Annotated in this window: 216 protein-coding genes and 3 tRNA genes (1 of these 219 only partly in view); 93 read left to right on the top strand and 126 right to left on the bottom strand. The window is 31.7% G+C overall.

Going from position 1 to position 228,137, the window contains the following annotated elements; translation table 11 throughout:
- Nucleotides 1-250: 250 nt before the first annotated feature.
- The 10 genes from HM981_RS05910 to HM981_RS05865 all read left to right on the top strand — a co-directional run bounded on the left by HM981_RS05910 (nucleotide 251) and on the right by HM981_RS05865 (nucleotide 7,012).
- On the top strand, nucleotides 251-865 hold the full coding sequence (locus tag HM981_RS05910) for a hypothetical protein (RefSeq protein WP_179337642.1): 615 nt from the start codon (nucleotides 251-253) through the stop codon (nucleotides 863-865).
- Nucleotides 866-921: 56 nt separating this feature from the next.
- Nucleotides 922-1,491 carry an STM3941 family protein gene (locus HM981_RS05905; protein WP_179337641.1) on the top strand — a complete coding sequence of 190 codons (570 nt, stop codon included), beginning with the start codon at nucleotides 922-924 and terminating at the stop codon, nucleotides 1,489-1,491.
- A 123-nt stretch (nucleotides 1,492-1,614) separates the two neighbouring features.
- A complete protein-coding gene (locus tag HM981_RS05900; RefSeq protein ID WP_179337640.1) occupies nucleotides 1,615-2,184 on the top strand; it encodes a hypothetical protein in 570 nt (189 codons plus the stop codon).
- Nucleotides 2,185-2,247: 63 nt separating this feature from the next.
- Nucleotides 2,248-2,937 (top strand): M949_RS01915 family surface polysaccharide biosynthesis protein, encoded by a 690-nt coding sequence (locus HM981_RS05895; RefSeq protein ID WP_179337639.1) that lies wholly within the window; start codon nucleotides 2,248-2,250, stop codon nucleotides 2,935-2,937.
- A 151-nt stretch (nucleotides 2,938-3,088) separates the two neighbouring features.
- On the top strand, nucleotides 3,089-3,874 hold the full coding sequence (locus HM981_RS05890; protein WP_179337638.1) for a hypothetical protein: 786 nt from the start codon (nucleotides 3,089-3,091) through the stop codon (nucleotides 3,872-3,874).
- Between the two features lie 63 nt (nucleotides 3,875-3,937).
- Nucleotides 3,938-4,342 (top strand): hypothetical protein, encoded by a 405-nt coding sequence (locus tag HM981_RS05885; protein ID WP_179337637.1) that lies wholly within the window; start codon nucleotides 3,938-3,940, stop codon nucleotides 4,340-4,342.
- Between the two features lie 140 nt (nucleotides 4,343-4,482).
- Nucleotides 4,483-4,944 (top strand): hypothetical protein, encoded by a 462-nt coding sequence (locus HM981_RS05880; protein WP_179337636.1) that lies wholly within the window; start codon nucleotides 4,483-4,485, stop codon nucleotides 4,942-4,944.
- A gap of 13 nt (nucleotides 4,945-4,957) precedes the next feature.
- Nucleotides 4,958-5,146 (top strand): hypothetical protein, encoded by a 189-nt coding sequence (locus tag HM981_RS05875; RefSeq protein ID WP_179337635.1) that lies wholly within the window; start codon nucleotides 4,958-4,960, stop codon nucleotides 5,144-5,146.
- A 257-nt stretch (nucleotides 5,147-5,403) separates the two neighbouring features.
- On the top strand, nucleotides 5,404-5,682 hold the full coding sequence (locus HM981_RS05870; protein ID WP_179337634.1) for a hypothetical protein: 279 nt from the start codon (nucleotides 5,404-5,406) through the stop codon (nucleotides 5,680-5,682).
- A 211-nt stretch (nucleotides 5,683-5,893) separates the two neighbouring features.
- Complete coding sequence (locus HM981_RS05865) at nucleotides 5,894-7,012, top strand: polysaccharide lyase family 7 protein (protein WP_179337633.1); 1,119 nt, start codon at nucleotides 5,894-5,896, stop codon at nucleotides 7,010-7,012.
- Nucleotides 7,013-7,122: 110 nt separating this feature from the next.
- Here HM981_RS05865 and HM981_RS05860 read toward each other — a convergent pair whose 3' ends face one another.
- Nucleotides 7,123-8,076, bottom strand: coding sequence for an NAD-dependent epimerase/dehydratase family protein (locus HM981_RS05860; protein WP_179337632.1), 954 nt, complete (start codon nucleotides 8,074-8,076; stop codon nucleotides 7,123-7,125).
- 174 nt (nucleotides 8,077-8,250) lie between these two features.
- Between HM981_RS05860 and HM981_RS05855 the strand changes: the two genes are divergently transcribed.
- A complete protein-coding gene (locus tag HM981_RS05855; RefSeq protein WP_179337631.1) occupies nucleotides 8,251-8,778 on the top strand; it encodes a hypothetical protein in 528 nt (175 codons plus the stop codon).
- A 116-nt stretch (nucleotides 8,779-8,894) separates the two neighbouring features.
- Here HM981_RS05855 and HM981_RS05850 read toward each other — a convergent pair whose 3' ends face one another.
- Entirely contained in the window at nucleotides 8,895-9,611 is a 717-nt protein-coding gene (locus HM981_RS05850; RefSeq protein WP_179337630.1) for a hypothetical protein, read from the bottom strand.
- A 109-nt stretch (nucleotides 9,612-9,720) separates the two neighbouring features.
- A complete protein-coding gene (locus tag HM981_RS05845; protein ID WP_179337629.1) occupies nucleotides 9,721-10,530 on the bottom strand; it encodes an NAD(P)H-binding protein in 810 nt (269 codons plus the stop codon).
- Nucleotides 10,531-10,651: 121 nt separating this feature from the next.
- On the opposite strand from HM981_RS05845, the gene HM981_RS05840 reads away from it, so the two are divergent.
- The gene (locus tag HM981_RS05840) at nucleotides 10,652-11,137 is read left to right on the top strand and encodes a CBS domain-containing protein (protein WP_179337628.1); all 486 of its coding nucleotides are present in this window, start codon (nucleotides 10,652-10,654) and stop codon (nucleotides 11,135-11,137) included.
- Here HM981_RS05840 and HM981_RS05835 read toward each other — a convergent pair.
- The 7 genes from HM981_RS05835 to HM981_RS05805 form a co-directional block, all read right to left on the bottom strand.
- Nucleotides 11,134-11,484: a hypothetical protein gene (locus HM981_RS05835; RefSeq protein ID WP_179337627.1), complete on the bottom strand. Its 351-nt coding sequence runs from the start codon at nucleotides 11,482-11,484 to the stop codon at nucleotides 11,134-11,136. The two genes, HM981_RS05840 and HM981_RS05835, sit on opposite strands and share 4 nt — an antisense overlap.
- A 39-nt stretch (nucleotides 11,485-11,523) precedes the next feature.
- A complete protein-coding gene (locus HM981_RS05830) occupies nucleotides 11,524-12,168 on the bottom strand; it encodes a spermidine synthase (protein ID WP_179337626.1) in 645 nt (214 codons plus the stop codon).
- Nucleotides 12,169-12,210: 42 nt separating this feature from the next.
- Nucleotides 12,211-12,639 (bottom strand): PH domain-containing protein, encoded by a 429-nt coding sequence (locus HM981_RS05825; RefSeq protein WP_179337625.1) that lies wholly within the window; start codon nucleotides 12,637-12,639, stop codon nucleotides 12,211-12,213.
- Between the two features lie 42 nt (nucleotides 12,640-12,681).
- Nucleotides 12,682-13,101, bottom strand: a complete 420-nt coding sequence (locus tag HM981_RS05820; RefSeq protein WP_179337624.1) for a DUF3995 domain-containing protein — start codon at nucleotides 13,099-13,101, stop codon at nucleotides 12,682-12,684.
- A 70-nt stretch (nucleotides 13,102-13,171) separates the two neighbouring features.
- Nucleotides 13,172-13,245: transfer RNA gene (locus HM981_RS05815), tRNA-Asn, on the bottom strand.
- 92 nt (nucleotides 13,246-13,337) lie between these two features.
- Nucleotides 13,338-14,681, bottom strand: coding sequence for an RIP metalloprotease RseP (gene rseP / locus HM981_RS05810; protein WP_179337623.1), 1,344 nt, complete (start codon nucleotides 14,679-14,681; stop codon nucleotides 13,338-13,340).
- A gap of 81 nt (nucleotides 14,682-14,762) precedes the next feature.
- Nucleotides 14,763-16,697, bottom strand: coding sequence for a M1 family aminopeptidase (locus tag HM981_RS05805; protein WP_179337622.1), 1,935 nt, complete (start codon nucleotides 16,695-16,697; stop codon nucleotides 14,763-14,765).
- A gap of 85 nt (nucleotides 16,698-16,782) precedes the next feature.
- Between HM981_RS05805 and HM981_RS05800 the strand changes: the two genes are divergently transcribed.
- From HM981_RS05800 to feoB, 3 genes are all read left to right on the top strand, one after another.
- Entirely contained in the window at nucleotides 16,783-17,463 is a 681-nt protein-coding gene (locus HM981_RS05800) for an SCO family protein (protein ID WP_179337621.1), read from the top strand.
- A gap of 99 nt (nucleotides 17,464-17,562) precedes the next feature.
- Complete coding sequence (locus HM981_RS05795; RefSeq protein WP_179337620.1) at nucleotides 17,563-17,790, top strand: FeoA family protein; 228 nt, start codon at nucleotides 17,563-17,565, stop codon at nucleotides 17,788-17,790.
- Nucleotides 17,783-19,882 carry a ferrous iron transport protein B gene (gene feoB / locus HM981_RS05790; RefSeq protein ID WP_179337619.1) on the top strand — a complete coding sequence of 700 codons (2,100 nt, stop codon included), beginning with the start codon at nucleotides 17,783-17,785 and terminating at the stop codon, nucleotides 19,880-19,882. The genes HM981_RS05795 and feoB overlap by 8 nt, the downstream gene beginning before the upstream one ends.
- Before the next feature lie 454 nt (nucleotides 19,883-20,336).
- Here feoB and HM981_RS05785 read toward each other — a convergent pair whose 3' ends face one another.
- Complete coding sequence (locus HM981_RS05785; RefSeq protein ID WP_179337618.1) at nucleotides 20,337-21,146, bottom strand: DUF6503 family protein; 810 nt, start codon at nucleotides 21,144-21,146, stop codon at nucleotides 20,337-20,339.
- A gap of 121 nt (nucleotides 21,147-21,267) precedes the next feature.
- Nucleotides 21,268-21,924, bottom strand: coding sequence for a metal-dependent transcriptional regulator (locus HM981_RS05780; RefSeq protein WP_179337617.1), 657 nt, complete (start codon nucleotides 21,922-21,924; stop codon nucleotides 21,268-21,270).
- A 99-nt stretch (nucleotides 21,925-22,023) separates the two neighbouring features.
- On the opposite strand from HM981_RS05780, the gene HM981_RS05775 reads away from it, so the two are divergent.
- The 5 genes from HM981_RS05775 to HM981_RS05755 all read left to right on the top strand — a co-directional run bounded on the left by HM981_RS05775 (nucleotide 22,024) and on the right by HM981_RS05755 (nucleotide 28,457).
- Nucleotides 22,024-24,276: a TonB-dependent receptor gene (locus tag HM981_RS05775; RefSeq protein WP_179337616.1), complete on the top strand. Its 2,253-nt coding sequence runs from the start codon at nucleotides 22,024-22,026 to the stop codon at nucleotides 24,274-24,276.
- A 41-nt stretch (nucleotides 24,277-24,317) separates the two neighbouring features.
- On the top strand, nucleotides 24,318-25,229 hold the full coding sequence (locus tag HM981_RS05770; protein ID WP_179337615.1) for a metal ABC transporter solute-binding protein, Zn/Mn family: 912 nt from the start codon (nucleotides 24,318-24,320) through the stop codon (nucleotides 25,227-25,229).
- A gap of 44 nt (nucleotides 25,230-25,273) precedes the next feature.
- Nucleotides 25,274-26,047: a metal ABC transporter ATP-binding protein gene (locus tag HM981_RS05765; protein ID WP_317167165.1), complete on the top strand. Its 774-nt coding sequence runs from the start codon at nucleotides 25,274-25,276 to the stop codon at nucleotides 26,045-26,047.
- A 129-nt stretch (nucleotides 26,048-26,176) separates the two neighbouring features.
- Nucleotides 26,177-27,304 (top strand): metal ABC transporter permease, encoded by a 1,128-nt coding sequence (locus HM981_RS05760; protein ID WP_179337614.1) that lies wholly within the window; start codon nucleotides 26,177-26,179, stop codon nucleotides 27,302-27,304.
- Nucleotides 27,297-28,457: a metal ABC transporter permease gene (locus tag HM981_RS05755; protein ID WP_179337613.1), complete on the top strand. Its 1,161-nt coding sequence runs from the start codon at nucleotides 27,297-27,299 to the stop codon at nucleotides 28,455-28,457. The genes HM981_RS05760 and HM981_RS05755 overlap by 8 nt, the downstream gene beginning before the upstream one ends.
- A gap of 294 nt (nucleotides 28,458-28,751) precedes the next feature.
- Here the strand turns inward: HM981_RS05755 and HM981_RS05750 are convergent, their stop codons facing one another.
- Nucleotides 28,752-29,540: a TerB family tellurite resistance protein gene (locus HM981_RS05750; RefSeq protein ID WP_179337612.1), complete on the bottom strand. Its 789-nt coding sequence runs from the start codon at nucleotides 29,538-29,540 to the stop codon at nucleotides 28,752-28,754.
- Between the two features lie 115 nt (nucleotides 29,541-29,655).
- Between HM981_RS05750 and HM981_RS05745 the strand changes: the two genes are divergently transcribed.
- The 5 genes from HM981_RS05745 to HM981_RS05725 all read left to right on the top strand — a co-directional run bounded on the left by HM981_RS05745 (nucleotide 29,656) and on the right by HM981_RS05725 (nucleotide 33,115).
- A complete protein-coding gene (locus HM981_RS05745) occupies nucleotides 29,656-30,069 on the top strand; it encodes a hypothetical protein (protein WP_179337611.1) in 414 nt (137 codons plus the stop codon).
- Between the two features lie 121 nt (nucleotides 30,070-30,190).
- Complete coding sequence (locus tag HM981_RS05740) at nucleotides 30,191-30,601, top strand: BrxA/BrxB family bacilliredoxin (RefSeq protein WP_179337610.1); 411 nt, start codon at nucleotides 30,191-30,193, stop codon at nucleotides 30,599-30,601.
- A gap of 100 nt (nucleotides 30,602-30,701) precedes the next feature.
- The gene (locus HM981_RS05735; RefSeq protein WP_179337609.1) at nucleotides 30,702-31,439 is read left to right on the top strand and encodes a lysophospholipid acyltransferase family protein; all 738 of its coding nucleotides are present in this window, start codon (nucleotides 30,702-30,704) and stop codon (nucleotides 31,437-31,439) included.
- Between the two features lie 23 nt (nucleotides 31,440-31,462).
- Nucleotides 31,463-32,443: an acyl-ACP desaturase gene (locus tag HM981_RS05730; RefSeq protein ID WP_179337608.1), complete on the top strand. Its 981-nt coding sequence runs from the start codon at nucleotides 31,463-31,465 to the stop codon at nucleotides 32,441-32,443.
- A gap of 9 nt (nucleotides 32,444-32,452) precedes the next feature.
- Nucleotides 32,453-33,115: an HD domain-containing protein gene (locus HM981_RS05725; RefSeq protein ID WP_218846282.1), complete on the top strand. Its 663-nt coding sequence runs from the start codon at nucleotides 32,453-32,455 to the stop codon at nucleotides 33,113-33,115.
- Nucleotides 33,116-33,171: 56 nt separating this feature from the next.
- Here the strand turns inward: HM981_RS05725 and HM981_RS05720 are convergent, their stop codons facing one another.
- From HM981_RS05720 to HM981_RS05710, 3 genes are all read right to left on the bottom strand, one after another.
- On the bottom strand, nucleotides 33,172-33,951 hold the full coding sequence (locus tag HM981_RS05720; protein WP_179337607.1) for a hypothetical protein: 780 nt from the start codon (nucleotides 33,949-33,951) through the stop codon (nucleotides 33,172-33,174).
- 115 nt (nucleotides 33,952-34,066) lie between these two features.
- Nucleotides 34,067-34,240, bottom strand: a complete 174-nt coding sequence (locus tag HM981_RS05715; protein WP_179337606.1) for a hypothetical protein — start codon at nucleotides 34,238-34,240, stop codon at nucleotides 34,067-34,069.
- Nucleotides 34,241-34,269: 29 nt separating this feature from the next.
- On the bottom strand, nucleotides 34,270-35,148 hold the full coding sequence (locus HM981_RS05710; RefSeq protein WP_179337605.1) for an AraC family transcriptional regulator: 879 nt from the start codon (nucleotides 35,146-35,148) through the stop codon (nucleotides 34,270-34,272).
- Nucleotides 35,149-35,428: 280 nt separating this feature from the next.
- Here HM981_RS05710 and HM981_RS05705 point away from each other — a divergent pair, with 280 nt between their 5' ends.
- On the top strand, nucleotides 35,429-35,986 hold the full coding sequence (locus tag HM981_RS05705) for a hypothetical protein (protein ID WP_179337604.1): 558 nt from the start codon (nucleotides 35,429-35,431) through the stop codon (nucleotides 35,984-35,986).
- Between the two features lie 421 nt (nucleotides 35,987-36,407).
- A complete protein-coding gene (locus tag HM981_RS05700; protein ID WP_179337603.1) occupies nucleotides 36,408-36,944 on the top strand; it encodes a hypothetical protein in 537 nt (178 codons plus the stop codon).
- 142 nt (nucleotides 36,945-37,086) lie between these two features.
- On the opposite strand, the gene HM981_RS05695 is transcribed toward HM981_RS05700, so the two are convergent.
- From HM981_RS05695 to hemH, 5 genes are all read right to left on the bottom strand, one after another.
- Complete coding sequence (locus tag HM981_RS05695) at nucleotides 37,087-37,869, bottom strand: enoyl-CoA hydratase/isomerase family protein (RefSeq protein WP_179337602.1); 783 nt, start codon at nucleotides 37,867-37,869, stop codon at nucleotides 37,087-37,089.
- Between the two features lie 101 nt (nucleotides 37,870-37,970).
- The gene (locus HM981_RS05690) at nucleotides 37,971-39,455 is read right to left on the bottom strand and encodes a sensor histidine kinase (RefSeq protein WP_246286117.1); all 1,485 of its coding nucleotides are present in this window, start codon (nucleotides 39,453-39,455) and stop codon (nucleotides 37,971-37,973) included.
- A 150-nt stretch (nucleotides 39,456-39,605) separates the two neighbouring features.
- Complete coding sequence (locus tag HM981_RS05685) at nucleotides 39,606-40,154, bottom strand: CopD family protein (RefSeq protein WP_179337601.1); 549 nt, start codon at nucleotides 40,152-40,154, stop codon at nucleotides 39,606-39,608.
- 62 nt (nucleotides 40,155-40,216) lie between these two features.
- A complete protein-coding gene (locus HM981_RS05680) occupies nucleotides 40,217-41,572 on the bottom strand; it encodes an MATE family efflux transporter (protein ID WP_179337600.1) in 1,356 nt (451 codons plus the stop codon).
- Nucleotides 41,572-42,609 carry a ferrochelatase gene (gene hemH / locus HM981_RS05675; protein ID WP_179337599.1) on the bottom strand — a complete coding sequence of 346 codons (1,038 nt, stop codon included), beginning with the start codon at nucleotides 42,607-42,609 and terminating at the stop codon, nucleotides 41,572-41,574. Before hemH ends, HM981_RS05680 begins: the two co-directional genes overlap by 1 nt.
- A 313-nt stretch (nucleotides 42,610-42,922) precedes the next feature.
- On the opposite strand from hemH, the gene HM981_RS05670 reads away from it, so the two are divergent.
- A complete protein-coding gene (locus tag HM981_RS05670; RefSeq protein ID WP_179337598.1) occupies nucleotides 42,923-46,429 on the top strand; it encodes a TraB/GumN family protein in 3,507 nt (1,168 codons plus the stop codon).
- Between the two features lie 116 nt (nucleotides 46,430-46,545).
- Nucleotides 46,546-46,770: a PLDc N-terminal domain-containing protein gene (locus HM981_RS17570; RefSeq protein WP_179337597.1), complete on the top strand. Its 225-nt coding sequence runs from the start codon at nucleotides 46,546-46,548 to the stop codon at nucleotides 46,768-46,770.
- Here the strand turns inward: HM981_RS17570 and HM981_RS05660 are convergent.
- Entirely contained in the window at nucleotides 46,763-47,662 is a 900-nt protein-coding gene (locus HM981_RS05660) for an AraC family transcriptional regulator (protein WP_179337596.1), read from the bottom strand. The genes HM981_RS17570 and HM981_RS05660 overlap by 8 nt on opposite strands.
- Before the next feature lie 209 nt (nucleotides 47,663-47,871).
- Between HM981_RS05660 and hemA the strand changes: the two genes are divergently transcribed.
- The 7 genes from hemA (at nucleotide 47,872) to HM981_RS05625 (ending at nucleotide 54,544) form a co-directional block, all read left to right on the top strand.
- Nucleotides 47,872-49,119, top strand: a complete 1,248-nt coding sequence (gene hemA, locus HM981_RS05655) for a glutamyl-tRNA reductase (RefSeq protein ID WP_179337595.1) — start codon at nucleotides 47,872-47,874, stop codon at nucleotides 49,117-49,119.
- Entirely contained in the window at nucleotides 49,112-50,692 is a 1,581-nt protein-coding gene (gene hemC, locus HM981_RS05650; RefSeq protein WP_179337594.1) for a hydroxymethylbilane synthase, read from the top strand. Before hemA ends, hemC begins: the two co-directional genes overlap by 8 nt.
- An 86-nt stretch (nucleotides 50,693-50,778) precedes the next feature.
- Nucleotides 50,779-51,807 carry a uroporphyrinogen decarboxylase gene (gene hemE, locus HM981_RS05645; RefSeq protein WP_179337593.1) on the top strand — a complete coding sequence of 343 codons (1,029 nt, stop codon included), beginning with the start codon at nucleotides 50,779-50,781 and terminating at the stop codon, nucleotides 51,805-51,807.
- Between the two features lie 73 nt (nucleotides 51,808-51,880).
- Nucleotides 51,881-52,648, top strand: a complete 768-nt coding sequence (locus HM981_RS05640) for an EI24 domain-containing protein (RefSeq protein WP_179337592.1) — start codon at nucleotides 51,881-51,883, stop codon at nucleotides 52,646-52,648.
- Entirely contained in the window at nucleotides 52,648-53,181 is a 534-nt protein-coding gene (locus HM981_RS05635; RefSeq protein ID WP_179337591.1) for a GNAT family N-acetyltransferase, read from the top strand. The genes HM981_RS05640 and HM981_RS05635 overlap by 1 nt, the downstream gene beginning before the upstream one ends.
- Nucleotides 53,182-53,187: 6 nt before the next feature.
- Nucleotides 53,188-54,090 (top strand): oxygen-dependent coproporphyrinogen oxidase, encoded by a 903-nt coding sequence (gene hemF / locus HM981_RS05630; protein ID WP_179337590.1) that lies wholly within the window; start codon nucleotides 53,188-53,190, stop codon nucleotides 54,088-54,090.
- Between the two features lie 67 nt (nucleotides 54,091-54,157).
- A complete protein-coding gene (locus tag HM981_RS05625; RefSeq protein ID WP_179337589.1) occupies nucleotides 54,158-54,544 on the top strand; it encodes a YchJ family protein in 387 nt (128 codons plus the stop codon).
- Between the two features lie 67 nt (nucleotides 54,545-54,611).
- Here HM981_RS05625 and HM981_RS05620 read toward each other — a convergent pair whose 3' ends face one another.
- Nucleotides 54,612-57,248, bottom strand: coding sequence for a DEAD/DEAH box helicase family protein (locus tag HM981_RS05620; RefSeq protein ID WP_179337588.1), 2,637 nt, complete (start codon nucleotides 57,246-57,248; stop codon nucleotides 54,612-54,614).
- A gap of 132 nt (nucleotides 57,249-57,380) precedes the next feature.
- On the opposite strand from HM981_RS05620, the gene hemB reads away from it, so the two are divergent.
- From hemB to HM981_RS05560, 12 genes are all read left to right on the top strand, one after another.
- A complete protein-coding gene (gene hemB / locus HM981_RS05615; protein WP_179318778.1) occupies nucleotides 57,381-58,373 on the top strand; it encodes a porphobilinogen synthase in 993 nt (330 codons plus the stop codon).
- Nucleotides 58,374-58,459: 86 nt separating this feature from the next.
- On the top strand, nucleotides 58,460-58,867 hold the full coding sequence (locus HM981_RS05610; protein ID WP_179337587.1) for an Lrp/AsnC family transcriptional regulator: 408 nt from the start codon (nucleotides 58,460-58,462) through the stop codon (nucleotides 58,865-58,867).
- A complete protein-coding gene (locus tag HM981_RS05605; RefSeq protein WP_179337586.1) occupies nucleotides 58,867-59,760 on the top strand; it encodes a hypothetical protein in 894 nt (297 codons plus the stop codon). The genes HM981_RS05610 and HM981_RS05605 overlap by 1 nt, the downstream gene beginning before the upstream one ends.
- Nucleotides 59,761-59,935: 175 nt before the next feature.
- Nucleotides 59,936-60,631, top strand: coding sequence for an Ig-like domain-containing protein (locus tag HM981_RS05600; protein WP_179337585.1), 696 nt, complete (start codon nucleotides 59,936-59,938; stop codon nucleotides 60,629-60,631).
- Between the two features lie 20 nt (nucleotides 60,632-60,651).
- A complete protein-coding gene (locus HM981_RS05595) occupies nucleotides 60,652-61,518 on the top strand; it encodes a hypothetical protein (protein ID WP_179337584.1) in 867 nt (288 codons plus the stop codon).
- 122 nt (nucleotides 61,519-61,640) lie between these two features.
- On the top strand, nucleotides 61,641-62,753 hold the full coding sequence (locus tag HM981_RS05590) for a CNNM domain-containing protein (RefSeq protein WP_179337583.1): 1,113 nt from the start codon (nucleotides 61,641-61,643) through the stop codon (nucleotides 62,751-62,753).
- Nucleotides 62,753-63,226, top strand: coding sequence for a methylated-DNA--[protein]-cysteine S-methyltransferase (locus HM981_RS05585; RefSeq protein ID WP_179337582.1), 474 nt, complete (start codon nucleotides 62,753-62,755; stop codon nucleotides 63,224-63,226). Before HM981_RS05590 ends, HM981_RS05585 begins: the two co-directional genes overlap by 1 nt.
- Nucleotides 63,226-63,747 (top strand): PaaI family thioesterase, encoded by a 522-nt coding sequence (locus HM981_RS05580; RefSeq protein ID WP_179337581.1) that lies wholly within the window; start codon nucleotides 63,226-63,228, stop codon nucleotides 63,745-63,747. Before HM981_RS05585 ends, HM981_RS05580 begins: the two co-directional genes overlap by 1 nt.
- A gap of 11 nt (nucleotides 63,748-63,758) precedes the next feature.
- Entirely contained in the window at nucleotides 63,759-64,904 is a 1,146-nt protein-coding gene (locus tag HM981_RS05575) for a serine hydrolase domain-containing protein (protein WP_179337580.1), read from the top strand.
- 74 nt (nucleotides 64,905-64,978) lie between these two features.
- Entirely contained in the window at nucleotides 64,979-66,748 is a 1,770-nt protein-coding gene (locus HM981_RS05570; RefSeq protein ID WP_179337579.1) for a S41 family peptidase, read from the top strand.
- A gap of 33 nt (nucleotides 66,749-66,781) precedes the next feature.
- Nucleotides 66,782-67,495 (top strand): 3'-5' exonuclease, encoded by a 714-nt coding sequence (locus HM981_RS05565; RefSeq protein ID WP_179337578.1) that lies wholly within the window; start codon nucleotides 66,782-66,784, stop codon nucleotides 67,493-67,495.
- Nucleotides 67,496-67,524: 29 nt separating this feature from the next.
- Nucleotides 67,525-69,210, top strand: coding sequence for an ABC transporter ATP-binding protein (locus tag HM981_RS05560; RefSeq protein WP_179337577.1), 1,686 nt, complete (start codon nucleotides 67,525-67,527; stop codon nucleotides 69,208-69,210).
- Between the two features lie 359 nt (nucleotides 69,211-69,569).
- Here HM981_RS05560 and HM981_RS05555 read toward each other — a convergent pair whose 3' ends face one another.
- The 6 genes from HM981_RS05555 to trhO form a co-directional block, all read right to left on the bottom strand.
- On the bottom strand, nucleotides 69,570-70,223 hold the full coding sequence (locus HM981_RS05555; RefSeq protein WP_179337576.1) for a 3-oxoacid CoA-transferase subunit B: 654 nt from the start codon (nucleotides 70,221-70,223) through the stop codon (nucleotides 69,570-69,572).
- Nucleotides 70,224-70,225: 2 nt separating this feature from the next.
- The gene (locus tag HM981_RS05550) at nucleotides 70,226-70,927 is read right to left on the bottom strand and encodes a CoA transferase subunit A (RefSeq protein ID WP_179337575.1); all 702 of its coding nucleotides are present in this window, start codon (nucleotides 70,925-70,927) and stop codon (nucleotides 70,226-70,228) included.
- A gap of 92 nt (nucleotides 70,928-71,019) precedes the next feature.
- Complete coding sequence (locus tag HM981_RS05545; RefSeq protein ID WP_179337574.1) at nucleotides 71,020-73,374, bottom strand: penicillin-binding protein 1A; 2,355 nt, start codon at nucleotides 73,372-73,374, stop codon at nucleotides 71,020-71,022.
- A 5-nt stretch (nucleotides 73,375-73,379) separates the two neighbouring features.
- Nucleotides 73,380-73,883 carry a gliding motility lipoprotein GldH gene (locus tag HM981_RS05540; protein WP_179337573.1) on the bottom strand — a complete coding sequence of 168 codons (504 nt, stop codon included), beginning with the start codon at nucleotides 73,881-73,883 and terminating at the stop codon, nucleotides 73,380-73,382.
- On the bottom strand, nucleotides 73,867-75,129 hold the full coding sequence (locus HM981_RS05535; RefSeq protein WP_179337572.1) for a PSP1 domain-containing protein: 1,263 nt from the start codon (nucleotides 75,127-75,129) through the stop codon (nucleotides 73,867-73,869). Before HM981_RS05535 ends, HM981_RS05540 begins: the two co-directional genes overlap by 17 nt.
- A gap of 138 nt (nucleotides 75,130-75,267) precedes the next feature.
- A complete protein-coding gene (gene trhO / locus HM981_RS05530) occupies nucleotides 75,268-76,338 on the bottom strand; it encodes an oxygen-dependent tRNA uridine(34) hydroxylase TrhO (protein ID WP_179337571.1) in 1,071 nt (356 codons plus the stop codon).
- 534 nt (nucleotides 76,339-76,872) lie between these two features.
- On the opposite strand from trhO, the gene recA reads away from it, so the two are divergent.
- The 4 genes from recA to HM981_RS05510 all read left to right on the top strand — a co-directional run bounded on the left by recA (nucleotide 76,873) and on the right by HM981_RS05510 (nucleotide 80,595).
- The gene (gene recA, locus HM981_RS05525; RefSeq protein ID WP_179337691.1) at nucleotides 76,873-77,877 is read left to right on the top strand and encodes a recombinase RecA; all 1,005 of its coding nucleotides are present in this window, start codon (nucleotides 76,873-76,875) and stop codon (nucleotides 77,875-77,877) included.
- Between the two features lie 101 nt (nucleotides 77,878-77,978).
- Nucleotides 77,979-78,407, top strand: coding sequence for a hypothetical protein (locus HM981_RS05520; RefSeq protein WP_179337570.1), 429 nt, complete (start codon nucleotides 77,979-77,981; stop codon nucleotides 78,405-78,407).
- 55 nt (nucleotides 78,408-78,462) lie between these two features.
- Nucleotides 78,463-79,008, top strand: coding sequence for an RNA polymerase sigma factor (locus HM981_RS05515; protein WP_179337569.1), 546 nt, complete (start codon nucleotides 78,463-78,465; stop codon nucleotides 79,006-79,008).
- Between the two features lie 3 nt (nucleotides 79,009-79,011).
- Nucleotides 79,012-80,595 (top strand): hypothetical protein, encoded by a 1,584-nt coding sequence (locus tag HM981_RS05510; RefSeq protein ID WP_179337568.1) that lies wholly within the window; start codon nucleotides 79,012-79,014, stop codon nucleotides 80,593-80,595.
- Between the two features lie 64 nt (nucleotides 80,596-80,659).
- Here the strand turns inward: HM981_RS05510 and HM981_RS05505 are convergent, their stop codons facing one another.
- Nucleotides 80,660-81,424, bottom strand: a complete 765-nt coding sequence (locus HM981_RS05505) for a lysophospholipid acyltransferase family protein (protein WP_179337567.1) — start codon at nucleotides 81,422-81,424, stop codon at nucleotides 80,660-80,662.
- Nucleotides 81,425-81,537: 113 nt separating this feature from the next.
- On the opposite strand from HM981_RS05505, the gene trpS reads away from it, so the two are divergent.
- Entirely contained in the window at nucleotides 81,538-82,506 is a 969-nt protein-coding gene (gene trpS / locus HM981_RS05500; protein ID WP_179337566.1) for a tryptophan--tRNA ligase, read from the top strand.
- 87 nt (nucleotides 82,507-82,593) lie between these two features.
- Here trpS and HM981_RS05495 read toward each other — a convergent pair whose 3' ends face one another.
- From HM981_RS05495 to dprA, 3 genes are all read right to left on the bottom strand, one after another.
- Nucleotides 82,594-85,899 (bottom strand): T9SS type A sorting domain-containing protein, encoded by a 3,306-nt coding sequence (locus HM981_RS05495; protein ID WP_179337565.1) that lies wholly within the window; start codon nucleotides 85,897-85,899, stop codon nucleotides 82,594-82,596.
- Between the two features lie 469 nt (nucleotides 85,900-86,368).
- Nucleotides 86,369-89,719 carry a T9SS type A sorting domain-containing protein gene (locus tag HM981_RS05490; protein WP_179337564.1) on the bottom strand — a complete coding sequence of 1,117 codons (3,351 nt, stop codon included), beginning with the start codon at nucleotides 89,717-89,719 and terminating at the stop codon, nucleotides 86,369-86,371.
- Nucleotides 89,720-90,004: 285 nt separating this feature from the next.
- Nucleotides 90,005-91,117: a DNA-processing protein DprA gene (gene dprA, locus HM981_RS05485; protein ID WP_179337563.1), complete on the bottom strand. Its 1,113-nt coding sequence runs from the start codon at nucleotides 91,115-91,117 to the stop codon at nucleotides 90,005-90,007.
- 325 nt (nucleotides 91,118-91,442) lie between these two features.
- On the opposite strand from dprA, the gene HM981_RS05480 reads away from it, so the two are divergent.
- Both HM981_RS05480 and HM981_RS05475 read left to right on the top strand, forming a co-directional pair.
- On the top strand, nucleotides 91,443-92,381 hold the full coding sequence (locus HM981_RS05480; protein WP_179337562.1) for an HU domain-containing protein: 939 nt from the start codon (nucleotides 91,443-91,445) through the stop codon (nucleotides 92,379-92,381).
- A gap of 174 nt (nucleotides 92,382-92,555) precedes the next feature.
- Nucleotides 92,556-93,065, top strand: a complete 510-nt coding sequence (locus tag HM981_RS05475; RefSeq protein ID WP_179337561.1) for an acyl-CoA thioesterase — start codon at nucleotides 92,556-92,558, stop codon at nucleotides 93,063-93,065.
- 15 nt (nucleotides 93,066-93,080) lie between these two features.
- Here the strand turns inward: HM981_RS05475 and HM981_RS05470 are convergent, their stop codons facing one another.
- From HM981_RS05470 to HM981_RS05345, 27 genes are all read right to left on the bottom strand, one after another.
- The gene (locus tag HM981_RS05470) at nucleotides 93,081-94,319 is read right to left on the bottom strand and encodes a murein hydrolase activator EnvC family protein (RefSeq protein ID WP_179337560.1); all 1,239 of its coding nucleotides are present in this window, start codon (nucleotides 94,317-94,319) and stop codon (nucleotides 93,081-93,083) included.
- Nucleotides 94,319-95,110: a DUF4292 domain-containing protein gene (locus tag HM981_RS05465; RefSeq protein ID WP_179337559.1), complete on the bottom strand. Its 792-nt coding sequence runs from the start codon at nucleotides 95,108-95,110 to the stop codon at nucleotides 94,319-94,321. The genes HM981_RS05470 and HM981_RS05465 overlap by 1 nt, the downstream gene beginning before the upstream one ends.
- Complete coding sequence (locus HM981_RS05460) at nucleotides 95,111-96,475, bottom strand: tetratricopeptide repeat protein (RefSeq protein ID WP_317167164.1); 1,365 nt, start codon at nucleotides 96,473-96,475, stop codon at nucleotides 95,111-95,113.
- Complete coding sequence (locus tag HM981_RS05455) at nucleotides 96,468-96,782, bottom strand: antibiotic biosynthesis monooxygenase family protein (protein WP_179337558.1); 315 nt, start codon at nucleotides 96,780-96,782, stop codon at nucleotides 96,468-96,470. Before HM981_RS05455 ends, HM981_RS05460 begins: the two co-directional genes overlap by 8 nt.
- A gap of 42 nt (nucleotides 96,783-96,824) precedes the next feature.
- Nucleotides 96,825-97,844, bottom strand: coding sequence for a sugar phosphate nucleotidyltransferase (locus HM981_RS05450; protein WP_179337557.1), 1,020 nt, complete (start codon nucleotides 97,842-97,844; stop codon nucleotides 96,825-96,827).
- Between the two features lie 145 nt (nucleotides 97,845-97,989).
- On the bottom strand, nucleotides 97,990-98,172 hold the full coding sequence (locus HM981_RS05445) for a GIY-YIG nuclease family protein (protein WP_317167163.1): 183 nt from the start codon (nucleotides 98,170-98,172) through the stop codon (nucleotides 97,990-97,992).
- 39 nt (nucleotides 98,173-98,211) lie between these two features.
- Nucleotides 98,212-98,646: a dUTP diphosphatase gene (gene dut, locus HM981_RS05440; RefSeq protein WP_179337556.1), complete on the bottom strand. Its 435-nt coding sequence runs from the start codon at nucleotides 98,644-98,646 to the stop codon at nucleotides 98,212-98,214.
- A gap of 53 nt (nucleotides 98,647-98,699) precedes the next feature.
- Nucleotides 98,700-100,157: an oligosaccharide flippase family protein gene (locus tag HM981_RS05435; RefSeq protein WP_179337555.1), complete on the bottom strand. Its 1,458-nt coding sequence runs from the start codon at nucleotides 100,155-100,157 to the stop codon at nucleotides 98,700-98,702.
- A 114-nt stretch (nucleotides 100,158-100,271) separates the two neighbouring features.
- Nucleotides 100,272-100,811, bottom strand: a complete 540-nt coding sequence (locus tag HM981_RS05430) for a hypothetical protein (protein ID WP_179337554.1) — start codon at nucleotides 100,809-100,811, stop codon at nucleotides 100,272-100,274.
- Between the two features lie 182 nt (nucleotides 100,812-100,993).
- Nucleotides 100,994-101,548, bottom strand: coding sequence for a hypothetical protein (locus HM981_RS05425; RefSeq protein ID WP_179337553.1), 555 nt, complete (start codon nucleotides 101,546-101,548; stop codon nucleotides 100,994-100,996).
- Nucleotides 101,545-102,021: an RNA polymerase sigma factor gene (locus tag HM981_RS05420; protein ID WP_179337552.1), complete on the bottom strand. Its 477-nt coding sequence runs from the start codon at nucleotides 102,019-102,021 to the stop codon at nucleotides 101,545-101,547. The genes HM981_RS05425 and HM981_RS05420 overlap by 4 nt, the downstream gene beginning before the upstream one ends.
- Before the next feature lie 11 nt (nucleotides 102,022-102,032).
- Nucleotides 102,033-102,875, bottom strand: a complete 843-nt coding sequence (locus HM981_RS05415; protein WP_179337551.1) for an alpha/beta fold hydrolase — start codon at nucleotides 102,873-102,875, stop codon at nucleotides 102,033-102,035.
- A gap of 138 nt (nucleotides 102,876-103,013) precedes the next feature.
- Nucleotides 103,014-103,874 (bottom strand): ATP synthase F1 subunit gamma, encoded by an 861-nt coding sequence (gene atpG, locus HM981_RS05410; RefSeq protein WP_179337550.1) that lies wholly within the window; start codon nucleotides 103,872-103,874, stop codon nucleotides 103,014-103,016.
- Nucleotides 103,875-103,979: 105 nt separating this feature from the next.
- Nucleotides 103,980-105,560: a F0F1 ATP synthase subunit alpha gene (gene atpA / locus HM981_RS05405; protein ID WP_179337549.1), complete on the bottom strand. Its 1,581-nt coding sequence runs from the start codon at nucleotides 105,558-105,560 to the stop codon at nucleotides 103,980-103,982.
- 56 nt (nucleotides 105,561-105,616) lie between these two features.
- Entirely contained in the window at nucleotides 105,617-106,153 is a 537-nt protein-coding gene (gene atpH, locus HM981_RS05400) for an ATP synthase F1 subunit delta (RefSeq protein ID WP_179337548.1), read from the bottom strand.
- A 6-nt stretch (nucleotides 106,154-106,159) separates the two neighbouring features.
- Complete coding sequence (locus tag HM981_RS05395; RefSeq protein ID WP_179337547.1) at nucleotides 106,160-106,660, bottom strand: F0F1 ATP synthase subunit B; 501 nt, start codon at nucleotides 106,658-106,660, stop codon at nucleotides 106,160-106,162.
- Nucleotides 106,661-106,756: 96 nt separating this feature from the next.
- Nucleotides 106,757-106,957 (bottom strand): ATP synthase F0 subunit C, encoded by a 201-nt coding sequence (atpE, locus tag HM981_RS05390; RefSeq protein WP_020896353.1) that lies wholly within the window; start codon nucleotides 106,955-106,957, stop codon nucleotides 106,757-106,759.
- 38 nt (nucleotides 106,958-106,995) lie between these two features.
- A complete protein-coding gene (atpB, locus tag HM981_RS05385; RefSeq protein WP_179337546.1) occupies nucleotides 106,996-108,162 on the bottom strand; it encodes a F0F1 ATP synthase subunit A in 1,167 nt (388 codons plus the stop codon).
- Between the two features lie 80 nt (nucleotides 108,163-108,242).
- A complete protein-coding gene (locus HM981_RS17565) occupies nucleotides 108,243-108,641 on the bottom strand; it encodes a DUF6168 family protein (protein ID WP_394351695.1) in 399 nt (132 codons plus the stop codon).
- A complete protein-coding gene (locus HM981_RS05380) occupies nucleotides 108,634-108,885 on the bottom strand; it encodes an AtpZ/AtpI family protein (RefSeq protein WP_179337545.1) in 252 nt (83 codons plus the stop codon). Before HM981_RS05380 ends, HM981_RS17565 begins: the two co-directional genes overlap by 8 nt.
- A complete protein-coding gene (locus HM981_RS05375) occupies nucleotides 108,839-109,270 on the bottom strand; it encodes a bactofilin family protein (protein ID WP_179337544.1) in 432 nt (143 codons plus the stop codon). Before HM981_RS05375 ends, HM981_RS05380 begins: the two co-directional genes overlap by 47 nt.
- Nucleotides 109,271-109,340: 70 nt before the next feature.
- The gene (porW, locus tag HM981_RS05370) at nucleotides 109,341-111,965 is read right to left on the bottom strand and encodes a type IX secretion system periplasmic lipoprotein PorW/SprE (protein ID WP_246286113.1); all 2,625 of its coding nucleotides are present in this window, start codon (nucleotides 111,963-111,965) and stop codon (nucleotides 109,341-109,343) included.
- Nucleotides 111,966-112,196: 231 nt separating this feature from the next.
- Nucleotides 112,197-112,919 carry an ABC transporter ATP-binding protein gene (locus HM981_RS05365; protein ID WP_179337543.1) on the bottom strand — a complete coding sequence of 241 codons (723 nt, stop codon included), beginning with the start codon at nucleotides 112,917-112,919 and terminating at the stop codon, nucleotides 112,197-112,199.
- 23 nt (nucleotides 112,920-112,942) lie between these two features.
- Nucleotides 112,943-114,421 (bottom strand): DUF5687 family protein, encoded by a 1,479-nt coding sequence (locus HM981_RS05360; RefSeq protein ID WP_179337542.1) that lies wholly within the window; start codon nucleotides 114,419-114,421, stop codon nucleotides 112,943-112,945.
- A gap of 51 nt (nucleotides 114,422-114,472) precedes the next feature.
- A complete protein-coding gene (locus tag HM981_RS05355; protein ID WP_179337541.1) occupies nucleotides 114,473-115,162 on the bottom strand; it encodes a hypothetical protein in 690 nt (229 codons plus the stop codon).
- A complete protein-coding gene (locus HM981_RS05350) occupies nucleotides 115,159-115,881 on the bottom strand; it encodes a hypothetical protein (RefSeq protein WP_179337540.1) in 723 nt (240 codons plus the stop codon). The genes HM981_RS05355 and HM981_RS05350 overlap by 4 nt, the downstream gene beginning before the upstream one ends.
- 39 nt (nucleotides 115,882-115,920) lie before the next feature.
- On the bottom strand, nucleotides 115,921-116,253 hold the full coding sequence (locus HM981_RS05345; RefSeq protein WP_179337539.1) for a PadR family transcriptional regulator: 333 nt from the start codon (nucleotides 116,251-116,253) through the stop codon (nucleotides 115,921-115,923).
- Between the two features lie 159 nt (nucleotides 116,254-116,412).
- Between HM981_RS05345 and HM981_RS05340 the strand changes: the two genes are divergently transcribed.
- Nucleotides 116,413-117,471 (top strand): 2Fe-2S iron-sulfur cluster-binding protein, encoded by a 1,059-nt coding sequence (locus tag HM981_RS05340; RefSeq protein ID WP_179337538.1) that lies wholly within the window; start codon nucleotides 116,413-116,415, stop codon nucleotides 117,469-117,471.
- Between the two features lie 130 nt (nucleotides 117,472-117,601).
- Here the strand turns inward: HM981_RS05340 and HM981_RS05335 are convergent, their stop codons facing one another.
- On the bottom strand, nucleotides 117,602-118,618 hold the full coding sequence (locus HM981_RS05335) for a glycosyltransferase family 9 protein (protein ID WP_246286111.1): 1,017 nt from the start codon (nucleotides 118,616-118,618) through the stop codon (nucleotides 117,602-117,604).
- A 55-nt stretch (nucleotides 118,619-118,673) separates the two neighbouring features.
- On the bottom strand, nucleotides 118,674-119,282 hold the full coding sequence (locus HM981_RS05330) for a DUF4254 domain-containing protein (protein WP_179337537.1): 609 nt from the start codon (nucleotides 119,280-119,282) through the stop codon (nucleotides 118,674-118,676).
- Nucleotides 119,283-119,354: 72 nt separating this feature from the next.
- On the opposite strand from HM981_RS05330, the gene upp reads away from it, so the two are divergent.
- On the top strand, nucleotides 119,355-120,014 hold the full coding sequence (gene upp, locus HM981_RS05325; protein ID WP_179337536.1) for a uracil phosphoribosyltransferase: 660 nt from the start codon (nucleotides 119,355-119,357) through the stop codon (nucleotides 120,012-120,014).
- Here upp and HM981_RS05320 read toward each other — a convergent pair.
- Nucleotides 120,003-120,920 carry a DUF6427 family protein gene (locus HM981_RS05320; protein ID WP_179337535.1) on the bottom strand — a complete coding sequence of 306 codons (918 nt, stop codon included), beginning with the start codon at nucleotides 120,918-120,920 and terminating at the stop codon, nucleotides 120,003-120,005. The two genes, upp and HM981_RS05320, sit on opposite strands and share 12 nt — an antisense overlap.
- Nucleotides 120,921-121,099: 179 nt before the next feature.
- Here HM981_RS05320 and HM981_RS05315 point away from each other — a divergent pair, with 179 nt between their 5' ends.
- Nucleotides 121,100-121,327 (top strand): DUF6341 family protein, encoded by a 228-nt coding sequence (locus HM981_RS05315; protein ID WP_179337534.1) that lies wholly within the window; start codon nucleotides 121,100-121,102, stop codon nucleotides 121,325-121,327.
- Nucleotides 121,328-121,338: 11 nt separating this feature from the next.
- On the opposite strand, the gene purD is transcribed toward HM981_RS05315, so the two are convergent.
- The gene (gene purD, locus HM981_RS05310; RefSeq protein WP_179337533.1) at nucleotides 121,339-122,610 is read right to left on the bottom strand and encodes a phosphoribosylamine--glycine ligase; all 1,272 of its coding nucleotides are present in this window, start codon (nucleotides 122,608-122,610) and stop codon (nucleotides 121,339-121,341) included.
- 84 nt (nucleotides 122,611-122,694) lie between these two features.
- On the opposite strand from purD, the gene HM981_RS05305 reads away from it, so the two are divergent.
- Together HM981_RS05305 and HM981_RS05300 are read left to right on the top strand one after the other, a co-directional pair.
- On the top strand, nucleotides 122,695-124,005 hold the full coding sequence (locus tag HM981_RS05305; protein ID WP_179337532.1) for a phenylacetate--CoA ligase family protein: 1,311 nt from the start codon (nucleotides 122,695-122,697) through the stop codon (nucleotides 124,003-124,005).
- Between the two features lie 7 nt (nucleotides 124,006-124,012).
- Nucleotides 124,013-125,173 (top strand): glycosyltransferase family 4 protein, encoded by a 1,161-nt coding sequence (locus HM981_RS05300; RefSeq protein ID WP_179337531.1) that lies wholly within the window; start codon nucleotides 124,013-124,015, stop codon nucleotides 125,171-125,173.
- On the opposite strand, the gene HM981_RS05295 is transcribed toward HM981_RS05300, so the two are convergent.
- The 25 genes from HM981_RS05295 to HM981_RS05175 form a co-directional block, all read right to left on the bottom strand.
- The gene (locus HM981_RS05295) at nucleotides 125,170-126,525 is read right to left on the bottom strand and encodes an exopolysaccharide biosynthesis polyprenyl glycosylphosphotransferase (protein ID WP_179337530.1); all 1,356 of its coding nucleotides are present in this window, start codon (nucleotides 126,523-126,525) and stop codon (nucleotides 125,170-125,172) included. The genes HM981_RS05300 and HM981_RS05295 overlap by 4 nt on opposite strands.
- 215 nt (nucleotides 126,526-126,740) lie before the next feature.
- The gene (locus HM981_RS05290) at nucleotides 126,741-127,586 is read right to left on the bottom strand and encodes a hypothetical protein (protein WP_179337529.1); all 846 of its coding nucleotides are present in this window, start codon (nucleotides 127,584-127,586) and stop codon (nucleotides 126,741-126,743) included.
- A 298-nt stretch (nucleotides 127,587-127,884) separates the two neighbouring features.
- Nucleotides 127,885-128,979, bottom strand: coding sequence for a DUF1972 domain-containing protein (locus HM981_RS05285; protein ID WP_179337528.1), 1,095 nt, complete (start codon nucleotides 128,977-128,979; stop codon nucleotides 127,885-127,887).
- Entirely contained in the window at nucleotides 128,939-130,696 is a 1,758-nt protein-coding gene (locus tag HM981_RS05280; RefSeq protein ID WP_179337527.1) for an O-antigen ligase family protein, read from the bottom strand. Before HM981_RS05280 ends, HM981_RS05285 begins: the two co-directional genes overlap by 41 nt.
- A 7-nt stretch (nucleotides 130,697-130,703) precedes the next feature.
- On the bottom strand, nucleotides 130,704-131,798 hold the full coding sequence (locus HM981_RS05275) for a glycosyltransferase family 4 protein (protein ID WP_179337526.1): 1,095 nt from the start codon (nucleotides 131,796-131,798) through the stop codon (nucleotides 130,704-130,706).
- A 19-nt stretch (nucleotides 131,799-131,817) separates the two neighbouring features.
- Entirely contained in the window at nucleotides 131,818-132,594 is a 777-nt protein-coding gene (locus HM981_RS05270; RefSeq protein WP_179337525.1) for a 2OG-Fe(II) oxygenase, read from the bottom strand.
- Between the two features lie 50 nt (nucleotides 132,595-132,644).
- Nucleotides 132,645-134,042, bottom strand: a complete 1,398-nt coding sequence (locus tag HM981_RS05265; RefSeq protein ID WP_179337524.1) for an O-antigen ligase family protein — start codon at nucleotides 134,040-134,042, stop codon at nucleotides 132,645-132,647.
- The gene (locus HM981_RS05260; protein WP_179337523.1) at nucleotides 134,042-135,397 is read right to left on the bottom strand and encodes a hypothetical protein; all 1,356 of its coding nucleotides are present in this window, start codon (nucleotides 135,395-135,397) and stop codon (nucleotides 134,042-134,044) included. The genes HM981_RS05265 and HM981_RS05260 overlap by 1 nt, the downstream gene beginning before the upstream one ends.
- A 25-nt stretch (nucleotides 135,398-135,422) precedes the next feature.
- Nucleotides 135,423-135,971, bottom strand: a complete 549-nt coding sequence (locus HM981_RS05255) for a hypothetical protein (RefSeq protein ID WP_179337522.1) — start codon at nucleotides 135,969-135,971, stop codon at nucleotides 135,423-135,425.
- A gap of 820 nt (nucleotides 135,972-136,791) precedes the next feature.
- Nucleotides 136,792-137,328: a GNAT family N-acetyltransferase gene (locus HM981_RS05250; protein ID WP_179337521.1), complete on the bottom strand. Its 537-nt coding sequence runs from the start codon at nucleotides 137,326-137,328 to the stop codon at nucleotides 136,792-136,794.
- The gene (locus HM981_RS05245) at nucleotides 137,325-138,389 is read right to left on the bottom strand and encodes an N-acetylneuraminate synthase family protein (protein WP_179337520.1); all 1,065 of its coding nucleotides are present in this window, start codon (nucleotides 138,387-138,389) and stop codon (nucleotides 137,325-137,327) included. Before HM981_RS05245 ends, HM981_RS05250 begins: the two co-directional genes overlap by 4 nt.
- Nucleotides 138,364-139,260, bottom strand: a complete 897-nt coding sequence (locus tag HM981_RS05240; RefSeq protein ID WP_179337519.1) for an SDR family oxidoreductase — start codon at nucleotides 139,258-139,260, stop codon at nucleotides 138,364-138,366. The genes HM981_RS05245 and HM981_RS05240 overlap by 26 nt, the downstream gene beginning before the upstream one ends.
- On the bottom strand, nucleotides 139,260-139,952 hold the full coding sequence (pseF, locus tag HM981_RS05235) for a pseudaminic acid cytidylyltransferase (RefSeq protein ID WP_179337518.1): 693 nt from the start codon (nucleotides 139,950-139,952) through the stop codon (nucleotides 139,260-139,262). Before pseF ends, HM981_RS05240 begins: the two co-directional genes overlap by 1 nt.
- 7 nt (nucleotides 139,953-139,959) lie before the next feature.
- Nucleotides 139,960-140,979, bottom strand: coding sequence for a UDP-N-acetylglucosamine 4,6-dehydratase (inverting) (gene pseB, locus HM981_RS05230; protein WP_179337517.1), 1,020 nt, complete (start codon nucleotides 140,977-140,979; stop codon nucleotides 139,960-139,962).
- A 9-nt stretch (nucleotides 140,980-140,988) separates the two neighbouring features.
- Complete coding sequence (locus HM981_RS05225; RefSeq protein WP_179337516.1) at nucleotides 140,989-141,525, bottom strand: hypothetical protein; 537 nt, start codon at nucleotides 141,523-141,525, stop codon at nucleotides 140,989-140,991.
- Between the two features lie 97 nt (nucleotides 141,526-141,622).
- On the bottom strand, nucleotides 141,623-142,492 hold the full coding sequence (rfbD, locus tag HM981_RS05220; protein WP_179337515.1) for a dTDP-4-dehydrorhamnose reductase: 870 nt from the start codon (nucleotides 142,490-142,492) through the stop codon (nucleotides 141,623-141,625).
- Nucleotides 142,489-143,034 (bottom strand): dTDP-4-dehydrorhamnose 3,5-epimerase, encoded by a 546-nt coding sequence (gene rfbC, locus HM981_RS05215; protein WP_179337514.1) that lies wholly within the window; start codon nucleotides 143,032-143,034, stop codon nucleotides 142,489-142,491. The genes rfbD and rfbC overlap by 4 nt, the downstream gene beginning before the upstream one ends.
- Nucleotides 143,035-143,039: 5 nt before the next feature.
- On the bottom strand, nucleotides 143,040-143,903 hold the full coding sequence (gene rfbA, locus HM981_RS05210; protein ID WP_179337513.1) for a glucose-1-phosphate thymidylyltransferase RfbA: 864 nt from the start codon (nucleotides 143,901-143,903) through the stop codon (nucleotides 143,040-143,042).
- A gap of 322 nt (nucleotides 143,904-144,225) precedes the next feature.
- Nucleotides 144,226-145,443 (bottom strand): UDP-N-acetyl-D-mannosamine dehydrogenase, encoded by a 1,218-nt coding sequence (gene wecC / locus HM981_RS05205; RefSeq protein ID WP_179337512.1) that lies wholly within the window; start codon nucleotides 145,441-145,443, stop codon nucleotides 144,226-144,228.
- A gap of 1 nt (nucleotide 145,444) precedes the next feature.
- Nucleotides 145,445-146,572, bottom strand: a complete 1,128-nt coding sequence (gene wecB / locus HM981_RS05200) for a non-hydrolyzing UDP-N-acetylglucosamine 2-epimerase (RefSeq protein ID WP_179337511.1) — start codon at nucleotides 146,570-146,572, stop codon at nucleotides 145,445-145,447.
- A gap of 487 nt (nucleotides 146,573-147,059) precedes the next feature.
- Entirely contained in the window at nucleotides 147,060-148,070 is a 1,011-nt protein-coding gene (gene rfbB / locus HM981_RS05195) for a dTDP-glucose 4,6-dehydratase (protein WP_179337510.1), read from the bottom strand.
- A 1-nt stretch (nucleotide 148,071) separates the two neighbouring features.
- Nucleotides 148,072-149,121 (bottom strand): hypothetical protein, encoded by a 1,050-nt coding sequence (locus HM981_RS05190; RefSeq protein ID WP_179337509.1) that lies wholly within the window; start codon nucleotides 149,119-149,121, stop codon nucleotides 148,072-148,074.
- Nucleotides 149,122-149,124: 3 nt separating this feature from the next.
- A complete protein-coding gene (locus HM981_RS05185; RefSeq protein ID WP_179337508.1) occupies nucleotides 149,125-150,816 on the bottom strand; it encodes a DUF6909 family protein in 1,692 nt (563 codons plus the stop codon).
- Between the two features lie 27 nt (nucleotides 150,817-150,843).
- Entirely contained in the window at nucleotides 150,844-152,346 is a 1,503-nt protein-coding gene (locus HM981_RS05180; protein ID WP_179337507.1) for a GH3 family domain-containing protein, read from the bottom strand.
- A complete protein-coding gene (locus HM981_RS05175) occupies nucleotides 152,346-153,215 on the bottom strand; it encodes a M23 family metallopeptidase (protein WP_179337506.1) in 870 nt (289 codons plus the stop codon). Before HM981_RS05175 ends, HM981_RS05180 begins: the two co-directional genes overlap by 1 nt.
- A 114-nt stretch (nucleotides 153,216-153,329) precedes the next feature.
- On the opposite strand from HM981_RS05175, the gene HM981_RS05170 reads away from it, so the two are divergent.
- The gene (locus HM981_RS05170) at nucleotides 153,330-153,512 is read left to right on the top strand and encodes a twin-arginine translocase TatA/TatE family subunit (RefSeq protein ID WP_179337505.1); all 183 of its coding nucleotides are present in this window, start codon (nucleotides 153,330-153,332) and stop codon (nucleotides 153,510-153,512) included.
- 60 nt (nucleotides 153,513-153,572) lie between these two features.
- Here HM981_RS05170 and HM981_RS05165 read toward each other — a convergent pair whose 3' ends face one another.
- The 3 genes from HM981_RS05165 to HM981_RS05155 all read right to left on the bottom strand — a co-directional run bounded on the left by HM981_RS05165 (nucleotide 153,573) and on the right by HM981_RS05155 (nucleotide 157,423).
- Nucleotides 153,573-154,553 carry a DUF4837 family protein gene (locus tag HM981_RS05165; protein ID WP_179337504.1) on the bottom strand — a complete coding sequence of 327 codons (981 nt, stop codon included), beginning with the start codon at nucleotides 154,551-154,553 and terminating at the stop codon, nucleotides 153,573-153,575.
- Between the two features lie 22 nt (nucleotides 154,554-154,575).
- The gene (locus tag HM981_RS05160) at nucleotides 154,576-156,135 is read right to left on the bottom strand and encodes a LysM peptidoglycan-binding domain-containing protein (protein ID WP_179337503.1); all 1,560 of its coding nucleotides are present in this window, start codon (nucleotides 156,133-156,135) and stop codon (nucleotides 154,576-154,578) included.
- A 100-nt stretch (nucleotides 156,136-156,235) separates the two neighbouring features.
- A complete protein-coding gene (locus tag HM981_RS05155; RefSeq protein WP_179337502.1) occupies nucleotides 156,236-157,423 on the bottom strand; it encodes a phosphoglycerate kinase in 1,188 nt (395 codons plus the stop codon).
- 220 nt (nucleotides 157,424-157,643) lie between these two features.
- Between HM981_RS05155 and HM981_RS05150 the strand changes: the two genes are divergently transcribed.
- Nucleotides 157,644-158,804 carry a DNA polymerase III subunit gene (locus HM981_RS05150; RefSeq protein ID WP_179337501.1) on the top strand — a complete coding sequence of 387 codons (1,161 nt, stop codon included), beginning with the start codon at nucleotides 157,644-157,646 and terminating at the stop codon, nucleotides 158,802-158,804.
- A gap of 41 nt (nucleotides 158,805-158,845) precedes the next feature.
- Here HM981_RS05150 and HM981_RS05145 read toward each other — a convergent pair whose 3' ends face one another.
- The 5 genes from HM981_RS05145 to HM981_RS05125 all read right to left on the bottom strand — a co-directional run bounded on the left by HM981_RS05145 (nucleotide 158,846) and on the right by HM981_RS05125 (nucleotide 166,679).
- Complete coding sequence (locus HM981_RS05145; RefSeq protein ID WP_179337500.1) at nucleotides 158,846-159,367, bottom strand: OmpH family outer membrane protein; 522 nt, start codon at nucleotides 159,365-159,367, stop codon at nucleotides 158,846-158,848.
- A 212-nt stretch (nucleotides 159,368-159,579) separates the two neighbouring features.
- Nucleotides 159,580-160,350, bottom strand: coding sequence for a class I SAM-dependent methyltransferase (locus HM981_RS05140; protein ID WP_246286108.1), 771 nt, complete (start codon nucleotides 160,348-160,350; stop codon nucleotides 159,580-159,582).
- A 345-nt stretch (nucleotides 160,351-160,695) separates the two neighbouring features.
- Nucleotides 160,696-162,567 carry a tRNA uridine-5-carboxymethylaminomethyl(34) synthesis enzyme MnmG gene (mnmG, locus tag HM981_RS05135; protein ID WP_179337498.1) on the bottom strand — a complete coding sequence of 624 codons (1,872 nt, stop codon included), beginning with the start codon at nucleotides 162,565-162,567 and terminating at the stop codon, nucleotides 160,696-160,698.
- 82 nt (nucleotides 162,568-162,649) lie between these two features.
- Nucleotides 162,650-163,060, bottom strand: a complete 411-nt coding sequence (ybeY, locus tag HM981_RS05130; protein WP_179337497.1) for an rRNA maturation RNase YbeY — start codon at nucleotides 163,058-163,060, stop codon at nucleotides 162,650-162,652.
- Nucleotides 163,053-166,679 (bottom strand): DUF4175 family protein, encoded by a 3,627-nt coding sequence (locus tag HM981_RS05125; RefSeq protein WP_179337496.1) that lies wholly within the window; start codon nucleotides 166,677-166,679, stop codon nucleotides 163,053-163,055. The genes ybeY and HM981_RS05125 overlap by 8 nt, the downstream gene beginning before the upstream one ends.
- 172 nt (nucleotides 166,680-166,851) lie before the next feature.
- On the opposite strand from HM981_RS05125, the gene gltX reads away from it, so the two are divergent.
- From gltX to HM981_RS05110, 3 genes are all read left to right on the top strand, one after another.
- A complete protein-coding gene (gltX, locus tag HM981_RS05120) occupies nucleotides 166,852-168,366 on the top strand; it encodes a glutamate--tRNA ligase (RefSeq protein WP_179337495.1) in 1,515 nt (504 codons plus the stop codon).
- A 197-nt stretch (nucleotides 168,367-168,563) separates the two neighbouring features.
- Nucleotides 168,564-169,490, top strand: a complete 927-nt coding sequence (locus HM981_RS05115; protein WP_179337494.1) for an SPFH domain-containing protein — start codon at nucleotides 168,564-168,566, stop codon at nucleotides 169,488-169,490.
- The gene (locus tag HM981_RS05110) at nucleotides 169,483-169,998 is read left to right on the top strand and encodes a hypothetical protein (RefSeq protein WP_179337493.1); all 516 of its coding nucleotides are present in this window, start codon (nucleotides 169,483-169,485) and stop codon (nucleotides 169,996-169,998) included. Before HM981_RS05115 ends, HM981_RS05110 begins: the two co-directional genes overlap by 8 nt.
- Nucleotides 169,999-170,072: 74 nt before the next feature.
- Here HM981_RS05110 and HM981_RS05105 read toward each other — a convergent pair whose 3' ends face one another.
- The 3 genes from HM981_RS05105 to HM981_RS05095 form a co-directional block, all read right to left on the bottom strand.
- Nucleotides 170,073-170,285 carry a hypothetical protein gene (locus HM981_RS05105; RefSeq protein ID WP_179337492.1) on the bottom strand — a complete coding sequence of 71 codons (213 nt, stop codon included), beginning with the start codon at nucleotides 170,283-170,285 and terminating at the stop codon, nucleotides 170,073-170,075.
- Nucleotides 170,286-170,351: 66 nt separating this feature from the next.
- Nucleotides 170,352-171,818 carry a carboxypeptidase-like regulatory domain-containing protein gene (locus HM981_RS05100; protein ID WP_179337491.1) on the bottom strand — a complete coding sequence of 489 codons (1,467 nt, stop codon included), beginning with the start codon at nucleotides 171,816-171,818 and terminating at the stop codon, nucleotides 170,352-170,354.
- A 144-nt stretch (nucleotides 171,819-171,962) separates the two neighbouring features.
- Nucleotides 171,963-173,972, bottom strand: coding sequence for a glutamine--tRNA ligase/YqeY domain fusion protein (locus HM981_RS05095; RefSeq protein WP_179337490.1), 2,010 nt, complete (start codon nucleotides 173,970-173,972; stop codon nucleotides 171,963-171,965).
- A gap of 155 nt (nucleotides 173,973-174,127) precedes the next feature.
- Between HM981_RS05095 and HM981_RS05090 the strand changes: the two genes are divergently transcribed.
- From HM981_RS05090 to HM981_RS05080, 3 genes are all read left to right on the top strand, one after another.
- Nucleotides 174,128-174,328: a zinc ribbon domain-containing protein gene (locus HM981_RS05090; protein ID WP_179337489.1), complete on the top strand. Its 201-nt coding sequence runs from the start codon at nucleotides 174,128-174,130 to the stop codon at nucleotides 174,326-174,328.
- 106 nt (nucleotides 174,329-174,434) lie between these two features.
- Nucleotides 174,435-174,797 carry a dihydroneopterin aldolase gene (gene folB, locus HM981_RS05085; RefSeq protein ID WP_179337488.1) on the top strand — a complete coding sequence of 121 codons (363 nt, stop codon included), beginning with the start codon at nucleotides 174,435-174,437 and terminating at the stop codon, nucleotides 174,795-174,797.
- 83 nt (nucleotides 174,798-174,880) lie between these two features.
- Nucleotides 174,881-174,951, top strand: a tRNA-Cys gene (locus HM981_RS05080).
- 354 nt (nucleotides 174,952-175,305) lie between these two features.
- On the opposite strand, the gene HM981_RS05075 is transcribed toward HM981_RS05080, so the two are convergent.
- The 7 genes from HM981_RS05075 to HM981_RS05045 form a co-directional block, all read right to left on the bottom strand.
- Nucleotides 175,306-175,848, bottom strand: coding sequence for a GldL-related protein (locus HM981_RS05075; RefSeq protein ID WP_179337487.1), 543 nt, complete (start codon nucleotides 175,846-175,848; stop codon nucleotides 175,306-175,308).
- Between the two features lie 18 nt (nucleotides 175,849-175,866).
- Nucleotides 175,867-176,259, bottom strand: a complete 393-nt coding sequence (locus tag HM981_RS05070; RefSeq protein ID WP_179337486.1) for an RDD family protein — start codon at nucleotides 176,257-176,259, stop codon at nucleotides 175,867-175,869.
- Nucleotides 176,260-176,264: 5 nt separating this feature from the next.
- Nucleotides 176,265-176,948: a LysE family translocator gene (locus HM981_RS05065; RefSeq protein WP_179337485.1), complete on the bottom strand. Its 684-nt coding sequence runs from the start codon at nucleotides 176,946-176,948 to the stop codon at nucleotides 176,265-176,267.
- Between the two features lie 43 nt (nucleotides 176,949-176,991).
- Complete coding sequence (locus HM981_RS05060; RefSeq protein WP_179337484.1) at nucleotides 176,992-177,663, bottom strand: head GIN domain-containing protein; 672 nt, start codon at nucleotides 177,661-177,663, stop codon at nucleotides 176,992-176,994.
- Between the two features lie 13 nt (nucleotides 177,664-177,676).
- Nucleotides 177,677-177,913, bottom strand: a complete 237-nt coding sequence (locus HM981_RS05055; RefSeq protein ID WP_179337483.1) for a hypothetical protein — start codon at nucleotides 177,911-177,913, stop codon at nucleotides 177,677-177,679.
- A gap of 87 nt (nucleotides 177,914-178,000) precedes the next feature.
- Complete coding sequence (locus HM981_RS05050) at nucleotides 178,001-178,300, bottom strand: heavy metal-binding domain-containing protein (protein ID WP_179337482.1); 300 nt, start codon at nucleotides 178,298-178,300, stop codon at nucleotides 178,001-178,003.
- A gap of 108 nt (nucleotides 178,301-178,408) precedes the next feature.
- Entirely contained in the window at nucleotides 178,409-180,655 is a 2,247-nt protein-coding gene (locus HM981_RS05045) for a ribonuclease R family protein (protein ID WP_179337481.1), read from the bottom strand.
- 979 nt (nucleotides 180,656-181,634) lie between these two features.
- Here HM981_RS05045 and rpiB point away from each other — a divergent pair.
- From rpiB to HM981_RS05025, 4 genes are read left to right on the top strand one after another with little or no spacing between them, the layout of a single operon-like run.
- Nucleotides 181,635-182,069 (top strand): ribose 5-phosphate isomerase B, encoded by a 435-nt coding sequence (rpiB, locus tag HM981_RS05040; RefSeq protein ID WP_179337480.1) that lies wholly within the window; start codon nucleotides 181,635-181,637, stop codon nucleotides 182,067-182,069.
- Nucleotides 182,070-182,092: 23 nt separating this feature from the next.
- Complete coding sequence (locus HM981_RS05035; protein WP_179337479.1) at nucleotides 182,093-183,004, top strand: cation diffusion facilitator family transporter; 912 nt, start codon at nucleotides 182,093-182,095, stop codon at nucleotides 183,002-183,004.
- Nucleotides 183,004-183,450 (top strand): GNAT family N-acetyltransferase, encoded by a 447-nt coding sequence (locus tag HM981_RS05030; RefSeq protein WP_179337478.1) that lies wholly within the window; start codon nucleotides 183,004-183,006, stop codon nucleotides 183,448-183,450. Before HM981_RS05035 ends, HM981_RS05030 begins: the two co-directional genes overlap by 1 nt.
- A 3-nt stretch (nucleotides 183,451-183,453) precedes the next feature.
- Nucleotides 183,454-184,374, top strand: a complete 921-nt coding sequence (locus HM981_RS05025) for a hypothetical protein (protein ID WP_179337477.1) — start codon at nucleotides 183,454-183,456, stop codon at nucleotides 184,372-184,374.
- An 18-nt stretch (nucleotides 184,375-184,392) separates the two neighbouring features.
- On the opposite strand, the gene HM981_RS05020 is transcribed toward HM981_RS05025, so the two are convergent.
- From HM981_RS05020 to rnpA, 3 genes are all read right to left on the bottom strand, one after another.
- A complete protein-coding gene (locus tag HM981_RS05020; protein WP_179337476.1) occupies nucleotides 184,393-185,232 on the bottom strand; it encodes an OmpA family protein in 840 nt (279 codons plus the stop codon).
- A 65-nt stretch (nucleotides 185,233-185,297) separates the two neighbouring features.
- Nucleotides 185,298-186,932, bottom strand: a complete 1,635-nt coding sequence (locus HM981_RS05015; RefSeq protein WP_179337475.1) for a S41 family peptidase — start codon at nucleotides 186,930-186,932, stop codon at nucleotides 185,298-185,300.
- 34 nt (nucleotides 186,933-186,966) lie between these two features.
- Nucleotides 186,967-187,377 (bottom strand): ribonuclease P protein component, encoded by a 411-nt coding sequence (gene rnpA, locus HM981_RS05010; protein ID WP_179337474.1) that lies wholly within the window; start codon nucleotides 187,375-187,377, stop codon nucleotides 186,967-186,969.
- Nucleotides 187,378-187,618: 241 nt separating this feature from the next.
- Here rnpA and HM981_RS05005 point away from each other — a divergent pair, with 241 nt between their 5' ends.
- Nucleotides 187,619-188,386 carry a threonine/serine exporter family protein gene (locus HM981_RS05005; RefSeq protein WP_179337473.1) on the top strand — a complete coding sequence of 256 codons (768 nt, stop codon included), beginning with the start codon at nucleotides 187,619-187,621 and terminating at the stop codon, nucleotides 188,384-188,386.
- Nucleotides 188,383-188,874 (top strand): threonine/serine exporter family protein, encoded by a 492-nt coding sequence (locus HM981_RS05000; RefSeq protein ID WP_179337472.1) that lies wholly within the window; start codon nucleotides 188,383-188,385, stop codon nucleotides 188,872-188,874. Before HM981_RS05005 ends, HM981_RS05000 begins: the two co-directional genes overlap by 4 nt.
- A 111-nt stretch (nucleotides 188,875-188,985) precedes the next feature.
- Here the strand turns inward: HM981_RS05000 and HM981_RS04995 are convergent, their stop codons facing one another.
- Genes HM981_RS04995 through HM981_RS04985 form a run of 3 tightly spaced genes read right to left on the bottom strand, consistent with a single transcriptional unit; the run spans nucleotide 188,986 to nucleotide 193,284 of the window.
- Nucleotides 188,986-190,788: a M1 family metallopeptidase gene (locus HM981_RS04995; protein WP_179337471.1), complete on the bottom strand. Its 1,803-nt coding sequence runs from the start codon at nucleotides 190,786-190,788 to the stop codon at nucleotides 188,986-188,988.
- A 13-nt stretch (nucleotides 190,789-190,801) separates the two neighbouring features.
- The gene (locus tag HM981_RS04990; protein ID WP_179337470.1) at nucleotides 190,802-192,403 is read right to left on the bottom strand and encodes a S8 family peptidase; all 1,602 of its coding nucleotides are present in this window, start codon (nucleotides 192,401-192,403) and stop codon (nucleotides 190,802-190,804) included.
- A gap of 23 nt (nucleotides 192,404-192,426) precedes the next feature.
- Nucleotides 192,427-193,284, bottom strand: a complete 858-nt coding sequence (locus HM981_RS04985) for an MBL fold metallo-hydrolase (RefSeq protein ID WP_179337469.1) — start codon at nucleotides 193,282-193,284, stop codon at nucleotides 192,427-192,429.
- 170 nt (nucleotides 193,285-193,454) lie between these two features.
- Here HM981_RS04985 and HM981_RS04980 point away from each other — a divergent pair, with 170 nt between their 5' ends.
- Nucleotides 193,455-193,784 carry a DUF202 domain-containing protein gene (locus HM981_RS04980; protein ID WP_179337468.1) on the top strand — a complete coding sequence of 110 codons (330 nt, stop codon included), beginning with the start codon at nucleotides 193,455-193,457 and terminating at the stop codon, nucleotides 193,782-193,784.
- Nucleotides 193,785-193,794: 10 nt separating this feature from the next.
- On the opposite strand, the gene HM981_RS04975 is transcribed toward HM981_RS04980, so the two are convergent.
- Nucleotides 193,795-195,990 carry a SulP family inorganic anion transporter gene (locus HM981_RS04975; RefSeq protein WP_179337467.1) on the bottom strand — a complete coding sequence of 732 codons (2,196 nt, stop codon included), beginning with the start codon at nucleotides 195,988-195,990 and terminating at the stop codon, nucleotides 193,795-193,797.
- Nucleotides 195,987-196,835, bottom strand: coding sequence for a universal stress protein (locus HM981_RS04970; protein WP_179337466.1), 849 nt, complete (start codon nucleotides 196,833-196,835; stop codon nucleotides 195,987-195,989). The genes HM981_RS04975 and HM981_RS04970 overlap by 4 nt, the downstream gene beginning before the upstream one ends.
- A gap of 128 nt (nucleotides 196,836-196,963) precedes the next feature.
- Here HM981_RS04970 and HM981_RS04965 point away from each other — a divergent pair, with 128 nt between their 5' ends.
- The 4 genes from HM981_RS04965 (at nucleotide 196,964) to HM981_RS04950 (ending at nucleotide 203,112) form a co-directional block, all read left to right on the top strand.
- Nucleotides 196,964-198,811, top strand: coding sequence for a cation:proton antiporter (locus HM981_RS04965; RefSeq protein ID WP_179337465.1), 1,848 nt, complete (start codon nucleotides 196,964-196,966; stop codon nucleotides 198,809-198,811).
- Nucleotides 198,812-198,956: 145 nt separating this feature from the next.
- The gene (locus HM981_RS04960; RefSeq protein WP_179337464.1) at nucleotides 198,957-201,323 is read left to right on the top strand and encodes an outer membrane beta-barrel protein; all 2,367 of its coding nucleotides are present in this window, start codon (nucleotides 198,957-198,959) and stop codon (nucleotides 201,321-201,323) included.
- 9 nt (nucleotides 201,324-201,332) lie between these two features.
- Nucleotides 201,333-202,343, top strand: coding sequence for a sensor histidine kinase (locus tag HM981_RS04955; RefSeq protein ID WP_179337463.1), 1,011 nt, complete (start codon nucleotides 201,333-201,335; stop codon nucleotides 202,341-202,343).
- A complete protein-coding gene (locus tag HM981_RS04950) occupies nucleotides 202,333-203,112 on the top strand; it encodes a LytR/AlgR family response regulator transcription factor (RefSeq protein WP_179337462.1) in 780 nt (259 codons plus the stop codon). The genes HM981_RS04955 and HM981_RS04950 overlap by 11 nt, the downstream gene beginning before the upstream one ends.
- A gap of 65 nt (nucleotides 203,113-203,177) precedes the next feature.
- On the opposite strand, the gene lepA is transcribed toward HM981_RS04950, so the two are convergent.
- Entirely contained in the window at nucleotides 203,178-204,974 is a 1,797-nt protein-coding gene (lepA, locus tag HM981_RS04945) for a translation elongation factor 4 (protein ID WP_179337461.1), read from the bottom strand.
- Between the two features lie 177 nt (nucleotides 204,975-205,151).
- Between lepA and HM981_RS04940 the strand changes: the two genes are divergently transcribed.
- Nucleotides 205,152-207,590, top strand: a complete 2,439-nt coding sequence (locus HM981_RS04940; RefSeq protein WP_179337460.1) for a TonB-dependent receptor domain-containing protein — start codon at nucleotides 205,152-205,154, stop codon at nucleotides 207,588-207,590.
- Nucleotides 207,591-207,598: 8 nt separating this feature from the next.
- On the opposite strand, the gene HM981_RS04935 is transcribed toward HM981_RS04940, so the two are convergent.
- Nucleotides 207,599-208,714, bottom strand: a complete 1,116-nt coding sequence (locus HM981_RS04935; RefSeq protein ID WP_179337459.1) for a TolB family protein — start codon at nucleotides 208,712-208,714, stop codon at nucleotides 207,599-207,601.
- A 150-nt stretch (nucleotides 208,715-208,864) separates the two neighbouring features.
- Here HM981_RS04935 and HM981_RS04930 point away from each other — a divergent pair, with 150 nt between their 5' ends.
- Genes HM981_RS04930 through dusB form a run of 3 tightly spaced genes read left to right on the top strand, consistent with a single transcriptional unit; the run spans nucleotide 208,865 to nucleotide 211,544 of the window.
- Nucleotides 208,865-210,109 (top strand): M28 family peptidase, encoded by a 1,245-nt coding sequence (locus HM981_RS04930; RefSeq protein ID WP_179337458.1) that lies wholly within the window; start codon nucleotides 208,865-208,867, stop codon nucleotides 210,107-210,109.
- 6 nt (nucleotides 210,110-210,115) lie between these two features.
- Nucleotides 210,116-210,502 (top strand): DUF4345 domain-containing protein, encoded by a 387-nt coding sequence (locus HM981_RS04925; RefSeq protein ID WP_179337457.1) that lies wholly within the window; start codon nucleotides 210,116-210,118, stop codon nucleotides 210,500-210,502.
- A 46-nt stretch (nucleotides 210,503-210,548) separates the two neighbouring features.
- Complete coding sequence (gene dusB, locus HM981_RS04920) at nucleotides 210,549-211,544, top strand: tRNA dihydrouridine synthase DusB (RefSeq protein WP_179337456.1); 996 nt, start codon at nucleotides 210,549-210,551, stop codon at nucleotides 211,542-211,544.
- Between the two features lie 25 nt (nucleotides 211,545-211,569).
- Here the strand turns inward: dusB and HM981_RS04915 are convergent, their stop codons facing one another.
- Both HM981_RS04915 and rbfA read right to left on the bottom strand, forming a co-directional pair.
- Nucleotides 211,570-212,772: an ABC transporter permease gene (locus HM981_RS04915; RefSeq protein WP_317167162.1), complete on the bottom strand. Its 1,203-nt coding sequence runs from the start codon at nucleotides 212,770-212,772 to the stop codon at nucleotides 211,570-211,572.
- Nucleotides 212,773-213,171 (bottom strand): 30S ribosome-binding factor RbfA, encoded by a 399-nt coding sequence (gene rbfA, locus HM981_RS04910; RefSeq protein WP_179337455.1) that lies wholly within the window; start codon nucleotides 213,169-213,171, stop codon nucleotides 212,773-212,775.
- 137 nt (nucleotides 213,172-213,308) lie between these two features.
- On the opposite strand from rbfA, the gene mce reads away from it, so the two are divergent.
- The 6 genes from mce (at nucleotide 213,309) to HM981_RS04880 (ending at nucleotide 217,206) form a co-directional block, all read left to right on the top strand.
- Nucleotides 213,309-213,713, top strand: coding sequence for a methylmalonyl-CoA epimerase (gene mce / locus HM981_RS04905; protein ID WP_179337454.1), 405 nt, complete (start codon nucleotides 213,309-213,311; stop codon nucleotides 213,711-213,713).
- Between the two features lie 84 nt (nucleotides 213,714-213,797).
- Nucleotides 213,798-213,871: transfer RNA gene (locus HM981_RS04900), tRNA-Ile, on the top strand.
- A gap of 186 nt (nucleotides 213,872-214,057) precedes the next feature.
- A complete protein-coding gene (locus tag HM981_RS04895; RefSeq protein WP_179337453.1) occupies nucleotides 214,058-215,731 on the top strand; it encodes an AAA family ATPase in 1,674 nt (557 codons plus the stop codon).
- A gap of 2 nt (nucleotides 215,732-215,733) precedes the next feature.
- Nucleotides 215,734-216,183: a hypothetical protein gene (locus tag HM981_RS04890; protein WP_179337452.1), complete on the top strand. Its 450-nt coding sequence runs from the start codon at nucleotides 215,734-215,736 to the stop codon at nucleotides 216,181-216,183.
- A 3-nt stretch (nucleotides 216,184-216,186) separates the two neighbouring features.
- Complete coding sequence (locus HM981_RS04885) at nucleotides 216,187-216,459, top strand: hypothetical protein (protein WP_179337451.1); 273 nt, start codon at nucleotides 216,187-216,189, stop codon at nucleotides 216,457-216,459.
- Nucleotides 216,460-216,924: 465 nt separating this feature from the next.
- Entirely contained in the window at nucleotides 216,925-217,206 is a 282-nt protein-coding gene (locus tag HM981_RS04880; protein WP_179337450.1) for a hypothetical protein, read from the top strand.
- Here HM981_RS04880 and HM981_RS04875 read toward each other — a convergent pair.
- From HM981_RS04875 to HM981_RS04855, 5 genes are all read right to left on the bottom strand, one after another.
- A complete protein-coding gene (locus HM981_RS04875) occupies nucleotides 217,193-218,047 on the bottom strand; it encodes a rolling circle replication-associated protein (protein WP_179337449.1) in 855 nt (284 codons plus the stop codon). The two genes, HM981_RS04880 and HM981_RS04875, sit on opposite strands and share 14 nt — an antisense overlap.
- Before the next feature lie 302 nt (nucleotides 218,048-218,349).
- Nucleotides 218,350-218,664 (bottom strand): helix-turn-helix domain-containing protein, encoded by a 315-nt coding sequence (locus HM981_RS04870; RefSeq protein WP_179337448.1) that lies wholly within the window; start codon nucleotides 218,662-218,664, stop codon nucleotides 218,350-218,352.
- Between the two features lie 96 nt (nucleotides 218,665-218,760).
- A complete protein-coding gene (locus tag HM981_RS04865) occupies nucleotides 218,761-219,417 on the bottom strand; it encodes a hypothetical protein (RefSeq protein WP_179337447.1) in 657 nt (218 codons plus the stop codon).
- A gap of 2 nt (nucleotides 219,418-219,419) precedes the next feature.
- On the bottom strand, nucleotides 219,420-220,649 hold the full coding sequence (locus HM981_RS04860) for a site-specific integrase (RefSeq protein ID WP_179337446.1): 1,230 nt from the start codon (nucleotides 220,647-220,649) through the stop codon (nucleotides 219,420-219,422).
- 282 nt (nucleotides 220,650-220,931) lie between these two features.
- Nucleotides 220,932-221,978 (bottom strand): mechanosensitive ion channel family protein, encoded by a 1,047-nt coding sequence (locus tag HM981_RS04855; protein WP_179337445.1) that lies wholly within the window; start codon nucleotides 221,976-221,978, stop codon nucleotides 220,932-220,934.
- A gap of 190 nt (nucleotides 221,979-222,168) precedes the next feature.
- On the opposite strand from HM981_RS04855, the gene HM981_RS04850 reads away from it, so the two are divergent.
- Nucleotides 222,169-223,014, top strand: coding sequence for an EcsC family protein (locus tag HM981_RS04850; protein WP_179337444.1), 846 nt, complete (start codon nucleotides 222,169-222,171; stop codon nucleotides 223,012-223,014).
- 118 nt (nucleotides 223,015-223,132) lie between these two features.
- Here HM981_RS04850 and HM981_RS04845 read toward each other — a convergent pair whose 3' ends face one another.
- Nucleotides 223,133-223,597, bottom strand: coding sequence for a hypothetical protein (locus HM981_RS04845; protein WP_179337443.1), 465 nt, complete (start codon nucleotides 223,595-223,597; stop codon nucleotides 223,133-223,135).
- A 40-nt stretch (nucleotides 223,598-223,637) separates the two neighbouring features.
- The gene (locus HM981_RS04840; protein ID WP_179337442.1) at nucleotides 223,638-224,720 is read right to left on the bottom strand and encodes a hypothetical protein; all 1,083 of its coding nucleotides are present in this window, start codon (nucleotides 224,718-224,720) and stop codon (nucleotides 223,638-223,640) included.
- 412 nt (nucleotides 224,721-225,132) lie between these two features.
- Between HM981_RS04840 and HM981_RS04835 the strand changes: the two genes are divergently transcribed.
- The 3 genes in view from HM981_RS04835 to HM981_RS04825 are tightly spaced (at most 55 nt apart) and all read left to right on the top strand, a layout consistent with a single transcriptional unit that may run on beyond the window.
- Entirely contained in the window at nucleotides 225,133-225,651 is a 519-nt protein-coding gene (locus tag HM981_RS04835) for an RNA polymerase sigma factor (protein ID WP_179337441.1), read from the top strand.
- Between the two features lie 55 nt (nucleotides 225,652-225,706).
- Nucleotides 225,707-226,612 (top strand): FecR family protein, encoded by a 906-nt coding sequence (locus HM981_RS04830; protein WP_179337440.1) that lies wholly within the window; start codon nucleotides 225,707-225,709, stop codon nucleotides 226,610-226,612.
- Nucleotides 226,599-228,137, top strand: the 5' portion of a protein-coding gene (locus HM981_RS04825) for a TonB-dependent receptor (protein ID WP_179337439.1). The gene runs 960 nt beyond the window's last position; the window shows 1,539 of its 2,499 coding nt (coding positions 1-1,539); the start codon lies at nucleotides 226,599-226,601; the stop codon falls past the right edge of the window. The genes HM981_RS04830 and HM981_RS04825 overlap by 14 nt, the downstream gene beginning before the upstream one ends.

Here is a 228,137-nt window from a genome sequence, read left to right as displayed (position 1 = left end):
CTTTTTTTTCGCCAGTGTTCATTTTGTGTTTTCATAAGTGACTATAATTAATGGTTTAATTTTTAGTCAACCTATTTCAGGAAAGTTCAGAACAAAAAAAACGGCCTACAATACCATGTATAATTAATTACTTTATAGAGCTTACTTACCAATATCATAGCAGATTTTATATTCGGGTTTATATTTCCTAAATTAGATACTTAAAACAAGAGGTTTTTCCATATATAAACACGTTTTAAACCAAACCATAGTGCTAAAAAACATCATCATACTATTTACAATAATTTGCTTTTCTTCAGTCCATGCTCAATATGAATGGACACCTGCAAAAGTGATCTTAAAGAATGGCACGTCATTTAGAGGTTTAGTTAAATTCCCAAAGCACTTTGGTGGTCTAATATCAATAGGAAGTACAGAGTTTAAATACAAAAAAAAGAGAAAATCAGGAACTGTAGCCTATGGACATGATACTGTAGAGGAAGTAATTTTCGGTGATGAAGATTTTACAACAGTTCATTACAAATATGTGCCCATTAAGAAAAAGAAATTTGTTTTAATGGAGCTTATCACTAGTGGCAAGGTTAGTTTATATTCAAGAACAGTTCTTAGGTCTCAAACGAGCTTTCTAGGTGACCCAGATTTTGAATCCACAACTTTTTATGATGACACAGATTATTATCTCATAAGAAATACTGAAGAAAAAGCTAAATATATTTCTGGTGTTCCAAACAATAAAATGTTTATTTACGTAGCAAAAAGATATTTTTCAGATTGCAGTAAAATAGTTAATTATTTAGAAAATGAATTATACAGGTTAAATGATATCATTGAATTAGTAGACCATTATAATCTTTTGTGTGAATAAAAACTATTAACAACAAGTAACAAACCATTGTAGAGCATTAGACCAAAATAACCCAAATGGAAGACATAATCATACGTTTTAGCAAAACAAAATTAGTGTTAATGCTAATTGGATGTTTAGCATTTATCGTTGGTGGAATTTATATGATTATAGATCCTAATAAATCCACTAATAGTCGATACTCAGAGGAATTTCTTTTTTTTATTGGATTGTTAAGTATTTTATTCTTTGGGTTGTGTCTAATTTTTATTGCTAAAAAAGTTTTTACCAGAAAAGCAGGTTTAATTATAAATGATAAGGGAATTATTGATAATTCAAACGGAACAAGTATTGGATTAATAGAATGGAATGATATAACAGGAGTTGAAACTATTAAGGTCAGCGCTCCTGTTTATGACTATTTTTTCTCTGTTTCTTCACCTAAAATGTTACTTATAAAAACAAGCAAACCTGAAAAATATATTGAGCATTCAAAAAATATGATTTCAAAAGAAGCCATGAAAGCAAATAACAGAATGTATGGAACACCTTTAACAATAATAGCGCATACTCTTAAAATAAATTCATCAAAACTCGAAAAAATTATTTCCGAACAACTAAAGCAACGAAAAAACAAAAACGTTTAAGACACCATATATAATTAATTGATTAGTTCTCACCTACTAACGAACATTCCTGCTGAATACTCTATCTAGGTTTTATTTACTAAATTAGTTACTTAACCATACACAAGCGCATAGTAAAACATTATGAAAAAAACCTTAATATTATTAATAATAGTGCTCACTTCAAATTTATCTGAAGCTCAATTTATAAAAGAAAAATCAATAAATGCTCAAATTGGTTATGGCATTAGCGTGCCATATAATAGCGATGATGACGTTGCTGACCGTGGATTTTTTGCACAAGGAGAATTAGTTCTAAAAGTTGCTTCTTGGTTTGAATTAAGACCTTATGCAGGATTTATTTTAACCCATTCTAATGGTAAAGATCTAAATGACGATCCTACATACGAAAAAGCAGAATCAAAAGCTTTTTTACTTGGAGCAAAAGCAAGAGTTCGTGCACCAATTCCTTGGGTTGCACCTTACCTAGAATTTGGAATAGGAACTTCAATTGGAAAATTTGAAACCGTAACCGCTTATGAAAATATTGATAAGGGAGGCGTTATTTATCATATCCCTTTTTCAATTGGACTAGAATTAGGTAAAAACAACAATGTAGACCTGGCATTTACTTATTATTTTCAGCCTACGGTAAAACAATATGTTGGAGCATTTGCAGTCGGACTTACATTTCCACTTGATAATAAGAACTAACGTTTTAAACACCATATATAATTTATTGCTAGTTCTAGCCTATTTACAAAACCATTAAAAAAAATGAAAAGAATTACAATAGTATTACTTCTCTTAATTTACAATTTCTCATTTGCACAAAATTCTAACGTAACAAGCAGGCAGTTATCCGACCAAGAAATTGATTCGGTTTTTACAGACACTATTAAAATTAAATTACAACTAGATGATTCTATTCACAGGGTTTATAAATATACAGACAAGGCAGGAATCCATTTTATTGTAATGACCAAAAAAACCACAGAATGTGTAGAACAAGAGGTATGTTCAGATTCTATTAAAGCCTATTGTTATAGCTATAAAATTGAAAATTTTAAACTCAGCTGGACGTTTAATGATTTTATACTACCTAATAACCATGAATATTCCATCTCTTATTGGACAAAATACTTTAAAATAGATGATTATGATAACGATGGTTTTGCAGACCCAATAATTGTTTATGGCACATTTGGAATGAATGATTTCTATGATGGAAGAATAAAAATATTGATTTATTACAAAAATAAAAAGAGTGTAATAAGACATCAAAACGGTGTACTAGATAACGAAAGACATACACAGATTGATAAAGAATTTTACGAATTACCTATTAGTATTAAGAGTCGAGTAAAAACCATAATAGAAAACATTAACGAAAATGATCACGGACTTTTTCCTTCTGGCTGGCAAAAAGCAATGAAAAACAAAGAATTAAAATTTGACGAAAAATAAAAACGGTTATCATCATCTTGTCTAATTAATTTCTATTTATAGCCTACAGCAAAACACAGGCTCAGATTTTCTATTCAGACACCATTTATTAACTTAGTTACTTAACCACGCCACAAATCATCTAAAAACACCTTACCTACAATCACCAAAAATGACAGAACAAGAAAACAACACAAAAGATTTTAAATTTTATTCTCAAAAAGCCATCGGAATCGCAACCTTTATTGGAGGACCTTTAGCAGCAGGATATTTAATAAGAGAAAACTATCTAAGTCTAGGTAAACCAGATGAAGGAAATAAATCTTTAATCATTGGAATTATAGCAACCGTCCTTTTATTCACAGGTATATTTATGATTCCTGAGTCAATTATGGAGAAAGTTCCTAGTCAAATAATCCCTATAATATATACTGGTATCATTTATCTAATAGTTAATAAAATTCACGGAACAATATTAGATGAGCACAAAGAAAATGGAAACGAGTTTTATTCTGGATGGAAAGCAGCCGGAGTTGGAGTAGTATCATTAATTATATTATTAATAGGAATTTTCGCATACGTATTTCTTTCGCCTGAAGGGGAAGAATTTGAAAAATACAATACTGAAATAGCCAAATTCACTAAAAATGAAACTGAATCTTTAGTTTTTTACGACCACATAAATACAGAAACAAATGATTTACTTATTCAAGAATTAGACAATGAAATAATTCCTAAATGGAATGAGAATATTAAAATTATTAACGAGTTAAATAGCATTGAAAATTTACCTTCAGAATTATTGGAACAAAATGTAGTATTGCTAAAGTATTCTGAGTTAAGATTGAAAGCGTTTAAGTTATTCAAAAAAGCTATTAATGATGATACAGAAAACTACGCACAAGAATTAGAGCAAGTACATAATGAAATTGACGAACAACTTAATAAACTGAATTAAAAGCCAACAAATAAGATTGCATATAATTTATTGCTAAATTATAATATCCCTAAAAATAAAAAAATGCTTGAGAAAGATTATTTAATGCGCCTTATTCAAACCCTGTTTGATGCGATCAATAAAATTGCAAACAGCATAGACAGAGACGATATAGAAGGCGCAAAAACACAGTTAAATGAGTCCTATAAATTATTAGGCCATGAAGAAGATTACTTCCATAACACAGATTATAAAGACCTAATTGAATTCTTTAAATTAAAAGAGGGTAACTATCTAAAAAGAGTAGAATTATTAGCTGAATTAATTTATTTAGATGCTACAATTGAAACTAACAAAACTCATAAAATTGAAAAATTTAAAAAGTCAAATAAGCTATTTCAGCATTATATTGATCATTCAGAGGAATACTCTTTTGAAATAAATAGTAAATTAATTTCAATTAAAAATGAACTTGAAAAGATTGAATAATTAAACGATTGAATTCGATTAAAAAAAAACTTACACCTTTTTAATTCCTGATTATAAATCACTTAAAAAAACTTATTGGATTCTAAATTAAGTTTTTTTTTATTAACTTTAATCTTCAATCACGCAGCAAACCTAATAACATGAAAAATTTAATTTGGATTATATTTATTTCTTTAAGCTTTTCAGCCTGTAAAACAACAAAAACGGACTACACCAAATTAGAACTCAACTCAATTGAATTGTATAATATTAATAATCTAAATATTTCAACGGAGTATGTTACCAAACACTGGAATAAAAGACTACAAGAAGACGGAGACATTAATGCTAAAATAGAACGTCTTGAAATTATAAATCTTGTTGATATTAAAACAAATAAAAAGACCCTCGTTTTGTTAGGTACAACGAATCAGAAATCTGTTAAAACAGCTACAAAATTAACAGCGTACAAAAACGGATTGAAATTAAGTAATATAACAGTAACCTGTACAAACTGTAATAGCGATTTAAATATACAATTAAACAACAAAAACTGGAGTTGTATTAGCGATGATACTAAAAATGACACCTGTACAAAAACAGTAACATTAGTAACAGAATAAAAACAACAATAAAATGAAAAAGACAACTAAAAGAAAAACATTGGTATTATTATCAATTGGTTTATTTGTAATCGCAGCTTCCCAAATATTTTCGCATTACATAGAATTAAATGACTTAATTAAAGGTTCATCCATCGGAGTTGGAATTGGATTATTACTTACAGCCATAGTTTTCGGGAAATTTAAAACTGTGCATCATTAGAATCAACCCAAATAAAAGAAGTAAGTTTTTATAACGCGTAGAATTAATAAATTCCACAAATTAATAGCGTAGTATTTTTCCCAAAAAGCACCATTATAAATACCTCATTTAAAGCATAGCAAGCGTCTCACCCACTCGCAAAATTCCTTTCGGATTTTCTATTCGCCTTTTTATTTACTAACTTTAATGCTTCATACAGGCATCCCTATACACAACGTCTGCTATTTTATTTAAACAATCCCATAAAAATTAATCTTATGAAAGGCAATTTATCTCAATTAAAAACGGAACTAGAACTTTACGCTAGTGCATCTAATATGACCGAATTACAGGTTGTTCAAAAACTGAACGACTATTATTTCAACAAAAAAGTAAACGAAAACTTAAAACTTTACAAAAAAGGAAAGAAAAAGGTTAGCGAAATCACTAAAGACTTAAAAATTTCACCGCGTCGTTTTTATGCTATTTTAGAGAAGAAGAAAGTACAACATACCAAATACAATAAGACAACTCCTGAGTTAGAAGAAAATGTCTAATTCTAAATCTTTCAGTTAGTCAACACTTATCTAGATTATTGAATCGTATTCAAATTTACCATTTCTGTAATAACAACTTATCTAATTGTTAGGAAGAAACAACCCAAACACGCCATAATTATAGAGCTTTACAAGTATTCTATTTGTAATTCACTAACTTTAGTGCATATACTAAACTCTAAAAAACTAAACAGAAAACTAGAAACACATTATGAAAATAAACAACAACAGAAAGATTGCTTCAGTGTCTACATCGTTACTACTCGGTGTTTGTTTAACACTAAGTAGTTGTAACAATAAGACCAAAGAAGCAGATACAACAACAGACAACACCATTACAGAAGAGGTTGAAAAAATAACTTATGCTAGTGATGTAATTCCATTTTTTGACGATTGGAAATTAATCTTAGGAGATGGTTCTAATGTTGGTATTGCAAATAACTTTGAGAACAAAGATTACTTTTATACTACAAACGATGCTAATGGTGATTGGGTTGTTTTTAAAGCACCTAATGGAGGAAACACACATGGAACATCCAATAACACAAGAACCGAATTAGCACAAATAAAAAAGTGGTATCCAAAAACTGCCGATGATAAATTAACGGCAACATTAAAAGTTATGAATGTCTCTGCAACCGGAGACGCAAGAGTTGCAGCATCTCACGCTGTAGTTGTTGGGCAAATTCATAGTGCAGATGCATTTGAAAACGAACCCCTTAAAATATTTTACAAGAAATATCCTGGACATACCAAAGGCTCTGTTTTTTGGCATTATGAAATAAACACAGAAGGTGATGATAATTCTAAACGATGGGATTATTCTTCTGCAGTTTGGGGAAATGACTTTTCTGTAGTTGGTACAGACGAAAGCACATATCCTGAAGAACCTAAAGATGGTATCGCTCTTGGCGAAGAATTTAGCTATACAGTAGAAGTTAAAGATGGTATTATGAACTTAACATTTACAAGTAAAGATCATGAGACCAAAACGTTTACTAAAAACTTACTTGAATCAGAATTCTCAACCAAGGCAGATACACCAGAACAGACACAAAAATTATTTTTTCCAATTGGTCAAGATGGCGTAGAACGTAAAACTGCTTACGCAGGAGAAGGGTGTTTCTTTAAGCTTGGTGCTTACAACCAAACCAATGGAAAATCTCCAGAAATAAATAAAAATTGGTGTTCTGGTGCAGAAACACATGGTGGAGATGTTCAAAAACAATACGCAGATGGTAATTATGCAGAAGTATGGTTTAAAACCGGAAGTATAGAGGTTAGTGACGCTGCTGTATCTAACGAAGGCTATTTCACTAAAAACGATTAAAGTTATCGTTTAGCTATTTCTAATAGTATTAAATATTAATATTCCTGAACCATTGCTCTGTGAGAATTTAAGCAATGGTTTAGGAATATTTATGTATATACAATTCTATCTTAAGACTTGTACTTCTTCTTTAACTGAATTAACATTTCTGAAGTCATTTTTTTAAGATCAAAATCATGAGACCAATTCCAATCTTTACGAGCCACACTATCATCAATAGATGATGGCCAACTATCTGCAATAGCTTGTCTAAAATCTGGATTATAGCTAATTGAAAATTCTGGAATTTCAGCTTTAATACTTTCAGCAATTTCTTTTGGAGTAAAACTTATGGCCGATAAATTGTAAGACGATCTTATACTTAAATTCTCTGAAGGTGCAGCCATAATTTCCGTCGTGGCTTTTATAGCATCGTCCATAAACATCATTGGTAAGTTGGTGTTTTCAGATAAAAAACTCTCGTACTTTCCTTCTTTTATAGCTTCGTGATAAATTTCTACAGCATAATCTGTTGTACCACCTCCTGGCATTGCTTTATGACTGATAATACCTGGATAACGAATACTCCTTACATCTACTCCATATTTTTCATGATAATATTGGCACCAACGCTCTCCTACTTGTTTGGTAATACCGTAAACAGTAGTAGGCTCGCAAATGGTATGTTGTGGTGTGTTCTCACGAGGAGTTGTAGGTCCAAAAACAGCAATACTACTTGGCCAAAATACTTTTTTTATTTGTCCTGCTTTAGCGAGGTTAAGCACATGAAAAAGTGAATTCATATTTAAGTCCCAAGCTTCCATTGGATACTTTTCTCCTGTAGCACTTAATAACGCAGCCATAAGGTAAACCGTATCAATTTTACGACTAATGCAACAATCTTTAATCGCATTAAAGTTTTTGGCATCTAAAATCACAAAAGGACCAGAATTTACTAAGTCTAAATTTCTAGTATTAATATCACTTGCAATGACATTATCTACACCATGAATTTCTCGTAATTTAGTGGTAAGTTCTGTTCCTATTTGGCCACAGGCACCAATGATTAATATTCTTGAAGACATATCCGTTTATTAAATTTTTGACAAAAATAACAAGAATAAGCACTCCTAAATATTAAATTTTTCAAAAATTAGACGTTTTAATTATGAATTTTTCAACTTAGTTTTAAAACTCGTATACTAAATATAGCAAAAGGATAGTTTAAGTATCTTTACAATTCAAACTAAGAGATACCTATGAAAATTACATCTGTCATTTTAGGCTTGTGCTGCGTTACTGTAATGAGCTGTGGTGATGACAAAAGCACTACTATAGAAACTGAAACTGTAGCAACCACAGATCAAAATGCACGCATTACAGCCAAAACTATTGAAAGCCTAAATTATAACGATTATGTGCTTAGTAGTGAAGCTGAGAAAGCTATTATAAGCTGGGATAAATATAGAGAGCTAGAAAGTCAGATTCGGTTTTTAAAAAAAGCAGATTTTTCGTTTTTTAATGGAGACAAAGAACTTTTAACCACGTTTATTCGTGAGTTTAAAACGCAGATACCTGAGGAGTTTAAAACAAATCCTATTATATCTCGAAATGCAATTATTGAAACCGCACTTCTAAAACTTAATGAGAATTTAACCATAGATAATATTGAGAGGAAAGATAAGCTCTTAGGAATTAAAGCGCTTTTTGTGGCTTTTTCAAATCTAAATTATCAGATTAATAAAAAGTTAGAAAAAGATACTTACAATAAAATTCAACCTGAATAAATACTATTAAATTAAAAATGCCAGTTTAATCACATCCGAAACACATTAGAATTTAATCTATTGCTAATTTCGACTGTACTCAAACTGGCATTGTTTTAGAGCAACTTAAAAAAGGATTAACCTTTTTTCTCTGCTGCTGCTTGTTGTGCACGTTGTGCTTTTTGTGCTTCTAAAGCTTCTCTACTAATCTTAGCTAAATTAAAATTAGGATCTATAGCCAAAGCATCGTTCAATAATTTTAATGCTAAATCCATATTTGCCGCATTATCCTCTGTAAACGATAACAATCCGTTTAAGTAAAGTAAAGCTGCTTTCATAGACGTTTCGTAAGGTTGTTGCTTTTCGTAAAACGCACGCTTCATATCATCTTTTACATTAGCCAATGCGTAATCTATATTTACTCTTGCACCTGCTAAGTCGTTAGTCTGAATTTTCATATCAGCCATTTCGTAAGCTAAGAAAACATTAGGATCACGTTTGTAAAGTACTTCAAAATGCTCTAAAGCCATTTTTGGCTGATTAAGATTCTTTAATGCTAAAGCTTTTACTTCTACATTCATATTAGAATCCGTAGCATTTTTTTCTACACCTATAGTATTTAATGCTTGCATATGTTTCCCTTCAGAAAGGTAGATGTAAGCCAACGTATCTCTACGCGCTACAGAAGGCTCTAAAACTTCGAGATGCGTCATAGCATTAATAATACCTTGTACGTCACCTTGCTTTTTCATTTGCTTGTAAAACGCTTCGTAATGGGTCTTTAAATCTGTATTTGTTTGTGCAAACGTACTTACTGAAAATAGCATGACAATTGCAATGGTAATAGTTTTCATTTTCTAATGAGTTTAGTGATTGTTGTTTAAACTTTAATCCGCTAAAACTATAAAAATTATTAAGAAAAAATCCTAAAAATGTGATAATTTATAAGATGATTTTAAAGTTTTACGGTTCTATTTGAAAGGAGTAATTCAAAAGTTGTACCAATATTTTACTTTCTATTAATTTCCCTTTGCTTTCTTCTGAAGTTTTATACATTGGAAGTGCTAAACCTGCAGCTTTACAATACTCAGAATAATATGTTTTTTTATTTGGATGCTTTGGGTATGCAGCATTAAGCGTTACAGACCACAACTGTTTTTTCAGAATGCTTAAAATAATAGAAACACAATCTGTTTTATGAATTAAATTTAATGGAGCTTCAGGATTTGATAGGTTGTTTCTTCCTGCTAACATTCTTGCAGGATGACGTTCTTTATTAAACAAACCTCCAAAACGTAAAATAGTAGTTTCAAAATTTGGGTTTTCTTGAAGCATTACTTCTATTTCTATAAGTTGTTTTGCCACTTTAGATGTGGCATTTGGAGCAGTTTCTGCTGTAATTATCGGGAAATTCTCTTCGTTTTCAAAAACCGAAGTAGAACTTATATAAAGAACATTTTTTATAGACTCAGCTTCTATAGCATGCATTAGATGTCTTATTTCTGAAACGTGGTTTTTATCTGGATTTTTTCTTAATCCTGGTGGAATATTAATAATAACAGTTTCACTTCCGCTTAAAAAGCGTGAATAATCTCCTGAAATACCAAGAGGATCTAAACGTACTAAAAAGGGTTCTATAGACTGTTTTTTTAATGCTTGTAACTTATCGCTAGACGTTGTAGATCCTTTAACAACAAACCCTTCTTCAATGAGTTGTTTTGCTAAACCTAATCCCAACCAACCACAACCAATAACGCTAATTTGTGTTTTCAAAACTTACAGGTTTATATTTAGGTTAAAAATACGAAATAACTACCCTTCTGTTCCCTTATTTTTTTAACTCACTAATTTTCAGTAACTTTAAGATTAACACTAATATAAAAAACACAACAACATGGGAATTAAAAGTTTTCAAGGAGCTCGTAAGCAACAAAATGCTACAGAATCAACTCAGCTTAAAGTTAGAGATTATATGAGTACTAACCTCATAACGTTTAAACCTCATCAATCCGTTCAAGAGGTTGTGGAGGCTTTAATAAAAAATAAGATTTCTGGAGGACCAGTTGTTAATGACAACCAAGAATTAGTTGGTATTATCTCTGAAGGAGATTGCCTTAAACAATTAAGCGAAAGCAGATATTACAACATGCCTTTAGAACACGATAATGTTGAAAAACGAATGGCCACAAATGTAGAAACCATTGATGGTAATATGGATGTATTTGATGCTGCAAATAAGTTTTTACAATCTAAAAGACGTCGTTTCCCTATTGTTGAAAACGGAAAACTTATTGGACAAATTAGCCAGAAAGATATCTTAATTGCAGCCCTTTCCCTTAAAGGTGAAAACTGGAATAGCACAACAAAAGGTGGTTCTTAATCGTCACGTTTTACCAACGCATAATATTCACCTTCTAACGGCAAATAGCCTTGATTATATACAAAGTAGTAAATGGTGCCTGCTTTTGTAGTATAGATACTTGTAAAGTAATTAAAATCGAAGCCCTTTTCTATGAGTTTTGCTCTAGAGCATTTCATCTTTTTATTAGGATTAAGCGCTTCTAATATTCTGTAGTTTTTCCGTAAACGATTATTGGTGTTTCTTATAAAGTTTCTAGAATCTTTATTAAGTCTGTTATTTTGCGCGTTTCTACAGCCATCGCTACAGTATTTTTTATCAATTCTACCAACGATAACATCACCACATTCTGGACATTTTTTGCGCATAGTCTAGTTTTTACATTTACAAGATACTAATTAAAAATCTTATAAACCACTAGCAATGATCACAGTATTGGTATTATTCACTTTATCGTAAACATCTACTTTAAATACTTTTGTTTTTAAATACTGAACTAAGGTTTCTATTTTAGTTGCATTAGACGATTTTACAGAAGCATTAAACAGAATAGATCCTTTGGAAGATTTTGAACTTAATACATGATCCCAAAATGTTGTGCTTAAAAATTTATCTGGCACATCGAGATCAATGTAAAGATCTATAATTATTAAATCGAATGGCTTGGTGTTTGTTTTTACAAAATTGAATGCATCAGTACAATGAATTTTTTGGTGTTTGTTTTCTGTGATTCCAAATTCTGTTTTAGCGATCTCTACAATAACAGGATCTAGCTCTACAGCTTCAATGTCTTTGGTATATTTAAAATCGGTTCTGAGCGTTTCTATAACGCTTCCTCCTCCCATACCTAATACTAAAATTGAATTAACCTTTTTAAATTGAATCTTCTCTAGTCCAAATTTTAAAATCCGTTGTAACGATCCATAACTGTAATTTGCATTTTCTGAATTGAGATGTTTTTTACCGTTGTACCAAGTGATTTCTAATTCGCCACTAAATTTAGAAGTAATCGTTTTGGTAACAGGATAGATGTAACTGAGTAGTCGTTTCATAGTAAATTTAAAGGTAGTTTAAATGCGTTTGCGCACTACCTTTTAGTCATTTATTTTAATATCTGACTTCAATTTTAAGAGTTCTGCTATAAAAGATTCATTTGTAATTGGACTGATATAAATTTCGTTGTACTTATCGTATTTAATAATTAATCCTTTTCTAGAAGTTGCAGGTTTTAAGCCCACCCAAAGTGTTTTTCCTTTAATGATTTCTGTTATTCTATTGATCTTAATTTTCCCTTTAATTGGTCCACATCTATAAATTAACTCGTTTTTAGAGAGTTGATAATTGGTGCCAAAAAACATCCAAAATAAAAGTACCACAACCCCTAAAATTGGTATTAGTGTCCAATATTCATCCTTTTCTAATTCCCCTGTTATAAATCCATAAATAGTGATTCCTATTAAGAATGCATTTAGCCCAAGAATGGTTATTGTAAATAAGTTATCTTTTTTGCTTCTAAATATCATTATAAAACTAAAGATTAGTTGGTATTTATTTTGATGGTTGTTTTAATAATAAAGCTGAATCACAATTCCAACGACTGAAATAATTAAACATAAAGGCGAAAAAAATTTGGCATCCAATTTACTAAACTTAGTGGCATGTATCCGTTTAAAAAAACCAATATATTTAAAGTCACCTATAGCTCGTAATAAAAAAATGGCTGGAATTATCCAACTTCCAAAAATGGATATCCAATTTGGTAGCTGGTACTTAATAAATCCTGACTTATAAATATAAAAACATGCAAACACAGTTAAGCCTATACCAACAATTGCAGAATCTATTTTACTAGGATTTAAAACGCGTTTACCATTTGCGTTAGTTGGCAACGAAGCATCAAAGCCAAACGTGCCACCCAAAACCCAATTAAAATGAATGATTGCAAGCACTATAAAGATTAAGCTTAATAAAATGGATAAAATCATGATTGTTTCTGAAGCTCTAATTTAATCATAAAACACAAAAAAGCCACTACTTTCGTAATGGCTTTGTATGCTCCTCTTCTAAGACTCGAACTTAGGACCCTCTGATTAACAGTCAGATGCTCTAACCAACTGAGCTAAAGAGGAAGGTTATTTTTCGCGTTAGCGAGCGCAAATATATACACTATTTTCATTTCTACAAAAAGAAATATGATTTTTTTTGAAAAAAATTTAAATTATCAATTTGTGATGGCCTTGAATATGTCATTACCATTAGCAAATAAGACTAATGCAATTAAAATAAAGAACCCTATAACTTGGGCACGCTCTAAAAACTTTTCGCTTGGCTTACGTCCAGAAATCATTTCATATAGTAAAAACACAACGTGTCCACCATCTAAAGCAGGTATTGGCAGTAAATTAAGGATAGCTAACATTATAGAAAGAAATGCTGTTAAACCCCAAAAATAAGACCAACTCCATGCACTAGGAAACTGATCGAAAATAGCTTTAAAACCACCTAAACCTTTATAAGCACCTGTACTTGGATTAAATATTGCTTTTAACTGATCGAAATAATTATAAATTGTTTTTGTAAATTTTTGTCCACCTGCAGCAAAGCTTTCACCAAAAGTGTATTCTTTTCTAAAGATATCGTAGTATCCTAATTCTTCAAACCTTGGTGGATTGTTATAAGGTCGTATTCCAAATTTACCTTCGTTATCGATCTCTAATTCTTTCTTAACAATAGAATTATCTTCTTTTAGAATCTCAACAGCGACTGTACTTCCTTTTAAACCTTCAGTAACCTCATCTAACTGATCAAAATATTTAAGCTCTCTACCATTAATGCTTTTAATAACATCTCCAACTTTTAAATCTTTTTTTGCATTTAAAGATGAATCTGCAACTTCTCCAACCATAAAAGGAATACGGTATTCAAAATTAAGTTTGCTTTTACTCGACGAAAATTGTCCTAAGAAATCTTCAGGTAAATCGATAATTTTTTCTTCTCCTCCTCTATTAATTGTAATTGTTTTTGCACTTATAAGATTAAAACCAATATCAGAATCATTAATAATAGGTGTATCATTTATAGCTAATACTTTATCACCTGTTTTAAAACCAAAATCTAACAATGCAGGATTATCAATCCAATATCCATCTTTTAAACTGGCAACTTTAACATCTGAATCTCCGTAAGTAAAAGAAACAGCGACATAGATAACATATGCCAAAATAAAGTTAACCGTTACACCACCTAGCATAATAATTAAACGTTGCCAAGTTGGTTTAGAACGGAATTCCCACGGTTGTGGTGGCAAAGCCATTTGTTCTTTATCCATACTCTCATCAATCATGCCGGCAATTTTTACATAACCTCCAAGTGGCAACCAACCGATTCCGTATTCTGTGTCTCCAATTTTCTTTTTAAAGAGTGAAAACTTTACATCAAAAAAGAGGTAAAATTTTTCAACTTTAGTTTTAAAAAGTTTTGCTGGTATAAAGTGTCCAAGCTCGTGTAATACAATAAGCAAGGATAAACTGAGTAAAAATTGAGATATTTTTATAACAAATTCCATGTAATCATTTTCAAATTTCGATTTGCAAAAGTAATGTTTTTATATCAAAGCTATTAGCAATGCTTTTCACTATTACTTTCCCTAATTTTTAATTATTCGTTTATTAATTACGGCATCTTCTGTTTGAAATTGCACAAAAAGTAAACCCGAAGCCAAGCGGCTTAAATTAAGTTTTGATGTCCAACTATTTTGCAACAATAATTGTCCTAAACTATTATAGACCTTAATGCTTTTTACATCTAAACCTTCTGGTTTTGTAATATTAATTATTGAAGTTGTTGGATTAGGATACAACACAATAGTTGTCTCTAGAGTAAAATCATCTATACCTAAAGTTGCTGTATTATTTTTTGAAATCAAATGATAATCGGGATCAACTAATACACTCTGAACTGTAAAATTCACCGTTTCTAAAAATTGTTCATTATTTATTGTATGATCTAGAACAACATCTAAACTTTCACCTAATGTACCAATTACACGAATAGGAACACCTGCTTCAAAAAAGTCTACGGAAGTATCACTTTGTGTTTGAGATACCATTAATTGTAATTGGTTTCCGTTTTGATTCCAATCGATGTTATAACTAGGATAGCCTTCATTATAAATCCAATCGTTAAAAAACTCATCTAAATCTTCACCTGTAGTTAATTCCATCGTATCTATAAAATCTTGCGTTTTTGCAAAATCGAAAGCTAAACTTGGTGTGGCTAAGTAGTCTTGTAAGCCTTGAAAAAAATCAGTGTCTCCTACCTTTTTTCTAAGCATATGTAAAACCATACTTCCTTTATTATAAGATAAACGACTGCTAAAAATTCTATTAACACTTGTGGTGTCTTGGTCTGTAAGATAGACTGCACCATTGGGTTGAGATACAACATTGGTAACTGTTTGTTGCCTCCAAGTTTTAAACTCTGTTTCAGTATCTAGGTTTTCTATAACTAACGCTGCTAAATAGGTTGCAAAACTCTCGTTTAACCAAATATCTTTCCAGCTACCACAGGTAATTTTATTACCAAACCACTGATGAGCAAGCTCATGAGCAATAAGGCTTCTACTAAAAGAGCCCATAAAAGATACTGTTGTATGCTCCATACCTCCTCCCCATCCAAACTGTGCATGGCCATATTTTTCGTCTGCAAAAGGATATTCTTCAAAAAGATCCGTAAAAATATTCATGATATCTACAGTAACACCTGTGCTTGCTTGCGCACTTATTAAACTTTCGGGATAAACATAGTTTACAATATCAAAAGGATTTCCATTATTTGGAACTTCGTGAGAATACACTTCATAATTGGTTACCGCAAACGCAATTAAATAAGCAGGAATAGGATGTGTGTGCTTAAAATGCGTCACCTTATCTGTACCAATAATAGTCTGACTTTGCTCTAAACCGTTAGAAACCGCAACATAATTTTCGTTTGAAGGGTTTAATATTGGAGTTGTAAGATAGACATCTATAGCATCTATCTTATCTATTAAATCTTGTTTACAAGGCCACCAACCTTTGGCTCCGTAAGGCTCAGAAAGTGTCCAGATTACAGGATCTCCATTGTGAGTGGTTTGCTCAAAAGAATCAAACCCTGAACTTATAGGATTCCCAGAATAACTAATTGTTAATGAGTCTAAAACACCTTGATTTTGTGTTACTGGTAACGTAATTACTAATTCGTCATCTGAGTTTTGACTATAACTTAACGTATTTCCGCGTTGCAAAACTTGAGAAACCGTCATATTATCAGCCAAATCAAAAGTAATCTCTGTCATGGCTTCTTTAGCTTCAAAATACGTTGTAACATCTCCAGAGATTGCAGAAACAGATGGATCTACATTAAGCTCTAATCGATGATATTTTACATCGTAATTCCCTGTATTATCATTTTGAGGACTCATCATTTGGCGCATTGCCGATTTGGCTTCTGCCTCACGAATTCCATTCAATGTTTCATAAAAATCTTGCGCACCTATTTGTAGTGTGAATGCTACTAATAAGCATCCCAAAATTTGTTTCATAGCGGTTCTTTTAATTGTTAAAAATAAAGCTTTTATTGAGATTCAGTCGTATTTTTGTATTTCAACTTTCTTTTACACAGTTATAATGTCGTTTCTTTCTTTTTTTAAAGGCTATAAAAATTTCGGAATATTCTTTTCTGTACTTTCTATTATAATCATTGCTATTATATACAATGTACTAAACGTTAAGCAGCCCCTTCCTATATATCAACCAGGTATGGTAAGTGAAGAATTGGTCGATAGTACTATTCAACATCAACTAAAATATCATAAAATTGCCAATTTTAGTTTAACCAATCAGAATGGCGAAACCATAACTCAAGACAACTATAAAGACAAAATTTATGTTGCAGATTTTTTCTTTACCACTTGCCAAACCATTTGTCCAATAATGACAGGTCACATGGTATTAATACAAGAGCAAATTATTAACGACGATGATGTTATGTTGCTTTCGCATTCAGTCACTCCAAAAATTGATAGCGTAGCTCAACTTAAAAAATATGCTATTGAAAAAGGGGTTATTGATAAAAAATGGAACTTAGTTACAGGCGATAAAAAACAAATCTATGAACTCGCTAGAAAAAGCTATCTCGCTGTAAAAACAGATGGTAATGGTGATGAGTATGATATGATCCATACCGAAAACTTTATGCTCGTTGACAAAAAACGCCAAATTAGAGGCTTTTACGATGGTACAAAACCAGAGGATATTGAACGCCTTATGGATGATATTGCAACTTTAAAATCTTTTGAAGGATCATAAATAATTCATAAAGCTCTTAAATATTCTTAGTCTAGTTTTTTACACTAACAAAATTCTCTTACTTTTGCTTCTTTAAAACAATTCTAAATAAGCAAAAATTTGACTTTAGCAGATTTAAAACGTGGACAACAAGGCATTATCATAGATGTGTCTTCAATTCATATTCCATTAAAATTGCTCGAAATGGGTTGTTTACCTGGTAATTCCGTAGAACTAGTACAAGTCGCTCCTTTTGCAGACCCAATGTATCTTAATATTAATGGTTCTCATTTAGCCATTAGAAAAGAAACTGCTATTCACATTTTAATTGAAACTTCAAATGAGTAAGCAGATCAATGTTGCTTTAATAGGAAATCCAAACACCGGAAAAACCTCTGTTTTTAACGCCCTTACTGGTTTAAATCAGAAAGTTGGTAATTATCCTGGGATTACTGTCGAAAAAAAAGAAGGTATTTGTAAACTTCCACGCGGTGTTAAAGCCCATATTATAGATTTACCTGGAACGTACAGTTTAAATGCATCGTCTTTAGATGAAAATGTTGTTATTGAATTACTCCTTAATAAAAACGATAAAGATTATCCAGATGTTGCTGTAGTTGTTAGTGATGTCGAAAACCTAAAACGAAACCTCTTACTATTCACACAAATTAAAGATCTACAGATCCCAACAATTTTAGTGATTAATATGTCTGATAGAATGGCATATAAAGGTATTTCGCTTGATATTGATTACCTAGAGGAACAATTAGAAACTAAAATAGCCTTAATAAGCACGCGGAAAAACATAGGAATAGATGAACTCAGAGAATTAATAACACACTTTAAAGAGCTCTCAACAAAACCATGTCTGCATGCATCTTCAATAGACGAAGCTTATTTTGATAATTTAAGAAAAGCATTCCCAAATCAGTTATTATATAAACTTTGGTTGGTAATTACGCAAGATGTAAATTTCGGAAAAACTGACAGAGCAACCTTTGATAAAGTTGAAGATTTTAAAACAAAAACTAAAGCAGATTTAAAACGGCTTCAGCAAAAAGAAACCATTAAGCGTTATCAATTTATAAACGCAACGCTTAAAAAAGGGCAAACTATTGACCTTAATTCCGCAAAAGATTTACGCATAAGATTAGATAGAGTTTTAACCCATAAAGTTTGGGGCTATTTAATTTTTGCTGCTATTTTATTAACCATTTTTCAAGCCATTTACGATTGGTCTAGTATTCCAATGGATTTTATAGATAGCTCTTTTGCATCCTTAAGTGAGTGGACAAAAAACACGTTGCCAGAAGGTGCATTCACGAACCTTTTAGCCGAAGGTATTATTTCAGGACTTGGTGGTATTATTATTTTTATTCCGCAAATTGCCTTCTTATTTCTGTTTATTTCTATTCTAGAAGAAAGCGGTTATATGAGTCGTGTGGTATTTTTAATGGATCGGATTATGCGACGTTTTGGTTTGAGCGGAAAAAGTGTTGTTCCATTAATTTCGGGTACAGCTTGCGCCATTCCAGCAATTATGGCAACACGTAATATTGAAAGTTGGAAAGAGCGACTAATTACCATTTTAGTAACACCTTTTACAACTTGTTCTGCAAGATTACCTGTATACCTTATTATTATCTCATTAGTAATTCCTGAAGGTCGAATTTTAGGATTAAGCTATCAAGCCTTAACCTTAATGCTATTATATCTTATTGGTTTTGGAGCTGCAGTTGGTTCTGCCTGGATTCTAAATAAAATATTAAAGATTAAAAGCAAGAGTTTCTTTGTCGTAGAAATGCCGAATTATAAATTACCAATGTTTAAAAATGTTGCTTTAACTGTTTTAGAAAAAACAAAAGCCTTTGTGTTTGGTGCTGGTAAAATTATTTTAGCAATTTCAATTGTTCTTTGGTTTTTAGCCTCTTATGGACCTGGTGAGAATTTTAACAATGCTGAAAACATTGTAACCGAACAATATGCTTCTGAAAACTTAACAAAAGACGAATTACATAAAAAAATAGAGTCTCATAAATTAGAACATTCCTTTATTGGTATCGCTGGTCATGCTATTGAACCAGCCATTAGACCATTAGGTTACGATTGGAAAATTGGTATTGCTATTGTAAGTTCTTTCGCTGCTCGTGAAGTTTTTGTTGGAACACTAGCTACAATTTATAGTGTTGGTAGTGACGAAGAAGAAACCATTAAAAACAGAATGGCAGGTGAAGTAAACCCAATACTTGGTGGACCTTTATTTAACTTTGCTTCTGGTATTTCATTACTGTTGTTTTATGCTTTTGCTATGCAATGTATGAGTACTCTAGCTATTGTTAAACGTGAAACAAACTCTTGGAAATGGCCCATGTACCAACTCGTTATTATGAGTGCTTTTGCGTATATTGTAGCATTAATCGCTTTTCAAGTCCTAAAATAAAATGAATACATTAATACAAAACATATTAGTTTTTTCTGCTCTAGGCCTAGCTTTATTATTTTTAATAAGGAAATATATTTGGTCACCAAAGAAAAAGCCTGCTAAAAACTGTGGAGGTGATGACGGTTGTGGATGCCACTAAAAACCCTTTTCTTAAGTTAAGCAGAAACGTAAAAGGAAGCTAATTAATTATAATCACGGATTTGTCTCTACTATTAATTTTAGTCGCCTATTTTTTCGATTATAAATCAAACCAAACAACTTTTGCAAAAGATCTTATCAATGGCATTCTTATATGCGTTGGTCTTTGCATTTCTGCAGTAATATTTGTAGCCTTATTTAACCTAAACCTTATTCATGGTGTGTTCTATATAGGCATAGAACTGATGCTCTTATTTATCGTAAAAGCATTTATTCAAAATAAATAAGTCCCAATTATATAAGTGCGCTCTTCTTATTTTTCAATAAAACCTTCAGGAATTGCAAATGTGTTGGATTCTGGAGTTACAAACTTCACATTACTTATTGCAGTATTTCCAATAACCTTACCTAAACCACCATCTTTAGACCATTCATAAAACTCCCAATTATGTGCTATTGGCACACCATCTATCATTTTATAGTCTGAATATCCAATAGCATGAGGATCTGATTCTGCTGCTTCTGTAGATTTATTAACCGTAACAATATAAGCTACATAATCAATGATATTTGTTTTTGGCTCACTGTAAACAATGTACCAATCGTCTGGAGCGTCTCCAGTATTAGCCTCAAACGTTAAACGTTGTGAGTCGTATGTTTTATTATTAAGTTGTTGTGCTTCAACATCTGCCCAAATAGTACCAGGATCATTTAATTTAGTTGGAAACAATAGGAAATACATCCAAGTATAAGCATCAAAACGTGCGGCTTTATCGTTTTTTAAATCTGGAGAATGAAATACTTTATCTCCATCAAAATAAAGGAAAGTACCATCGTTAATTTCAATTTTTCCTTTTGTTGAATTTGTGAGGTACGTCATTTTACCATTAAGGCGTTCATTACCTCCAAAATTAATAACCATATCTAACTCAATAGCCTTATGAGATAAAAACAAATCTTTACTATGCGCCTTTTCTAAAGCTTCTGTTGGTGCTAAAACTTTAGCCTCCATTGTAGGTTCTGAAGTTTCTACTTCTACATTTTCTTTCTTTTCACTTTTACAACTTGTAGTTAATACTAAAAGTAATAAACAAACAACACTAGACTTAAACATATGAGACATAGAATAAAAATTTAAAAATAATAATTTCACCAAACTTAAAGAGTAAGACGAACACTAACTATTAGAGCTAGCTATTTTAAGATAATTTTAGCGTTTAATAGACAATAAAACTAAAATAAGGCTATACCTTCTTAAGATAAATATTTTTTGCGACATTCTGAGAAACTACAATTTCAGTGTTTTCGAAAGCAATCTTTACAGAATTATCATATGGCTCTTTGTGTTTTATGGTAATTATAGTTCCTAGAGCAATACTATTACTGTCTAAATATTTTAAAAACTTAGACGAGGTATCATCTACTCCAACACATTTATAAGTAGATCCTGCTTCAGCTTTTGCTAGCATAATTTTTTCGATATGCTTAAAATTACCTTCCTTATCAGGAATTGGATCTCCATGAGGATCGTGAGACGGAAATTCTAATAACGCATCTAATTCGTCAATAAGCTTATCCGATTTAATATGTTCTAAATGCTCTGCAACTTCATGAACCTCATCCCAAGAAAAATTCAACTTTTCAACTAAAAACACTTCCCAAAGCCTATGTTTCCTAATAATATTTACAGCAACTCGCTTGCCATCATCCGTTAGTGTTGCACCTTGATACTTTTTATAATCAACATAACTCTTTTCAGATAATTTTTTAATCATGTCTGTAACAGAAGATGCTTTTGTTTGCATCACTGCAGCAATAGCATTTGTATTCACTGTTTTTTCGCCGTTGCTTGCTAAGTGATAAATAGCTTTAATATAATTTTCTTCTGTTAGTGTGATCATACTTATATCGTGTTCTGCAAATATAGAAAAGATATATTTCTTAAAATATTTTTAGACTAATCTAAAATTATTTTTATATTTGATTAAAAATTAATAAAGATGAGACTAACAATACTATTTACGCTTACCTTTTTCACGGCTTTAAATGCACAAAACACACATGAAATTAAGGGTAAAGTAATGGCTGAAGGTGAAGCGTTGCCTTATACAAATATTTATGTCGAGACCACAACCAAAGGGTCTACAACAGATGAGTATGGTTTTTATAGCATTAAAAGTTTAAAACCAGGTACCTATTCTATCGCAGCATCTTTTGCTGGTTATACTACACAAAAAAAGAAAGTTGAAATTACAAATGCTGATGTTACCTTAAATTTTAATTTAACCTATAATGAAAGCCTAGACGAAGTAATAATTACTGGAACGCTAAAACCCGTCTCTCGACTAGAAAGTCCTGTACCTGTTGAAGTATACACACCCACATTTCTAAAGAAAAACCCAACTCCAAATATTTTTGAAGCACTTCAGAATGTCAATGGAGTAAGACCACAACTAAATTGTAGTGTTTGTAATACAGGAGATATACATATTAACGGACTCGAAGGACCTTATACTTTGGTTTTAATCGATGGTATGCCAATTGTTAGTGGCCTATCTACTGTTTATGGACTTTCTGGCATTCCTAATTCGCTTATTGAACAAATTGAAGTTGTAAAAGGACCTGCATCATCATTATACGGAAGTGAAGCTGTTGGTGGACTTATAAATGTTATTACAAAATTACCAGAAAATTCACCTCGTTTTTTTGCTGATGCCTTTGTAACAGGTTGGGGCGAAATGAATTTAGATTTAGGTTTTAAGGCAAAAGTTGGAGATAAAGCCAATGTACTCTTCGGTACTAATTATTTTAAATATGATAATCCAATAGATAACAATAATGATAATTTTACAGATGTAACGCTTCAAGACCGGATTTCAATATTTCAAAAATGGGACTTTAAGCGGACTAACGATCGTAAGTTGTCTCTAGCCGGTCGTTATTTTTATGAAGATCGTTGGGGAGGAGAAATGCAATGGAATTCTGACTACAGAGGAGGTGATGAAATTTATGGAGAAAGCATTTACACTTCACGTTTCGAAATCTTAGGAGACTACCAATTACCAATGACTGAAAAAGTCAATCTTCAGTTTTCTTATTCTGATCACGATCAAAACTCAGTGTATGGAAACACACCGTATTTAGCACAACAACGCATTGGATTTGGACAATTAATTTGGGACAAGACCATTAATAAACACGATTTATTATTCGGAACAGCACTACGCTACAATTATTACAACGATAATACTACAGCAACCATAACTGCAGACGAAGTCACAATACCTTCACTTTTTATACAAGATGAAATCGACTTTACTAAAAAACAAAGTTTACTTTTAGGTTTACGTTACGATTATGATAGCAGACACGGAAGCATTTTGACACCACGATTAGCCTACAGATACAAACCAACGGACACTGATATTATTAGATTAAATGCTGGTACAGGGTTTAGAGTCGTCAACTTATTTACCGAAGAACATGCTGCACTTACAGGAGCACGAGATGTTATAATTCAATCCGAGTTACAACCCGAAGAATCTTACAACGTTAATTTAAACTACCTCAAAAAACTCTACCTCAACAATGGCATGTATTTCACCTTTGATACCTCAGTCTGGTACACCTACTTTACCAATGCCATTATACCAGATTACGATACCAACCCTAATCAAATTATCTACGACAATCTTGATGGCTACTCAGAATCTAAAGGTTTAAGTTTTAATATAGATGCGGTTTTTGGAAGTGGTATTAGCGCTTCAGTTGGAGCTACTTTTCAAGATGTTGCACAAACTGAAAATGGTGAACGCACCAAACAAATATTAACAGAGGAATACTCTGGTGTTTGGTCATTATCTTATAAAAATTACGCCACTAACCTTACTTTCGATTATACAGGTAATCTTTATGGACCAATGCGCTTGCCTTTGCTTGGAGACTTAGATCCAAGAAACGAATATTCACCAACCTGGAGTGTTCAAAATATACAAGCGACCTATGATGGCTTCGATAACTTAGAGATTTATGGTGGTGTAAAAAACTTACTCAATTGGACACCGAACAAAGGAAATCCTTTTATAATCGCGAGAGCAGATGATCCCTTTGATGAAAACGTACAGTTTGATGGAAATGGAGATGTCGTAGCTACAGCAGATAACCCTTACGCCTTAACTTTTGATCCCGCTTATGTATATGGTCCAAATCAAGGTATACGATTATTCATTGGGTTACGATATAATTTGAAGTAAATCAGTCTTTTTTAGTACCTTCGTAATAAATATTTAGATATATGAAAAAAATAACTTTATTCTTAGCTATCACTCTCATTTTTACGGCTTGTAAGGATGCTGCTAAAGATAATGGGAAGCTAAATGTAGTTACCACGACTTCTATGATAACTGATTTGGTTAAAAACATAGGAGGAGACGCCATAAATGTTCAAGGCTTAATGGGGAGTGGTGTAGATCCGCATTTATATAAAGCTAGTGAAGGTGATGTTACTAAGTTAGTGGATGCAGATATTATATTTTTTAATGGATTACATTTAGAAGGAAAATTAGTTGACGTTTTTGAAAAAATGTCAAGTCAAACTAAAACACCAATTTCACTAGCTGAATCTTTAGATAAAAGTAAGCTTATTGGTTCAGAATATTTTGCTTCAAACTACGATCCTCATGTATGGTTTGATATTGATTTCTTTAAAGAATTTGCAAAAAAAGTAACTAATGTCCTAGCTGAAAAAGATCCTAAAAACGCTGAAATTTTTAGAGAAAACGAAAAGCATTATTTAACAGATTTAGACAAATTAAAAAATGATATACAAGGAGTAATTAATCAACTTCCTGCTGAAAAAAGAATATTAGTTACAGCTCATGATGCTTTTAATTATTTTGGACAAGCTTACGGTTTTAAAGTTGTAGGATTACAAGGAATATCTACAGCAACTGAAGCTGGTGTACAAGATGTACAAAAATTAGCTTCGTTCATTATTCAATATAAAATTAAAGCTATTTTTATTGAAAGTTCTGTACCTAAAAGAACTATTGAAGCGCTACAGGAAGCTGTAAAATCTAAAGGTCATGACGTCATTATTGGAGGTACATTATACTCAGATGCTCTTGGAAATCCAGATTCACTAGAAGGTACTTATGTTGGCATGTATCGTTATAATATTAAAACAATTGTAGGCGCCTTAAACTAAGTTTGTACTAATAAAAAGGAAGCTTAAATTAAAACAGTAATAATGTGAATAATCATTCCGTTGACAAAGAGACACCTGCTTCTACAGGAAAGATTGCAGTAAAAGTAGATGATTTAACTGTCGCCTATAACTACAAACCTGTACTTTGGGATATCGATTTAGAAATCCCAGAAGGAGTTCTAATGGCTATCGTTGGTCCTAATGGCGCCGGAAAATCTACGCTTATAAAATCAATTCTGGGTATTTTAAAACCTATTGCTGGTAGTGTAAGTATTTACGGAAAGCCTTACGAAAAACAAAGACAACTCGTTGCTTATGTACCTCAAAAAGGAAGTGTAGATTGGGATTTCCCAACCACAGCATTAGATGTGGTAATGATGGGAACTTACGGAAGCTTAGGTTGGATAAAACGCCCAGGACAAAAAGAAAAAAAAGCATCACTAGAAGCGTTGGAAAAAGTAGGAATGCTATCTTTTAAAAGCCGACAAATAAGTCAGCTTTCTGGAGGACAACAACAACGTATATTTTTGGCTAGAGCTTTGGTTCAAAACGCTTCCATTTATTTTATGGACGAACCCTTTCAAGGTGTAGATGCCTCAACTGAAATTGCAATTATTAACATATTAAAAGCACTGAGAAAAGCAGGCAAAACTGTTATTGTGGTGCATCATGATTTACAAACAGTTCCAGAATATTTTGATTGGGTAACGTTTTTAAATGTAAAGAAAATTGCAACAGGACCAGTTAAAGATATTTTTAATGATGATAATCTCACAAAGACTTACGGTATTAATTATAAAGTGAGTATACAGGAGTAGCTGTCATTCCTGCGAAGGCAGGAATCTAAATAAGAGAAATAAAGAACTATAAGTGGATTCCTGCCTACGCAGGAATGACAAAACAACGTTAACTATTGTGAAATAGGAGATTCCCATTTCCCAGGAATTATGGATATAACAGAATACATACAACTAGTTTTCACAGACTACACACTAAGAACCATAACTCTTGGCACAGCTATTTTAGGTGCTGTAACAGGAATGCTTGGCAGTTTTGCTGTACTAAGAAAACAAAGTTTATTGGGTGATGCTATTTCTCATGCAGCCTTACCTGGAATTGCCATTGCATTTTTAATTACTGGAGCAAAAGACAGTAATACTTTATTAATTGGTGCCTTAATTAGCGGATTAATTGGAACATTTTGGATTAGAGGAATTGTATCCAAAACCCACTTAAAATCGGATACCGCTTTAGGTTTAATTCTATCCTTATTTTTTGGATTTGGAATGTTGCTACTCACGTTTATACAAAAACAACCCAATGCCAACCAAGCCGGATTAGACAAGTACCTTTTTGGACAAGCCGCCACTTTAGTAGAAAGTGATGTTTGGACTATGGCAATTGTAACTGGAATTTGCCTCATTGTAATGCTTACGTTTTGGAAAGAATTTAAAATTCTATTGTTTGACAAGGACTATACCAAAACACTTGGTTTTAATACTAAGATAATTGATATTCTTATTACTGTGTTTATTGTTTTAGCAATTGTATTAGGACTACAAACCGTTGGAGTTGTATTAATGAGTGCTATGCTTTTAGCACCTGCTGCTGCTGCAAGACAATGGACTAATAGCTTATCTGTTATGGTTTTTCTAGCTGCTATCTTCGGAGCATCGTCAGGAATCTTAGGTACTGCAATTAGTGCTAGCCAAAACAATTTATCTACAGGTCCTGTTATAGTCTTAGTTGCTGCAGTCTTTGTTGCATTTTCATTTATATTTTCGCCAAGTCGTGGATTACTGTTTAGACAAATCCGATTTATTAAAAATCGTCGTGATTTAGAATTACACAAAACACTAACCTTTATGCATCACATTGCAGAAACACATGAAGATATCTCGCATCCGCATGCAATTAAACTTTTAAATAATTTTCAAGGTTACACCAAAAACACACTTCAAAAATTAGTCGATAAAAATTATGTACAACTTAATGGAAACATGTGGAGCCTAACTAAAACTGGTTTTGAAACTGCAGCCAATTTGTACACTAAACAAAGCACCAAAGATGAGTAGCGCACAACTAGAAATACAACTTATTGCATGTATTGTTGCTGTGGCTTGCGCCATTCCAGGAACATTTTTAGTACTGCGAAAAATGGCAATGATAAGCGATGCTATAAGTCATTCTATCTTACCAGGAATCGTGGTAGGTTTCTTTATTACACAAGATTTAAATTCACCTTTATTAATTCTACTTGCTGCTTTAACCGGAATAATAACCGTTGTGTTAGTAGAATATATTCAAAAAACAGGATTAGTAAAAGAAGATACAGCTATAGGATTAGTCTTTCCTGCCTTATTTAGTATTGGAGTGATTCTAATTGCCAAAAATGCCAATGATGTTCATTTAGATGTTGATGCCGTTTTATTAGGAGAATTAGCCTTTGCACCTTTTGATCGTCTATTTATTAACGGAACAGATGTTGGCCCTAAATCTCTTTGGGTCGTTGGCACCATTCTACTAATTACCATCACGCTTTTAATACTATTTTTTAAAGAATTAAAAATAAGCACATTTGACAAAGGCTTGGCAGCATCGTTAGGTTTATCTCCAGCCATTATTCATTATGGATTAATGTCTGTAGCATCAGTAACTACAGTCGGAGCTTTTGATGCCGTTGGTGCTATTTTAGTCGTTGCACTAATGATTGCTCCAGCTGCAGCAGCTTATTTATTAACTACCGATTTAAAAAAAATGCTGGCACTTGCTATAAGTTTCGGAATATTTAGTGCCATTTTAGGGTATTGGGTGGCACATTGGCTAGATGCTTCTATTGCTGGATCTATTACAACTGTTCTTGGATTTGTATTTTTAATGGTGTACTTATTTGCACCTTTAAAAGGCATTATTGCCGTAATGTATAGAGAAAAGCAACAACGCACCGAAGTATCACTGCTGACTTTTTTATTACACTTAAAAAACCATGATGAAGTTGAAGAAAGACATGTCAATCACCTTAACGAGCATATAAATTGGCAAAAAGTACGCGCTAAAACGGTTTTAGATTTAGCACTAAAAAATAACATGATTCTTATTGAAAACAATGTAGTATCATTAACAAAGAAAGGTAATGATTTCACGTCTAAAGCCATAGATTACATCATAACTAATGAAGATGCACAGATTGAAGATATGAAGGATGATTTCTTTTTGTTTAGAGGGTAAGTTCTCTATGTTGACATCAACATTTAATACAAAAATGAAAGATTCAACACTCAATATCGACTGAGTATAATATTTTTAAGCCTCATGAAACTATTAAATTATTTTACCGGAAAAGACGGATTAATCCTTGTTGCGTTTATTGTGCTATGTGTTTTTATTTATAATAAGTACAAAACACAACGCTACTTTAAATACATTGAAAAACGAGAGAAAGAAAAAAAGAGGAAGCAATAAGCTATTTTTTTTTAACATCTAACAACCAACTACCAACAACGGCACACTAAAAATAATAGACTATTTAAACCCGCGTTCTTTTTGAATGTGCTCATAAGATTCCTGCACTAATCTAAATTTAGCTTCAGCACCTTCTTGATGTTCTTTACCTAAATGCCCAACACGATCTGGATGGTATTTTTTAGCCATGGTTCTGTAGGCTTTTTTAACTTCAGAATCTGTCGCAGATTTATCAATTTCAAGAATTTTATAGGCATTATCACTACTGTTATAAAACATCGCTTTAATACTCTGATAATCTCTATTACTTATACCCAAATAACCGGTTATAGTAAAAATTTGACGTAATTCGTCTTCTGTAACAATACCATCTGCTTTAGCAATTCCGAATAAAAAATGAAGTAATTGTAATCGCGAAGCATGATCCATCATTTGCTTAATCTGCAAACACACCTGACGAGTAGAAATATTTTGCTTGGTAATACGCTTAAATAATTCAAAAGCTTTATTAGCTCTATCCTTACCATACATATTGGTAAATTGCTGACGCACAAAATCTAATTCACGCTGATCTTGCTTACCATCTGCTTTAATAACAATAGAGGCCAGAATTAACAAACTTACCTCGAAATCGCCAGATTGTGTTTGCGTTTGTTGTGCACGTCTACCATAATTTGGTACCTCTTTATACGTATCACCTTGTCTTTCTGCTCGACGATCACCAAGTAAAGGCGCACCATTGTCTGTTAAATTATCGACAAAGCTACCAAGAGCCAATCCTATAATAGCACCTATTGGACCACCAAACGACCATCCTAAAGCACCACCAATCCATTTTGCAAAACTCATCTATACTTTTTTTTTGAAATTCAAAGATACTATTTGTTAGTTGTATGAAATTACATTTTGTACGCAACCTTTTATATAATTTGGTATCTCTTATATACAACCAACACCTATTATTATGAAATCTAAATTATACATTCTAATCCTAGCCCTAATTACTTTAGGATGCAATTCTGATGACGACGCACAGCAAGACACAAACGCGACCCTTAATGGTTCTTGGTCTTTAATAAATGTTTCAGGAGGTTTCGCTGGTATAGATGACGATTTTGAAATAGGACTTATAACATGGGATTTTGACAATAGTAATTTAAAATTAACAGTGACCAATAATAACACCGAAGAAGTTATTTATGATGGTCTATCATCTGGATATTATGACTTCCAAGTACTTACCACGACAGGCGAAGTTGGATACTTAGTTATACATAATCATGGTATTGATCATGCAATTACCACCTTAACAACATCGCAACTTATATTAGACGAAGGTGTTGCTGCAGATGGTTTTCTTCTCACATTTAGTAGATAGTTTTACAACACTATTGAAAACCAAAATACCATCATTTAAACTGACAACTAGCTACTGAAATCTGCCCACTATTTTTCATTATCTTTGCATTTCAAATTAAGATTAATTAAAATACAAAAATATGTACCCAGCAGAATTAGTAAAACCAATGCGTGAGGATTTAACCAAAGTTGGTTTTGAAGAATTACATACAGCAGAATCTGTAGATAACGCGATTGCAAAAGAAGGAACAACTTTAGTGGTTATAAACTCTGTATGTGGTTGTGCTGCAGCAAATGCAAGACCTGGAGCTCGCATGAGTTTAAAAAATGCAAAGCATCCAGATCATATCGTTACTGTTTTTGCAGGTGTTGACAAAGAAGCTGTTGATGCTGCAAGAGGACACATGATTCCATTTCCTCCAAGTTCGCCATGTATGGCTTTATTTAAAGACGGAGAATTGGTGCACATGTTAGAGCGTCACCATATTGAAGGTCGTCCTGCAGAGTTAATCTCAGAAAACCTTATGGATGCTTATAATGAGCATTGCTAAAAAAAGAACATAGCTTAAAAAGCTAGCTCAAATTTTAAAAAAACCACGAAATACTTCGTGGTTTTTTTGTGCCTAAATTACATTAATTTACATTTGCATTATGAGAAAACTATTAGCCTATCCTCTTTCGGTTTTGTTTTATTTATGCTTTGGACTCACCTTAGTTATATTTCATGTTATTCAATGGTTTTGCCATAAAGTATTTGGTTACAAAGGGCTAAAAAAAGCAGTAGACGCTTTACAGTTTGCAATTATGCGCTGTCTTAATATTTTAGGCACTAGAATTTCTTTTAATAACCCTTATGATATCAGTACAGATAGACCTCTAATTATTGTTGCTAACCACCAAAGCATGTACGACATTTCACCAATATTGTGGTATCTGCGTAAACATCATGTAAAATTTGTTTCTAAAAAAGAATTAGGAAAAGGTATTCCAAGCATCTCTTATAATTTACGTCATGGTGGCTCCGTATTAATAGATCGAAAAAATCCACGTCAGGCATTACCGGCTATGATGAAATTTGCCGAATACATAGAAAAAACAAAAAGAGCCGCTGTTATTTTCCCTGAAGGCACAAGAAGCAAAGACGGAAATCCGAGGCCATTTAAGACTAAAGGATTAGAACTTTTAATGAAAAAAGCTCCTTCTGCTTTAATCGTTCCGATAACTGTAAATAATTCATGGAAGATGTTACGCTATGGTGCGTTTCCAATGGGAATAGGAAATCATATTAAATTTACCGTACATAAGCCCTTAGAAATTATTAACTTTACAGATAAGACCGAATTAATTCAGCAATTAGAGCAAACAATTGTTGATGCTATTGAACGTTAAACATCCTTAAAACTACTATATATATGTCGTTGAAAAATGTAAGATTGGAAGTGATGCAGCATCTTGAAAAAGATGTACAATCTCTTATTGAAAAATATTTAATTCCTGTTGAAAAAATTTGGCAACCTACAGATTTCTTGCCAGATTCTACTAAAGACACATTTTTTGAAGACGTTAAAGAAATTAGAGAACTTTCTAAAGAACTACCTTATGATTTTTGGGTGGTTTTAGTTGGAGATATGATTACTGAAGAAGCTTTACCTAGTTATGAATCTTGGCTTATGGATGTTGAAGGAGTGGACCAAGTAGAACGCAACGGATGGTCTACATGGTTAAGACATTGGACAGGCGAAGAAAACAGACATGGCGATGTTCTTAATAAATACTTATACTTATCTGGTCGTGTAAATATGCGCGAAATTGAAAAAACTACGCAGTATTTAATTAATGATGGTTTTGATATTGGCACAGGTAGAGATCCTTATAAAAACTTTGTTTATACTAGTTTTCAAGAATTAGCAACATATATTTCTCATAATCGTGTAGCTAAAATTGCCAAACAAAAAGGTAATAAACAATTGGCTAAAATGTGTAAGATTATTTCTGGAGATGAGATGCGTCACCACCATGCGTATTCAGAATTTGTAGAGCGTATTTTTGCTGTAGATCCAAGTCAGATGATGATGGCTTTTCATGATATGATGAAGCGTAAAATTGCCATGCCAGCTCATTTTTTAAGAGAATCTGGCGAAAGCATAGGAACTGCATTCGAAGAATTTTCTAACACAGCACAACGTATTGGCGTTTATACATCTAACGATTATGTTGATATTCTTCAGAAATTAATTGACCGTTGGGAAATTGATAAAATTACAGGTCTTAATGACGAAGCTGAAAAGGCAAGAGATTACCTTATGAAGCTACCTCCAAGAATGTATCGTTTATCTGAGCGTATTAAAATTCCTGAAAATTCATTTCAATTTAAATGGGTAGATCCAGCATAATATTTTAGCATGACCATTAACGAAGCTCAACTCATTGAAGCCACCATTAAGTTCGTAAAAACCGAACTTAAACATGCAGAAGGTGGTCACGATTGGTTTCACATAGAACGTGTTTACAAAAACACATTACTAATTGCTAAACAAGAAGACGTTAATATAACTGTCGTTTCTTTAGCCGCATTACTTCATGATATTGCAGATCCTAAATTTAATAATGGTGATGAGACTATTGGACCAAGAGTAGCTAGTCAATTTTTATTACAAGAAAATGTATCTAGTGAAATTATTGAGCATGTTACTCAAATTATTGAAAACATGTCTTTTAAAAATTCATTTGATCTAAACCCGTCTTTTTCATCTAAAGAAATGGAAGTTGTACAAGATGCAGATCGCCTGGATGCTATTGGAGCTATTGGTATTGCACGTTGTTTTAATTATGGTGGATTTAAAGATAGAGCGCTTTATGATCCGGAAATTAAGCCCAACCTTAATATGAGCAAGGCAAAATATAAAAACTCTGCAGCACCAACAATTAATCATTTTTATGAAAAATTATTGTTGCTCAAAGACCAAATGAATACCAAAACAGGAAAAAAAATCGCCTTAGAACGCCATAATTACATGGAAGGATTTTTAAAACAATTCTATGCTGAGTGGAATGGTGAAAAATAAAAAAGTGCGATTTTGAAAATTCAAAATCGCACTTTTTTATTTATTGGATTATATATTTAATCTCTATACGTGTAATTCGCAGAATAGATACTTGTTTCTGTGTATACTTCTCCGTCATATTCCTCTTCGTAATACGTACCTGCTACAGTACCAGAAACAGGATAATTAACACTGTTATAAACATAATCTGCATCTAACTCAAAAAGCAATTCTCCATTTTCATCTCTATATTTAATAGCAGTAATATTATTTACAGGAAATAATAATCTAGCTTGTACAACCTCAGAACTAGAGCTATTTAAAGTTAAATGTAAACCTACATTATCTAAAACATCAATTATACCTGCAGCTTTTAATGTGTAAAAATATGGATTAGGATTAGCGTCATAAGTAATTTCAGCTGTGTATTCAACCTCTGTTTCTTCATCAGTCATATAATCGTAATCAGATACATAAAATGTTATCATTTTAGGATTACCATTATCATCATATTCCGTTACCTCTCCTGTTTCAAAAGCATTATAAGGAGATTCATATAACTCTTCTATATTTAAGTTATCTCCACTACCACTTACATTAGTTAGTTCACTATTACTATAAACAAAAATACTACTCTCTGTGCCGTCTGTAACAGATGAGACTCTATCTGCAGCATCATAATTAACGGTTATTGTAGTATCATCTTCACCATCTTGAGCAGAAACAATGGCTATCGTTTTTATATATCTTGCTTCAGCATCAGGATTAGCTCCTTCAAAATCATCTGAAGCAGAGTCGCTACAACTTGCAAAAATTAGTAAAAAAAGGCAGTAAAAATAAGTAGATTTTAAATTCATAATTTTAGTTTAATTGATAATTAATGAATTACAAATATATTTAATATAATTTTAGACCATGTCATTACAAAGAATTAAAAAACCAATGTATTATTAATTTTAAAGAATCTTCTAATTAATTTTCTTTAGCAACTTCTAAAGCCGTTAATTTATATTCTATAATGGCCATTTCTTCACCATATTGAATTATTTCATCTGCTGATAAGTTACTATTTGAGTTTACAGCATCTAAAATATCTTGACCTTTTTTAGAATAATAAGCAATCGCAATTTCAATTTTATCGTCCATAAGTATCTATTAAATATAAAAACTATTAATTATTGAACCATCATCTTTAACTCTCCTCTATATTTAGAAGCACTTTTACCTGTAAATTCTTTAAACAACTTATTAAAGTGAGAAAAATTATTGAAACCGCATTCAAAGCTTACATCTGCAATACTCATTTGACTTTCAGAAAGTAATTTAGTTGCATGTACAATACGGTATTCATTAACCAACTTAGTAAATGTTTTCCCTGTTACTTTTTTAAAGTAGCGACAGAATGCAGGAACCGTCATACTAACCTTATCAGCAATTTCATCTAAACTAATATGTTGCTGGAAGTTTTGGTTAACATGTTTAAAAATCACATCAATCTTAGCACTATCTTGAGGTTCTGTTTCAAAAGCAAATCCATCCGCATTTAATATGGTATAATCTTCAGATTTTGCTAAACCATGTAACACCTCTAATAAAATTAATATTTTTTTGAAGCCTGTTTTTTCATTTAGCTTTTCAATTTTCTTTCCTAGCTTCAATTTTGTTTTAACACCAAAAAGAATTCCTTTTTTAGAAAGTTCAAACAATTGGTTAATAGCTTCCATTTCTGGAATATCAAAAAAACGATCCCCTAAAAATTCGGGTTTAAATTGCACTAAGGTTTCAGAACCATTAATAGTTAATCTGTCCGTAAAACCATTGTGTGGCAAATTAGAACCTATTAATAGGAGTTGACTATTATTAAAGTAAGATAAGTGATTACCTATATGGCGTTTTCCTTGTCCTTTATTAACATATACTAATTCTATTTCTGGGTGAAAATGCCAAAACGGCTTTTTTTCTCCTTTATAAGCATCAATTTGATGTTTCCTTACTAAAATTGAACTACCAAATTCAGGGCTTATTTTTTCTAAAGTAGGTTTTCTTGTATTCATAACGTATTTATTACTGCAAAGTTAAGTCTATTGAATTTCAAAACCTATAGAAGATTAACAATAATATATCCTATATTAACCTAATATGATAATTTAAAACCCTTAAAGGTTAATTATGCATATAAATGTGCCAAAATCGTTGTTTTCTAATAGTCAAAGTCGCTATACATTTGTAGTGTTAATCATTTAAACTGAAATTTAAAAAAAGCCATACAATTAAACACCAATAAATTAGAAGGCAGATTTTAAATTTCTATGTAATTAAAAAAAATGAAACATTATGAAAACATTATTTAAAAACATTTTAGTATTAGCTGTGATGTTAGGAACATGCACAAGCTACGCAAATGCAACATTAGAAGTTTTACCTGCTTTTAATAATGTAAAAAAAGGAAACTCAATTTCTGTTACCGATGCTGCTGGAGAACTCATCTTTAGTGGTGTAATAAATTTTGACGGTAACGTTAGTCGTCTTTACGATTTTTCACAATTAGAAGATGGTCTATATAATATTGAAGTCGAAAAAGACTACGAAATTGAAATTAGCACTGTAGAAGTAAAAAATAATAGTGTACGTTTTATCTTTCAAGGAGCTGAAAAGATTTTTAAACCTGTGTTTAGAGTAGAAGAAGATAGAGTTATTATTTCAAAAATAGCTATAGATACTGCAGAAATGCAAATAGACCTTTACTATGGAGATGTATTAATACATTCTGAAAACGTAGAGGGAACTGATGTATTAAATCGAGTTTATAAACTTGATAATACTATCAAAGGAGACTATACTGCCGTTGTTACATCTAACAAGAGAGTATACGTTGAGAACTTTAGAATATAGATTGTTGTTTATATTAGTTAATTTAGTAGAAAAAGTGGGCAGTAGAGAGCCCACTTTTTTTTTGTTTAAAATCTAATATTATTCATTTTATAGCATTAATCTACAATTCCCTTCTTGCCATTATACCTAATGAAAAATACCTCTAACTTATAGCAGAACTGCTTACCGCTTAAAAATACCACCTCTTGCTCTTCTCTTATAAAATTAATTCTTAAAATTAAGAATTATGCTACCAAAACGATAATTACACCAGATTACTAAATCTATAGAAAATTACCACTAATATATGCTTAATTGACAAAATAGAATACCATAAACATACATTAGGTTAATTTAGTATATAAATGTGCCAAAATCGTTGTTTCGTAAAGTTAAAACCTACTATATATTTGTACCAGAGATCGTTTAAATAGATTTTATTATGAAAACACTTTTCAAAAGTATTTTAGTATTAGCTGTAATGTTTGGAACATCTGCTAGCTACGCCAACGAAGTTGTAGACGTAAAAGAAGGTAATCAAATTTCAGTATCTGATGCTTCTGGTGAAGTTATATATAATGGACGTATTAACGTCAGTGGTAACATTAAAAATCTATTTGATTTTTCAGAATTAAATGACGGTGTTTACACTGTTGAAATCAATAAAGACTTCGAAATTGAAATTAACACTATAGAAGTAAAGAAGCATATCGTTACTTATTCACAAAACTCTAGTGAAACTATTTTTAAGCCTGTCTTTAGAACAGAAGATTCAAAAATAATTGTTTCTAAATTAGCTATTAATAATGAAGAAATGTCTATTGAATTATATTTCGGAAACGATTTAATTCACTCAGAAACTCTTAAAGGAGGTCAAATTTTAAACCGAGTTTACAAATTAGACCAAAACCTTAAGGGCAACTATACTGCGGTTATTACAACCAACAACCGTGTATTTGTTGAAGATTTTAGAATATAAATTGTTGTTTATATATTAGTTTTTTATTTAGTTAAAAAGTGGACCAGAAATGGTCCACTTTTTTGTTTTAAAGAATTTGATTCATAACAAAATGCTTTACTTAGTCTATATCGCAACATGTAAAACACCTCATTAACCCTATCTACTTCCCAGGAAAATCTGCCTTACGCTTGCCTAAAAATGCTGTTGTACCTTCAACAAAATCTTCAGTACCAAAGCATTTTCCAAATTGCTTAATCTCTACTTTAAAACCATCCTTGCCATCTCTGTAATTTGCATTAATTGCTTTTATAGCTTTACTAATGGCTACTGAAGAATTTCTCATAATCTTACCAGCAATTTTCTCAGCTAATGCTAACAATTCTTCTTGCGCTACAACATGATTTACCAAACCATAACTTAAGGCCTGGTTAGCATCTATCATTCCCGCTGTCATTACCATTTCCATAGCTCTACCTTTACCAACTAATTGAGGTAAGCGTTGTGTACCTCCATAACCTGGAATTACACCAAGCGAGGTTTCTGGTAATCCCATTTTGGCATTTGTACTTGCGACTCTAAAATGACATGCCATTGCTAATTCTAGTCCGCCACCAAGTGCAAATCCGTTAACTGCTGCAATAACTGGTGTGCTAAGGTTTTCTACAAAATCAAACAATAACGCTTGACCTTGCGCTGCTAATTTACCTCCTTCTTTTACATCAAAATCAGCAAACTCACTGATATCTGCACCAGCAATAAAGGCTTTTTCTCCACTTCCTGTAACAATAACAACTTTAGTGTTTTTATCATTTTCTGCGGCATCAAAAGCATCGTGCAGCTCCTGAATGGTATTTTTGTTTAAAGCGTTTAATTTTTTTGGTCTGTTAATGGTAATCGTTGTGATACCATCTGCATAGTTAGATAATATGTTTTCGTAATTCATTAAAATTTATTTTTATCCCCTTGAGAAAGGAAATCTAATTGATATCTTCTTTAAATTTCTTAACCAACTTTATAACTCTAATAACTGCTATAATTGGCCAGTTAAGCAATTCCTGAACTCATAGGAATTGTTTGATCTATTGGGAAAGTTACCGTAAAAATTGTCCCTTTTCCTAATTGTGAAGTAAAGGTAATACTTCCGTTATAAGTTTCTACAATGTTTTTTACCATGGCTAACCCTAATCCCATACCACTAGATTTGGTAGTAAACTTAGGTTCAAAAATCTTAGCTTTAGTTTCTTCTGGAATTCCAGAGCCATTATCTTCAATGGTAATATTCACATTTTCATTGTCACTAAATACACGCACTTTTATTTTTGGATTTTCAGAATCTTCAGGAATGGCCTGAGTACCGTTTTTCACCAAATTAGTAACCACTCGTATTAACTGTGTCCTATCAAATTTAGCTATAATTTCTTCAGTTTCAGGATAGAATTCAATATAACCTTCATTAAAAATATCTAATGCTAGCTTTACAATATGCACTACGTTAAGGACTTCACTTTTCTGAGCTGGCATTTTAGCAAAATTTGAAAATGCCGAAGCAATAGAACTCATTGTATCTATTTGTTGAATCAAAGTATTACTATACTCATTAACTTTCTGATATATGTTTTCATCCTCAGGATTAAACTTTCGCTGAAAACTTTGAACGGTTAATCTCATTGGTGTTAACGGGTTTTTAATCTCATGTGCCACTTGTTTTGCCATTTCTCTCCAAGCTTGTTCTCGTTCATTGGTTGCTAAAACCACTGCACTAGCTTCCAACTCATCAATCATACTATTATAAGAATTAACGAGTGTTTCAATTTCTTCACTAGATGATTCTATCTGAATTTTTTTATTCCGTTTTTCCAATCGGGTTTCATTCATCTTATCACTTATGGTTTTTAGTGATTTGGTAATGAATTTAGATATAAAATAAGCAAAGATGATGGCCACCAAAATTAAGACCAAATACGCATAAGCCAAACGCAATAAGAACTCTTGTAATTCCTTATTTAGAAAATCATCATTCTCCAAATATGGCAGATTTAAAATGGCTAGATTTTTAAATTTTTCATCAGTTATATAGGAATACGACGACTGAAATGTCTGGCCGTTTTCTTTATTCTTAATCACATAACGGTGTTCTATTGTATTAGACAATTCATTAAGAATATTAGCATTTAAGCACATTTCTGTAGTATCACGCTGGATGGTTCTTTTTGAACTTTTTAGTAATTGACCATCTAAATCATAGAGGTTAATTTGCAGATTATGAATAGCGTCTATGTCAAAAATTTCATCTTTAAAAATTAAAGGAATATTCTTTGTCGTAACAGGATATGTAGTTTCTCTAATAGCAAAATTAATACTACGCCTAATGGCTTTTTCCTTTCGTTCTAAACGCTCTTTATGGTAGTCTTTAGCCTCTTCATTGTACTGATAAATGGTTACGGCTGCTATTAGTATTGAAGCCACCAACACCAAAAGTATCATGTTAATATTTATTCGGGCTCTTAAGGACAGACGTTTTTTACTCATAGAAATACCCAAAGAAACGGGTGCTTTTTAATTCAGAATTAACACCAAATAAACATTAAATCTTATTTAGTATACGCTTTTAAATATAGCAATAATCAATCCAAAGACTCTATGTGTAAATTAAAAAAAGCAAATGGTAATAGACTATTTTTAGGCATCCGGATTTTTAGACCGAATATTCTTGTACAATTTGAAACCTAACATAATTAGGACTCCTAATACAAAAATGCCAATAATTCCAAAAATCCAATTAATAGAACTTTTGAGAATTACAAGAAAAACAACAGCGAAGAGGATGAACGTTGCTCCTTCATTCCAAATTCGCATATAGCTAGACGTTACTTTAACCTCATCATTTTGAAGTTGTTTGTAATACAAATGGGTTTTATAATGGTAAATAAAAAGTAGCACTACAAATAGTAATTTTACATGCATCCAACTTTGTTGAAACCAACTTGGCATTAAAATCATTAACCAAACTGCGAAAAATGTCGCCAAAATTGCAGAAGGCCAAGTGATAATAAACCACAATCGCTTAGACATTAATTTTAATTGTTTACCTAAAATTTCTTTATCTGGTGATGGTTTATGAAACGCTTCAATTTGATATACAAATAATCTAGGAATGTAAAATAATCCAGCAAACCACGTAATAACAAATATGAGATGTAAAGATTTTATATAATTATAATACTCCATGTTGTAGAAATCGTATGTTGAAAATTGATCTGTTATTCAAAACTAAAATTACGGATTAAAAATTATTCAATCGCTTTAGGATTCAAATTTATCTTTACTTCGCGATGCAAAAAGTAAGCAGTTACAATTGTAGAAAGCACATCTGAAATAGGAAATGACATCCAAATTCCAAGTTCACCAAAATATAAAGGTAAAATATACATCAGCGGAATAAAGAAAATAGCCTGTCTTGTAAGCGTTAGTAATAATGCTGGCAATGCTTTACCAACCGCTTGAAAATAAGCCGCTCCTATAAGTTGAAGTGCTACAATTGGCACCGCAGCAAAAGTCCATCGCATATTACTTGGTGTGACATTAATAACATCTACATCTGTTGTAAACCATTTGGTTATAACTTCTGGAAAAACCATTAAGCCAATAAATACCAAAGCTCCAAGAATAGTAGCATATTTTATAGCCGTGTAAATAACCTCTTTAACTCTACTATAATGTTCTGCACCATAATTGTAACCTGCAATTGGAATAAAGCCTTGTGTAATTCCAAACACAGGAAACAGGGCAAACATACTTAGTCTCCCTACAATAGCATAGGCTGTTACGGAGGTTTCTCCACCAAAATTATAAAGCGCATTGTTAACTAATAAAAACGTGACACTAACTATGGCTTGCCTCGCTAAGGTTACAAAACCTAAAGACCCTATTTCTGAGACAATAGTTTTATCGAAACCAAAATGCGAAAGATTAATTTTTAATTCAGAATGTTTAGATAAAAAATACCAGAATATAAATAGAAAAGAAACCACATAAGAACCTGTCGTTGCCCAAGCTGCTCCAGCCATTCCGTAATCTAAAACATTTATAAAAACATAATCTAAAACCAGGTTTCCAATAGAAGGAATAAGCATCGCGTACATGGCAAATTTAGGTTTCCCTTCTGCTCTAATTACATTATTACCCAACATTACAAAGCCTAAAACAGGCACTCCGTAAAGAATGATTTCATAATACACTTTAGCCGGATCAAAAATATTTCCTTTTCCTCCAAAAGCAGGAATTAAAGTATCTACAAAATACAACCCGAAAATGGCAAATGTTACCGTAAATAAAAATGTGAGGGTTAATTGGTTTCCAAATGTTTTTAATGCTTTTTCCTTATTATCTGCACCTAAGGCACGCGATATAATTGAAGAACCACCAACACCAATTGCCATACCAAGTGCTGCAATAAAAAACGACACAGGAAGGACTACATTAATAGCTGCTATGGCTGTAGAACCAATCCAATTACCAACAAAAATAGTATCTACCAAGATGTTAAGCGACATCACCAAAATACCTATAGATGCAGGTACGGCTTGCTGAATAAGTAATTTACCAATAGGCAAATTACCCATGTCTTGTGAAGATACTTTAGTCATTAAACTACAGTGTTTTTAACACTTGCCCACTCCTCTATTATATTTGCCATGACTTCAGCAAAATCATCACGTTCATTTAAACATGGAATAACTGTAAATTCTTTTCCTCCCATTTCGTGGAAAATCTCCTCACCTTCCATAGCTATTTCTTCTAAAGTCTCTAGACAGTCGCTCACAAAAGCAGGCGTTACAATGGCCATTTTTTTTGTACCTGCCTTACCCATTCGTTCTATCGTTCTATCTGTATACGGCTGTAACCATGGATCAAAACCTAGTCTAGATTGAAACGTAGTAGAATACGTGCCATTCTTTAACCCTAATTTTTTTGCCACATTTACTGTGGTAATTTCGCATTGATGACGGTAACAAAACTCGTGTTGCTTACTACCCATTTTAAAACAGCATTTGCCATTCATTTTACAGTTACCATTGGTAATATCACTTTTTCGAATATGTCTTTCAGGAACTCCATGATAACTGAAAAGAATATGTTCATAATCTAAATCATTCAAAGTTTCACCTATACTTTTAGAAAGTACGTTGATATAGTCTTCGCGATTATAAAACGCTGGAGTTCTAGTAATTTTTACATTTGGAAAATGTTCAGCAACCAACTCATCAACTTTTACATCAATAGTTTCTGTGGTAGCCATTGCAAATTGTGGATATAGCGGAATTGTTTTTATTTCGGTACAGCCTTTATCTACCAATTCTTGTAAGCCTTTTTTAATTGTCATGCTTCCATAACGCATTGCTAAAGCCACAGGATAATCTACTTTTTCTTGTACTTTTTCTTGTAATCGTTCAGAAAGTACAATTAACGGAGACCCATCTTCCCACCAAATTTTTTGATATGCTGCAGCCGATTGTTTTGGACGCGTATTTAAAATAATACCTTTTACCAACAAGGTTCTTGCCCAAAGTGATAAATCAATTACACGTTCGTCCATTAAAAACTCACCAAGATATTTCTTAACATCTTTAGGGCTTGGGCTGTCTGGAGAGCCCAAATTCACTAATAAAATTCCTTTTGACATAGTTCTCTTTTTCAGATGCAAAAATACAACTCTAAATACAATCCTTAATCATGGTTTGTATTGGTTTTATTTATCATGGTATCATCAAATATTTTAATGATTTTAAAGTTATATTATTTTTAATTGTAGCTCTATGAGTAAGGTTTTTCATCGAGTTTAACATATTCTAAAGCACTATTGAAAGGATTTAAATATCTTTACAAGGCTTGATGACATTTTATTTTAAAACAATCATATTCAAAATTTTCTGATTTACAATAATCATTATTTTTGAACAGCATGTGACAATTAAAGCCTAAACAAACTCTAATACATGAAGAAATTCCTTTCAGCAATTCTTATATTATTTTCAATACTTGCTTATTCACAACAAAAATACCAGAGTTTATTATGGGAAATCACAGGAAACGGTCTTAAAAAACCGTCCTATCTTTATGGCACAATGCATGTAAGCAAAAAAGTTGCTTTTCGTTTAGATGATGTATTCTACAAAGCTTTAGAAGAAAGTGATTGTATTGCTCTAGAATCTGACCCAACAACATGGCCTGGTTTTAATTACGAAATGATGCTTAACCAAATGGCATCGTTCAACAATTACAATAATGATTTTTACACCAATTTATTTAAGTTATCGCATCCTCAAGAAATGGCAATTAGAGGTTCTGTCCGTATGGATAATAATGCTGTAAATGCCTATTTATATAGAAAAAGCAGTTCTTCAGATAATTTTGAAGAAGAAACATATTTGGACATGTTTATTTTTCAGGCTGGAAAGAAAAACAACAAAAAAATATATGCTTTAGAAGATTTAGCAGAATCTAGATACTTAACTACAAAAGCAGCTTACAATGCTAATAAAAAAGAATTAGATCCTTGGATTCAGAAACTTTACGCCAAAGAGAATGCTAGTTTGATTCAAGAAAATTTATATCGCGACAGAAACTTAGATTTATTAGATTCTATTGGTGCTGGTGTAAACACTGAGTTTTTTAGAGAAAACATGCTCTATATTAGAAATGAGAATATGGTGGTTTCTTTAGAAAAACTAATACCTACTAAATCTGTATTTGCAGGCGTTGGCGCAGCACATTTACCTGGAGAAAAAGGCATGATTAATCTGTTACGCCAAAGAGGTTATACTGTAAAAATGTTAACATCAAAACAAACTAATTACAGTAAAATAGCGAAGCTAAAATTAGATAGCCTATTTATAAATCCAGAATTAAAACTACAAAAATCTCCAGATGAATTTATGAGCTTAAAAACTTATGATACGTTGCGAGAATTCTCTTATGCTGGACAAAAATATTACTTAGATCCAGACATGACTAATGGTGCTTATTTAACCATCAATAGAATTAGTCGCTTTATCTATTTACCCAACGAAAAGGAAAACATTACACTCAAAGAAATTGATCATTTATTGTATGAAGATATTCCTGGAGATATTATAAAAAAAGAAATATTAATACAACCCTACCCTGGAATTAGTATTGTAAACAAAACCAAAAAAGGGGAATTTCAGAAATATCATATTTACCAAACTCCTTTAGAAATTATTATTCTAAAATTTGCTGGTCGTAGTGACTTTGTACTAAAACACGAAGCTGAAATATTTAATTCTATCGCTTTAAAAACTCCTACAAACACTGCACAATTATTTGTAGCTCCAAGCAAAAAATTCCAAGTTAATTTTCCTGATTATTATGTTGCTAGTAACATGAATAACTATGGCAAAAAATTATTGGAAGGCTATAAAAATGATGCTTATTATTTTCTTGAAGAAGCCGTCTTAAATGATATATCTTACATAGAAGAAGATAGTTTTGAAGCTAAATATTTTCATCATGCTTTGTATAAAACCTATAAACTTACAGAAGCAGATGGAGGTTTTAAAGCAGGCGATTATAAAACATATGAATCTCATGCTGTATTAGATTCTACTACAAACAAGAATTTATACTTAAAGACCGTTGTAAAAGACGGGAGTTACTATTTACTAGGTTATGTAGGCAAAAACGAAGCTGATAAAAACGACTTTTTCAAGTCGTTCAAATTCAACAAAACGGAGTACAACCATTTTGAGAAAGTAGTGGATACAACATTGCATTTTTCCGTAAAAACAAATGGAAAAGCATCAACACCAAATCCTTATGAATATAATGGTCGTCAAAAACTAAAAATTTATGAACAAGTTATAACTGAAACCACCTATTCCACACCTACCAACGAGCAAATAATGGTCTCTAGAACCAAGTTTCACGATTTACAAATGTTTCATAACATCGATAGTATTTGGAAAAATTTAGAGGATAAAGTTAATTATAGATCCCATTATTACAATGATGCAAAAGCATTCAAGATTGATAACATATTGTCATCTAAAAAAGACGGTATTTACACCAATAGTTTTAGTTACACAGATTCATCAAGCGCAAAACAGGTGCTCGTAAAAAACATCATTAAAGAAGGTGTACTTTTCGAAATGAAAACGTTAATAGATTCTATAAGTGGTCCATCCACGTTTGTTACTGAATTTTACAATTCGTTTACACCAAACGATACGCTTTTAGGTAAAGCTGTATTGAAAGATAAAACCAAACTATTTTTTAAAGCACTAAGAGCAAATGACAGTTTGGTTTTTGAATCTTATAACCTCATTAAGTTTAAAAAACACAACAGTAAAGACATCCTTTCTGTTCTCAAGGAATTTAAATTTGATAAAGACCGCCTAGACATAAAATCTTATCTCGTAGAACAGCTTATTAAAATAGATTTAAAAAATAACTTATCATTTATAAAGCAATTGTACTATGATAGTTATTCCGATCCGCAAATACAAACAGCCATCCTAGAAGGCTTGCTCGATTCTAACAAAAAAGAATCATATAAAATAGCTTTAGAATTAATGGAGCGCGATTTACCGCTTGACAATGTTGGCAGTCTGTTTTATAATTATTACGGAAAAGATTCTTTAGAACTCAAAGCAACACTATTTCCAAAAATATTAGAATATGCAACCATATCAGAATACAAGCAGCCACTATACGCTTTGCTTGCTAGAGTAAAAGATAGTGGATTTGTGAAGCTTAAAACCTATTCTAAATATAAAAATCAACTTATAAATGATGGTAAAATTGAAGTAAAACGAAACTTAGGCAATACAGATTATGGTTACAATTCATATTCTCATAACCTCACTAACTATGTAAGACTCATTTTCCCGTATAGAAAAGAGCGTTCTGCGCAAGATTTCTATGAAAAATTATTGAATGTAGATGATAACGTCGCATTGGTAAAATACTATATCTTATTAACTAAAGCAAAAGAAACAATTCCAGAAAAATTAACTCAAAAGCTTTTAAAAGATGAAGAAAATCAATACTTACTTCTAGAAGAATTGGATGAAGAAAAGCTTTTAAATAAATTAAAATCTATAAATATTAATCAGCAGCAATATGCCAAATCTAAACTTTTATCTGATGCAAATTTTGAAAAAGAACAAGATTCAATAGCCTTCTTATTTAAACGCGACTTTGTAACCGACAAAGGCAAAAATGCAGTTATGTATTTCTTTAAAATTGATAAAGATGATGAGTATTCTGGTAAGACAGAAGCCCTACATTACATTTCATTTTTAAAGCCAAAAGACCCAAATCAATTGGTTGTCGATTACTATTCTAAATCTGAAAATTATGGCACTATCGTAGATAAAACCAAAGAGACAGAAGAGCAATATATTGAAATCCTAAACCTAGCAATATATAAAGATAGACAACGGGTTACGCCAAGTGGTGGTGGTGGGTATTATGATTATTAGAATTTATAACGAGGCCTGAATATAATTCTTAGGCCAAGTTTCATTTTAACACACTGTAACTTCCAGTATGTTTATAAATTATTGTATTTTTAAAACAAACATCAAATCAATTATATATGAATATTTATTTAATGGTTTCACCAATACAAATTGTTGCCTTTGTAATAATATTAGCTGCATTAGTTATTACCTCTTTAGTTATAGCATCAAAAAATGAGACTAATTTCAATTTTCTTATATGGGCTTTAATTATAATATTTATCCCATTCGTTGGAGGAATTAGCTACTTAATTAAATTTTACACAACTCAAAATAGAAGAGCAAATAAGTTGATTAACTAGAAGCCTGAATATACTTCTTAGGCGTCGTCCCAAATTTCTTTTTAAAAGCGGCAATAAAATGGCTTCCTGTGCTGTACCCTACTTTTAGTCCAACTTCATTAACGTTATAATCACCAGATTCTAAAAGTTTACGGGCTACCTCCATTTTATAATCGAATAGAAAACTAAAAACCGAGTCACCATAAATCTGCTTAAAACCTTCTTTTAATTTTTTCAAGCTTAAATCTATTTCATCTGCTAATTCTTGCAACGTTGGTGGTTCAGCCATATTAGCAATCATAATATCTTTGGCTTTCTTTAATTTAGCGACATTAACCTCATCTACTAAAAACGGACATTGTTCAATATCTGCATCTTCACTTCGGTTAAAAAACAAACTCAACAATTCGTAAGCTTTCCCTTTAAAGTATAAGGATTTTATAGAGCTATTAAGATTAAAACCCATTAACTGATTCAATACAACTGCTATTGAAGGTGAAATTTTTCCGTCTTTATAATATTTTTTATCTCTATTGTCGTCCGTTAAAAACGTCACATAATTAGCATCTTCAGAAAATAATCCATGAAATTTTTCAATCGATATCACTAAAGACACCAACCAAGAATGCGGATTTAAATCGAGATGAATAGGTAAATCACGTTGCGGATTGTAAAGTAACAATGATGTTTCTTCATTAATATTCAACGTATAGTTTCCCTGATTAAAAACAAAAGCCGCTGTGCCTTTGGTACAAAAATGAAATTGTATATAGCTACTATCAATCTCTCTTTCAATATTTTGAACTGCATCGCTGTCGTTTTTACACGTTAGCAAAAAAAAGCCGTCTTCAATACAAGTTTCATCAAAAGCACCTACAGCGATACTTTTAAAAGCTGATTTTTCAAATTTCATTTCCAATCTATTTAGATTCGTTCTAAACAAAGGCCTTAAAAGCCGTTGATTACACTACAAAAATATGATAATTATCATATTTCCATAAAAAACAATCCTAAAAAACCAGAAACGATACTTTAAGTTCTTCTAGCGTTGTTTTTTTATGAATATCAAAATTACATTTGCGCTGTTACTTTCCAATGTCAGGTAAACGAGTAAAGCAACACATGCCAAATAGAAGCAAATATTTTTACGCAATAGGCCTTAGCTATAAAAAAGCTGATGCAAAAGTACGTGGTCATTTTAGTCTAAGTGATGATGCAAAACAAAACGTTTTGTCTCAAGCCAAGCAAAATGGAGTAGAGAGCCTAGTGGTTATTTCTACCTGCAACCGAACCGAACTTTACGGTTTTGCAGAACATCCTTTTCAATTAATTCAGTTATTATGTGAAAACACAAAAGGAACCGTTGAGGAATTTCAAGACGTTGCTTACGTTCACAAAAACAAAGAAGCCATTAACCACATGTTTCGTGTTGGTTCTGGTTTAGATAGTCAAATACTTGGTGATTTCGAAATTATCAGTCAGCTTAAGTTTGGTGCAAAAGCATCACGGAAAGTAGGTTTATTAAATTCGTTTACAGAACGCTTAGTAAATTCTGTAATCCAAGCCAGCAAGCGTATTAAAAACGAAACACAAATATCTTCTGGTGCAACATCTGTATCTTTTGCTTCTGTGCAATACATCATGAATAACGTAGAAACTATTTCAGAAAAGAATATTCTACTCTTCGGAACAGGTAAAATAGGAAGAAATACTTGTGAAAACTTAGTAAAACACACCAAGAATTCACATATCACGTTAATTAACAGAACAAAAACTAAAGCTGAAGAAGTTGCTGGTAAATTCAATCTAATTGTAAAAGATTACGAAAATTTAACCGAAGAACTTAATGCTTCAGATATTATTATTGTTGCCACTGGTGCACAAAACCCAACGGTTTACAAATCTTTAATTTCAACAAAAAAGCCATTATTAGTTTTAGATTTATCTATTCCTAAAAATGTGAATGAAGACATTACGGAACACGATAATATCACCTTAGTGCATTTAGACGATTTAGCTAAAATTACAGATGACACTTTAGAAAAACGAAAAGCATTTATTCCAGATGCTGAAGCTATTATATTAGAAATTACAGCCGAATTTAATGCATGGTTAAACACTTTAAAATTTGTACCAACCATACAGGCTATAAAACATAAATTGACAGATTTTAAAAATTCTGAATTCAATACCCAACGCAAAAAACTAGCTGGTTTTAATGAAGATCATGCTGAATTAATTACCAATAATTTAATTCAGAAAATCACAAATCAGTTTGCGCACCACTTAAGAGAAGATAGCAATACCTCAGATGAAAGCATAGAGCTCATCAAGAAAATATTTCAGTTAGAAACTACCGATAATGTCTAAAATAATTCGCATTGGCACACGCGACAGCCAGCTCGCTATGTGGCAAGCAAAAACTGTTCAATCTCAACTTGAACATTTAGGTCATAAAACCGTCCTTGTTCCCATTAAGTCAACAGGAGATTTAGTTCTCGACAAACCATTATACGAACTTGGTATTACCGGAATTTTCACTAAAACTTTAGATATCGCAATGCTTAAAGGCATAATTGATATTGCGGTTCACTCTTTAAAAGATGTACCAACCGTTTTACCAAAAGGCATTATACAAGGAGCAGTTTTAAAACGCGGAAACATAAACGACACCTTAGTTTTTAAAACAAACGAAGAGTTTTTATCTGCTAAAGATGCGGTTATTGCAACAGGAAGTTTAAGACGACGTGCACAATGGCTTAATCGTTATCCAACGCATACAATTGTTGGTTTACGAGGCAACGTAAATTCTAGACTAGAAAAACTTGAAGAAAACGACGATTGGAATGGAGCTATTTTTGCAGGAGCAGGTTTAGGCCGTTTAGATCTAACACCAGAAGATTCTATTAATTTAAGTTGGATGATTCCTGCGCCAGCTCAAGGTGCTATTATGATTACGGCTTTAGAATCTGATGAAGAAACCAGAGCAGTACTAACTGAAATTAATGACGAAGTCACTCAAATCTGCACATCAATTGAGCGCGAATTCCTAAACCGCTTAGAAGGTGGTTGTACTGCGCCAATTGGAGCTATTTGTTACATTAATAAAGAGGAAGAAGTCAATTTTAAAGGCATTCTTTTAAGTAAAGATGGTACTAAAAAAATAGAGGTTGCTAAAGTTGCGGCTCTTGGAAGTCACCATAATATTGCAGAATTCTGTGCAGACTATATCATAGGAAAAGGGGGTAAAATCTTAATTGACGAATTAACCCAAGGTGATAAAATCACTAATATATATTCAACTAAAAAGTTAACAAACGACCAGGTTGCTAAGTTTCATGATGATGTGGTTGCACAAAGCAATGATTCTGTAAAAATTAATCCTAACCGATTAACTAAAAGCATCATTCGTAATGAAATTGAAAACGTCATTATTACAAGCCAGAATGCAGTTGAAGCCTTATTAACTAACTTTTCTGCTGTAGAATTACAATTCAAAAATATTTATTGCGTCGGTAGAAAAACTAAGGGAATTATTGAAAAACGCATAGGAAAAGTAAAGCATCATGCAACAGACGCAAAAGCTTTAGCCGAACATATGGTTGAATTTATGGATGGCACAGAAGCAACATTTTTCTGTAGTAATTTGAGATTAGATACAATTCCAGATATTTTAGAAGAAAACAATATCAAAGTCAACGAAGTTGAAGCTTACGAAACTAAGTTTGATGCTGAAAAAGTAGAAGGTGATTTAGATGGTGTTATGTTTTATAGTCCATCTACCGTTCAAAGTTTCTTAAAGCAGAATAAAGCAAAAGGTATTGCATTTTGTATAGGAGAAACAACGGCAACTGAAGCTAAGAAGTATTTTGAGGAAGTTCGCGTAGCGAAAGTACCTTTAGTAGAAAGTGTTGTAGAGTTGGTCAACGCGTTCTATGAGTAGAACTGTTGTCATTCCTGCGAAGGCAGGAATCCAAAAAAACAAAGTATAATTAAATAGATTCCTGCTTGCGCAGGAATGACAGAAATATGATAAAGAACGATTTATTCCTAAGAGCATTAAAAGGTGAAATTGTAGAACGTCCACCAGTTTGGATGATGCGTCAAGCAGGTAGATACTTACCTGAGTTTATGGAAATCAAAGCTAAATATGATTTCTTTACACGTTGCCAAACACCAGAATTAGCGAGTGAAATCACAGTACAACCGATTCGTCGTTATGGTATGGATGCTGCTATTTTGTTTTCAGATATTTTAGTGATTCCTCAAGCGATGAATATTGAGGTTCAGATGAAACCTAATTTCGGTCCTTATTTACCTAATCCTATTCGTTCTCAAAAAGATGTGGATAACGTCATTGTTCCAGATGTAAAAGAAGCTTTAAACTATGTTTATGAAGCTATAAAAGCCACCAAAGAAAAATTGAATGACGAGATTCCGTTAATTGGTTTCGCTGGTTCACCTTGGACTATTCTTTGTTATTGTGTGCAAGGTCAAGGGTCTAAAAACTTTGATAAAGCCAAAGAATTTTGTTTTACAAATCCGATTACTGCACATCAATTGTTACAGAAAATTACAGATACTACGATTGCATATTTAAAGGAAAAAGTAAAAGCGGGTTGTAATGCTGTACAAGTTTTTGATTCTTGGGGAGGCATGTTGTCACCTGTAGATTATCAAGAATTTTCTTGGCAATATATCCAACAAATCATTGATGCTTTAAAAGACGATGCACCAGTTATCGCCTTTGGGAAAGGGTGTTGGTTTGCTTTAGATTCTATGGCTAAATCTGGAGCATCTGCTTTAGGTATTGACTGGACATGCTCTGCAAAAAACGCACGTTACCTTACAGGAGGAAATATTACTTTACAAGGTAATTTCGATCCCACACGATTATTTTCGCCACCTGCAGAAATTAAGAAGATGGTAACGCAAATGATCAACGACTTCGGAAAAGATAAATATATCGTGAATTTAGGACATGGTATTTTACCAAATATTCCTTTAGAAAATGCCAAAGCATTTATTGACGCCGTTAAAGAATACAAAGCAGAATAACTTTAATGCTCAATTATTGTAACTTAGAACACCTTTTAACGTCTTTTAAGTGTCGTCAACTAAAAACAATAATATGATCAATAACATATTAAAAGGAATACAAGCCTATGCAGGATCCTTCGCTTTAATTTCTAAATTAAAACTTTGGAAATACTTTGCTATTCCTATACTTATTAGTGTTCTAACAGCTGCAATCATTGGATTATCTGCTTATGGATTATCAGATAATATTGGTCGATTTATTGCCCATATTTGGCCTTGGGATTGGGGAAGTGAAACTTTTACGTCCATCTCTACTTTTATTGGTGGTCTCGTTGTTATTGCCATTGGTTTAATTCTGTATAAACACATTATAATGGCATTATCCGCGCCATTTATGAGTCCGGTTTCAGAAAAAATTGAAGCACATTTAACAGGGATAGAAAAGCATAATCACAGGAAAACATCTTTCCGAGAACAATTATGGAGAGGTATTAGGATAAACGTACGGAATTTAGGAAAAGAATTACTTTTCACATTACCACTTTTGTTATTAAAGTTTATACCTGTTGTTAATATATTTTCAACTGTATTATTATTCTTATTGCAAGCTTATTATGCCGGTTTTGGTAATATGGATTATACTTTAGAACGTCATTTTAAATATAGAGATAGTATTAATTTTGTTGGTAAACATAAAGGAATCGCTATCGGAAATGGTATTGTTTTTATGTTGTTTTTATTGATTCCGGTTATAGGTGTTATTTTGGTGTTACCATTGAGTGTTACAGCATCTTCAGTGAATACTGTAAAATTATTAGAACAAGAAAAATCCTTGAATCAAAATAGCGTCACAATATAATGGTTGCCAAATTCGATACATTTAAGATTCATCCTATTCACGAAGGAGATGCTTGGAGAATTTGTGATTTGTGTGTCGCAAATGCAGATAGACTAAATCGTTATTTCCCAAAAACTTTAGAACAGAATTTAAATCCAACCTTATCTCAACTATTTGTTGAAAAAATGGTGAAGCAGTTCGAAGAAAAAGAAACGTTTTTATTCACTTTAAAACATTCTGAAACAAAAGAACTCGCAGGACTTATTTACATCAAAGAACTCGACTGGAACATAAAACAAGGTGAATTCGCTTATTGTATTGGTTATACTTTTGAAGGGCAAGGTTTAATGTCTAAGGCGATTGATAAACTATCACAACATGCATTTAATAATTTAGGTTTAGAAACGCTTCAAATTATTGCAAATAAAGATAATTTATCAAGTGTAAAGGTGGCTTTAAACAATAATTTTAAATGGATTAAAACTCTAATTAATGAGTTTACGCCAACAGGTAGACCACCTATGAATATGGAGTTATACGAACGATATAAATAATTAATTTTGAAAGACAAATTCTTCAAATACATACATCAATTACAAAATACCATCACTTCTAAACTAGAGGAAGTCGATGGTAAAGCTAAATTCCAAGAAGATAATTGGGACCGACCAGAAGGAGGTGGCGGAAGAACACGCGTTATAGAAAATGGAGCTGTTTTTGAAAAAGGAGGTGTAAACATTTCTGGTGTTCATGGTAAATTACCAGACAGCATGCAAAAATACTTTGGAGTAGAAGATGCTGATTTTTTTGCTTGTGGATTAAGCTTAGTCTTGCATCCTACAAATCCGATGGTGCCAACCGTACATGCTAATTGGCGCTATTTTGAAATGTATGACAAAGAAGGAAATATTGTAGATCAATGGTTTGGTGGTGGACAAGATTTAACGCCTTACTATTTATTTGAAGACGATGCCAAACATTTTCATCAAACTTGCAAAACAACTTGTGATAAGCATAACCCAGAGTTTTATCCAAAATACAAATCGCGTTGCGATGAATACTTTTACAACACACATAGAAATGAAGGTCGTGGTATTGGCGGTTTATTCTTCGATTATTGCAAAGCTACAGACGAGATGAGCATGCAAAATTGGTACGATTTTGTAACCGAAGTTGGAGATAGTTTCATTGAAGCTTATGTCCCAATTGTTGAAAAACGAAAACCATTAGACTACACCAAAGCGCAACGCGATTGGCAAGAAATCAGAAGAGGACGTTATGTAGAATTCAATTTAGTCCATGACAAAGGCACTTTATTTGGATTAAAAACCAATGGACGCATAGAAAGTATTTTAATGAGCTTACCACCACACGTGCAATGGGTTTACGATCACCAACCAGAAGCAGGAAGCGAGGAAGAAAAATTGATTAAGGTCTTACAAAACCCTGTGGATTGGGTATAAACAGTTGACACTATCTCAGACCTAGCAGATTTTCCAAACCTTGCAGGTCTCTAAAAAAATAGCATCCATGAATTGCCATTGCGGAAACGATAAAACCTACAAAGCCTGTTGCGAAGTTTTCCATCGCAACAACGGAAAAACAAACACCGCCGAACAACTGATGCGTTCTCGTTATAGTGCGTTTGTTTTAGCCGATGGCAATTATTTAATGGCAACACATCACAGTTCTACACGACCAATAAAAGAGAAAAAAGCGATTGTAAAATGGGCAAAATCCGTTCAGTGGATTCGACTAGAAGTTCTAGAAACCACAAATGGAACTGAGAACGACACAGAAGGCACCGTAACCTTTAACGCGTATTTTTTTGAAAACGGAAACGTAGATATCATCCATGAAAAATCAGCTTTTGTAAAAGAAGATAATCGTTGGTTTTATTTAGGATTGAGTGAATAGACATTAAAACTAAGACCTGACCTTGCAGGTTTTAAAAACCTAGGATGTTTGCATGATAATCATAATATCACTTCCAAACCATAACTTCCTTTGTCACCTCTTTAAAAGCATTGTACACATGAAACAATCGTGCTTTTAAAAGTAGTTTTCGACCTTCTATACGACGTGTAAATATGAGTTTTGTTTTTCCGAAATGAGAATTCCAATACTTCTGAAATACTAATGCATTTTCCTTTTTATCACCAAACAATTCCGGAACAGGATAGAAATTTTCAACATCTAAACGTTTTCTGAAAAGATTCGTTTTTATAATTAAATATCTAGGCGACAAAATCGGTTCTAAAAGTTCACTCAAAGCTTTAGCGAATAAAGAATTTTCAAGTGCATTGGCGCCAACCAAATTACAAACCACATCACCTTTCCCTAACACATAAGAACTTACCGTAATATTAGTTATGGTAGAAGTGATATAACCCAAGTCATCCAAAGTATCGAGAATGGCTAATCCCATTTTACCAATCTTTTTATAGAGGTAACCATGACGTATAAATAGCTTTAAAGCTTTAATCAACTTATAACCAAAGACACCAATGAAACCAGCTAAAAGTGCATAGATAAAATAGACAATACCGCGTTGTAAAATAAGATGGAAACTTTGTAACATAAACTCTACATAAAAGAGCATCATGGTAAAAAACAATTCCACCACAAAAAAGCGAAGTGCATCAAAATAGTAAATCTGTTTTTGAGCTTTAAAAGGTCGTTTTCCTGAATGTAAAATTTTGACCTCTTTGGTTAACTTAGTCCCTTTTCCGATGGCATTATTCCATTTTTCGGTAATTAAAATCCGCTTTGTTGCACGTTTTATTGTTTCATCATTTAAAGTGTCAAGAGATTCTACATTAATTTCGTCAGGAATATTTAAACGTTCAAAACCATTTGAAATAAATGGAATTGTGCTGTTTGTAACACCTACAAAAGCTTCAAACCGTCGCTTTAAAGTATCAACTTCTTTGCCGCCATCTAAATTGGTTGGATCCACGCAAGCCAAATGCCAAATGTTTCCGGTTTTGTTGGGTGCATTCGCATCTTTCCGGATGGCGCGTCCACGCATTTGATTAGAGGACACAAACGAGCCAATAAATGACGCCAGAATTAAGCTGTTTATAGATGGCGCATCCCAACCTTCGCCAAGTAAGGATTTTGTACCAATGAGCACTTTAATGTGTCCCAATTCAAAAAGTTGAGTAATAATATTTACAATGGAATTTTTCGGTTTTCCTTTAGTTGTAACCAACAAAAACGACCCATCTATTTGTAATGGCGAAAACGAAAAACTATCTAAAGATTCTATCGTTTCAAAAGCATTTAAAATTGATTGATGAATAATTACAATACTACCTGAAAGCACCGCTAATTCTTCAGGCTTATCACAAAAATGTCTTATATATTGAAAAATAGGAAGTACACCAATTTTATCGATAACTTCTATTTCTTCAACTTTAATATTTAAAAATTCCTTCCGAATGTAATCCGTTAGAATCACACATCTTAAATCTGTTTTTAAACTTTTACGTTCTGCTTTAACAATACTTACAATACTTTTTAACTTACTCGGACTGTTAGACAATGATTTATAAAGCAGTTGTTCACCTATAAAATCGACTGAATTACGTTCAAAAACATGAAGTCGCCTTAATCGTTTTTCTAATGTTGAAATATATTTTTCCTGCTCTATTAATTGTTCTCGATCTGCAACTAATAGATTCTGAAATAAAATTCCCAACCAATGTAAATCGAGCTCAGGAAATTGAATCATTTCTTGTTTTTCAAACCCTAAAACTTCTAGTTTTTGATGATCAATTTCAAAGCCACAGGCATACAAAAAGATAAGAATCGCAGAAAAATAGTCGGTATTTGCATAGAGTTCATCCAAATGCCAATTCGGGTTTTTATAAAAGCGATGCTCAATTAAAAAATCGATGAAGGCGTCATCCTTTAATAATTCATCTTTAAAATCGGCTATATTCCGTCTGTAATCGACGATAAAATTAATCTCTAAATCTTCGGGTTTGGAGAGATACACAAAATCCTGATGTGGACTTAAATCCCCTTCACGTACCAAATCTGGCACTGCAATTTCATCATCTACCTCACCACAAAGTGTAAAATATTTAGACACCTCTGCTCTACTACTATCGTAAGGTGGTGTTGCCGTAAGTGCCACGATATAAAACTCAGAATGCCGCTTTAAATCCATTAAACAATTCCACCACGCATTTTTTAAATGATGGGCTTCGTCTAAAACAAGGGTTTCAATATTATGGCTTTTGAAGAATTGGTAATAGTCATTTTTATCTTCAAAAGTTTTATAAAATGCATGAAGCGATTGATAGGTAGAAAACGTGATATCGCTTGGCGCTTTTATATCGAATGAATAAGCTTCAAAATCGCAATTCTCGGTAAAAAAGTTTTGTAAACGGTTTTCCCATTGGTTTCTAATGGTTAGTGTTGGTGCAAGTACTAAAGTTTTCTTGCCTAATTTTCTAACAATTTCTAAACCTAAAATAGTTTTACCAGATCCAGGAGGAGCAATCACATGAAAATGATGATCTTCAATATGAGCGCTAAAATGCTTTAAAAGTTCCGCTTGATAACTTCTCCACGGAAAAATAAATTCTAAATCATCTAGGGATTTGAGCACTCTAAAATGGGTATAAATCGTTAACTTTGTATTTGATAAAAGTAATCATAATCCTCATACATAAAAACCTGTCAGGTTTTAGATACTGAATTAAATTCAGCACAACGCCTAACAAGTCTAAAACATACAATCATGTTTCCATTACGAAGAAATAGAAGACTTAGAACTAACGCGGCTATAAGAAGTTTAGTTAGAGAAAACTACATTACTCCAAATGATTTTTTAGTGCCACTTTTTGTGGTTGAAGGCAAGGGCGTAAAAGATGAAATTCCGTCTATGCCCAACTATTTTAGGTACAGTTTAGATTTACTTGAAAATGAAGTCAAAGAATTATGGAGCTTAGGTTTAAAAGCGGTATTACTCTTTGTAAAAGTTCCGGATAATTTAAAAGATAATAAAGGTACAGAGGCATTAAACCCAGATGGATTGATGCAACGTGCTATTAAAACGGTAAAAAATGCTTGTCCGGATATGATAGTGATGACGGATGTTGCGTTAGACCCTTATTCTTCTGTTGGTCATGATGGTATTGTACAAAACGGGATGATTATTAATGACGAATCGGCTGAAGTGCTGGCAAAAATGGCCTTAACACACGCTCAAGCAGGTTCTGATTTTGTAGCACCTAGCGATATGAACGATGGAAGAACGTTACAAATTCGTCAATTATTAGAACAAGAAGGCTATAAAAATACGGGTATTATGGCTTATACTGCAAAATACGCCTCTTCGTTTTATGGTCCTTTTCGCGACGCTCTTGATTCTGCACCTGTAGATTTAGTTGATGTCCCTAAAGACAAAAAAACCTACCAAATGGATTTTGGTAACCGAATAGAAGCGGTTAGAGAAACCTTAATAGATATTGAAGAAGGTGCCGATATTGTCATGGTTAAACCAGGCCTTTCCTATCTAGATATTTTAAGAGATATTAAAAATGAAGTCGATGTACCTGTAGCCGTGTATCAAGTCTCTGGTGAATACGCCATGATAAAAGCAGCCGCAGAAAAAGGTTGGCTAAATCACGATCAGGTAATGCTAGAAACCACGATGGCTTTTAAGCGTGCTGGTGCGGATATCATCACCTCTTATTTTGCTAAAGATGTTGTTAAACTACTTAACGGTTAACCAATTATAGTTAATAATCAAAATAATTTTATTATATTTAATTCCGAATCAATTGACAAACCAAAAAATTGATTCCGAATTGAAACATGGACGCTATTGACAAGAAAATCATAAAAATACTCAGTGCAAATGCACGGGAGTCTTTTGCAACCATCGGAAAATCGGTAGATCTATCTGCTCCTGCTGTTGGAAAACGTGTCAAACAATTGGAAGATAAAGGGTTTATTTTAGGGTATTCCCTTCGACTTAATCATGAAAAATTCGATATTCAAGTTAAAGCTTATATCAATTTAAAAATCCATCAATCGAGCACTTTAAGAACAGCCTATAATCAAATTAAATGCATGGATGAAGTTCAGCGTTGCGACCGTATAACCGGAGAGGATAGTTTATGTATTTTGGCTTATTTTAAAAGCAACAAAGAATTAGTGACTTTATTAGAACGCATCTCTCAATACGGAGTTCCAAATACGAGTATCATATTAGAAAGCTAATGAACTACAGTTTAAAAATTAAAATAACTTTTATACTCTTAGCTTTAGTTTTTGGTTGTAAAGACCAGCACACATCTAAAACTAAAGAAACATCCGTTTCTGAAATTCACTCTAATGATAAATTTGTTAAAATTAAAAATAGTGAATTTGTAGACTATCCCTTTGACGAAATTCATTCAAACTTTAAGACGTCTTATAAAGACTCTTTAGATTTACTTCGTTTTTGGAGAAAATCAGCCTTTTCATCATTAGACACTATAAATGCTGACTTTTCAAATTTAAAAATCAAAAAACTATTATCCGATTATTCTGACGGAGATAAGGGTATCAGTGTAGCTAGAATTTATGCCTCGCCAGATAACCTGTTTAAAATAGTTGTTGGACGTGGAGAGTCTTGTGGTGCCTATTGTAATCCTTATTGGGTTTCCCAAATTGTGCTAGCAAATGAACACATCATTGAAAAATTAGGCTTTAAAGATCTAGAACATATTTACCTAATGCCTGATGGAAAATATCTAATAAAGGAAAAGAGCTTTGGTAGACCAGCAGCTGTTTATTCTGAAAAAACAAAATCTGCGACTTTAATTTCTTTTAAAGACAACAAGATAAACTATCATAAAATCGATTATAATTATCCAAAATACAATGAAATTTTAAACGACAGCATTTATAATCCTAGCGGAAAACTATCGTTATCTCAAGAAAGTTTTATTGAAACAAAGCACTATTTAACTTATAATAAAAAATCGAAAAAACTCTCATATAGCTATGCCTCCGATTTTTCATTTTGTTGTCAGATTGATTCAATATATGCTTATAAAGGAGAATTTGAATATAAAAACGGGGAATTTATCCATTTAACTGAGCATAAAAAACATCTCGAAGTTTATTAAAATTTTGTTACCAATAATAATTTTCAATCGTTAAAAAAACACTCTTGTATTTAATACTTGGGTGTTTTTTTAGGCCTTAATTTAATCTTCTAACAATAGAATAATAGCATTTTCTTAACATTTTTTGTAAGGTATCTAAATCATTAAAGACAACTCTTCTATAAATATATTATCTATGATTAGAAAGTACACGTTTTTACTTGTTTCATTTTTTCTCTTACAAACGAGTTGTATCGGAGAAGATATTGTTAATGACTTTATAGAACCTGAGCTCAGAATTTTAAATCCTATAAGTTCATTACCTGTTCCTGAAACCTTTCAGTTTAACACAGCATATTTTAATAATATTGGCATTGAAGAAGAAGCAACAATAACGTGGAGCAGTTCTAATTTAGACATTGCAACTATTGATACTTCAGGATTATTAACTGCTATTTCTGAAGGTGTCACCACAATATCAGCTTCCACTCAAGAGAATGATATTTTTTTAGAACAAAGCTTTCCTGTAACAATTACCGAAGATGGAACCGTTGTTATTATAGAACCTGCAGTAAAATCTGGAACTATAGTTACAACTAGTAGTTACTTATTAACAGGCACATTTACGCTTGAAGAACAAGAAAACTCAAATAACTTATTACTCTCTGTTAATAGCGACTATCAAGCTACAACAAGTTTACCTGGACTTTATTTATACCTCACCAATAACCCAAATTCTATCTCAGGAGCCTATAGTGTTGGACCAGTAAGTGTTTTTAATGGCGCTCACGACTACACCATTCCTGAAACTAATATTAACGATTATACTTATTTACTTTATTGGTGTCAACCTTTTGGAGTAAAAGTAGGTACTGGCGAAATATTAGATTAATACATCTTTAGACAATTACAATGACAATAAAAAAATCAATTGCTACATTAGCAATCATCATTTTAGGTTTTCAATTTTCTTTTTCTCAATGGACAAAAGACAAAGGTAAAGGCTATTATAAGGTGTCTGCTTGGTATTTAGAATCAGACGAGCACTATACAGATACTGGAGATAAAGATCCAAATGCTACACGAACAAATTTCAATTTCAATTTTTATGGACAATATGGTCTAACTAAAAAATGGGATCTAATTGCGTACATTCCTTTCTTTTCAAGAACAACTCAAAACGATGCTGTTTCCGGAACAACAGGACAAGTTTTAACCGAAGGTGAAGCTGTAAACTCTATTGGAGATATAGATTTAGGTGTCAACTATGGTATTTTTAATAAAAACTCTTGGGCTTTATCTGCCTCGTTAAAGTTGGGGTTACCTACAGGAAAAAGTGAAGGAGGTTCTGATGGCAGTTTTCAAACAGGTGATGGAGAATTTAATCAATTATTACAACTTAACTTAGGGAAATCTTTCAAAGTATACCATCAATCTTTTTATGGAAAATTATATTTCGGTTTTAATAATAGAACCAATGATTTTTCAGATCAATTAACCACAGGATTAGAATTAGGTACGCAGTTAATTAAAGATAAATTTTGGCTAATAGGGAGATTAAATACAGTTCAATCTTTACATAACGGAAGTTTAAATGCTCAAAACTCTCAAGGCAGCATATTTGCTAACAATATTGAATATGTTGGTTTAGGAGCAGAAGTGTCTTACTACATAACTAAAAAGCTCGGTTTCTCTCTAAATTACTCATCTCTTTTAAGTGGAAAAATTATTGCAGCGAACCCTTCATTTAGTGCTGGCGTATTTTTGGATGTGAAGTAATTTTAACCCACAAAAACAGTTTGTAAAACCATACGTTTGATATTTAAAGTTATGAAAAAAAATTAAATCTAAAATTAATCATTGATTTCGTAACTTCGCAGTAACTAAACTTCTCAACATTAATGGGCTTACTCGTTTTTTACGCTGTCATATCAATATTCTTTTCGTTCTTATGTTCTATTTTAGAAGCTGTTTTACTTAGTATAACTCCTACATTTCTTAATCTTAAAAAGAAAGAAGGTAAAGCCTATGCTGCAGAATTAGAAGAACTAAAAAAGGATGTCGATCGTCCTTTAATTGCTATTCTTACACTTAATACCATTGCACACACTGTTGGTGCGATTTTGGTTGGTGTACAAGCTAAAGTGGCTTATGTAGAACTGTACGGAACTACCAAACGTTCTATTTTAGGTATAGAGTTTACAGAAGATCTAATGGTTGCTGTAGTTTCTACACTTATGACTATACTTATTTTAGTCGCTTCAGAAATTATCCCAAAAACTATTGGTGCTACACACTGGAAAAAACTCGCTAATTTTACAACTAAAGCACTTAATATTTTAATATTTCCTTTAAAGTGGACAGGTATTTTATGGGTACTTCAGTTAACTACAAAACTAATTGGCGGAAAAGGACATGGAAGTGTTTTAAGTAGAGAAGGTTTTGTTGCAATGACAGAAATTGCACATGAAGAAGGTGTTTTTGAAGAAAACGAAAGTAAAGTCATTAAAAACTTATTGAACTTTAAAGAAGTGCGCGCTAAAGATGTTATGACACCTCGTACAGTTGTAAAAACTGAAAATGAGAGCATGACCATTGAAGACTTCTTTAATGCCAACTCAAACATACGTTATTCTAGAATTCCTGTTTTTACAAATGACACAGATAATATTACTGGTTTAGTTTTAAAAGCTGAAGTCTTTAAAGAAATGGCTTTAGGTAACGGTTCTAAACTGTTATCAGAAATTAAACGAGATATTATTATTGTAGATCGTAATTTACCTATTCCTACATTATTTGAACAACTTATTGAAAGTCGAAATCATTTAGCTTTAGTGGTAGATGAATACGGTTCTGTAAGTGGTTTAGTTACTATGGAAGACGTGATTGAAACACTTCTTGGACTCGAAATTATGGATGAAAGTGATAATGTTTCAGACTTACAACAACTTGCTAGAAAGAGTTGGGAAAGTAGAGCAAAACGTTTAGGCATCATAGACAAAGAAGATAATTAATGCAAATTTGCTATATTGAAACACCTCTTGGACATGCTAAAATTAGCGGAAATGAGAATGGTATAACTTCAGTTTCAATCATAGATTCACAAGACGAATTATCAGAAAGTATTCCAGAATCTTTATTAGATTGTGTGATTCAGATTAAAGAATATTTCAACAATACTCGAAAAAAATTCGACTTAAAATTACATCCTGAAGGCACAACCTTTCAGAAAAAGGTATGGAAACAATTGGAGACTATTCCTTTTGGAAAATCCATTTCGTATTTAGAATTATCCAAACAATTAGGAGATGTAAAAGCCATACGAGCTGCTGCAAGTGCCAACGGTAAAAATCCGCTTTGGATTATTGTACCTTGTCACAGAGTCATTGGTAGCGACGGAAGCCTCACAGGTTATGCTGGTGGCTTACACAGAAAACAATGGTTGCTCAATCATGAAAGTGAATACAAACAACAATCCTTATTTTAATGTATAAAATAGCCACTGAATTTTTAAAACGTTTTTTTAAAACTTCAACGATATACAAATATGGTTTCAATTGGTCGCCAATGTATCGTAGATCTACTGCCAAACTTATTGAGGTTAGTGACGATTTGCTTTTTGTAAAAATTAGATTAAAACCAAGTTGGAAAAATCGCAATTATGCAGGCTCTATTTTTGGTGGCAGCATGTTATCTGCAACAGATCCTATTTACATGATTCAACTTATTCAAATACTGGGTAATGATTTTGTAGTTTGGGATAAATCTGTTGAAGCACGCTATAAAAAACCAGGTAAAACTACCATTTATGGTGAATTTATATTCACAAGAGAAGAGATTGAAACTATAAAACAATCGGTTATTGAATCTCGTGAAATTGATATTGTTAAAACCATGAATTTGGTTGACGACAAACAACATATTATTGCTACTTTTAAAAAGACTATTTATATAGCTAACAAAGCCTTTTATAAAGAAAAACTAAAAAAACGTAAAGCAAATAATTAATATCTAACACAATGAAATTTATCAAAAAACTATTAAAATGGCTCATCGGAATTATTGGTGTGCTTGTAATTGCCTCTTATATTTTTGATTACGACTATATATTAAAAGGTATACGTGTTGTGTATTTTACAGGTCATTCTACTGCTTTTATTGATGACTATCCTTATTTTGAAAATGATACTATAAAAAAAGGCACACACACTGATGCTTGGCCAATTCACAAAAACTATAATTCTGTAAACGCTACAGATCGATTAAAAAACACTAACAGTGAATTTGGTACTGTTGCTTATTTAATTATAAAAAATGATAGTATTTATTACGAAAATTACGCTGATAATTATGGTGTAGATTCTAAAACCAATTCGTTTTCTATGGCTAAAAGTATAACCTCATCGTTACTTGGTAAAGCTATAATGGATGGTTATATTAAAAATCTAGATCAACCAATTAGTGATTTTTATCCGCAATACAAAGGCACAAAAACAACGGTTGGTGATTTATCGTCAATGGCTTCAGGTTTAGATTGGGTAGAGTCTTATTCTAGTCCGTTTTCTATTACTGCAAGAGCCAATTATGATGATGATTTAGCGGAAACTATTCTAAATCAGAAAGTCGTAAAAACACCAGGAAAAGAATTCGAATATTTAAGTGGAAGTACGCAATTACTTGGTATGGTGATTAAAAAAGCAACCAAAAAAAGATTATCAAATTATCTATCTGAAAGCTTCTGGCAACCCTTAGGCGCCGAAAACGATGCGTTTTGGCAATTAGATGATGACGACAATAAACTAGCGAAAGCATTTTGCTGTATTTCTAGTAGTGCAAGAGATTTTGGCCGCTTTGGCAAACTTTACAAAGACCATGGCAAATGGAATGGCAAACAAATACTAGACTCTACTTTTGTGGCTACAGCAACCAAATCTAGATTTAGTGGTCAGCCTTATGGTTACGGTTTTTGGGTAAGTGACTACAACAATAAACATACTTTCGCTATGGTGGGAATTTTAGGGCAATATGTTATTACAATTCCTGAAGATAATGTAATTATTGTAAGACTAGGACATCATAGAAGTAATGTAAAGGTTGATTTTTTCCCTGAAGATTTTTATGTTTATATAGATGAAGCTTATGCAATGCTAAATTTAAAGTCTTAATATTATGTTATTTAACAAATAGTTAGTTATATATCGCCATTTTTATTTCTTTTTTTGAGTAAAACAAACCAACCATGAAGCAACTTTATTTTACTCTTATCCTGCTATTTACATTTCTAAACATTACTGCACAAAGCAATCACCACGTAGATCTTGAAACCTTAAATAGAGACACTAAATTTGATAAAGGTTCAGCTATTACTTTCAATGCCTTGGATGAAAATCAAATAAAAAACCTTGAGCTTTTAGGACGTGTTTGGGGATTTTTAAAATACTATCATCCCGAAATCGGAAAAGGAAATTATAATTGGGATTATGAACTTTTTAGGTTACTTCCAGCATATCAAAAAGTGACTACAACAACAGAACGCGATATTTTACTTTTATCTTGGATAGAACGCTATGGAAAGGTAGAACGCTGTAGAAAATGCAAACCAACTTCTGAAGACTCTCATTTAAAACCGGATTTAGAATGGATAACAGCAACTAACATTTCTACGTCTCTAAGTGAAAAATTACTATACATCCAAAGCAATAGACACCAAGGTGAACATTATTATATTGCTATGAATCCTAGTGTTGGAAATCCAGAATTTAAAAATGAAGCCATCTATGAGGATATGCCTTATCCAGATGCTGGTTTTAGACTATTATCACTCTTTAGATATTGGAATATTATAAATTATTATTTTCCTTACAGACATTTAACAGATAAGGATTGGGACACCTGTTTGGCAGAATACATCCCAAAATTCATCAATGCTAAAAATGAGTTAGAATATGAACTAGCCGTAATTCAAATTATTGGAGATATTAAAGACACACATGCTAATCTTTGGAGTGGAAATAATAAAATACAAGAACAACGAGGCGATTATTACGCACCAATTCATGTTAAGTTTATAGAAAACAAATTAGTTGTAGATGATTTATTTAATGAGCAAAAAAACAAAATCAACGGAATAAAAATAGGCGATATTATTACTCATATTAACGGCAAACACACTGATGAAGTAGTAAAAGACATGAATCCCTACTATCCAGCATCTAACCAACCCACTCGCTTACGAGATATTAGTTTTAATATTTTGAGATCAAAAGAAAACAGTATAGAGTTAAAAATTGAACGCGTTGGAAAAACTTCTGACTTAAAACTAGATTTATATAAAAAAGATAATATCGAAGGATATTATAGTTGGTACAAAAAAAGAACTGAGAAAAGTTTTAAAAAACTAAATAGTGATATTGGATACATAACCTTACAAAATATCACAAACGAGGATATAGATTCAATTAAAGAAGAGTTTCAAAATTTAAAAGGAATTGTAGTAGATATTAGAAATTACCCTTCAACTTTTGTCGTTTTTGAATTAGGAAATTTCTTAAATAATAATAGGGCAGATTTTGTAAAATTCACAAAAGGCAACTTAAATAACCCAGGCGAATTTAATTATAAATACAATCTGAAAGTAGGACTTTCTAAAAGTTGGTCTTACAAAGGTCAAAAGGTAATAGTATTAGTAAATGAAATATCTCAGAGTCAAGCAGAATATACGGCCATGGCCTTTAGAGCTGGAGACAAAACAACCATAATTGGCAGCACAACGGCTGGTGCCGATGGTAATATCTCAGCTATATTGCTTCCTGGAGGGCTAACAACTGCAATATCAGGCATTGGGGTTCTTTATCCAGATGGTTCAGAAACACAACGCGTAGGTATCGTTCCAGATATTGAAGTAAAACCAACTATCGAAGGCATTAAAAATGGACGTGATGAAGTGTTTGAAAGAGCCATACAACTCATTGAAAAACAAACAACCACACAAAATTTAATTAAAGATTAATTTAAAAATGTTAACTTTAGTTGAAAATACACCATGATTAGCAAACTCAACCTAGAAAACATCCTATTCTTAGATATAGAAACTGTTCCGGAAACGGAAAATTTCTCTGATTTAGACAAAGCTAAACAAGATCTTTGGGATGCAAAATCACGTTACCAACGTAAGGAAGAGTTTTCAGCCGAAGAGTTTTATGACAGAGCAGGTATTTGGGCTGAGTTTGGTAAAATAATTTGTATCTCTGTAGGTTATTTTAAAACGGAAGGTACATCTAGAACTTTTAGAGTCACGTCATTCTTCGGAGAAGAAATTGAGCTTTTAAAAGAGTTTAAAAATCTTATAATTTCACATTTTAGTGGTAACAAACATTTGCTTTGTGCGCATAATGGTAAGGAATTCGACTTTCCATACATAGCCAGACGGATGATTATCCACAATATAAAATTACCACATAAGCTAAACCTCTTTGGTAAAAAACCATGGGAAGTTCCGCATTTAGACACCTTAGAACTCTGGAAATTTGGAGATTATAAATCGTATACCTCTTTAAAATTACTGACTAATGTTTTAGGTATTCCGTCACCAAAAGATGATATTGATGGCAGCGAAGTTTATCGCGTCTATTACAAAGAGAAAGAAATAGATCGTATTGTTGTCTACTGTGAAAAAGACACCATTGCTGTGGCGCAGATTTTCTTAAGATTACGAGGAGATGAATTGCTTGATAACAATGAAATAAAACACGTTTAATTAAAAGAGAAAAGATTCTAACTTCATTTATGGCAAATTTAATAGACGTCAACAACATTAATATTTCTTTTTTTAAAGACAAGATTGAAAAACATATCATTAAAAATATTTCATTCAGTATCAACAAAAATGAAATTGTAGCTGTTGTTGGAGAATCAGGTTCTGGTAAATCAATTTCCTCATTAGCCTTAATGGGATTATTGCCAAAACACGTTTCTAAGATTACTTCTGGAACCATAGAGTTTCAAGAAAAGAATATCGTTGATTTATCTGAAAAAGAATTTCAAACTATAAGAGGTAAAGAAATCGCAATGATTTTTCAAGAACCAATGAGTTCTTTAAATCCATCGATGCGCTGTGGCAAGCAAGTTGAAGAAATTTTAAAACAACATTTTAAATTATCTAATTCAGAAATAAAAGCTGAAGTTTTAACTCTTTTTAATAAAGTAAAATTACCTAGCCCAGAACGCATTTATAAAGCGTATCCTCATGAAATATCTGGCGGACAAAAACAACGCGTCATGATAGCAATGGCAATTGCTTGTAAACCTAAATTGCTAATCGCAGATGAACCAACAACAGCTTTAGATGTAACCGTCCAAAAAGAAATCTTAGAGCTTTTAAAAGACATCCAAACAGAGACAAAAATGAGTATACTGTTTATATCTCACGATTTATCCTTAGTGTCCGAGTTAGCAGATCGAGTTTTAGTGATGTATAAAGGCGAAATTGTAGAACAAGGATCGACACAGAACATATTTAATACTCCAAAAAACAATTATACAAAAGCATTAATTGCAGCACGACCGTCAACCGATTTTCGTTTAAAACAACTGCCTACCATTTCAGATTTTATGGCAGACACTGTGAACAATGCTATTATTTCTGATACTGATAGAATCAAAAATCACAAAATATTATACGCACAAGCCCCTTTATTGGAAGTTATAGATGTTGAAAAAACATACCTCTCAAAAACGGGATGGTTTTCTAAAGATCAAGCTTTTAATGCGGTTGATGGAGTGAGTTTTAAAGTGTTTCCAGGAGAAACTTTAGGTTTGGTTGGTGAATCTGGTTGTGGTAAATCTACATTAGGAAATGCTATTTTACAATTAGACAAAGCCACTTCTGGAAAAATTCTATACAAAGGAAAAGATATCGTTCATTTAAATAGATCTGAAATGCGCACCTTACGCAAAGACATTCAGATTATATTTCAAGATCCATTTGCATCATTGAATCCAAGATTAACTGTTGGAAATGCAATTTTAGAACCTATGAAAGTTCATCATATTGAAAGTTCTGATTTAGCTAGAAAAGAAAAAGTAATTGATATTCTAAAAAAAGTAGGGTTAGATGCCACAGCATTTGATCGCTATCCACATGAATTTTCTGGAGGGCAACGCCAACGTGTAGGTATTGCGAGAACTATTGCTTTAGAACCTCAATTGATAGTCTGTGACGAATCTGTTTCGGCATTAGACATTTCTGTGCAAGCGCAAGTTTTAAACTTATTAAATGATTTAAAATCACAATTTGGATTTACTTACATATTTATCTCACACGATTTGGCCGTTGTAAAATATATGGCAGATCAATTGTTAGTGATGAATAAAGGAAAAATTGAAGAAATTGGGGATGCAGATATAATTTATGCCTCTCCTAAAAGAGAGTATACTAAAAAGTTAATTCATGCTATTCCAAAAGGATTATAGCATGAATACTCTTTTAGCTAACTTAAAAACATTCGAGACTAACTTCAAAGTGTTTTCTAACGCAGAAAATCCATGATTTTCATTTAAAGTCCGTTCCGGTAGGTTTGTTTTAATGTTCATAAATACTAATTCTTGGTAGATTTAGGGCAAAAAGGTAAATTACATTGATGGTTAATCGCTCTAATTTAATTCGTTTTGTTTGGGACTGCAATATGAATAATTATTTTCTATTAATCAGTTTAAGTACACCATAAATCGATGAAATACATAATATTTTAACATTTAACAAATAATATTAAGAATTTACGCACAAAAAAGCCACTAAAATTTAGTGGCATAAGCTTTACAAACAAAAAGTGTTATAGTATCATTTCTGGAATATCACCATCAATAATAAGCGCTCCTTCTGTTGCGTTTTTAATCTCTTCTACAGAAACTCCTGGTGCACGTTCTAGAAGTTTAAAACCTTTTGGTGTTACCTCTATAACAGCCATGTTTGTTACTATTTTCTTTACACAAGCTACTCCTGTTAACGGTAAAGAACAAGATTTTAAAAGCTTCGAAGCTCCTGCTCTATTGGTATGCATCATGGCAACAATTATATTTTCTGCACTCGCTACTAAATCCATGGCACCTCCCATACCTTTAACCATTTTTCCTGGAATTTTCCAATTCGCTATATCACCATTTTCTGACACTTCCATAGCGCCAAGTATCGTTAAATCAACATGTTGACCTCTAATCATTCCAAAACTCATTGCGGAATCAAAAAATGATGCTCCTGGCAACGTTGTTATAGTTTGTTTACCTGCATTTATAATATCTGCATCTTCATCACCTTCAAAAGGAAAGGGTCCCATTCCTAAAACACCATTCTCACTTTGAAATTCTACTTCAATATCGTCTCTAACGTAATTGGCGACTAAAGTTGGTATCCCAATTCCTAGATTAACATAAAAACCGTCTTCTACTTCTCTCGCAATACGTTTTGCAATTCCATTTTTATCTAACATAATTATGCTTTTTGTCTAACGGTTAATTGTTCAATTCTTTTCTCAAATTTCTCTCCTTGAAAGATGCGTTGCACAAATATGCCAGGTATGTGTATCTGATTAGGATCTAATTCTCCAACTGGTACCAACTCTTCAACCTCAACAACTGTGATTTTCGCTGCTCCACACATGTTAGGGTTAAAATTCCGCGCTGTTCCTTTAAAGATAAGATTTCCTGCTGCATCTCCTTTCCATGCTTTAATAAAACCGAAATCGGCATTAAAAGCATGTTCTAAAACATACATTTTTCCATTAAATTCTCTGGTTTCTTTTCCTTCGGCGACTTCAGTTCCAAAACCTGCAGGTGTATAGAACGCTGGAAAGCCACATTGTGCAGCTCTAGCACGCTCTGCTAAGGTTCCTTGAGGAATTAACTCGACATCTAATTCGCCTGAAAGCATCTGACGTTCAAATTCATCGTTTTCGCCAACATAAGAAGAGATCATTTTTTTGATCTGTTTTTGCTGTAACAATAAACCTAAACCAAAATTGTCGACTCCTGCATTATTAGAGATACAGGTTAAGCCTTTTATATTACGCTTTACGAGTTCGGCAATAGCATTTTCCGGGATCCCAGATAAACCAAATCCACCAAACATAAAGGTCATGTTATCACTAACGCCATCTAAAGCTTCAGTAATATTTGCCACTTTTTTATTAATCATATATAGAAAATTTTGCCTGTTAAAAGTACAAAACTACCTATGAAAATTATAACTTAAACTCATAAAACAAAGGTGTGACTATTGAAAAGCTTTTAGAAATCAAACTCTACAGCATCTTCCGAGTTTTCATCACTACCTAGATCACCTTCGTCTCTGGCTTCACAATCAATATCGATATTTAAATTTGAAGGCTTATCAAATTCGCTTTTAGATATATTTAAAGTTTCATCTGCATAACAAGCTTTCATATATAAACCCCAAATTGGTAAAGACATTGAAGCTCCCTGACCATAAGTAATTGAACTAAAATGAGCAGCTCTATCTTCTGCTCCAACCCAAACACCTGTGACTAAATTTGGTACCATACCCATAAACCAACCATCACTTTGATTTTGTGTGGTTCCAGTTTTACCTGCAATAGGGTTCTTTAGCTCATAAGGATAACCTGTCATTATTTCTCTATACATTTTATTATACTTATCAGCACCTTTACTTCTTAATCGACCTCCTGAACCTGCTTTTGTTACACCTTCCATAAGGTTTACAGTAACATAAGCAACTTCTTCACTCAACACATCTTTACTCTCTGGTGCAAACTGATACAATACAGTACCGTTTTTATCCTCGATACGCGTTACCATAACAGGTTTATTATAAACCCCTTTGTTTGCAAACGTAGAATACGCTGCAACCATTTCATAAACACTAATATCTGGTGTACCCAATGCAATTGCTGGCACAGGTAAAATCTCTGAAGTAATACCTAATTTTTTAGCCATTTCAACCACTGGCTGAGGACCAATCTCATTCATTAAACGCGCAGTCACTGTATTGGTAGAACTCGCTAAAGCATCTTTTAACGTTTGCTTACCTGAATATCTTCCATCTGAATTTTTTACTGTCCAAGACTCTGGGTTTCCAAATTTATTGGCTTCAATAGTAATTTGTGTTCTTGGAAAAGAATCACAAGGCGAAAACTGTAACTGATCTATAGCAGTAGCATATACAAAAGGTTTAAATGTTGAACCAACTTGACGCTTGCCTTGTTTTACCATATCATATTGAAAGTGCTTATAATTCATACCTCCAACCCAAGCTTTAACATGACCTGTAAGTGGATCCATAGACATCATTCCTGTTCTTAAAAACGATTTGTAATAACGCATAGAATCCATAGGTTTCATAACCGTATCTACTTCACCAGCTTTTCCATTTATCCATTTAAAGACTTTCATTGGTGTTGGCTTGTCAAAAGATGCAACAATTTCTTTATCAGATTTTCCTTGTTTTTTTAAGATTCTCCAACGCTCACCTCGCTTCATACCATTATTAAGCAATTTCTCAACTTCCGACTTACTAAGCTCTAAAAATGGTGCTGTTTTATTTCGTTCTGGTGTGTTTTGATTATCAAATTCCGCTTGTAATCTTGGCATATGAGCTCCAACAGCTTCTTCTGCATATTTCTGCATACGTGAATCTATAGTGGTATATATTTTTAGTCCATCACTGTATAAATCATATTTACTACCATCAGGTTTTCTGTTCTTTTCGTCTTTTGCCCAATCTTTCATGAAACCTCTAAGATATTCTCTAAAATAAGTAGCTGTCCCTTGACTATGCGTTTCTGGTGTAAAGTTTAAATCAAGCTCCGTTTTTTGTAGTGAATCTTTTACGTGTTCAGAAATATAGTCATACTTAAACATTTGTGCCAAAACAACATTACGTCTGTTTCTAACACCAACAGGATTTCTAGAAGGAATAGGGTTATATAAAGATGAATTTTTAAACATCCCAACTAGCATTGCAGATTCTTTTAAATCTAAATCTTTTGGTTCTTTACCAAAATAAATACGGGATGCAGACCTGATACCATCTCCATTATTACCAAAATCATAGATATTAAAATACATCGTTATAATCTCGTCCTTAGTGTATTGACGCTCCAAACGTATAGCGATAACCCATTCTTTTATCTTTTGAGTTAATCTACTAATTATATTTTTAGAAGCAACACCAACAAACAATTGACGAGAAACTTGTTGTGAAATTGTACTAGCTCCACCATCTCTACCTAAGCCTTTAATTGCTCTCAATGTCCCTCTAGCATCTATACCTGAATGATCATAGAAACGCACATCTTCAGTAGCTAATAAAGCATCTACCAAATTTTTAGATAAATCGTCAAAACTAACAGGTGTTCTATTATCATTAAAATAAAACTTACCTAAAGTTTCACCATCTGAAGAAATAACCTCAGTAGCTAAATTTGTATCTGGGTTTTCTAGTCTTGTATAATCTGGCATTTCTCCTAAAAATCCCCAAGATGCGAATAGAAATAATAATACCATCGCTGAGATACCACCTAAAAAGATGATCCAGAACCAACGCACATATTTTGAAAAATCTAAAGTTTCTGGTTTAGATTTTGCTGTCTTCTTTTTTGCCATTTTTACTATTTTTGAGTACTTTCTACTCGAAATCCAATATCTGTTATTCCTTCTAAATTTTCTACACCATTAACGTCTCCGTTATTTCTCATGGCATGCTGAATATTAACTGTGTAATCGCCTTCTTCATTAAATACAAAAGGTTCTTTGTAACCTCTATACCACAATTTATTTTCTTTTAAATCTGAAAACCCCGTACCTAAAAGTTCACCATTTGGTGCTGCCATTTTATATTCTAAAGTATCTTTTACCACCTTTCCATTAGGATAATTTAACTCTACAATAAGAAATAAATTACTAAACTTATAAGCATTAGTATTTCTTAAATTAACGAATAGATTGTACGCGTTAGTACTATCTGGTGCTTTAAAATTAAAAGTTGCAATAGAATCTTTATGCCATTGATTTGGCACCGATTTATAAGTGTCAAAAACGGCATTTGAATCGCAACTAGTAAATAAAAAACAACAGATTACTACAAGAAATAACCCTTTAGTCTTTCTTAGCATTTGTATTTGTTTTTGCTTTTGGCTTGTTATTACGGTTTCGATTTTGAGATTTGTTTTTGTTGTTGGTATTGTTGCTGCTCGTCTTATTAGTGTTGTTTCTATTCTTGTTATTTCTGTTGTTCTTATTGTTTTTACGTTTGTTTTTCGGTTTTGGACTATCGAAACGTGTTAAACTATCTTGACCTACAACGTTCTCAAACTCAACTTTAGTCTCTTGGATATGCTCAGCAGCATATTCCTCAAGGCTTGCAACTTTTTCTCTTTTCTTGTTTTTCTCTATGATTTCATTGGCTTGACTAGTGGTTATAATATGCCAATTCATCCATTCTCCTTCGTAAGCAAACCACATTAAGCCCTTAAAAATATCCGTCTTTTGGCAAACTGCATTTCCTTTTTCTGTATATAATTTTACATCTGATCTTGGAAACGCTTTTAAAGCATCTTGATATGAATCTAACTCATAGTTAAGACAACATTTTAACTTACCACATTGTCCTGCAAGTTTTAACGGATTTAAAGACAATTGCTGATAGCGTGCCGCTGAAGTACTTACAGATCTAAAATCCGTTAACCAAGTAGAACAACACAATTCGCGTCCACAAGAACCAATACCTCCAAGTCTTGCCGCTTCTTGTCTAAAACCAACTTGTTTCATCTCTATTCGCGTTCTAAACTCACGAGCAAAAAGTTTAATTAATTCTCTGAAATCTACACGTTCTTCTGCAGTGTAATAAAATGTAGCTTTACTTCCGTCTCCTTGAAATTCGATATCCGAAATTTTCATTTTCAGTTTCAAATCAATAGCAAATTGACGAGCTTTAACCTTCATTGGTTCTTCTTTGTCTCTCGCTGTAGACCAAATATCAATGTCTTTTTGTGATGCTTTTCGGTATATTTTTAAAACGTTTTCAGCATCTTCAAGATTTACTTTTTTACGTTTCATTTGTATTCTTACTAGCTCTCCAGTAAGTGTAACCATACCAATATCATGACCGGATTTTGCCTGTGTAGCGACAATATCTCCAATGCTTAGTGTAAGATTTTCAGTGTTTTTATAATAATGTTTTCTGCCATTCTTAAAACGTACCTCGACACCAATAAATGGTTCTTGTCCGTTTGGAAGTGACATATTAGCTAACCAATCAAAAACAGTAAGTTTATTGCAGCTATCTGTGCCACAAGTCCCATTGCTTTTGCATCCTTTTGGTTGGCCATCTTCTCCAGTTGCGCAACTGTTACAAGCCATAAAAATTTTATATATTAAATCTAGATTCGTAAAAATTCTAGATATAGGATTCGTAAATAATTAATGAGTAAAGATAAAATTAATTATGGACTTCTTATAGTATAGTTGTTTTAGAAACCAATTTAAGCGATTTTGCTATTATTGTTTTGGCTCAAAGCTTTCAAAAATATTTCGTAAATCCTTTTTAAAAGGTAAATGATCTGCACGTCCTTTTTTGAAAATATCGTTACTATTACCTTGTCCTTTTCTTAGTGCTTTTTGCTCTTCAAAAGGTAAATTGTGTATTTCCATACAGTTGGTAGAACAACAATTTTCCATTTTTGCTTTACAATCATCACATTGAATAAATAACAAATGACAGGCTTCATTGGCACAATTGGTATGCATATCTGCAGGATTACCACATTGGTGACAATTGGCAATGACATCATCTGAAATTCTTTCAGAACGTCTTTCATCGAATACGAAGTTTTTACCTAGAAATTTGTTTTCTAAGCCTTCAGCTTCAATTTGTCTTACGTAATTAATAATACCTCCTTCAAGCTGAAATACATTTTTAAAGCCTTTATGTTTGTAGTATGCACTTGCTTTTTCGCAACGGATTCCACCAGTACAATACATAACTAGTTTCTTGTCTTCTTTGTGTTCTCTTAAATCTTCTTCAATTAAATCTAAAGACTCTCTAAAGGTATCTACATCTGGTGTTACCGCATTTTTAAAATGACCGATTTCACTTTCGTAATGGTTTCTCATATCTACCAAAACTGTGTTTGGATCTTCAATAAGTTCGTTAAATTTTTCTGCATTAACGTGAACACCTTTATTGGTAACATCAAAAGACGCATCGTTTAATCCGTCTGCGACTATTTTTTTACGCACTTTTACTTTCAATTTTAAAAAGGCAAAATTATCATGCTCAACGGCAATGTTTAATCTTACATTTTCTAAAAAAGAAATGGTATCTAAATGTTTTTTGAAAGGCTCAAAATTTTCTGCAGGTACAGAGAGTTGAGCATTAATACCTTCGTTAGCCACGTAGATTCTTCCTAAGACATCTAACTTGTCCCAAGCTAAATAAAGATGGTTTCTAAAAATTTCGGTATTATTAATTTTGGCGTACTTGTAGAAAGAGATTGTTAAGCGTTCTTTTCCCGCTTGTTCAATAAGTTCTGCTCTTTCCTTAGCACTTAAGTTATTGTACAGTTGCATGCTATACTAATTTTAAGGTTAAAGAATATTTTGAATTGCAAAGGTATCATTTTTAGTGAAATGCCTCAAAACTAAACACAAAAAAAGCACCTTGAAAGATCAAGATGCTCTTAGATTAACTTACCAACTTAACTTAAAAAGTTAATCTTTATGGGCTTAACAATTATTGAGGAATACTATACGACAACTGAAACACCAAATATTTTACTAACTTTTTTAAAATCAGAACAATTTAATTTTAACTAAAACATTTAGATAAAATTCGCTACTCAACTCTAAAGTAACTTCAGAGTTGTTTGTAGCGCATTTCATAGCAATTAGTTCCTTTTTCATTGAGTAGATGCAAAAAGTGCTAAACGGTTGCGTTATAAACTTGATTTTAATTTTTACCTAAAACGAAATTAATAATTTATAATATCCCTATTAAAAAACATTCCTTTCATTTGTAGTAATTTGAAACGAGAAATGTTATTAATTAAAATAAGTGGTATTTTTGAAGAATAATTAATGAAGAATTCTAAGAACAAAGAAGATATGAGTAGTGAAAAAGACGCAAAATTAAAAGCTTTAAAATTAACTTTAGACAAGTTAGATAAGGCTTACGGAAAAGGAACAGTAATGAAAATGAGCGATCAGGCTGTAGTAGATGTAGAAGCTATTTCTTCTGGCTCTTTAGGTTTAGATATTGCTTTAGGCGTTGGTGGTTATCCTAGAGGTCGTGTAATTGAAATATATGGTCCAGAATCTTCTGGTAAAACAACCTTAACACTTCACGCCATTGCAGAAGCACAAAAAGCAGGTGGTATTGCTGCATTTATTGATGCAGAGCACGCTTTTGATCGTTTTTATGCTGAAAAATTAAACGTTGATATTGATAATTTAATCATCTCTCAACCAGATAATGGAGAGCAAGCATTAGAAATTGCTGATAACTTAATAAGATCTGGTGCTATTGATATTGTAGTTATTGATTCTGTTGCTGCCTTAACACCTAAGAGTGAAATTGAAGGTGAAATGGGAGATTCTAAAATGGGCTTACATGCACGTTTAATGTCTCAAGCACTTAGAAAATTAACCGCTTCTATTAGTAAAACTAATTGTACAGTAATCTTCATTAACCAATTACGTGAAAAAATTGGTGTTATGTTCGGTAATCCTGAAACAACAACTGGTGGTAATGCCTTAAAATTCTACGCTTCTGTACGTTTAGATATTAGAAGATCTACACAAATTAAAGATAGCGATAGTAATGTTATGGGTAACAAAACTAGAGTTAAAGTGGTTAAAAATAAAGTGGCTCCACCATTTAGATTGGCAGAATTTGATATTATGTATGGTCAAGGTATTTCTAAAGTAGGAGAAATATTAGATTTAGCTGTAGAACATGAAATTGTTAAAAAAGCAGGATCTTGGTTTAGCTACGGAGATACTAAACTTGGTCAAGGACGTGATGCCGTAAAAATGATTATTAAAGATAATCCTGATCTCATGGATGAACTAGAAGAGAAGGTTAGAGATCTCATTAAAGCTTCAAAATAAAAAATTAAAAAAATCCTGATAAAATCAGGATTTTTTTTGGTTTTACACGCAACCCTTTTACACATAAAGCATCTATATAGTGAAATTGATTATTTTTAATTATGAAAAAAAGTGCCCTTTTAATCTTTATATTCATCGCTCTATTTACATCTTGTAGCATTGATGATGACAATTACAATAATTTCTATTTAGAAGTGATACCCATTGATAGTGTAGAAATCCCTGAAAGCTTTGTTCTTGGAGAAACCTACCAAATAGACATGACGTATACTAAGCCAAATGGTTGTTATTATTTTAATGATTTTATATATGAAGTCGATGATCAACAAAGAACTATTGCCGTTGTAAATACAGTATATACAAACCTCAATAATTCATGCGAAGAAGATGCAGAGGCTGAAGAAGTCACTGTTCATTTTGATTTTATAGTACTATCAAACGAAACTTATGTCTTCAAATTTTACCAAGGTGAAGATGAAAATGGTGAAGATCAATTTCTATTGGTAGAAGTTCCTGTTGAAAGTGAATAATTAATATCATAGAATGTAATTCAAAGACTAATCACTAACTAACACCAAGATTCATGTGAGTTCAAATCAACTCATAAAAAATTGTATTAAACAAGATGCTCAAGCTCAAAGCCAATTATACAAGCAGTATGCAAGTAAATTATTTTCGCTTTGTCTAAAGTACTCTAAAAACTATGCAGAAGCAGAGGATAATCTGCATGACGCATTTATAACTATTTTTAATAAAATAGAACAATACAATAATAAAGGATCTTTTGAAGGTTGGCTAAAACGAATTACAATAAATACAGCACTACAACGCTACAGAAAAGATGTTGGAGTTTATGATATTATTAATGAAGATAATATTGAAGACGTTTCTGTAAATTTTAATGAAGACGATGTTAGTATTGAATATTTATTAAAAATCATACAAGAACTACCAGATAGATACCGATTGGTATTTAACTTATATGTCTTAGATGGTTATTCTCATGTTGAAATTAGTGAGTTAATACATATTTCAACCGGAACATCAAAATCTAACTTGTCGCGAGCAAGACTGATTTTAAAAGAAAAAATAGAGGCTTATAATACAGCCAAAAATTCAAGTAGTTTATAAATAATGAACGATAAAAAAAATATAGATCGACTTTTTCAAGAAAAGTTTAAAGATTTTGAAGTTGCACCTAACGATGCCATTTGGGATCGTATAAACGAAAGTCTCCCTAAGAAAAAGAAGAAACGCAGAGTAATTGCACTTTGGTGGCAAATTGGCGGTGTAGCAGCTGTTATCGCGCTATTATTAACTGTAGGTATTTCTGTTTTTAATTCTGATGAGGATACTCTTCAAGAATTCCCAATTGTAGATACTAAGACGAATGAAAACAATGGAGAAAAGAACAACAAAAACTCGAAAACTAAAAAGAACGAAAACGAATTAAATTCTATTGACTATAAGACTTCAAAAATTGCTAATTCAAATTTAGAATCTGAAGAGAAATCAAATTTAAACGATTCTAAAAATGACAACCTTCAAAAAGCGACCTCTTCAAACCCATTAACCTCATCAAATAATTCGAATCAAAAAACAAATGCTGTCGCTAATAAATCTAAAGTTCAGGAAAATAATAACGTAGCCCAAAAGCGAAGTCATTTAACATCTACGCCTAAACAAGACAATAGCGCTAAAGTTACATCGCAAAAAACATCTAATTCAACTTTAAAAACCAATAATAAAACACAACTTAAATCTGAAATAGAGAGAAAGTCTGTGATTAAAAAGAACATAGAAGACAATAAAGCAACTATCGCTGAAAATCGATCTTCTAAAAAACACAATTCGGAAACTACTAATTCTACATTAAATAAAACAAATAACGTAGAACCTGAGACTTCAATTATTGAAAACCCACAACAAGAGTCTATTGAAAACGCTATTGCAGAAAATAATGAAACTATAGATGAAGAAGAAAAAGAAGATGACCTAAACAGGTGGAGCATTGCACCAAATGTTGCGCCTGTTTATTTTAATTCTTTTGGTAAAGGTTCTTCTTTAGACCAACAATTTAATGAGAATTCTAAAAGTGCAGATGTTAACATGAGCTATGGTATTTCTGGAAGCTACGCTGTTTCAAAAAAAATAAAAGTTAGAGCTGGTGTTAATCGTGTAAATCTTAATCAAACCACTTCAGATGTATTTGCCTATACAAGTGCAGAAACTGTGGCCAGAGGAGTAGATGCTTCTTTTAACAACATTTCATTTAAAGACGGAGTGCAACATGTGTCACTTATAAGTTCTAATATGTTAAACAGATCTTCTACACCAGAATTATTTAACACCAAATTAGCGGGAGATATAGACCAACGCTTTGGCTTTATAGAAATCCCTCTAGAAATAGAATATAGACTACTAGACCAGAAGTTTGGAATTAATGTTATTGGTGGATTTAGTACGTTGTTTTTAAATGAAAATGAAATTTATGCCGACCTCAACGGATCTTCTACTTTAATTGGAGAAGCTAATAACATTAACGACACTAGTTTTAGTGCCAATTTTGGCTTAGGTATGGATTACAGTCTTTCTAAACAATGGAATTTAAATCTTGAACCAACATTTAAATATCAAATAAACACATTCAATAACACCACAGGAGATTTTAAACCATTCTTTATTGGTGTATATACAGGATTAAGTTATAAGTTTTAGGTTAAGTTAGGTTAAGTTAGGTTATTGCAACAAAAAGCTATGATGACTGCAATGATGACAAAAGCTACTCTTGGTTAGAGTGGCTTTTTTTTGCACCTAAACTTAGCGTTAAATCATTCAAAATCAAAGTCCTTGCCTTATCATTAAGAGACTTTGTGTCTTTTATAGTTAAACCTTCGGTAGGTAAACACTTATGAATTTTGGCTCTCATTTTCCCAGGACTACCACTGAAGAATGTATATGAAAATCGTTTTTTATTATCATAAAACGTAATTGGTACCACAGGAATTTGATGATTTATTGCCAAACGGAAAGCTCCATCTTTAAAAGAATCTAACACAACATGTTCTTCTGGCACACCTCCCTCAGGAAAAATACAAATACTAGAGCCTTGTTTTAAACGTTTTTGAGCTCTTAAAAATACCGCTTGTCTACTTTTAGCACTGCTTCTGTCTACTAAAATACAGGTTCGTTTGTAGAAGAAACCAAACAAAGGAATTTTTGATAATTCTTGCTTTCCCACAAATACAAAAGGATTTTTAACAGCGACTAACATGAGCATAATATCTGCCATTGAAGTATGGTTAGCAACAAACATGTAACTTTTGTTTGCATCTAAAGCCTGGTCTCTTTTAATTTTATACCCAAATCCCATTCCTATTAAAATAAACTTAGACCAAATACGTGCGAGTTTAAAAAAGTAAGGATACCATTCTTCTCTAGAGATAGAGATAATCAACAAAGGAAACATTATAATAATCGGGATAGCTACTAAAATGTAGAACCAAATACGATATAAAAGCCACAATGGATACTTTATAATTGCCATAGCACCAAAACTAGTTAATTAAATTAAATCACTTCTTATAGTTATGCTAAAAAATTTACCTTTGTTTTTTAGTTTAACAATTATAGATATTCCCCCATTATTGGGAAATGATTATGGCAAGAATTTTAACAGGAGTACAAAGTACAGGAACACCTCATTTAGGAAACATTTTAGGTGCAATTTTACCAGCTATTGAAATGGCAAATGATGCTAAAAACGAATCGTTTTTATTTATCGCAAATTTGCATACATTAACACAAATAAAAAATGCTGAAGAATTAAAAAACCATACGTATTCTGTTGCTGCAACCTGGCTTGCTTTTGGTTTAGATATAGAAAAAACAGTATTTTATAGACAAAGTGATATTCCGCAAGTAACTGAGTTATCTTGGTATTTAAGCTGTTTTTTTCCTTACCAACGTTTAACATTAGCACATGGATTTAAAGATAAAGCAGACCGTTTAGAAGATGTTAATTCTGGTTTGTTTACATACCCAATGTTAATGGCTGCAGATATTTTATTGTATGATGCTGAAATTATTCCGGTTGGAAAAGACCAATTACAACATATTGAAATGACACGTGATGTTGCGTCTCGTTTTCATGCTAAAATGGGAGAAGCTTTTGTTTTACCTGAAGGGAAAATACTTGAAAGCGGCATGCTTATTCCAGGAACTGATGGTGAAAAGATGAGTAAGAGTCGTGGTAATTTTATCAATATATTTTTACCAGACAAGCAACTACGCAAAAAAATAATGTCTATTGAAACTGACAGCACGCCACTTGAAGAACCAAAAGATTGGGCAACTTGTAACTGTTTTGCTATTTATAGCTTATTAGCTTCTGAGGACCAAATAGCAGATATGAAAGCTAATTACGAAGATGGAAATTACGGTTACGGACATGCTAAACAAGCTTTGTATGAATTGGTTGTAGAACGTTTCTCTGAACAAAGAGAGCGTTACCATTATTACATGAATAATTTAGAAGAGGTAGATGCTGCATTAGCCAAAGGTGCGGAAAAAGCAAAGGTTGTTGCAAATAATGTATTAACGCGTGTGAGAGAAAAAGTGGGTTACTAACCAGTACTTTGTTTCTTAAAATTTATATATAAAAAGACCTCTGTAAATAATTTACAGAGGTCTTTTTTATAAGTTAAACTAATCGTTTTAGTTAATTATCTTCTTTGTCACAACAGTGCTTCCGTCTAAAGTTATGGAAACAACATATACTCCTTTAGAAAACTGGAAGTTTTCACTAACGGTGTTACGCTGTCCAGTGAATGTATAAGCGATTACTTGTCTTCCATTAATATCATAAACTTTAATATCTCTTATACTAGAATCAGATTTTACATTTAACATATCATTTTTCACATAAATAAAAGTGTTAGACACAGCAGCATCACCAATGGAAAGCGTTGCATCTATATTTGTATATCTAAGAATAAAACGATCATTAAACTCTCCTGCTTCACCAGTAAATGAATATGGAGACACTCTTAAATCATGAATCACTCCAGAATATGTATCTTCTAAGTAAATAGCTTGTTCTTGAGTTTCAAAAAGACTTCCTTTTACATTACCAATAGAAATAGAATAAATACCACTATTTACCAACTCCATACCTAAAGGCACCGTATTAGTATCTTTAAATGGTAACGGAAGCCCTTGTATCACTAATTTCTCTTCTTCAGAGATTAAAGAATATAAATTGAATCCGTTATTATTAGTGTAAGCATCATAAAGTCTATCTTTTTCATCTGTTGCTCCGTCAACATAGCCAATTAAAGTACTCATAGCGTGATTATCTTCATTAGCTAAGCTTAGCCATACTAATTGTTTTTCTTCAGCTATACCTGTATCATCCACTCCATTTCTATGAAATTGTGAATTATCATGAGCCACTATGTTATTATGACGCATAGCATTAGTAAAATCAACAGAAGGTGAACCTGCTGTATCATCATCTACTCTTACAAAAAAGGCTTGCCCTGAAGCAATTTTCCCATTAAAAGTATTAGATGGATCTGGTGTTGAAGTTCCTGTACTATTAAACGTAATATACTGATTTCCGTAATTGACTCCAAAATCATCATAAAATGGATCGTCTGCTCCTGTAACATCAAACAGACCTGTATCATGTGTCCATATATCTACACGTCCTTCAATATCAGTATTAGCAGTTAAGAAGGTTTCTGCATCAATTGCCGACGGATAAGGGTTCCCTATTAAATTCCAACTACTATCATTATAATCCATAGACGTATAACCCGTTGATTTAAAAACATCCACACTAAAAGGCCCATTATTAGGCTCTCCATAAAATTCAGTTGTAAAACCACCTAATTGAGCATTTGTCACTCTAGCGATATAACCTTCACCTGGTGTCATTATCTCTCCAGAGGCATCTTCCCAATTTCCAATACCAGAATCATCATTTGAAGCATTTACAACCCACTGATAAGTTCGTGAATTAGCGATCCCTGAAATATTAAAATCCTTAACAGGAGATGCCCAATACACGTAATCATATTCATTTACTTCACTTGCATCCAATGCTCGCTTTACTTTAATTTCTCCACTATTTATTACATTATTAATCTGTACTAAACTAGCATTGTCTTCTAATGTGAAGGTTCCTTCAGGAACATGATTCACAAGAATTATATCATTACCAAATTCATCTAATTCCTTTACTTCTGCGATTTCTGGCTCAACAGTTAATTCATTATATAAAACCATTTTTGATCCTACAGGAATAACAACATCAGAACCTGAGGTTACTCTACAATCACAACCCACTAAATCATCCGCTATGGTATAATCACCTGTGTAAACTAGACCTCTTTCTTTTTCTACTACTGCACCATACGGAGAACTCCAAGCCGTTCCATTCCAATAATAAGGCGTACCGCCTTCACTTAAGGTCACTGGTAATATTATAGTACCTCCATTCTCATTAGATATTTCTATTTTATACGTCGCTAAATCTGGAGTTGTTACTCCTGAAATAGTAAAATCTTCACTTGTTTCACCACTAATTGCTGAGTTATACTTTCTCCATTTATACTTTAACTCTAAATCAGCATCTCCAGCAGGTGGATCTGTTATACCTCCAGAACCATCATCTATACCTGCAGTGACACTAAAGGTTATACTCGTTGTTCCATCGGCTTGACAAACATACTGAGGCAATATTGGTTCTACTATAGGTGCTTTTATATCAAAAGCAGATTGGTTGTAAGCAATAAAAGCCATATCTGCAGAACCTCCGGCAACAGAATTAATATTTTTCACAGAATCAATATCATCACTAGTTAATATATCGAAATCTTCTAAATTAAAAGCAACAATTTTAATTAACCTTGTTTCATTATTTCCAAATGTTCTAGATTGTGGAACTGCTGTATTTATATCTGCACCACTAGGAAGTGAGTATAAATCTAAAGCCCATCTTCCTAAGTTATTTGTGCTGTTATTCAAATACATTTTTATAGGTGTTCCAACAACATTACCTCTGTCATCTGCATAATAATAAATATCCCAACTACCAGAATCGGCTATTTGAGTAATTATTAAATCTGGAACTCCATCTGAGATTGCACCAACCTGTCCGTTACCACTAAAAAAACGAATGGAAGCTGATTTATTGTAATTAGTCACACCTGTACCTAAATCTAAGCCGTTAATTCCATCAATCATTACTTGAAAAACAGTTAAATCTAAAATATCAGATGATGAAATAGTAGTCCCCTCACCAACAACCCCATCAACTAAATCTCCAGTAGCTATAAAATTGGCACCGTTATTAATAGTCCCTGTAATTCCGTTTGTAGAATAGGCTTTAAAAACTTCCTTACTGTAAGTAAATCCAATTATATTATCAAGAAGGTCGTCATCTACTCCCGTAGAATAATAAACTCCATCATATTTAAAGGCCAATAATTCATGACTATCATTTGGATATGTACTAGAAGTGCCGTAAGTATAATTTGTAGAAAATCTCCAATAACCTTGACCATTATAATTCCAATTCGTAATAATGTCGGCTACGCGTTTAAAAGATTGACTACCAGTGTTATAATCATTTCTTTTCAATTTAGCTCCTATATAATCGATAGTCACTTTATTCGCTGTACTGACTGAGCCTATATAAACATTTTGTCCGGCTGATCCTCCTATTTTTAATTCGCTCGAAATATCAGCTGTACCATCTAAGGTAATTTCAAAACTTAACTCCGAACCATCTGGAGTCGCTTCAACTGAGCCAATAGAAATTCCATAAAGATAAACATCTGTAGAATTTGTAAATCCAGAACTAAGATCTCCAATAATAGTAACAACACTACTTTTTGTAACTCTTGTAGGAAAAACATCACTAACAACTATTTGCGCATAAAAAGACATGCTAAATAAAAGCATAAATGCAGTTATTATTTTTTTAGACGATATAAAAGATAAAATTGTATTCATAGGTTATGGCATTATGAATCGATATTGACACATTAGACGGAGTCTTTCTAAATAACTTTCAGTATAAATTCGGGTATAACGGTACAAAAATGACATAGTTTAGGGGATACTCAAAAAATACTAGTTAACGTGTAGGCAAAACTCTTTTAAGTGTGTAATTACAAATTGTAACTAACACAAATGATGCGTTTTAAGTCATTACAAATGATGCTTTTTTTATATAAATTTTAACAACTACTTATAAATTATGTAAAATTATTTAGTCTAGAAGTTCATGACTTCCTCATACTATATATCTATTAATACGTATTAATTTATAGGTTGGTTTTTTTAAACAGACAATACATTACATTAACCAACTTTACAACAGGATTTTCTTAGAATTTGTAACTCGTTTTTTTAAAATAATAGACAAAAAAAGACCTCTGTGAATATTTCACAGAGGTCTTTTTTATGATTAATTAATCGTTTAGTTAATAATCTTCTTTGTTAGAATAATATTATCTTCTAAAGTTATTGAGACAAGATATACTCCTTTTGAAAATTGGAAGTTTTCATTAATAGTGTTAAGCTGTCCATTAAATGAATAAGCGATTACCTGTCTTCCATTAATATCATAAACTTTAATCGCTTTTATACTAGAATCAGATTTTACATTTAACATCTCATTTTTCACATAAATAAAAGTGTTAGCTGCAGAAACATCATTAATGGAAAGCGTTGCATCTATATTTGTATATCTAAGAATAAAGCGGTCATTAAACTCGCCTGCTTCACCTGTAAATGAATATGGAGACACTCTTAAATCATGAATCACTCCAGAATATGTATCTTCTAAGTAAATAGCTTGTTCTTGAGTTTCAAAAAGACTTCCTTTTACATTACCAATAGAAATAGAATAAATACCACTATTTACCAACTCCATACCTAAAGGCACCGTATTAGTATCTTTAAATGGTAATGGAAGCCCTTGTATCACTAATTTCTCTTCCTCTGAGATTAAAGAATATAAATTGAATCCATCATTATTAGTGTAAGCATCATAAAGTCTATCTTTTTCATCTGTTGCTCCGTCAACATAACCAATTAAAGTACTCATAGCGTGATTATCTTCATTAGCTAAGCTTAGCCATACTAATTGTTTTTCAGTTGATATTACTGTATCATCCGTGCCATTTCTGTGAAATTGATCGTTATCATAAGCCTCTATGTTATTATGACGCATAGCATTAGTAAAACCAACAGAAGGTGAACCTGCTGTATCATCATCTACTCTTACAAAAAAGGCTTGCCCTGAAGCAATTTCACCATCAAAAGTATTAGATGGATCTGGCGTTGAAGTTCCTGTACTATTAAACGTAATATATTGATTTCCGTAATTGACTCCAAAATCATCATAAAATGGATCGTCTGCTCCTGTAACATCAAACAGACCTGTGTCATGTGTCCATATATCTACACGTCCTTCAATATCAGTATTAGCAGTTAAGAAGGTTTCCGCATCAATTGCCGACGGATAAGGATTCCCTATTAAATTCCAACTACTATCATTATAATCCATACTTTCATGTAAAGCCGATTTTTCAACACCAATAGTAAATGGCCCATTATTTGGCTCTCCATAAAATTCTGTTGTAAAACCATTTATTTGACTATTTGCCACTCTAACAATATAACCTTCACCAGGGTTCATTACAGAGTTAGCCGCAGATACCCAATTCCCTACACCTGAATCAGTATTTCCTGCACTTACACTCCACTGGTATGTTGGTGTGTTAGAAATTTGTGAAATATTAAAATCCTTAACAGGAGATGACCAATACACGTAATCATATTCATTTACTTCATCATTGCGTAAGGCTCGTTTTACCTTAATTACACCAGAGTTTACAACATCATTAATCTGTACTAAACTTGCGTCGTCTTCTATAGTAAAAGTAGCAGCAGGTATAGCAGCAACGGCAACACCATCTACAGTAGTTGCAGCAATCTCACCCTCCACAGTAAGTGAATTATAAAGTGTCATTGCATATCCTTCCGGAATCGTTACGTTTTTTCCTGCAGGAACTGTACAATCACAACCTTCTACATCTGTTAAGGCATTATAATCAGCTGTAACTATTAAACTACGATCTCCATCAGGAACAGAAATACTATTGTCTGTATAAACTGAAGCCAAAACCCAGTTTGTACCATCCCAATAAGCGGGTGTACCACCTTCAGTAATTGTAAAAGGTAAATCTACAGCACCATAGCCGTTTGCAACTCTAACTCGATAATTTGTATCGTCTAAATCTGCGCTATATAATCCAGCAGGTATGGTAAATGTATTTGATGATACTGACAAATCTGTATTGTTTTTAAACCATTGATAAGTTATAGTTTCTTTAGGATCGCTAGTTGCTGTACCTTCAATTCCACCTAATGCAGTGAAAACAAATTCACTTGATGGAAACCTACAAACAAACCTTGAAACTGGAGATTTATCAATCACCGGAGATTTAATATCAAATGCAGACTTGTTATAAGCCATAAAAGACATATCTGAAGACCCACCAGCTCCCATATTGATATTATCAATACTATTAATATTTTCATAAGCGGCTGCTGTAGTTGATACATTAATACCAAAATCCTCTAAACTTAGCGCCGCCATTCTAAAACCTCTTGTCTGTCCATTACCAAATGATGCTGTAGTTGGTATAGCTGTTTCAAAAGTTGACCCTGTAGAATAATCTAATCGATAAAAATCGACTCTCCATTGATATAACCTAGTATCATTACTATTAACAAATGCAAGTTTAACAGGTTTCCCAACAACATTACCATCTACATCAGCATAATAATATACATCACTACCGCCTGGCTGTGCCATTTGTGTGATTAATAAATCTGGAATACCATCATTTACAGCACCAACATCTCCATTACCACTATAAAACCTTATATCTGCTTGATTATTAAAATTCGCTATACCTGTTCCTAATTCTAATCCGTTGCCGGTGCCGTTGATTAAATCTCCATCTCCATCTATAATAACATCGTATACTGTTTTTCTAACCGCATTATTCAATACTATTGAACCTGTGTAACCATCTATTTTATCAGCAAACCCCATATAATTATTAGAATTAGGCTTACCACTAACTCCATTAGTAGAATATGCTTTAAACTCTTGACTTACATACTCTGTACTTGTAGCTGAGACATCTACACCTAAGGCACTTAATTTCGTTTCTAAGAATGAATTATTAACCCCTGTAGAAAAGATTATATCATTACCACCATAATTCATTTTAAATCCTAATAACTCATGGCTATCATTTGGCCAAGTTTCTTTTCCTGCAGCAGAATTAGAAGGGTTCCAATCAGAAGATTTCCAGAAATTTACTCCATCTCCATTCTGATCCCAAGTGGTATACACTTCTCTAACTCTAATTTCATTATTAGCACTCACACTTTTACTTGTTGGCGCAATATAATTAAATGTTCTAGACACACTATAAGAAGAGACTCCTGTTATTGAAAGGGTTTCAGTTCTATCACCTGAACCATTTGCCGTAATCTTAAAAGTCATTTCTGTACTACTTACAAACGTCTTACTACCAGTACCTATGTTAGTAATTGTAATACCTGACTGATCCCCGTCAGTAAAACCCGTACCAATAATAGTGATAGTACTACTTGTCGTTACACGAGTAGGAAAAATATCAGTTACAGTCTGAGCAATAGCTAAACCTGAAAATAAAAGAAAAATTGCTATAGTAAATAAAGGTGATAGGCCCAAAACGCCTACAGAGCGTGTAGTTTTTAATTTCATAAGTAGGGAATTATATAATACAAAGATACAACCTTAGATGAATGAACCTTAATATTTTAATTAATTTGAGGGTGAGCAAATATGCTACAAAAAAGCTTACAAACAAAGAAATGTCGGTTAATCTGCTTAAAAAATGCGATAAAATGTATTTTTATTGCTGTTTTTACAACAACTAAGGCTATAAGTTTTAAAGAAAAAACACCTAAAATATTATGATCTAATTCCAAAACTTTTGTAATGAATCATGTTTTTGACCTGTAATATTTTAAAATTCATATATTCAACTCAGTATATAGAAATTACCTCAAATAACTTCCCTGGCAAAGGCCTAACCACACCTTTTAATTCCATATTTAGTAGAAGTCCTGCTATTTTATACGTTGGCATTTCACAACGCAAAGCAATAACATCTAACATGGTTTTATTATGCTCTTTTAGAAAATTGTATATAATTTTTTCATCAGGTTCTAACTCTACAAAAAGTTCTTGTTGCACAACTAACTTTTTATCGGATTCTAATTCCCAATTTAGCATATAAGGTACATCTAAAGGATTAGATAATAGATGAGCTTTCTGAAATTTTATTAAATTATTACAGCCTACGCTTTGGCTATCTGTAGTTCGTCCTGGTACTGCAAACACTTCTCTATTATAGGAATTAGCAATATCTGCAGTAACTAAACTCCCTCCTTTTTCTGCAGATTCTATAACTATAGTGGCTTCGCTCAATCCTGCAATAATTCGGTTTCGTTTTAAGAAGTTATTACGATCAAAATTATCTGAACTCCAAAAATCGGTATAAAATCCTCCATGATTTTCAATATCCGCTACATATTTTTTATGCACTTTAGGATAAATCTGATTTAAGCCATGAGCCAAACAACCTATGGTTTGCAAATTGTGTTTGACGGCAGCTTTGTGCGCTGTAATATCGGTGCCATAAGCAAATCCTGATACAATTATAGGATTAAATTGAGATAAAGATTCTACCAGTTTTTCACAAAAGGCAATACCACTAGTTGTTATTTTACGAGCTCCGACAATACTTATAACACGTTGTTGCTTCAAATTAATATTTCCGGATTGAAACAATACAATAGGACCATCAATACAATGTTTTAAGCGTTCCGGATAAGTATCTTCAGTAAAATAATGTGTACTAATATCATTGTCCTTAATAAATTTCAATTCTTTTTCTGCTTCTTCGAGGTGCGTTTTATCGAAAAGACCTTGTATGGTTACAGTTCCAATGCCATCAATTTTTAAAAGCTTAGATTTCTTTTCAACTAACACGGCTTCAGCAGATCCGCAATGGCTAATTAGTTTTTTAGCTGTTGTTGCTCCAATTTTTGGAACATGCTGTAAAGCTAAAGCATAAATGAGTTGTTGATCTGTCATTGGGAAATAACTAATTGAAAGATTAAATAGTCTATTTACGAATATAATTATTTAATCTTTAACAGATTAGATTAACTAAAAGAACACTCTAATGTTTTAGTCGTGTTATTCTAAAAAATTAATTGTAAGCACATGCAACTTTGTACAGTAAGGATTTTTAAGCAACACACTTAGATATCCTATCTATAAACAAGTCTAATATTAAATATTTTTTTAATGAGAATCTATAGAAAATCAATTACATAGATCGATATTGTTTTTGATGTTAATAAATAAATCACACTTAATTTCGTTCAGAATTAAAATATTTTAACTTTGCGTTACTATGCAACTAGAGACTTACATTAGCGACCTTTTATACCGATACGACTGTATTACTATTCCTGAATTTGGAGCCTTTTTAACACAACGTGTTTCGGCCAAAGTACATGAATCTACACATTCATTTTACCCTCCCAAAAAGGAGCTTTCTTTTAATGAACAATTGCAACAAAATGATGGCTTATTAGCTAACTATATTGCTGAAATTGAACAAATACCTTACACTACAGCATTACATAAAATCTCTAGACAAATAAAGTCTTTAAAGTCTTATTTAGCTGAAGGAGAAACTATTCAATTAAAAAATATTGGTGAGTTGGTATTAAATTCTGATGGAAAAATTCAATTTGCTCCATCTAGCCATATCAATTATCTTACTGATGCTTTTGGTTTATCGCATTTTTCATCGTCTAACGTTACAAGAGAAATTTACAAGGAAACGGCAGAGGCTATTGAAGACACTACACCTATTACATTAACACCAGAAAAACGTTCTAATCGTAACTGGATAAAATACGCTGCTGCAGCTGTAATTTTCTTAGGATTAGGTGGTTTCACTGCTGCTACGTATTATAATAGCACCATAAAAAACCACAATCAATTAGCACAAGAGCAAGCCTATGAGCAACTCGATGCTAAAGTGCAAGAAGCAACGTTTGTAATTAGTAACCCTTTACCTGCTGCAACATTATCTTTAAAAAAACAAAGTGGTAACTACCATATTGTCGCTGGTGCTTTTAGAGTTGAAGCTAATTCTGCAAAGAAAGTGAGCCAATTAAGAGATCAAGGATTTAAAGCACGCCAAATTGGTGTTAACCGTTATGGTTTACATGAAGTTGTATATGCAAGTTTTGAAACGAGAGAAGAAGCACAAAACGAACTAAATTCTATTCGTCTTGAGCATAATCGTGATGCTTGGTTATTAATTAAGAAGCTTAAGTAAATTTATTTCATTTTACGAATCTCTTTTTCAACTATACATCCTTACAGATTATGGTCTAAATAGAATATGGGTTATTTTTTAATACAAGCCTCAAAAAGCACTTTTCACTTTTTACACATAATAACTCTCCTTCATTATAAATTCACTCTATATTTGCACAAATTTTAAAATTTTATGCAATCTAGAACCGCGTCTCAATCTAAAACTATAGTAACCGACTTAGTATTACCTAGTGAAACTAACCCTATCAATAACTTATTTGGAGGAGAACTGTTGTCACGAATGGATAGAGCGGCTAGTATTTCTGCAAGACGACACTCGAGACGGATTGTAGTAACAGCATCTGTTAACCATGTTGCTTTTAATAGAGCGATTCCTTTAGGTAGTGTTGTAATGATTGAAGCTAAAGTATCACGAGCATTTTCATCGTCTATGGAAGTGTACATGGATGTTTGGATTGAAGACAGAGAATCTGGTGAGCGCGTTAAAGCCAATGAAGCCATCTATACTTTTGTAGCTGTAGATGAAACAGGACGACCAATAAGAGTACCTGAATTAGTACCAGAAACAGAATTAGAAAAACAACGTTTTGATGCCGCTTTACGTCGTAAGCAATTGAGTTTACTTTTGGCTGGAAAAATGAAACCTGCTGATGCTACAGAATTGAAGGCTCTTTTTGAGTAATACTCTTACTTATTTTTATTGCCTTACTAACCAAGATTCAGGATTCAACTTTAAATCATTTTTGTAAATTCTAAAATCAAGAAGCGTTTCTCCTGTTATTTTATTGCTAAAAACTTCACCTATAACTTGACCTGTAGTGATTTTATCTCCTTTTTTAACATGAAGTTTTGATAGGTTATGGTAAATCGTTAAATAATCACCATGTCTAATTAATATCGTTGGATTCCCTCGTTTCATAACATGAATTGAAGATACTACTCCTGTAAAAACGGCTCTAACTTCTGCATTTTTCTCTGTGGCTATTTTTACTCCAGAATGATTGACTTCGACTGAACTATCTGTTAAAGAACGTGTTTTACCAAATTTCCCTTTAATAACACCTCTTGCTACAGGCCAACCTAGTTTCCCTTTATTGGCAGCGAAACTGGCTGCAAGTTTTTTAGCTTCAGGTGTTAAAATAAATTTTTTGGTAGAGCTTGTTTTACCACTTGTATTTTTATTGGCTTTTTTATTGGCTGCAGCAATAGCTTCAGCAATTATGCGATCTATTTCTTTATCTAATTGATCTGCCTCTTGTTTTTTCTTCTTTATCTGAGCAGCGAATTTTCCCATATCAGATTTAATTGAAGCCATTAAAACTTCACGTTGTTTTAATTCTCCTTCTAATTCTCTTTTGGCAATTCTATTTTCTTCAACAAGTTTCTGCTTATCAACTTTTTGCTTCGATAATTGAATGTTTAAAGCTTGTAATTCTTTTGTTTTAGACTTAATCGCTTCTCCTTGTTCTTTTTGATATTCTCTATATTGTCTTATGTATTGAAGGCGTTTATAAGCTTGCTGAAAATTGCTAGAAGACAACAAGAACATCACTTTACTTTGTTCTGACTTACTTTTATATGATTTTACAACCATTGCAGAATAGTCCTCTTTTAATTCCTCCAATTGAGTTCTTAAACTCGAAATCTCTTCTTGATTGGTATTAATTTCTCGAGTTAATAAATTAGCTTGTTCGTTAGTAATTCTAATTAAATTTCTTCTAACGTTTACTTTAGCATTGATATCTTCGATAAGTGTTATTACCGATTTCTCTTCGTCCTTTTTAGTATACAACAACGCATTGATTAACTTAATCTCTTTCAGCTTTTGCTGACGCTGAGCCTCTAACTCTTTCTGTCTATCACTTTGAGCAAAAATTGAGACACTAGACATTAATAGTCCAAATACTAAAATAAAATAGAAACGCTTGTTAGTCATTATTTAATTACAATTTCTTTATATCCTGCAGGAATCTTAAACGGAAAACGAACTTCACTATTTAAAGATACCGATTTAAATTCCATAGTAATGGCAACTTCATCTGTATTTTCAACTGCTATTATTCTTATATTTTTTGGAACTATTTGTTTATCGACCTCTTGATAAGACGAATAATCTACCTGAAGCATTCGTTGTTTTGATAATTGCTGCAATTGTAAGCTATCCATTTTAAAATGCGAAGGGTTTATTAAATAGAATAACTCCATAAGTGCATTTTGATCTGTTGGACTTAACGCATAAGAATTTCCATTTACAGAAACCTGATGTGGTTCTTCTTTTAGATCATAAATAGATTGTCCTAAAAGTATGTTTTGGACCTTCATAAAATTGAGATCTACACCAACAACATCACTCAATAATTTGTAGTCTCCATCAAAATATTCATTATCTATTTTGTTATAAAACTGTACTCTATCTGGTGTAATCATCATTCTAGCCACACCTAACGTGGCACTTAGCCAAATCACCTTGTCTTTTTCCATACGAAGGCTAAATGTGTGACCTTGTTCTTGTTCTCCTTGTATAAGATCAATTGCCACTCTAGCATTCATGGTTTTAAAATCAGCTTCATTCTTTTCGTGCTGTTTTATCACTTGTTTTGCCGACAATTTATCGCTCGCTACTCCAGATGCTATAACACTTTTGGAGGAATTACAACTAAATGCCAATACAATAAGAATTGCACTAATGGTAAGTTTTGAGTTTAGATATAATTGAGATATTTTCATTTACTGCTGCACTTTTAGGGCTTTTGCCTTTTTAGCAAACGTTTCAGATTTACTAATATTATTTAAGGCTTTGTAGGCTATGCTTAATTCTGAGTAAAAATCGGCTTCCATATTGGGATTATCAATTAAAAAATCCAAACCCATTTCTAGTTGATCAATTGCTTTTTTAGGTTCATTTAATTTATTACTTGCCACAGCATTTACAAGGTATAAAATAGGTTGCGCTGGATATAATTCTAAAGCCTGCTCACTATCTTTTACAACCGCTTTATAATCCTTTACATCTAATTGAAGTAATAATACGTCTTTAATTAATTTGAAGTCGTTAGGACTCTGTTTTAAGGCTTCTTTAAAATTAAAAAGCGCTTTGGCTTTATCTCCTGCTTTTAAATAATACTGACCTAAATCACTATGCGTTTGTGCATCTTTATTATCGTCAATTAAGGCTGTAATATCTATTAAGGCTGATTCGTATTCCGGATTTCTAGACACAAAAGAAACAAAATCTTTGAGGACTTTAGCTTTTGCATCTGCATTAATTTCTGGACTCGTCAATGCTGTTTTAACTGAACTGATAGCATCATCTACCTTTCCGTCTTGAAGATAAAACTTATACAATGCCAAATGCACAAATTTAGAATCTGGTTTTACTTTTAATAAGTTCTTAGCTGCTTTATAAGCATTTTTATGATCTCCGGTTTGGCTATATCTGTAAATAAGTTTTAAGTGATTATCTTCATTATTAGGATTATTAGCAATGCGTTGTTCTAGGTTTTCAATCCTATCGTCTGCATTACCTGTAATACTGTAAATATCGTTACGCATAGCATCTCTAGATTCGCTTAATCCAAAATCTGCATCTAACTCATCTAAAATATCTAAAGCTTGTTTGTACTTTTCCTCTCTCACGTATAGCGATGCCAAATCTTCTTTATAATCGGGATGGTATTTTACCAATTGCTTTATGGTTTTTAAAGCATTTTTAATATCATCTTGCTGAAAATATACATCGTAAAGCTCATCTAAAAACCAAACATTGTCTGGTTGCATGGCAATAGCCTTCTTTAAATTATCTTCTGCAGCACCGAAGTTTTTAAGTTTATTGTAGTTTTTACCCAATTCGAAATAAATAACAGGCAGCTTACTATTAAGATTTAAACATTTATGAAGTGCATCTACTGCTCTATCATAATTCTCAATCCCTTTTTGTTTTAAGGCTTCAAAGAAATGTTCTTGAAATTCATCTTCTACGTTTCCTAAATCGTCATCTGGTCTTTTATTAAAATCGACTTGAGCATAGGAAACCTGAGGAACGCTTAACATCCCGAAGAGAAAAACTAATAAGAAGATAAATCTTTTATTCACTTTGTTTATTCTTTAATAAGTCTTCAATCATTTCAAATTGTTCTAAGACTTCAAACGTCTCACAAGACGCTTTCATTTTGTTTCTAAAATGATTAGCTTCTTCTGGTAGGTTTCCACTAGCATTATCAAACGTATTTTTATCAGGCCATTGAGCGTAAGCAAAGAAATTTAGAGCATCTTTTTTATGTAATCGAGACCCTAAACTTCCTTCGTATTTGTAAATCAAGTTTGTTAACCCTTTCCAAGCTTCAATAAAATTATCTTCTTGGTTAGGTTTTATTATAATTGTGTACAATACGACATACATAATTTGCTTGATTTGAATAGCTTGATTATTCTATTTCAATAATTATTCCATGATGGTATAATCACCAATACTAATTTTAGTAAACTCACCATTATATTTAACGTGGTTACCAATCATAGCTTCGTCTAACTTAGCGTTTTTAATTGTGGTTTGATTTTGTATTAAGCTATTTTTAACGGTTGAGTTTTCAATAACACAATCTTTTCCTATAGACACAAATGGGCCAACAGTGGTGTTTCTCAAAACTGTGCCTTTACCAATATAGCAAGGTTCAATAATTTTTGAGTTTTCTAAAACAACAGAATCATCAACTAATTGCTCTTCATTATCTGCTGTTAAAAAGCCTAACATTCTGGCATTTGTTTCTAGAGTAACGGCTTTGTTTCCACAATCCATCCACTCATCTACAGTTCCGGTTTTAAATATTTTTCCGTCTGCCATCATGCGTTTAATACCATCGTTAATTTGGTATTCTCCACCATTCATTATGTTTTCGTCTAAAATCTCTTGAAGTTTTTCTTTTAAAACCGCAACATCTTTAAAGTAATAAATCCCTATTACAGCTTGATCACTTACAAAGCTTTCTGGTTTTTCAACGAGCTCAACAATGTTCTTGTCATCATTAAGTTTTACAACTCCATAAGCTTCAGGGTTGGCAACACATTTTGTCCAGATTACACTATCTGCAGAAGGGTCTAAATCAAATTCCGCTCTAATTAATGTATCTGCATATGCAATTACTGCTGGTCCTGACAAAGATGGTTCTGCACTCATTATAGCATGACCAGTACCTAAAGGTTGATCTTGTCTGTAGATGGATGCTTTTGCACCTAAACCCTCAGCCAGTTCTATTAAACTATTTACAACATCGTCTCCAAAAAATGCTGGATCACCTAATACAAATGCGATTTCTTCAATGGGTTGTTTTAAAACTTTTGCAATATCTTTTACCAAACGATGAACGATTGGCTGACCTGCAACAGGAATTAATGGTTTTGGTACGGTTAAACTATGTGGTCTAAGGCGAGATCCTCGGCCTGCCATTGGTACTATTATTTTCATATCATATGCCTGCGAAAGCAGGTATCTTTTTGTGATTAAACTTAATTCCAGTGAAAACTGGAATCTTTTTACTATTTCCTTAGTTTATTATAATTCAGGTTCCAGTTAGTACTTATATCCGACCAACTAGGGTTCATTTCTTCTATTAATTCAATTTTCCAAACTCTTCAAAATACATCAATTTATCACAATTATATTTTGCAGTAAATGATTTAGGGTAAACTTTTAACTTATGTTCTTTTACTCTTTCTTCAATATTACTAGTTAATCCAATGTATAATACACCATCTTTTCTATTACTCATTATGTAAACATACCAATGGTCCATGCTTTTTTACTTTGAGATTCCTGCGTACGCAGGAATTGGTCACCTGACTCCTGTACTTCCAAAACCACCTTCTCCTCTATCTGTATCAGATAAAATTTCTACCTGTTCCCAATCTGCACGTTCATGTTTTGCTATGACTAATTGCGCAATACGTTCGCCATTATTAATTTCAAAATCCTCATTTGAAAGGTTTACTAAAATCACTCCTATTTCACCTCTATAATCTGCATCTACAGTTCCTGGTGCATTTAATACTGTGATTCCTTTTTTTGCTGCTAACCCACTTCTTGGTCTTACTTGTGCTTCAATCCCAACTGGTAATTCTATAAACAAACCTGTACCAACAATGGTACGCTCCAAAGGTTTTAGAATTCTAGATTCAGATAAATTAGCACGCAAATCCATTCCTGCCGAAGCTATAGTTTCGTAATGTGGTAAATCGTGACTTGATTTATTTATTATTTTGATCTTCATTTATTTATTCAATTTGTTCTAGCTTTCCTATTGTACTCAAGATAACAAAACGATTAGCGTTTCAATACTTGTTTTAATTCCTTCTTTTCAAGAAGAATAACTAATCCCAAAAATACAATTAACATCGCAATTCCGATCATATAATTCTCTCGATAGTTATAGAAAAATATAAACGAAAACAGCGTTGAAACCACTAGATATAAACCTATTTTCTTCAAATTATAAGGAATCGGATAGTATTTTCTTCCAAAATATAAAGATAACAACATCATTAGTGCATAAGCAGAAAGTGTTGCAATAGCTGAACCTTTAAAACCTATAATAGGAATTAATACATAATTTAATACCAAGGTTACTGTGGCTCCAAATATTGAAATGTAAGCACCATATTTAGTACGATCCGTTATTTTATACCAAACCGAAAGGTTGTGATAAATACCTAAACAGAAATTGGCTAGCAAAATAAAAGGGACAATCCACATGGCTTCATAATAAGCCTCACTTAAAATAATGTATGGTTTTAGTAAATCTGCAAAGACAACAACCGTCAATAAAATTACAGAACCTAAGGCCACAAAATATTCTAAAATTTTCGCATAATTTTTTTGTGGATTTTTTGTTTTAGAATGGCTAAAGAAGTAAGGTTCTATACCTAAACGAAATGCTGTAGCAAACAACGTCATGAAAAGCGCGAGTTTGTAACATGCTGAGTACATGCCCAATTGTTCATCTGCAACATCTTCTGGTAATAGATTTTCTAATAAAATACGATCGAAGGTTTCATTAACAGAATAAGCTATTCCAGCAATAAGAACAGGCATCGCATAACGCATCATTTTTTTCCATAATATAATATCGAAGGTTAATTTGATTTTAGCGTAAAATGGCAATAATATTAACAACGTAACTCCACTTGCTACTAAATTGGAAATGAAAATATAACTGATTTCAAAATCTTTAATATAAATGCTACTAAAAAACGAATTGCCTTCTGCTAACCCTTTTAAATATAATAACAAGAACACATTAAGACCTAAATTAATAGCGACACTAAGTATTTTAATAATAGCATATCGCATAGGTTTTGCAATGGCTCTTAACCAAGCAAATGGAATTATAACCAAAGCATCCAAAAGCAAGATTATAAATACCAAATTAAGGTACTTAAGCTCTATATTTATAAGTGTTGAAATCTGATGTCTAAACAGAAAAGCAATTCCCATTAAGGCGAAAGAACTTATAATTAATGAAATTGCAGACGTACTTGTTACTTTATCTTGATTGTCTTCTTTGTTGAAAAACCTAAAAAAAGCGGTTTCCATACCATAAGCCAAAACCACATTAAAAAGCACGAAGTAAGCAAAAATGAAAGATACGCGTCCATATTCTTCTACAGATAACACCTCTGGATTGGTATAAAGTGGCACCAAAATAAAGCTTAACATTCGTGGAAGCACAGTGGCTAAACCATAAATGAATGTTTGTTTAAAAAGTGATTTGAATCCGCTCAATCTTGTTAATTATTATGACACTCAAAAGTATTAAATAAATATTGGTCTTTTAATCCTTGAAACAAAAAAAGCCTTGCTTAAAAAGCAAGGCTGTATAAAATTGTGTTTTAAGATTTAATCTTCATCGATTTCGCTATCATCTACTGATGCTAAACCTGTAGATCTTTCTCCTGTATACGTAGAAGGTGGTCCATCTTTATAGTAAGTCCCAGCAACTTCGTTAAGTACTTTAATTTTATAATATTTTGTTGTACCATTTTGTATATAACTTACAACACATTCATTGTCTTTAAGCTTAAACGGATAATCTGCAGGTGCTTCAGACTTCTTAAATGTATAATAAGGAGATGTATTTTTAAGACGTGCAAAGTACTTCCCTTTTTGTTTGCTTAATTCTGCTGTGAGGTTTCTAAAATAAACACGGTCAATTTTAATATCATCGGCAAGATCAGTTATTGGTAGAAACATATTTATTCCTGTTCCACCAACTTTAATACCTGCATACCATTCTTGAAAATAAACAGAGTTTACGTTAAATGGTGCTTGCTCTTGATACGTCGTTATAGCTGAATTGGTTTGACCAGAACACGGAAAAGTAATCCCGAAAATAACAGCTAAAATCATGGCGAAAGCCGCCTTTCTTAGTAGTTTCATTGTAATGTAGGTTAAGGTTTGGAGGGGCAAGATATACAAAAATTGACATTACATCTACAAAAGTTTTATTAATCCGATAAACAACAATTTAAAGTAAGAAAATTTACATGAAATTATATAAATTCTTACAAATTAAACTCTTACAGCCATTTTTTAATGGTAAATATCATTAACTAGAACTATTAATTCATTAACTGTTTAATGCTTAATAGTTCTTTTTTAATCACCTTGAAAAGCAAGAATAGTCCAACACTAATAATAACACATCCTGATATTTGAATGTAGGTGTAAAATCCCTTTGAAAGACTCATTTTAAAATACGGCATTAGCATTACAAAGCCAACGATATAAAATAATAAAATTATAGGTGTGAAAATATAATGTGTACGAAGTCTTTTTTTATAATATCTGAGTAACCTATTTTTAAAACGTTGATTGTCTTCAGCGAAATTGATATGCTTAAGCGTATTAAGACTAATGATCTCTAGAGCAATTCTTATAAATATTACTAATATCATTAAAGATAAAGCTATTGTTGCCTTCACTTCTAAATAAGCTTTTACATAGAAAAAGAAAATAATTAATAATCCTGCAGTAACAGCCAAAATGCTATTAGTAATTCGTTGTCCATTTTTTAAAGCGTTTGTCTTATTAATAATGGTTTCTATACCATTTACCGGAGGTTTTATGTCTCCTTGATTTTCCCATTGTGCTTTTATATCTTCAAAATTTTTCATTGCTTAACACATTTTGTTAGTTCTTTTTTAATACGGTGGATTCTAACCCTGACGGCTTCATGTTTTAATCCCATAACCTCTGCGATTTCCTTTTGTTGCAAGCCTTCAAGTTCAAGTAAAATAATAGCTTTATTATCTGCTGTAAGTTTGTTTATGCACTTATATAATTGCTGAAATCTATTTTCTTGATTTTCTTTAACAATCTCAAATTTACTTTCCAAATCAATTGGTAATTTTTTAGAAAACTTAAGCTTTTTAGCCTCTCTAATATGCACTAAGCAAGTGTTTACCGTAATTCTATAAATCCATGTAGAAATACTAGAATCTTTTCTAAAAGTCTTCAAATTATCCCAAACTTTGACAAATACGTCTTGAGCTAAATCTTTGGCTTGAGGTTCATTCCCATTGCAATAACCCATACACAAGCGCATGACTTTAGGATAATTATCTTCATATATTTTTTCGAATTCCACTGAGGTCAATCTTAATTTAATTCCATTTTAATAGCCTCTAGTAACCACTTTGGTTGGTCGAACATTATAAAATGTGCCGATTCTTCTGCAAACTTAATTTCATAATTTTTAAGATTCTTGTATTGGTCTGCATTCGTCTTTTTTACGGTTTCTAAGCCATAAGGTTTCGTAGCTGCAAGTATTGTTACAGGTACCGTAATTCTTGAAATGTCAGTTCTTAAATCTAATTTTAATAAATCTGTATAACCATAAACATAAGTTTCTCTATCTGTATGGACCAACCAATCTTTTATAATTTCTTTTTTTTCGTCATTAAGAACCATTCCTGAAGCCATCTGAGATGCCATTGCTTCAAAATTCTCATCGCTAAGCTCTAATAATTGTTTGTTGTAAGGATTATCATAAACAATCATCTCGCTATTAAAATTAGGCATCATAAGAGCGCCTGTAGATGGCAATGCATCTACTGTAATAATATTTTTAAGGTCTAAACCTATTTCAGTCCCTAACCATAAGCTTAAAGCACCACCTAAACTATGACCAATTAGAGTTATTTGTTCTAGGTTATTGTCTGAAATATAGGTTATAATTTCTTCTTTAATTTTTGGTAGCCAAGGTTTTTCAATAGGTGGTACATTACCAAATCCAGCAAATGTAAACACATGGCATTCATTAGTTTTAGAAAGCTCTGTAACTGCATCTTCCCAAACTGTACCAGGACAACCGAAACCTGGAAATAATAAAATTGGATCTCCCTTTCCGTAAACTTCGACTTGAAAAGATTGATGTTGCGCGTAAACAAACGCTGACATAAAGAACGTTAGGATTAAGAAAGGTGTTTTTAGGTGTCTCATGATATTCATTTTATGATTAGATTTTCCTTTTAGATACAAAATCAAAAAAATGTTACATGAAAACATAAAAAAAACCTAACTCGTTAAAGTTAGGTTTAAATATTTTATGTGAGAGATCCCTACTATCGTAGGAATTTGTTAATTATTTAAAGCTTCTGCACCACCAACAATCTCTAAGATCTCGTTAGTAATTGCAGCTTGACGTGCTTTATTATAAGTTAATTTAAGCTGATCTCTTAATTCTGTTGCGTTATCTGTTGCTTTATGCATAGCTGTCATACGAGCACCATGTTCTGAAGCAAAAGAATCTCTAATACCTTTATATAATTGTGTCTTTAATGACTTAGGTATTAATTCTTCAACAATTTCTAATTTAGAAGGTTCAAAAACGTAATCTAAATTTACATTGTCATCATTTTCAACTGGTACAATTGGTAAAAACTGCTCAGTCATTATGATTTGTGTTGCTGCGTTCTTAAAATGATTGTATACCACTTCAATCTTATCAAACTCACCTGAAACAAATTTCTCCATTAACATTTCTGCTATTTCAGAAACATTATCATAGGTTAAATCGTCAAAAATTTCACTCTTATTAGCAATAACTCTGTCTTGCTTTGCAAACGCATCGTTAGATTTTTTTCCTATTGCTAAAACAGAAACATTTTTAGTTGCGTAAACATTATTAATCAAGTTATTAGTTTGCTTAATAATATTAGAATTAAACGCACCACATAATCCTCTATTAGATGTCACTGAAACAATAAGTACGTTTTTAACTTCGCGTTGTTCTGAATATTTACTTCCAGAATCCTCATCTAAAGTTGCACTTAAACTCTGTAATAATTCAGTTAATTTATTAGAGTAAGGACGCATTGCCGTAATAGCATCTTGAGCTTTCTTTAACTTAGCAGCAGATACCATTTTCATGGCACTAGTAATCTGCATCGTTGAAGATACTGACGCTATTCTATTACGTATTTCTTTTAAATTAGCCATTCTTTATTTGATAAAGACTCTTCGATTTCTCTTAGAGTGACATTAGTTTAATAATATTAATTTAGAGTTATGAGTCAATTGACTCACAACTCTAAATTGATAACTTTATGATCTATACTTTGCTGAAAGATCTTTTGCTACACTTGTTAATGTATCAATAACCTCATCAGTTAATTTACCTGCTTTTAAAGTACTAAGCGTATCGCTATGCTTTGCATTTAAAAACTCGATAAAATCGCGTTCAAATTCTTTTACTTTCTCTACAGGAACGTCTTTTAATAAGTTTTTAGAACCAGCATAGATAATTGCTACTTGATCTTCAACTTTAAAAGGATCATTTTGCGCTTGTTTTAATATTTCAACATTACGCTTACCTTTATTAATTACGTTCAAAGTAACCGCATCTAAATCTGAACCAAACTTAGCAAACGCTTCTAATTCACGATACTGAGCTTGATCTAATTTTAAAGTACCAGATACTTTCTTCATAGATTTAATCTGAGCATTACCACCAACACGAGATACAGAAATACCTACGTTAATTGCTGGACGAACACCAGAGTTAAATAAATCACCATCTAAGAAAATCTGACCATCTGTAATAGAAATTACGTTGGTTGGAATATATGCTGAAACGTCACCTGCTTGTGTTTCAATAATTGGTAAAGCTGTTAATGAACCACCACCTTTAACTAAAGGTTTTAAAACATCTGGAAGGTCATTCATTTCTTTAGCAATCTCATCATTATTAATGATTTTTGCAGAACGCTCTAATAATCTTGAGTGTAAATAAAATACATCACCAGGATATGCCTCACGTCCTGGTGGACGTCTTAATAATAAAGATACCTCACGGTAAGCAACAGCTTGTTTTGATAAATCATCAAATACAATTAAAGCTGGTCTACCAGTATCTCTAAAGTACTCACCAATAGATGCTCCTGTAAAAGGTGCATAAACTTGCATTGCAGCAGGATCTGATGCGTTTGCAGCTACTATTGTTGTGTATGCTAAAGCTCCTTTTTCTTCTAAAGTTTTAGCAATTAAAGCTACAGTAGAAGCCTTTTGGCCAATAGCAACATATATACAATATACAGGCTCGCCTGCATCGTAAAATTCTTTTTGATTTAAGATCGCATCAATACAAACGGCAGTCTTACCTGTTTGTCTATCTCCAATTACCAATTCACGTTGACCTCTACCAACTGGGATCATAGCATCAATTGCTTTAATACCTGTTTGTAACGGCTCTGTTACTGGTTCTCTATAGATAACACCTGGTGCTTTACGCTCTAAAGGCATTTCGTAAGTTGTTCCAGCGATTGGTCCTTTACCATCAATTGGGTTACCTAAAGTATCTACCACACGACCAACAATACCTTCACCTACTTTCACAGATGCGATACGTTCCGTACGTTTTACTGTAGACCCTTCTTTAATACCTACTGAAGTTCCTAAAAGTACAATACCTACATTATCTTCCTCAAGGTTAAGTACAATACCTTCTGCACCACCATCAAATTCAACTAATTCGCCATATTGCACATTAGCCAATCCGTAAGCACGTACAATACCATCACCTACAGTTAATACTGTTCCAACTTCGTCTAATGAAGCACCTGCTTCAAAACCTGAAAGTTGTTGTTTTAAGATTGCTGATATTTCAGCTGGTTTTACTTCTGCCATCTCTTTTAAGTCTTTAGCTTTTAACTGTTAGCCTTTAGAACTAACCTAAAACTATATTAATTTAATGTAAATTCTCTTTTTAATTTATCGAGTTTGTTTGAAATACTAGCATTATACTGTGTATCTCCAACTCGTAATATGAAACCACCTAAAATGTTTTCATCAATAATATTTTCTAATTCAGCGTCTTTTCCTGTAAGTTCTTTAACCTTAGCTAACACTTTAGTTTTTAAATCTTCAGTAAGTGGAATCGCTGTTGTAACAGTTGCTGTTTGGCTCCCTCTTAACTCATCGTATAAATGAATATAACTAGATGCTACATCTTTTAACAATGGTAATCTTTTGTTAGCGATTAAAGTATCTATTAAATTAGTGGTTGCAACGTTAGCATTTTTAAATACTGCTAATAATACCGCTTTTTTGTCTGAAGATCTTACTACAGGACTTTGAAGCATCTGATTTAAATCTTCACTCTCAGCAATAGCAGTAGCGATAGATTTCATATCACTATTTACTGCGTCCGAAGATTTATGATCTGTTGCTAAACTTAAAACCGCTTTAGCGTATCTAATGGCTGCTCTTGATCCTGACATGAATTCTTAGTTTAAAGTTGCTTCAGCTAACATAGACTCAACTAACTGAAGTTGCTTGTCCTTGTTAGATAATTCGTTACGCACTACTTTTTCTGCAATATCTAAAGATAAACCAGCGACATGACTTTTTAATTCTGCCATTGCAGCTTTCTTTTCACTAGCAATTGCTTCTTGTGCTTGAACAATCATTTTATTAGCTTGCTCTTGAGCTTGAGATTCTGCTTCTGCAATCATGTTGCTCTTAAGCTCACGAGCTTCTTTCAACATCGTTTCTCTTTCTAAACGCGCTTCTTGTAACAATCTTTCATTATCTGCCTGAAGATTGGTCATTTCAATTTTTGCTTTTTCAGCTGCATCTAATGCTCCTTGAATACCTTCTTCTCTTTCATTTAAAGATTCAAGAATTGGTTTCCAAGCAAACTTCACCATAAGTGCTATTAATACCAACATTAATATTGTTGATACTACAAATAAACCTGGTGAAAAATCGTTTAATAATGTTTCCATCCTATAAAGTAATTAGGTGTTTCTTTTTTTTTAATTTAAAAACACGTCCTGTAACCAACCGTTACAGGAGAGTGTTTTTGTAATTTGATTTGGTTCTTATTTTCCTAAGAATAAAGCACCAAATGCTAAACCTTCTAAAAGAGCTGCAACAATAATCATTGCTGTTTGAATTTTACCTGCCGCTTCTGGCTGACGAGCAATACCTTCCATTGCTTTTCCACCGATTTGACCAAGTCCGATACCTGCTCCAATTACGATTAATCCTGCTCCAATTAAATTGTAAGTTACTGGTTCCATAAAAATTGATATATAAAATTAAATTAAAAAAATTAGTCTTAAATGAAATCTCCTCTTACGTCTTCAACGTCAGAAGAAATTTCGTGATCATGATCATGATCATGTTCTGCTACAGCCATACCTATAAATAAAGCTGAAAGCATTGTAAAAATATACGCTTGTAAAAATGCTACTAATAATTCTATTAGCAAAAGGAAAAATGATAACACAAATGATAAACCTGTTGCACCTGCAACACCTAAAGACTCTTTAAGTGTAAACATAATTGCAATTAAACTCATTAACACAATGTGTCCTGCAGAAATGTTTGCAAACAAACGTACTAATAATGAGAATGGCTTAATAATAAACGCTCCTACCAATTCTATTACTGCTAAGATTGGTTTTACAAATATTGGCACACCTGGCATCCATAAAATATGCATCCAATAATCTTTATTACCACTTACAGTATAAATAACTAAAGTAAAGATAGCTAAACATGCTGTAACCGCTAACTGTCCTGTAACGTTAAAACCTAATGGTGTTAAACCCGCTAAATTCAAAATCCATATAAAGAAAAATACAGTTAAAAGATATCCTGTGAATTTACGGTATTGTTTTTCTCCAATGTTTGGTCTTGCAATCTCATCACGTACGTAAAGTACTAATGGCTCTAAAATACGTCCGAAACCTGTTGGGATTTGTTTTTTCTTATATTGTTTTGCTAATCTAGAAAACCAGAATAACATTAAAAGACCAATTAATAAAACACCAACGACACTTTTAGTAATTGAAAAATCTAAAAGCTTTGCTGCATTTGTAGCATGATGACCTGCATCAAAACTAACACTAGTAGCTCCTTTTTCTAATTCGTAGATCTTAGAATGAATTTTAGCCAATTTAAGTCCTTCTTTTTCTACGATAACATGACCATCATCATTATGATGAAACTCAGAAGACATAAAAGTAACTAATCCTTGAGATGTCCAAACGATAACAGGTAAGGCAACACCAAAATGTTTACGCTCTCCTGAATCATTGGTATATGAAAATAGATTAAAGTCGTGAGAATCTTTAAGGTGATGAACAATGTATTCTTCTACTTGTTTTTTACCAGAAATTTGACCTCCATCCTGTGCAGTGTCATTAGCAAAAATAGATGTTGGTAAAAACATCAAAACTGCTAACACTAAAAACTTAAAACTTTGCTTAACTATCTTCATTCTAATAAAATAAAAAAAACTCTTCTCAAATTCCGTGCAAAAGTACGTAATTTATTAAAATAACAATATATTTTTTGTGTCTAATATTTAAAGCCCATTTTTGAGATTATCTTAACCACAAAAAATACCTCTAATCCTAGAAATAAGAGTATTGGAATTAAAAGGCTTAACCGCTCGGTAGTATTTAAAATTTCAATATTAAAAACAGAGTCTTTAAACGCCAAATAAAACAATATACCTTTGATAAAAAGTGTGGGTAAATAAATAAAACCCAATTGTGTTTCTAAATTTTTAATCAGCGAAAACAATTGAAAGTGGATACATATTAATAAGGATGTAATTGCTAAGAATATATTTGTATCCCAAACACTGAATCTAACAGTAGCATCTAATTGATTAAGCAAATACTCTTGAAAAAAATAAATAAGAAAAAATAATACCGCAAAAGCTATTACATAAATTAAAACTGCTTTAATCATCTTCTTTAGATACTTTTATAACTTGAGAAATCACTAAATACATAGACACAAAAACAGACAGAAGAGTTATTGTTGTTTCTAAAAAATCCTTATTAAACTTTACATCCAGCCATTGTCCTAGATAATTACCAAGAAAAATGGTACCTCCCATTTGAAATGCAACTGATGTAAACCTTAAGAATTTACTAGGTCTATTATTATTTGCTTTGGGCACTTTGCGCTTGTTGTGGTCTGCTTGCTTCATTAGATAATGATTTAACGGTACCTTTCATACTACACGTAGCATTGAATGTTGCTCCTGGCTCTACAGCTAACTTAGTAATATGAACTTCGCCTTCTATATGTGCCGTAGATTTAAGTGATAATGTTCCTGATAAAATTAATTTACCAGAAAACTTACCTTCAAAGTCAGCATTTTCACCTTGTAATGTTCCTTTAATATAACCCGATTTACCAACAACAACTTTACCCGAAGTTTTAACATTACCTTCTACAGTTCCGTCAATTCTAAAAGGGCCTTGACTCGCAATATCACCTACAATCTTAGTGCCTTGTGCAATTATATTTTGTTGAGAGCTTGATTCCATAGTTCTTTGTTGTTTGGGTTTTTTCTTATCTGAAGAAAACATAATAATTAGTTTTAAGTTATATTGAATAAACCTTTAAATGACTCTTAATCATTTTAAAACCTATCTAATACTATTGTAATTTTAAATATGCGTTTAAGTTTTTATGCCTTTGAATAATCGCATAGTTAGGCGACGAAATTGCAAAATAAGGACGTGTTATTTTGGGCTTAACCTTGCGTCCTCTTTTATCTGTTCCTCCCGACTCAAGCAGTTCCCCAAATCCATTAGCACCACCACTACTTTTAAGACCATGAACAACCACAAAAGTAATATTTTCGTTATAGACATCTTTTGATGTTTTAAGATCAAAGTAGGTGATTTTGGCAACTTCTTCATCTAACGTTTTTATAAACGCATCAATATCTTCTTCCGAGTTGTTTTCAAACTGAAAAACAACATTAAACTTATCTACATTATCATCTGCTATAAACTCCTTTTTTTCTAAAATAGGAAAAGCTTCTTTCATAATTTCTAATGCCTTTTTACCTTCTACTGTATTGGCATAAGTTAGTGCTATGTAATTAATGCCTTCTTTGTAGGCTTCAAAACCATACAATCTACCTTTAGCTGACGCTTTTAATATTTCGAATTTTGGTACAAAATCGTCACCTTCTAATCGTTTAATTTGTATGTTGGCTTCTGAAATAACAGTAGCATATTCTTCTTTTTCAAATTGCTTATAAAGTTTGGTATAAATCCCTTCAGGACTGTTTTCATCCTTTGATAATTCAGATTGTGGATTTAATAGAATTTCAGCATATCTCGACTCTGGATAACCATTAATAATAGCCATTTTCATTACTTCGGCCTTTTGGGTTAATCCTAATTCTACGTAAATACGGTACAAATTATATTTTGAAGGTAATATTAATCGGTCTTCAGGATTGTAGTCTAATAAGTTTTCAAATTTTGATTTTGACAACTCAAACTCCTTAAATTTTTCTTTATAAATAATTCCTAATTGGTAATAGGCAAAGTTTCGTTCTTTAACAATACTATCTATTTCGCTTTGTTTTGTAGGTAATAATGCTAAATAAGTTTCTGCATTAAAACGCTCGTCTTCTACTTCAGAGCCTACAACCTCATCATCTTCATTGGTTTTTGAAACACCTGCTAATTCATTTGTAAGCCTCCAATTATCCTGAAGTTTACGTTTTCCCCATAGTTTTAAAAATTCATTCTTACCATAAGCCACAGTGGTTGAATTATAAAAATAAAAACTACTATTACTGCCAATGGCACTTTTAGTTTGAATATTTTTAGACATTCCCGGAGGACCATTAATACTTCTAGAACTTAATTGTTTTTTTTGATCAAATTGGGTTGTTGGAGCTGCTTGATTTTTTTGTCTTTCTAAAGCTTCTTCTTGTTGCTTTTTTTCTTCTTCAGCTTTAAGCTTTTGATCTTCTGCATATTTTGTATAAATAGCTAATTGTTGGTCTTTTGGTAAGCTTACAATTCTAAGAATACTATCATTGGTAACTGCAATGCCTTCATAATAAATAACATCATCAAGATTTTCGCGCTTCTTTTTTATAACTCTATACGGCTTAGTGTTTACCACCATTGCTGTCATTGTTGAATCATAATAAGCTCCAGCCGTTTTATATATATTTCTATCGAAATACATATTACCTAAGGTTTCGTAATTAAGAGATCTTAAATATTTATCTGAAGTTGTTTTTTTAAGTGACTTATTATAATACGCCTCTGCAAGGCTGTCTGACATTTTACCACGATGATACTCTGCAATTCTGTAATAGATTTTATCTAAAAACAGTCTGTTTTCTCTGTTCTCTTCTAACTCTGTAAGATATTCTTGAAACTCAATATCGGCTTCGTCTCCAATAGCATCAAAATTGTTTGACTTTTCAATATGTGCATTTATATAAAAAGATCTTGGAATTTGACGATGCATTTTTATAATTGCAGCGAATTCTATATTAGCACTATCTTTTTTTCCAAATTCACTATAAAGTTGCCCTTTAATAAAACGGTATCGTGCTTCTTCTCGTTTTACCTTAGTATTTAATGCTGCGACTTCTAATTGTGCAATGGCACTATCTTTAAGTTTAAGATTAAGATAAGCTTGAGCCAAAGCTGCAGAAGCATCTGCTAGATCCTGACCTTCAATTTCCTCTTCACTAAGTAGACGCTTTAATTTATCTATGGCACCCTGATTATTATCTAGACGCATACTGGTTTTTTCGCGCCAAATTTTAACCTGATTAATTTTATCGCTTGTTGGATATTTGTTTAAAATATTGTTGAAGGCTGCCATTGCTGGTACAAAACGCTGATCGAAATAACGCGCTTGCCCTAAGAGTAAATAAGCTTCGTCTATTTGCGTGTTTTTTTCTTTTCCGCCAATATTCATACCATGTACTTGGATGGCTTTTATGGCTTTTTCTTCGGCACGTTCAAAATCCGAATTTTTAGATTGTCCTGGTAGAAATACATCTTCTGAAACATTCATGCGCTCTATAGGCAAAGGCTCCCAGAAATTCTCAGTATACTCATTATTAACTCCATCTTTTCCACGTTCTAAGGCAATGGTACCATTATAAAGCACATTGTATTTAGTGCCTAAAGCATGAAAATTTCGGTTGATGAATTTATCCTTTTTACGTGAACAACTTTGAGTAAGCATCACCACGCAACATAGAGATAATATAATTTTATAATAGGTTTTCAAACGTTGGTTCTATTTAAATTAATACCAATTCAATATTAAAATATTTCAACACTAAATTAGTATAATAGATAACTTAAAAACACTCTGTTTAGTGTGTTATGTGGTAAAAATAAGGATCTTTTTGAATTTCTGAGGTTATTTCATAGTTTTTCGAGATAACACGAGATGTTGGAGCATAAAAAACTCGTAACTAATTAAATAATTACGAGTTTTACTTTAATGTAAAATTGACTACTCTTCTTCCTCTTGAACAATAGCGCTACTTCCAAAATGTGCTTCGAGCTCTTTTAAAGTGGTAGGATTGGTTTCTAAATCCTTTACCACATTTCCTTTTTCTAATACAACAATACGCTCGCAAACATCTGTAACGTGTGTAAGATCGTGACTAGATACTAAAACGGTAACCCCTTGTTTTTCGGCTAAATTTTTAATAATTTGTTTTAGTCGTATTTGAGTTGTTGGATCTAGATTAGCAAAAGGCTCATCTAAAATTATCACTTCAGGATTACCAATAAGTGCTGCTACAATTCCGGCTTTCTTTTGATTTCCCTTACTTAAATCTCTCAGGTATTTTTTCTTTCCTATAATTTCTCCGTTAAAGAAATCTTCAAACTTAGAGGTTAAATTATCTACATCTGCTTTGTTCTGTCCTCGCAGTTCTCCAATAAAATAAAAATATTCTTCTGGTGTTAGGTAACCGATTAAAAAACTTTCGTCTATAAACGAAGACGTAAATGGTTTCCAATCTTCACTTTCACTAACCACCACACTATTGCTAGTAATGCTACCTGTTGTAGGTCTAATTAAATCTAGAAGCAAACTGAAATACGTTGTTTTTCCTGCTCCATTGTTTCCTACTAAACCAAAACTTTGGCCTTTAGGAATGGTTAATTCTTCGATATTAAGAACTGTTGTTCCGTTATATGTTTTGGTGAGGTCTTTTGTATATATCATAATGAGATGTATTAATTTTGTTATTAACTGTCTTGACTAAAAGCGTTAATCATTTTGTATTTTGAATCGAGATATTTTTTGGTAATGCCTTTCATTAATCTTTTATGAAAAACAATGCCTGCAACTCCTAGAATTATTAAAAAGACAATTGCAGCTCCAAAACCTATTAACCAATTTATAAGTCCGAATAATCCCATTGGCACCAACATTAAAGGAATACCAATGAGCCATTGTACAGCTCCTGTTCCTTGATAATTAAAGGCGGCTTTTTTATCTAATTCTATTTTTTTACGGTTAAAAGATCCACCCCAAAGTATAACATGCGTATTCACTCCAATATTATAGATTGCTGCAGCAAAATGTGCAATTAAAATTTTATAACCAAAGTACACGTAAGGGATTCCTAAAACGAACAGAAGCACAACACTAATCACCATTAAAATAAATTTTGAACGTAAATATTGCTCGTACTTAATGTTCTGACTCATTAGTAATTTATAGTAACCACTATCCCAAGCTGGAATAAATTGTCCGAAATTAATCAAGAAAAATCCTGTTGAAAAAATACCAATGAAGGCAGACATAAATGTCATTTCTCTATAGATTTCTTGAGGATAAAAGAATAATCCATAAAGCACACCTACCAATAAAAGCATTGCCATTGATTTTGTTCTTTTATTTCTCCAAATCAGTTTTAAATCTAATTGCATAAATGGCGCAATGTCTCCAAAACGCTTGGTCCATGATAAGTCTGCGGCATTTACTTCGGTTACTTTAGATTTTAGTGAACTATCTAAATACAATTTCTTTATTAACGTTTTAAAGTTGAAAACATAACACGCTACTAAAATTGCTATTGGAATTAAAATTAGAATTGGATTGCTCGCTATAGCTAAAAATGCACCTCCAATTAATGAAGTCATTGATAGTATATTGAAAAAATTTAAAGCGAATAAAGTCCCAACAACACCAAGTATTGGTAAAAATGATAATTCAGATTCTGCCGAAAAGGCTTCAATTATAAAGTTTAAGAAATTAGTAATGAGCACCACAATTATCATAGTAAATAGCCATGTTAATATTATAGAGGTTTCGTAACCGTCTGAAATTAGCATGATACTAAAAGGTATAATGGCAAATAGTGGCAAAAAGTTAAAGAATGATAATGCCGATTTCCCTAAAACAAAGTTAACAACCGTTGACCGTTTTATAGGCAGTGTTAGCAATGGTTTTACACTCATTACTGGTAACTTTTGCAAAAAGAAGCGCATTAGCAAATCTCCAATAATCCAATAAAAGAGATAGTTATTTGCAATTACAAAAGCATCTTGTTCTGGGAACATTTCTTTTAATAAAAAGAGTAATCCAAATCCTAATGCTGAAAAAGAGGCAATAAAATAAAGCGCAAAAAATACCATTAAGATATTAATAGCCATATTTTTTTGCCAATACGACGAACGAAAATATTGTTTCCGTTCGAGATAGAGAAAGTGTTTTATCATAGTGTAATGATGGGTTGGTTTAAATGATAAGTATGAAAAACCAGAAATTTGTTACAAACTAAATTCAGGATAAGTTTCGTTTAGTAGTTTTTCAGCTTTATTTGGAATGATTTCAAAACTAATATAATTGACTAATACTAAAACTGTGAATGCTAATGACAAACCAACAATAGCATAACTATTGGTGAGAAATTTATCTGAGATTATAAATACATTATAGATCTGAGATAAAAAAACTAAAGATGTTGCTCCAGCTTGTTTATATATCATTTCTTCTAGCATCCATTTTTTATTAGATCGTTCTTTTCTACGTCTAAATTGTCTATTTAATTGAATCGTTTTATACATCACCCATACACCAATAAACACATAAAAAATCGCAGAAGAAATGGCTACAAAATCAGAAGAAAATGCTACATAGAATAACATAAACAAACCTATTGTTGAAATAATCTGAGGTAGCTCAAACCATTTCTTAAGTTCAGTCCACATGTAACGCATATAGCGTTTATTCATGGCTTTAGATTTTTGCTCAATGGCATCCATAAAACCAAAAATCCCGAATTTCTTAAAAGCTTTGTTTTTAGCATCCTCAAAACTAAATTTAGGCTGTTTTTGCCATTGAGTTTCAATATCGTTGGCTAAATGATCTACGAGTTCGGTTTGCAAATCGTAGTGTTCTACAAAATGTTGTCTTGTAAAAGCGTAGAGATCTTGTATTTGGGATTCGGTGAGTTTCATGTTGTTAAAAGCTGATAACGTTCATTGTAAGTATTATAAATTTTAATAAAGTTATTTAAACTATGTCTACTAAATACAAATAGTAAAGCAAAAAGAATAAATAAGATATAATACGGTTTCATTTCAAGGCCTTCGTAATGCCAATTAAAAAGCATAATTAACCAATATGGCATTTGAGTTAATAACAGCGATGATGATATTGCTAGTTGCATATTCAGCGATTTAGTTTTAAACTTTTTTAAACCACCATAAAATAATTTAGTAAACTCAGTAATAATTATTCCTGACATAGCTACAAAGAGTCCCACTTTAATACTGTATTGATAAGCTATGAGAGTTACTATTGTTAGCACTAGTAATTCTATAAAAAACCTAATCGAAGAAATAAAAGGTAAAAATGTTTTCCAATATGTCTTTCGATGTTTCCTCCCAATTTCCTTTTGCTTTTGTTTAATAAACTTCTTAAATCCAATATTACTTTGATATAATCCTTTTTCAAAAATCTTGTCTTTAGAGACACCAAACTCAACAAACTGATTTCCAAAACCTCTATGCACTTCTAACAACGCTTCGTTAAAAGAAATGCCATCATTGGATATTTTAGTTTCTACAGCAGAAACAATATGATCTAACAATTCTAAACGCACATCCCAATACTTCACCTCGTTTTTAATGAGATAGTGGTCTATAAATTGTATTTCTTGTTTGGTTAGTTTCATTTTTAATAAGGAATTAGACCTGCTAGGTCTGTAATTCTTTTACGCCAATTTCGGATTCACTAAGGCTTGCATCGTTTTAATATACTCGGCTAACTCTTCAAGCTTATTAACGGTTTCTTTAGTTCCAGTTTCTGTTAGCTTGTAATATTTACGCAAACGGTTATCTACTTTAGCGACTTCAACATCTAACAAGCCTTCAGCTTCTAACTTATGTAACGCAGGATAAAGTGCGCCTTCAGTTATTTTAAGTTCACCTTTAGTTAATGCCTTTACCTTTTGGGTAATTTCGTAACCATACATTTTATCATGCTCGTTTAATAGCTTTAAAATGATGGTGGTTAAACTGCCTTTATATAATTTTGAATTGCTCATCGTATTACAAATATATACATAATTTTCTTATGTATAAGAACCTTATGTATATTGGTCTTTAAAAAATAGCTGATTGGTTTGACTTCGGCTTCGCTCAGCCACCAAAAAAACCCGCTAGGTATGTAAGAGATTGTTTATCTTTGCAAAAAATTATTTTTAATGTCACATTTTCACTCACTCTCTATAAAATCAATTGATAAGGTAACCGATACTGCTGTTGCTATAACTTTTGATGTTCCTGAAAATCTAAAGGAAAAATTCAGCTTTATAGCCGGACAATATATTACTCTAAAAACATCTATTAATGGCGAAGACATAAGAAGAGATTATTCTATCTGTGCTTCAAAAAACAGTGGAGACCTTACAGTTGCTGTCAAAGCAGTAGAAAATGGTACGTTTTCTGTTTATGCTAATACTTCTTTAAAAACAGGTGATACTTTAGAAGTTGCAGAACCAAATGGTCGTTTTACCTTTGAAGCTAATGCTGCTAAAACAAGAACTATTGCTGCTTTTGCTGCAGGAAGTGGTATTACTCCTGTTCTTAGTATTGCTAAAACACTTTTGGAAGAGGAACCATTTAGTAATTTCATATTAGTTTACGGAAATAAAACGTTAGCAGATGCGATGTTTGCTAAAGATATACTTGAACTAAAACAAAAGTATGATAACCGTTTTCATGCCCATTTTATTTACAGTCAGTCTCAAGAAGCAGATGCCTTATTTGGTAGAATTGAAAAAAGTACGGTTAACCTCATCGTAAAAAATAAATATAAAGGTGTAACTATTGAAAGATTCTTTCTCTGTGGACCAGAACAAATGATTCACACTGTAAAAGATGTGTTGATAGAAAATGGCGTGAAGGAAAAAGCCATTTCTTTCGAATTATTTACAGCTCCTGTTTCTGCAGATACTAATGTTGTTTCTGATTTACTTGCTGGACAAACTAAAATTAAAATTGTTGTTGACGAAGAAGAATTTGAATTTAACATGTCTCAAGAAAAAACGATTCTTGATGCGGCTTTAAAACAAAATATTGATGCTCCTTATTCTTGTCAAGGCGGAATTTGTAGCAGTTGTATTGCTAAAGTTACTGAAGGCACAGCTAAAATGCGTCAGAATAGCATTTTAACAGACAGCGAAGTTGCAGAAGGCTTGATATTAACGTGCCAAGCACATCCAACGTCTGCGACGTTAGCTATAGATTACGATGATGTTTAATCTAGATTATTAGATTCGTTAGATTTTTGGATCATTAGATATACAGACCTTTCATGTTTTAATAACGTGAAAGGTCTTTTTGTTTTCAAAAGGTTCTCTATACAAAATTCTAAAAAGTGGTATCGAGAAGTTATATAATCTCTTTTATCTTTGAAAGAATCGTTTCCTCAGAAATACTTCCTGCTGCGTTCTCATAACCTTCAGGAAATTTATTGCCATAAATAGATGTTGGAATTAAAGGATATTCTTCTCTATCTGCTGTTAAAGCAAAATCTTTTGGCTGATTGAAAGGTGCAAACCCAGCAAAAGGATGTGTTACGCCCCAAATTGTAATTACTTTTTTGCCTAACATTGCAGCCATATGTGCATTTCCAGAATCCATAGCCAACATTAAGTCTAGATTTGAAATGAGTGCTAATTCATTTTCTAAATTTAATTTTCCTGCAACGGATTTTACATTGTTGAATTTTGCTTCAAACTGATCTAAAATTTCAACCTCTTTTTTTCCACCTCCAAATAAAATGATATTGTAGTTTTGAGACAATTCTTCGATAACCCTTTCCATTTGAGCTAAAGGATACATTTTACTGTCGTGTGCTGCAAAAGGTGCAATACCTATAGTTTTAAAATCTACATTAAAAATAAAAGCTTTTAATTCTTGAGATAATGGTTTTGGCTTTGAAAAAGCAGGATCAGATAAATTCAAAGAATAACCTAAGGCTTCAAAAACTTCAGCGTAACGTTGATGTGTGGTTTTTAGTTGCTTAAAAGATGCACTAGAAGTAAGTGCTTTCTTTTCGGCTCTACCTTTATTTAATTGGACTACTTTTTTACCGAAGAAAAAGAATTTTAATATTTTACTTCTGAGTACGTTATGTAAATCTGCAACCACATCAAACCTTAAAGCTTTGAGTTCTTTGGATAGTTTAAATAATCCTAAAACACCTTTATGCTTGCCTTTAAAATCGGCAGTATAAACACTTACATTTTTTAAATCTTGAAAGAAAGGTTTAAAGAATGCTCTAGTGACTACTGTAATTTTTAATTCGGGATATTGTGTGGTTAATGCTCGTAATACAGGAACTGTCATCGCAACGTCTCCCATAGCAGAAAACCTAAGGACTAGTATGTGTTTTGGTTTTGGCATGTTTTTGTATAAACCTGTCTAATTTTTAAAAACTAAACAGGTTCGGTCTCACGAATTATTTCTGTCCTCTCAAAACAGGGTTTAATTCGTCATCATTGTACATTTTCATTTGCTTGTAAACTTTCATGTACTTATCTCCATTTGCAATATCGGTAAGCATATCGTCTATGGCAGTACTTAAATCTACACGTTGCTCTAATAACACGTTAAGTTTTGTCTGGCAAGCCGCTTTATGCGCATCGCTAGCATCTTCTCTCACGGTTTCTAAATGCATATGGTAAATCTTTAAAGCTAAAATAGATAAGCGATCTATAGCCCAAGCAGGACTTTCAGAATTAATCTTAGCACCTGATTTTACGGTTACATCTTTATATTTATCAAGGAAATAACTATCAATATACTCAACGGTATCTGTTCTATCTTGGTTAGAAGCATCAATCATACGTTTTAGCTTTAATGCAGCAACAGGATCTATGTTTGGGTCTCTAATAATATCTTCATAAGCCCATTGAACGGTATCTATCCATGATTTTCTATATAATAAGTGCGCAATAAGATCGTCGTTTTTATCATACTTATTTGTAAAAGACTGATCTACGGTGTTTAAAACCTTATACGTTTTAATAACCTCTTGAAAAATTGCGTTTGCTTTTTGTGAAAACATAATGAAATTGATTTAATGTTTACAAATATAGTAGGAATTATTAACTTTAACCACTGAACCAATTTCCATAATATGCAAATTCATAACCTTTCTGAAACGCCTTCAATCTTAAATACTTTTATGTCTGAATTAAGAGATAAAACCATTCAAAAAGACAGCATGCGCTTCCGTAGAAATATTGAACGCATTGGAGAAATAATGAGTTATGAATTGAGTAAATCGCTTCAATTTAATGCCACTACTATTGAAACCCCTTTAGGTAATTCTGAAACCGTCTTACACAAAAAGGATATTGTTTTATGCTCAATTTTAAGAGCTGGTGTGCCGCTTCATAATGGATTATTAAACTATTTTGATGCTGCTGAAAATGCTTTTATTTCGGCTTATAGACATCATAAGCACGATCCTGAAAGCTTTGAAATTATAGTAGAATATTTAGCCTGCCCTAGTTTAGAGGGTAAAACGTTAATATTGGCAGATCCTATGTTAGCCACAGGGCAATCTATGGTTGCAACATTTGAAGCTCTAAAACCCTTTGGCACTCCTAAAGACATTCATTTAGTAAGTATTATTGGTGCTCAAGAAGGTGTTGATTACGTGTCTAGTGCTTTTGATGCAGATGTAAAACTTTGGATTGCTGCAATAGACGAAAATTTAAACGAAAAAGGTTATATTATTCCTGGGCTAGGAGATGCTGGTGATTTAGCATTTGGTAATAAATTACAACAGTAAACCAATTATTGGTGTAATAAATAAGAGTAAAACTACGACTTCCTTAAACCAACGCTCTGAGATGATTTCTATATAATTTGCCATTATAATAGAAAAAGGAGCAAACAGAAACACGTATTCACTTCCGTTTTTTAAAGGAGCAATAACAGCTACTAAAATGGCAATTATAGAGGCCCAAGCTATTAAAAAATAAGAAGGTTTTATTTTCTTGTTTTTATCTGGTATTATTCTAAAATAGGAGATGAATACCCACACAAATGAACTAAACAACACGGTAAATTTTAGGATATTTGCTTTACTATTATAAACCGAAAAGTCTAAACTAGCATAACGCTCAAAGTCTTCTGCTCTAAAGTACTCGTCATAAACGACAATATTAAATATCAATAACAATATTATACCTGTGGCAATGCCTGTAAATGGAATTATAACATTTTTAAAATCATTTTGAGAGTGGTAAATTAAGGCTACGATAACAAGGGCAAAAAACAAAATAGACCAAAAGAAGAAAAACGAAGCTAATACAATCCAAAAGCCAGCATCGAACAATTTCTTTTTTATATTTAAGTTAGAATGTAAACTTATTAAGCGTCTTAAAGCAAAAAGGATGAACAGGTTAGACAGTAATAGATCAAAGTGCATCATCGCTTCTGGAAACATTCCAAAAAGCAATGCAAAGGTCATTATAGCATAACTATTTCTTTGGGTTAAATTATTTTTTGCGACGATAAAATCGAGAAGAAAGATTACAAATAATGAAATGGCCCATTTAACGGCATTATTAAAAACACCATCAAAGTCCTTAAAAAGCAACGCATAATTAGTAATTAAAAAAAGTATGGTTACATAAACTGCAACAATGATGAAGTTTATGGGTTTAGATTTACTAAAAATACTTGTAATCATAAAGAGACTATTATTAATGTCACTTACATTTTAATACACTAGGATATAATGTAACAATTGCGAATTCAAAATAAGCTGTGAAAATTCTAACCGTACATTTATAGCTCTTTCAAACTCTTTTTGTACTTTTGCCTTTCAATCCCAATTCAACATTAGAATTGGTGTAAATTTATAAAGTTATGAAAGATTTCTTCAACGGAATAGCGGATTTATTTGTAAATGTGTTGTTTGCACCATTTGATGCACTTAAAGCATTAGAATTAGAAAGTTGGTTTGCAGCAAACACTATGTCATGGATTTTTATGGCTATTGCCTTTGTTGCATTTGTATATTGGATGTTACAACTTAAAAAACACAGTGATAGTGGTGAGGAAAACAAAAGCATTTCTTCTCACTCATATTTATAAAACATACTGGTTTACAAATCAAAACCAATATCCTTACGATAATTCATCTTATCAAAATGTAGATTTTCTATACTTTGGTAAGATTTTTTTATGGCCTCATTGTACGTGTTTCCGTAAGATGTAACTGCCATAACACGACCTCCAGACGTTACAATTTTACCATCTTGATATTTAGCTCCTGCGTGAAATACAATAGAATCTGTTACTTTTTCTACTCCTGTAATTTCTTTTCCTTTTTCGTAAGCTTCAGGATAACCACCGGAGACTAACATTACAGTTGTAGCTGCACGCTCATCTATAGTAATATTCACTTTGCTTAATGTTTGGTTTGCCATCGCTTCAAAAATCTCAACTAAGTCTGTTTTTAATCTTGGCAAAACAACCTCTGTTTCAGGATCTCCCATTCTTACATTATATTCAATAACCTTAGGATCGTCACCTACTTTTATCAAACCAATAAAAATAAAACCTACATATGGTAAGTTATCTTTCTTTAAACCTTCTACTGTAGGTTTTACAACTTGGTTTTCAATTTTATCTAAAAATTCTTTGGTAGCAAAAGGTACTGGCGAAACAGCTCCCATACCTCCTGTATTTAATCCTGTATCGCCTTCTCCAATACGTTTGTAATCTTTAGCAGTTGGTAGAATTTTATAATCTTTTCCGTCTGTTAACACAAAACAACTTAATTCAATACCGTCTAAAAATTCTTCAATAACAACTTTAGTGCTTGCTTCACCAAATTTAGCATCAACTAGCATACTTTTAAGCTCTGCTTTCGCTTCATCTAGGTCATTAAGGATTAACACTCCTTTTCCTGCCGCTAAACCATCGGCTTTTAAAACGTAAGGAGGATTTAAGGTTTCTAAAAATTTATAACCATCTTCTACATTCTCTTTTGTAAAACTCTCATAAGCTGCTGTTGGAATGTTATGACGTATCATAAATTTCTTAGCAAACTCTTTACTTCCCTCAAGTTCTGCTGCCGCTTTTTGAGGCCCTATAACACCAACATGTTTTATAGCGTCGTCTTGTAAAAAGAAATCGTGAATACCTTGTACTAATGGATCTTCTGGTCCTACGACCACTAAATCAATATTATGTTCTAAAACTGCAGATTTAATGGCTTCAAAATCGGTAACACCAATATTTAAGTTTGTAGCAATTGCTTTGGTTCCTGAGTTCCCTGGAGCTACAAAAAGTGTGTTACAGCCCTTACTTTGAGCTAATTTCCATGCAAATGTGTGTTCTCTTCCGCCAGAACCAAGTACTAAAATATTCATGTTTCAAAATTGTTTGAGCAAAAATAATTGGTTTTAAGTTTAAAAAACAATTAATTTACGGAAACCTTAAAAGCAAAAAACACTTTGCGATTATTCGATTTCTCTTTAAAAGTAAATGGCTTTGATATTAACAAGGCTAAGTCTGCTTTGGCTAAAATTCAACTTAAAAATAATTCTGATTTTGAAGCTTATGTTAGTCAACAAAAAAAAGATATTATTTCTTATCATTTAGAACATAATTCATTTTATAAAACCTTTGGATTAGCTATTAATATGGACGATTGGGACTCTATACCAATAATGACCAAACGTCATTTACAACAACCTTTAGAGCAACGATTAAGTAACGGTTTTACAACTAAAAATAGTTATGTAAATAAAACGTCCGGCAGTTCTGGTGATCCTTTTATTTTTGCAAAAGACAAATGGAGTCATGCTTTAACTTGGGCAGAAATAATGAATCGGTTTGGGTGGTATGGTATTGATTTTAACACCTCTAAACAAGCACGATTCTATGGTATTCCATTAGATAAAAAAGGCTATTACAAAGAACGCTTAAAAGACTATTTTAGTAATAGATTTCGGTTTTCGGTATTTGATTTAAGCGATACTGCGTTTGAAAACACTTTAAAGAAGTTTAAATCTACAGACTTCGATTATATAAATGGGTACACAAGCTCTATTGTTCAGTTTGCAAAATACTTGAAACGTGAAGGCATCACTTTAAAATCTGTTTGTCCTAGTTTAAAGGCTTGTATTGTAACCTCAGAAATGCTATTTGATGATGATAAACAGTTGCTAGAAACACAATTTAACCTTCCTGTTATTAACGAGTATGGAGCTTCTGAGTTAGATCTTATTGGGTTTCAAAACACAAACGATGAGTGGCAAGTAAATAGCGAAACCCTTTATGTTGAAATTTTAGATGAACATAATACCGTTTTACCCTATGGAGAAGAAGGTAGAATTGTTATTACCTCACTATACAATAAAGCCCACCCGTTTATTAGATACGATATTGGCGATATTGGAATTTTATCTAAAAATAGTACGATTAAGAAACCTATTCTTAAAAAACTGATTGGAAGAACCAATGATATTGTTGTGCTACCAAGTGGAAAGAAAGCGGCTGGACTCACCTTTTATTACATTACCAAAAGCGTCATTGAAAACGACGGCAATGTTTCAGAATTTATTGTTGAACAATTTCAATTAGATACTTTTAAAATTAGTTATGTAAGCAAAATAGAACTTTCTGAAGCTGAAGAAACTACAATTAAAAAAGCCGTGATACGTTACCTAGAACCCGATATTACTATTAATTTTGAGCGTTTAGATAAACTGAAACGCTCAAAATCTGGTAAGCTGAAACAATTTACCTCTCATTTAAAATAAAGGATTAGTGAAAAACTTAATGATAATTACCAGTTACTTTCCACCAGAAATTGGTGCGGCTTCAAATCGTATCTATCATTTGGCCGAAGGTTTAAAAGAGGAATATCATGTTAGTGTTGTAACTCCTTTACCGAATTACCCAACCGGAAAAATTTTTAAGGACTATAAAGGAAAATTCAGCTCTAAGTCCAAAGAAAATGGAATTACAATTAACCGATTATGGATTTACGCCTCTGTGTCTAAAAACAAGTTTTTACGCTTGTTTGCTATGCTTTCTTATAGCTTTAGCTTAATCTGGTTTTTTATGTGGCATAAGATTCCGAATAAAGTTATTGTGCAATCTCCACCACTTTTAGTTTCTTTTACTTGCATGTTCTTTTTACGATCTAAAAAAAGAAAGTTAATATTAAACGTGAGTGATCTTTGGCCAAGTGCTGGATTAGAATTAGGTGCTCTAAAAGATGGTTTCGCTTATAATATTCTAAAAAAACTTGAGGCTTTCAACTATAAAAAAGCCGATTTTATTTTAGGGCAAAGCAATGAAATACTTACACATATTAAGACGATAACTACAAAACCGGAATTATTTCTTTACAGAAATTTTCCTGAAATTGAATTCCCTATACTCTCTGAAAACAAAGATGATAACGGAAAAATAAAAATGGTATATGCTGGACTTTTAGGTGTAGCACAGGGTATATATAGACTTTGTAATGAATTGAATTACGATATTATTGAGTTTCATATTTACGGTTCTGGTGCTGAAGAGGAAGCTATTAAAGACTTAATTAACACTAACAAAGACTTACCGCTATATTTTCATGGTAGAGTAAATAGAGAGGAACTACATAAAGTATTATTGGATTATGACCTTACTGTTATTCCTTTATTGAATAGAATTTATGGATCTGTACCTTCTAAAATTTTTGAATATGCCAAATTGGGTTTGCCTATGCTTTATTTTGGAGGTGGTGAAGGCGAAGCGATTATAGAAAAAAACAAGCTTGGTTGGGTGGCTAATGAAAGTGATTACGATGCTTTAAATAAAACTCTAAAATCTATATTACCTACGGATTTAAACCTTGATTTAAAAATAGCTATTCAGAATACAGCCAGGATTCAATTTGATTTCTATAAACAATTAGAAACACTTAAGAAAGTTCTTTAGTAGGCTTTATCATCTCCCTTAATAGCGTTGACAAAGGTTTGTATTATGATTTTAATATCTAGTAGCATTGACCAGTTTTCAATATAGAAGATATCGTATTTTACGCGACCTATAATGTCTTTGTCTGTTTCTACTTCACCTCTGTATCCGCTAGTTTGCGCTAAACCTGTAATTCCTGGTTTAACAAAGTGCCTTACCATAAATTTATCGATCCTTTTAGCATACATTGTTGTGTGACTTACCATGTGTGGCCTTGGACCTACAACAGACATATCGCCAAATAAGACATTAAAAAATTGAGGTAACTCGTCTATACTTGTCTTTCTAATAAACTTACCTACATTAGTAACACGATCGTCTCCACGTGTTGCCTGGTAAAGGTTAGCGTCCTTATTTGGTGTCATAGATCTAAACTTATAACAGTCAAATTCCTTGTAGTTAAATCCATTTCTAGATTGTTTAAAAAAGACGGCTCCTTTAGATTCTAACTTTATAAAAATTGCAATAATAGGTGTTAACCATGATAGCACAAATACAATCACAAAACTAGATAATAGAATATCAAAAACCCGTTTTAAAACCATATTAATAGAATCCTCTAACGGTATTGTTCTTAAGGTAAGGATGGGAATATAATCGTAATATTCATACTTAAGTTTCTTCGAGTAAATCTCTTTACTATCTGGAATAAATTTTAATATCTTAAGATTGTTATCTGCAAAATCAACCACCTCTTCTACTTGCGCATTAGTTAGTTCTGAAATTGAACAATAAATCTCATCAATACCATGTTCAAGAATATACTGAAAACACTCTTTTAATGATTGTTGTTTATTTTTAAAATTGAAGGTTTTCTTATGTGAATAACCATATTCTATACTATTTACAAAGAAATTCTGTAAGGCTATAGTCTTTTTATTTTGACCTAATATTACAGTCGTTCTATAATTACCACCAAAAGATACTCTATAGCGCTGTAATAGGTAATACACTGCAAACTTAAAAATAGTAATACACAGAAAGCAGAGCATGGTGTATTTTACTATTGGTCTAGGGTATATTTCAAATTCATGATAAAGTCCAGAAAATGCAAAGACAAACAGTAAAAATAAAATCGTTTGTTTAACAACTAATGAGATTACGTTTACAGGTCTAGTGTATCTATAAACTTCATAAAAATTGGAATAAACAGAAATTAAAACCCAACCGAAAGATATAAAAACAGAAAAGATTACAACATCCTCTGGTTTTACAAGATACAAAATTGCAATACCATTAATTATACTTAAATCTATTAAGTATGAAATAGGTCTTAAATACCCAGAATATCTGCCTTGTTTAAATAAACTCAAATCTAAAAATTGTGATTAAAACTGTAATGATTACAGAATAAAAAACCTAAACATCTCTAAAAAAATGACCAGGTTTAGTTGAATTAAAATTTAGTATAAATATATGACAACAACTATAATATTATTAAATATTCCGCAAAAATAATATGCTTTATTTACTCTATAAATAATTCCTAAAAAAATATTTATACCAAAGCCACTTAAGAGGTTATTATTTAAACCGTTGAGTCTTGTATTTGTACTAAGCTAAATAACGTAATGACTAAAACAAAAGAAGATAATGGTATGTAAAATAAATTCCCACTTAAAGCTGATAATAAAACAGCAGTCGCTAAAAAGATTAATGCTAAAGTATTTCCTTTAATAATCTTAATTAACTTAAAAACAAAAACACCATAGACTAGTAAACCTGTTAAACCAAAAAACATAAATATATCTACAATCTGAAGCTCTAGTCTACTAATATCTGCACCATTGGCACCAATAAAAATATTAAAATTATCTCTAGATAAAGTTTCAATTTCACACAGTAAATTATCAGTTCTGTAAGAAAATAATGCTGATAGAAAACTATTTGAATCCATTAACTCCTTAAACGGATGTGTATTTAACAATATGATAACCAATGCCGCAAAGACAATAAAGAGTACAGATAATACTTTTATCTTAAACATCTTACTCAATTCTTTATTACATAAAACCATTAAACTCAACGCTAAACACTCCGCAAAATATACCCCTTTAATACCAGATACAATAGATAAGATTAACGTTAGTAAAAACATTTTTTTATCTCTAAAAGACCAAAATAGCATTGTTGCAGCTAAATAAAAATAAGGCGTAAAACCTTGACTTAACAAAATACCATTATATCCAAACCTAGTAAATTTGTAGGTTTCAACGATTTTAAGGCTAAATAAAGCTCCAATTATAATTACAACAGTATTTAACAGAATTGCGTATTTGAATACTTTATATAAGCTTGTTTTTATATCTAACTTTTCAATATAAAACACATAGAATAATAATGGAAAACTTAAAAACAAAAATACGTACCTCAAAAACTCTTGTTTATAAAGGTCTAAATAATCGATTTTAATTAAGAATATTACGCAGAGAATTAAAGTTAGTACTAAGACATATTTTAATTCTTTTAAAACAAATTTGAAATGTTTAATTATAAAAAAAAGACAGAAAATAATGAATGCTCCTTTTAATAATCTATTGAATTTTATGAAGTCTATTTTATGAAAAATCTCGATTTTATCTATAAAATCAGCGCATAGACTTAGAACAAAAAATAAAAGAATTATGTAACCGTAATTAAAACCTTTTGGGTTTAACTTAAAGCTTAATTTATTATTTAGCATTGATTGTTTGTAGTATAAAATTTTCGTACAATGAATTTATTTTTGGCCAATTGTATGTACTATTTATTTTATTAGTATTGGCTGTAGAGCATTTCAATTTTAAATCAAAAGCAGTGTCTTTATTCAAAATACCCTCAATATCCTCAGCATTATCAAAATATAGCGCATCTTCATTTAGAATACTTCTATTAAAAATGTTGCTATTAGCAATTATTAGAGTGTTTGACGCCATTGCTTCTAATAGTGATGGATTTGTACCACCTACTGAATGTCCATGGAAATAATACCGTGAAAAATATCTCAGATTATTTAATTGCTCCTGATTATAATTAGCTCCTACAAATTGAATTCTAGAATCATTAGAATAGGTGTTTTTTAAACCTTCTCCATATTCATTTAAACCTCCAAAAATGATTAATGGATACTTTACTTTAGATTTTACATAACCACGAATTATAGTCTCAATATTATTTTCTGGCTCTAATCTAGCAATAACTAAACAATATTCATTTTTAGTGACCTTGTATTTGGACAAGACCTCATCGCTGGCTGAATTAAATACCGTTGCTCCATAAGCAATAAATTCAGATTCCTTTTTGTAGGTAGTCATTAAATAATCTTGAATTCCAATAGAATCTGCAATTAGATAATCACTACTTTTAACTGCTAAGCGCTCTGCCGTTTTTAGAAATCTTCTTACTTTTTTTGAATACTTAGAACGTTTCCATTCCATTCCATCCATATTGGTAATAATAATTGGTGTTTTAGGTAACAATCTGTACCAAATTGAATTCGAAGTATAACCTAGTTGTAAAAGGACATCGAATTTTCTTTTTCTTGAATCTCTAATACAATTTAAGTCGTAAATAAATTGTCCGGCCGTTCCAACTTTATATTCTGGATCGTAACAATGTATAATGTTTACTCCTTTAAAGTTTTTATCTTGAAAAGGGTGATCATGAGAATTGTATACATATACCTCATGATTTTTTGATGCTAAGTAGATTGAAAAATATTCTGCAAATTGCTCAAAGCCTCCATGATTATTTGGTATTCCTCTCGTGCCTAATATTCCTATTTTCATTTGGTCTACTACTATTAATTAAGATAAGGGTTAGTGTTGTAAAAAAGAATATTCCATTTACTCTTCCAAATACTGATTCTGAAAGCATAACAGCTATAAAAAATAATGACAACTGAATTAACAAAACATCGTTGTTTTTAAGTCCTTTTCTAAAACAATATAAAGGTATTGAAATTAAAATCAATAATCCAATAAATCCTGTTCTCCAGAACGTATCTATATATTGATTATGAGGGTTAAAAGTAACATGATTTTTAAGTCCTAAACTATCCAATCTCGTGTTTAAAAGTGCATTGGTTTCTTTAGTAACTCCTTTTCCTAACAAAAAATCTGCACCACTCATTGTTGCCAATGCTTCTCTCCATAATATTAAACGCAAGGTTAAACCATTTATACGACTGTCGTTTGAATTTGCAATATGCTTTTCCTTAAGAATTGATAAATCTTCTGTATTTAAAACCTCATTAAATCGCTTTTTTAAAGGCGAAAACAATGTAACGACGATAAGTATTGGAAAAATTAAAAATAAAGCCTTCTTGTTTCTTATAACGTTTAAAAAGATAACCAACAAAGAAAATAAAAACACCATTTTAGATCCGCTGAAAATTAAAAACATAAACAACACAAACTCTAAAATATACTTGCTCTTACCTTGGTAGTATAAATTAACATAGCAGATGGAAAAAAACAAAAGATATGAAAAATAGACAGGGTGTAAATATTTTGTAAAATAGTCGAAAGATAAAAACTCAAAGTTTTGGTGTATAAAAACATCAAAAATGGATGTTAATAATAACCAGAATCCTATCAATAAAGCCGAAACAGGAAATAAGGCTAAGTACTTTCTATCGGATAAAGACGGTAAAACTATGCCTAAAATTGCCAAAGGTAGAAACCTCTCAATGGTAGACATCTCATTGAAACTCTCTACTGAAACAAAAAGATTATTTAAAAGATAGACTAAGAAAAACCCTAAAATTAGAAGGTTTACCTTCTGAGATTTTATAGCTCTCCACGAAATGGTCTTAACATTTAAAACTGCCATTACAATTAAAGCAATATTATACAAAGGTGCTGGTAAAAACACACTTAAAATAAGAACAGCTATAGTGACACTTTGTATACTAATTGGCTTTAAATCTAAAGGTTTTAGATGTTTTATAACTAATAAAGCTAGACCAATTAGAATTAGTAAAGGAATGATTAATAGGTAAACATTATTAAAATCTGAACTGTAAATATATCCTTTAGGCAACTCAATAAAAGCATGCTGACCTCTAACGTCTATTGCATAACCATTATTTGAACCCTTGAGTTTTAAGCGATCCACAGTTTTAATTTCACTCAATTTAATATCACGAATCTTATTTTCGCTTTTTAACTTAATGCTATATATCGCAAGATTTTTAGACGGTTTTTCAAAATATAACCTAACGCGTCTTATTTTAGAATTACCACTAATGTTGGCTGTGTATGTAGAATCTGCCTCGTTTTTATAAAAATACGGAGTGGTAAAATCAATTTTTTTACTTTCGTCTTTAACAGCATATGTAATTGGAACGGCATCTTTTGTCAAATGACTATTAAGTACGATCTCGATAGCGGTTATATTTTCATCTAATACTGTATATGTTTTAAAAATATAAGCCCCTAATCCTATAGAGAAAGAAACGATGATAATTAATAATATCGATAGAAAACGTTGCTTAACTTTCAAATTATTATTACTTATTTTTATAATCCGATTCTATAATTGTTTTGAAATCTTTGGCAATTACTTTCCAGTTGTACTTTGATAAAATTGCTTCATATAAAGCGTTAAAATCATAGTCATTAACTAATGATTCTTCAATTTTAATTTTAAGTTCATCAACATCGTAAGGGTTAAACGTAAGCTCAGTTGGTAAATTAAAATCTTTCATTGCTGTAGTGTCAGCACAAAGTACTTTTTTCTGAAGCGCCATAGCCTCTAATGGTGGAATTCCAAAACCTTCTGCAAACGAAGGAAAAACAAAAAGTGAGCAATTCTTATAATAACTAACTAATCCCTCATTATTAATATTTTCTATGCAGACTAGTGACTCTCCTAATTCTTCTTTATATGAATTTTTATATGCTTCATATTCTGGATAAGCAATATCACTCTTTCCAATAAACACCAGTTTGTAACCCTTATCTTTTAATTTTAATTCAACAAAAGCCTTTAAGAGATTTAAATGATTTTTACGAGGTTCAATTCTTGAAACGTAGAGTATGTATTTTGATGGTGTATCTATTTGCGGAATTTCTGTATTATAAAATTCGTCATTAACCGCATTAGGTGTTACGTAAATACTGTCACTACTAATGCTATATAATTCAGAAATTTTTATTTTGGAAAACTCAGATACTGTTAATAGAATATCAGCTTTTTTAGCAGAAAATTTATGAAGTAAGTGATTAATTATTCGACCTTTAAGAGGAAAATAGTGCTTAAACTCTTTTTGTTCAAACAAAATATCATGAATAGTAACAATATATCTACACTTGCTTATTGGCACTATTGTATATTGAAAATGAGAATAATCAATATTATATTTTTTAATAATTTTAGGTAATTCATTTATTAACCTAAAAACTTTATTCTGTTTTTTTAATTTGAGAAATGTAACATGATCAAATTCACCAAATTCAGCTTTTAAATTTTCTACATCAGTCGCTGCGAAAAAGAAATTCCAGTTTTTACATATCGGAATAAGGGCCGAATAAAGCCCTTTTAGATGAGATCTAGTACCTTGATATTTACTATCAAAAACATGAGCGTCGATTAATATATTCATAAACTAAAACCACCTTATGTTATTGATTTTTAGCTGTTCCGCTACCAAATAATTTATTTTTAAGCTTAACAGCAAAATTATAATTTTTAGCAACAAATTTCTTTAGCTCTGATGAATCTTCTGTTGGAAACCAATCTGTTGTTCTTGGTTTTTCCATCAAGATCTTATGTTTTGTATAGGCGTAGGTTGCTACAGATGTTCTAAAGTTTCCATCCGGAAAATTAGTCATATCGTAACCATGTAGAGAATAAGGTCCGCATTCTTGTATTATTAATCTATTGAATGGCACTTCTAATTCAGCTTTTTCACCTGTTCTTAAGTCTTCAATCTTTAATTCCCCTCCATATTCCTCTTTCCAATCTGTATTTAAGTACAACAACAGATTCATTTGCCTAAACCAGTTTTTTTGAAGTGGATGGTAATTAAAATCTAAATGCATGTCTAAAAAACTATTCTTCTTTCCTTGGTGTAAACCACCTCCATGATTCTTTGGATCTACAAAAATGGTTTTATTAGAAATGTAGGATAAAAATTCGTTAAATTCATCAGACTTTAAATCGTTATAAAGTTCAAGAAAAAGAGGTCCTAATTCTTTATAATTAGATTTCTCAAACTTATTATTAGCAAACATATAATCCCTACTTTTATTATCTAACTCAGGTATGTTTTTTCTTAATTGAAGTAATTTTTCTTCATCACAAAAATCATCAATAATTAAGTATGGAAAAGGTTTATTTGTTAAATATTTACTACGTAACTCATCTTTATTGGCCTGTAACTTAGATAAATTTATCATAAAATTTAGTTTTATTCAAAAATATAGATATTATTAACGAATACCTACTATTACTCGTAAATTTTAGATTTATCTAGAGGGTTTTCAATACGCTTAGTTTGACTTAATCCGTAATAAATTATGATCAATGTAAAATAGAAAAAACCTTGTTTGGGAATATCTGTTCCTATTAAATTTATAAACAACCCAATGGTAAAAAATAGTGACACTCTATTCTTATTACTATAAAATATTTCTAATAAAGATAAGATCATTAAGATGAATCCTAAGATTCCTTTTTCTGCTAAAGATAATGCTAGATAAGCATCACCAACTTTAGTATAAACCACCTTGTCTGGCACTTTTTTATGAAAATTTGTATAACCAGCAAAGACTTCTACATCTGCCCCAGGAGCTGACAATGACCCTATTCCGTTACCTAAAGGGTTTTCATAAAATCTATCAAAAGAGTAATCTATAAACATACCTCTTTGAGAAATTGCGTTGTCTTTATTTAGTGGGTTTAATGTTTGAACAAAATTCTGAATAGTTTCATTATTCAACGCATAGATGATCATTGTTATTAGCAATAAAAAAACCACTCCTAGGCTTGTTAATAAGCGTTTGGTAATTCTAATTTTTTCAGGTAAATAAATACCTAAAAACAACAATACGAGGATAATCATTGGTCCTCTAGAGAATGTTGATATACACACCAAACTAAGTAGTATAATGTCCCAATAGCTTTTCTTTTTATTAGTATAATACAAGAGTAATAGATAAATACAGGATAGTTGTCCCATAATTCTAAAATCGAAAACAAACCCTGTATTTCGAGGAATTTTTCTTGCGACTTTAAGAACTATTCTTACAATCTCATCTTTAAAAATGATATTATCTAGAAACAAATGTATGGACTGTTCATAAAAGTGTGGACTTAAATATATAATGACACAGGCTAGAAATGAATATCTAAAGAAGTTTAAGAGGTAATTGAAATTTATTCTTTTGTAACCAATAAACAGTGCTGCTAATAAAAAGAAAACTAATGGAAGTGTTTCTTGAGCAAAAACTGAAAAGGAATAAGGAAGGCTAAATAAACTAAAAATCAGTATAAAAATTACAAATAAAATGGTCCATTTTAAGTTTTTAATTCCACCAAGATTTACGGTTTTTAGCTTAGTAAAATTAAACAGTAGAAGTATGCCTATAGGTATATAATTACATAATAAATTTACAATATTAAAAACTGTTGGGTTTTTAGGTACTAAAGGTCCCATCATTAACCTTGCAGAAAGCATTAAAATAAGAACTATTGTAAAGTCTTGTTTTATAATGATTCTGTAATAAGAAATAAGTAAAATTGGAATTATAAATATAGGTACAAAGGCATCTGCTTTATACAATACTATTATTAGTAAAAATAGTAATGTTAGATAATAATCAATTTTAAGTTTTTTTAAAACCATTAATCAATAATTGTTAAAAAGGCTTTGCTTAAACATTCAATATTTTCGCTCATTACACACCTAGGATCTCCAAAAGAATCAGACATAATACCTTCATAAGAATTTTGAAGGAGCCACTTAGAAAACTCGGCATGATCTAGACCTTCTGTATTTTCTTTAATAAGATTATCTAAGCTATTCTCTTTAAAATCTGACCATGCTATTTGTTTACATCCTTTTAGCTTATTAAAAAACGTTGGCGCAAAAGTGAAACTGTGTTTACTTTTTAATGCGGCTTCATAAGCTATAGTACCAGAAACTGTAAATACAGCACTTATAGAATCTAATAACTTGTGCGTATCTGCTTTATTATCTATAAGGTATACGTTACGAAGGTTTTTTACCGATTTATAAAAGCTAAAATCTCGATCTCCAATGGCATTGCTGTGTTCTTTTACTAAGAGCACATAGTCTTTTGGTAAAATTCTCCAAATGTTATGAATTAAATCTAATTGGTTTTCGTAATAACGACCAATTACATCTATTGAAGCTTCTGGTTGCTTATGTAAGGTAAATAATACGCGCTTTTTATCTTTTGGGAGAGTTTCTATTTTTGTTTCTGTAACAAAATTTTTAAATATAATTCTATTATAGATTTCTGCCGTTCTTATTTTAAATTGATGATATGGGTTGCTATAAAGCGTAGGATCATTTGCATCTTGGTTAGTTCTAAGAATAAAATTTTTCAACAGCACTAAGCTATGTGATATTGTTCCTTTTTTTGCTAGTAGCTTATCATTTAATGCTAAATATGCTGGTTTTTCTAGCTTAATAAAATCATCTTTTACATTTGCGTTATTCTCTGTTTCTAAAATATTAGATTGAAATTCATTAGTAAAAAATGTAAAACGACCATTTGGTATTCTAATGGTGTGAGGGTTTATAAACTTACAATTTAGTGATTTATCTTGTGAGAGTAATCTAAATGCAATAAGCTCATGTGCCCATGTTAATTCTCCAAAAACATAACTAATGTTATTCTCTATTATAAAGTTGCTATAAAGCGAGCTAAGCTTGTTTAAGTAATCATAAGACCATTTAGATGGTTCGTGCTTTAAAACGCGATCTCCATAAACCAATTCATTAATCTTAAAGTCTATTGAGGTTTCAATACTATTATTTGTTGATAAAACCTCTTTTTTACCTATATATAACAGTTGATTAATAGGAAATATGTCTTGAAGCTCATCATATTGTTTTTTGTTGGGAATTATCCAAAAGCTTTCAATATTATGATTTTTTAAAGTCTTTGCTATTTCTACAAATACTTGAGTTTTGTAATAATTAGAAATAAAGCATATATTCTTTTTCTTCATTCTACTCTGTTGAATATCTTCTTAATTAAACTAGCTTATAATTTCTTTTATAAAGTATTGTAACACTTAATAAAAGTGAGGCAAATGTACTAATAAACATTGCTATTGCTATTTTTTCTAAGAAATCAATTTTTAAGAACATCAATAATGAGAAAAACAAGACAGCTCCAAAAATAGCCAGATACAATTTAATTATATTTTTGTTTTCTCTACCATAATTAAGTTCTAAGTAGGCGTAAACACAACTCATAAAAGTTTGTACTATAATTAATGTTGCTATAAATATTGGTCTTTGCACATTATCTTGATCGTAATTATAAACTAAATAAATGCCACTAATTAACATTACAATAATCATCGTCATTATTAACAAGCCTAAGTATTTAAAAAGTATTTTTTTATTAATACCTAAAATGTTTTTTTCTATGTATATGGATTTTACCATGTAAGCTAATAGAGAAGAATGAGTAAGAAATATAACCATTGAAAAACGTTGAATAAGAGATAAAAGCACTCCATCTTCTATTGGCATATTTGTCAGTGCATGAATTTTACCGTAATTAGTAATGTACATTATTAAAAATATCTGAATAATAGTTGGCCAAGAAAACAACACCGACCCTTTTAGTACCGTTTTTATTTTATTAAAACTTACGGTAGATTGTTTTACTAGGAAAACTAAGTTGAAGCTTTTAAAAAAATAAAATAATGAAAACAGAATTTGTCCTGCAAAGATTAACCAAAGGGAAAAATCGTAGTCAAAAAAGAAATAAAACAGAAGAAATGAAAGTGATATAAAATTAGATACTATGGTTATTAAAACCACTTTTTCTGGCTTATTTATTAGCCTATAATACGATGCTAAAAATGTAGTAACTAATACAAAAAGAACTCTAAAGACGATAAAAACAATAAATTTCTCATATTCAAAGACAAAGAGATTTAGCAGTATTGCAAATAACCCTAAAAAAGAGATCACTAAATAAAGCCTCTGAAACACTTTTTTAAATGTTTCAACTGTTTTATTGTGGTCGTCAGAATTTCTGTATTGATAGAAAAAGTAGGTGGATAACCCTACGTCTATTAAAGGAATTAATACTATGGTAATGGAATAAATATACTCAATTGAAACATAAACTGTTTTATCTCTAAAAAAAAATAAAACAATTATTGGAAGTAAAAAAATAACAGCTTTATCTACATAGCTCAAGGCCATAAAACTGAATAGTCTTTTATTCTGTTTAAAAAAATTTATGATCTTTATCAAGGACAATATCTAAGGCTGTTTTAATTTTAATAGTAAAAACCCTTAAGCTCAACTATTTTAAAATGTAACGATACCACATCAGTACTATCAAAAAGTTACATACTACATACAGTAGATTTACATCATACTATATCTTAAAGTCTTTACTTAATAAAGATATTAAATAGGAATCCCAATATTTACCATCTTCAAAACAGTTTTCTCTCAATAAACCATCTTGCTTAAAGTTAAACTTCTTGGTAAAAATATCTATCTTTTTAGTATCGAACTCATACAGTTCCATCCAAATTTTATTAAGGTTTAAGTTATTAAAACCGTACTTTATTAATAGATTCACAGCTTCTAAAGACGCGTCTTTGTCGTCAATATAAATATCGTCTTTTCCAATATAAAATGAAAAATCTGCTGATCTATTAATCCAGTTTATATAAAGTAAACCAGCAGCACCTATGGGTTCATTCGATTCTAAATCTACAATAGTAAACATGAAATTGATATGCTTGGTGTTCTGAATACTTTCGAACCACTTTTCTTGATCGGTTAAAGACAATTCTCTTACCTCTCTAAAGTTTCTTCTAAAGTCTTCTTTATTTCTCCAATCTCTTAAATACTTTAAATCTTCTCTTTCTAAAGCTCTTAAACCAACTTTTTCTCCTTTAATCATACAATACTTTCTTTTGTAAAGTGCTCACCAAACACAATGTCCTTCTTCAATTCCTTTCCTATTAACTCCTCTAATTGATACGGCTGATAACCGCCTTCTCCTATAGGTCTAAGTGGTTCTAAATCTTCTTTAGACAATACATGTCCGGCTTTTAGATTAGATGCTGAACAGATACAACGTCTTTGCACAACATAAGCTTGCTTCTCATTATCTTCTACTCGCTTTACTCCATCACCTAAAGCAGCCAATAACTCGTAAGATCTATCTACCATATCTCTCCAGGTTGATGGATTCATTGCAAAACCATGATCTGGACCAACTTGGTCGTTACTATCTGTAAAATGCTTCTCAATAACTCTAGCACCTAACGCAATACTACCAAGAACAGTTGCATGACCACTAGTGTGATCTGATAAACCCAACATCGTATTAGGATACATTTCTTTATAGGCTTTTAAAACATTTAAATTACAAAATTTAAAGTTCTCTGCACTACCTGTGTAATTTGTATTGCATTGCATTAAAACAATATCATTGGTTTTGCTTAAAGCTAGTTTCATCATTCGTTCTACATCTTCCAAATCACAAGCTCCTGTAGCTAGTAGTGTTGGCTTGCCTTTACCCAAAACGTAGTCTATAATCTCTAACCAAGAGGCATCACCAGATCCTATTTTATATAATTCTACAAAAGGATCTACCAAATCAACCGATTCAAAATCATAAGGGCTAGTAAAATAGTCTAATCCTACTTTATCGCATTCTGCTTTTAAAATGGGTGTCCAATCTTTATTGATACTTGCATCTTCATAAACTTCAAAAACCGACTTCTCCCAATTAGATTGATGTGAGAGTTTACCTTTCATATTCTCAAACCCCAACTTGCTAACAATCTTCTTAGCTGAAAAATTTTGAAATTTTGCGGCATCAGCACCAGCTTCTTTAACTAAATGAATTAACTCAATAGCTTTTTCTAAAGACCCGTTATGATTTGCACCTATATCTGCAATAAAATATAACGTATTATCGTCAACTATCTTATTTCCTAATTTTATCTGCTTCATAATATTGATTTATAGTTTGCAAAGTGTCTGCAAGCTTTGGTAATTTTCTTTTATATTTTTCTTGATAATAATTACAATTAAGAGTTTGATCATTACAGCGTTTTGCTCTATCTTTAAAAGACGATATTAGACCACTTTTTATTGTGGTTGTGTCTAAATTTAAACGCTTTAATAATTCCATTCCAAATTCATACTTCGTAACAATTTCGGTTCCTGAAATGTGTACTATTTCATTCGGAAAATCTTTTAATGAAATAATGTGTTTTATTTCCTCTCCAAGCTCCCAAATAGAAATTGGATTAAATACAACATCATCAAATAAAGAAATTTCCTCAGCTTTTTTAGAAGCATTAATGATCCATTCTACAAAACCTGCTTTTTTAGAATTTAGGTTTAACCCAACAATTGTTGTTCGGATGATACAAAACTCTCTATCACTCAATTTAGTGAAAAATTCTCCTAATTCTTTTGATTTTCCATAGACATTTTCAGGAAAAACACAGTCTGTTTCTTTAGCTAAATGAAGTGCAGATGGAAAAACAGCATCAGTTGAAATATAAATGAATTTTACATTTTTATTTGTTGCTTCAGCAAACTTTTTAACGGATATTCCATTAATACTGAACGCTTCATCTGGATTATTATTACAGTAATTACCATTGGTTAAAGCACCTGACAGGACTATAATTTCTGGTTTAGACCACGTAATGATATCTTGGTAATTCTCAGAATTTAAATCTAAAACTTTATAGTTTTTAGGCTGCTCATCATAATTAGAATTTCCTGTTCCAAAAACTTCGTGCTCCTTGGCTAACATTGTAGCTAAAGTAGCACCTAACATTCCCGAAACTCCAGTGATTAAAACCCTCATTAAATATTTTTTAAATACTTGTACTTAAATTCTGCAAGTTCCCAATCATCAATAGTATCTATATCATGAGATTCTATTTCTTTTAATTCTATAAAGCCTGTATTATCATTCCACAGTCTGTTATTCAAAATGATTTCTTCGGTTTTAAACATGTAAAACTGACCCAGATCATGATAAGTTGCTTCTAAATCTTGTGTTCTTATTTGCATATTTTCTGGAGCAATCATTTCCATTCTATTATTGGCTTTTACTCTTAAAGCTCTTTGAATAGGATGACCATATTTTAAAACAGGAAATACGCAATCTAAATCATCAGCTTTAAGCTTATTATAACTTGAAGATAAAATCTGTGCTGTTACAAATGGTGCGCATGGATATATGCAACAGGTATAATCAAATTCCTGACCTACTTTTTTATATGCTTCTATGACTTCGGCAATAACGTCTATTGTAGTTGCTACATCATTAGAGTTAACATCACTGCGTAAAAAAGGAACTTTGGCTCCATAAGTTTTAGCAATTTCAGCAATTTCAGCATCATCTGTAGATACCATGACCTCATCAAAAAGGTTACTTTTAACTGCTGCTTCAATAGAATAGGCAATTATAGGCTTATCTATAAAGCGTTTTATATTCTTTCTTGGTATGCGCTTGCTTCCGCCTCTTGCAGGAATAATAGCTATTTTTTTCATGCTAAAATTACACTTCAAATGTTGGGTCTACGTGCTCTTTTATAAGGTTTCTTAAACTCTCAACTGTTTCCCATTCTTCATTATCTCCAGAGTTGTAACTAAAACTTTGTTCCACTTTTTTTGCATCAAAAGCCTTTACAAAATCTTCTGTTTTCCATTGGTGTGTCGCTGGTAAAATAGTATAGTATTTTCCTAGGTCATAAGTATAAAAAGAATCAGATGACGTAATCATTTCCTCATGCACTTTCTCACCTGGTCTAATACCAACAATTGGTTTTTTACAATCGGGACCAATGGCTTCTGCAACATCCATGATTTTATAAGAAGGAATCTTAGGAACAAATAACTCTCCTCCCCAAGCATGTTCTAAAGCATGCATTACCATATCTACTCCACCCTGAAGTGAGATATTAAATCTAGTCATGTTAGGATCTGTGATAGGTAATTCATTTTCATCATTTTTCTTCTTAAGAAAAAATGGAATTACTGAGCCATTAGAACCCATAACATTACCATACCTTACCACAGAAAATTTAATAGGCTTATCTCCTTTTATATTATTTGCGGCAATAAACAACTTGTCTGAAGTTAGTTTTGTTGCTCCATATAGGTTTATAGGTGCACATGCTTTATCTGTAGATAATGCAACAACACGTTCTACTTTTGTTTTAAAACACGCATCAACAACGTTTTCTGCACCTCCAATATTTGTTTTAATACACTCGTCTGGGTTATATTCTGCAATATGTACGTGTTTCATTGCTGCTGCATGGATAACGTAATCTACGCCTTGAAAAGCTCTTATTAAACGTTCTTTATCTCTAACATCTCCAATAAAATATCTGATTTGAGGAAATTCAGAATTAGAAAACTCTTGAGCCATCTGAAACTGTTTTTGCTCATCTCTAGAATATATAACTAATCGCTTTACTTCAGGATATTTGTTAAGAATGTGTTTGGTTAATGCTTTACCTAGAGAACCCGTTCCTCCAGTTATTAAGATTGATTTATTGGTTAAGTTAAACATATTTTTTTATTAAATTTTTGAATTCAAAATCACTTTAAAACCGTCATTACCAGTTATAAAAGGATCGTGTTTATCTTTTAAAGACACTTTATATTTGGTTGAATCTGGGGACATTTGTAAAACATCTTGAAAATTGAAATGTTTATAAAGATCCTTTCCTATTATCTTATACTTATCATCAGAGTATTGCATTGTAAGATCTATAATTGTTACGTCTATCTGATTTTTATTAACTCCAAGGTCTAACCTTAAATTATAAGGGTAATCTCCTTCTGGAAGTTTAAAGTATATATCTTGTTCTAAATCACTTCCTGTAACTTTTGTTGTAATAATTTGTTTTCCTGTAAACTTTTCATTTTCATTCTGAACATAGAATACATCAAACGAATCGTCTTCCTTAACAATAGCTGTTAATTTTAATGAAAATAAATCTTTATCCTCAATGATTATAGGTCCTGTTATTTTTTCTTTTTTCTCTTCACCACAAGAGCTAGCGAATAGAAATAGTGTGCCTGCAAACAAAAGGTAAATTAATGCTCTTTTCATATTTTATGGACCTGTAAATTATAAATCTTTTTTTTAACGACTAAAACTACCATTTTTAATGTAGTATTAACACACCAAATTAAGATAAAAGAAACCGCTAAGTCTCCATCTTCTTTAAATTAATAATTGCATTGTTTAAGCTGCTTTTCCAATTAGGGATTATAACTCCAAGTTCATTCTTTATCTTGGATTTACTAAGTACGCTATATTTTGGACGAACTGCTGCAGTTGGGTAATCTTTAGTTTCTATTTTGTTTAAATTCAAATTATTATCTGATAATTTGAAAATTTCTTTAGCAAAATCGTACCAACTAATAACGCCTTCATTGCTATAGTGGTATATTCCATAAGACGTATTTCTACTTTCAATAAATTCTATAACAACCTTAGCTAAATCAATAGCATAAGTTGGGCTTCCTATTTGATCGCTTACAACACTCAGCTCACTACGCTCTTTACCTAACCTTAGCATGGTTTTTAGAAAATTGTTTCCAAACTCAGAATACAACCAAGATGTTCTAATTATAAAATGAGCAGCTAATACGTCTTCAATTGCTTTCTCTCCCTTTAATTTTGATTGACCATAAACACCTAAAGGATTTGTAGTGTTACGCTCTGTATAAGGTTGAGTTGATTCTCCATTAAAAACAAAATCTGTTGAGATTTGAACCAAAACAACACCAAACGTCCTACATGCTATAGCCAGGTTTTTGGATCCTAAGTAATTAACTTTATCTGATAGCGCTATTTCTTCTTCAGCTTTATCTACAGCTGTGTAAGCGGCACAATTAATGCAATAATCTAACCTCTCAAAAGTTTTAAAAACTTCATTGACTTGAGATTCATTTGTAATGTCTAATTCAGAAGAGGATTTAAAAATAAAATTAATATTAGGATGTGCGAAAGCGATACTTTTAAAGCATTGCCCTAACTGACCATCTTTTCCTGTAACTAATACATTTATCATACTATGGCATTTTTAAATGTAGGTAATACTAAATCTTTATCGGATAGAATAAAATCTGTACTTGGTAATTGCCAATTAATATTTAAATGTTCATCGTTATATATTACACCTGCTTCTGCTTCTTTATTATAGAAATTATCGCATTTGTAGCTAAAAATTGTTTCGTCTTCTAATACAATAAAGCCATGTGCAAAACCTCTTGGTACAAAAAGTTGAGTTTTATTATCTTCCGTAAGTTTTATTGAAACAGATTCTCCAAAAGTTTTTGAATCCTTTCTCATATCTACAGCAACATCTAAGACACTACCTTTAATAACTCTTACTAATTTGGCTTGAGCAAACTCACCTAATTGATAATGCAAACCTCTTAAAACACCTTTAGAAGACTGAGATTCATTATCTTGAACAAAGTTCACATCCAAATTTAACATTCTGTTGAATGTCTTTTGGTTAAAACTTTCAATAAAATAACCTCTTTTATCTTTAAAAACATTAGGCTGCAGAATGTAACATCCTTCTAATTTCGTTTCTTTAATTGTCATGTTCTTTACTTAGATAACAAACTTAATAAGTGTTTACCATAACCACTTTTAATTAAAGGTTCTATTAGAGCTCTAAATTGCGTCTCATTAATATAACCCATACTAAAAGCGACTTCTTCAAGTGCTCCAATTTTTAAACCTTGACGTTCTTCTATAACCTGAACAAATTGCGACGCTTGCATTAACGATTTAAAAGTACCTGTATCTAACCAAGCAGTACCTTTATCTAATACGCTCACTTTTAAGTTTCCTTGACTTAAATACGTTTTATTAACGTCTGTAATCTCTAGTTCACCACGCTTACTTGGTTTTATGTTTTTAGCGATTTCAACCACTGAATTATCATAAAAATAAATACCAGGAACTGCGTAATTAGATTTTGGATGATCGGGTTTCTCTTCTATTGATACTGCCTTGCCTGATTTATCAAATTCAACCACTCCATAGCGTTCTGGATCATGAACATGATATGCATAAACAATACCTCCATCTGGGTCATTATTTTGTTGCAATAATTCGGATAAACCTGAACCATAAAAAATATTATCTCCAAGTATTAAAGCGACCTTATCATTGCCAATAAATTCTTCACCGATTATAAACGCTTGGGCGAGACCATTAGGCTCTTCTTGAACAGCATATTGAAAATCACAACCAAACTTTTTCCCATCACCTAAAAGCTTCTTAAATAGTGGTAAATCATCTGGAGTAGAAATGATTAAAATTTCTCTAATTCCAGACCACATTAATGTAGATAGAGGATAGTATATCATTGGCTTATCGTAAATAGGCATTAACTGCTTACTTACAGCCAAAGTCAATGGATGTAATCTTGTCCCTGACCCTCCTGCTAGTATAATTCCTTTCATTTACTTTTACTTTTACTTTTACTTTATATTAAAATTTTAAATACCTCTCTATCGTTTATCAACACCTTTAGTATTTTGTTTCAAACAAAAATAACAACTTTAAGAAATTCTAAAACCTTTACAGAAAAAAAATCTGAGATATATTAGAATTTACAATGTTTAAACTTAACATTTTCAGTTTTAAAGCGTTATAATTTATGCATTATATTTATTTGATTATACTTTTTAAGCTCAATTAAAATACTAATGACAATAGCTTAAATTATGGAATACAACAAAAACCAAATTATTAGAGGAATTTTTATTGTTGGTATTATCAAAATTAATTCTTAGATGTTATTCCGCAAAAGTCTAAAATGGTCTTATTTTTTAGATTTGTTAGATCATAAAATTCTTTATGTGCTACTAAAAATACAATGATATCAGCTTTTTCTATAGCGTCTTTATAATTCGTTAATTTAAAGACTTTATGACTCTCTATATTAGGCTCCACTATAAAATATTCTTCATCATTAGAATCTTGTAAAACCTTTTGTACAATATATTTTGCTGGTGATTCTCTTAAGTCGTCAATGTTTGCTTTAAACGAGAGTCCCATTAATGCTACACTTGGCTTTCTTCCGTGTTTCAATTGAAATTGAAGCTTAGTAGATTGTATTTTTTCTGCGCACCAAAATGATTTATAATTATTAATCTCTCTTGCTTTTCCTATAATTTGAGATTCCATTGGATAATCTGAAACTATAAAATAAGGATCTACCGCAATACAATGACCACCCACTCCACAACCTGGTTGTAATATATTAACGCGTGGATGTTTATTAGCTAATTCAATTAATTCCCAAACATTAATATCTGCTTTATCACAGATTAATGACAATTCATTTGCGAATGCAATTTGCACATCTCTAGAAGAATTCTCTACTAATTTACACATCTCTGCTGTACGCGCATTCGTTCTATGTAAATCTCCTGTTATAAATTGGTCGTAAAACTGAATAGCTTTCTCTGTAGACGCTTCATTTACACCGCCAATCACTCTGTCGTTGTTAACCAACTCATACATTACGTTGCCTGGTAAAACACGTTCTGGACAATAGGCTATATATAATTTCTCATTTAATTCTGGACGTTCAGAATAGATTAGACTCATCATTTTTTCTGTTGTCCCAATCGGAGAAGTTGATTCTATTATGTATAAATCTCCTTCTTTTAATAAAGGAATAATTGCTTTTGTAGCAGCTTCTACAAATGATATATCGGGTTCGTTTTTAGCTTTAAATGGAGTAGGCACAACAATTAAATACGTATTAGCCTCAACAGGTTTAATATCTGCTTTTAGGTAGCCTTTACGGACTGCTTTTGCCACTGCAATATCTAAATCTGGCTCAACTATATGTATTTTACCTTCATTTATAATTTTTACAATACTTGGATTTATATCAACACCATGAACATAGGTTTCGTTTTGAGCTATTAAGGCTGCTGTTGGTAAGCCTATATATCCCAAACCCATCATTACAACTTCAGGTTTATTCATATTATATATTTAAAATAAAATTAACAATACGCTCACAAGCTTTTCCATCACCATAAGGGTTGTGAAGCTTACTCATGGTATCATAACTTTTTCTATCGTTTAATAACTTTTCTGTTTCACCTACAATTTTATCTGTATTAGTACCTACAAGTAAAACGGTTCCTGCTTTTACAGCTTCAGGACGTTCTGTAGTATCTCTCATGACTAAAACCGGTTTTCCTAAACTTGGCGCCTCTTCTTGCACTCCACCACTATCAGTAATTATTATATCAGACTTATTCATTAACCACACAAACGCAGGATACGATAATGGCGGTATTAATTTAATATTAGCTTGATTACCAAGAAGCTCGTAAACTGGCTTCTGAACATTTGGGTTTAAATGAACAGGATATATTATTTGAATATCTTCATGATCTCCTGCTATTTTATTTAAAGCGGAACAGATGTTTATAAATCCTTCGCCATGATTTTCTCTTCTATGGCCTGTTACTAAAATTAAGCGTTTTTTAGAGTCTACGATCGTTTTTAAATGTTCTACTTCACTATCTGTATACGTTGAAGAATTTACAATTCTAGCACTATATTCTAAAGCATCAATCACTGTATTACCTGTAACCAATATACTAGACTCTTTTACGTTTTCATTTAATAAATTTTCCTTAGAAGTTATAGTTGGTGCAAAATGATAATCTGCAACACGACCTGTAATACTTCTATTTATTTCCTCAGGAAATGGAGAGCGACGATTAAACGTCCTTAACCCCGCTTCTACATGGCATATTTTAGCTCCAGAATAAAATGCCGCAATACTAGCAGACATCGTGGTCGTTGTATCACCATGAACATAAACAAAATCGGGATTAAAGTCTTCTAAAACAGGTTTAAGACCTGTAATAATATCAGACGTTAAGCTATACAAATTCTGATTGGGTTTCATTACATCTAAATCATAATCTGGAATAATACTAAAGAACTCTAAAACCTGATCTAACATTTCTCTATGCTGCCCAGTAATACAAACTCTAGTATCAAAATCGTTTGGAAATTTCAAAAACATTTTTACTAAAGGAGCCATTTTTATAGCTTCAGGACGCGTTCCGAATATGATAAGGTTTTTCTTTTTCATTTAAGAATAGTAGACTCTTTTATTCTAATTTCAATGTATTAGATTCTATTGCTGTAAAAATACTATTAATAATGGTTTAACCAATAGATTACAATAATAACCAGCTACAATGTAAACTATAAATTAATAGCTTTTAAAAACCACAAAATGAATACATTAAAATCTTATTTTTTCTATATAGAATTAAAGCAAACATTAATCAAAATCCTCATAAATAAGATACGTTTTAAGTTAAGTTTCTTGAATTTTTGAATTATCTCTAATACTATACTTTGGCAGATTCACTAGTGATGAAAAAACTAGTAAAATTATTACTTTGTTGAAGGAAATTTACAAAAAATGAATCCTAAATAGTCTCATCAAGAATTCTAATAACAGTATAATCTAGTAGTGTTTAATAAAAATAACGTGATATTTTAAGAATTATAAAAGCTAGAAGAATCCATTTTAGTAGGACTCATCTAGCTTATAGAATTTCTTGCGTTTATTAATTGTTATATTTTTCTAAATACCACTCAATGGTTTTTAAGATTCCTGATTCAAAATCTTCTTTTGCTTTCCAACCTAATTCATTTTCAATTTTAGAAGCATCAATAGCGTATCTAAAATCATGACCAGGTCTGTCTGTAACAAACGATATTTGACTAGAATATAATGTTTCTTTAGGTTTCAACTCATCTAAAATTTCACAAATTCTATGAGCAATGTATAAATTATCGCGTTCGTTTTTTCCACCTATATTGTAAGTCTCTCCTGCTTTTCCTTTTTGAAAAGCCAAATCAATACCACTACAATGATCTTCTACATACAACCAATCTCTTATATTTTTACCATCTCCATAAATAGGAATATTTTCATTATTTATGGCTTTTCTAATAATGGTTGGGATTAATTTTTCATCATGCTGTTTTGGTCCATAATTGTTACTACAATTAGTGGTTACAACATTCATCCCATAGGTATGAAAATAACTTCTTACAATAAAATCTGATGATGCCTTGGAAGCACTGTAAGGACTATTTGGTGCGTATGGAGTTTCCTCTGTAAACAATCCTGTTTCGCCTAATGTACCATAAACCTCATCTGTTGAAATATGATGAAATCTATTGTCTTCACAACCTTCTTTAAAAGAAAACGGAGCATCCATCCAATGATTTTTAGCAATATTCAATAAATTGAAAGTCCCATGTACATTAGTTTTTATAAATGCATCTGGGTTTTTTATTGAATTATCAACATGAGATTCTGCCGCAAAATGAATGACATCAGTAAAATCATGAGTTTTAAACAACTCATTTACAAGTTCTGCATCTCCAATATCTCCTTTTACAAAATGATACCTCTCATTAGATTTCAATTCCTCTAAATTAGCTAAATCACCTGCATATGTTAAAAGATCCAAGTTTACAACACTAACATCTTTATATTGTTTTAAAAAATAGTGAATAAAATTTGCCCCAATGAAACCAGCTCCACCTGTAATTAATATTGACTTCATATTATTCATAATTTTTAATAAATTTAAATGCTTTTATAAGTAAAGAAACTAACAATAGTAATGCTAACGTTACTACCGGAAAAATTAAACTATATCTATCTGTATATTTAATTTCTTTTGGACCTATGTCTTCAAAGCCTGAGAGAATTTCGTAATAGTCACTTGACTCAATTAAAACCTCATTTATATTAAGTAAAGTATTTCTTAATTTCATTTCTTTTTCAAATAAGTCATACTCTCTAGTAACAGACCGTTCCTGTGTTATTGGTATTAAACCACCAGAACCTATAGATAGATTACCATTCCTAGACTCATTTCTTAATACCTCTAAATATATACGCTGTAGACTGTCTATTTTAACTATTTCAGTATTAACTGTGGTTACTTCATTACGAAGTATACTATCTCTTAATGCTTTTTTCCTTTTAGAGAAGTTGTTTTCAAATGTTTTATAAAATCCCTTCTCTAGATTAGAAAAAATATCATTAGTTGAAGCTTTAGCCTTTATAGCAAAAACAGAAGCAGATAGAATGTGTCTATTATCAATAAATTCGTCATATGAAACTCGTACTAATAACGTATCAATAGTTTTCATGAAATCGTTATACTCGCTTAACAAATCGTTTTGATTTTCAGGACCTTTATCAATTTCAAAACCTACGAGTTCAGTTGCTCTAATAGAATCAATTTCAAAAATATCAGCTAATATTTTGTTTTTTCCTGTTCCGATAAGGCTATTAAAGTATTTAATATCGGTCATTAATTGATACTTTGAATCAAAGTGAGGTATCACAATCATTTCAGAAGAATACACTACTTTATTGTATTTTTCTGCTATAAAACCAATAACAAAGGCAGATACTAAAGCAATCATTATTAGTTTGAAATTATTTACTATCGGCTTTAAAATATAAATTATAGCAACAAAAATTCCTTTTAATACCCTCCCAATAAAAGCAAAGAGCCTATCAAACAACTTACCTATTGCACTAAACAACTGACCTAAATCTACTTCTTCATTTTGAGGTTGTTGTGGTAATTTTTCACTCATTTTTTATGAATTAAATATTTGTTCTAGTATTTTTTTTGTAATTACATAAGTGGGTTTAACACCAGAAGTTCCTAAACCTCCAGATGCTAATGTTCCTCCTGTTTCTAAAGGATTATCACTCGCATAATAGGCATATCTTACTTTAACATCTTCATTTATACTGTTTCTTACTTTAGATGCAGCTTGTATAGCCTTTTGATAATGTGCACCTTCCATCTCCAAACCAATAACGTTCCAAGTCGAATTTTTAAAGAACTTTAAAATCTCTTTGTTTTGAAGTGATGTACCTAAAACCGTAACCATTGTACCTTCATAAACTGAAACTCCACAATCTTTTAAATCGTCTTTAGTAAGTTCATTTTTAAACGGGTAATTATCTGCTGTACCTTCAAAGATATGTGCTGTTGGTATCATAACATCACTTTTCCCACCTTCCAAAATACCTGCTTTTCCCATGATAGAAATAGACTTCACATCTAAATGAAGGTCTTTTTCATCAACGCTAATTGGCTTTAAAAGCTCATCTAATGTTTCATAAGCCTGCTCACCAAACGCGTAATCCATTACAAAAATAACAGCTTTTTTATCCTTATGTTCTTCAAGATACTTGAATTCTGATTTAGAAAAATCAATTTTCGCTGTATCAAAAATTTGAATATCTATATTAGTTCCAGAAGTATCTTTTATGTGAATCATTCCGTTTTGCAACGCTGATTTTTCTACCTTATTGCGTAAGACACCATTTTTAGATTCACTTAAAGCTTCATAAGTTTGAAAAATATCTTTTTTAGCATCTGCTCCTTTCAGTGCTCCTTTAGCAAACAAAGAATTCATTACACTATGCATATTGGCACTAATGATGTGTATTGGTCGCTCTAACAATCCGTTTTTATGTAAAGCAGACTTTATAGTATCTGCCCATATTTCTCCATGAATATGATGTCCTAAGCGCTCTCTTAAAACAGGGCTAAACGTAATTGTTCGTTTATTGTTATTTATAGTTTCTTCTATAGCTAGTTTTCCTAACCAGTACACAATATGTAATAAACGTTCTGGCTGATCTTCTGTTGCAAATTTTGGATATGCTTCAGTAAGCTCATTAAATGTTCTACCTAAAATATTTGCCGTATGTGTAATGGCTATTTCGCGCTCTACTTGTGTAAGTTTCTTTGTTGTTAAAACAGCTGCTTCTAATTTTTTCCAATCTCTAACCGTGGTTCCTTCTTCATCTATAAGAACACGTTTACTAATTTTATGAGATTCCACAAACAAAAACGTCAAGTGCGTTAGAATATCGTAAATTTCAGAACGTCCTCTGGTAATTTCGATATTCATTTGCTCATCGTCAATTCTGTAGCAATTACGTCTTCTTTTTGGTGGAATTATCGCTTTAAAGTGTGAATTCGCATAACCTTCATCACTTGTTAAGTTTATAAATGTACACTCTTCAATGCCTTGTGGTAATCGATCTACAACATATAGTAAACCTTCTAATTCTGCTTTTTCTTCTCCAATAGAACCATAGATTTCTGGGCGTAAAAGCAATAAAGCTTCACGTAATGTTTCTCCCGAAACACCCATAGGTTTGTAAAATCCACGATTAAATAGATGACGCATAGTAATGTACATGCGCTCTATAGCACTAGAGCTTTCTTGCGCTCTCGTTCTTCCTTGTTTTTTCTTAGTTGTACTCATACGTTAGTTTAACCCACAAATATAGGTTTATTTCGTTAAATTAAGTTGAGACAAACTATCGGCAATTTTTCTGTCGTTAGAGAGTCTCGCTATTTTATTTTGTCCTCCTAGTTTCCCTACTGATTTCATATAAGTTTGGAATCCATCTTTTTTAATTCGTGTAATCTTTAATGGCCTTAGTACTTTACCGTCAATCAGGTCTAAATAATAACTATTTTGTTGCTTTAAGGATTGTTCTAAACCAGCAATAAAATCGAATTCATTTTCTGGTTCGTTCTCAAATTCAATAAACCACTCGTGATAAGGCAGACCTTCTTCCGGACTTATTTGAGGTGCAACCGTAAATTCATTTACAGAAATAGATGTATTTTCAATAGCCTCTCTTAAGGCTTGCTCTACTTCTTTGCCTATAACATGTTCTCCAAATGCTGAAATAAAATGTTTTATTCTTCCACTTACAATCACTCTATAGGGCTTTAGTGATGTAAACTGAACCGTGTCTCCAATATTGTAAGCCCACAGTCCTGCTGTTGTAGAAATAATCATGACGTAATTAACACCAAGTTTTACATCTCCAATAGTGAGACGTTTGGGATTATCTTCAAAAAAATGAACCGCCTCAACAAACTCATAAAAAATCCCTGAGTTTAATTGCAGCAACATACCTTTTTCATCTTGCTTATCTTGAAATGCAAAAAAGCCTTCACTTGCTGGATACAATTCTATGCTATCTACTTTTCTGCCTATTAAATTTTCGAATTTAGCTCTGTAAGGTTCATAATTTACACCTCCAAAAATAAAAAGGTTGAAATTTTTAAATAGATCACCAACATTTTTTCCTGACTTTTCACTTAATTTTTCAAAATACATCTGAACCCAAGATGGAATACCAGATATGATGGTCATGTCCTCGTTTATGGTTTCTTCTACAATCGCTTCAACTTTTGTTTCCCAATCCTCAATACAGTTAGTTTCTAAACTTGGTAATCTGTTTTTCTGAAGATATTTAGGAACGTAATGTGCCACAATTCCTGAAAGTCTGCCGAGTTTTATACCATGCTTTTCTTCTAAAATAGGACTCCCTTGAAGAAAGATCATTTTACCATCTACAAATTTTGAATTCCCTGTTTCATTGATATACAGTAAGATTGCATTCCGTGCAGCATCTACATGTGTTGGCATGCTTTCTTTTGTAATCGGGATATATTTTGCACCAGAGGTCGTTCCTGAAGTTTTAGCAAAATAAATAGGCTGACCTTTCCAAAGTATATCTTTTTCTCCTGCAACTACACGCTCTACATAAGGTTTTAACTCTTCATAATCTCTAATAGGAACTTGAGATTGAAATTCTTTAAACGTTGTAATAGAGCTAAAGTTATGATCTTTACCAAAAACAGTGTGCTTAGCTTCGGAAATTAAATTTTCGAAAACTTTTTGTTGCGTTTCAACAGGTTTAGACGACCATTTTTTAACGCGCCTTGCTATATATTTAGCAAATGGTTTTGAAAGTGTAGCTTTAAATGATGGCATTATTCAAAATTGATGAAATTAGTTGGATTTACAGCATAGCCTTTACTCCAAAGTTCAAAATGTAAATGAGGTCCTGTAGTGAGTTCCCCTTCATTTCCTGACATGGCAATAACCTCTCCTGATTGTACTAAATCTCCTTGCGTTTTTGTAATTGCTGAATTGTGTTTATAAACCGAAATCAATTCTCTATTATGTTCAATGATTACCACATAGCCTGTTTCTACAGTCCATTCTGCAAAAATTATGGTACCATCTGCTGTGGCTTTTACAGGTGTATTTGCTGGTACAACGACATCTACAGCATAATGCTTATCTTCTAGACTATAACCTTCTGAAATCGTTCCGTTTACTGGTGGAAACAATACATAATTAGATTGATCTCCTGAAACTTCAAATAAATTGTATTTATCTTCTTTGTCAACTTTTACTCTTAACAACGAATCTTCTCTATTGGTTGGAACTTGTAAAATATCAAGATCATTTTTGCTTGCTTGTATAATAGAATCTCTATTAAAATCTAATGTAGCAACATCTCCTGTTAATACTTTTCTAATAGATGCGTAATACTTTTTATTTAGTTCTAATTCCTGAACTAAAGAATCTGTTTTGTAATTAAGTATCGTAGCTTTCTTTTTTAATTTTGCCGAAGAATAACCTGGAATATATTCTCTTAACGGTGTAAAAGCAATCAATAAAACGGTAAAGAAAACAAGCGAAATCGCAGAAATAGAGGTTAAAACAAAAACATTAAGCCGTGTTAGTTTTATAGCAAAGCGCTCTTCAAACGTATCTTCATTTAGAATAACTAAACGATACTTATGAAGCAGCTTTTTAGCGAATTTCTTTTCTTTTTTTTTCTTTTTTGCCATTGAAACAAAATTAGTTAAAATACTGAAATAGTACCATGATAAAGTCTTAAAGTTGACATAACAACGCTATTATTAAACTATAATTACTTAACTTTGCAGCCTAAATAATAAGTTATGAGTTTAAGCATTGTCCCATTAATGATTGGATGGCCTCAAGTAATTCTAATTGCTGTCGTTGTTTTATTACTGTTTGGTGGTAAAAAGATTCCTGAATTAATGAAAGGTTTAGGAAGCGGTTTAAAGGAATTTAAAAACGCTAACAAAGACGAATCTATTGACGCTAAAGAGAAAGAATAAAACTCTTAAAAAACAAAACACATAAAAAAAAGCCAACTTTAATAAAGTTGGCTTTTTTTGTTAGTTAATCTTTATAGATTTAATAATAGATTCTAATTCAAAAATATAATCCCGTTTTTCTAAAGATGGAGCATAAACATAACCATCTGCAATTAAATAACGGTTGTTAATTTTATCTTCAATAGCGTAGGTTATAAAAGGACCTGCCATTGTAAACCCTTGCATTAACCACATACCTCTTACTTCGTATGCTGGCTTATTGTCTATAATGGTTTTAAACATTGATGGTGCATAAGAATCTTCTACAGCCATGTAAATACCATCTTCTCCAGGGATTTTAGTTTTGGTTATTTCATCTCGCATCTTAACAATATCCATAATGGTACTATCTCCTTTAGAGATGGTTTCAAACGGTACTTCATAAAACATAAGTTCCATGGTTTTAGAGTTTGAAAGGTTTTTACGAATCCAGAAAAAATTGTCTTCATCCTTAGTAATTCTATAAACCGAAGGAATATTTATAGTAATCCCCAATTTATTTTCCATTACCTCGTCCTTTAACAAGGATAATTTAATACGTCGTTGTTTCTCCTTTACTTCTTCTTTAGTAAATGCATCTATTATTTTAGCTTTATTTTCCTCTAATTGCGCAATAATATCCTGATCTGTTTTACCTCCAACAACAACAACCGTTTGTGGTTTAGCAAAAGCTTCGTGTACTATTTTAGTTGTTGCTTCTACGTTTCCTTTTTCAATTTTAAGAACAATTCTACTTCGTGCAGCAAAACCATCAAAAACTTGTGTTGGTATCTGCCTCATATTAAACATAGGTTCTTCTGTTGGCAAACCATTTAAAGGCGCAGCAAAAATGTGTCTAATGTTTTCACCTACTTTATCTTCCCATACAACGTTGTCTGCAACAACAGAAATGGTATTTAAATTACCATTAGAAGCTGGTAGATAAATTGTAGTATCTTTTTCTTTCTTGTCTCCACAAGCCAATAGCAACATGCAAAATAATACAGTATAAAAAGCTTTCATAAGTTTCGTTTTTTTGTTGATTTTATTTAGAAACAACAAGTGTCATTCCTATTTTGAGTTTATTACTACTAATATCGTTCCAATCTTTAATATTTTGAACAGAAACTCCAGGAAATTTTTGAGCAATGGTCCAAAGTGAATCTCCAGACTTTACTTTATAGGTTTGTTTACCTGCCGTATTTACTACTTTTTTAGTAGGTTTTGGTGTACTTGTAACACCATGATTCCTTGGAAATATAGTTAATCGTTGTCCTATTTTAAGACTATTACTTCTAAGACCATTCCATTGTTTTAACTGGCTAACTCTAACTCCGTATTTTCTTGCAATTTTACCAAGGTAATCTCCGTTTTGAACACGATATCTAATTTTAGTATCAGAATTTACAACCTCAGGTAGAGGTTTTTCACGTTTATTAAATTCGGCATTAGCAAACGCATAGATTTGATCTTCATTAGTTACAAATGTACCAATAGCTTCGCGTGGCAATCTCAAGGAATATACCTTACCTTCAACCTTAGGTATAATATCTAATTTGTACGATGGATTTAAAAATTGTAATTCTTCAATTTTAATTCCTGTTGCTTCAGAAACATGCTTTAAAGCTATCATTTGCTTTACATGAACAGTATCTGTTTGTACCAATTGAAAATCTGGTCTTTCAGCTTTAAAACCATGTTCTTCTGCATATTCAAAAATATACATCGTGGCTAAAAATGCAGGCACGTAACCTGCTGTTTCTCTTGGTAAATTTGTACGAATATTCCAATAGTTCTTAGAACCTCCGGAACGTCTTATAGCTTTATTTACATTTCCTGGACCAGAATTGTAAGCTGCTAAAGCTAAATCCCAATCATTGAAAATACGATACATTCTCCCTAAATATTCTGCAGCCGCGGTTGTCGCTTTTATAGGATCGCTACGATCATCTACATAACTACTAACGTCTAAATCATGCTCTTTTCCTGTACCATACATAAATTGCCAAAGCCCTGTTGCTCCCACTCTAGAACGTGCTCGTGGTTTTAAAGCCGACTCTACAATGGCCAAATACTTCATTTCTAAAGGAATGTCGTGATGGTCAAACTCTTGCTCGAACATTGGAAAATAAAAATGACTTAACCCCATTAAACGCTCTAATGATGTACGTCTATGTTTAAGGTAACTTTTAATAACACTTTCTAATGATGTATTGTATTCTACATTAAAGGGTGTTCTAGCGTTTAAGCGCTCTAATCTTGCTTTTAATGTATCTGTAGAAAGTTCTGGATAATCTACAGGCTCATAAGTGAGTTCTGTTACAGATTTATAAATGGTATCGTAAAGTGAATTGCTATACAGCTCCTCTAACCATTTTTCATCAAGTTTTGCAACTTCGTGCAAATCCTTAAGATTCTTAACGTCTAAACTATCTGTAACTGGATTGATTCCTTTGAGTGATTTGAATAACTTACCATCAATAACCGAATCTTTAGTTGTAACAACTTGAGTCGGCTTTGTTGCTATACTATCAGTTTTAGTTTGGGCAAACCCACTAAATATAAGCAAGCAAAAACAAGCCAATAAAAATGTTTTTAATGTCATGGTTTAAAAAATAAATTCAAAAAATTCAATGTTACAGAAACGTTGAAGTCCTAAAAATAGTATTTTTTGAGGATACTATCTTTAGGTTGAAAATGTATTATTAGCTTAAAATCGCAGCAATACCAGGTAATGTCTTACCCTCAAGACTTTCGAGCATGGCACCACCACCTGTACTTACGTAACTTACTTTGTTTTCAAAACCAAACTGTTTTACAGCAGCAACAGAGTCACCACCACCAACTAAAGAAAAGGCTCCATTTTTAGTGGCATTAGCTATAGAATTACCCAATTGAATAGTACCATTAGCGAAGCTTTCCATTTCAAAAACTCCTAACGGACCATTCCAAAGAATCGTTTTACATTGGTTAACAACAGCATCAAAGTTTGCTATAGATTTTGGCCCAGCATCTAAACCTTGCCATCCATCAGGGATATTCATAACATCACAAACTTGAGTGTTTGCATCATTACTAAACGCATCCGCAGCAATTACATCTACAGGTATATGTATTTGTACACCTTTTTCTTTAGCTTGTTTTAAAATATCTAAAGCCAATTCCATTTTATCATCTTCACAAATAGAGTCTCCAATGCTTCCGCCTTGAGCTTTAATGAAGGTAAATGTCATTCCGCCTCCAATAATTAAATGATCTACTTTATCTAAAATATTCTCAATCACAGTAATTTTAGAAGATACTTTAGCACCACCAAGAACGGCTAAAACAGGTTTTTCACCATCTTCCATTACTTTTTTAATGCTCTCAATCTCTTTAGCTAATAAAAGTCCAAAGCATTTTGCTTCAGGGAAAAATTCAGCTACAATCGTTGTAGACGCATGTGCTCTGTGTGCTGTTCCAAAAGCATCGTTCACATAAATATCACCTAACTTAGATAATTTTTCTGCAAACGCTTTATCACCTTGCTTTTCTTCATCATGAAAACGTAGGTTTTCTAATAATAAAATTTCACCTGGTTGTAAAGCATTAGACATTTCTTCTGCTTCTGTACCTACACAATCACTTGCAAATTTTACTTCAACACCTAAAATATCTTCAATTTTATTTACAATATGCTTTAAAGAATATTCATCTTGTACACCCTTAGGTCGACCTAAATGCGACATTAAAACACAGCTTCCACCATCTTCTAAAATTTTAATAATTGTTGGTTTAGCAGATACAATTCTTGTTGCGTCTGTTACCTCGAATTTATCATTTAATGGTACATTAAAATCTACTCGAATTAATGCTCTTTTATTTTTAAAGTTGAAATCGTTTAATGTCTTCATGATAATATAAATAAGATGTGAAAATTATTTTATTTTGAATAACAAATATAAAGATTAGTAAGTTAAAAAATATACTTTATCTAACCGCTTTTTAATAATCACTAGCCTTTATTTACGATAACCTTTTCGCTTATCTACAAATTCCATTTTTTAGTTTCGAATAATAAAGTCTGATTAAAAATTAAATAATAGATTAATAAAAAATACATAGTTTTGCTTTATGCTATTTTCTGAAGTTTTAGGTCAAAAACATATAAAAAATCACCTCACCACAAGTGTTGATGCAGGTAGAATTGCTCATGCTCAATTATTTGTTGGTCCTGAAGGTTGTGGCACGCTACCAATGGCTTTAGCCTATGCACAATATATATTGTGTAGTAATGTTAATGGTGAAAATACAGGTGGAAACGATTCTTGTAATTTAAAATTTAAAAATGTTTCACATCCTGATTTACACTTCGCATTTCCTGTTACCACGAGCGATAAAGTAAAGAGTAAACCCGTTTCTAGTTTTTATCTTGAAGAATGGCGACAACTTATAGACCAACAACCCTACGGAAACCTTTTTGATTGGTACAAACTTCTTGGTGTAGATAATAAACAAGGTCAAATTGGTGTTGAAGAAGCTTTAAATATTGTAAAATCTTTAGCCTTAAAATCTTATGAAGGTGGTTACAAGGTGATGCTTATATGGATGGCTGAAAAAATGAATACAGCAAGCGCTAATAAGCTGCTAAAATTAATAGAAGAGCCACCAGAGAAAACCATATTTATTCTTATTGCTGAAGATGAAGAGCAAATAATAAACACGATTAGATCGCGTTGTCAAATATTGCATTTTCCACCTTTAGCAGAAGAAGCCATTACAGAAGCTTTAGTAAAGAACTACCATATTGAACAATCAGTTGCTACAAAAATTGCACATCAATCTAATGGTAACTACAATAAAGCTTGTGATCTTATTTACCAAGATAGTGAAGATATTCAGTTTGAAAAATGGTTTGTATTTTGGATTCGTTCAGCTTTTAAAGCGCGAGGAAATAAAGCCGCTATACACGATTTAATTTCATGGTCTGAAGAAATTGCTAAAACAGGACGAGAAACCCAAAAGAAATTCCTCAATTTCTGTTTAAACTATTTTAGACAAGCTTTGTTACTTAATTATAAAGCTAACGAGTTGGTATATCTTGAACCAAAGTCAGAAGATTTTAAACTTGAAAAATTTGCACCATTTGTGCACGATTCTAATATTATAGAGATCTCAGATGAGCTACAAGATGCTATTTATCATATAGAACGTAATGGTAATTCTAAAATCGTTCTTACCGACTTATCCATTAAACTGACACGTTTATTACATAAAAAAAGCCAAGCATCTTAAGCTTGGCTTTTTTATAAAGTATATTGTGTTTGATTGTTCTCTTATTTTTCTTTTGTATAAGATGCATTAAGAGCTTCAAGAACTTCATCAGTTAAATCATTAGCTTCTTTACCATACATAACGCTTCTAGAAGCATCACTTGTACCAAAAACGTAAGAATATCCATTTGTTTCTGCATACTCTTTTACAAAATCTACGACTTCTACAATAGAAGAATCAATTTCTGTTTGAAACTGCGTCTGAAATTGTTGCTGCTCAGTTTTCATTTGCTGCTCTATCATTTGCCATTTTTGTTGAAATGGTTGTGCAGCACTTTGTTGTTGTTGCTCAGACATTTTACTTAACTTTTGTTGTAAAACTGCCACTTCCATCTGATAAGCCTGACCTAAACTATCACTTTTCTTTTTAGATGCTTCGTCTCTAAGTTTAAACTTATCTTCAATATCTTTTTTCCCTTGATATTCATTTATAAGTTCAGAGTTGTTTACAAAACCTGTTTTCTCTGGCTGCGTACAAGATGCTAAAGCAATAAGTGCCACTGCGCTTAAAATTATTTTCTTCATGATTGTTATTCAATTTAATTTTTGCAAATGTATAAAAGTTAGTTTGTGTTTTCTTTATTTTTTTAAGTATTGATGTTTTCTATTATAAATATCACTTATAATATTTAAAACCTATTAAAAATGAACTCATACAAAGCGTTTTAAGCACACTTTAGAATTCTTGATTGTTATGAGACGTTTACAGAAACAATATATAATGAGCATTGTTTATATTACGAATTAGCATTCTTTAAGACATAAATATGTGAAGAATACTCTAAAGAACGTTTTGCCTTACGATTAGACTGCCATCCAATCCAAAATGCTTTAATTGGATTCATAAATCCTGATTTATATTTTTCTGAAAGTAAACAAACATAATAAGCATCAAATTTCATTGGTAGTGTTTTTACCAATTTCATATTCTCCTTTTTAAATAATTCTGAAATCGACGTTTTAGAAAAATGCCAAAGGTGTCTTGGCACATCATAAGCTGCCCAAAAGTTTTTGTAATAGTCCGCATCGTAACTTTTATAATTTGGAACAGCGATCACCAAAGTACCATTTGGTTTTAATAACGATTTAAATAATGCCGTATGCTTTTCTAAATCTGGTAAATGTTCTAGTACATGCCAAAGTGTAATGACATCAAAACTCTGCGGTTTTAATTTTGATAATTCCTCAGTTTCAAAAACAGAATTATTAGTTTTTGAATTCGCAATTTGTCGTGCACTTTCGTTAGGTTCTATTCCTGTAATGTTCCAATGATCTTTTAAAGTGGTTTCTAAAAAATCACCTGTTCCGCATCCAATATCTAAAAGTGTTTTAGATTCTGACTTAAAAGAGTTAATTAATTTTAGTTTTCGTTTCAATGAAATTCCCCTCACTTTATGATAAGCGAATTCTAGTAGATTCCGTTTTGTATCTGTGTGCGAAATATAATCTTCACTTTTATAATATTCAGATAGCTTTTCTCCTTTTGGTTCTGGAAATGTTTCTAACATATCCAGTTCCTTATTATGTAATAATTGGAACTCCTCTTTTGAAACTGAGTGATCTTTTAAAGTTAAATATGTTGAATTGTTTTTTGGCACTTTATCAAGTATAATTTATTACAGTGTAATTATTTTGAGACCTATTAGTTGTACTCAGTATAATATTTCAATTAGATTTTTCTCATTATCTTTTGAATGTGATTTTAATAAACCATTTAAATCATGAGATTCTTCGCTGCGCTCTGAATGACAAAAAAAGGAATCAAATTATAACATTGTTTCACGTGGAACATTTAATTATTGATCAACAAGATTAGCTACGCTGAATCTCCGATTTCCTTTTTTTAAAGAAAATTAGCGACCCAAATAAACCAATAAAACAGAAATATCATTAGGTGACACACCACTTATACGAGATGCTTGAGAAATGGTTACAGGCTGAATTTTAGTTAACTTTTGTCTCGCTTCAATACTCATAGATTTTAAATCCATATAATCGAAACCGCTTGGTATTTTTAGATTTTCGAGCCTATTAAGTTTATCAGCGTTATTCTTTTCCTTTTCGATATAACCCGAATATTTAACCTGAATTTCAGTTTGCTCTATAACCTCAGTATCTAAATCATTCGCTTGAATATAATTCTCTACAGACTCAAATTGACGCACATCATCAATAGTAATATTTGGTCTCGCATACAACTTAAACATCTTATCTTGTTGCTTAACTAAAGCAGAATTTTTAGCTTCTAAAACAGGATTTGCTTCTGCAGGCGTTATACTTGTATCTCTAAAAAATTGCACAAAAGCATCTGACTTGGATTCCTTCTCTTCCATTCTAGTAAGACGTTTTTTAGACGCCAAACCAATCTCATAACCTTTACGTGTTAATCTAAAATCTGCATTATCCTGTCTAAGCAAAGTTCTATACTCTGCACGAGACGTAAACATTCTATAAGGTTCTTCTGTTCCTTTTGTAATTAAATCATCAATTAAAACTCCAATATAAGCTTCATCTCTTTGCAACGTAAAAGCCTCTTTTTCTTGAACTTTTAAACTTGCATTTATTCCAGCCATCAAACCCTGAGACGCTGCCTCCTCGTAACCTGTTGTTCCATTAATTTGACCAGCGAAATACAACCCTTCAACAAGTTTAGTTTCTAAGGTATGCTTCAACTGCGTTGGTGGAAAATAATCGTATTCTATAGCATAACCTGGTCTAAAGAATTTCACACCTTCAAAACCAACTACAGATCGCAATGCTTTAAATTGAACATCTTCTGGCAATGATGTTGAAAATCCATTCACATAAACCTCACATGTATTCCAACCTTCTGGCTCAACAAATAATTGATGTTGATTCTTATCTGCAAAGCGATTAATCTTATCTTCTATAGATGGACAATAACGTGGTCCAACACTTTTAATTCGTCCATTAAACATTGGTGAACGATCAAAACCTTCTCTTAGTAAATCATGAACGGCTTCACTTGTATAAGTTAAATGACAAGATCGTTGATGCGTTAATGGTTTTGTAACATCTAAATATGAAAACTTTTGTGGATCCTCATCTCCTGGCTGTTCAACCATTTTAGAAAAATCTAAAGAACGACCATCTACTCTTGGTGGTGTTCCTGTTTTCATTCTACCAGACTCAAAACCTAAATTAACGAGTTGTTCTGTGATTCCTGTTGCAGCTCTTTCACCTGCTCTACCACCTCCAAAATTCTTATCACCAATATGAATTAAACCATTTAAGAACGTTCCGTTTGTAAGCACAACTGTTTTTGCTCTAACTTTAATTCCGAGTGATGTTGTTACACCAACTACTTTATGATTTTCTACAATAAGTCCCGAAACCATTTCTTGATAAAAGTCAAGATTCGGTGTTGCCTCCAGACGCAATCTCCAATCTTCAGCAAAACGCATTCTGTCTGATTGTACTCTAGGACTCCACATTGCAGGTCCTTTTGACTTATTCAACATCTTAAATTGAATCGCAGATGTATCCGAAACCAAACCACTATAACCACCAAGCGCATCAATCTCTCTTACAATTTGTCCTTTTGCAATTCCTCCCATTGCAGGATTACAAGACATCTGAGCGATATTTTGAAGATTCATGGTAATCAATAATGTTTTGCTTCCCATATTTGCAGCAGCAGCAGCAGCTTCACTTCCTGCGTGACCTGCTCCAACAACTATAACATCATATTCTTCGTTAAACATATTGAACTGTATTTTTGTTCCACGTGGAACAATTTAATTATTAAAAATTTGGATCTGCAAATATACGTTGAAATCGGAAGTATTATTTACGCTTTGCTAAGTAGTAATCTTCCTTTGATCGCATCATCTTTTCGTCAGCATCAGACTTGTCTTTGTAACCACAATAATGTAGCACACCATGAATAATAACTCTTGCCATTTCATCTTTGAAAGACACACCAAAATCTAAAGCGTTTTCCTTAACACGATCTACAGAGATATAAATTTCACCATGTAGTTCCTTTCCTACTGAGTAGTCGAAGCTAATAATATCGGTTAATGTGTCGTGATTTAGAAAATCTACATTTAATTTATGCAAATAATCGTCTGAACAAAAAATGTAATTAATCTCTCCTTCTTTACAATTTTCTTCTAAAATTGTATTTACAATCCAGGTTGAATATTGTTCTTCTTGTTCTAAAATAAAATCGGTTTCGTAGTTAAAGCTAATCATTGGTCTTTTTAAAATACTCTTGAATTTTCTTCTTAAAATGGTTTTGCAAAGGTAATGCTTGTCTATTTAAAATTTCAGTTGTATTAAAATATTGTTTAGCTGTTGGAATCTGACTCTTATTACTTTGGTTAAATTCTTCCTTATTGGTTTCAGATTTACGCTTAGTATCTTCGCCTTGCATAAACGTAGCATTCTCCATTTTTAATAGATTATGCTGAAGATCCATCATCTTTTGAAGCGTCTGATTTGTAAATCCTGTATTCAATAAATCCAACTCAATATCTTCCATTTGCCTAATTAACTCGCCTGCAGATTCAATTTTACCTTCTTTTCCTAATCGATCTTCTAATGCTTGACGTAATTGTTGCTGTTGCTGGTAAATCTTGAATAATTCCCCATTTTGCTCTTCACTTCCACCTTCTCCATAACCATCATTTTTCTCACCTTCACCGTTTCCATCAGAACCTTCACCATCATTTTTACCATTCTTTCCTCCCTTACCTTTTCCGTTTTCACCACCTTTTCCATCACCATCTCTCTGTCCACTTTTATTACCTTCACCTTCCTCTTTGCCATTTTCACCAGATTTTCCTCCTTTTCCTCCTTTCCCTTGTTGCTCACCACTCTGTCCATTTTCACCACTTTTTCCAGCTTTGCCTTCTTTTCCAGCTTTACCATCTTCACCTGGTTTCTCTCCTTCTCCCTCTTTGCCTTCCTTTCCTTCTTTTCCAGGTTTTTCACCTTCTCCTTCCTTGCCTTCTTCACCTTCTTTACCTTCCTCGCCTTTCTTTACGCCTTCTTCCATTTTCTTATTGAGCTCTTCTTGACTCATAATAATGTCTTCTAACTGAGACTCACCTCCTTCGCCTTGAGATGGTTGCATAGATTCTTCCATATTATCTAAAACATCACTTAAAAAACTCGCTAATTCATTAGTCGCTGTAACTGCATACTGTTGTGATCCGACACCTTGATAAAGTCTATTTTCTGTTAGTAACTCAAGAGCTTTATCGATATTAAAAAACACATCTGTAATTTGTGAATTAACTTTCTCTGAAATCTTTGGTTGTCTCAGAGATAATGAAAACAAACTATCATCAATATGTTCAAAATGTTCTCTAAGATTACTTTGCTCAATAATATACTTTCCATACTTATTATTGTTGATCCCAATACTTTCAAAAGTTTCCATCAGAGCTTCTTGATCAAATGAGTACAGTAATAAATTTTCTAATATTTGACGTAAAGCTTCTGCATCTTCAGATTGTTGATCTCCTCCTCCACCACCTCCGCCTGGTGGCATTTTAAGCATTTCGCTCATTTCTTTCATCTTCTTTGCAGCTTTCTTTTGTTTCTTTTTAGCCTTCTCTTCCTGCTCTTTTGCTTCTTCTGGTTTCTCTATAGATTCTTTTTTTTCTTTTTCTTCTAGCGCTTCTATAGCTTCTTTTTGATCAAATTTTACTTCATCTTCTAAAAATTCATCTCTTTTAACCTTAGTTGGTTTTTGAAGTAACTTATCATCACGTTCTAATTGATCGATATCTTTTTGAAGTTTTTCAAATTCCTTATTTAACTTTTCTTGTACCTCTTTTGTATTCTCTTTATCCTTTTCTGAAAGTTCTTCTTGAGCTTCAGCTAGTTTTTCTAACTCATTAGAAACCTTTTCAGCTTTCTTCATTACATAGAAACGCTTAGTTAATTCTAAAAGCTGTTTCATGCTTCGTTTCTTATTCTTGTTTTGTTTGGCTAATTCTTCGAGTTTTTGCGTGAATTCCTCTTTATTAATTTTATCCTTTAATTTTTCAAGTTCTTCAAGTAGCTTTTCATCCTTTTTAAGCTGCTCTTCATTTTCTTTTAATCGCTCTTTTAAATCTTCTTTAAATTGATCGTCTTTCTTTTCGTCTTTTTGAAATTCTTCTAAATTATCTTGAAGTTTTTTGTTGAAATTTTTCATCAACTGTTCCTGATTTTTCTGACGTTTTAAGAAGTCTTCAAATTTCTTCTTATCATTAAAGTTAAGACTTTCCTTTTCCTTTTGGGTTTTAGATAATTCTTCAAGCTTTTTATCTTGTTCTTCAAGTTTATCAAAAGTTTTACTGATATCTTTTATTGTTTCACTCTGCTCATTGAGTTGTTTCTCCTCTTCTTCGTCTTTAGTTAATTTTCGGTAACTAAAAACTGAACTCTTTGTGCGTTTATAATTATGAAGTGCATCGTTATCAAACACCTCAAAATAGAGTTGGTAACTTACACCATCTTCAAGATTGAATTGATTAGGAAAAGCACTCACAAACTCACTAAAATTTGAACTTGAAATACTAATAGGCTCTACCACTTTTTTAGATTCATCTTCCGCTGGATAATAGACTAATTGCAACTTGCTTAGTCCATAATCATCGTTTGCTTGTCCATAGAAATAAAGACTTTGTTGATCTACTGAATCTTTTTGAACTTTAATATCGAGTTCTGGATAAATATCTTTGACAACATTAATATTGTAAGCTAAATTCTCATAATCCTTTAGATCACTATTACTGGTTGTGATGCTGTAATTATAATTTTTATAAAGTCGTTTTGAAGCTTCAAAATTATCGTTCTCACTAGACTTAAAACTCAAGGTGTCTTCTGCGTAAATATGAACTCCTGTAGTCGCTTTTGTTTTGGCTCTCCAAGTGACATTCGTGCCTTCTGGAATCACCGCAGATCCAGTACTTTTTAAAACCTCATCTTGTTTTTTTGTATGTGATGGATAATCTAAAACCATTTCGAAATTAACCAAGTTTGGTGTGTTAACCACAGTTAATTTATACGGTTTTGATGTGACATCGTTTGCTGATAACGTAAATTCTACGGCTTCTTTTGGAAGACTGAATGTGTACTGAAATTCGCCAGCTGCAATTTGTTGTAAAAAGTAAGACTGGCCATTAAATTTTATTTGTGCATTCTCAGGAATTACATTCCCAGCTGTAGAAACATTCAACTTGAAATCTTTATTTTCTATTGCTTGAAGCGATTCGTTTAAAACAAAAAACTGAAAAGGTGCTGGTGGCTCATACGCCGTTTGGTAATTTACTACACGATTATAACTATCACTAAACCAATTTATTTTTCCTGTTAAAAACGACAATAATAAAATAGCAACAGGAATAGCGGCGTATTTTAAGTATTTAGTGTTGGACTTAAAATTAATCGCTGATTTAAAAGGAATTGGTTGTAATTCTTGAGACTTCTGCTCTATACTAGCTAATAATAGATCAGATTGTGTTGCGCTTTGATTGAGTTGTAGAACATTCAACAATTTATCATTCACTTCTGGAAAGTGATTTCCTATTAACTTAGAAGCGGTTTCGAAGTTGATGCCTTTTCTAAGTTTAAATAAGTGCGATAATGGTATAGCAATGAATTTTACAAAAAGCGCTAATTCTACTAAAATAAACGACCAGAATAATATGGTTCTCGCTGTTGGGTTAAGCCAAAGCACGTATTCTACAAATAAAGTAATAATAAGGTATAACAAACCAATGGCAAAAAATAAGATAGCGCCTTTTAGTAGTTCATTGGTGTAATACCTTTTTATGAACTGCTCTAGTTTGTGTTTTATGGTATTGAAATTGCTCATATATTATTCTAACTGACTAAACTACAATTTTATTTTTACAGAAATAATTAAGGATTGGTAAGATTCTGTTAATATAGAAGAATTAACAGTTAAATATGCTAAAACTTAACTAGTGCATATTTTCTTTGTTCTAAAAATCTATCAAACTATCTTTGCGCTTTAATATACAATTATGTCTAAGAAAGTACGTGTGCGTTTTGCACCAAGTCCAACAGGACCATTACATATTGGTGGTGTAAGAACCGCTTTATTTAACTATTTATTTGCCAAAAAACATGGTGGCGATTTTGTACTCAGAATTGAAGATACAGATCAAAACCGTTATGTAGAAGGTGCTGAAGATTATATTGTTAAATCTTTAGAATGGTGTGGAATTTCATTTGACGAAGGTCCAAATAAGAACGAAAAATTTGGCCCATACAGACAAAGTGAGCGTAAACAATTATATAAGCAATATGCCGATGAGTTAATTGCTAATGGCAAAGCCTATTATGCTTTTGATACGTCTGAACAACTAGATGCTGAGCGTAAAGGCCATGAAGCAGAAGGTAAAACCTTTATTTATAACTGGCACAATCGTGAAAAAGGACGCTTAGTGAACTCTTTAGTTTTAACTGAAGCAGAGACTAAAGCTAAAATTGAAGCTGGTGAAGATTTTGTAATTCGTTTTAAATCTCCTCAAGATGAAACGTTACATCTTACAGATATTATTCGTGGTAACATAAAAATTGACACGAACGTTTTAGACGATAAAATTTTATTTAAAGGGGATGGTATGCCAACCTATCACCTAGCGAATATTGTGGATGACCATTTAATGGAAATTACACATGTAATTCGTGGTGAAGAATGGTTACCGTCTTTAGCATTACACAAATTGTTATATGATGCTTTTGGTTGGGATGCACCTGAATTTGCACATTTACCATTGATTTTAAAACCAACAGGAAAAGGAAAATTAAGCAAGCGTGATGGTGATAAATTAGGTTTTCCTGTTTTTCCACTAGAATATACGGCTCCTGACGGAACGGTTTCTAGAGGTTATAAAGAAGATGGTTATTTCCCGGAAGCTGTGGTTAATTTCTTAGCCTTTTTAGGATGGAATCCTGGAACAGAACAAGAAATCTTTAGCTTAGAACAATTGGTTGCCGATTTTGATTTAGCAAGAGTGAATAAAGCTGGTGCTCGTTTTGATCCGGATAAAACCAAATGGTTTAATCATCAGTATATGCAACAGCAATTAGATTTAGATTTGGCAGAGCAGTTTAAAGCACTTCAACCAGAATTAGCAGATATTGATGTTAACTATATCGCTTTAGGTGTTGGTTTAATTAAAGAACGTGCCACGTTTGTTTCTGATTTTTGGGACTTAAGTCATTTCTTCTTTACTGCTCCAACGTCTTACGACGAAAAGGCCTCTAAAAAAGCTTTAAAAGAAGGCACAACAGAACTACTTCAAGAGGTTATTAATATTGTTTCGAGAACTTCAGAATTTACCGTTGATAATTTGCAAGCTAAAGTAAAAGGTTGGATCACTGATAACGAAATTGGCTTTGGTAAAGTAATGATGCCTTTACGATTGGCTTTGGTTGGTGCATTGCAAGGACCAGATGTTTTTGATATTATATTTATGATTGGAAAGGCAGAAACGGTGAATCGTATAGAGAACTTGATAAAAGAAATTTAAAAACTATAATTATACAGTCATAATTTTCACCTTTACATGTCTTAACATTTGTTACGTCATATAGAGGTGAAAAAAGTATGTTCTTATTATAGATATAGCATTACTCATTCTATCTTATAGTTCTTAATAGAGTTAATGAATAATTAAAAATACCTTACTTTTAATCTTTCGTATTTATTAATCTAAAAATCAATATTATGATTCCATTTATTATAATTCTATTCTTTTCAGCAATCATTTTAATTTCATCATTCTTTGTCGTAAAACAACAAACGGCGGCTATTATAGAGCGCTTTGGTAAATTTCAAAGTATTAGACACTCTGGCTTACAACTTAAAATTCCATTAATTGATAAAGTAGCTGGAAAATTAAGTTTAAAGATTCAACAATTAGATGTCATTATTGAGACCAAAACTTTAGATGATGTATTTGTAAAACTAAAAGTTTCTGTACAATACAAGGTGGTAACAGAAAGTGTTTATGATGCTTTTTATAAGCTAGATTATCCGCATGATCAAATTACATCTTACGTGTTTGATGTGGTGCGTGCTGAAGTACCAAAAATGAAATTAGATGATGTTTTTGTAAAGAAAGATGATATTGCATTGGCTGTAAAAGCAGAATTAAATGATGCTATGATGGATTATGGTTTTGATATTATAAGAACTTTAGTTACCGATATTGATCCAGATCCACAAGTAAAAATAGCAATGAACCGTATTAATGCAGCAGATAGAGAAAAAACAGCTGCGCAATATGAAGGTGATGCGCAACGTATCTTAATTGTTGAGAAAGCTAAAGCAGAAGCCGAAAGTAAGCGTTTACAAGGACAAGGTATTGCAGACCAACGTCGTGAAATTGCACGTGGTTTAGAAGAGTCTGTAGATGTTTTAAATCGTGTTGGTATCAATTCTCAAGAAGCATCTGCATTAATTGTTGTAACCCAACATTATGATACATTACAAGCTATTGGACAAGAAACCAATAGTAATTTAATTCTTTTACCTAATTCACCACAAGCTGGTAGCCAAATGTTAAATGATATGGTCGCGAGTTTTACAGCTAGTAATCAAATTGGTGAAGCTATGAAAAATCAGAAAAACAAAAAGAAGGACAATGAATAAATTAAAAAAAATACTGCTTTTAGTTTTGGTTGTCACAAGCATTAATGTGTTTTCTCAAACTAAAACAGAAGCTTTGAGAGATGCTGAAATAACATCAAAAGCCACATTAAATATGGATTTTGAGACTGTGTTAAATTACACGCTTCCATCTGTATTAGACATGATGGGTGGAAAAGATGCGGCATTAAATGTTATAAAAGCCACTTTTGAAGGTATGAAAACACAAGGTTTTGTATTTGAAAAAGCAGATATTAATGGTGTTTCAGAAATTGTAAAAGAACAAGGACAGTTTCGTTGTGTTATTGAAGGCTATAACCAAATGATTATGTCTGGACAGCGCGTATCTTCAAAAAGTTATTTATTAGGTATCTATAATGACGCTGAAAACTTTTGGTGGTTTATTGAAGCAAAGCAATTAAAAAATGAAGCTCTTGTAGATAAAGTTTTACCAAATTTTGAAACTAAACTTGATATTCCTGAAGACGATGTAAAAGTTGAAAAGTTATAAATTTAAACATTATAAAAAAGCCTCATAAGTGATATTTATGAGGCTTTTTATATGAAGAGTCCATTGAATAAAGGTTAATGGCCTTCTTCTTTGTACTTATCTCTTATTGCTTTTAATTCATTGAGGTAGTTTTTTAAATCATCTTCATTTACATCTCCATTATCGTTAGATCCTTGAGGTAATGTACTTCTAGTTTCATCTAAATGCTGTTGAAGTTCAGGATAGTTATCCTCGATATCTCTTGTTACTGTAGCTATTTCTGTAAGTATTTTTTGTGGTAAGTTCATAATATTATGTATTTACCTAAAGTTATGAAATTTAGATCTTTATTTGTCTCAAAGGATTGTTAAAATCTAATTTGTTTGATAATTTATGATATCTTGAACAGGACTCAACACACTATAATCTTTCCAAATAGAAGGATCGTATTTAGATAAATAAATGATAGGATATTCTTCTGTAACTGTAAAGCTAGATGCATCCACTAAAGGGTTTTGTTCAATAAAAAACAATTCGCTTTTTGCCTTATAAATTTGCTCTAACATAAACTCTAACTTTAATTGTTGTTTATCGTTTTGCTCTGGAGTATTGTTTCTAATAAATTTTAATGATCTATTAAAATAAACATAATTTCCATTTTCTTGACTTATGAAATAAAGGTCGTAAATACTATCTTCATTCTTCTTAAAAATTACTGTAGAACGGTATGCGTTTTCTACATATTTAATACCCAGTAAAAGTTTCATGTTTAACTTTTGTCCTGTTCTATTTTCTGCAAATTCATAATCTAATTTTACGACTGCAAAATCTGATGTATTAACATACATTTTACCTTTATATTTAGCAGAACGTTTAGTTGGAATAAAGCTAATACTGTATACAGCTTCATCGTTGAAATAACTTATTCCATCTATAGCATACTTATAACCTTTATCTTCAAAAATAAAATCTAATTTAGAGTTTTCTACTAAAGTATTATTCTTTACAATACGCGCAATATTGGCTTTTAAAGTATTCGTTTTTCCTTTTTTTGAGTCAGCGTCATCTTTAATAATTTTTCCGACCTTAAGAGAATCTTCAACAGTAAATAAACCTGATTTCAATTTATAAGTAGCAGAAGAGTCTAAAACATTAAGCACACTTTTTATCATTTTACCATTAACCGCTTCTGTAGATAAATCTTCATTTAAATTGACCAGTTTTGTAGCTTTTATAACACGTGCTTGTGTGCTATCTGCTATGTGTAATACGTCTAATAATGAATCTTCATATAAACTAGATTTATTATTAATGAGCTGTTTACTCATTACTTCAAAGTTTTTATTAATTTCTTTTATCGTTGCCTTTTTAAAATTTGAAGATTTAGCGATCTCAAATTCAAAATCCTTTAGAAGGAAATTTTTACTCTCTCTTAAAAAAATACGTTGTGTGCCTTCAGATTTATAATTTTTTGAAATATTTGCTCTTATATTGGTTAATATTTCTTCAATTGAAAGCTGTTTATTAGTCACAAAAACTTCTGAAAGTTCGCTAATGGAATCTTCAAGAATGTATGTTGGATTTGTAAAATCTGATAGTTTAAATTCTAAAGACTTATATCCCAAACAAGAAATTGACACCGTTTCTAAATCCGAAAAATTATCTGTTTCTAATGTAAAAACACCTTCGTCATTAGTAATAACTCCATAATTTGCTCCTATTTGTAAAGTAACATAAGGAATAGGATTGTTTTCGGTATCTAAGATTTTACCCGAAATAGTTTGACTGAAAAGGCTATTTCCAATAAGAAGAAATGCTAAAATAAGTGTAATTTTTTTCATGTATTTGAAGTTAAAATTTATACACCCTAAACTACTCCAAATAATTTAGTTTATAAGACTTTAGCTTTAAAATAGTCTAAAAAAATACCTACAAGGTTTTGAAAACCTTGTAGGTAGATTATATTTTTAAGAAAATAATAGATATTAAATATCTGAAGCCTCAGCAACTAAAACTTCATTCTTATCGTCTTTAGCTTTATCAATAAACTCGTTAATAGCATCATTTCTATCCAAGCCATTTTTAAGCAGCACTTTTAACGCAATTAAGGTGACTATACGTGTACCTGCTTTTTTCACAGCTGTACCAAATAAAGGCTCTAAATCGTCATAAGAGACATCTTTAGCTAGTGCTTGTATTTCGTCTTTAGCTTTAGCTTGTTTTTCTTCGTTTAATTTGGTGTATTTCTTACCAAATTGCTGAATTACACTTATTGCAGAACGTTTTTGCTGTTGTGGATTTGGTTTATTCTGGTTCTGAGTATTTTCAGCTTTTGGTTTTTGCTTCTCCCAGCTATCTCTTAAACCCACTGTTTTATTAAATACTAACTTTTCTGAGGTAGAATCGTCATCAACATTAAAATAACCTAGACGTTGAAATTGGAACTGCTCTCCTACTCCAACTTCAGCTAAACTTGGTTCTAAATATCCTGTTTTTAAGGTTAAAGAATTTGGGTTAATAAATTCCATAAAATCTTTGTCCTTGTCACTATCTGGCGATTCGTGTTTAAACAAACGATCGTATTCTCTAATTTCTGCTTTAATGGCATGTTTTATAGATACCCAATGCAAGGTTCCTTTTACTTTTTTAGAGGTGTCTTCATCATACGTACAATGGATTTCGGTAATCTCTCCATTTTCATCCTTAACAACAGAATTTGCTTTAATGATGTAAGCATTTTTTAATCTTACTTCTCCTCCAAGTTTCAATCTAAAATAATTGTTACTTGCCTCTTCTTTGAAATCGTCTTTTTCTATATAAATTTCATTTGAAAAAGGCACTTTTCTGAATCCAGCAGACTCATCTTCCTGGTTATTTTCTGCTTCTAACCATTCTTCTTTATCTTCAGGATAATTAGTAATCACCACTTTTATAGGATCTAAAACAGCCATTACTCTATTTGCCGTTTTATTTAAATCTTCACGAATACAGAATTCTAAAAGCGACACATCAATGATGTTTTCACGTTTAGCAACACCAACTTTATCAATAAATTTACGAATTGAATTTGGTGTATAGCCACGACGACGTAAACCAGAAATGGTTGGCATACGAGGATCGTCCCAACCAGAAACCACACCATCTTCTACCAAACGCAATAATTTACGCTTGCTCATTATGGTGTAACTAAGGTTTAAACGTGCAAATTCGCGTTGTTTTGGTGCTAATGGAAATTCGTCTTTACTGTATTCATGTACATGTTCCTTAAACCAATCGTACAATTTTCTGTGAGGTTTAAATTCTAAAGAACATAATGAGTGCGAAATTTGTTCTAGGTAATCACTTTCGCCATGCGTCCAATCGTACATTGGGTAAATACACCAATCATCACCAGTTCTATGGTGATGTGCATACATAATTCGATACATAATTGGATCTCGCATTAACATATTGGGATCTTCCATATCAATTTTAGCACGCAATAGATGTGTGCCAGCTGGGAATTTTCCGGATTTCATACCTTCAAACAATTCCAAATTCTCTTCTACACTACGATCTCTATATGGACTATTTGTACCTACTTGTGTTGGTGTACCTTTCTGTTCACGCATCACTTCAGAAGATTGAGAATCTACATAAGCTTTCCCATCTTTTATCATTTGAATAGCCCAATCGTATAACTTCTGAAAATAATCTGATGAGTACAATTCATTTTCCCATTTGTAACCTAACCAAGCGATATCTTTTTTAATCGCATCTACATATTCTTGCTCTTCTTTAGCAGGATTTGTATCATCGAATCTTAAGTTAACAGGTGCATTATAAGTTTCTCCCAATCCAAAACTAATACCAATAGCTTTGGTATGGCCTATGTGTAAATAGCCATTTGGTTCTGGTGGAAAACGAAAACGTAGCTTCTCTTTAGGTAAACCGTTTGCTAAATCTTCTTCTATAATATTCTCAATAAAATTGAGTGCTTTTTTTTCTTCTGACATTATTTAGGTGTTAGCTGTTAACTATTAGTTGTTAGGTAAAATATATAACTAACTCTAAAACTTAACATCGTTATTCCAGTTGGTAAAATTAAACAAATTGTAACATTTATTTACTTTTTTAGACTGATAGTATGAATCAATAAACTTTATAAATTATGAATTACAATTGTCCAAAATGTGCTAATACGACTTATGAAATTGGTGAAATGAGAGCTACAGGTGGTACATTATCAAAAATCTTTGATATTCAAAATAAGAAATTTAGTTCTGTGACTTGTAAAAAGTGTCGTTATACTGAGTTTTATAAAGCGAAGACTAGTGCGTTGAGTAATATCTTTGATTTGTTTACGAGTTAGAAAAAGATAAAAGAATAAAGACTTTTAGAGTATCACTTCGACTACGCTCAGTAACCAAAGGTTTGTAAACTGAATAAAATTGATTAAGAAATATTACTTTTGAAACATGGGAATAATAAAAGTTGAAAACATAAGAGTATTTGCAAATCATGGTTGCTTAAAAGAAGAAACGGCGATTGGTAGTGATTACAGAGTAGATTTACAGGTAAAGGCGAATTTAAAAATGTCTTCAAAAACTGATGAATTAGCAGATACTGTAGACTATGTTTTTTTAAATAAAGTAGTTAGAGACCAAATGGCAATCCCTACTAAGCTTTTAGAAACGGTTGCTAAACGTATATTAGATCAAGTTTTTAAAGAATCGTCAATAATTACTAAAGCTACAGTGGCTGTAAGTAAAATAAATCCTCCAATTGGTGGTGATGTTGAGATGGTTACCATTAAAATGACTAAAAAGCGAAAAAAGTAAACCTATTTAGGCTATAACGTATATAATTTTTATATTTGCGCTCTCATTAAATTAATGAGAATCCTGATTTATTAGGAAATTAGGGTGTCGTGGCCGAGTGGCTAGGCAGTGGTCTGCAACACCATCTACAGCGGTTCGAATCCGCTCGACACCTCAGAATATGAACCTCTAAGATCCCTTAGAGGTTTTTTTATTTTTTAAAATTTTAAGAAAATTTAGTTTAATAGATACGCGATTCAAATTCTATCGCTTTAATTACCTCAAGAAAACCTTCAATTTATGTTGAGGCTTTTTTATTTTTTAAAATTTTAAGAAAATTTAGATTAATAAATACGCGGTTGAAATCCTATCGCTTTAGTAACCTCAAGAAAACCTTCAATTTATGTTGAAGCTTTTTTATTTTTTAAATGTTGAAAAGTTAGTGTACCATCTATAGATATTCAACATAAATAATAAAATTAGATAACAGTAAAGAAAACCTTCAATAAATAATCAGTGTCGTTTTATTTTATCCTTCTTCTTGTATGGTCTTCGTTCTATCCACTATAAAGTAATCAAAAATCAACAATAGACTTATTTGTAAAATACCAAACGTAAATAATATTGATCCATAAGGCCAATGTTGAATTTTAAATAGTATTCCAGAAAATAAGGTAACTATTGCTATTACAATGAATGCATAATAGATACCTTTTAGAAACTTATTTTTTGTGTAGGTTCTGCTTTTAAAATAATCGATTCCTTCAACAAAAAACCAATATATAAAGAGTATAAGTAGCAGTGTTTCGAATACAAACGGAACATAAAAAAGGTGAAATACTTTAACTAAATAGCTAAATACCCAAATCAAAATCATCGCTAATTTTAAGTAGTCTAATTTAGATTTCACTGTTTTAAAGATGAATCTAATGGTGTATAATATTCCTATTGAAACTCCACCAATCAACATTAACATATTTGCATAAGGCCAATGCATAATCTTGAATAATGCCCCAAAAATTAAGATAATTAGAGCCAATCGTAATGGGAAAGTTAGAATTTTTGAGTTCATAAAAAAAGTATCAATTTATTAGTCTTTAATTACAACAGCATTAACTATTTTATCGTGTATTGCTTGTTTCTTCTCAGTACCAGTAATGGTTAATAACGATACCCAACCCAATAAAAATTTTATAATAAAACGCAATAAAGCTAAAGGCAAAATAATATTCTTCTTGTGGTTATTTCCTCTTTTTACTTTTATATCAAAGTAATAATGACCAGCCGTAAATCCAAAAATTGATACCATTAACGGCTCATATAAAAAGAAAAAAAGTATAAATAAATACATTCTTAAAGAAGAAGGAACATTATCAAAATTCTTAAGAATTTCTGCAGAACAGTACATCATTACCATTAATAAAATACTATCTGCTACAGCCGCTTTTATTCTGTTCTGTAAATTTGCATAAATGGTTACCATTAAACTTAATTTATAGGATTAACCTTCTCAATCTGCTCAATACTTTTTTCAAAAAGTTCTGGAAAAAGCCCTTGACTTAATAGTATAAGTCCGAAGACTAAAATAACTAAAGACACAATTTTCTTGGTCTTAAATACACGACGCGGTGTTAATTTATTCTTTAATCGTTTTGCCGCTGCAATTTTAACGAGGTCTGTTAAAAAGTAAGAAATTAACATGGTTGCAATAAAGATAATTACACCATTTTCTGAAGTGGTAATAGATGTCCCAATAACTATAAAACCTAACCAACCTAACAATACACCAATGTTAATAAAGTTAAGTAAGAACCCTTTAATAAAAAGTTTGCCGTAATCTTTTTTAGGAAGTTGAATTCTATGGTGTTCTCTAACTATAGAACGGAAAGATTTAGATGTTTTTATAAAGCTTATAAGTCCGTAAATAAATAATAATGTACCACCAAAAACTAAAAGTTTTGGATCGTCTTTAATTTTATCTAAAAGGGAATCTGTACTCTTAAAAATAACAAAGATAAATACAACATCAGCGAAAATAACACCAAGATCGAATACAATAGCACTTGTAAACCCTTTGGTTGCGCTGGTTTCTAGCAATACAAAAAACACAGGACCAATGGTAAAGGCTAAAATAATGCCGAAGGGAATGGCTGTTAAAATATCATCTAACATGTAAAACTTACGATTTACACAAATGTAAGAAACTCAACGGAACTTACATACGTTTTATTTTACCACCTAGTATAGTACTTTCATCAACTTCTTTAGGCTTACCATAGATATACACATTTCCACCAGCTTTAATTCTTACTGATACAAAATCTTTAGCATGAATATAAGCTTCACCTGCAGCATTAATACTAACTTCAGTTTGTTTAGTAACAAAATCTTCACCGTTAAAAATTCCGCCAGTATAAATTGAGATATCTTGATTCTTAGAAGTTCCTGTGACATTAATTATACCACCTGTAACAGCTCTAAAGTTAGCATAGGTAGTTTCTAAGCTCGCTGTAATTTCTGCGCCTTCTTGCGTTCTTAAATCTATTTCATACTGTTTAATTGGTGTTTCTATAGTAACCTTAGCACCTTCATTTGCATCTATAGCATCAACAGTGGTATAATAAAGTTGTACAACAGTATCATTACCATCGTAACTTTCTCTAAGTGTCATGCGTATTTTAAGTTTTCCGTTGTTATTTACAACTTCAACATCTTTTCGGTTTTTACCAGAAATAACGATCTTATTTTCTTGAGATTCAATCATTTTAAGATGAATTAAATCGAATACTTTAACCGTAGAAAATTCACCTATACTTTTTTCAATAGACTCTTGAGCATTACTATTAAGACTAAAAGCTATCGCTAATATTATTATGAAATATTTCATATTGTTTTGTTTATTATTTTAATACAATGACTTTATTACTAAACAACCATTTAAGTTGAATTTCATCACCAGATTGTTTTTTTACAATACGTCTTTGTGGTGACAATACAACGGTTAATACCGCAGATATTGCTGTTAATAAAAAGCGATTGATATCATTAAACAGATATTGTATGCCAAATCTTAACACTAAATAAGTGACTAGAAATATCACGAAAATGTATATGCTAGCTTTTGTGCTTGTTTTCATATGTTTTTAGTAATCCAGAGGCATCAAAACTATTAGATAGTAATAATGCCTTAAGTTTATAACGTTTTAAAAATGCTGGTATTATAATTAAACGGCAACTTTTACAGCAGTTCCTGTTACAGAAACCATAGCGTAATTACTTGTGGTAAGTTCTATTTCAACTTTTATACCAACAACAGCATTTGCATTTAATTTTGCGGCATTATTTTGTAAAGTTTGAAATGCTTCTTCCTTAACAGCAGCTATATTATCTTGAAGTTTAGTGTAATATTTAGATGCACTAAAACCCATGGAAACAGCCTCTTTATTGATAGAAACCCCTGTAACTATTCCTAAATAATCTACTATTTTATGGTCTTCTATTGAATTGGTTGTGGTAAGAATCATATTATAAAAGTTTTAAAATAGGTCTCCTTTTTAATTGAAATGTTAGCGTTTCTAAAAAAAGGATCTCTATACATTTTATTCATTTTTTATAAAACACTCTAACTGATATTAGTCTTCACTACCTTCTGGCTTACCAACCATGTAAAAATCTAAATGCTTCTTGGTTAAATCTGCATTTTTAACTTTTACAACCACCTCATCTCCAAGTTGATACATGGTTCCGGTTTTGTTACCTATCATAGCATATTGATCTTGATCAAATTGGTAATGATCATCTTTCATATCTCTAACGCTAACCATACCTTCACATTTATTTGAAATGATCTCGATATAAATTCCCCAATCTGTAACTCCAGAGATAACACCCAAAAACTCTTCGTCTTGATGATCTTGCATAAAACGAATCTGCATATATTTTATAGAATCGCGCTCTGCTTTGGTTGCTAAATATTCCATGTCACTAGAATGTTTACACTTCTCTTCGTAAATATCTTCGTTAGCCGATTTTTCGCCATCTAAATAGCGTTGCAGTAAACGATGTGCCATAACATCTGGATAACGACGAATTGGCGATGTAAAGTGACTATAATACTCAAATGCTAAGCCATAGTGACCAATATTTTTTGTAGTATATTCTGCTTTAGACATGGTGCGAATAGTTAGTGTATCTACTAAGTTTTGTTCTTTTTTTCCAACAACATCTTTTAGTAAATTATTTAAAGACGATGCAATACTTCCTTTATCTTTAAAATCTAATTTATGTCCAAAACGCGCTACAACGGTTTTCAGTTGTGCTAATTTTTCTTGTTTTGGCTCATCGTGTACACGATACACAAAGGTTTTCTTTTGTTTCCCAACAAACTCAGACACTTTTCTGTTGGCTAATAACATGAATTCTTCAATCATTTTATTAGCATCCTTACTCGTTTTAAAGAAAACGCCAACCGGATTTGCTTCTTGGTCTAAGTCAAATTTTACTTCAACTTTATCAAAAGAAATCGCTCCATCTCGCATTCTTGCATTTCGCATTTTACGAGCTAGTTGATTCATTTTTATTGTAGCCTGTGCAACTTCTACAGAAGTTTGATATTCCTCTCCTGTAAGTGAAACTTCAACTGGAATTGTAGTATCTATTTTTTCGGTATTTTTAAGTACTTCTACGTCATTAACCTTAGCATTATTTTCTATAATAGCTTGTGCTTCTTCGTATGCAAAACGCGCATCAGAATAGGTTACTGTTCTACCAAACCATTCATTTTTAATTTCGCATTTTTCATTCATTTGAAATACTGCAGAAAACGTATATTTTTCTTCGTGTGGACGTAATGAACACGCTCCATTAGATAAAATTTCTGGTAACATTGGCACTACTCTATCTACTAAATAAATAGATGTTGCACGCTCGTAAGCTTCATCATCTAAAACCGTTCCTGGTTGTAAATAATGCGATACATCTGCAATATGAATTCCTATTTCGTATAAACCATTATCTAAAACTTTAAATGACAAAGCATCATCAAAATCCTTAGCATCTTTAGGATCTATGGTAAAGGTTAAATCTTTACGCATATCTCGTCGCTTAGCGATTTCTTCAGGTTTAATTTCTAAATCAATAGTATTAGCATATGCTTCTACTTCTTTAGGAAATTCTAATGGTAAACCATATTCTGCCATTATAGAATTAATCTCAGTACTATGCTCTCCTGGTTTTCCTAAAACCTCAATCACTTTTCCGTTAGGTGAATCTGCTTTTTCTGGCCATTCTTCTAAAGAGACTAATACTTTATCTCCATCTTCTGCTTTATTAATTTTATTAATAGGCACAAAAATATCTGTGTACATTTTGTTACTATCTGCAACTACAAAAGCAAATCCTTTTTTATCATGGATTTGAATGGTACCTACATATTCGGTTTTTGCACGTTTTATAATATTGGTAATTTCTCCTTCTTGCTTACCTCTATGTTTTCTTTTGTAAGCGTAGAATTCTACTTCATCGCCATTTAAGGCTTTGTTAATATTGTTTGAAGCAATGAATACATCTTCTTCAAAATCATCGCAAATTATATAACCGTTGCCTTTAGACGCTAAATCTAAAATACCTGTATGATATTCGTTATTAGCTACAGCTTTAAATTTTCCACGGTCTACTTCTTCAATCTCTTGTTTTGCTTTGAGTTGTTGCAATTTTTTTATAATCTGATTGCGACTACTAGCATCGTTAACACCTAGTTTTGAAGCTATTTGTTTATAGTTAAAAGTTGAATTTCTGTCTTTTTTTAAAATACTTAGAATTGTATTTGTGAGGTTGGAAATCTTATTATGTGAAGGTTTCCTTTTTTTCTTATTTGTCATTTATTAATTGTAATCTATTTATTGTATGTGTTATTCTAGATAAGCTTACCAAATCGTTTAGATTCTGCAATAAGTGTAAGAACAACAACTTATTTAAAACTTAACTTTAGTGAAGAGAGGTTATTAAGTTTGGTACAAAGTTACGTTTAAATTTTTTAATGGTGTTTAGAGAATGTTAAATAAATGAAAAAGCACTATGAATTCGCAGTACTTTCTGTTAAATATATAAATAAGCGCCATAGATATGTTAAGCTAAATCTTGGTAGTAAAAAAATTTATAAGATGTAACGTAATACTATGCTCTAAGTAATTTATAAAGATTTTTACTTAATTGTTTTCTCTATTAGAAAGCTTTATTAAAAACAAATAGAATTTATTTTCAAATAAGTAAATGGCATCCTTTTTCCTAAAATTTGTAGTTATCAACATATATATACATATAATCAGTTTTCTTTTAAAATTTAAAAAAATAAATAGTGGTTATTATAGTATGTTAATAGTGGCTATAACTTTTTTAGTTTTTATTTTGATTAGTCACTTATGAGAACTACTTAATATTTAGTTAACACTAAGTTTACATGCAACTACTTCATTTTAAACGTTATTTTAAAAGCTATTAACAACTGTTAATAACTGTTGTTAATAGAAATGACTGATATGTTTTTTGTAAAATACTGTTCATAGCCATATAATTTATCTTAATAACTAATTTTAAAAAAATGGCTAACTAATTAGGTTATCTCATCTGTATTTTGGTTGGAAAAAATAAGTGGATAATCCTAATTTTTATTTTCAATAGTTGTGAACAGATATTAACAATTACTGGTCATTTTATTCAGAGTTATCAACAGGTATAATAAATGATATTAGAAAACTTAAGTTTCAAACTTAAAACTTATCTATAAGTAAGCCCGTATAAGTTATGCTTACTTGTAAGCAATTATTAACTTTGAGGTCTAATAAGTAAAGATAATTTATTATGAAAATTTCAATAGGAAACGATCACGCAGGACCAGATTATAAATTTGCTATCGTAAAACATTTAGAAGCCAAAGGATATAAGGTTACTAATTACGGAACCGACACTTTAGATAGTGTAGATTATCCAGATTTTGTACATCCTGTTGCTAAAGATGTAGAAGCTAAAAAAGTAGATTTTGGTATTTTAATCTGTGGCAGCGCAAATGGAGTGGCAATGACCGCTAATAAATACCAACATGTAAGAGCAGGTGTTTGTTGGACTAATGAAATTACAGAACTAACACGTTTACATAACGATGCTAACATTATATGTATTCCAGCTCGTTTTACATCTATTCCACAAGCTATTAAAATGGTAGATACTTTTTTAGATACTAAGTTTGAAGGTGGTCGTCATCAAAATCGTGTAGATAAGATTCCTACATCTTGTTAGATATCATTATTAATTGATTTAATATGAGTCACTCTCATCACCATTCTCATAGTTCTAAAGATTTAAGTGGGCAAAAGCTTCTAATATCAATATTACTAAATATTGTTATTACACTAGCCCAAGTAATTGGTGGACTCGTTTCAGGAAGTTTATCGTTACTTAGTGATGCTTTACATAATTTTAGTGATGTTATCTCTTTAATAGTAAGTTATATAGCTTCAAAATTATCGAAACAAAAGGCTTCAATTAACAGAACATTTGGTTATAAACGTGCTGAAATTCTGGCTGCTTTTATTAATGCTAGTACGTTAATCGTTGTTGCAATATTATTAATTATTGAAGCCGTAAAGCGTTTTAATAATCCACAAGAAATTGAATCTAGTTTAGTAATTTGGCTAGCAATTTTAGCCATAATAGGTAACGGAATCAGTGTTTTATTATTAAGAAAAGATTCTAAAAATAATATTAATATGCGTTCTGCATATCTGCATTTATTTACAGATATGTTAGCTAGTGTAGCTGTATTATTGGGTGGATTATTAATGAAATATTATCAATTATTTTGGGTAGATAGTTTATTAACTTTACTAATTGCGCTGTATTTAATTTGGGTTGGATACGATTTATTAAAAGTATCTACAAAGATGCTTATGTTATTTACTCCAGATGATATTAATATTAAAGATGTGGTAAGGGCTATTAATATATTACCTAAAGTGAATAAATTACATCATGTTCATATCTGGAATTTAAGTGACGACGAGTTACACTTAGAAGCTCATTTAGATTTAAAAGAAGATATTTCTACTACAGAATTTAATAGTTTACTATTAGATATTGAAGATGTGTTACACGATGAGTTTAATATTAACCATGTAACCATTCAACCAGAGTTTAATAAAGAAGATCCTAAAGAAGTAATTGTACAAGACTAATGCTAGAGATATCTATAAAAAAATTCAAAGAATTAACAACAGAACAACTCTATGATTTACTTCAGTTAAGAAGTGAAGTTTTTGTTGTAGAACAAGATTGTGTGTATCAAGATATTGATGGAAAAGATCAAAAAGCACTTCATATTTTAGGATATAAAAATGAAAAGTTAGTAGCTTATACAAGAGTGTTTAAACCCAAAGATTATTTTAAAGAAGCTAGCATTGGTAGAGTAGTTGTACAAGAAAAGGAAAGGCAATATAAGTTTGGTTTTGAAATTATGAACGCTTCAATAGGTGCAATTAAAACGTATTATAATGAAACTACTATTAAGATTTCTGCACAAACATATTTAAAACGATTTTATAATAATTTAGGTTTTAGCGAAATGGGATCTGAGTATTTAGAAGATGGTATTCCTCATATTGCGATGCTATACACACTTTAACCAATGAACAAATTTATAGGATTACTAGTACTGGTTATAATTGCTTTTTCTTGCAAGAATACTGATAAAGAGAAAGCAGATAATTTAGTAATAATAGAAGCTCAGGACATAAAAACTGAGTCTTATGAATTATACAAACCAGCTGAAAAAATAAAAGCTGTTTTAATACTTTTTGGCGGTTATCCAGAGACTGCAGAAGATATAAAACGAGAATTTAAAATCCTTAGTAAAGCCAAAGCAAATAGTGTTGCAGTTTTATACATGAACTACAATAGGAAAATTTGGCTCGAAAACAATGAATTAATACAACTCTCAAACCAGTTTAAAGCGTTATTTAAAGCGCATCAATTGCCATTAGATAATATTTATATCGGCGGATTTTCAAGTGGTGGAAACATGGCTCTTTTAATTAGTAATTTCATGACAGAGCAAAATTTAGATATAATTCCAAAAGGCACATTTATTGTAGATTCACCTATAGATTTAGAGCAGTTATATTACACTGCTGAAAAAAATATTGCATTGAATTTTTCAGAATCTGCTGTAGAAGAAAGTACTTGGTTACTTAAAACATTAAGTGCAAAATTTGGAAATCCAAAAGAGGATGCTTCAAAATACATTGACTATTCTGTTTTTAATTCCAAAACAAAAAACATAGCGCATTTAAAGCATTTAAAAAACACTAAAATAAGATTATACACAGAGCCTGATACACTTTGGTGGAAGAAAAATGCAAATAATATTTACGAGAATATGAATGCATTTTATATTAAAAAGCTTTCAGAAATATTAAACCAATCTAATTATAAAGCTATTGAGTATATTGAAACTAAGAATAAAGGGTATAGAGATAATGGAGAACGCCATCCTCATAGTTGGTCCATTATTGATAAAGAGAATTTAATGAATTGGATGTTGAATTAAAACTACTATTCTAGAAGATTATTTATCGTAAATCCTAGTGACTAAAATTTCTACACGTCTATCTAATTGTGGTTCTCCACCAAGCGGTGCTTTTCTTCGCATACCTGCAAATTTCATGCGGTAATGCTTAACACCTTTATCTACTAAATAATCGTAAATATATTTTGCGCGCGCCACAGAAAGATTTCTTTTCTTCGTTTTACGATCAATAGCATCTCGCTCTCCTTGTGTACAGCAAACATGACCTTCTATAGTGAAATAAACATTGGTACGTTCTGCTAAGATTACAGCGATTCTATCGAGCACAACTTTAGATTCTTTGGTGAGATAACTATAACCTGTTCTAAAGAGTAGTTTATCTAATAAAATTTTATCTCCTTCTTTTAAATCACCTTTTAATAAATCTTCAGTTTTATTAGTTTCAGGTTTTTCTACTACCACCACTGGTTTAGGAGGAAAAACAGGTGTTACAATGATCTCTACTTTCCGGTTTAAGCCACGAATTTTATTGAGATTATCTTCTTTAATAATGTTGACTAAAATTTTACCTTTTCCATCAACATTGGTCATTTTTGACTCATCAAATTCATTGTTAGAAAAGACCTCTTTTATGGCATCTGCACGATTTTGAGATAATGTAAGATTATAGTTATCACTACCTCTATCATCTGTAAAGCCGTATATAGAAACTTTTTCTATGTCCATATCTTCAATTGTTGATAAGAACAGTAATAATCGACTATGTTCTGTTTCAGGAATATCGTGTTGGTCTGTTTCAAAATAGACTTCGTGTTTCAGTTCCTTTTGGGCAAAAGAGAGCTGAACAAATAGGGATAAAAAAACAATAAGGGACTTCATGTTTATATTATTATTTTCTTACTTACAGAAAATGGTTATAACGCTAAATATAAATAAATTAACGTTTATCTCAAAATACTGGCATACTGCGCAGGATTTTTAAGAATAGTAAGTGCTTTTTTTATTTCTGCGTTATTTGCAGTGTAATAGGTATACAAACCTTCGCTGTAAAAGTAACGTTTAATAATTTCGTCTGTAAGTAATGATTTTAATTGCGTTTTATTTTCGTCAATAGCATTAGTCTTATATGTTTTTAAGACTTCTGTTAGATCGTTGTATTCTGAATTAATAACAGTTTCAAGGTGTTCTTCTTTGGCAACCTTAAGCGCATTAGACAAGGCTTTTTCAGTTTTAGTTTCAAAATTAAAACCGCTTGTTTTTATATAATTTTTGAATTTTTTAAAGTCTGAATCCGATAGTTTAAAACCTTTTAGATCGTCAACTTTATGATCATAATAATAGCTTGTAGCAAAGTTAAACACTAAATTTTCGTTTGAAATTGCTTTGGTAATTGGTGTTTGTTTAGCAAACTCAACTTCTACATCTGGCTCTACACCTCCACCATCAAACACATTACGTCCATTTTTTGTTTTAAAGGCTTTATAATTCTCTTGTTGTGTTCGTGTTGCTTTTCCGTTTTCATCACGATTCCAGTAATCTAAAGCTTGTATACAACGACCAGAAGGTGTATAATATCTGGAAATGGTAATCTTCATTTGTGTACCATAAGTCAATGGTTTTGGTCTTTGTACTAAGCCTTTTCCAAAACTTCGTGTACCAACCACAACTGCGCGATCCATGTCTTGTAAGGCACCAGAAACAATTTCACTAGCAGAAGCACTATTGCCATCAATTAAAACCACTAAAGGGATCTCTGTATCTATAGCTTCGCGTTGTGTGTAGTATGTTTTGTTATACTTTTTAACTTTCGATTTAGTGGTTACGACTAACTGATCTTTAGGGACAAAAATATTAGTAACGTTAACCGCTTCGTTTAATAAACCTCCCGGATTTCCTCTAAGGTCTAAAATAAGTTGTGTGGCTCCTTGATTTTTTAAGGCTTTAATTGCACTAATAGTTTCTGAAGAGGCTTTATTATTAAATTTTCTTAGTACAACATATCCCGTTTTTTCGTCTACCATAGCGTAGTGTGGCACGGCTTTAATATCTAAAGATTCTCTAATAATGTTTACAGTATTGGTTTTTCCTTGACGCATATAGGTTACAAAAACTTCTGTACCTGCCGCACCTTGTAATAAGTTGGCAGCATCATCTTTAAAATCTGCAACAGTAACTTTATCTACTTTAATAATTTCATCTCCGGCTTTAAGACCCGCTTTATCTGCAGCATAATTTTTATACGGCTCAACAATTACTAATTTATCTTTTAAAGTTAACACCTTAGCTCCAATACCTGTATAATCACCTGCATTGTTAATTCTAGAGGCTTCTACGTCTTGTTCGTTATAAAACTGAGTGTAAGGATCTAAATCCTCCAACATGCTTTTAATTGCAGTGTCCATGAGATCTCCAGGATTGGTATCATCGACATAATTCATGTTGATTTCTTTAAAAAGCGTGGTAAATATTTCTATTTGCTTAGCTATTTCAAAAAAATCATTTTTAAAAGCTGATGTACCAAAAAATATAAGCACTGCTAAAACAGGAAATATTATTTTTTTACGAAGAAGTTTTTTCATGTGTTGATGTCTAATAACTTAAAATAAACGCGTTTTATATATCAGAAATATTAGAATCTGATGCGATTACGATTGGAGCATTTTTATCTAAAAATTTTTTAAACAACAATTTCATCCTATGATCTAGTTTATCAAAAGTTGTTCCATCTTTACTAAGGTACAAAATCATAAACGTATAAGATTCTGAACTATTGTTAAAGTATAATGGTTTATTAAGCCGGTAAGCTTCTCGTAAGAGGCGTTTAATCTTATTTCTAGAAACGGCAGTTTTATGCAATCGCTTACTTACAGAAACGCCTGTTTTTAGTTGAGAACCATCTTTAAATTCTGTTTTAAGATACACCAATTTTAAAGGATAAGCTGTCACAGCTTTTCCTTCTGTAAAAAGTTGCTCTATGAGCTTTTTACTTTTTAGTTTATCTTTTTTTGAATATTTGAAGTTCATTGGTATAAATCCGATATAACAAAAATAGAAAACCGTAGTGATAAGATGCGGTTTTATGGCGTCTATATTATTTTTTCGTGCATTTTTATAATATTGTTAACGCTAAGAATGCACTAATCCTCAATCTTAGGCGTCTAAAATGGACATTAGGAATTGCATTTATGTGATTCCAGAAAATATTTAATAAAAATCACACTTTATAAGTTTATAATAATCTTAAATTTGAATAGATTTTATAGAAATGAAAACGGAAAATAGGTTAGAACAGATAGCCGATTTATTATTAGAAATAGCATCCATATTAATGGTTTCTGGTGCAAATACTAATAGAGTAGATGTAAATATTGATCGTTTTGCTTCTGTATTACATTGTGAATCTTATAGTTTAATTAGTCAAAAAACGATGATACTCACCGTTATTGATACTGAAACTAAAGAAAATTATACCAAAGTAAAAAACTTGCCTTCTCACAAAATAAATTTCACAATTATTTCAGCGATTAGTAAAGCCAGTTGGAATGCTTTAGATGAAGATTGGTCGCTTTCTAAAATTTCTCAAGAGATTGAAACAATTAAAGCACAAAAGCGTTATTCTAGACTGGTTGTTTTATTAGCTGTCAGTTTTTCGGGAGCTGGATTTTGTAAAATTTTTGGTGGAGATTACTATAATTTGGCATTAGCTTTTGTGAGCACATTTTTTGGATTGTTAATGCTTCAAACCGCTCATAAAAGAGAGTTTAATACTTATATAAGTGTGTTTTTGGCTTCGTTAACAGCCTCTTTATTAGCTTCTTTAGGTGTGTATTTTAATCTAGGAACACAACCTGAAGCTACCTTAGCAACTTCCATTTTATTTTTAGTTCCTGGTGTTGCCTTAATTAATTCTTTTACAGATCTTTTAGATAAAAATGTATTGAATGGTATGGTTAGGTTTTCTAATGGTATCATGACTGTTTTAGCCATAGCACTTGGACTTTTTGTAGCCATGTTAATATTTCAATTAAAATGATAGCAACCATATTAGAATTATTAGAAGTATCTGTTTGGGCAGGCATTGCAGCGGTCGGATTTGGTATTTTATTTAACATTCCTAAAAAAGCCATATTAACGGTGTTTTTTTTAGGTTTTGGAGCAGGTCTTATAAAGTTTGTTTTATTACATTTTGAAGTCAATATTGTATTAGCAAGTTTAATAGCAGCTTCTTTTGTAGGTGTTTTAAGTTTACCGTTAGCTCATGGCATTCATCAACCTCCTGTTGTGTTTTCTATACCTGCAGTAATCCCAATGATACCCGGTTTTTATGCTTATGAAACGGTTTTATCTATTATGTCTTTTACATTTTCAGAGAAAAACGATTCTAAACGATTGATTTTTATGGAAGACATATTTTCTAATGGCTTTACCATGTTGTTTATACTAATTTCTTTAACTATTGGAGTGTCTTTACCGCTCTTATTGTTAAGGAAACATACGGTTAAAAGAGTAGATCTTAGGTAATAATTTCCTCCTCATTTTCAATAAAAATATTTAAAACTTAGTATAAAAAAAGGTTACAGATATCTAGTATATCTGTAACCTTTTATAGTTTAAAAAATATGCTGTGACGTCTTAATTTAAATTAAACACGTTATTATCACGATGATTATCTGCCATCATCTGAGACGAATCAATTTCAACAGATTTAACTTCTTTTTTAGTATCAAATGAATAGGTTGGCATTGCCCAAGCCCAATCATTAATAATAGTTGCTGAGGTTGGTTTTTCTCCACGCATCATTTGTAATGGAATGTAAAAGTCTTCTGTAGAACCATCTGTATAAGTTACAGAAAGGTCTATAGGCATTGGCATTAATCCAATACGCTCTAAGGTGATAGAATTACCTTGTACCGATTTTACACCATAATCAATAGTATTTGTGGTTTGTGCAAAATCTATAAAATACCAATCCAATTCAAAATCCGTAATACGTTCTGCAGTTCTAATAATATCGAAAGGTTTTGGATGCTTGAATGAAAAATCTTTGTAATATTTTTTAATAGTTTTATCTAAATTATCGTCTCCAATAACATAACCTAATTGTGCTAAAAATACCGCTCCTTTGCTATATGCAGCAGCTCCATAAACTCCATTTGAAGCATAACGATCAGAGTGTGTTGTTAAAGGTTGCTCAACACCAGAATTAGCCAAACTTAAATAGCCTCTATAAGATCCTGCTAATGGGTTAGAGTTTTTGTTATCACGAAGAGAATTCATTGCTAATGCCGAAATGTAACTTGTAAAACCTTCATCCATCCACTCGTGTTTAGATTCGTTTGAAGCCAATAAAAATTGAAACCAGGTATGTGCCAATTCATGTGCAGTAACACCAATTAAACTTCCGTATTTTCGTTTTCCAGTAATTAAAGTACACATTGCATATTCCATACCACCATCTCCACCTTGTATTACAGAGTATTGTTTGTAAGGATAGTTTCCAATGTTTGCGCTATAGAAATTCATTAACTCGGCAGTTTCAGCAGGTAATTTTTTCCAATTATCAAGATATTCCTGTTCTAAATCTTTCTTGTAATAAAAGTTTAAAAGTGGACCATTTGGGACTTGAAATGTATCATGGATAAAATCTGGATCTGCTGCCCAAGTAAAATCATGAACATTAGGAGCGATAAAATGATGTGTTTTCTTTCCTGACTTTACAGTTGGTTCTCCTTTAAGATAACCTGTTCCACCAATAACATAAGTTTCATCTATGGTTAATTTTATATCAAAATCTCCCCATACACCATGAAACTCTCTTCCAATATAAGGATCTGCATGCCAACCTTCATCATCATATTCTGCTAACTTAGGATACCATTGTGCCATAGATAAAGCAACGTCTTCTTTATTATTTCTTCCTGATCTACGAATTTGAACAGGAACTTGAGCATTAAAAAGCATATCAAAAGTTACTTTTTCACCTGGTTGAATAGGGGTATTTAACTGTACTTCTAAAACAGTACCAGATACGTTATGAGATACAGTGGTTCCGTTTTGTTGTAACGAATTCACTTTAATGTAACCAATCTCATTAGGTTGAAGTTTACTAATACGATCTCCAACTCTACGATCTGGATCTTGAATAGTACGTGAACGGACATCCATTTCACTTCCTGGTTGGAACGCATTAAAGTACAAATGGTAATACACACGATGAAGCACATCTGGCGAGTTATTGGTATAAACCAATTTTTGTTTCCCTTGATATTGGTAGCTATTAACATCCATGTCAATTTCCATAGAATAGTCTACATGCTGTTGCCAGTAACTATTAGAGGTATTGCTTGCATAGTTTCCATCTTTAATCGCTTGTTTAGATGTACCACAAGAGGTCATACATAAAACCGAAAAAAGACCAATAATTAAATATTTCATATAAATGTTGAGTTTATTTTAATTTTGAAGCAACTATTAAGGCATTAAAAGCATTTACAATTCTACCTGATTTAGATAAGTCTGTAAAAGGCTTAACATTAGAAGCATCACCACCAACCACAACTTTTGTTGTTAATGGTAAACCTGAATCTAAAATAACTTGTTTTACTTGTGCCGCAGTTAGCTTAGGATATTGAGAACGTATTAATGCAGCAACACCAGCAACACCTGGAGAAGCCATAGAAGTACCACTTATGCTTTCATAATCATTTTCTGGGTATGTAGAATAAATGGCAGAACCTGGAGCAAAAACATCCACGTTATTTTTTCCGTAATTAGAGAAACCAGAAACCATTTTAGAACCATATTTAGAGGTTAAAGAACCCACTCTAATATATGTATTTGATATTTCTACAAAACCAACATTATCATCTGGGAAATTAGTGCCTTCATCTACATTTTTACCATCGTTACCAGCAGCATGTACAAATACAACATCATTATCTGAAGCATATTTAATTGCATCTCTTACCCAATCTGCATGTGGTGAGAATGATTTACCAAAACTTCCGTTAATTACTTTGGCTCCATTATCTACAGCATAACGAATGGCTAATGCAACATCTTTATCGTACTCATCTCCGTTAGGAACTGTTCTAACAGACATAATTTCTACATTGTTAGCGATACCATTTGCACCTAAACCATTATTACGTTCTGCAGCTATAATACCAGCAACGTGTGTACCATGAGATTCTGTTTTCTTCACAGGTTTTACATTTCCGTTTCCGTAACCTATATCAGTTAAATCATTAATATTATCTCCTGTTTTACGACCAGAAAAATTTATATTTAAGAGGTAATTTAAACGTTCATTGTAACTTTCTAATTGCTCACTAATTTCGGTATTAGCTTCTGCAAAAGTTCCACCGTTAGCATTTATATTTTGTGCAATTTGAACCGCTTGTAATAACGTTTGGTCTTCTGTAGTAATTGCATTAACTTCTTTAATTGTATAGTCTTTTTTACCTAAATGTGCTGTTAATTTCTCATCAGCATTTTTTAAAACATTTAAAATTTGCTCATATCTGGTTTTTGCACCCAAATAAGTGTCATATTCTTCTTTTTGTAAAGCTACAGCTTCATTATAACGCGGATCAGTTTTGTCTCCACTTGCCACTAAACGTACATATTCTAATTGTTCATCGTAGCCATCACCTAGAAAATTCCAACCATGAATATCATCTACATAACCGTTTTTATCATCGTCAATTCCGTTATTTGGTATTTCTCCTTTATTCGTCCAAATGACATCATTTAAATCTTCGTGATCAATATCAATTCCAGAATCTATAACGGCTACAATGACTTTGGTTCCTTTTTTGTTTTTTATGATTTCAGCATAAGCCTTATCAACACTCATTCCAGGAATAGTATCTGAAACAAGATCTAAATGGCCCCAATTTTTGGCTTCAGCATCAGTTAATTCTGTTATTTTAAGAGGAGAAGTATCTATGTTTTCAATTGGAGTAGAAATGATATCTGCTGCACCACAACCAAAAAAAAGTGTTCCAGTAAAACCTAAATATGCTATTAATTTGTAATTCAATCTCATGTGTTTTTATTTGTGATTTTTAATTAAAATATTAAGTCTGTTGTAAAAGTTTCATTAAGTCGCACACCTTTTTCAGTGTGTTTAACGGTTATAATTTCGTTATGAGCATCATGTTCTAAAAACAAATAGAAATTTTCATCTGCTGCCATGTTTAAAAACACTTCTTTTTCATCAAGTGTTAGCAAAGGTCTTGTATCATAACCCATTACAAAAGGTAGAGGTAGATGACCTACAGTTGGTAATAAATCGGCCATAAAACAGATGGTTTTTCCTTTGTATTTAATCATAGGAATCATTTGTTTGTCTGTATGTCCGTTGGCAAAGAAGATATCAAATCCTAATTCAGAATCCGTTATAATAGAATTATTAGGAACTGAAGTAAATTTTAATTGACCACTCTCTTCCATTGGTAAAATATTCTCTTTCAAAAAAGAAGCGACCTCACGTCTGTTAGGTTGTGTTGCCCAATTCCAATGATCTTGGTTACTCCAAAAATGAGCATTTTTAAAAGCGGGTTCGTAGCCTGTTCTGTCTTTATTCCATTGAATACTTCCTCCACAATGGTCAAAATGGAGATGCGTCATAAAGACATCAGTGATATCATCGCGATGAAAACCATAAGAAGCTAAAGACTTATCTATTGAATCGTCTCCATATAGAAAATAATAACCATAGAATTTATCACTTTGCTTGTTGCCCATTCCTGTATCTATTAAGATAAGACGGTTTCCATCTTCAATTAACAAACATCGTGCTGCGATGTCAATCATGTTTTTATTATCAGAAGGGTTGGTACGTTGCCATAAAGATTTTGGTACAACACCAAACATAGCACCACCATCTAGTTTAAAATTTCCGGCATTAATAGGATATAATTGCATCTGTGAAAAATTTATAAGTCTTGCAAATTACTAAAAGCATTAAAACTAATTGTTGTTAGCCACAATAAATTAGAGGATATTTAACAAATAAGTAGCGTGTATTTTTATATCTATTCTAAAAAATCAATTACATTTAGGATAACTACTAAATCCATAAATTTTTAGAGACTATGGCGAAATCAAAAAAAAAGAATTTATTAAGCTTTGGTCGCGATTTTAATCCCGATCAAAAAGTGATTTTGAGAGATTATTTAGCGATAGAACGCACGCGTTTGGCTAATGAACGAACTTTGTTATCTTACATAAGATCTTCACTCTATTTATTATTAGGTGCTATTGCGCTTTATCAATTAAAAGAGTTTGCAAATTTTGAGTACTTAGCTCTTGTCGCTTTGATTTTTTGTGTGATCTTTTTTATAATTGGTGTGTATCGTTTTACACTTTTAAAACGAAGCTTAAAGCGATTATACTATAAAACAGAGTCTGAAGAATTACATTAATTAAAGGCTATTAAATAGAAATCACTTCTTTTAAACGCTTTCCAAAATCAAATAACGCTTTAACTTCTTTAGTACTTGCTAAACGTTCTTTATTAAAGACTAACAAGCAAGTGCCATTAGACTCCACATGGTAATAAGGATTACTTTCAAAAAAATGTATTAAGTCATCATTAAAAAGAGCCTTTATGGCCGTTTCATTTTCACCTAATAAATAAAAACGTTTGTTAAAATCTGAATGTTCTTGAATAGGAATATCTTTAAAACCAGCAAACGCATATACTTTTTCTAGAAAACCTTCTCTATCTAAAGTAAATGCCGTTATTTTTTTATCTAATTTAATATACAACATGGTAGTTCTTATGGTTTCTTTGGCTATAAATTCACCTTCAGAAAATTCAATATCAAAAATTGAAAGTATGCTGTTTTTGGTCGATAATTTATTATATATATGATCAATAGATTTTGTTCTAAAGAAATGAAATTTATCTAAAAAATGTGTTTCTTTTTCGTTTTTAGAATCGTATGTTAATCCATAATCGTTAGCTAAATCTTCAAGTGTATTTTGACGTCTTGTAAGTCCGCTTTTAAGAATTTTAGGAACCGGAAGTAAGCGTCTAAGTGCAAAAGGATGTTTGGAATCTGAATCGTGAAGATCTAAACCAATAACATCAAAATGACCGTCTCTTTTTATAAATAAATCACGATAGTTATTTAGGTTTTCCATAACCGTATGATCTACAAACTCACAAAGCGAAAAATCAATAATAACATCTCTATTTTCTGGTACAGCATCGATTTTTTCTTTCAACCTATAGAAATTTAAAAAACTACAAAAATGTTTTACACTCACATAGTAATTTCCATTGTCTTGTTCCTCGTACATTAAAACATTAGGTTTTAATACATTTCTAAAAAACAAAGAGGCACTTTTATTGATGATAATATGAATTAAAAAAGTAACCAAAACTCCAGAAAGAATACCTGTGATGAGTCCAACTTTTAAGGTGACAAAAAGGGTTACTAAAAAGATGATGACTTGTTCTTTACCGATTGAAAATATTCTTTTTATAGTAACAGGAGACGCCAGTTTATAACCTGTAAACACCAAAATAGCCATTAAAGCAGGTAAGGGAATTCGAGTTAATTGTGTACTAAAAAGCACAATAAAAATGACAAGAAAAGTGGCATGAAAAAAGTTTGAAGATCGATTACTCGCGTTATTATTAACATTTACAGAACTTCTAGCAATAACAGTAACCACGTTTAAACCACCTAAAAACCCACTACCAATGGTAGCTAATCCTAATGCTTTTAAATCGAGGTTTACATTAGAACGTCTTTTTTCTGGGTCTAATTTATCTACAGCCTTTATACTTAATAAAGATTCTATACTTGCAATTAAGGTTAACGCTAAAACACTAGTCCAAAAAGGAAATGTTCCAACCTTTCCAAAATTCACAGTTGGTATTTGGGCTATGATATCTTTAAATTCTGGAATTCCAGAAATCATATATAATGATGATATTGGATTGGTTTCATGTGCTACAAGTTCAAAATAATAGCTAAATCCAATAGACAGGATAACAATCCACATTGGAGCAGGTATTAACTGTAAATATTTATTTCTTATTTTAGGATAAAACGTCATTATAGCAAGACTTAACACTCCTGCAATGGCTGCGTAGATTAAGCCCGTTTTATCATAATGAATGGCATCATTAATTGTAAATGGTATTTCAATAAGATAATCAATAGTATCTGCGCGTTTAATTTTATGCGCTAACATAATATGAAACTGCTTACCAAGAATAATAAGTCCTATGGCAGCGAGCATCCCTTGTATTGCAGACGATGGAAAAAAATCGGCAAGTTTTCCCATTCTTAAAAACCCTAAGACAGCCAAAAGTATTCCAGAACATATAATGGCGGCATACGCACTTTCTAAACCAAGTGTGGTTATGGCGACTAAAAGGACACCAACTAATCCATTTCCTGGACCAGAAATAGTAACATTACTACCTCCAAAAATGGAAACAACAACACCTCCAACGACAGCAGCAATTATACCTGCTATTGGTGGCGCCTCACTAGCCATTGCCAAACCTAAACCTAAAGGCAAGGCAATAAGACTCACTACAAAACCAGAAAAAATATTCTGAGGTAGTGTTTTTAGAAAAGACTTTATTTTATTGGGTTTTGGACTCATTGAATAATTAAAACATCTGTTGGTAATTCGGTTAATATGTGCTCTATGTCATGAGGAAAAAGCCGATCCCAAAAGGTCATTTTACTAGGTGAATTCATCACTAATAAATCGGCACGAGCAATTTGAGCATAGTGTCCTATAGAATACCCTTTTTTACCAAAAATGGGTTGCGATTTTACAGCTATTTGTTTGGTATGTGCTTCTGGTATATCTTCAATTAAGGCTTTTACGCGAGCATTTTCTCTAAGTTTTATACGCTCTTTTATAATATTAGCTTTTCGTAAAGATTTATCATCTTCAACTTTAATTGCTAATTCATCTTGCGTTATTTCTTCGACAATTGTCACTTTTTTAGCACTTACTGCATTGGCCACGTAAAATGCTGAAGCAATAGTTTGTTTGGTTTTTGGGTCTTTTAGACCATTAACCACAATATGTTCACAAGGTAATCTTTCAATAGAAGGTTTTATAAGCAGTAAAATAGAACATTTGACTTGTCTCGTAATTTTTCTAGCAATTGAGCCAACGTAGTATTTTAAGAAATTCTCACGTTGTAAGGCTCCTAAAATCAGTAAATCAATCTGTTTTTCTTCTGAAGTAGCTAAAATAACATCGACAGGATTACCAGGTTGAAACACAATTTGAACCTCTAAATTATCATTTATAAATGGCTTTAAAATAGACTTAAATTTGGCTTCTTTATCTGCAGATTTATCACCAACATGAATTAATACCAAACGCGATTTAAGCATTAATGCTAACCTAGAAGCTTCATAAACATTAGCTTTTAGATTGGGTGAAAAAGTAACTCCAATTCCTATGGTCTTGAATGGTTTTAAAAACAATATAGATTTAGTTGATTTGTTAGTGAATTTTGAAAGATAACGTATTTTTAAAAAACCTATAGTTATAAAAGCAATTACCTTACTTTATAATTAGATATATTTAGTATTTTCACGTAAAAAGTATATAGATGTTAGAGTTAGCAGGAATCATTATATTAGGCATATTAGCACAATGGATGGCTTGGAAATTTAAAATTCCAGCGATCTTGCCATTAATTTTAATTGGGCTTTTAGTTGGCCCAATTGCAGCAGAGTTTTTAAGCGAAGATGGTACCAAATGGATAGAACCTATTTGGAATGGTGATAAAGGTCTTTTTCCTGGAGAAAGTTTGTTTTATTTTGTCTCGCTTGCCATAAGTATTATACTTTTTGAAGGTGGCTTAACTTTAAAACTAAATGAAATAAAAAATGTAGGACCAGTAATTACAAAATTAATAACTATTGGCTCTATAGTTACATTTTTTGGAGCTGCAGTTGCAGCACATTTTATTTTTGGTCTTACTTGGGAAATCTCATTTTTATTCTCTGGATTAATCATTGTTACTGGTCCAACAGTAATTACACCTATTTTACGAAACATACCTTTAAAAAAGGATGTCTCTACGGTTTTAAAGTGGGAAGGCATTCTAATTGATCCAATTGGTGCATTAGTAGCAGTACTAGTTTTTGAATTTATTAGTGTAGATGCTGGTGGAGAATTTACCAAAACAGCGCTTGTAGAGTTTGGTAAAATTGTACTTTTTGGTTCTACGTTTGGGTTCACTTTTGCTCATGCACTAAACTTAATACTGAACAAAAAATGGGTACCACACTATTTAATGAATGTGTTTTCATTAGCAGCAGTTTTAGGTGTTTTTGTTTTGTCTGATAGTTTTGCTCATGAATCTGGTTTATTGGCAGTTGTGGTTATGGGAATGGTTTTGGGTAATTCCAATTCGCCACACTTAAAGGATATTTTATACTTTAAAGAATCTTTAAGTGTGCTGCTTATTTCAATACTTTTTATACTTCTAGCTGCTAATATTAACTTTGACGAATTACTCTTAATTTATAATTGGGAAACAGCCGTACTTTTCTTATCCATTGTATTTTTAATTAGACCAATAGGTGTATTTTTAAGTACACACGGCTCTAAATTAAACTTCAATGAAAAACTATTTATAAGTTGGGTTGGTCCACGTGGTATTGTTGCTGCTGGTATTGCTTCACTTTTTGGATTAAAATTGGCTAATAAAGGCGTTGTTGGTGCAGAATATATTACTCCTTTGGTATTTGTAATTGTATTAGGTACGGTTTTACTTAATGCTACAACAGCACGATTATTTGCGAGATTAGTTGGTGTATTTCTCACCCAATCTAATGGTATTTTAATTGTTGGAGCTTCAAAAGTATCGCGATTACTTGGTCATTATTTAGAATCTAACGGAAGACACGTTGTACTTATAGATAGTAATCAAAGTAATATTGCAAAAGCCAAAGAATTGGGATTAGAAGCACTGAACACTAATATTTATTCAGATTCACTTGTAGATAATATAGAATTAAATGATGTTGGGTATTTAATGGCAATGACAGGAAGTTCTGATATTAATAAATATGCTATTAACAAATTCCGTGAACAGTTTGGAGAAAATGGATCTTTTAGATTGGTAACTACAGAAGAGATGAATAATCCTGAAGACAACCCTAAAGAAGGCTTGTTTTCTCAAAAAGATGACTATAGCTCGTTAATTAATGTGACACGAAAATATCCATCTATTCAAGAAATCGATATTGAAGATAAAGAACACTACACAAGCCTTATCGAAATCACCAATAAAAATAAGGATATGATTCCTTTGTTTTTGAAAGATGACGATGGAGAAATGCATATTATTTCTTCTTTCAATACTAATGCAAACGAGATTGGTAAAGATTTCAAACTTGTATATCTAGGGAAACCTTTTGATGTAGAAAAGGTAGCACAAGAAGATTAAAAGGGCTTAGATTATGGTTATTGGTTTTTTTATTTAACGGCAATACAACCAATTCATCCCTTTTTTAACCCGTTTCGTCATATTCAGATTTTGAAAAAAGAAAGGTGTCTCTATATTTACATCATCAATCTTAATCGAATCAGATATGAAATCATTTTTATGTAGTTTTTTAATTTTCACTGTTACCTTAGGTTTCTCTCAAAATGTAAAAGGCACTATTACAGACGAGGCTAATGAACCTTTACCATTTGCAAACATTATTATTTATCAAGATGGCGTTAGTGATCCGTTAACAGGGTTGGTAAGTGATAATGCAGGTTATTATGAATTCAAAAACTTAGAACAAGGCAAGTACAGCCTTGAAGTTTCTTCACTAGGTTTCCAAACAGAGAAAACCGAAGTTTTTACGCTAAGCACAGCAGACAAAATCTTCAATTTTACTCTTAAGGAAGAAGCACAAACTTTAGGAGAAGTTGTTATAAAATCTAAACGACCTGTTTTTAAACAAACAGCTGAAAAGCTCATCGTAGATCTCGAAAATTCTGAAATGATAAACACCAACCTAGAGGATGTAATGCGTAAAATCCCGGGTGTTTTGGTATCTAACAATGGTATTTCAATCGCTGGAAAATCGGGAGTAAAAATCTTAATTAATGGAAAAACAACCGAATACATGGATGTTGAAACCTTATTAAGAGATTTTCCTGCAGATAATATTTCTAGAATAGAACTTGTAGAGCAACCAGGAGCAGAATATGAAGCCTCTGGATCAGCTGCAATTATTAATATTATTTTAAAGAAAAATGTGCAGTTAGGTACCAATGGAAATGTAACTTCTTGGATGGGTAAAGACCAAGGTTTTGAATGGGGTTCTGGTTTTTCTATGGCGAGTTTTAAGAACAAACTAAATTGGCAGACAAGTGTTAATTACTCGGAACCAACTTGGCGAGACGATTTGTTTTTAGTGAGAACGGTTGGAACTGAAACTTACGACCAGGCAACAAGAGAACCTTACGATCCTCAAAACTTTTCAATTAGTGGAAATTTAGATTATTATTTAAGTGAACATCATTCTATTGGTTTGGGAGGACGATTTTATAAAAGAACATCGACAAGAACATCCAGTAGTAAAACCATTATTTCTGACGAAAGCAATACTGAAACCTTATTTTCTGAAAATTATTTTGATAGAGATCGTGCTAATTTTAATATCAATCCGTATTACGAGTATAAGACAGAAACCGATAAACTAGTTCTAGATTTTAATTATGTAGATTTTACAAACGATAATACAAATACACTTTCTGATGTTGCAGGTAGTACAGTTGCTTTTACAGATAGAAGGTACATACAAGAAGGAACATTCAATATAAAAACGTATCGAGTAGATTATACCAAAACATTCTCAGACAACCTAAAACTTAGTGCAGGTTCAAGATATGCAGATGTAGAAACAGACAATGATTTGCAAGCTTTAATAGATAACAGCGGAACATTTGATTTGGTAACTGAAGAAAGTAGCCGATTTGTAATAGACGAAACCATATTTGCACTTTATTCTAAAATAAATGCTACAGTAGGAGCGTGGTCTTTTTCTGGAGGTTTGCGTTATGAAGATAGTAATACAGATGGAGCATCTACTTATTTAGATAACGGAACTCTTGTTACAGAAGTGCAAAAAAGACCTATTAAAAAGTTATTTCCAAGTGCTTCAATAAGTAGAAAATTAACGGATGTTTTAGGAGCAAGTGTATCTTACAGTTATAGAATTCAAAGACCATCTTATAGTAGTTTAAATTCTTTTGCTACATTTTTAGATCCGTTTTCTGCAAATGAAGGCAACCAAAATTTAATACCATCTTACACTAATAATTATCAATTTAACCTAACCTATGATGGTCAACCCTTTTTTACAATTGGTTATAGTAAAACAGACGATGCTATTTTCAATTTAATAAAACAAGACAATACCACAGCACAGATTAGGCAACAAGTAGTGAATATTGAAAACAATGAAAATTGGAATTTTAGGTTATTTGCACCTGTAGATTTTACAGAAGGTTTAGAAGGTTACACAGGTATTATTGTTACCAATACAGATTTTGAATCCTCAACATTTAATGTCGATTTAGATAAATGGAATCTAATTTGGTTTTTACAAGCTAATTATGAATTGCCATGGGATATTAATTTTGAATTAAGCGGAAATTATGGAACAGGAGCTTTAGAAGGTCAAGTAGAAATAGATTGGTTTGCAGAATTAGACTTCTCATTTGGTAAAAAGTTTTTAGATGATAAATTGAAAGCTAATCTTGGTTTTAGTAAAATGCTTAACAGAGGTTACATTGGAAATATAGATTATGGTAATGGCCTTGCAGATGTAGAAAGTAATGGCTCTAGACAAAATATTCAATTGAGATTAGCCTACAGTTTTGGATCTAAATACGGGAAAAAGAAAAGTAGAAGCCAAACTTCTAGAGATGAAGAAAACAGAATTGAGGCTAATAATTAATCCATTAAAATGAATAACAAACTTAATAAATCAGATCTATTAGTATTAGCCGTTTATTTTGTTGTGTCTTATTTAATTCAAGGAAAGGCATATTATGAAAGAGGTGCGTTATTAAGAGAATACCTTTTAGATTTTCCAGCCGATTTAATTGCTATTTGTAGTGTAATCTTTTTATTTGTGTTTTGGTTAATTCCAAAATTTGTAAAAGAAAAGAAGTATTTCCTTTTTGCTTTTTTGGGGCTTATAATTTTAATTGTTATCACAGGAATAGAGTATACTATAGGATTCTGGTCTGGGCAAAATGATTGGAATAATTACCCAAAAGGATTAGATTTTGTTATAAATATGATCGATAGAGGAACTTTTCAAACAGCTTTTCCTTTTGCACTATTATTAACTAAAAAGTTTTACGAAGGGCAAAATGAATTTTTAAAAATAGAAAAACAGCAGAAAGAAAACGAACTTAAACTACTGCGTTCTCAATTAGATCCACATTTTTTATTTAACAATTTAAATACGTTAGATGCTTTAATAGATAGCAATCCAACAAGCGCAAAAGAGTATATAAATCGATTGTCTTTAATTTATAGGTATTTAATTAAAACAAAAGATGCTGAGGTCATGGAATTGTCTAAAGAAGTCGCTTTTGCTGAAAATTATGTATTCTTAATTGAAACACGCTTTGCTAATGATTACCGTTTCAATATTGTTAATAATACGAGTTTAAACGATAAATTTATTCCAACAGGAGCATTGCAAACACTACTAGAAAATGTGGTAAAGCATAATAAAATGATAGATGGAAATACGATTGAAACGACCATTTTAATAGCCGAAGATTGGATAACAGTAACAAATACGAATACAAGCACAGGAATCAATCCGGAGTCTTTAGGAACAGGATTAATAAACTTAAAACAGAGGTATCAATTACTAAGCGATAAACAAATTCAAATCAGTGATACAGCTAAGAGCTATAAAATTATAATTCCTATTATTAAATTAAGTGATGAAAAATAAAACCATTAACATCTTAATTTTAGAAGACGAAATTCCAGCGTACCAAAAACTTATAGGGTGTTTGCAAACATTTTTTTCTGAAGGCATAAAGCACGATTGGGCACGCTCAATTAGTGAAGGAAAACTATTATTAAATGAAAAAACCTACGATTTTATATTGTCAGATATTCAATTATTAGATGGTATATCTTTCGATTTGTTTAATAGTGTTTCTATAGATTCACCTATTATTTTCTGTTCTGCACATGATGATTATTTGTTTGAAGCTTTTAACACTAATGGCATTGCTTATATTTTAAAACCCTACACACAAACAGATTTTAATAAAGCTATAGAAAAATACCAAGCCTTATTCCAACAAGGCGATTATAACGCTTTAAATCATTCAACACTAGATACTTTAAGGTTGGCTTTAAAAGAAGAAAACACCAATTATAAAAAGCGTTTTGTTATTAAAAAAACCAAAGGAATTCAGTTATTAAATGCTGCTGATATTAGTGTTGTAGAAGCATCTGGAGATTTTTGTATTGCCACAGATTATGAAGGTAAAAGACATACCATTTCACAAAATATAAGTACTATTTACAGTCAATTAAACCCTGAAAAATATTTTAAAATTAATAGAAGCGAACTGGTTCATATCGATTTTATAGAGAATATAGAAAGCCATTTTAAAAACCGATTACTTATTAAAATGACGGGCTTAAAAGAGACTGTAATGACGAGTTCTTCTACAACAGCAGAGTTTAGAAAGTGGCTTGAGGAATAAAAAAATCCCTTTAAAAAAAGGGATTTTTGATGATATAAATAACATTTGCTTTCGCAGGAATTCGTTTAGTCGTTTAATTTTAAAACAGCCATAAAAGCTTGTTGTGGAATTTCAACATTACCAACTTGTCTCATACGTTTCTTTCCTTTTTTCTGCTTTTCAAGTAACTTACGTTTACGAGAAATATCACCACCATAACATTTTGCAGTTACATCTTTACGTAAGGCCTTTACAGTTTCTCTGGCAATGATTTTTGCTCCAATAGCTGCTTGAATAGGAATATCAAATTGTTGACGTGGAATTAATTCTTTCAACTTCTCACACATTTTTTTACCAATATGATGAGCGTTATCTGCATGGATTAATGCCGAAAGGGCATCTACAGGTTGTGCATTTAAAAGCACATCTAAACGTACTAATTTAGACGCTTTCATGCCTAAAGGATGGTAATCGAAAGAAGCATACCCTTTAGATACTGTTTTTAAACGATCGTAAAAATCGAAAACAATTTCTGCTAATGGCATTTCAAAAATCAACTCTACACGTTCTGTTGTTAAATAAGTTTGATTCACAATCATACCGCGTTTTTCTATACAGAGACTCATTACGTTACCAACAAAATCGGCTTTAGTAATAATCGTTGCTTTTATAAAAGGTTCTTCAACACGGTTTACGGTTGTTGGTTCTGGTAAATCACTTGGGTTATTAACAACAAAAGCCTCATCTGGGTTTTTGTTTGTGTAAGCATGATAAGATACGTTAGGCACGGTTGTAATAACCGTCATATCAAACTCGCGTTCTAAACGTTCTTGAATAATTTCCATGTGAAGCATTCCTAAGAATCCACAACGGAAACCAAAACCTAATGCTGCAGAACTTTCAGGAGCAAATACCAAAGAAGCATCGTTTAATTGTAGTTTTTCCATTGAGTTTCTCAACTCTTCGTAATCTTCTGTATCTACAGGGTAAATACCAGCAAAAACCATTGGTTTTACATCTTCAAAACCTTCAATAATGTTTGTTGTTGGGTTAGCAAAATCAGTGATAGTATCACCAACTTTTACTTCTTTTGCTGTTTTAATTCCTGTTATTAAATAACCAACATCGCCTGCTTTTACACTTTGCTTGGCTACTTGTGTTAATTTTAAAGTTCCAACTTCATCAGCAAAATATTCTTTTCCTGTGGCAACAAATTTAATTTTTTGTCCTTTTTTAATTTCACCATTAAAAACTCTAAAATAAGTTTCAATACCTCTAAACGTATTATAAACAGAGTCAAAAATTAAAGCTTGAAGAGGCTCATTTACATTCCCTTTTGGTGCAGGAACTCGTTCAATAATAGCTTTAAGAATATTTTCTACACCAAAACCTGTTTTTCCACTGGCGTGAATTACCTCTTCTGGATCACAACCTAAAAGATCTACAATATCATCTGTAACTTCTTCTGGATTTGCACTAGGTAAATCTACCTTATTTAATACGGGAATAATTTCAAGATCATTTTCTAATGCTAAGTATAAATTAGAAATTGTTTGTGCCTGAATACTTTGAGCAGCATCTACAATTAATAAAGCACCTTCACAGGCTGCAATAGAACGTGAAACTTCGTAAGAGAAATCTACGTGACCAGGAGTATCAATTAAATTAAGAACATATTTTTCGCCTTCATATTCATAATCCATTTGTATGGCATGCGATTTTATGGTAATACCACGTTCGCGTTCCAAGTCCATACTATCTAAAAGCTGGGCTTGTTGTTCACGAGCAGTTACAGAACCTGTAACGTCTAGCAAGCGATCTGCTAGTGTACTTTTTCCGTGGTCAATATGTGCAATAATGCAAAAGTTACGTATGTTCTTCATGTCTCTTTTCTAAGGCAATGAACTCGTTTAAGCTAGTCCAAATATGTAATTTGCAAATATAATCGATTTCTTGTGCTTTAACGTATCAATTGTTTTTTTATAAAATGTCTCTTACTGTGGGAAAACCACAACATAAAGTGAAAAACAATTTATATATTGCAAGTCTAACTTTTTTTAATGATTATTAACCTAAGACTTTGTTTCTGTGCACTTATCTCTGTGCTTTCGCTTTCTGCGTATGGACAAGACTATTCAGTTTCAGGTCGTGTAGTTGACGCTAATAATAATCCTATAGAGTTTGCTAACGTGGTTATCTTAACCGAAAGTGATGGCGATTATCTCAAGGGAACTTCAACCGATGAGGCAGGTTCTTTTAATTTAATCAATTTATCTGAAGCCACATTTTACCTCAAAATAAGTTATTTAGGTTTTGAAAATTTTAAGCAAAAAATTAAATTAACAGGAAACTTAGATTTAAAAAATATTCAACTTAACGAAATTCCTGAAAATTTAAACGAGGTTACTGTTGTTGCTAAAAAACCAACAATAACACGTAAACCAGACCGCTTGATATTTAATATAGAAAATACGGCTTTAACGGAAGGTTCTACACTTGGTGTTTTAAAAAGTACACCAGGAGTCATTGTTTCAGATAACGGTATTAATATTAAAAATGCACCAGCTACAGTTTTTATTAATAACCGTCGTGTACAATTAACGGCTAACGAGCTTATAAATTTATTAGAAAGTGCACCAGCCCATAGTATTAAATCTATTGAAGTTATTACAAATCCGCCTGCGAGTTATGATGCAGATTCTGGTTCTGTAATAAATATTATAATGAGTAAAAACTTAATTACAGGTTATAGAGGTAGTTTGCTTACTAATTATACACAAGGTGTTTTTCCTAGATATAATACAAGTACAAGCCATTACTTTAAAAACAATAAAATTAACCTCAATCTTAATTACAGCTTTACTAAGAATAAAATTAATAGAGATCAGGATGATACGGTTAATTTTTTGGAGAATCCAGATCCATTACAGGAAGATGTTTATGAGATTTATGAAATATGGGAATCTAATACCAACAGAAATACCTGGTCAGAAACGCACAATCTAAATCTTAGTTTCGATTATTATTTAGATGATAAAAATACGTTGAGCCTTACAAGTACAGGCTTATATACACCATATTTTAAATATCAATTAAAAAATAACACTAATATTAACGATGAAAATTCGGTTTTTAAAGGAAGTTATACATCAGATAATATGTCTAGAGATAACAAGTACAATATTGGTACAGATCTAGTTTTTAGACACGACTTTGAAAATAATGCGAATCTTACATTTAATGCGCATTATACCATTTACGATTATGAGCGACATCAAAATGTATTTACTAACAATTTTGATGCTAATAATGATTTTCTGGATAATTCAGAATTTAACACTATTGCAAATCAGAAGACTAACATAATTACAGGCAAAATAGATTATAGTTTACCAACGAATGAAACTTCTAGTTTAGATTTAGGAGTAAAATATTCTAATATAAATACGGATAGCGATATTGTAAGATTAGATGTTATTGGTGGTTCTGAAGTTATAAATACAGACAATACAGATGCTTTTATGTACGATGAAAACGTATTTGCAGCTTATGGTAATTATAGCACATCTTGGAATAAATGGGATTTAAGTTTGGGATTAAGAGCAGAGCAATCTAATATAGAGGGTAAATCAGTTACGCTTGGAGAAACAAACACTCAAGATTATTTTGGTTGGTTTCCTAACGCAAGCTTATCGCATCAGGTATTAGAAGACATGATTATTTACGGAAATTATAAACGTAGCATTACAAGACCAAGTTATACAAGTTTAAATCCATTTTCATTCTTTTTAAATGAAAACACCATTGTTTTAGGTAATCCTAATTTAGTACCAACGTATAGAGATCATTTTGTAGTTGGAACTAATTTTTTAGAACATTTTACAGTTGAAGCTTATTATATGAATTATGATGGAGATATTGTGGAGTTACTTAGGCAAAATAACCAAACAAACATTGTTGAGATTACACCCACAAATCTAGATAAGAAAGTAGAGTACGGATTTGATTTTCTATTTAACTATGATATAACGAGCACTTGGAATGTGTATGCCGTTACTTCTTTTTATAATAGTACTGAAGAAACTAATTTTGGTGAAGGTTTTGTGAAATTTAATCAGTGGTCTAATTACAGTGCTTTACAGAATAATATTACAATGTTGGAAGATCAAAGTTTAAATGTAAATTTAACGTTTCAATGGGTTGGTAAAAATTTGCAACAGCTTTCAAATGTTGAAGATAGATTATTTTCAGAGCTCAGCATAACAAAGTCAATACTCAATAAAAAAGGTGTGATTTCACTGACAGTAGAAGATTTATTTAATTTACAGAACCAAGAGACTTCACTTAAGTACTTAAATCAGTCTAGTAATAGTTTTGTAGATATAGACAATCGCTACATTAAACTCGGTTTTCGCTACAAATTTGGTAACACAAAACTTAGTACCAACGAGCGTACTACTAGTGAAGAAGAGCGTCAAAGATTAAATGACATGCAATAACGGATTTGTTAATCTTGCCACTCAGCAATAAACAGATTTGTATCACGTCCTCCACCATTATTCCGGTTAGAAGAAAATGCTAAATGTTTCCCGTCATTAGAAAACACAGGGAATGCATCAAACGTTTCACCATGTGTAACACGTTTTAAATTCTTCCCATCAATATCAATTAAATATAAATTGAAAGGAAATCCTCTTTCAGCTTCAAAATTAGATGAGAATAAAACCTTGTCTCCAGAAGGATGAAAAAATGGACTCCAATTAGCATTTCCTAAATCTGTTAATTGTCTTAATTCAGATCCATCAGCATTACAAATGTAAAGTTCCATATCAGTTGGTTCAACTAAGCCTTCAGCTAATAAATCTTTGTATTCTTTTATTTCTTGTTCCGTTTTTGGACGTGATGAACGGAAGATTAATTTACTACCATCTGGAGAGAAGAAAGCACCTCCATCATAACCCAATTCATGTGTAATTTGTTTTACATCGCTACCATCTATATTCATAGTATACAATTCTAAATCGCCGCTTCTAGTAGATGTAAATACAATTTTATCACCTTTTGGAGATACCGTTGGCTCTGCATCGTAACCAACTTCATTGGTTAATTGCCTTACAATGTTACCTTCTAAATCAGCTACAAAAATATCGTAGGTATCATAGATAGGCCAAATGTATTTTCCGTTTTTTCTAAGTGGAGTGTCTGGGCATTCCTCACCTCCAAGATGTGTAGAGGCATAGATAATATGTTTGTTGTCTGGTAAAAAGTAAGCGCAAGTTGTTCTTCCTTTTCCTGTACTTAACATTGGTGGTGCAATACTGTCTGTAAAGGTTTGGTTAGCATTCATTAAAAACATTTGATCGCAACCAACATTCCATTTTGCGTTGTTAGATTGAAACACTAATTGCTTATCATCAAAACTCCAATAGGCTTCTGCATTATCGCCACCAAAAGTGACTTGTCTTATAGATTTAAAATGAATTTCTTCAGGATAGATTAATGGATTTTTAATTTCTGTTGAATCTATAGTAGTTTCTGGTATTGCTTCTGAGACTTTAGCAGTTTCATTTTTACAAGACGAAAATGTAACCAAGAGAATTAAAATAACAGTGATTCTGTTCATAATAAAGGATTATAATAAGTGGCTTTTAATGCCTAATTTTGTGTAAAAATAAGATTTATAGTTGAAATGTATACGAAATACATCTGATAATGATTTAGATCGTTTTTCTAAAATTACATTTCACGTGATTAATTTAATAGATATTTCAAAATGAAAAAATTATTATGTTTATTCCTTTTAATAGGGTTCTTATCTTGTAAAAACGAACCAAAAGTTGCCGAAAATAACATTAAGGAAGATGTTTCATTTTTAGCTAATGATAAATTAGAAGGTCGCCAAACAGGAACACAAGGTGAAGTTTTAGCTTCAGAATATCTTATAAAACGTTTTAAAGAAATTGGAGTTCAGCCAAAAGGAACAGAAGGTTTTTTACAATCCTTTTCTTTTAAACCTAAAACAGATCCGCATAGCGAAGTTGTATTTACCACTAACGCAGATAGTACTATAACAGGGCACAATGTCATTGGTTTTATAGATAATAAGGCTAAAACAACCATTGTTATTGGTGCGCATTACGACCATTTAGGTTTTGGAGGCGAAGGATCTTTATATCGTGGTAAAGACAAAGCCATACATAACGGAGCAGATGATAACGCGAGCGGAGTTGCTGTAATGTTAAATTTAGCAAGTCGCTTAAAAGTAAAGAACGATCAAGCGGAAGTAAAAGACAAAAACAACTATTTGTTTATGGCATTTTCTGGAGAAGAAATGGGATTATTAGGTTCTAATTATTTTTCTAAAAACCCAACAATTGATGCAGCATCTATCAATTACATGATAAATATGGATATGGTTGGAAGAATGAAAGTTGATAGTACTTTGGCTGTTTATGGTACAGGAACGTCGCCAATGTTCAAACAAACCTTAAAATCTAATAACGATAAATTCAAACTTGTTGAAAATGAAAGTGGAGTAGGCCCAAGTGATCATACTTCGTTTTATTTAGTCGATATTCCGGTGTTGCATTTTTTTACAGGTCAGCATGAAGATTACCATAAACCAGGCGATGATTCTGAAAAATTGAATTATGAAGGCATGGATCTTATTTCAGATTACATCTATGATATTATTAATGATTTAGATGATAATGGAGAACTAGCCTTTAGAAAAACCAAAAATGAAAGCGAAGAAACACCACGTTTTAAAGTAGGTTTAGGCGTTGTTCCAGATTATTTATACGACGGAAAAGGCATGCGAATAGATGGTACAAGAGAAGATACACCAGCGTTTAATGCAGGTTTACAAAAAGGAGATGTAGTTTTAAAACTCGGTGATAGTACTATTTCAGACATGATGAGTTATATGCGAGCTTTATCTGTTTTTGATAATGGAGATGAAGCTGCTATTTCTGTTAAACGAGGTGAAGAGGTGATTGACACTAAGGTAAAATTTTAATTCATAATGTTGAAGACCAAACAACAAATCATCACCAAAATTCATTTAATCATTTCGGTTCTGATTGTTGTTCCTGTGGCTTTTGTTTACGGTTTTAATCCAAGTTCTGAGTTCGATATTCACCTCAATACTATTGACGAGCACAATTTCTTTAAAGCCATAATGGGTTTGTATTTAGGCTTTTCAACCTTATGGATTCTAGGTGTTTTTAAAGTAAATTATTTAAAACTTGCACTGGTTACCAATATTATTTTTATGCTAGGTTTAGGGTCAGGGAGAGTATTAAGTTGGTTTGTAGATGGTGTACCAACTTTTGGTTACCAATTTGGAACGTTTGCTGAGTTGTTTTTAGGTTTTTATGGACTTTGGGCAATGAAATACCAAGACAATTAGTTTCATATTTTTAAAATAACTTAGTTTTGCATCAAAATATATACACTTGGTTAAAATAGGCGACATAGAATTACCTGACTTTCCTCTGCTTTTAGCACCTATGGAAGATGTTAGTGATCCACCATTTAGAGCACTTTGTAAAGAGCAAGGCGCAGATGTAGTATATACTGAGTTTGTTTCTAGTGAAGGTTTAATTCGTAACGCAGCAAAAAGCGTTATGAAGTTAGATATTTACGAAAAAGAACGACCAGTTGGTATTCAGATTTTTGGTGCTAATATGGAAAGCATGTTGCAGACCATTGATATCGTAGAAAAGTCGAATCCAGATATTATAGATATTAATTTTGGTTGCCCTGTTAAAAAGGTCGTGTCTAAAGGAGCAGGAGCAGGTATATTAAAAGATATCTGTTTAATGGAACAACTTACTGCCGAAATGGTAAAGCGTACTAATTTACCAGTAACTGTGAAAACCAGACTAGGTTGGGATCACGATTCCATAAAAATTGTTGAAGTTGCAGAACGCCTACAAGATGTTGGTTGTAAAGCCATTTCAATTCATGGTAGAACCAGAGCGCAAATGTATAAAGGTGATGCCGACTGGAAACCTATTGCAGAGGTGAAAAATAATCCTAGAATGCATATTCCTGTGTTTGGAAATGGAGATATTACTACTCCTGAAAAAGCTATGGAAATGCGAGATAGTTACGGTTTAGATGGAGCTATGATTGGTAGAGCAACTATAGGAAATCCATGGTTTTTTAAACAAGTAAAACACTTTTTTGAGACCGGAGAGCATCTAGCACCAATTTCTTTAGCCGAGCGCGTAGACGCAGCGAGAAGACACTTACAAATGGCAATTGACTGGAAAGGTGAAACTTTGGGTGTTTTTGAAACAAGAAGACACTATACGAACTATTTTAAAGGTATTCCTCATTTTAAAGAATATAGAATGAAAATGGTAACTAGTGACGACTCTAAAGATGTATTTGCCGCTTTTGATGAGGTTTTAGATAAGTTTTCAGGCTATCAGTTTACTGAATAATTATAGTGGATATTTAGTATTAAATTCAACTCTGTATTAATCCACGAGTAATGCGCTGAGATGCAATTTTTGAGGCTACAATTCCTAGAGTAAAAATTGTAATTAATACAACAACGACATTAAAAAACTCAATCCTAACAGGATAAGCCAAATCTGGTGTGAGCATTATTAATGAAAACGTTTGTTGTAAAAATACGATAGCTAAACCAATAGAAACACCAACTATTCCACTTACAATGGTCATTAAACTGCCTTGAAAAAAGAAGATAGATTTAATTGTTTTAGTTTCTGTTCCTAAATTAAAGAGTGTATTTAAGGATTTCTTTTTGTCTAAAATCATCATGATAATAGCTCCAATAACATTAAATAGCGCAATAATAATAACAAGCGTGAAAATAAGGTAAATAGCTAGATTTTCGGTGTTTAACATTTTAAAGAGCGCATCGTTTAATTCTGCCCTGTTTCTTATTTTGAATTTGTTTCCAAAGGCCGTTTCGATTTCAGATCTAATAGCATCTTCATTCGTATCTGGTTTCAGCTTCAGTTCAATAGCACTTAATTGATTGTCTTTATAACTTAATAACTGTTTAGCAAGGTTAATATCTGAAAAAATATAATTGTTGTTCATTTTTTCATTTATCTCAAATAAACCTACATTTTTGACATAAACAGAATTGTAATAGCCTTGAACAGAGCTTGCTTGACCTTTTCCTGCTTTAGGAACATAAAGTGATAACGGTTTAAGATAATTAAAAACACCGAAAGATAGATTGTTAGAAATTCCCCAACCTGAGACAACCTCATTACTTTCAGGAGTAATCCAATTTCCATTAGTTACCATAGAATCAATATTGGTAACCTTCAAAAAATTATGATCGACACCTTTTAAAGTGGCTAAAAGATTCTTGTTTTCAGATTTAATAATAATGCGTTCTTCAATTATTTTAGAATGTGACGCAATACCTTCAATTTTTAATAGTGTAGCATTATCATTTTCAGACCATTGAAAAGACTTCCCTTTTAAAGGTGTTATTTTTAAATCTGGATCTACAAAAGTAGAAAAATTAAGACTGTAATCCTTTAGTCCTGCAAAAACAGATAAGACAATAAAGAGCGCAGCTGCAGCGATAATAACTCCACCAGAAGCAATTAATGTCATTATATTTATAGCATTATTGCTGCTTTTAGAAAACAGGTATCGTTTTGCTATATATAAAGGAAAATTCACTTAGTGTTTTTTACGCTTGTCAAGTAAATCTGGGTTGTCTAATGGGTTGTCTTCACCTTTTAAAGAACGTTCAATACCATCTATATATTCTAGAGAATCGTCAATAAAAAATTCTAATTGTGGCATACGTCTCAATTGGTGACGTGTCAGTTGTGCCAATTCATGTCTAATAAGTGGTTTATTAGATTTAATTCCTTCTAATAAAGGTTTAGCTTCTTTGTTCGGGAAAATACTGAGGTAAACTTTAGCTACAGATATGTCTGTAGTTACATTTACCTTACTAACTGAAATTATAATGCCTCGCAAACCACCATCAGTGGCTGCTTTTTGTAATACTTTTGCTAAATCTTGTTGGAGTATACCTCCTATTTTTTTCTGTCTTTGTGTAAATTCTTCCATAATGACTATTATAACTAATCATTTGCAAAAGTAGAGGTTATTTAAAGATTATCTTATTTTTGAGTGTAAATTATTAAGTGGGTTGCCTTTTGTCACTATTGCGAGATAGTATGTTGGAAACTTAAACACTAACAAGAATGAAAAAAATTGAACATATTGGTATTGCTGTAAAAGACCTAGAAAATTCTAATCAGCTTTTTAAAGCTTTATTCGGAAAAGACCATTATAAAATTGAAGATGTAGAAAGCGAAGGAGTAAAAACATCTTTTTTTAAATGTGGACCTAATAAAATTGAATTACTTCAGGCTACAAATGAGGAAAGTCCCATTGCTAAATTCATTGAAAAAAAGGGAGAAGGTGTTCATCACATTGCATTTGCGGTTGATGATATTGAAGCGGAAATAGCACGATTAACTCAGGAGGGCTTTACGATGATACACAAAAAACCAAAACCAGGAGCCGATAATAAACTAATTGCTTTTTTACATCCAAAATCTACAAATGGTGTATTGATAGAATTATGTCAAGAGATAAAGGATTAAAACGGTTTATTTTTCTTGTAGAGTTTTAAAATATGTAGTAATATTGCACACTCTTTAGTAATAAAGAGATTGACATTTGTCAATGGTCCTATAGCTCAGTTGGTTAGAGCACCTGACTCATAATCAGGTGGTCCATGGTTCGAGTCCATGTGGGACCACTTTTTAAGACTGTAAAGCTCTGTAAACATAATGTTTACAGAGCTTTTTTTATCTTAGGGGACTACATAGGGGATGACTTAACTTAATGTCAGACATATAATAAAATTTGTAAAGAATTTATATTTTCTCATATTAACCAAGTAAAATATTTATATTGTGGAAAAATACTAACTTTTTTTAGAGAAATGATAAATAGAATTCAATTTGAAAACTACAAAGCGTTTAAAGAGGGGGAATTAAAAATAAAGCCAATAACTATTTTATTAGGGAGTAATAGTGCTGGTAAAAGTAGTTTGATTCAATTGCTTTTAATGTTATCGCAAACTTTTAATTCAAATAAAAACAGACTTAGTTGTTTACAATTGAATGGAGAATTAGTTAAACTAGGTGAATCTAAAAATATATTTTATAATAAAAAAACAAGCTCACAAATAAACCTGAATTTTAATATTTCTGTAAATAATTATTCTTCAATATATCACAGGTTAGTTGACGAGATTGAAACTTTGAATTATATATTAGATAGATTTGATAAAGTTACTTTGTCTCAACACTCAAAGTCAAAGAAAAATAGAGTTTCTGAAGTTTTAGATTTTACAGCGTTTGATGCTAAACATGCGGATACTTATTTATCTAAATTTATTAGTTTAAAAAGATCAATTAATAAAAGTTTAGGTAAACTTTCAGAAGATGAGTTAGAATCTATTATTTCTGGAAAACATAATCAATTTAGATATGGAGTGCGAGGTGAAAAAGAATTGTTTAACATTAAAGATAAAAAACTAATTTTTGACTTTGCCCCATTGAAGCATGCCTATTATTTTGCTGAAGCCCTTTCTAAATTCGAAGTAAAAAATATCGAATTTAAATATCATATTGGCTATATAAATAAAAAGAAGAGTATCCAGGTAACAGGTTTCGAAATTAAATCAATGGATACAATTATATTAGGGTATCAATATAATAGTCTTAGAAAAGGAAAATTGCATACTTTGAGGAGTGATATCTTCGATGAAAAAATTTTAGATAAGTATTCAAGTAAATTTGGTAGTACCATCGATTTAACCAATATTCATATTTTTGATAATTTTAATCGAAGAAACAGAATGTTTCTATCTAAAAACTATGTAGTAGATTTCCTCTTGAATATTGTAAGAGAATCTATAGATTCAATAAGTAGAACTTTAAATAATGATAATGTTAATTATATAAACCCGCTGAGAGCATATCCAAGGAGGTATTATTTTCAGGATGAGGTTATTGCTTCTACCTCAACTCAGTCGCTTGACACTATTCATTTAATTGAATTATTTAGAGAACGACCTGATATAAAAAAAAGCGTTAATTCTTGGATGAAAAAATTCAATATTAATGTTGATATTACTCAACTAGAGGAAGTTATTCATAAAATAAAAGTTAATCACAGTGGATTGAGTCTTGATATAACAGATGTGGGATTTGGAATTTCTCAAGTAATGCCAATAATTACACAATGCTATTTAGCTAAGAAAAATTCAATTACTTTAATTGAACAGCCTGAAATTCATTTACACCCAAAAATGCAAGCCGATTTAGCGGATTTATTCATAGAATCTTGTTCAACTGAAAATGATAAAAAGAATTTTATTATTGAAACTCATAGCGAATATTTATTGAAGAGATTACGAAGGAGAGTGTCCGAAGGAAAAATATCATCAAGTGATATTGGTCTATATTTTATTCATGGGAAAACGAGTAAGGAAAATTTTGCTAGGATTGAAGAGATAGAAATTAATAAAACAGGGGATTTTACGTGGCCAAAGGATTTTTATGAATTTGATTTACTAGATACTGTTGAATTTTTAAAAAATCAGCAGTAAGAATGGATTATACAGTTTGCTCAAAAGTTGTGAATTACGCTTCTGAAGATTATAAATATGCATTTGACTTATTGATGCAATTCACTTACGAAAACCCTCATAGAGTTATAATTAATGATGAAATATTAGATGAATATTTAAAACTTGCTGAAAATAATTATGTAATTAAAAGTTGGATAACAGGTATGGATTATAAAAAATACTGGAAAAAGTTAACCCCAAAAGATAAAGAGAATATTTTTATTGATACATGTAAATTTTCTTCGGATAAAAAAATCATAGTCAATGAAAAAGAAGACTATTCAGAAAGTGATTACTTAGGCTTAGATGTTTTTAATAAAGATGAAGCAATAGAACATTTGAAGCCCACTAAAAAAGTAAAAAATAAAATAATACAAAAAGGTAAGAAAAACCAAATGTCAAATGGTAATAATTCACCAAATTCTAAATAGGTTATGACAAAGTCAGTTCAAAAAGGTAATGGTAATCAGCAATCTTCAGGGAATTACTCACCGAATATTAAGGGTAAAAAAAACCAGACTTCGTTTGGTGATAATTCACCAAACGCTAAAAAGAGTAAGATTAATCAAAAATTGAATACTAAAGAGAAATTAAGTTGGCTTACAGGAGGAATTATTTTACCTGTTGTAGCAGGATTAATAATTGAATTGGTAAAAGAAGGGATGGTAAGTGATACATTAGGCATAATATTAGCAATATTTAATTAGCAACTTTTTATAGTTTAATTATTTAGTAGTTTTATCATCTAATCTTTTATACATTGGTAATACTTGTCTATTAAATTAATCATTTATATATTTAAAAAAGGGTGTTTTTATCTAAATTTCTTTTAATGCATCACCTATTTTTTTAACTGACTTAAGTAAAGTTGGTGGTTGTATAAAAGTCTGGGTTAAGTTCCGAAGCACACTTTTAGTATTTATAAATTTGACTTATTTTCAAATGAAGTTCGTGTCGCAATCAAAACACACGGAAGAATTGATATCTAAAACTAAGAATACTATTATTGCATAAATTTTCAACCCCTAATTATGAGCAATAGGCATAAGTTTTTAAAAAAATTTATTAAACTTTTTTTAGAGCAATCTGTTAAAAGAAGAAGTTCCAGAAACACTATCTGTGGTCTTACTTTGGACATTAATAAAATTACGAGAAAGCAATTTGATAAAAAGATGAAATTCACGGAAGAGGAGGTTAAAAAAGCTTTTAAATCATGTGGCTACGTAATAATGAATAGTTTTGACCAAGAAATGGATTGGGAAAAATGGAAAATTGGTACAAACCTTCCACGAACTGAGTTTGTCAATACTAAACCAGCCAAGCTAAAAAGACTTATATCGGCAGGTGTTAATTACTCTGAACCTAATTGGAATCCTGAGACTATCATAGAAATAGATAACCTTAAAGTTCAATTAGAAGAGTTTTGGAAAGAAAACAGTTCTATTTTAGAATAGAATCACTTAAAATCTTCTGATTTTTATCATCTAATCGTTTATACATTGGTAAGGTTTGCCTATTTAAATTAATCATCTTAATATTTAAGAAAGGGTGTTTGTTTTGGTCTTTAATCTCAATTTCCTTTAATACAGCACCCATTTTTTTAAACTGGTCTGTAAACTCAGTCGTTGTGTAAAAGTCCGTGTAAAGTTCTGAAATACGCTTTGAGCAGTTCCATACTTGGCATTTAAACCCGTCATCATTTTTAGTAACATATTTTGTTACATAGGAAGCGATAGAGCGTATATTTTTTGAGTTTAATTGCCTAACATCAAAAGCAGATGAAGGTCTGTAATCTTTGTCCCTTGCTTTAATTCCGTTTTTTTCTTGTAAGTCAATCCAATAATTCCACCATTTATCAATTTTCCAATATTTATTGGTAATCATGTGAAAATGTACGTTCCCCTCAAACACATCGTTTTTAGTTTGTCGTTCAGCCACCCAAACATATTGGAAATCATCACTACGTTTTTTAGCATTATCTACAAACTTGCGTAATAAATTTACGGCTTGTTCATCACTCACTTTATTTAAAAAAGTGAGCGTGACAAAGCTTAGTCTTTTATAGCATCTAGCAAAGCAAGTAATTTTTTTACGAATCTTTCGTTTCGAGCGCGGAGACAAGGTGCGCTCTTTTGTCACCTTGTCTTTACTTTCCTTTTTTTTTGCTTTTGTGTCTTTCTTTTTTACGGGTTTTGGTCGCTGTAATGCAGAGCCAGTAAATTCATTTTTTGGTATTACACCGTACTGTTTTGTTGAAAAAGCAACACTTGAACCGTATGTATTTTTAACTATCATAATCTGAATCGTTGCACATTAATTAAAACCATTTAAAGGTTATTTATTAAAGGTTTTACTTAAAGGTATTTTAAAGGTTAAAAAAAAGAAAAACTACTTGAGAGTTTGTGGAATGAAAGTTCCCTTTTTAAGTTGTTTCATAAATTGCCCTGAACGACGATTATAAACGTTCATATACAGCCAACTAGAGTGTTTTTTGTCTAAGAACATTGCGAAGCCATTTAGCTTGTGCACATATTCCCATTTCTTTGGTCTTTTTTCGTTTTCTAAGAACACGATAACGGAGTAATCATTTTTACCTTTTAACATGATTTGCCCCCTCTCTTTACTCTTGGATTAATTAAAGTTAGGGAGCTTTCAATGTCCTCTAATTTGTAGAGAACTCGACTGCCTATACGATAAGCTCGTATTAATCCGTCAAGCGTCCAATCGTGGAGAGTTGGAAGAGATATGCAAAGTTTTTTTGCAGTTTGTTTTCTAGTGAACATGTCAGAATCCGAAGCTTTCGGAGGACAGTAATGTTCAATAATTGCCCTTTTTACAGCATTTCTTATTGCTGTGTCAAAATCAAAATCGACATTTGATTTGTTTGAATTGTTTGTGTCTGCATTTACCATTATTTTATTGTTTTTTACGTTAATAATGGTGCGAAATTAGAAGTAAGGCTAGTGTTTTTTACTACTGTAGTGACTACAAGAGGTAACTACAACTTTCTATTTTATTGACTGTAAGTCTGTTGTGATTTGTGCTTTTATTTCTTCAAAATCATTATCTTCAAATAGGGTTAGTAGTCTTTCAAGGTTTTGTTTTGTCCTAACTTTATTGTCTTTTGAATTAAAATATACGGATGGAAGATTTGTTCTTGTGTTATGGCTGTCAAGGTCTAAAATTTGAGCAATTACATTTCCAGCTTTTACATCTGCGTATTGCCTAACATCTAAACCTAAATAATGAAGTGCTAGCATTTTTTGTTTATGACTTAAACTACTTATTACTTTTTTCTTCTTTGGGGTTGTTTGAAGTTCCTTAAGCCAATTATAATATTCACTAAAATCAATTACTGTTTTTTTATATTGTTCAGGGTTAAATAAATTACTCTTTAAGTCAATCTTACCAAAAGCATTGTATTCGAAAAATGATTTATTAAAAATGCTTTTTGAGGGTAAAGTACTTCCGTCAAAGACGCTATTTGTTGAATTATCATATCTACCCATGCCAGCTGCAAGACTTGAAAACATTGACGGGGTATCATTTGAACTTGTAAATGTTTCAATTTGTTTAATTTCATTTTCAATTAAAAATATAGAGTTTTTCGTTTTTTCTAATTCAATTGTAAAGGCTTCTATAAATGGATTTGGGGTGTTATTCATAATTAGTTAAAAAATGGGTGTGTTAATAATTTGTCTGCGTTTTCTTTTTGTGTTACTCGTATGTATTTCAAAAATGATTGTTCGGTCTGATGACCCGTAATTTTCATAATTGAAATTGTTGGTATTTCAGCCAAATATAAATTAGTTGCAAAACTTCGTCTAGCTGTATGCGTTGAAATTAATTTATATTTTGGTAAAACAGTTCGTTCAATTTTACCGCCTTTTGTAATTGATGTTTCTATTAGTTCTTTAATTCCCGCCAAGCTTATAACTTCTTTTAGATATCCGTTCATAGTTTGGTTAGTATATGCTTTTGGTAATTCGTTGTTATATTTTTTTAAAATATCTCTTACCGTTTTATGCAATGGTATTGAAACTCGCTGACTTGTTTTTCTAGTTCTTACTTCAATAAGTGAATTGTTTGACGTTATATTTTCGGGTTTAATTTGGGTAAAATCTGAAAATCTTAACCCTGTGTAACAGCCTACAAGAAATAAATCTTTAACAACTTCTAATCTAGGACTAGCAGATAAATCTAAATTTTCGATTAATTTAAGTTCGTCAAGACTTAAATATACACTATCAGATTCTTCACGTATAGTTTTAAATTTTCGTTTTCTAAAATCTAGATTATCATTAAGTTCTCTGTCAGTTGCTTCATTCATAAAAGATTTTATTGTCTTAATATGTTTGCCCACAGTATTAGAAGCGAGATTATATTCTAAGCGTAAATAAGAAATATAATTACTATAAAATTCGAGGGTTATATTTTCAAAGTCTAGTTTTTGTTTTTTAGAATATTCTTTTAAATACTTGAATGTGGTATTGTAAACTTTAACTGTTCCCTCTGATTTTTTTAATTTACTTTCCTCAATATAATTTTCAATAAATTCTAAAAAAGTTGTTTTCTTGGGTTTTAAGATATGGTCTGATAATTCATTTTCTAAAGCTTCTTTTAGTTTCTTGTTATTCGGTTGGATTCCGTCATTTAGTAATTTTCTAAAAGCGTTATTTATTCCGTTTTCAATTTTGTCTAATCTTGCATTAAATTCGGGATGCTCTGGAAAGCTTTTAGTTGATTTGACCCGTTGGTCATTTTTATTCCAAAACTTTGGGTTTATTTTTTCAGCTGTAGAGTATTTAAATCTATTATATTGGTAATTGTAAACTAGATAGATTAAAGTATCTGTTTTTGCGTTCGGTTCTTTGAGTATAAACTTTGCTTTTGCCATGCCCAAATATATTAAAAAAGTATATCTAGGGGACGAATGAGGGGACGAATAATTTTAATTTAGCTTGATTTCGTCTTATTCAGCTTAACTTTTAAACACCCTATTAATAGAGGTTAAGGTGTTATAATACAGTAAAATAGAGTAAAATAAGACAAATATTAAAGTGGTCCATGTGGGACCACAAAAGTAAAAACCCAACTTAATTCTTTAAGTTGGGTTTCTTTTTTTTAGTCTTCAGAATTTTTTCTTTTATAATTAAATCAATTTTATAGACAGATTGTTCTATTGATTTGTATTATAAACTGTTCTAGTAGGAAATGCAAAATCTAATCCTGCATTATCAAAACGTTTTAAAATCTCAAGATTAATTTTATTTTGAGTTAATGGAATATCGGCCTCTTTTCTTATGTAATAAATAAACAGTAATACAAGTGAAGAGTCTGCAAAAGTTTCAAAAAATACAGTGGGTAAATCGGTTACGATATCTTGATTGTCTGAAACAATTTGTTTCAAAATATCCATAGCTTCTTGCATTTTTTCTGGACTAGTAGAATAAGTTAATCCTAGTCTCAGCATTATTTTTCGAGTGGGCTCAAGAGCTACATTTTCTACACTATTGCTAATAAACATTGAATTGGGTATGGTTACAAGAGATCCAGATAATGTTCTTATTCTTGAACTCCTAATACCAATTTCTTCAACTTTACCATCAAAACCATCAATTCTTATACGATCATCAATAGAGAAGGGCTTATCTGTAAAAACAGAAATACCACCAAAGATGTTTTGGAGATAATCCTTTGCCGCTAAAGCAAATGCTAAGCCTCCTATTCCGAGTCCTGCAATTAAACCGGCTAAATTATAGCCTATCATGTCAAAGGCTATAATTACTCCAACCATCCAAATAGTGATGGTGATTACTTTAGTGATAATTGGTAATAACTGTCGTTTAGATTTGCTTTCAGATTCTTCAATTGCAGGCTCCATATATTGCTCGACCATTGCATTTATAAGCCGAACAATAAACCAAGTAATGCAGATTACAATAAGTACTTTATTTGTATTTAATAAAAGTACTTTAAAATCTGTAGTCATCGTCAGCTCTCGCATACCAAGATAGAACCCAAGAACTGCAATAGTAAAAACAACAGGCTTTTCTAGTGTTTCAATTAGTACATCATCTAGTTTTGTTTTAGAATGACTAATGAGTCCTTTGGATATTTTTTTGAATACATAGTATGCTATTTTGGCAATAATAATGCCACCAATAATATATGTAAAGGCTATTAACCATTGTGCTATGGTATTCATAAAATAGTGCTCTGCCATTTAATTTTTCGTTTTAATTTAAATGTTAACCATTTGTTTTTCTAGAACAAAATTAGTGTGAATATATAATTATAAGCTTATGTTTATAATAAGTTTATAAGTTACATCGAAATTTGAAAAGATGTAGACTCTTTATTTAAACTGTAACAAATCGGTTAGTTTAGCGACGTATTCTGTAAAACCTCAAACTGTGAATCTCATAACAAACCCTATTACAAAAGATGATTTAGAAACCTTAAAGCAAGCAAAATCTAGCATGCAAAATTTAGGTTGGGCAATACGTAATGTCAATAAAATTGGTAATACAGTAGAAACGGGAATTAGTTATGTACCAGAAAAAGTATTAGTTAAAGTACAGAAGATTACAGAATCGGTCTTATTAAAAATAATAAAAGCGAATTTATTAACGATTCAAAAGCATAAAACTTTTAAAAAGCCTTCAAAAAACACCTATAAAAGTATTGTTACAGGCACTGGAGCTCTAAGTGGTTTCTTTGGCTCATCTACAGGTTTTGGAACTGCTATTTTTGCTTCAGAAGTAACACTTACTACTAAATTCTTAATGCGCACTATTATGGATATTGCACGTAGTGAAGGCGAAGACATTTATACTTTAGAAGGTCAAATGGCTTGTTTACAGGTTTTTGCTCTTGGCGGAGATACTACCAATGACGACGGTATGGAAGCGAGTTACTATACTACGCGTATGGCATTAAACTCGGCTTTAAATAATGTGTCTGCGGCAGGCATAAAAATGAGTTTAGATAGTTTAGTAAAAGGAGCAAGTGCTTTGGGCTCTAATGCTATTGGAAACTTCTTATCTAAAATAGCGACCAGATTAAGTCTTATAATTAGTGAGAAATTTTTAGCGCAAGCTGTCCCTATTGTTGGAGCCATTGGAGGAGGTGGCTTAAATTATGTCTTTGTAGATCACTTTCAGAATATGGCAACGGCTCATTTTACCATTAGACGTTTAGAGCGAAAATATAGCGAGGCTGAAGTGAAATTGGCTTATGAGACTATAAAACGAGTCTAAACGCTTAGTCGATTTGTTAAATGTTATGTCTGATGCATTTTTTAATAAAAACCCAACCATAAATTTCTTCATGGTTGGTTTTGTTATTAATTAAGTTAAGGGACTATAATTGCAGTTACTAGTTACAATTGGTACTTTTAAATTCTAAATCGTTTGCAGTACCTATTTCAAAACTTACTTCAATAGTGTTGTTATTTTCAATTTCATCTAATATCCATGTATCATTAATATCATCAAATCCTGGAATGTTAAAGGTGACGCTGATGTCATTTCCAGATCCACTAGTAGTCCAGGTTCCATTTGATGTATTTTGAGGCCGAGACACAGTAACCGTATTATCTGTAAAAAAATTAAAGGTATAACCTATATAATTGCTTTTTAAATCAATATTGTTTAATTCTAAATCTTCAATATACCAATCAGAACAGGTTGTTAGAGCGATTTCTAATTGCTCTGTTGTACAATTATTACAATCGTCATCATTGTTGTCATCGTCATTAGAGCAAGATAATAAGCTAAAAACAAGTAGTGCGCTTAATAAGGTTTTAGGTGTAAATAGGGTTTTCATAGTATGTGATTTCATAATGTATAATTTAAGATTTGTGTGTTATTTAATTTTAGGATTAGTTGCAATTATCGTTTTTGAATTCTAACTCGTTATCATCACCAATTTCAAAACTTACTTCAGTTTCATTGTCATCATCGTCATTATCAATTTCATCTAAATACCAAGTGTCATTGATGTCATCAAAACCAGGGATATCAAAGGTTACTGTAGTATTGTTTCCTGTTCCGCTAATGGTCCAAGTACCATTTGCAGTGTTACCACTCCAAGTTACGGTTACTGTATTATCAGTGAAAAAATCAAATAAGTAGCCATTATAGTTGTCTTCTAAGTCATTATCATTACGTTCTAATTCGTCTATGTACCAACCAGAACAAGCGGTTAAAATAGACTCTAATTGACTTGGTGTACAGTTAGTACAATCATCATCGTCATGGTCGTAATCGTCATCTTCATCACAATCATCTCCATAAGTATCAATAGCATTATCAAGAGCATCAAAATTGTTAATTGTAATTTCGGTACCATCTGCAATCACTATACTTATTGGGAATTCAAATCCAACCAAATCATCTTCGTCAATATCATCTATAAATTCATACAGATCGTAATCGTTAGTAAATGTTAATGTTGCAACAATTTCGTTGCTTGTATTAAATAGTGAAGCTGTAATAGGATATACAAAATCTAAACATTCTATATCATCGTCAATTTCATTTTCATCATTACAATCGTCAGCATAGTCTTCTAACTGGTCTAAACTGTTGATTTGGATTTCAGTATAATCTGCAAGAATGATTGTGATAGGAAAAGCAATCTCAACATCATCGTCATCGTCATCAAATTCATCAAGAATATCTTCAAGATCGTCATAATCATTAACATTAGTAATGGTTAATTCTACTCCATTAATGGTTACTAAAAGTGGAAGTTGAATGGTAAAACAATTCGCGTTGTAAACGATATTATCTACTGAGCCATCGTTCATGGTGACTTGTTGAATCTGACTTGCTAAAGCTGAATTTGATTGCAGTGTAGATTCTGTTGGTGGATCTATAGTTAAGTCGTCTTCGGTTCTACAAGACGTTAAGGTTAGAAATAAACCCATTAAAGCAAAAAGGAATGGTTTGATAGTTTTCATTGTTAATTTGTTTTTTATGATCATGGTTAAGTTTTCGTTTAATAAGACGTTTTAATTACGGCTTCTATACTTAAAACAACTCAACTTTTAATTGTCCCAATAAATTTTTAATTTTTTTATTAATTCAAGTGTAACTGGAGTTGTTTTAGATTTTTAATTGTTGTTTTTGGTTTCATGTGTCATAACTTAATAGCCTATTAAATAGTTGTTTGCAATTTTTTTAGAGCATCATTCAATTAATTGTTCTAATTCTAAATTTTTATATATATAATTCTCTTTCTTTATAAAAATTATAAACTAAATCAATGAGTTTGTAGTTTTAAATCCATGACATACTAAAGTCTCCCAATTTTTTTTATGCTCTTTTAAAAAAACATATTTTTGGTATTCAAATTTTAAATACCAACTTTAATTGCCCAAGTCGCTCCACAAAGATGTCTGTGATAAATTGCGCTTTTCTAAACTTTATGAAAAGTATGCACAGTCTATGAGTACTATTTTATACTATAAGTATGGAAATTTGTTAAATCCTTCAGATAAAGTGCAAGATGCCTTTATTAAATTATGGGAAAATTGTGCAAAAGTAGCACCTGAAGCTGCAAAATCTTATTTATATACGGTTGCAAACAACATGATGCTAAATGAGGTGAAGCACCAAAATATTGTATTTAAACATCAAGAAATTAAGCCTAAGGATTACACCAATGAGACTCCAGAATTTATGTTGCGTAAAAAGGAATTTCTAAAACGCTATGAAACGGCATTATCAACTTTAAAAGAAGAAGAACGTGTTGCTTTTCTTTTAAGTAAGGTTGATGGAAAAACGCATAAAGAAATAGGTGAATTATTAAATGTCACCAAAAAGGTCGCTGAACATAGAATTTATGCCGCTCTAAATAAGTTGAAAGACCAATTAGAAGAACTTAATTGAAAATAATTTTGGGACAATTAAAAGTTGAGTTGTTTTATAAGTATAACATCGAGTTATGGATAAAGAATATTTACTAAAAAAATGGTTGGATAATGACTTATCTGAAGCAGAAGCGAAAGCTTTTAAGGCTTTAGATGATGCAAAGCTATATGAAGAAATAGTAGATGAAGCACAACGATTTGGAGGTAATCATCAGACAAAAGTGCCTACTTTTGAAACTTTAGATCAACGATTACAAGATAAAAAAGTAGCACCTTTCAATTGGATGAAAGTAGCTTCAAGATTTGCAGCTGTTTTTGTAGTTGGTTTAGCACTATTTTTCTTTTTGAATAAAGATAATACTAATACAATTTCAACCGATTTAGCACAAAAAGAAACCATTACACTTCCTGATAATTCTAGAGTAGAACTTAATGAATTATCCCAACTTGACTACAATTCTTCAAATTGGAAAAACGAAAGAACACTAAACCTGAAAGGGGAAGCTTTTTTTGATGTTGAAAAAGGTAAGCGTTTCGACGTCACTACTACACTTGGAAAAGTGAGTGTTTTAGGTACCGAGTTTAATGTGTTGTCCAAAGACAGCATTTTTAAAGTTACCTGCTATGAAGGTTTGGTAGAAGTGCGTTATAATGATAAGGTTATTCAATTGCCTGCAGGTTCAGAGTTTATTTTAGATTCAGGAAAGGCTCAAAAATCTAATGTTGCAATTGCAGAACCGTATTGGCTTAAAAAGATGAGTGTATTTAAAGATGCACCAATAAAAGCGGTTCTTTTAGAACTTGAAAATCAATATAACATTAGCGTTACAGATTCTATTATCACTGACGATTTAAGATTCACGGGTGCATTTGAACACAACAATCTTAATAGTGCTTTAAAATCTATTTCCCAGCCACTTGGTTTGACCTATAGTATTATAAATAACGAAAAGGTGACGATCCGTAATGTTAAAAATTAATTGGATTACTTTTTTAGTAAGTTTCCTGTGTTGTCTTTCTATAAGCGCACAAACTAATCACGAAAAAGTTTCAATAATAGATGCACTCAATGCTATTTCTAAGGCGCACAACATCACTTTTAATTATAAAAGTGATCTTCTTAAAAATATTAATGTAATTCCTATATCTAGTAGCATAAGTCTTAAGGCTAAAATTAAAAACTTAGAACAGCAAACCCATTTAAAGTTTAGAAAGATTAGTGATGTGGTGATCTCTATCACAGAAATGATTACCGTTTGTGGTTATGTACGAGACCGTTTAGACAATCCACTTTATGGAGCAACAATTAATACAAAAAGTAATTATGCTGTTACCAATGAGGAAGGTTATTTTGAAATTGAAATACCTTCGGTAGATGCTATTTTAACCATCCGATTTATTGGTTTTAAAACCATAGAGCGTCAAGCCAAGGTTTTTAATCTTAATAGTTGTGAGTCTATAACGCTTATAGAAGAAGCAGAAGTGTTTAGTTCTGTAGTACTCAACGGTTATATTATAAAAGGTATAGACAAACAGCGAGATGGAAGTATCGCTATTGATTATAGTAAGTTCACGCTGTTGCCAGGACTTATTGAGTCTGATGTGTTACAAACTGTTCAAGCATTGCCAAGTGTGATAAGTGTAGATGAAACGGTTTCTAATATTAATATAAGAGGAGGTTCTAACGATCAAAATTTATTGCTTTGGGATGGCATTAAAATGTATCAATCTAGTCATTTTTTCGGATTGATTTCAAGCTTTAATCCGCAAATGACACAAACAGCAACGGTTATTAATAACGGAACAGATGCTTCTTATACTGATGGTGTTTCAGGAACAATTGATATGCGATCTAATAAAAATATTGACTCTAGTTTTGAAGGTTCCTTTGGTCTTAACCTTCTTAATGCCGATTTATTTTTGAATCTACCTATTGGCGAAAAATCTTCGGTTCAAATTGCAGGACGGAAATCTATAGATGAATTGGTGCGCACACCAACTTATGAAACCTATTTTAAACGTGTTACGCAAGACACAGAAATAGAAGAAAATACAACTAGTGTTTCTAATTCAAATCAATCTTTCGATTTTTATGATACCTCTTTACGATGGCTTTACAACCCAACGAATAAGGATTTTATACGATTAAATTTTCTTCTCGTACACAATGATTTAACGTTTGATGAATCTGCACTTTTCAATGGTATACAAGAGACACGAGAAAGTAGTATTTCTCAAAAGAGTATTTCTGCAGGTTTAAATTATAAACGACAATGGAACGATAACTTGAGCACAGTGCTTAATGTTTATAATACAGATTACAAGTTGCAAGCTGTTAATGCTAATATTATGGCAGAACAGCGCTTCTTGCAAGAAAACATAGTGTCTGAAACTTCTGTAAAATTAGAAGGGTTTTATACCCAAAACCAATGGCAATTTAATTTAGGTTATAATTTCATTGAATCTGAAATTACAAATCTCAACGACATAGATGTGCCTCGATTT

This window comes from Winogradskyella ludwigii, assembly GCF_013403985.1.
GTDB classification, from domain to species: domain Bacteria; phylum Bacteroidota; class Bacteroidia; order Flavobacteriales; family Flavobacteriaceae; genus Winogradskyella; species Winogradskyella ludwigii.
The sequence above is the reverse complement of the archived record's forward strand: the minus strand, read 5'-3'. Positions and strand labels throughout refer to the sequence as shown.

Coding starts and splice junctions, on each gene's coding strand:
- HM981_RS05155 (WP_179337502.1), bottom strand. CDS start 157,423: ATGAAGACATTAAACGATTTCAACTTTAAAAATAAAAGAGCATTAATT.
- HM981_RS04990 (WP_179337470.1), bottom strand. CDS start 192,403: ATGAGATTGAATTACAAATTAATAGCATATTTAGGTTTTACTGGAACA.
- HM981_RS05740 (WP_179337610.1), top strand. CDS start 30,191: ATGTACCCAGCAGAATTAGTAAAACCAATGCGTGAGGATTTAACCAAA.
- HM981_RS05860 (WP_179337632.1), bottom strand. CDS start 8,076: ATGTCTTCAAGAATATTAATCATTGGTGCCTGTGGCCAAATAGGAACA.
- rnpA (WP_179337474.1), bottom strand. CDS start 187,377: ATGAACTTCAAATATTCAAAAAAAGATAAACTAAAAAGTAAAAAGCTC.
- HM981_RS04975 (WP_179337467.1), bottom strand. CDS start 195,990: ATGAGTCCAAAACCCAATAAAATAAAGTCTTTTCTAAAAACACTACCT.
- HM981_RS05455 (WP_179337558.1), bottom strand. CDS start 96,782: ATGTATGTCGTATTGTACACAATTATAATAAAACCTAACCAAGAAGAT.
- HM981_RS05865 (WP_179337633.1), top strand. CDS start 5,894: ATGAAAATAAACAACAACAGAAAGATTGCTTCAGTGTCTACATCGTTA.
- HM981_RS05190 (WP_179337509.1), bottom strand. CDS start 149,121: ATGAGTGAAAAATTACCACAACAACCTCAAAATGAAGAAGTAGATTTA.
- HM981_RS05895 (WP_179337639.1), top strand. CDS start 2,248: ATGAAAAGAATTACAATAGTATTACTTCTCTTAATTTACAATTTCTCA.
- HM981_RS05780 (WP_179337617.1), bottom strand. CDS start 21,924: ATGATCACACTAACAGAAGAAAATTATATTAAAGCTATTTATCACTTA.
- HM981_RS05705 (WP_179337604.1), top strand. CDS start 35,429: ATGAAAACATTATTTAAAAACATTTTAGTATTAGCTGTGATGTTAGGA.
- HM981_RS05730 (WP_179337608.1), top strand. CDS start 31,463: ATGTCGTTGAAAAATGTAAGATTGGAAGTGATGCAGCATCTTGAAAAA.
- HM981_RS05250 (WP_179337521.1), bottom strand. CDS start 137,328: ATGATTAAAGGAGAAAAAGTTGGTTTAAGAGCTTTAGAAAGAGAAGAT.
- HM981_RS05335 (WP_246286111.1), bottom strand. CDS start 118,618: ATGCCAAAACCAAAACACATACTAGTCCTTAGGTTTTCTGCTATGGGA.
- HM981_RS05850 (WP_179337630.1), bottom strand. CDS start 9,611: ATGAAAACTATTACCATTGCAATTGTCATGCTATTTTCAGTAAGTACG.
- HM981_RS05065 (WP_179337485.1), bottom strand. CDS start 176,948: ATGTTAGATGATATTTTAACAGCCATTCCCTTCGGCATTATTTTAGCC.
- HM981_RS04980 (WP_179337468.1), top strand. CDS start 193,455: ATGGCGAAATCAAAAAAAAAGAATTTATTAAGCTTTGGTCGCGATTTT.
- HM981_RS05640 (WP_179337592.1), top strand. CDS start 51,881: ATGATCAATAACATATTAAAAGGAATACAAGCCTATGCAGGATCCTTC.
- HM981_RS05125 (WP_179337496.1), bottom strand. CDS start 166,679: ATGAGCAATTTCAATACCATAAAACACAAACTAGAGCAGTTCATAAAA.
- HM981_RS05580 (WP_179337581.1), top strand. CDS start 63,226: ATGTATAAAATAGCCACTGAATTTTTAAAACGTTTTTTTAAAACTTCA.
- lepA (WP_179337461.1), bottom strand. CDS start 204,974: ATGAAGAACATACGTAACTTTTGCATTATTGCACATATTGACCACGGA.
- HM981_RS05820 (WP_179337624.1), bottom strand. CDS start 13,101: ATGATTTTATCCATTTTATTAAGCTTAATCTTTATAGTGCTTGCAATC.
- HM981_RS05635 (WP_179337591.1), top strand. CDS start 52,648: ATGGTTGCCAAATTCGATACATTTAAGATTCATCCTATTCACGAAGGA.
- HM981_RS05025 (WP_179337477.1), top strand. CDS start 183,454: ATGAACAAATTTATAGGATTACTAGTACTGGTTATAATTGCTTTTTCT.
- hemB (WP_179318778.1), top strand. CDS start 57,381: ATGTTTCCATTACGAAGAAATAGAAGACTTAGAACTAACGCGGCTATA.
- pseB (WP_179337517.1), bottom strand. CDS start 140,979: ATGTTTAACTTAACCAATAAATCAATCTTAATAACTGGAGGAACGGGT.
- HM981_RS05700 (WP_179337603.1), top strand. CDS start 36,408: ATGAAAACACTTTTCAAAAGTATTTTAGTATTAGCTGTAATGTTTGGA.
- mnmG (WP_179337498.1), bottom strand. CDS start 162,567: ATGTTTAACGAAGAATATGATGTTATAGTTGTTGGAGCAGGTCACGCA.
- HM981_RS05785 (WP_179337618.1), bottom strand. CDS start 21,146: ATGTCTCATATGTTTAAGTCTAGTGTTGTTTGTTTATTACTTTTAGTA.
- hemE (WP_179337593.1), top strand. CDS start 50,779: ATGATAAAGAACGATTTATTCCTAAGAGCATTAAAAGGTGAAATTGTA.
- recA (WP_179337691.1), top strand. CDS start 76,873: ATGAGTAGTGAAAAAGACGCAAAATTAAAAGCTTTAAAATTAACTTTA.
- HM981_RS05110 (WP_179337493.1), top strand. CDS start 169,483: ATGAATAAATTAAAAAAAATACTGCTTTTAGTTTTGGTTGTCACAAGC.
- HM981_RS05725 (WP_218846282.1), top strand. CDS start 32,453: ATGACCATTAACGAAGCTCAACTCATTGAAGCCACCATTAAGTTCGTA.
- HM981_RS05590 (WP_179337583.1), top strand. CDS start 61,641: ATGGGCTTACTCGTTTTTTACGCTGTCATATCAATATTCTTTTCGTTC.
- HM981_RS05415 (WP_179337551.1), bottom strand. CDS start 102,875: ATGAGACACCTAAAAACACCTTTCTTAATCCTAACGTTCTTTATGTCA.
- HM981_RS05000 (WP_179337472.1), top strand. CDS start 188,383: ATGATAGCAACCATATTAGAATTATTAGAAGTATCTGTTTGGGCAGGC.
- folB (WP_179337488.1), top strand. CDS start 174,435: ATGGGAATAATAAAAGTTGAAAACATAAGAGTATTTGCAAATCATGGT.
- HM981_RS05775 (WP_179337616.1), top strand. CDS start 22,024: ATGAGACTAACAATACTATTTACGCTTACCTTTTTCACGGCTTTAAAT.
- HM981_RS05285 (WP_179337528.1), bottom strand. CDS start 128,979: ATGAAAATAGGAATATTAGGCACGAGAGGAATACCAAATAATCATGGA.
- HM981_RS05170 (WP_179337505.1), top strand. CDS start 153,330: ATGAGTTTAAGCATTGTCCCATTAATGATTGGATGGCCTCAAGTAATT.
- rbfA (WP_179337455.1), bottom strand. CDS start 213,171: ATGGAAGAATTTACACAAAGACAGAAAAAAATAGGAGGTATACTCCAA.
- HM981_RS05695 (WP_179337602.1), bottom strand. CDS start 37,869: ATGAATTACGAAAACATATTATCTAACTATGCAGATGGTATCACAACG.
- HM981_RS05430 (WP_179337554.1), bottom strand. CDS start 100,811: ATGAAACTACTAAGAAAGGCGGCTTTCGCCATGATTTTAGCTGTTATT.
- HM981_RS05185 (WP_179337508.1), bottom strand. CDS start 150,816: ATGAGTACAACTAAGAAAAAACAAGGAAGAACGAGAGCGCAAGAAAGC.
- HM981_RS05245 (WP_179337520.1), bottom strand. CDS start 138,389: ATGAAGCAGATAAAATTAGGAAATAAGATAGTTGACGATAATACGTTA.
- HM981_RS05015 (WP_179337475.1), bottom strand. CDS start 186,932: ATGAAAAAACTTCTTCGTAAAAAAATAATATTTCCTGTTTTAGCAGTG.
- wecC (WP_179337512.1), bottom strand. CDS start 145,443: ATGAATAAACCTGAAGTTGTAATGATGGGTTTGGGATATATAGGCTTA.
- upp (WP_179337536.1), top strand. CDS start 119,355: ATGCAAATTCATAACCTTTCTGAAACGCCTTCAATCTTAAATACTTTT.
- HM981_RS05720 (WP_179337607.1), bottom strand. CDS start 33,951: ATGAATTTAAAATCTACTTATTTTTACTGCCTTTTTTTACTAATTTTT.
- HM981_RS05565 (WP_179337578.1), top strand. CDS start 66,782: ATGATTAGCAAACTCAACCTAGAAAACATCCTATTCTTAGATATAGAA.
- HM981_RS04885 (WP_179337451.1), top strand. CDS start 216,187: ATGACAAAGTCAGTTCAAAAAGGTAATGGTAATCAGCAATCTTCAGGG.
- HM981_RS05600 (WP_179337585.1), top strand. CDS start 59,936: ATGATTAGAAAGTACACGTTTTTACTTGTTTCATTTTTTCTCTTACAA.
- HM981_RS05050 (WP_179337482.1), bottom strand. CDS start 178,300: ATGATTCTTACCACAACCAATTCAATAGAAGACCATAAAATAGTAGAT.
- HM981_RS05840 (WP_179337628.1), top strand. CDS start 10,652: ATGGGAATTAAAAGTTTTCAAGGAGCTCGTAAGCAACAAAATGCTACA.
- HM981_RS05520 (WP_179337570.1), top strand. CDS start 77,979: ATGAAAAAAAGTGCCCTTTTAATCTTTATATTCATCGCTCTATTTACA.
- HM981_RS05670 (WP_179337598.1), top strand. CDS start 42,923: ATGAAGAAATTCCTTTCAGCAATTCTTATATTATTTTCAATACTTGCT.
- HM981_RS05510 (WP_179337568.1), top strand. CDS start 79,012: ATGAACGATAAAAAAAATATAGATCGACTTTTTCAAGAAAAGTTTAAA.
- HM981_RS05035 (WP_179337479.1), top strand. CDS start 182,093: ATGAGTCACTCTCATCACCATTCTCATAGTTCTAAAGATTTAAGTGGG.
- HM981_RS05355 (WP_179337541.1), bottom strand. CDS start 115,162: ATGAAACTCACCGAATCCCAAATACAAGATCTCTACGCTTTTACAAGA.
- HM981_RS05555 (WP_179337576.1), bottom strand. CDS start 70,223: ATGTTAGATAAAAATGGAATTGCAAAACGTATTGCGAGAGAAGTAGAA.
- HM981_RS05465 (WP_179337559.1), bottom strand. CDS start 95,110: ATGAAAATATCTCAATTATATCTAAACTCAAAACTTACCATTAGTGCA.
- HM981_RS05495 (WP_179337565.1), bottom strand. CDS start 85,899: ATGAATACAATTTTATCTTTTATATCGTCTAAAAAAATAATAACTGCA.
- HM981_RS05825 (WP_179337625.1), bottom strand. CDS start 12,639: ATGATATTTAGAAGCAAAAAAGATAACTTATTTACAATAACCATTCTT.
- HM981_RS05690 (WP_246286117.1), bottom strand. CDS start 39,455: ATGAGTAAAAAACGTCTGTCCTTAAGAGCCCGAATAAATATTAACATG.
- HM981_RS05340 (WP_179337538.1), top strand. CDS start 116,413: ATGTCACATTTTCACTCACTCTCTATAAAATCAATTGATAAGGTAACC.
- hemH (WP_179337599.1), bottom strand. CDS start 42,609: ATGTCAAAAGGAATTTTATTAGTGAATTTGGGCTCTCCAGACAGCCCA.
- purD (WP_179337533.1), bottom strand. CDS start 122,610: ATGAATATTTTAGTACTTGGTTCTGGCGGAAGAGAACACACATTTGCA.
- HM981_RS05750 (WP_179337612.1), bottom strand. CDS start 29,540: ATGAGTTTTGCAAAATGGATTGGTGGTGCTTTAGGATGGTCGTTTGGT.
- HM981_RS05885 (WP_179337637.1), top strand. CDS start 3,938: ATGCTTGAGAAAGATTATTTAATGCGCCTTATTCAAACCCTGTTTGAT.
- HM981_RS05265 (WP_179337524.1), bottom strand. CDS start 134,042: ATGGTTTTAAAAAAACTTAAAATTGATTATTATCTAACATTACTATTT.
- HM981_RS05095 (WP_179337490.1), bottom strand. CDS start 173,972: ATGTCAGAAGAAAAAAAAGCACTCAATTTTATTGAGAATATTATAGAA.
- HM981_RS05090 (WP_179337489.1), top strand. CDS start 174,128: ATGAATTACAATTGTCCAAAATGTGCTAATACGACTTATGAAATTGGT.
- HM981_RS04930 (WP_179337458.1), top strand. CDS start 208,865: ATGAAAAAATTATTATGTTTATTCCTTTTAATAGGGTTCTTATCTTGT.
- hemC (WP_179337594.1), top strand. CDS start 49,112: ATGTCTAAAATAATTCGCATTGGCACACGCGACAGCCAGCTCGCTATG.
- HM981_RS05540 (WP_179337573.1), bottom strand. CDS start 73,883: ATGCTAAGAAAGACTAAAGGGTTATTTCTTGTAGTAATCTGTTGTTTT.
- HM981_RS05160 (WP_179337503.1), bottom strand. CDS start 156,135: ATGACATTAAAAACATTTTTATTGGCTTGTTTTTGCTTGCTTATATTT.
- HM981_RS05270 (WP_179337525.1), bottom strand. CDS start 132,594: ATGATAAATTTATCTAAGTTACAGGCCAATAAAGATGAGTTACGTAGT.
- HM981_RS05360 (WP_179337542.1), bottom strand. CDS start 114,421: ATGATAAAACACTTTCTCTATCTCGAACGGAAACAATATTTTCGTTCG.
- HM981_RS05450 (WP_179337557.1), bottom strand. CDS start 97,844: ATGAAAATAATAGTACCAATGGCAGGCCGAGGATCTCGCCTTAGACCA.
- HM981_RS05890 (WP_179337638.1), top strand. CDS start 3,089: ATGACAGAACAAGAAAACAACACAAAAGATTTTAAATTTTATTCTCAA.
- HM981_RS05900 (WP_179337640.1), top strand. CDS start 1,615: ATGAAAAAAACCTTAATATTATTAATAATAGTGCTCACTTCAAATTTA.
- HM981_RS17570 (WP_179337597.1), top strand. CDS start 46,546: ATGAATATTTATTTAATGGTTTCACCAATACAAATTGTTGCCTTTGTA.
- gltX (WP_179337495.1), top strand. CDS start 166,852: ATGTCTAAGAAAGTACGTGTGCGTTTTGCACCAAGTCCAACAGGACCA.
- HM981_RS05905 (WP_179337641.1), top strand. CDS start 922: ATGGAAGACATAATCATACGTTTTAGCAAAACAAAATTAGTGTTAATG.
- HM981_RS05255 (WP_179337522.1), bottom strand. CDS start 135,971: ATGTACATTACTAATTACGGTAAAATTCATGCACTGACAAATATGCCA.
- HM981_RS05680 (WP_179337600.1), bottom strand. CDS start 41,572: ATGACTAAAGTATCTTCACAAGACATGGGTAATTTGCCTATTGGTAAA.
- rfbB (WP_179337510.1), bottom strand. CDS start 148,070: ATGAAGTCAATATTAATTACAGGTGGAGCTGGTTTCATTGGGGCAAAT.
- HM981_RS17565 (WP_394351695.1), bottom strand. CDS start 108,641: ATGATTAAAGCAGTTTTAATTTATGTAATAGCTTTTGCGGTATTATTT.
- HM981_RS05030 (WP_179337478.1), top strand. CDS start 183,004: ATGCTAGAGATATCTATAAAAAAATTCAAAGAATTAACAACAGAACAA.
- HM981_RS04875 (WP_179337449.1), bottom strand. CDS start 218,047: ATGATAGTTAAAAATACATACGGTTCAAGTGTTGCTTTTTCAACAAAA.
- HM981_RS05020 (WP_179337476.1), bottom strand. CDS start 185,232: ATGAAGTCCCTTATTGTTTTTTTATCCCTATTTGTTCAGCTCTCTTTT.
- HM981_RS05175 (WP_179337506.1), bottom strand. CDS start 153,215: ATGGCAAAAAAGAAAAAAAAAGAAAAGAAATTCGCTAAAAAGCTGCTT.
- HM981_RS05550 (WP_179337575.1), bottom strand. CDS start 70,927: ATGATTAATAAAAAAGTGGCAAATATTACTGAAGCTTTAGATGGCGTT.
- HM981_RS04940 (WP_179337460.1), top strand. CDS start 205,152: ATGATTATTAACCTAAGACTTTGTTTCTGTGCACTTATCTCTGTGCTT.
- HM981_RS05165 (WP_179337504.1), bottom strand. CDS start 154,553: ATGAAAGCTTTTTATACTGTATTATTTTGCATGTTGCTATTGGCTTGT.
- atpE (WP_020896353.1), bottom strand. CDS start 106,957: ATGGAACCAGTAACTTACAATTTAATTGGAGCAGGATTAATCGTAATT.
- hemA (WP_179337595.1), top strand. CDS start 47,872: ATGCCAAATAGAAGCAAATATTTTTACGCAATAGGCCTTAGCTATAAA.
- HM981_RS05045 (WP_179337481.1), bottom strand. CDS start 180,655: ATGACAAATAAGAAAAAAAGGAAACCTTCACATAATAAGATTTCCAAC.
- HM981_RS05060 (WP_179337484.1), bottom strand. CDS start 177,663: ATGAAATATTTCATAATAATATTAGCGATAGCTTTTAGTCTTAATAGT.
- HM981_RS04890 (WP_179337452.1), top strand. CDS start 215,734: ATGGATTATACAGTTTGCTCAAAAGTTGTGAATTACGCTTCTGAAGAT.
- HM981_RS04955 (WP_179337463.1), top strand. CDS start 201,333: ATGAATAACAAACTTAATAAATCAGATCTATTAGTATTAGCCGTTTAT.
- HM981_RS05875 (WP_179337635.1), top strand. CDS start 4,958: ATGAAAAAGACAACTAAAAGAAAAACATTGGTATTATTATCAATTGGT.
- HM981_RS05260 (WP_179337523.1), bottom strand. CDS start 135,397: ATGAAGAAAAAGAATATATGCTTTATTTCTAATTATTACAAAACTCAA.
- wecB (WP_179337511.1), bottom strand. CDS start 146,572: ATGAAAAAGAAAAACCTTATCATATTCGGAACGCGTCCTGAAGCTATA.
- HM981_RS04840 (WP_179337442.1), bottom strand. CDS start 224,720: ATGAAAACTATCAAACCATTCCTTTTTGCTTTAATGGGTTTATTTCTA.
- HM981_RS04985 (WP_179337469.1), bottom strand. CDS start 193,284: ATGCAATTATATCCTATTAATGCCGGAAATTTTAAACTAGATGGTGGT.
- trpS (WP_179337566.1), top strand. CDS start 81,538: ATGGCAAGAATTTTAACAGGAGTACAAAGTACAGGAACACCTCATTTA.
- trhO (WP_179337571.1), bottom strand. CDS start 76,338: ATGCAACTGTACAATAACTTAAGTGCTAAGGAAAGAGCAGAACTTATT.
- HM981_RS05100 (WP_179337491.1), bottom strand. CDS start 171,818: ATGAAAAAAATTACACTTATTTTAGCATTTCTTCTTATTGGAAATAGC.
- HM981_RS05505 (WP_179337567.1), bottom strand. CDS start 81,424: ATGGCAATTATAAAGTATCCATTGTGGCTTTTATATCGTATTTGGTTC.
- HM981_RS05715 (WP_179337606.1), bottom strand. CDS start 34,240: ATGGACGATAAAATTGAAATTGCGATTGCTTATTATTCTAAAAAAGGT.
- HM981_RS05070 (WP_179337486.1), bottom strand. CDS start 176,259: ATGGTAACCATTTATGCAAATTTACAGAACAGAATAAAAGCGGCTGTA.
- HM981_RS05275 (WP_179337526.1), bottom strand. CDS start 131,798: ATGAATATATTAATCGACGCTCATGTTTTTGATAGTAAATATCAAGGT.
- feoB (WP_179337619.1), top strand. CDS start 17,783: ATGAGTAAGCAGATCAATGTTGCTTTAATAGGAAATCCAAACACCGGA.
- HM981_RS05105 (WP_179337492.1), bottom strand. CDS start 170,285: ATGAACTTACCACAAAAAATACTTACAGAAATAGCTACAGTAACAAGA.
- HM981_RS05770 (WP_179337615.1), top strand. CDS start 24,318: ATGAAAAAAATAACTTTATTCTTAGCTATCACTCTCATTTTTACGGCT.
- HM981_RS05610 (WP_179337587.1), top strand. CDS start 58,460: ATGGACGCTATTGACAAGAAAATCATAAAAATACTCAGTGCAAATGCA.
- atpG (WP_179337550.1), bottom strand. CDS start 103,874: ATGGCTAATTTAAAAGAAATACGTAATAGAATAGCGTCAGTATCTTCA.
- HM981_RS05685 (WP_179337601.1), bottom strand. CDS start 40,154: ATGGAGTATTATAATTATATAAAATCTTTACATCTCATATTTGTTATT.
- HM981_RS05350 (WP_179337540.1), bottom strand. CDS start 115,881: ATGAAACTAACCAAACAAGAAATACAATTTATAGACCACTATCTCATT.
- HM981_RS05425 (WP_179337553.1), bottom strand. CDS start 101,548: ATGAAAAATTTTGAAGATATAAAAGCACAATGGGAAAATCAAGGAGAC.
- HM981_RS05365 (WP_179337543.1), bottom strand. CDS start 112,919: ATGATATATACAAAAGACCTCACCAAAACATATAACGGAACAACAGTT.
- HM981_RS05320 (WP_179337535.1), bottom strand. CDS start 120,920: ATGATTACAAGTATTTTTAGTAAATCTAAACCCATAAACTTCATCATT.
- HM981_RS04865 (WP_179337447.1), bottom strand. CDS start 219,417: ATGAATAACACCCCAAATCCATTTATAGAAGCCTTTACAATTGAATTA.
- HM981_RS05710 (WP_179337605.1), bottom strand. CDS start 35,148: ATGAATACAAGAAAACCTACTTTAGAAAAAATAAGCCCTGAATTTGGT.
- HM981_RS05760 (WP_179337614.1), top strand. CDS start 26,177: ATGGATATAACAGAATACATACAACTAGTTTTCACAGACTACACACTA.
- HM981_RS04855 (WP_179337445.1), bottom strand. CDS start 221,978: ATGGCAGAGCACTATTTTATGAATACCATAGCACAATGGTTAATAGCC.
- HM981_RS05660 (WP_179337596.1), bottom strand. CDS start 47,662: ATGAAATTTGAAAAATCAGCTTTTAAAAGTATCGCTGTAGGTGCTTTT.
- rfbD (WP_179337515.1), bottom strand. CDS start 142,492: ATGATAAATGTATTAGTTACAGGAAAAGATGGTCAGTTAGGGCAATGC.
- dut (WP_179337556.1), bottom strand. CDS start 98,646: ATGAAGATCAAAATAATAAATAAATCAAGTCACGATTTACCACATTAC.
- HM981_RS04895 (WP_179337453.1), top strand. CDS start 214,058: ATGATAAATAGAATTCAATTTGAAAACTACAAAGCGTTTAAAGAGGGG.
- ybeY (WP_179337497.1), bottom strand. CDS start 163,060: ATGATTAGCTTTAACTACGAAACCGATTTTATTTTAGAACAAGAAGAA.
- HM981_RS05005 (WP_179337473.1), top strand. CDS start 187,619: ATGAAAACGGAAAATAGGTTAGAACAGATAGCCGATTTATTATTAGAA.
- atpH (WP_179337548.1), bottom strand. CDS start 106,153: ATGTCAGGATCAAGAGCAGCCATTAGATACGCTAAAGCGGTTTTAAGT.
- HM981_RS05605 (WP_179337586.1), top strand. CDS start 58,867: ATGAACTACAGTTTAAAAATTAAAATAACTTTTATACTCTTAGCTTTA.
- HM981_RS05375 (WP_179337544.1), bottom strand. CDS start 109,270: ATGTTTTCTTCAGATAAGAAAAAACCCAAACAACAAAGAACTATGGAA.
- HM981_RS05140 (WP_246286108.1), bottom strand. CDS start 160,350: ATGTTAGAAACATTTCCAGAACCAAAAGGAGAAAAGCTATCTGAATAT.
- HM981_RS04860 (WP_179337446.1), bottom strand. CDS start 220,649: ATGGCAAAAGCAAAGTTTATACTCAAAGAACCGAACGCAAAAACAGAT.
- HM981_RS04870 (WP_179337448.1), bottom strand. CDS start 218,664: ATGGTAAATGCAGACACAAACAATTCAAACAAATCAAATGTCGATTTT.
- HM981_RS04830 (WP_179337440.1), top strand. CDS start 225,707: ATGGATAAAGAATATTTACTAAAAAAATGGTTGGATAATGACTTATCT.
- HM981_RS05880 (WP_179337636.1), top strand. CDS start 4,483: ATGAAAAATTTAATTTGGATTATATTTATTTCTTTAAGCTTTTCAGCC.
- atpB (WP_179337546.1), bottom strand. CDS start 108,162: ATGAAGATAGTTAAGCAAAGTTTTAAGTTTTTAGTGTTAGCAGTTTTG.
- HM981_RS04950 (WP_179337462.1), top strand. CDS start 202,333: ATGAAAAATAAAACCATTAACATCTTAATTTTAGAAGACGAAATTCCA.
- HM981_RS05475 (WP_179337561.1), top strand. CDS start 92,556: ATGCAATCTAGAACCGCGTCTCAATCTAAAACTATAGTAACCGACTTA.
- HM981_RS05315 (WP_179337534.1), top strand. CDS start 121,100: ATGAAAGATTTCTTCAACGGAATAGCGGATTTATTTGTAAATGTGTTG.
- HM981_RS05470 (WP_179337560.1), bottom strand. CDS start 94,319: ATGACTAACAAGCGTTTCTATTTTATTTTAGTATTTGGACTATTAATG.
- HM981_RS05545 (WP_179337574.1), bottom strand. CDS start 73,374: ATGGCAAAAAAGAAGACAGCAAAATCTAAACCAGAAACTTTAGATTTT.
- HM981_RS04925 (WP_179337457.1), top strand. CDS start 210,116: ATGTTGAAGACCAAACAACAAATCATCACCAAAATTCATTTAATCATT.
- HM981_RS05055 (WP_179337483.1), bottom strand. CDS start 177,913: ATGAAAACAAGCACAAAAGCTAGCATATACATTTTCGTGATATTTCTA.
- HM981_RS04845 (WP_179337443.1), bottom strand. CDS start 223,597: ATGAAATCACATACTATGAAAACCCTATTTACACCTAAAACCTTATTA.
- HM981_RS05835 (WP_179337627.1), bottom strand. CDS start 11,484: ATGCGCAAAAAATGTCCAGAATGTGGTGATGTTATCGTTGGTAGAATT.
- HM981_RS05145 (WP_179337500.1), bottom strand. CDS start 159,367: ATGAAGAAAATAATTTTAAGCGCAGTGGCACTTATTGCTTTAGCATCT.
- HM981_RS05800 (WP_179337621.1), top strand. CDS start 16,783: ATGTCGTTTCTTTCTTTTTTTAAAGGCTATAAAAATTTCGGAATATTC.
- HM981_RS05115 (WP_179337494.1), top strand. CDS start 168,564: ATGATTCCATTTATTATAATTCTATTCTTTTCAGCAATCATTTTAATT.
- HM981_RS05380 (WP_179337545.1), bottom strand. CDS start 108,885: ATGAAGCAAGCAGACCACAACAAGCGCAAAGTGCCCAAAGCAAATAAT.
- HM981_RS05575 (WP_179337580.1), top strand. CDS start 63,759: ATGAAATTTATCAAAAAACTATTAAAATGGCTCATCGGAATTATTGGT.
- HM981_RS05225 (WP_179337516.1), bottom strand. CDS start 141,525: ATGAAAAGAGCATTAATTTACCTTTTGTTTGCAGGCACACTATTTCTA.
- HM981_RS05595 (WP_179337584.1), top strand. CDS start 60,652: ATGACAATAAAAAAATCAATTGCTACATTAGCAATCATCATTTTAGGT.
- HM981_RS04960 (WP_179337464.1), top strand. CDS start 198,957: ATGAAATCATTTTTATGTAGTTTTTTAATTTTCACTGTTACCTTAGGT.
- rfbC (WP_179337514.1), bottom strand. CDS start 143,034: ATGACAATTAAAGAAACGAAATTAGAAGGATGTTACATTCTGCAGCCT.
- HM981_RS05150 (WP_179337501.1), top strand. CDS start 157,644: ATGCTATTTTCTGAAGTTTTAGGTCAAAAACATATAAAAAATCACCTC.
- HM981_RS05855 (WP_179337631.1), top strand. CDS start 8,251: ATGAAAATTACATCTGTCATTTTAGGCTTGTGCTGCGTTACTGTAATG.
- HM981_RS05330 (WP_179337537.1), bottom strand. CDS start 119,282: ATGTTTTCACAAAAAGCAAACGCAATTTTTCAAGAGGTTATTAAAACG.
- HM981_RS04965 (WP_179337465.1), top strand. CDS start 196,964: ATGTTAGAGTTAGCAGGAATCATTATATTAGGCATATTAGCACAATGG.
- HM981_RS05075 (WP_179337487.1), bottom strand. CDS start 175,848: ATGAACTCAAAAATTCTAACTTTCCCATTACGATTGGCTCTAATTATC.
- rfbA (WP_179337513.1), bottom strand. CDS start 143,903: ATGAAAGGAATTATACTAGCAGGAGGGTCAGGGACAAGATTACATCCA.
- HM981_RS04880 (WP_179337450.1), top strand. CDS start 216,925: ATGAAATTCACGGAAGAGGAGGTTAAAAAAGCTTTTAAATCATGTGGC.
- HM981_RS05345 (WP_179337539.1), bottom strand. CDS start 116,253: ATGAGCAATTCAAAATTATATAAAGGCAGTTTAACCACCATCATTTTA.
- rpiB (WP_179337480.1), top strand. CDS start 181,635: ATGAAAATTTCAATAGGAAACGATCACGCAGGACCAGATTATAAATTT.
- HM981_RS05805 (WP_179337622.1), bottom strand. CDS start 16,697: ATGAAACAAATTTTGGGATGCTTATTAGTAGCATTCACACTACAAATA.
- HM981_RS05870 (WP_179337634.1), top strand. CDS start 5,404: ATGAAAGGCAATTTATCTCAATTAAAAACGGAACTAGAACTTTACGCT.
- HM981_RS05560 (WP_179337577.1), top strand. CDS start 67,525: ATGGCAAATTTAATAGACGTCAACAACATTAATATTTCTTTTTTTAAA.
- HM981_RS05570 (WP_179337579.1), top strand. CDS start 64,979: ATGAAGCAACTTTATTTTACTCTTATCCTGCTATTTACATTTCTAAAC.
- HM981_RS04995 (WP_179337471.1), bottom strand. CDS start 190,788: ATGAAATATTTAATTATTGGTCTTTTTTCGGTTTTATGTATGACCTCT.
- HM981_RS05535 (WP_179337572.1), bottom strand. CDS start 75,129: ATGGCTTGTAACAGTTGCGCAACTGGAGAAGATGGCCAACCAAAAGGA.
- atpA (WP_179337549.1), bottom strand. CDS start 105,560: ATGGCAGAAGTAAAACCAGCTGAAATATCAGCAATCTTAAAACAACAA.
- HM981_RS05625 (WP_179337589.1), top strand. CDS start 54,158: ATGAATTGCCATTGCGGAAACGATAAAACCTACAAAGCCTGTTGCGAA.
- HM981_RS05745 (WP_179337611.1), top strand. CDS start 29,656: ATGAAATCTAAATTATACATTCTAATCCTAGCCCTAATTACTTTAGGA.
- dprA (WP_179337563.1), bottom strand. CDS start 91,117: ATGACAGATCAACAACTCATTTATGCTTTAGCTTTACAGCATGTTCCA.
- HM981_RS05830 (WP_179337626.1), bottom strand. CDS start 12,168: ATGAAACGACTACTCAGTTACATCTATCCTGTTACCAAAACGATTACT.
- HM981_RS05490 (WP_179337564.1), bottom strand. CDS start 89,719: ATGAAATTAAAAACTACACGCTCTGTAGGCGTTTTGGGCCTATCACCT.
- HM981_RS05755 (WP_179337613.1), top strand. CDS start 27,297: ATGAGTAGCGCACAACTAGAAATACAACTTATTGCATGTATTGTTGCT.
- HM981_RS05445 (WP_317167163.1), bottom strand. CDS start 98,172: ATGGACCATTGGTATGTTTACATAATGAGTAATAGAAAAGATGGTGTA.
- rseP (WP_179337623.1), bottom strand. CDS start 14,681: ATGGAATTTGTTATAAAAATATCTCAATTTTTACTCAGTTTATCCTTG.
- HM981_RS04935 (WP_179337459.1), bottom strand. CDS start 208,714: ATGAACAGAATCACTGTTATTTTAATTCTCTTGGTTACATTTTCGTCT.
- HM981_RS05480 (WP_179337562.1), top strand. CDS start 91,443: ATGCAACTAGAGACTTACATTAGCGACCTTTTATACCGATACGACTGT.
- HM981_RS05395 (WP_179337547.1), bottom strand. CDS start 106,660: ATGGAAACATTATTAAACGATTTTTCACCAGGTTTATTTGTAGTATCA.
- pseF (WP_179337518.1), bottom strand. CDS start 139,952: ATGAAAAAAATAGCTATTATTCCTGCAAGAGGCGGAAGCAAGCGCATA.
- HM981_RS05735 (WP_179337609.1), top strand. CDS start 30,702: ATGAGAAAACTATTAGCCTATCCTCTTTCGGTTTTGTTTTATTTATGC.
- HM981_RS05180 (WP_179337507.1), bottom strand. CDS start 152,346: ATGCCATCATTTAAAGCTACACTTTCAAAACCATTTGCTAAATATATA.
- HM981_RS05240 (WP_179337519.1), bottom strand. CDS start 139,260: ATGAGGGTTTTAATCACTGGAGTTTCGGGAATGTTAGGTGCTACTTTA.
- HM981_RS05585 (WP_179337582.1), top strand. CDS start 62,753: ATGCAAATTTGCTATATTGAAACACCTCTTGGACATGCTAAAATTAGC.
- mce (WP_179337454.1), top strand. CDS start 213,309: ATGAAAAAAATTGAACATATTGGTATTGCTGTAAAAGACCTAGAAAAT.